The sequence below is a fragment of the Halomonas denitrificans genome (assembly GCA_019800895.1).
GTDB lineage: Bacteria > Pseudomonadota > Gammaproteobacteria > Xanthomonadales > Wenzhouxiangellaceae.
This window is the reverse complement of the sequence record JAHVKF010000003.1, coordinates 626,988-857,673: the sequence shown is the minus strand read 5'-3', so window position 1 is coordinate 857,673 and position 230,686 is coordinate 626,988. Positions and strand designations below refer to the sequence as shown.

General features: G+C 67.3%; 195 protein-coding genes and 1 pseudogene (2 of these 196 only partly in view). 75 read left to right on the top strand and 121 right to left on the bottom strand.

Going from position 1 to position 230,686, the window contains the following annotated elements:
- The 7 genes from KUV67_12405 to KUV67_12375 form a co-directional block, all read right to left on the bottom strand.
- On the bottom strand, positions 1–184 hold the beginning of the coding sequence (locus KUV67_12405) for a uracil-DNA glycosylase family protein (GenBank protein ID MBY6205687.1). It extends 443 nt beyond the left edge of the window; 184 of the gene's 627 nt are visible here — the first part of the coding sequence; its start codon is at positions 182–184; the stop codon falls past the left edge of the window.
- Between the two features lie 28 nt (positions 185–212).
- Positions 213–1,835, bottom strand: a complete 1,623-nt coding sequence (locus KUV67_12400) for a serine hydrolase (protein MBY6205686.1) — start codon at positions 1,833–1,835, stop codon at positions 213–215.
- Positions 1,836–2,076: 241 nt separating this feature from the next.
- Positions 2,077–2,502: an MAPEG family protein gene (locus KUV67_12395; GenBank protein MBY6205685.1), complete on the bottom strand. Its 426-nt coding sequence runs from the start codon at positions 2,500–2,502 to the stop codon at positions 2,077–2,079.
- Between the two features lie 63 nt (positions 2,503–2,565).
- Positions 2,566–2,886, bottom strand: a complete 321-nt coding sequence (locus tag KUV67_12390) for a hypothetical protein (protein ID MBY6205684.1) — start codon at positions 2,884–2,886, stop codon at positions 2,566–2,568.
- Entirely contained in the window at positions 2,870–3,658 is a 789-nt protein-coding gene (locus KUV67_12385; GenBank protein MBY6205683.1) for a methyltransferase domain-containing protein, read from the bottom strand. Before KUV67_12385 ends, KUV67_12390 begins: the two co-directional genes overlap by 17 nt.
- Positions 3,659–3,804: 146 nt before the next feature.
- Complete coding sequence (locus KUV67_12380; GenBank protein MBY6205682.1) at positions 3,805–4,203, bottom strand: hypothetical protein; 399 nt, start codon at positions 4,201–4,203, stop codon at positions 3,805–3,807.
- A gap of 126 nt (positions 4,204–4,329) precedes the next feature.
- Positions 4,330–5,778, bottom strand: a complete 1,449-nt coding sequence (locus tag KUV67_12375) for a beta-lactamase family protein (GenBank protein MBY6205681.1) — start codon at positions 5,776–5,778, stop codon at positions 4,330–4,332.
- A gap of 461 nt (positions 5,779–6,239) precedes the next feature.
- Between KUV67_12375 and KUV67_12370 the strand changes: the two genes are divergently transcribed.
- Entirely contained in the window at positions 6,240–9,089 is a 2,850-nt protein-coding gene (locus KUV67_12370) for a choice-of-anchor D domain-containing protein (protein MBY6205680.1), read from the top strand.
- Between the two features lie 259 nt (positions 9,090–9,348).
- Positions 9,349–10,527 carry a metallophosphoesterase gene (locus tag KUV67_12365; GenBank protein ID MBY6205679.1) on the top strand — a complete coding sequence of 393 codons (1,179 nt, stop codon included), beginning with the start codon at positions 9,349–9,351 and terminating at the stop codon, positions 10,525–10,527.
- Here KUV67_12365 and KUV67_12360 read toward each other — a convergent pair.
- The 5 genes from KUV67_12360 to KUV67_12340 form a co-directional block, all read right to left on the bottom strand.
- Positions 10,505–11,566 carry a hypothetical protein gene (locus KUV67_12360; protein ID MBY6205678.1) on the bottom strand — a complete coding sequence of 354 codons (1,062 nt, stop codon included), beginning with the start codon at positions 11,564–11,566 and terminating at the stop codon, positions 10,505–10,507. The two genes, KUV67_12365 and KUV67_12360, sit on opposite strands and share 23 nt — an antisense overlap.
- Entirely contained in the window at positions 11,559–12,371 is an 813-nt protein-coding gene (locus tag KUV67_12355; GenBank protein ID MBY6205677.1) for a hypothetical protein, read from the bottom strand. The genes KUV67_12360 and KUV67_12355 overlap by 8 nt, the downstream gene beginning before the upstream one ends.
- 118 nt (positions 12,372–12,489) lie before the next feature.
- Positions 12,490–13,170 carry a hypothetical protein gene (locus tag KUV67_12350; GenBank protein ID MBY6205676.1) on the bottom strand — a complete coding sequence of 227 codons (681 nt, stop codon included), beginning with the start codon at positions 13,168–13,170 and terminating at the stop codon, positions 12,490–12,492.
- A gap of 82 nt (positions 13,171–13,252) precedes the next feature.
- The gene (locus KUV67_12345) at positions 13,253–15,364 is read right to left on the bottom strand and encodes a diguanylate cyclase (GenBank protein ID MBY6205675.1); all 2,112 of its coding nucleotides are present in this window, start codon (positions 15,362–15,364) and stop codon (positions 13,253–13,255) included.
- A 130-nt stretch (positions 15,365–15,494) separates the two neighbouring features.
- A complete protein-coding gene (locus KUV67_12340; GenBank protein MBY6205674.1) occupies positions 15,495–15,968 on the bottom strand; it encodes an NAD(P)H-dependent oxidoreductase in 474 nt (157 codons plus the stop codon).
- 102 nt (positions 15,969–16,070) lie between these two features.
- Between KUV67_12340 and KUV67_12335 the strand changes: the two genes are divergently transcribed.
- Both KUV67_12335 and KUV67_12330 read left to right on the top strand, forming a co-directional pair.
- Positions 16,071–16,208 carry a DUF3096 domain-containing protein gene (locus KUV67_12335; GenBank protein ID MBY6205673.1) on the top strand — a complete coding sequence of 46 codons (138 nt, stop codon included), beginning with the start codon at positions 16,071–16,073 and terminating at the stop codon, positions 16,206–16,208.
- A gap of 124 nt (positions 16,209–16,332) precedes the next feature.
- Positions 16,333–17,031, top strand: a complete 699-nt coding sequence (locus tag KUV67_12330; GenBank protein MBY6205672.1) for a hypothetical protein — start codon at positions 16,333–16,335, stop codon at positions 17,029–17,031.
- Here the strand turns inward: KUV67_12330 and KUV67_12325 are convergent.
- The 11 genes from KUV67_12325 to KUV67_12275 form a co-directional block, all read right to left on the bottom strand.
- Positions 17,012–17,728 carry a hypothetical protein gene (locus KUV67_12325; GenBank protein MBY6205671.1) on the bottom strand — a complete coding sequence of 239 codons (717 nt, stop codon included), beginning with the start codon at positions 17,726–17,728 and terminating at the stop codon, positions 17,012–17,014. The genes KUV67_12330 and KUV67_12325 overlap by 20 nt on opposite strands.
- A gap of 95 nt (positions 17,729–17,823) precedes the next feature.
- On the bottom strand, positions 17,824–18,120 hold the full coding sequence (locus KUV67_12320) for a DUF1801 domain-containing protein (GenBank protein ID MBY6205670.1): 297 nt from the start codon (positions 18,118–18,120) through the stop codon (positions 17,824–17,826).
- A 122-nt stretch (positions 18,121–18,242) separates the two neighbouring features.
- On the bottom strand, positions 18,243–18,647 hold the full coding sequence (locus KUV67_12315) for a GFA family protein (GenBank protein ID MBY6205669.1): 405 nt from the start codon (positions 18,645–18,647) through the stop codon (positions 18,243–18,245).
- A 582-nt stretch (positions 18,648–19,229) separates the two neighbouring features.
- Complete coding sequence (locus KUV67_12310; GenBank protein MBY6205668.1) at positions 19,230–19,718, bottom strand: YaiI/YqxD family protein; 489 nt, start codon at positions 19,716–19,718, stop codon at positions 19,230–19,232.
- Positions 19,719–19,725: 7 nt separating this feature from the next.
- Positions 19,726–22,302: an ATP-dependent chaperone ClpB gene (gene clpB / locus KUV67_12305; protein MBY6205667.1), complete on the bottom strand. Its 2,577-nt coding sequence runs from the start codon at positions 22,300–22,302 to the stop codon at positions 19,726–19,728.
- A gap of 210 nt (positions 22,303–22,512) precedes the next feature.
- A complete protein-coding gene (locus tag KUV67_12300; GenBank protein ID MBY6205666.1) occupies positions 22,513–23,019 on the bottom strand; it encodes a hypothetical protein in 507 nt (168 codons plus the stop codon).
- A gap of 148 nt (positions 23,020–23,167) precedes the next feature.
- Positions 23,168–25,060: a hypothetical protein gene (locus tag KUV67_12295; GenBank protein MBY6205665.1), complete on the bottom strand. Its 1,893-nt coding sequence runs from the start codon at positions 25,058–25,060 to the stop codon at positions 23,168–23,170.
- Positions 25,061–25,153: 93 nt separating this feature from the next.
- The gene (locus KUV67_12290; GenBank protein MBY6205664.1) at positions 25,154–26,965 is read right to left on the bottom strand and encodes a monovalent cation:proton antiporter-2 (CPA2) family protein; all 1,812 of its coding nucleotides are present in this window, start codon (positions 26,963–26,965) and stop codon (positions 25,154–25,156) included.
- A 152-nt stretch (positions 26,966–27,117) separates the two neighbouring features.
- Positions 27,118–28,398: a phosphopyruvate hydratase gene (gene eno / locus KUV67_12285; protein ID MBY6205663.1), complete on the bottom strand. Its 1,281-nt coding sequence runs from the start codon at positions 28,396–28,398 to the stop codon at positions 27,118–27,120.
- Positions 28,399–28,684: 286 nt separating this feature from the next.
- Positions 28,685–29,494, bottom strand: coding sequence for a 3-deoxy-8-phosphooctulonate synthase (gene kdsA / locus KUV67_12280; protein MBY6205662.1), 810 nt, complete (start codon positions 29,492–29,494; stop codon positions 28,685–28,687).
- 20 nt (positions 29,495–29,514) lie between these two features.
- Positions 29,515–31,167: a CTP synthase gene (locus KUV67_12275; GenBank protein MBY6205661.1), complete on the bottom strand. Its 1,653-nt coding sequence runs from the start codon at positions 31,165–31,167 to the stop codon at positions 29,515–29,517.
- Positions 31,168–31,329: 162 nt separating this feature from the next.
- On the opposite strand from KUV67_12275, the gene KUV67_12270 reads away from it, so the two are divergent.
- A complete protein-coding gene (locus KUV67_12270) occupies positions 31,330–31,854 on the top strand; it encodes an FHA domain-containing protein (protein ID MBY6205660.1) in 525 nt (174 codons plus the stop codon).
- The gene (locus KUV67_12265; GenBank protein MBY6205659.1) at positions 31,854–33,605 is read left to right on the top strand and encodes a protein kinase; all 1,752 of its coding nucleotides are present in this window, start codon (positions 31,854–31,856) and stop codon (positions 33,603–33,605) included. Before KUV67_12270 ends, KUV67_12265 begins: the two co-directional genes overlap by 1 nt.
- Positions 33,606–34,000: 395 nt before the next feature.
- On the opposite strand, the gene KUV67_12260 is transcribed toward KUV67_12265, so the two are convergent.
- The 5 genes from KUV67_12260 to KUV67_12240 form a co-directional block, all read right to left on the bottom strand.
- On the bottom strand, positions 34,001–35,296 hold the full coding sequence (locus tag KUV67_12260; protein MBY6205658.1) for a LysM peptidoglycan-binding domain-containing protein: 1,296 nt from the start codon (positions 35,294–35,296) through the stop codon (positions 34,001–34,003).
- A gap of 2 nt (positions 35,297–35,298) precedes the next feature.
- Positions 35,299–37,155, bottom strand: coding sequence for a hypothetical protein (locus tag KUV67_12255; protein MBY6205657.1), 1,857 nt, complete (start codon positions 37,153–37,155; stop codon positions 35,299–35,301).
- Complete coding sequence (locus tag KUV67_12250; protein ID MBY6205656.1) at positions 37,152–38,675, bottom strand: FMN-binding glutamate synthase family protein; 1,524 nt, start codon at positions 38,673–38,675, stop codon at positions 37,152–37,154. The genes KUV67_12255 and KUV67_12250 overlap by 4 nt, the downstream gene beginning before the upstream one ends.
- 851 nt (positions 38,676–39,526) lie before the next feature.
- The gene (gene pgeF, locus KUV67_12245) at positions 39,527–40,261 is read right to left on the bottom strand and encodes a peptidoglycan editing factor PgeF (protein ID MBY6205655.1); all 735 of its coding nucleotides are present in this window, start codon (positions 40,259–40,261) and stop codon (positions 39,527–39,529) included.
- Complete coding sequence (locus KUV67_12240) at positions 40,254–41,210, bottom strand: RluA family pseudouridine synthase (protein MBY6205654.1); 957 nt, start codon at positions 41,208–41,210, stop codon at positions 40,254–40,256. The genes pgeF and KUV67_12240 overlap by 8 nt, the downstream gene beginning before the upstream one ends.
- A gap of 96 nt (positions 41,211–41,306) precedes the next feature.
- Between KUV67_12240 and KUV67_12235 the strand changes: the two genes are divergently transcribed.
- The gene (locus tag KUV67_12235) at positions 41,307–42,119 is read left to right on the top strand and encodes an outer membrane protein assembly factor BamD (GenBank protein ID MBY6205653.1); all 813 of its coding nucleotides are present in this window, start codon (positions 41,307–41,309) and stop codon (positions 42,117–42,119) included.
- Between the two features lie 76 nt (positions 42,120–42,195).
- Entirely contained in the window at positions 42,196–42,924 is a 729-nt protein-coding gene (gene queC, locus KUV67_12230) for a 7-cyano-7-deazaguanine synthase QueC (GenBank protein ID MBY6205652.1), read from the top strand.
- Between the two features lie 21 nt (positions 42,925–42,945).
- On the opposite strand, the gene KUV67_12225 is transcribed toward queC, so the two are convergent.
- The 4 genes from KUV67_12225 to KUV67_12210 form a co-directional block, all read right to left on the bottom strand.
- Positions 42,946–43,380 carry a universal stress protein gene (locus tag KUV67_12225; protein MBY6205651.1) on the bottom strand — a complete coding sequence of 145 codons (435 nt, stop codon included), beginning with the start codon at positions 43,378–43,380 and terminating at the stop codon, positions 42,946–42,948.
- 169 nt (positions 43,381–43,549) lie between these two features.
- Complete coding sequence (ligA, locus tag KUV67_12220; GenBank protein ID MBY6205650.1) at positions 43,550–45,622, bottom strand: NAD-dependent DNA ligase LigA; 2,073 nt, start codon at positions 45,620–45,622, stop codon at positions 43,550–43,552.
- Positions 45,619–46,806 carry a cell division protein ZipA gene (zipA, locus tag KUV67_12215; GenBank protein ID MBY6205649.1) on the bottom strand — a complete coding sequence of 396 codons (1,188 nt, stop codon included), beginning with the start codon at positions 46,804–46,806 and terminating at the stop codon, positions 45,619–45,621. Before zipA ends, ligA begins: the two co-directional genes overlap by 4 nt.
- A 19-nt stretch (positions 46,807–46,825) precedes the next feature.
- Positions 46,826–50,296 (bottom strand): chromosome segregation protein SMC, encoded by a 3,471-nt coding sequence (locus KUV67_12210; protein MBY6205648.1) that lies wholly within the window; start codon positions 50,294–50,296, stop codon positions 46,826–46,828.
- Between the two features lie 255 nt (positions 50,297–50,551).
- Here KUV67_12210 and queF point away from each other — a divergent pair, with 255 nt between their 5' ends.
- On the top strand, positions 50,552–50,941 hold the full coding sequence (gene queF, locus KUV67_12205) for a preQ(1) synthase (GenBank protein ID MBY6205647.1): 390 nt from the start codon (positions 50,552–50,554) through the stop codon (positions 50,939–50,941).
- A gap of 79 nt (positions 50,942–51,020) precedes the next feature.
- Here queF and KUV67_12200 read toward each other — a convergent pair whose 3' ends face one another.
- The 3 genes from KUV67_12200 to KUV67_12190 are packed head-to-tail and all read right to left on the bottom strand — an operon-like array spanning position 51,021 to position 52,552.
- The gene (locus KUV67_12200) at positions 51,021–51,926 is read right to left on the bottom strand and encodes a peptidyl-prolyl cis-trans isomerase (GenBank protein ID MBY6205646.1); all 906 of its coding nucleotides are present in this window, start codon (positions 51,924–51,926) and stop codon (positions 51,021–51,023) included.
- A gap of 42 nt (positions 51,927–51,968) precedes the next feature.
- Positions 51,969–52,208: a BolA family transcriptional regulator gene (locus KUV67_12195; GenBank protein MBY6205645.1), complete on the bottom strand. Its 240-nt coding sequence runs from the start codon at positions 52,206–52,208 to the stop codon at positions 51,969–51,971.
- A 53-nt stretch (positions 52,209–52,261) separates the two neighbouring features.
- A complete protein-coding gene (locus tag KUV67_12190; protein MBY6205644.1) occupies positions 52,262–52,552 on the bottom strand; it encodes a YciI family protein in 291 nt (96 codons plus the stop codon).
- Positions 52,553–52,644: 92 nt separating this feature from the next.
- Between KUV67_12190 and KUV67_12185 the strand changes: the two genes are divergently transcribed.
- The 3 genes from KUV67_12185 (at position 52,645) to KUV67_12175 (ending at position 55,352) form a co-directional block, all read left to right on the top strand.
- Complete coding sequence (locus KUV67_12185) at positions 52,645–53,490, top strand: segregation/condensation protein A (protein ID MBY6205643.1); 846 nt, start codon at positions 52,645–52,647, stop codon at positions 53,488–53,490.
- 130 nt (positions 53,491–53,620) lie between these two features.
- A complete protein-coding gene (gene scpB, locus KUV67_12180) occupies positions 53,621–54,496 on the top strand; it encodes an SMC-Scp complex subunit ScpB (GenBank protein ID MBY6205642.1) in 876 nt (291 codons plus the stop codon).
- A 34-nt stretch (positions 54,497–54,530) separates the two neighbouring features.
- Entirely contained in the window at positions 54,531–55,352 is an 822-nt protein-coding gene (locus tag KUV67_12175; GenBank protein ID MBY6205641.1) for a pseudouridine synthase, read from the top strand.
- A gap of 738 nt (positions 55,353–56,090) precedes the next feature.
- Here the strand turns inward: KUV67_12175 and idi are convergent.
- From idi to mvaD, 3 genes are all read right to left on the bottom strand, one after another.
- The gene (idi, locus tag KUV67_12170) at positions 56,091–56,684 is read right to left on the bottom strand and encodes an isopentenyl-diphosphate Delta-isomerase (GenBank protein MBY6205640.1); all 594 of its coding nucleotides are present in this window, start codon (positions 56,682–56,684) and stop codon (positions 56,091–56,093) included.
- Positions 56,681–59,326 carry a hydroxymethylglutaryl-CoA reductase, degradative gene (locus tag KUV67_12165; GenBank protein MBY6205639.1) on the bottom strand — a complete coding sequence of 882 codons (2,646 nt, stop codon included), beginning with the start codon at positions 59,324–59,326 and terminating at the stop codon, positions 56,681–56,683. The genes idi and KUV67_12165 overlap by 4 nt, the downstream gene beginning before the upstream one ends.
- A 733-nt stretch (positions 59,327–60,059) precedes the next feature.
- The gene (mvaD, locus tag KUV67_12160) at positions 60,060–61,070 is read right to left on the bottom strand and encodes a diphosphomevalonate decarboxylase (protein ID MBY6205638.1); all 1,011 of its coding nucleotides are present in this window, start codon (positions 61,068–61,070) and stop codon (positions 60,060–60,062) included.
- 107 nt (positions 61,071–61,177) lie between these two features.
- Between mvaD and KUV67_12155 the strand changes: the two genes are divergently transcribed.
- The 7 genes from KUV67_12155 to KUV67_12125 all read left to right on the top strand — a co-directional run bounded on the left by KUV67_12155 (position 61,178) and on the right by KUV67_12125 (position 69,102).
- Positions 61,178–62,050, top strand: a complete 873-nt coding sequence (locus KUV67_12155) for a polyprenyl synthetase family protein (GenBank protein ID MBY6205637.1) — start codon at positions 61,178–61,180, stop codon at positions 62,048–62,050.
- Positions 62,051–62,196: 146 nt separating this feature from the next.
- The gene (locus tag KUV67_12150) at positions 62,197–62,898 is read left to right on the top strand and encodes a response regulator transcription factor (protein MBY6205636.1); all 702 of its coding nucleotides are present in this window, start codon (positions 62,197–62,199) and stop codon (positions 62,896–62,898) included.
- 51 nt (positions 62,899–62,949) lie between these two features.
- Positions 62,950–63,489 (top strand): hypothetical protein, encoded by a 540-nt coding sequence (locus KUV67_12145; protein MBY6205635.1) that lies wholly within the window; start codon positions 62,950–62,952, stop codon positions 63,487–63,489.
- 185 nt (positions 63,490–63,674) lie between these two features.
- Entirely contained in the window at positions 63,675–66,965 is a 3,291-nt protein-coding gene (locus KUV67_12140; GenBank protein MBY6205634.1) for a hypothetical protein, read from the top strand.
- A 26-nt stretch (positions 66,966–66,991) separates the two neighbouring features.
- Positions 66,992–67,468, top strand: a complete 477-nt coding sequence (locus tag KUV67_12135) for a hypothetical protein (protein MBY6205633.1) — start codon at positions 66,992–66,994, stop codon at positions 67,466–67,468.
- Positions 67,469–67,585: 117 nt separating this feature from the next.
- Positions 67,586–67,876, top strand: a complete 291-nt coding sequence (locus KUV67_12130) for a hypothetical protein (GenBank protein MBY6205632.1) — start codon at positions 67,586–67,588, stop codon at positions 67,874–67,876.
- A gap of 98 nt (positions 67,877–67,974) precedes the next feature.
- Positions 67,975–69,102, top strand: coding sequence for a hypothetical protein (locus tag KUV67_12125; protein MBY6205631.1), 1,128 nt, complete (start codon positions 67,975–67,977; stop codon positions 69,100–69,102).
- A gap of 933 nt (positions 69,103–70,035) precedes the next feature.
- On the opposite strand, the gene KUV67_12120 is transcribed toward KUV67_12125, so the two are convergent.
- Positions 70,036–70,431: a hypothetical protein gene (locus KUV67_12120; GenBank protein ID MBY6205630.1), complete on the bottom strand. Its 396-nt coding sequence runs from the start codon at positions 70,429–70,431 to the stop codon at positions 70,036–70,038.
- A 452-nt stretch (positions 70,432–70,883) separates the two neighbouring features.
- Here KUV67_12120 and KUV67_12115 point away from each other — a divergent pair, with 452 nt between their 5' ends.
- Both KUV67_12115 and KUV67_12110 read left to right on the top strand, forming a co-directional pair.
- On the top strand, positions 70,884–72,458 hold the full coding sequence (locus KUV67_12115; GenBank protein ID MBY6205629.1) for a Re/Si-specific NAD(P)(+) transhydrogenase subunit alpha: 1,575 nt from the start codon (positions 70,884–70,886) through the stop codon (positions 72,456–72,458).
- Between the two features lie 4 nt (positions 72,459–72,462).
- A complete protein-coding gene (locus tag KUV67_12110) occupies positions 72,463–73,917 on the top strand; it encodes an NAD(P)(+) transhydrogenase (Re/Si-specific) subunit beta (GenBank protein ID MBY6205628.1) in 1,455 nt (484 codons plus the stop codon).
- Between the two features lie 51 nt (positions 73,918–73,968).
- Here KUV67_12110 and KUV67_12105 read toward each other — a convergent pair whose 3' ends face one another.
- Positions 73,969–74,991: a class 1 fructose-bisphosphatase gene (locus KUV67_12105; protein MBY6205627.1), complete on the bottom strand. Its 1,023-nt coding sequence runs from the start codon at positions 74,989–74,991 to the stop codon at positions 73,969–73,971.
- 244 nt (positions 74,992–75,235) lie between these two features.
- Complete coding sequence (locus KUV67_12100) at positions 75,236–76,438, bottom strand: right-handed parallel beta-helix repeat-containing protein (GenBank protein MBY6205626.1); 1,203 nt, start codon at positions 76,436–76,438, stop codon at positions 75,236–75,238.
- A 242-nt stretch (positions 76,439–76,680) separates the two neighbouring features.
- Between KUV67_12100 and KUV67_12095 the strand changes: the two genes are divergently transcribed.
- From KUV67_12095 to KUV67_12080, 4 genes are all read left to right on the top strand, one after another.
- The gene (locus KUV67_12095) at positions 76,681–76,872 is read left to right on the top strand and encodes a CsbD family protein (GenBank protein ID MBY6205625.1); all 192 of its coding nucleotides are present in this window, start codon (positions 76,681–76,683) and stop codon (positions 76,870–76,872) included.
- A gap of 428 nt (positions 76,873–77,300) precedes the next feature.
- Complete coding sequence (locus KUV67_12090; protein ID MBY6205624.1) at positions 77,301–78,704, top strand: DedA family protein; 1,404 nt, start codon at positions 77,301–77,303, stop codon at positions 78,702–78,704.
- 98 nt (positions 78,705–78,802) lie between these two features.
- The gene (locus KUV67_12085) at positions 78,803–79,078 is read left to right on the top strand and encodes a hypothetical protein (protein ID MBY6205623.1); all 276 of its coding nucleotides are present in this window, start codon (positions 78,803–78,805) and stop codon (positions 79,076–79,078) included.
- A 61-nt stretch (positions 79,079–79,139) separates the two neighbouring features.
- Positions 79,140–79,607: a hypothetical protein gene (locus KUV67_12080; protein MBY6205622.1), complete on the top strand. Its 468-nt coding sequence runs from the start codon at positions 79,140–79,142 to the stop codon at positions 79,605–79,607.
- A gap of 407 nt (positions 79,608–80,014) precedes the next feature.
- On the opposite strand, the gene KUV67_12075 is transcribed toward KUV67_12080, so the two are convergent.
- The 8 genes from KUV67_12075 to KUV67_12040 all read right to left on the bottom strand — a co-directional run bounded on the left by KUV67_12075 (position 80,015) and on the right by KUV67_12040 (position 88,718).
- Positions 80,015–81,280: a hypothetical protein gene (locus tag KUV67_12075; protein MBY6205621.1), complete on the bottom strand. Its 1,266-nt coding sequence runs from the start codon at positions 81,278–81,280 to the stop codon at positions 80,015–80,017.
- A gap of 180 nt (positions 81,281–81,460) precedes the next feature.
- Entirely contained in the window at positions 81,461–82,795 is a 1,335-nt protein-coding gene (locus KUV67_12070) for a HAMP domain-containing histidine kinase (GenBank protein MBY6205620.1), read from the bottom strand.
- 13 nt (positions 82,796–82,808) lie between these two features.
- Entirely contained in the window at positions 82,809–83,837 is a 1,029-nt protein-coding gene (locus KUV67_12065) for a cyclopropane-fatty-acyl-phospholipid synthase family protein (protein MBY6205619.1), read from the bottom strand.
- Positions 83,834–84,445, bottom strand: coding sequence for a DUF2878 domain-containing protein (locus tag KUV67_12060; GenBank protein MBY6205618.1), 612 nt, complete (start codon positions 84,443–84,445; stop codon positions 83,834–83,836). The genes KUV67_12065 and KUV67_12060 overlap by 4 nt, the downstream gene beginning before the upstream one ends.
- 30 nt (positions 84,446–84,475) lie before the next feature.
- Positions 84,476–85,729, bottom strand: a complete 1,254-nt coding sequence (locus KUV67_12055; protein MBY6205617.1) for a cyclopropane-fatty-acyl-phospholipid synthase family protein — start codon at positions 85,727–85,729, stop codon at positions 84,476–84,478.
- Positions 85,716–86,519 carry a DUF1365 domain-containing protein gene (locus KUV67_12050; GenBank protein MBY6205616.1) on the bottom strand — a complete coding sequence of 268 codons (804 nt, stop codon included), beginning with the start codon at positions 86,517–86,519 and terminating at the stop codon, positions 85,716–85,718. Before KUV67_12050 ends, KUV67_12055 begins: the two co-directional genes overlap by 14 nt.
- Positions 86,503–87,801, bottom strand: a complete 1,299-nt coding sequence (locus tag KUV67_12045; GenBank protein ID MBY6205615.1) for an FAD-dependent oxidoreductase — start codon at positions 87,799–87,801, stop codon at positions 86,503–86,505. Before KUV67_12045 ends, KUV67_12050 begins: the two co-directional genes overlap by 17 nt.
- The gene (locus KUV67_12040; GenBank protein ID MBY6205614.1) at positions 87,798–88,718 is read right to left on the bottom strand and encodes an acyl-CoA desaturase; all 921 of its coding nucleotides are present in this window, start codon (positions 88,716–88,718) and stop codon (positions 87,798–87,800) included. Before KUV67_12040 ends, KUV67_12045 begins: the two co-directional genes overlap by 4 nt.
- Before the next feature lie 268 nt (positions 88,719–88,986).
- On the opposite strand from KUV67_12040, the gene KUV67_12035 reads away from it, so the two are divergent.
- Entirely contained in the window at positions 88,987–89,466 is a 480-nt protein-coding gene (locus tag KUV67_12035; GenBank protein MBY6205613.1) for a nuclear transport factor 2 family protein, read from the top strand.
- A gap of 395 nt (positions 89,467–89,861) precedes the next feature.
- Here the strand turns inward: KUV67_12035 and KUV67_12030 are convergent, their stop codons facing one another.
- Positions 89,862–90,383, bottom strand: a complete 522-nt coding sequence (locus KUV67_12030; GenBank protein MBY6205612.1) for a cytochrome b/b6 domain-containing protein — start codon at positions 90,381–90,383, stop codon at positions 89,862–89,864.
- A gap of 82 nt (positions 90,384–90,465) precedes the next feature.
- Positions 90,466–91,920, bottom strand: coding sequence for a bifunctional 2-methylcitrate dehydratase/aconitate hydratase (locus tag KUV67_12025; GenBank protein MBY6205611.1), 1,455 nt, complete (start codon positions 91,918–91,920; stop codon positions 90,466–90,468).
- A 478-nt stretch (positions 91,921–92,398) separates the two neighbouring features.
- Here KUV67_12025 and KUV67_12020 point away from each other — a divergent pair, with 478 nt between their 5' ends.
- The 7 genes and pseudogenes from KUV67_12020 to KUV67_11990 all read left to right on the top strand — a co-directional run bounded on the left by KUV67_12020 (position 92,399) and on the right by KUV67_11990 (position 100,865).
- Complete coding sequence (locus KUV67_12020) at positions 92,399–92,740, top strand: hypothetical protein (protein ID MBY6205610.1); 342 nt, start codon at positions 92,399–92,401, stop codon at positions 92,738–92,740.
- 57 nt (positions 92,741–92,797) lie between these two features.
- Complete coding sequence (locus tag KUV67_12015; GenBank protein MBY6205609.1) at positions 92,798–94,111, top strand: TolC family protein; 1,314 nt, start codon at positions 92,798–92,800, stop codon at positions 94,109–94,111.
- A 2-nt stretch (positions 94,112–94,113) separates the two neighbouring features.
- Complete coding sequence (locus KUV67_12010; GenBank protein ID MBY6205608.1) at positions 94,114–95,151, top strand: HlyD family efflux transporter periplasmic adaptor subunit; 1,038 nt, start codon at positions 94,114–94,116, stop codon at positions 95,149–95,151.
- Positions 95,141–98,284 (top strand): CusA/CzcA family heavy metal efflux RND transporter, encoded by a 3,144-nt coding sequence (locus tag KUV67_12005; protein MBY6205607.1) that lies wholly within the window; start codon positions 95,141–95,143, stop codon positions 98,282–98,284. Before KUV67_12010 ends, KUV67_12005 begins: the two co-directional genes overlap by 11 nt.
- 403 nt (positions 98,285–98,687) lie before the next feature.
- Positions 98,688–99,646: pseudogene (locus KUV67_12000) on the top strand (IS110 family transposase).
- Between the two features lie 252 nt (positions 99,647–99,898).
- On the top strand, positions 99,899–100,450 hold the full coding sequence (locus tag KUV67_11995) for a hypothetical protein (GenBank protein ID MBY6205606.1): 552 nt from the start codon (positions 99,899–99,901) through the stop codon (positions 100,448–100,450).
- Positions 100,419–100,865: a hypothetical protein gene (locus KUV67_11990; protein MBY6205605.1), complete on the top strand. Its 447-nt coding sequence runs from the start codon at positions 100,419–100,421 to the stop codon at positions 100,863–100,865. The genes KUV67_11995 and KUV67_11990 overlap by 32 nt, the downstream gene beginning before the upstream one ends.
- Positions 100,866–101,058: 193 nt before the next feature.
- Here the strand turns inward: KUV67_11990 and KUV67_11985 are convergent, their stop codons facing one another.
- The 3 genes from KUV67_11985 to KUV67_11975 form a co-directional block, all read right to left on the bottom strand.
- Entirely contained in the window at positions 101,059–102,438 is a 1,380-nt protein-coding gene (locus tag KUV67_11985) for a sodium/proline symporter (protein ID MBY6205604.1), read from the bottom strand.
- A gap of 140 nt (positions 102,439–102,578) precedes the next feature.
- Entirely contained in the window at positions 102,579–103,730 is a 1,152-nt protein-coding gene (locus tag KUV67_11980) for a hypothetical protein (protein ID MBY6205603.1), read from the bottom strand.
- A 56-nt stretch (positions 103,731–103,786) separates the two neighbouring features.
- Positions 103,787–104,698 carry a LysR family transcriptional regulator gene (locus KUV67_11975; protein ID MBY6205602.1) on the bottom strand — a complete coding sequence of 304 codons (912 nt, stop codon included), beginning with the start codon at positions 104,696–104,698 and terminating at the stop codon, positions 103,787–103,789.
- Positions 104,699–104,793: 95 nt separating this feature from the next.
- On the opposite strand from KUV67_11975, the gene KUV67_11970 reads away from it, so the two are divergent.
- The 3 genes from KUV67_11970 to KUV67_11960 are packed head-to-tail and all read left to right on the top strand — an operon-like array spanning position 104,794 to position 109,522.
- Entirely contained in the window at positions 104,794–105,411 is a 618-nt protein-coding gene (locus tag KUV67_11970) for an NAD(P)H-dependent oxidoreductase (GenBank protein MBY6205601.1), read from the top strand.
- A 26-nt stretch (positions 105,412–105,437) separates the two neighbouring features.
- Positions 105,438–106,322 carry a pirin family protein gene (locus tag KUV67_11965; protein MBY6205600.1) on the top strand — a complete coding sequence of 295 codons (885 nt, stop codon included), beginning with the start codon at positions 105,438–105,440 and terminating at the stop codon, positions 106,320–106,322.
- A gap of 56 nt (positions 106,323–106,378) precedes the next feature.
- Positions 106,379–109,522: an error-prone DNA polymerase gene (locus KUV67_11960; protein ID MBY6205599.1), complete on the top strand. Its 3,144-nt coding sequence runs from the start codon at positions 106,379–106,381 to the stop codon at positions 109,520–109,522.
- 158 nt (positions 109,523–109,680) lie between these two features.
- On the opposite strand, the gene KUV67_11955 is transcribed toward KUV67_11960, so the two are convergent.
- The 9 genes from KUV67_11955 to KUV67_11915 all read right to left on the bottom strand — a co-directional run bounded on the left by KUV67_11955 (position 109,681) and on the right by KUV67_11915 (position 119,639).
- Positions 109,681–110,919 carry a hydroxymethylglutaryl-CoA synthase gene (locus tag KUV67_11955; GenBank protein MBY6205598.1) on the bottom strand — a complete coding sequence of 413 codons (1,239 nt, stop codon included), beginning with the start codon at positions 110,917–110,919 and terminating at the stop codon, positions 109,681–109,683.
- Positions 110,920–110,947: 28 nt separating this feature from the next.
- Positions 110,948–111,844: a hypothetical protein gene (locus KUV67_11950; GenBank protein MBY6205597.1), complete on the bottom strand. Its 897-nt coding sequence runs from the start codon at positions 111,842–111,844 to the stop codon at positions 110,948–110,950.
- A gap of 120 nt (positions 111,845–111,964) precedes the next feature.
- On the bottom strand, positions 111,965–112,708 hold the full coding sequence (locus KUV67_11945; GenBank protein MBY6205596.1) for an S-methyl-5'-thioinosine phosphorylase: 744 nt from the start codon (positions 112,706–112,708) through the stop codon (positions 111,965–111,967).
- Between the two features lie 19 nt (positions 112,709–112,727).
- Positions 112,728–113,273 (bottom strand): hypoxanthine-guanine phosphoribosyltransferase, encoded by a 546-nt coding sequence (locus KUV67_11940; GenBank protein MBY6205595.1) that lies wholly within the window; start codon positions 113,271–113,273, stop codon positions 112,728–112,730.
- Positions 113,270–114,391, bottom strand: coding sequence for a mechanosensitive ion channel family protein (locus KUV67_11935; GenBank protein MBY6205594.1), 1,122 nt, complete (start codon positions 114,389–114,391; stop codon positions 113,270–113,272). Before KUV67_11935 ends, KUV67_11940 begins: the two co-directional genes overlap by 4 nt.
- The gene (nagZ, locus tag KUV67_11930; GenBank protein ID MBY6205593.1) at positions 114,384–115,421 is read right to left on the bottom strand and encodes a beta-N-acetylhexosaminidase; all 1,038 of its coding nucleotides are present in this window, start codon (positions 115,419–115,421) and stop codon (positions 114,384–114,386) included. Before nagZ ends, KUV67_11935 begins: the two co-directional genes overlap by 8 nt.
- On the bottom strand, positions 115,418–116,752 hold the full coding sequence (gene rlmD, locus KUV67_11925) for a 23S rRNA (uracil(1939)-C(5))-methyltransferase RlmD (GenBank protein ID MBY6205592.1): 1,335 nt from the start codon (positions 116,750–116,752) through the stop codon (positions 115,418–115,420). The genes nagZ and rlmD overlap by 4 nt, the downstream gene beginning before the upstream one ends.
- A gap of 4 nt (positions 116,753–116,756) precedes the next feature.
- Positions 116,757–117,353: a YdbL family protein gene (locus tag KUV67_11920; protein ID MBY6205591.1), complete on the bottom strand. Its 597-nt coding sequence runs from the start codon at positions 117,351–117,353 to the stop codon at positions 116,757–116,759.
- Between the two features lie 222 nt (positions 117,354–117,575).
- The gene (locus KUV67_11915) at positions 117,576–119,639 is read right to left on the bottom strand and encodes a YdbH domain-containing protein (protein ID MBY6205590.1); all 2,064 of its coding nucleotides are present in this window, start codon (positions 119,637–119,639) and stop codon (positions 117,576–117,578) included.
- Between the two features lie 18 nt (positions 119,640–119,657).
- Here KUV67_11915 and KUV67_11910 point away from each other — a divergent pair, with 18 nt between their 5' ends.
- Positions 119,658–120,437, top strand: coding sequence for a response regulator (locus KUV67_11910; protein MBY6205589.1), 780 nt, complete (start codon positions 119,658–119,660; stop codon positions 120,435–120,437).
- Here KUV67_11910 and pdxJ read toward each other — a convergent pair.
- The 16 genes from pdxJ to KUV67_11830 all read right to left on the bottom strand — a co-directional run bounded on the left by pdxJ (position 120,429) and on the right by KUV67_11830 (position 137,128).
- A complete protein-coding gene (pdxJ, locus tag KUV67_11905; GenBank protein ID MBY6205588.1) occupies positions 120,429–121,169 on the bottom strand; it encodes a pyridoxine 5'-phosphate synthase in 741 nt (246 codons plus the stop codon). The genes KUV67_11910 and pdxJ overlap by 9 nt on opposite strands.
- 3 nt (positions 121,170–121,172) lie before the next feature.
- Positions 121,173–121,895 (bottom strand): DNA repair protein RecO, encoded by a 723-nt coding sequence (recO, locus tag KUV67_11900; GenBank protein MBY6205587.1) that lies wholly within the window; start codon positions 121,893–121,895, stop codon positions 121,173–121,175.
- A 40-nt stretch (positions 121,896–121,935) separates the two neighbouring features.
- Positions 121,936–122,835, bottom strand: a complete 900-nt coding sequence (era, locus tag KUV67_11895; GenBank protein MBY6205586.1) for a GTPase Era — start codon at positions 122,833–122,835, stop codon at positions 121,936–121,938.
- The gene (gene rnc / locus KUV67_11890) at positions 122,832–123,494 is read right to left on the bottom strand and encodes a ribonuclease III (GenBank protein ID MBY6205585.1); all 663 of its coding nucleotides are present in this window, start codon (positions 123,492–123,494) and stop codon (positions 122,832–122,834) included. The genes era and rnc overlap by 4 nt, the downstream gene beginning before the upstream one ends.
- A 19-nt stretch (positions 123,495–123,513) precedes the next feature.
- Complete coding sequence (locus KUV67_11885; GenBank protein MBY6205584.1) at positions 123,514–123,876, bottom strand: DUF4845 domain-containing protein; 363 nt, start codon at positions 123,874–123,876, stop codon at positions 123,514–123,516.
- Positions 123,877–123,982: 106 nt separating this feature from the next.
- Entirely contained in the window at positions 123,983–124,783 is an 801-nt protein-coding gene (lepB, locus tag KUV67_11880) for a signal peptidase I (protein MBY6205583.1), read from the bottom strand.
- Between the two features lie 73 nt (positions 124,784–124,856).
- Positions 124,857–126,659 (bottom strand): translation elongation factor 4, encoded by a 1,803-nt coding sequence (gene lepA / locus KUV67_11875; protein MBY6205582.1) that lies wholly within the window; start codon positions 126,657–126,659, stop codon positions 124,857–124,859.
- 235 nt (positions 126,660–126,894) lie between these two features.
- Positions 126,895–128,307, bottom strand: coding sequence for a DegQ family serine endoprotease (locus tag KUV67_11870; GenBank protein ID MBY6205581.1), 1,413 nt, complete (start codon positions 128,305–128,307; stop codon positions 126,895–126,897).
- Positions 128,308–128,493: 186 nt separating this feature from the next.
- The gene (locus tag KUV67_11865; GenBank protein MBY6205580.1) at positions 128,494–128,958 is read right to left on the bottom strand and encodes a SoxR reducing system RseC family protein; all 465 of its coding nucleotides are present in this window, start codon (positions 128,956–128,958) and stop codon (positions 128,494–128,496) included.
- Positions 128,959–128,962: 4 nt separating this feature from the next.
- The gene (locus tag KUV67_11860; GenBank protein ID MBY6205579.1) at positions 128,963–129,961 is read right to left on the bottom strand and encodes a MucB/RseB C-terminal domain-containing protein; all 999 of its coding nucleotides are present in this window, start codon (positions 129,959–129,961) and stop codon (positions 128,963–128,965) included.
- 13 nt (positions 129,962–129,974) lie between these two features.
- Positions 129,975–130,592 (bottom strand): sigma-E factor negative regulatory protein, encoded by a 618-nt coding sequence (locus KUV67_11855; protein MBY6205578.1) that lies wholly within the window; start codon positions 130,590–130,592, stop codon positions 129,975–129,977.
- 49 nt (positions 130,593–130,641) lie between these two features.
- On the bottom strand, positions 130,642–131,235 hold the full coding sequence (gene rpoE, locus KUV67_11850) for an RNA polymerase sigma factor RpoE (protein MBY6205577.1): 594 nt from the start codon (positions 131,233–131,235) through the stop codon (positions 130,642–130,644).
- Between the two features lie 136 nt (positions 131,236–131,371).
- Entirely contained in the window at positions 131,372–132,850 is a 1,479-nt protein-coding gene (gene gspE / locus KUV67_11845) for a type II secretion system ATPase GspE (GenBank protein MBY6205576.1), read from the bottom strand.
- On the bottom strand, positions 132,847–134,754 hold the full coding sequence (locus KUV67_11840; GenBank protein MBY6205575.1) for a type II secretion system protein GspD: 1,908 nt from the start codon (positions 134,752–134,754) through the stop codon (positions 132,847–132,849). Before KUV67_11840 ends, gspE begins: the two co-directional genes overlap by 4 nt.
- A gap of 121 nt (positions 134,755–134,875) precedes the next feature.
- Positions 134,876–135,739, bottom strand: coding sequence for a PDZ domain-containing protein (locus KUV67_11835; protein ID MBY6205574.1), 864 nt, complete (start codon positions 135,737–135,739; stop codon positions 134,876–134,878).
- A gap of 63 nt (positions 135,740–135,802) precedes the next feature.
- The gene (locus tag KUV67_11830) at positions 135,803–137,128 is read right to left on the bottom strand and encodes a DEAD/DEAH box helicase (protein MBY6205573.1); all 1,326 of its coding nucleotides are present in this window, start codon (positions 137,126–137,128) and stop codon (positions 135,803–135,805) included.
- A 308-nt stretch (positions 137,129–137,436) separates the two neighbouring features.
- On the opposite strand from KUV67_11830, the gene trxA reads away from it, so the two are divergent.
- Both trxA and rho read left to right on the top strand, forming a co-directional pair.
- The gene (gene trxA / locus KUV67_11825; GenBank protein ID MBY6205572.1) at positions 137,437–137,763 is read left to right on the top strand and encodes a thioredoxin TrxA; all 327 of its coding nucleotides are present in this window, start codon (positions 137,437–137,439) and stop codon (positions 137,761–137,763) included.
- Positions 137,764–138,068: 305 nt separating this feature from the next.
- Positions 138,069–139,325 carry a transcription termination factor Rho gene (rho, locus tag KUV67_11820; protein MBY6205571.1) on the top strand — a complete coding sequence of 419 codons (1,257 nt, stop codon included), beginning with the start codon at positions 138,069–138,071 and terminating at the stop codon, positions 139,323–139,325.
- Positions 139,326–139,591: 266 nt separating this feature from the next.
- On the opposite strand, the gene ffh is transcribed toward rho, so the two are convergent.
- Complete coding sequence (gene ffh, locus KUV67_11815; GenBank protein MBY6205570.1) at positions 139,592–140,986, bottom strand: signal recognition particle protein; 1,395 nt, start codon at positions 140,984–140,986, stop codon at positions 139,592–139,594.
- A 127-nt stretch (positions 140,987–141,113) separates the two neighbouring features.
- Here ffh and ccsA point away from each other — a divergent pair, with 127 nt between their 5' ends.
- From ccsA to KUV67_11770, 9 genes are all read left to right on the top strand, one after another.
- Positions 141,114–141,929 carry a cytochrome c biogenesis protein CcsA gene (ccsA, locus tag KUV67_11810; GenBank protein ID MBY6205569.1) on the top strand — a complete coding sequence of 272 codons (816 nt, stop codon included), beginning with the start codon at positions 141,114–141,116 and terminating at the stop codon, positions 141,927–141,929.
- Position 141,930: 1 nt separating this feature from the next.
- Positions 141,931–143,202, top strand: coding sequence for an HlyC/CorC family transporter (locus KUV67_11805; GenBank protein ID MBY6205568.1), 1,272 nt, complete (start codon positions 141,931–141,933; stop codon positions 143,200–143,202).
- Between the two features lie 63 nt (positions 143,203–143,265).
- On the top strand, positions 143,266–144,348 hold the full coding sequence (locus KUV67_11800; protein MBY6205567.1) for a fatty acid desaturase: 1,083 nt from the start codon (positions 143,266–143,268) through the stop codon (positions 144,346–144,348).
- 8 nt (positions 144,349–144,356) lie between these two features.
- Entirely contained in the window at positions 144,357–145,361 is a 1,005-nt protein-coding gene (locus KUV67_11795) for an NAD(+)/NADH kinase (GenBank protein MBY6205566.1), read from the top strand.
- Positions 145,358–146,299, top strand: coding sequence for a hypothetical protein (locus KUV67_11790; protein ID MBY6205565.1), 942 nt, complete (start codon positions 145,358–145,360; stop codon positions 146,297–146,299). Before KUV67_11795 ends, KUV67_11790 begins: the two co-directional genes overlap by 4 nt.
- Positions 146,296–148,155, top strand: a complete 1,860-nt coding sequence (locus KUV67_11785) for an ABC transporter ATP-binding protein/permease (protein MBY6205564.1) — start codon at positions 146,296–146,298, stop codon at positions 148,153–148,155. The genes KUV67_11790 and KUV67_11785 overlap by 4 nt, the downstream gene beginning before the upstream one ends.
- Entirely contained in the window at positions 148,152–149,084 is a 933-nt protein-coding gene (locus tag KUV67_11780; protein ID MBY6205563.1) for a lysophospholipid acyltransferase family protein, read from the top strand. The genes KUV67_11785 and KUV67_11780 overlap by 4 nt, the downstream gene beginning before the upstream one ends.
- Entirely contained in the window at positions 149,075–151,336 is a 2,262-nt protein-coding gene (locus KUV67_11775; GenBank protein ID MBY6205562.1) for a hypothetical protein, read from the top strand. Before KUV67_11780 ends, KUV67_11775 begins: the two co-directional genes overlap by 10 nt.
- Positions 151,333–151,899 (top strand): hypothetical protein, encoded by a 567-nt coding sequence (locus KUV67_11770; protein ID MBY6205561.1) that lies wholly within the window; start codon positions 151,333–151,335, stop codon positions 151,897–151,899. The genes KUV67_11775 and KUV67_11770 overlap by 4 nt, the downstream gene beginning before the upstream one ends.
- Positions 151,900–151,975: 76 nt before the next feature.
- Here the strand turns inward: KUV67_11770 and KUV67_11765 are convergent, their stop codons facing one another.
- Complete coding sequence (locus KUV67_11765; GenBank protein ID MBY6205560.1) at positions 151,976–153,967, bottom strand: SDR family oxidoreductase; 1,992 nt, start codon at positions 153,965–153,967, stop codon at positions 151,976–151,978.
- Between the two features lie 148 nt (positions 153,968–154,115).
- Between KUV67_11765 and KUV67_11760 the strand changes: the two genes are divergently transcribed.
- Both KUV67_11760 and KUV67_11755 read left to right on the top strand, forming a co-directional pair.
- Positions 154,116–154,373: an acyl-CoA-binding protein gene (locus KUV67_11760; GenBank protein MBY6205559.1), complete on the top strand. Its 258-nt coding sequence runs from the start codon at positions 154,116–154,118 to the stop codon at positions 154,371–154,373.
- Positions 154,374–154,409: 36 nt separating this feature from the next.
- On the top strand, positions 154,410–155,039 hold the full coding sequence (locus KUV67_11755) for a TetR family transcriptional regulator (GenBank protein MBY6205558.1): 630 nt from the start codon (positions 154,410–154,412) through the stop codon (positions 155,037–155,039).
- A gap of 119 nt (positions 155,040–155,158) precedes the next feature.
- Here the strand turns inward: KUV67_11755 and KUV67_11750 are convergent, their stop codons facing one another.
- Positions 155,159–155,743: a phasin family protein gene (locus tag KUV67_11750; GenBank protein ID MBY6205557.1), complete on the bottom strand. Its 585-nt coding sequence runs from the start codon at positions 155,741–155,743 to the stop codon at positions 155,159–155,161.
- 158 nt (positions 155,744–155,901) lie between these two features.
- Between KUV67_11750 and KUV67_11745 the strand changes: the two genes are divergently transcribed.
- Positions 155,902–156,678 carry a hypothetical protein gene (locus tag KUV67_11745; protein MBY6205556.1) on the top strand — a complete coding sequence of 259 codons (777 nt, stop codon included), beginning with the start codon at positions 155,902–155,904 and terminating at the stop codon, positions 156,676–156,678.
- 237 nt (positions 156,679–156,915) lie between these two features.
- On the opposite strand, the gene KUV67_11740 is transcribed toward KUV67_11745, so the two are convergent.
- The 3 genes from KUV67_11740 to KUV67_11730 all read right to left on the bottom strand — a co-directional run bounded on the left by KUV67_11740 (position 156,916) and on the right by KUV67_11730 (position 162,650).
- The gene (locus KUV67_11740) at positions 156,916–158,397 is read right to left on the bottom strand and encodes a wax ester/triacylglycerol synthase family O-acyltransferase (protein MBY6205555.1); all 1,482 of its coding nucleotides are present in this window, start codon (positions 158,395–158,397) and stop codon (positions 156,916–156,918) included.
- 395 nt (positions 158,398–158,792) lie between these two features.
- Positions 158,793–161,675: a penicillin acylase family protein gene (locus KUV67_11735; GenBank protein ID MBY6205554.1), complete on the bottom strand. Its 2,883-nt coding sequence runs from the start codon at positions 161,673–161,675 to the stop codon at positions 158,793–158,795.
- Positions 161,676–161,792: 117 nt separating this feature from the next.
- The gene (locus KUV67_11730) at positions 161,793–162,650 is read right to left on the bottom strand and encodes a tryptophan 2,3-dioxygenase (GenBank protein ID MBY6205553.1); all 858 of its coding nucleotides are present in this window, start codon (positions 162,648–162,650) and stop codon (positions 161,793–161,795) included.
- 159 nt (positions 162,651–162,809) lie between these two features.
- On the opposite strand from KUV67_11730, the gene pdhA reads away from it, so the two are divergent.
- From pdhA to KUV67_11700, 6 genes are all read left to right on the top strand, one after another.
- Positions 162,810–163,910, top strand: a complete 1,101-nt coding sequence (pdhA, locus tag KUV67_11725) for a pyruvate dehydrogenase (acetyl-transferring) E1 component subunit alpha (protein ID MBY6205552.1) — start codon at positions 162,810–162,812, stop codon at positions 163,908–163,910.
- Positions 163,910–164,890 carry an alpha-ketoacid dehydrogenase subunit beta gene (locus KUV67_11720; GenBank protein MBY6205551.1) on the top strand — a complete coding sequence of 327 codons (981 nt, stop codon included), beginning with the start codon at positions 163,910–163,912 and terminating at the stop codon, positions 164,888–164,890. Before pdhA ends, KUV67_11720 begins: the two co-directional genes overlap by 1 nt.
- Positions 164,887–166,197, top strand: a complete 1,311-nt coding sequence (locus tag KUV67_11715) for a 2-oxo acid dehydrogenase subunit E2 (protein MBY6205550.1) — start codon at positions 164,887–164,889, stop codon at positions 166,195–166,197. Before KUV67_11720 ends, KUV67_11715 begins: the two co-directional genes overlap by 4 nt.
- Positions 166,198–166,423: 226 nt before the next feature.
- Complete coding sequence (locus KUV67_11710; GenBank protein MBY6205549.1) at positions 166,424–167,779, top strand: UDP-glucose/GDP-mannose dehydrogenase family protein; 1,356 nt, start codon at positions 166,424–166,426, stop codon at positions 167,777–167,779.
- 126 nt (positions 167,780–167,905) lie between these two features.
- Positions 167,906–168,934 carry an SH3 domain-containing protein gene (locus KUV67_11705; protein ID MBY6205548.1) on the top strand — a complete coding sequence of 343 codons (1,029 nt, stop codon included), beginning with the start codon at positions 167,906–167,908 and terminating at the stop codon, positions 168,932–168,934.
- 60 nt (positions 168,935–168,994) lie between these two features.
- Positions 168,995–170,017: an SH3 domain-containing protein gene (locus KUV67_11700; GenBank protein MBY6205547.1), complete on the top strand. Its 1,023-nt coding sequence runs from the start codon at positions 168,995–168,997 to the stop codon at positions 170,015–170,017.
- 777 nt (positions 170,018–170,794) lie between these two features.
- Here the strand turns inward: KUV67_11700 and KUV67_11695 are convergent.
- The 3 genes from KUV67_11695 to KUV67_11685 all read right to left on the bottom strand — a co-directional run bounded on the left by KUV67_11695 (position 170,795) and on the right by KUV67_11685 (position 176,156).
- Positions 170,795–171,571 (bottom strand): AMP nucleosidase, encoded by a 777-nt coding sequence (locus KUV67_11695; protein ID MBY6205546.1) that lies wholly within the window; start codon positions 171,569–171,571, stop codon positions 170,795–170,797.
- A 42-nt stretch (positions 171,572–171,613) separates the two neighbouring features.
- Positions 171,614–173,587, bottom strand: coding sequence for a sulfotransferase (locus tag KUV67_11690; GenBank protein MBY6205545.1), 1,974 nt, complete (start codon positions 173,585–173,587; stop codon positions 171,614–171,616).
- A 94-nt stretch (positions 173,588–173,681) separates the two neighbouring features.
- Positions 173,682–176,156 carry a TonB-dependent receptor gene (locus KUV67_11685; GenBank protein ID MBY6205544.1) on the bottom strand — a complete coding sequence of 825 codons (2,475 nt, stop codon included), beginning with the start codon at positions 176,154–176,156 and terminating at the stop codon, positions 173,682–173,684.
- A gap of 436 nt (positions 176,157–176,592) precedes the next feature.
- Here KUV67_11685 and KUV67_11680 point away from each other — a divergent pair, with 436 nt between their 5' ends.
- Genes KUV67_11680 through hxpB form a run of 3 tightly spaced genes read left to right on the top strand, consistent with a single transcriptional unit; the run spans position 176,593 to position 179,506 of the window.
- Entirely contained in the window at positions 176,593–177,531 is a 939-nt protein-coding gene (locus KUV67_11680) for a homoserine kinase (GenBank protein ID MBY6205543.1), read from the top strand.
- Complete coding sequence (thrC, locus tag KUV67_11675; GenBank protein ID MBY6205542.1) at positions 177,528–178,844, top strand: threonine synthase; 1,317 nt, start codon at positions 177,528–177,530, stop codon at positions 178,842–178,844. The genes KUV67_11680 and thrC overlap by 4 nt, the downstream gene beginning before the upstream one ends.
- Complete coding sequence (hxpB, locus tag KUV67_11670; GenBank protein ID MBY6205541.1) at positions 178,841–179,506, top strand: hexitol phosphatase HxpB; 666 nt, start codon at positions 178,841–178,843, stop codon at positions 179,504–179,506. Before thrC ends, hxpB begins: the two co-directional genes overlap by 4 nt.
- A gap of 7 nt (positions 179,507–179,513) precedes the next feature.
- On the opposite strand, the gene KUV67_11665 is transcribed toward hxpB, so the two are convergent.
- Genes KUV67_11665 through KUV67_11650 form a run of 4 tightly spaced genes read right to left on the bottom strand, consistent with a single transcriptional unit; the run spans position 179,514 to position 183,170 of the window.
- Positions 179,514–179,996 carry a sterol desaturase family protein gene (locus tag KUV67_11665; protein MBY6205540.1) on the bottom strand — a complete coding sequence of 161 codons (483 nt, stop codon included), beginning with the start codon at positions 179,994–179,996 and terminating at the stop codon, positions 179,514–179,516.
- Positions 179,997–180,040: 44 nt separating this feature from the next.
- On the bottom strand, positions 180,041–181,255 hold the full coding sequence (locus tag KUV67_11660) for an ABC transporter permease (protein ID MBY6205539.1): 1,215 nt from the start codon (positions 181,253–181,255) through the stop codon (positions 180,041–180,043).
- Positions 181,252–182,184 (bottom strand): ABC transporter ATP-binding protein, encoded by a 933-nt coding sequence (locus tag KUV67_11655; protein ID MBY6205538.1) that lies wholly within the window; start codon positions 182,182–182,184, stop codon positions 181,252–181,254. Before KUV67_11655 ends, KUV67_11660 begins: the two co-directional genes overlap by 4 nt.
- A gap of 35 nt (positions 182,185–182,219) precedes the next feature.
- The gene (locus tag KUV67_11650; protein MBY6205537.1) at positions 182,220–183,170 is read right to left on the bottom strand and encodes a polyprenyl synthetase family protein; all 951 of its coding nucleotides are present in this window, start codon (positions 183,168–183,170) and stop codon (positions 182,220–182,222) included.
- A gap of 316 nt (positions 183,171–183,486) precedes the next feature.
- On the opposite strand from KUV67_11650, the gene KUV67_11645 reads away from it, so the two are divergent.
- Genes KUV67_11645 through KUV67_11635 form a run of 3 tightly spaced genes read left to right on the top strand, consistent with a single transcriptional unit; the run spans position 183,487 to position 186,446 of the window.
- Positions 183,487–184,992, top strand: coding sequence for a phytoene desaturase (locus KUV67_11645; protein MBY6205536.1), 1,506 nt, complete (start codon positions 183,487–183,489; stop codon positions 184,990–184,992).
- Between the two features lie 3 nt (positions 184,993–184,995).
- A complete protein-coding gene (locus KUV67_11640) occupies positions 184,996–185,952 on the top strand; it encodes a phytoene/squalene synthase family protein (protein MBY6205535.1) in 957 nt (318 codons plus the stop codon).
- A 17-nt stretch (positions 185,953–185,969) separates the two neighbouring features.
- The gene (locus tag KUV67_11635; GenBank protein MBY6205534.1) at positions 185,970–186,446 is read left to right on the top strand and encodes a GFA family protein; all 477 of its coding nucleotides are present in this window, start codon (positions 185,970–185,972) and stop codon (positions 186,444–186,446) included.
- Between the two features lie 60 nt (positions 186,447–186,506).
- Here the strand turns inward: KUV67_11635 and KUV67_11630 are convergent, their stop codons facing one another.
- The 3 genes from KUV67_11630 to KUV67_11620 form a co-directional block, all read right to left on the bottom strand.
- Complete coding sequence (locus KUV67_11630) at positions 186,507–187,697, bottom strand: class I SAM-dependent methyltransferase (GenBank protein ID MBY6205533.1); 1,191 nt, start codon at positions 187,695–187,697, stop codon at positions 186,507–186,509.
- A 173-nt stretch (positions 187,698–187,870) separates the two neighbouring features.
- On the bottom strand, positions 187,871–189,877 hold the full coding sequence (locus KUV67_11625) for an ATP-binding protein (protein ID MBY6205532.1): 2,007 nt from the start codon (positions 189,875–189,877) through the stop codon (positions 187,871–187,873).
- A gap of 159 nt (positions 189,878–190,036) precedes the next feature.
- Complete coding sequence (locus tag KUV67_11620) at positions 190,037–190,264, bottom strand: hypothetical protein (protein ID MBY6205531.1); 228 nt, start codon at positions 190,262–190,264, stop codon at positions 190,037–190,039.
- Positions 190,265–190,715: 451 nt separating this feature from the next.
- On the opposite strand from KUV67_11620, the gene KUV67_11615 reads away from it, so the two are divergent.
- Positions 190,716–192,680, top strand: a complete 1,965-nt coding sequence (locus tag KUV67_11615) for an ExeM/NucH family extracellular endonuclease (protein ID MBY6205530.1) — start codon at positions 190,716–190,718, stop codon at positions 192,678–192,680.
- A 46-nt stretch (positions 192,681–192,726) separates the two neighbouring features.
- Here KUV67_11615 and KUV67_11610 read toward each other — a convergent pair whose 3' ends face one another.
- The 6 genes from KUV67_11610 to KUV67_11585 form a co-directional block, all read right to left on the bottom strand.
- Entirely contained in the window at positions 192,727–194,061 is a 1,335-nt protein-coding gene (locus tag KUV67_11610; GenBank protein ID MBY6205529.1) for a hypothetical protein, read from the bottom strand.
- Positions 194,062–194,256: 195 nt separating this feature from the next.
- Positions 194,257–194,916: a hypothetical protein gene (locus KUV67_11605; GenBank protein MBY6205528.1), complete on the bottom strand. Its 660-nt coding sequence runs from the start codon at positions 194,914–194,916 to the stop codon at positions 194,257–194,259.
- A gap of 87 nt (positions 194,917–195,003) precedes the next feature.
- Entirely contained in the window at positions 195,004–195,885 is an 882-nt protein-coding gene (locus tag KUV67_11600) for a universal stress protein (protein ID MBY6205527.1), read from the bottom strand.
- An 11-nt stretch (positions 195,886–195,896) separates the two neighbouring features.
- Positions 195,897–197,378, bottom strand: coding sequence for a SulP family inorganic anion transporter (locus KUV67_11595; protein ID MBY6205526.1), 1,482 nt, complete (start codon positions 197,376–197,378; stop codon positions 195,897–195,899).
- Positions 197,379–197,709: 331 nt separating this feature from the next.
- On the bottom strand, positions 197,710–199,071 hold the full coding sequence (locus KUV67_11590; GenBank protein MBY6205525.1) for an MBL fold metallo-hydrolase: 1,362 nt from the start codon (positions 199,069–199,071) through the stop codon (positions 197,710–197,712).
- 29 nt (positions 199,072–199,100) lie between these two features.
- Positions 199,101–199,256: a hypothetical protein gene (locus tag KUV67_11585; protein ID MBY6205524.1), complete on the bottom strand. Its 156-nt coding sequence runs from the start codon at positions 199,254–199,256 to the stop codon at positions 199,101–199,103.
- A gap of 14 nt (positions 199,257–199,270) precedes the next feature.
- Between KUV67_11585 and KUV67_11580 the strand changes: the two genes are divergently transcribed.
- The 7 genes from KUV67_11580 (at position 199,271) to KUV67_11550 (ending at position 206,892) form a co-directional block, all read left to right on the top strand.
- Positions 199,271–200,095, top strand: coding sequence for an alpha/beta hydrolase (locus KUV67_11580; GenBank protein ID MBY6205523.1), 825 nt, complete (start codon positions 199,271–199,273; stop codon positions 200,093–200,095).
- Positions 200,096–200,259: 164 nt separating this feature from the next.
- Positions 200,260–200,472, top strand: coding sequence for a SlyX family protein (locus KUV67_11575; protein ID MBY6205522.1), 213 nt, complete (start codon positions 200,260–200,262; stop codon positions 200,470–200,472).
- A gap of 133 nt (positions 200,473–200,605) precedes the next feature.
- Complete coding sequence (locus tag KUV67_11570; protein ID MBY6205521.1) at positions 200,606–201,091, top strand: hypothetical protein; 486 nt, start codon at positions 200,606–200,608, stop codon at positions 201,089–201,091.
- Between the two features lie 397 nt (positions 201,092–201,488).
- Positions 201,489–203,573: an elongation factor G gene (fusA, locus tag KUV67_11565; protein ID MBY6205520.1), complete on the top strand. Its 2,085-nt coding sequence runs from the start codon at positions 201,489–201,491 to the stop codon at positions 203,571–203,573.
- A 189-nt stretch (positions 203,574–203,762) separates the two neighbouring features.
- Positions 203,763–204,428: a RimK/LysX family protein gene (locus KUV67_11560; GenBank protein ID MBY6205519.1), complete on the top strand. Its 666-nt coding sequence runs from the start codon at positions 203,763–203,765 to the stop codon at positions 204,426–204,428.
- A complete protein-coding gene (locus tag KUV67_11555) occupies positions 204,425–205,942 on the top strand; it encodes an inactive transglutaminase family protein (protein ID MBY6205518.1) in 1,518 nt (505 codons plus the stop codon). The genes KUV67_11560 and KUV67_11555 overlap by 4 nt, the downstream gene beginning before the upstream one ends.
- Positions 205,939–206,892 (top strand): alpha-L-glutamate ligase-like protein, encoded by a 954-nt coding sequence (locus tag KUV67_11550; protein ID MBY6205517.1) that lies wholly within the window; start codon positions 205,939–205,941, stop codon positions 206,890–206,892. Before KUV67_11555 ends, KUV67_11550 begins: the two co-directional genes overlap by 4 nt.
- A 131-nt stretch (positions 206,893–207,023) precedes the next feature.
- Here the strand turns inward: KUV67_11550 and KUV67_11545 are convergent, their stop codons facing one another.
- Both KUV67_11545 and KUV67_11540 read right to left on the bottom strand, forming a co-directional pair.
- A complete protein-coding gene (locus KUV67_11545; GenBank protein MBY6205516.1) occupies positions 207,024–207,284 on the bottom strand; it encodes a DUF4235 domain-containing protein in 261 nt (86 codons plus the stop codon).
- 143 nt (positions 207,285–207,427) lie between these two features.
- Positions 207,428–208,351, bottom strand: coding sequence for an alpha/beta hydrolase (locus KUV67_11540; protein MBY6205515.1), 924 nt, complete (start codon positions 208,349–208,351; stop codon positions 207,428–207,430).
- A 141-nt stretch (positions 208,352–208,492) separates the two neighbouring features.
- Between KUV67_11540 and KUV67_11535 the strand changes: the two genes are divergently transcribed.
- Together KUV67_11535 and KUV67_11530 are read left to right on the top strand one after the other, a co-directional pair.
- Entirely contained in the window at positions 208,493–209,083 is a 591-nt protein-coding gene (locus tag KUV67_11535) for a LemA family protein (protein MBY6205514.1), read from the top strand.
- Positions 209,080–210,990, top strand: a complete 1,911-nt coding sequence (locus KUV67_11530; protein ID MBY6205513.1) for a DUF2207 domain-containing protein — start codon at positions 209,080–209,082, stop codon at positions 210,988–210,990. The genes KUV67_11535 and KUV67_11530 overlap by 4 nt, the downstream gene beginning before the upstream one ends.
- Before the next feature lie 922 nt (positions 210,991–211,912).
- Here KUV67_11530 and KUV67_11525 read toward each other — a convergent pair.
- The 10 genes from KUV67_11525 to KUV67_11480 form a co-directional block, all read right to left on the bottom strand.
- Entirely contained in the window at positions 211,913–212,191 is a 279-nt protein-coding gene (locus KUV67_11525; protein MBY6205512.1) for a hypothetical protein, read from the bottom strand.
- Positions 212,192–212,576: 385 nt separating this feature from the next.
- On the bottom strand, positions 212,577–212,978 hold the full coding sequence (locus tag KUV67_11520; GenBank protein ID MBY6205511.1) for a CrcB family protein: 402 nt from the start codon (positions 212,976–212,978) through the stop codon (positions 212,577–212,579).
- Positions 212,975–213,349 carry a CrcB family protein gene (locus tag KUV67_11515; GenBank protein ID MBY6205510.1) on the bottom strand — a complete coding sequence of 125 codons (375 nt, stop codon included), beginning with the start codon at positions 213,347–213,349 and terminating at the stop codon, positions 212,975–212,977. The genes KUV67_11520 and KUV67_11515 overlap by 4 nt, the downstream gene beginning before the upstream one ends.
- A gap of 4 nt (positions 213,350–213,353) precedes the next feature.
- Positions 213,354–214,043, bottom strand: a complete 690-nt coding sequence (locus tag KUV67_11510) for a fumarylacetoacetate hydrolase family protein (protein MBY6205509.1) — start codon at positions 214,041–214,043, stop codon at positions 213,354–213,356.
- A 9-nt stretch (positions 214,044–214,052) separates the two neighbouring features.
- Entirely contained in the window at positions 214,053–215,063 is a 1,011-nt protein-coding gene (locus tag KUV67_11505) for a tryptophan--tRNA ligase (GenBank protein ID MBY6205508.1), read from the bottom strand.
- Positions 215,064–215,464: 401 nt separating this feature from the next.
- Positions 215,465–215,857, bottom strand: a complete 393-nt coding sequence (locus tag KUV67_11500; GenBank protein MBY6205507.1) for an acyl-CoA thioesterase — start codon at positions 215,855–215,857, stop codon at positions 215,465–215,467.
- Positions 215,858–216,292: 435 nt separating this feature from the next.
- The gene (locus tag KUV67_11495; protein ID MBY6205506.1) at positions 216,293–216,853 is read right to left on the bottom strand and encodes a carboxymuconolactone decarboxylase family protein; all 561 of its coding nucleotides are present in this window, start codon (positions 216,851–216,853) and stop codon (positions 216,293–216,295) included.
- Between the two features lie 260 nt (positions 216,854–217,113).
- Positions 217,114–217,653 (bottom strand): peroxiredoxin, encoded by a 540-nt coding sequence (locus KUV67_11490; GenBank protein ID MBY6205505.1) that lies wholly within the window; start codon positions 217,651–217,653, stop codon positions 217,114–217,116.
- A 202-nt stretch (positions 217,654–217,855) separates the two neighbouring features.
- On the bottom strand, positions 217,856–218,797 hold the full coding sequence (locus tag KUV67_11485; protein MBY6205504.1) for a paraslipin: 942 nt from the start codon (positions 218,795–218,797) through the stop codon (positions 217,856–217,858).
- Positions 218,798–218,892: 95 nt separating this feature from the next.
- Positions 218,893–219,465: an NfeD family protein gene (locus tag KUV67_11480; protein ID MBY6205503.1), complete on the bottom strand. Its 573-nt coding sequence runs from the start codon at positions 219,463–219,465 to the stop codon at positions 218,893–218,895.
- Between the two features lie 44 nt (positions 219,466–219,509).
- Between KUV67_11480 and KUV67_11475 the strand changes: the two genes are divergently transcribed.
- Complete coding sequence (locus tag KUV67_11475) at positions 219,510–220,412, top strand: LysR family transcriptional regulator (GenBank protein MBY6205502.1); 903 nt, start codon at positions 219,510–219,512, stop codon at positions 220,410–220,412.
- A gap of 408 nt (positions 220,413–220,820) precedes the next feature.
- Here the strand turns inward: KUV67_11475 and prpC are convergent, their stop codons facing one another.
- The 3 genes from prpC to KUV67_11460 form a co-directional block, all read right to left on the bottom strand.
- Positions 220,821–221,945: a 2-methylcitrate synthase gene (gene prpC, locus KUV67_11470; protein ID MBY6205501.1), complete on the bottom strand. Its 1,125-nt coding sequence runs from the start codon at positions 221,943–221,945 to the stop codon at positions 220,821–220,823.
- On the bottom strand, positions 221,942–222,826 hold the full coding sequence (gene prpB / locus KUV67_11465) for a methylisocitrate lyase (GenBank protein ID MBY6205500.1): 885 nt from the start codon (positions 222,824–222,826) through the stop codon (positions 221,942–221,944). Before prpB ends, prpC begins: the two co-directional genes overlap by 4 nt.
- Before the next feature lie 220 nt (positions 222,827–223,046).
- Positions 223,047–223,610: a DUF4920 domain-containing protein gene (locus tag KUV67_11460; GenBank protein ID MBY6205499.1), complete on the bottom strand. Its 564-nt coding sequence runs from the start codon at positions 223,608–223,610 to the stop codon at positions 223,047–223,049.
- Between the two features lie 166 nt (positions 223,611–223,776).
- Here KUV67_11460 and KUV67_11455 point away from each other — a divergent pair, with 166 nt between their 5' ends.
- Complete coding sequence (locus tag KUV67_11455) at positions 223,777–226,185, top strand: S9 family peptidase (protein MBY6205498.1); 2,409 nt, start codon at positions 223,777–223,779, stop codon at positions 226,183–226,185.
- 715 nt (positions 226,186–226,900) lie between these two features.
- Here the strand turns inward: KUV67_11455 and KUV67_11450 are convergent.
- The 5 genes from KUV67_11450 to rpsR form a co-directional block, all read right to left on the bottom strand.
- Entirely contained in the window at positions 226,901–227,338 is a 438-nt protein-coding gene (locus tag KUV67_11450) for a hypothetical protein (protein MBY6205497.1), read from the bottom strand.
- A complete protein-coding gene (locus KUV67_11445; protein ID MBY6205496.1) occupies positions 227,335–227,979 on the bottom strand; it encodes a hypothetical protein in 645 nt (214 codons plus the stop codon). The genes KUV67_11450 and KUV67_11445 overlap by 4 nt, the downstream gene beginning before the upstream one ends.
- A 626-nt stretch (positions 227,980–228,605) precedes the next feature.
- The gene (gene dnaB, locus KUV67_11440) at positions 228,606–229,982 is read right to left on the bottom strand and encodes a replicative DNA helicase (protein MBY6205495.1); all 1,377 of its coding nucleotides are present in this window, start codon (positions 229,980–229,982) and stop codon (positions 228,606–228,608) included.
- 230 nt (positions 229,983–230,212) lie between these two features.
- The gene (rplI, locus tag KUV67_11435; protein MBY6205494.1) at positions 230,213–230,677 is read right to left on the bottom strand and encodes a 50S ribosomal protein L9; all 465 of its coding nucleotides are present in this window, start codon (positions 230,675–230,677) and stop codon (positions 230,213–230,215) included.
- Between the two features lie 8 nt (positions 230,678–230,685).
- Position 230,686, bottom strand: partial view of a 30S ribosomal protein S18 gene (gene rpsR / locus KUV67_11430; protein MBY6205493.1) — a 1-nt sliver only. The gene runs 224 nt beyond the window's last position; just 1 of its 225 coding nucleotides falls inside the window; the start codon falls outside the window, past its right edge; the stop codon is cut by the window's right edge — 1 of its three bases falls inside, at position 230,686.

Sequence of the window (230,686 nt, the reverse complement as noted above, 5' to 3'; positions counted from 1 at the left end):
CCCGGAACGGCACGCCGGACCCGTGGGCGATCCGGCCGGGAGCCTGGCTGGCGATCAGGATCCGCGACGCCGGGTCGGCCTGGACGATCGGCCGCGGACCGGCCGGGAGGTGCTCCGCGCAGTGCGTGCACGCACGGGCCTGGTCGAGCACTGTGGCCAGGCGCTCGCTCACGGCGGCCACCATCGACCGGGACGCGCGGCGCCAACCACGCTCACTCTCCGGACTCGATTCGCTCGGCCCGCTGGACGATGCCGCCCTGATGCAGCACCACCGAATTCACCTCGCCGTTCTTGCCGCGCTCGAAATGCAGTTCGGCATCGACCACCTTGTAGAAGAACACGTCGTTCCCCCGGGCGAAGACGGGGAAGAACGGCTGCCCGGTCAGCCGGACCTCGAGTCCGCTCTCGCCGCCCCGGCGGACCGTGAAGCGGGCCTGGGGGGTCAACGCGTACTCGCCGACGAAGGCATCGAGCTGCGCGTCGTCGATCTCGATCGCCGCGGCGGCCCGATCCAGTGCGGCGGCGCGATCCGCGACCCGCTCCGCGCGCTGCGCATGGCCGTTCTGGACCAGCTCGACGGCGACGACCTCGCCTGCCTCGCGCAGGAAATGCAACGAGGCATCGACGACCGTCAGGCGATACCAGTCGCCACCGATCGCCTCGATCGGAAGCGCGGTCTGGCCGCTGAGCTGGGCGCGCAGTCCACCGTTCTCGACGAACACGCCGATCCCGACGTCGTCGCTCAACGCGTATTGACCGAGCACGGACTCGTCGATCTCCTTCGCCGCAGCCTCGCGCGCCTCGAAGCCGAACCAGCCGAGCCCCAGGGCGGTCGGGTCCGCATTGCCGGAAACCAGCACCACCAGGGCCTGGTCCGTCGACGGCCGCACGCCGAAGAAGGACCGGTGCCCGGCGGTGCCGCCGTTATGCCAGTAGACCGGCCCCCGTGCCGTCTCCGCAATGTGCCAGACCCGGCTGACGGCGAAGGAACCGGCATCGGCCACGGGCTCGAACTGGAGGGCGGGATCATGCGCCAGCGGGTTGCCACGGTGTCCGAGCAGGACCTTCGCAAGCCCCATCAGATCGTCGGTCGTGCTCCACAGCGCGCCGGCCCCGGCGAGCGAATCGAAGGTCCAGGCCGGGACGACCTCGCCCCCTGCGAAGGCGGCCGCGGCACGGTCGCCGGGTACGAAGGCCGTGTCGCTCATGCGCAGTGGATCGAGAACGACATCTTCGAGCGTCGACCTGTAGCCCCCACCGTGTTCCCGCCCCAGCAGCCAGCCGAGCAGGCCGGCGCCGAAATTGGAATACGCATAGTCCTTGCCCAGCGGTTGCCCTGCGCGGGCCGCAGCGATCCCGGCCGTCAGCGCCTGTCCGTCGTAGGCGGCATAGGGATCCTGGGGCATGGCGCCGGCGTTCAGGTTGGCGGGCAGGCGCGGCAGACCGCTGGTGTGGGTGGCCAGGGCCTCGAGCGTGATCGCGGCCACCTCTTCGTTCTCGAACGCCGCTTCATCGGCAAGCAGCTGGCCGATCGTGGTGTCGTAGGCCACCGCACCGGCCGCGACGCGCTCGGCCAGCAGCAGGTGGGTGAAGGCCTTGGTGATCGAACCGACCTGGTACCGGGTCGCTCCGTCCGGTGCGCGGCGGTCGTCGTCGGACAGGGCGCCGACGAAGTGTCGACGCTGGACGCCCTGGTCCCAGGACGACACCGCGGCCGACAGGACCTCGCCCTCGGCAACCGCGGCATCGAGCGCCGTGCCGATCTCGTCGATGGCCGGTGCGGCGCGGCTTCCCGCCAGGAACAGGAGGATTATCATCCATTTGAAATCAGTCATTTGCATCACTCCTTTCATGTTGATTCCGATCATCCTGATTCCGGAACTCGTCGATCTGTTGTTCGATCATCCTGATCGCCGGCCGAAGCCTACGGCGAACCGACGGGTCGCGGTGCGCCTCGCTGACCAGGTCGATTCGAGGGGTACATCGGCTCCCGGCGTGTTCGTTACAGGGTTGCATGCGCCGACCGCGCCATTCTTACGGGCGGCTCGGTCGACGATCGACGCACACGGGATCGGGTCAGCGCGCGAGATAGGTCAGGACGAAGCCGATCCACATCAGGAACAGCAGCAGGAAGCCGACGATGAAGACGGCGAAACGGTGCATGACCTTGTTGTAGGTGCACTGGATAACGCTGTGGACGATGCGAGAGGCCGCGAAGGCCCATGCGCCGAGGGCGAGCCAGGACGGCACGTGTCCGGTCGCCAGCGCGACCGCTGCCAGCGCATAGAACAGGACCGGCAGTTCGAACAGGTGGTTGTAGTTGTCGGCCGCGCGCGTGTCCTTCAGGCGCGCCGCACGCTCGGCCGACAGCGCAACCGACTGAGGATGGATGCGGTGAGCCTTCATTTCCCGGACGCGGAGCAGGTACATCCGGACGCCGACCACGAAGGTCAGCAGGGCCACGACCGATACGGCCATCACGAGCGAAGAGAACGGGTTCATCGAGCGATCCTCGGGTTGGGTTCCGGATTCGGGGCCTGGTCGGCCGCTCCTGCCTGGTTCGACCTAGGCGCCGGTCTTCCTCAGCCGCTGCGGCGAGGCACCGGGCACGCGCTCGATTTCGCCGCGGACTTCGAGCTCGAGCTTGACCGTCATCAGGTACCAGCCCACGGAGCCGAAGGCGGCGCGGCGGTCCTCGTCCAGCGAACGATCGAGGGCAGCCGAGATGCCCGCGCGCAGGTCGCGAAACGGCGTGCCGTCCTCATCGGCACTGAGCGACGCCAGGATCGCATCCCGCATCGCGTCGAACTTCCAGCGGAGAATCCGGGTGGGCCGGCCGCCCGTTTTCGGGGTCCGGCAGGTCACGCGGTCATCGGCGGCAGTCATCGACCGTCTCCTCGCGCGGCCTGCGCGCGATGTACATACCGTAACTGTAGTACGTACCGTACCGTCGATACAACGCGATCTCCCGGCGTTCGGCCTCGACCAGCCGGGCCGCCTCGGGCCGGCCGCGGTGCCGCTCCAGGAAGGCATCGAAGCTGGCCTCCAGCGGCTGGTAGTACTCGTCCAACCAGCAATCGGGCGGCAGGGTGAAGTAGCCGATCGGCGAGTAGCCCGCCTCTTCGAGCGCCTTCATCTTGCTCGACGCCGTGCCGATGTCGGGATACGCGTTGCTCCAGAACTGCTCGATCGCGCTTGGTCGGCTGCAGGTCGTCCAGGTGATCTCGCTGACCGCCAGCACGCCGCCGGGCTTGAGCTGGCGGCGCCACGCCCGGAGCCCGTCCGCGAATCCGATCGTGTAGATCGCCCCTTCGGACCAGACCGCGTCGAAGCGTGCGTCGACGAGGGGAAGCGCGTCGATCGAGGCCCGGACCGTCGCCACGCGGTCGGAGGTTCCGGCGTCCTGCGCGCGCCGCTGCAATCGAACGAGAAATTCGCCGGCCAGGTCGACGGCCGTGACGCGGGCGTCCCGTAGCGCGGCCAGTTCGAGCGTCGAGGCCCCCGTACCGCAGCCCAGATCGGCGATCTCCAGGCCGGTCCGGTCTCGAAGGCCCGCGAGCTCGATGGCGCGTCGGGTCGCAGCGCGGCTGCCCGGCCCCTGGCGCGACCGCTCGAGGTGCAGATCGACAAGGAGCTCGAGGTCGCTCGCTTCGGTCATCGCGCGCCAGGCACTGCGGCAATCGCATCACCGTGCGTCGGCGAACAGGCAACCGCATGGGGGAACCGCGAGAGCCTGGGCAAGTGCGATGAAGACATCGACCGCGTTTCAGCCATCGGCCCGGGCTGCGATGGACATCGTCCGGATCACCACGATGGACGCTTCGGCAGCGAGCGAAACCAGTTCGCCCAGGGGATCGCGATCGCATCGACCGCGACGCCCACGAGATTGGCGACAGCGAGCTCCTGCGCGGCACCGGACAGGGCGCCGGACTGCCACAGGGGCCATCCGACGAACAGCAACCAGACCAGCTTGTAACTCAACTGCACCGCCAGGACCCAGGCCATTCGTTCCGGGTACACGATGCCGATGGCCGCCAGCAGCGTCAGCACGCCCCAGAACGCCATGGCGACCCCTTCGATCGGGTCCCGGTCCGGAACCAATGCGAACAGGTCGCCCCAGACCGACGGCCCGAGTGCGAGCACCGTCAGGACGAACACCACGCGGATGATCGTGCGGCGCATGAGCGAGAGCTTCGAGTCCATGATTCGTCCTGCTCCGGAACCAGAAGCGATCTTCGTCGATTCGCCCGGCAAGCGCACGGGCCAGACGTCACATCGATCGAACCCGGCCGGACGAATCCGTGCCACCACCCCGCCGCGACTTCTCGATCACGGACCCTCGGCCAGGCGAAGCCCCGCCGGGGCGTCCTCCGCTTCACCCCAGATCAGACGATCGACCCGGCCGTCGGCGTCGCGGCCGAAGCGAACGGTCGCATAGAGCACGCGTGAGAACCACCGACCGTCGCCGCGATAGACGAGCTGGGTTTCCGCGCCGCGATTGGCCCGCGCGAAAACCTCCCGGTCGCGCACATCGATGTACACGGTCAGGTTCGGCCCGAAGCCGAAGGCGCCTTCCAACGCTTCGAGCTCGATCGACGCCGGAACGGGTCGAAGGTCGGCGGGCGGCACACCTGCGTCGATCTCGACGTCCAGCGCCGCGGCAGCGACGATCCGCCGGATGTCGTCGCGGGCGACGGACTGCACGTTGCCGAGGACGACCACGCTCAAGCCGTCGTCCGGATAGCGCACCGCATCGCTCGAGAAACCGGCGACCCGGCCGTCGTGCCCGATCGCCGGTCGATCGAAGCGGCGAAACACACTGATGCCGTAGCCGTAAGCGTGGCCGTGATCACGCGTGAACCGCCCGTAGGCCGACGCGGAGAGCAGACGCCCGGAATGGATGGCGCTTGTCCACGCCAGCAGGTCCTCGGCATCGGTCTCCAGCGAACCCGAGCCGACCAGGAAGGCGGTCGCCGGTCGCCGGGCCGGCTGCAGGCCGTCGATGCCGTGCGGGTCGTAGCCGCTGACCCGTCCCGTTCGCGCGTCCGGGCCGATCTGCCGAAGCGTCCTCAGCCCGAGCGGCTTCGCGATCCGGCGTTCGGTGAACTCGGCGTAGGTCATTCCGGATACGCGTTCGATGACGGCGGCCAGCACCGCGTAGCCGCCGTTGGAGTAGGCATACGTCGTTCCCGGCGCGTGCGTCAGGGGCCGTGCCGCCAGCTCGTCGATGACCTCCGCGAAGCGACCCACCGCGCCGCCGGATCGACCGAAGGACTCCAGGTCGTAGATGTCGGCCACGCCCGCCGTATGCACCAGCAACTGTTCGATACGGATGTCGTCGTCGGGCTTGAATTCGGGCAGGTATCGTGCAACCGGATCGTCGACGGCCAGTGCGCCGTCCTGTTCGAGCAGCAGCACGGCGACAGCCGTGACCTGCTTGCTGATCGACCCGATCCCGAAGATGCCGTCGGGCCGATGACGGACTCCGAGTTCGACCTGGGCCAGTCCATAGGAACGAATGACCGGCGCCTGTCCGTCGTATCGGTAGGCCACCACGCCCATGAAATCCCCCGACGCCACGAACGGCGCCAGCGCCGTGTCGATTCGCGCGGTCCGGTCCTGGGTCCGAACCGCCGCCCGATCGACGGTTCCGGGCGCCGACTCCGGTGACCGGCTGGCGGCGACCGATGGTTCCGCAAGGAAGAGCATCGAGATCACCATCGCGTGGCGAAGCAGGGTCATGCGAAGTGTCTGGCGTTGCATGCGTTCGGTGCTCATTCCAACGACCTCCATGCCACGGCGCGCCGTGCGGCGGCAAGCGGGTCTGCGATCCCGCGCCCGGTCCGCTGCAGCTCGATTCCCGGGCCCGTGGCGCTGCGCGCCCGCACGGGCTGTCTCTGGAAGACGCTCGGGACGCTCCGATCGTCGCATCGATTCGGTGCGCGCCGACGGCAGGTCGAGGAGCCGACGCGTGTTCGAAACCATCGCCTGCACCTCGCCCCATGCCGCCGCCGCAGGGCCACCAGCGACGGCCCGGGCGGGCACGCTCGGACGCATCGATCAGCCGGCGCGTTCCTCCTCTTCTCGACGGTATCGCCCCTGGAACGGGAACTCCAGCACCGGTGCGAGAACTTTTTCTTCGCCGACCACGCATGAACCTCAGCACAGGCCGATCGCCTCGCGTATATTCCCCACCCGTTCGACTTTCGCGAACCACAACCAAAAGAGGGGATCCAATCGTGAAACTCCGTTTCGTTCTCGGCCTCTGGCTGGCCGCGGCTTCTTCGCTCGCGTTCGCCCAGCAGGTCCTCGTCGAAGAATCCTTTTCCGAAACCACCGCACCCGGCTTCCTGATCCTCAGCGATGCCGTCCTGACCGCGAACACGGTCGACGCACCGGGCAGCGGCTGGCTTCGACTGACCGGGCTGTCCTCCCCGAGCGGAACCGGCGTCGGAGGCGCGATCTACGACACCGCCTTCGCCAGCACCAACGGTATCCAGGTGACCTTCGACTATGCGACCTACGGCGGCAATGGAGCCGACGGCCTCACCTTCTTCCTGATCGACGGTGCCACCACGAACCCGGCCCTGGGCACCGGCGGCGGCGCCCTGGGCTATGCCGGGACTTCGGACGGCTCGAGCCCGGGCGTGACCAACGGCTACATCGGCCTGGCGCTGGACGAGTTCGGCAACTTCGCAGGGCCCGGTGCCGGCTCCTGCAACGAAATTCCCTGCAACGGCGGTGTCGGGGTGAGCATCCGGGGCTCCGGCGACACCAACGACCCCAACGGCTTCAACCTGCTTTCCTACACGCCGTTCTCGGTTCCGACCGGAAGCCGTGTTGGCGCTCGGCCGGTCCGCCTGACCATCACTCCTGCACCGGCGGTCACCCTGACGCTGGAGATCGACAGCGGATCCGGCTTCCAGACCATCGTCAACGCCCTGGACATCACCAGCGCGAACTTCAGCACCCAGGCGCCGATCCCTCCGACCTTCAAGCTCGGCTTCGCGGGTTCCATCGGCGGGCTGAACAACATCCATGAAATCCGCAACCTGCGCGTCACCCAGGCCGGCCTGACCGTCACGCCGAACCCGCTGGACTTCGGTGACGTCAACGTCAGCACCAGCAGCGGAAGCCAGACTGTCCTGGTCGAGAACACCAGCGTGTTCGACATTCAGGTCAGCGACATCACCGCCGCCACAGCGCCGTTCACCCGCTTCGGCGGAACCTGCCCGAACGCCACGCCGTTCACGGTCACCGCGAATTCGAGCTGCACGATCGAGTATTCCTTCGGTCCGGACACGACCGGTGTAGCGACCCAGACGTTGACGATCACCAGCGATGCGCCGAGCTCGCCCGACGATTTCGAACTTCGCGGGAACGGCGTTCAGCCCGCGCTGACGATCGCACCCGACCCGCAGGACTTCGGTGAACAGGCGGTCGGCACGACCAGTGCGCCAGCAAACGTCACCCTGACCAACTCCGGCAGCGGCACCCTCCAGGTGAGTAACGTCGCCGCGGTCAGCGCTCCATTCGCGGCGGCTGGGGGCAGCTGCGGAAGCGCCCCGTTCACGATCGCTGCCGGCAACAGCTGCACGCTGGCCTACACGTTCTCGCCGACCGCGGCGGGTGTCTTCGGCAATTTCGTTCAGGTCGACAGCGATGCGCCGAGCTCCCCGGAAACGTTCGATCTGCTCGGAGTCGGTACGGAGCCGAACCTGGCCATCACGCCGAATCCGCAGGACTTCGGGGACCAGGAAGTCGGAACGACCAGCATCCCGGCCAGCGTCACGCTGTTTAACGGCGGCTCGGCCGATCTGGATGTCAGCGCCGTCGACGCCGCGGCAGCACCGTTCGCCGTCGCCGGTGGTTCCTGCGGCGCGGCGCCGTTCACGATCACCGCCGGTAGCAGCTGCACGATCGACTACACCTTCGCGCCCACTGCCATGGGTCCCTCGAGCCAGTCGATCTCGGTTTCTTCGAACGCCCCGTTCTCGCCGGACGCTTTCGAACTGCGCGGCAACGGCACGCAGGCCGCCCTGACCATTTCCCCGAACCCGTTGGACTTCGGCGACCAGGAAGTCGGCACCACCAGCCCGGCCTCGACGGTCACGCTGTCCAACGGCGGTTCGGCCGACCTGGACGTCAGCGCGGTCGATGCCGCCGCCGCACCGTTCGCGGTCGCCGGTGGAACCTGCGGCGCGGCACCGTTCACGGTTCCGGCCGGCGGCAGCTGCACGATCGACTACACCTTCGCGCCGACCGCCACCGGAGCCGCGAGCCAGTCGATCACCGTGACCAGCAACTCCGCCACGTCGCCGGACAGTTTCACGCTGCAGGGCAACGGCACCCAGGCCACGCTGACGGTCTCGCCGAACCCGCAGGACTTCGGCGACCAGGAAGTCGGCACCACCAGCCCGGCCTCGACGGTCACGCTGTCCAACGGCGGTTCGGCCGACCTGGACGTCAGCGCGGTCGATGCCGCCGCCGCACCGTTCGCGGTCGCCGGCGGCTCCTGCGGCGCGGCACCGTTCACGGTCCCGGCCGGCGGCAGCTGCACGATCGACTACACCTTCGCGCCGACCACGACCGGAGCCGCGAGCCAGTCGATCACCGTGACCAGCAACTCCGCCACGTCGCCGGACAGCTTCACGCTGGAAGGCAACGGCACGGAAGCGGTGGTGACGCTCGATGTCACCAGCCTGTCGCTGCAGGTGGACTTCGGCGGCTCGGCCACGGCCACCGTGAACGTCACCAACGACGGCGCGGCCGACCTGACGATCTCGGACATCGCCGACCTGGCGTTTCCGTTCTCGTTCGACGGCGGCAGCTGCTTCGCGGTGCCGACGACGCTGGTCCCGGGTGAAAGCTGCTCGATCGACGTCCTGTTCGACCCCGGCACCGTCTCGGGCTCGTTCCTGGACAGCTTCGACATCGTCAGCAACGCCGCGTCCAGCCCGGACACGGTCACGCTCCAGGGAACGGCCGGCGACGCCATCGCCATCCCGGCGCTGGATCGTACCGGCCTGATCCTGCTGGCGCTGCTGATGATCTCCATCGGCGGACTCGTGGTTCGCCGCGCAGCCTGATCTCGGGCTCGTTCCACGGCCGCCCGCCCCGCGGGCGGCCGTTTCTTTTCCACTCCTCCCTGTTCGTGAATTCAAGAGCCGCTGGCCGATCGCTGGACCGGCAGCCGGTTGGCTATGATGGTGCATGACCTTCTGTTCGAAGAATCTTCGCGCCAGGTCGAGGATCGGGAGCCTTGCCCGGCCTCTGACTCGCGCGCGCAACCGCCTTCGGCTCTGCATCATCGGACCGACCGCCGCCTGTCTGCTCGCCGCCTGCGCGATGGCGGAACCGGCGATCGATCCGCACCATCTCGACGGCATCGATCGCATCGTCGCGATCGGCGACCTGCACGGGGACTGGGACGGCTACATGGCCACGCTGCGCGCAGCGCGACTGGTCGACGGCCGCGAGCGCTGGGCCGCAGGGGCCACCCATCTCGTCCAGACCGGCGACATTCCGGACCGCGGTCCCGATACAAGACGCATCATCGAGCACATGGCAACGCTGGCCCGTCAGGCCCGCCGTGCCGGCGGCGCGGTCCATAACCTGATGGGCAACCACGAGGCGATGAACGTCTACGGCGACCTGCGCTACGTCACGCCCGGCGAGTTCGAAGCCTGGGCCGACGGTCGCTCGAATCGACTGCGCGACCGCTATCTCGACGAGCTGCTCGGCCGCATGGAACGCAACGACCCGGAGGCCTTCGCCGCCCTGCCCGACGACTTCGAACAGCGCTGGAAGGCCGAGCACCCGGAAGGCTGGCTGGAGCACCGCTATGCCTGGAGCCCGCTGTGGGCCGACGACGGCGAGATGTACGAGTGGGTGCGCGACCAGCGCGTCGCGATCCGGATCAACGACGTGGTGTTCCTGCACGGCGGAATCAGCGCCGACTACTGCCGCTCGTCACTGTCCAGCTGGACCGAGCGTGCGCGTGACGCGCTGGACGCCCGCAGCCAGGAAGAACTCGACATCCTGGTCGATCCGCTCGGCCCGCTCTGGTATCGCGGCCTGTCCGGGGTCGAGCCGACGGCGGCGCCCGAGACCGTCGACGCCATCCTCGATCGCTACGACGCAAACCATATCGTGGTCGGCCACACCCCCACCGGCGGCGTGATCTGGCCGCGCTACGGCGGACGCGTGATCCAGATCGACACCGGGATCGCGAGCTACTACGGCGGCCACGTGGGCTACCTGGAAATCACGAAGGAAGGGCGATTCGCGGGCTATCGCGACGGACGCATCCGCCTGCCGGATCGGGACGGGGACCTGGCAGGCTACGTCGCCGAATTTTCCGCGCTGCACGCCGGCAACGCCGAACTGCTTGGACGCATCGAAGAATTGCGCGCCGAATCCCTGCCCGACTCGCCGTCGAGCGATACGGCGAGTGCAGGCGATTCGTCGATGGAAGCCGCGGCCTCGCCGACCGGAGATTCGATCAGCTGCGGCATGCCCCGGTAATCATCCGGTCGAAGCGTCGATCGCTGTCCAGCACCTCGAAGAAATCGTCGAGGTAGCGCTCCGCCTTGCGCTGGCTGCGCGAGGTCAGGCGCGTCTCGGAGGACAGGATCCGGTACAGCTGGGCACGACGCGACTGGAACCGTTCGCGCGCGGCCGCCAGGCCCTCGTTGTGGCGGCAGAACCCACGGAACAAGCGCTGCCGCACGTCCTCGATCGGCAACTGCTCGGGCGCTGCCGCATAGCGGGTGTCGACCCATCCGGAGCTGTCGAAGTCGTACGGCACGGCGTAGACCGGGTGCAGCGTCTGTTCGCTGCCGATCAACTTGACATTGTGGCAACACTCGTCGCCGACGCCGCCCAGCGGCGAGAAATCGACGTTGCCGATCATGAACTGGAACAGCATGAACACGCTGGTCTCGAACGCGGGCAGATCCGAAGGACGGATTTCCTTGACGTCCAGCTTGTCGAGGCCGTGTCGATTGCCGACCAGTCGATCGTCTTCGATCAGGAAGGCGACGTGCGGGCCTTCGCTGCGCTCGCGTTCGACGTCGACGTAGACGATCTCCGCCGACCGTACGCGAAAGCTCAAGTCGGTCAACGCGCTGTAGAAGCGATAGGCAAGGAATTCGAGCACCACGTACTGGGCCCAGCGTTCGCTGCGATGACAGTGGGTGACCACCTTGATCGTCCGATTGCCCGCGAACAGCGTTCCATCGATCTGCGTCTCGTCGAACCGCAGCCGCACCGGAGGCATCGCGCAGATTTCCTGGCGCGAGATGCCCCGTCTTTCCACCGTCAGTGCCAGCGGGCCCTCGAGTCCCGGCAGGCGCAGCTCGGCATCGTACGGTCCTTGTTCCTCCCGCTCGCGGCGCAGGCGGCGCCATGGGGCGCGGATTTCCAGCGGCAACGGTTCGGCGTCGAGGCGTGAGGCATCGAACAGGGGAACCGGGGGATCCGGCGTTTCGGCCAGGGCGATGGACCCGACGAGCACGAGCGCCCAGGCAGCGCGCAGGGACCCACTCGCGCGGCGCTCAGCCACCGGTATCGTGGCGCGGGTCGTCGTCACCACCGGTCGCCCGCTCCTGCTCGGCCCGCTGGATCGCCGCCTTGCGGGCTCGCTTCTCGCGCTTGCGCCGCGCGACGAAGTCGGACTCCAGCCCGTCGCCGAAGCAACAGACGTAGAGCGTTGCGTAGCTGAAGAACACGGACAGCACGGCGGCAATCTCGAGCGCCTCGACACCGGCGGCGATGCCGGCCCCGATCGCGACCAGGATGAACAGCGCATCGAAGGTGTCCTGCAGCGCACGCCGGAACTGGACCCCGGCCACGATGCCGGCGAGGCTGAAGGCCAGCGCCAGGCTGTGCTGGACGACCAGTACGATGGCGGCGACCACGCCAGGCAGGACCAGCGTCGTTTCGTCGAGCGAATGATCGAAGGTCTGGGCGCGGTACATGCGCTTGTGGACCCAGGCGACCGGCAGCATCAGGATCCACAGGCCGACCAGCGCGATCGCAAGGCGTCGCGCGTAGCCCAGCCGGTCGAGTTCGCCGGTGGCGTCGAGCACCGTTCGAACGATTTCGCCCTCGGTCACGGCGGGTTCGGGTGACGGCCGCTCCACGGACCAGGGGCCGCTTTCGGCCAGTTCCTCGACACCGCCAACGGGCAGCAGTTCGACGAGCGGCGGATAGGCCACGAGCCCGATGACGAGAACGACAGCCACGATCGCGTGGTAGGCCAGCATGCGACGCAGCAGGCGAAACCCCTCGCGTCGGCGAAGCTCACGCTGCGGCCGGCCGCCGGAGGCCTGGGGCGTTTTCGGCGCTGCGTCTGCAGGGTGGGTCAAGGCGACCTTCCTCCCGTCTTCGCCGCCGGCATCGCCTCGCGATGCCCGGCCACGAGGCACGGCCAGAATACTTCAGCCGCCGTAGCTTGCCAACTTGCCGATCCCGGCGCTCGCTTCGTCAGGACCGGTCGCGCGCGAACCAGAGCACGTGCTTCGCCCCCTTGCCGGAGCGATGCGGACGCACGACCTCGGTTGCGACCTCGAAGCCGGCCGCACGAAGCCGGTTCGTGAAGCGCTCGTCGGGTCCGGCCGACCAGATCGCGAGTTCACCGCCGGGACGCAGGGCCGCCCTCGCCGCAGCCAGCCCCGATGGTCCGTACAGCCAGTCGTTCTCGACCCGGATCAGGCCCTCGGGACCATTGTCGACGTCCATCAGGATGGCATCGAACTTCGAGCCCGGCCGACGAAGACATTCGGCGACATCGCCGACGTACACCGTCGTCCGCGGATCGCGGAGCGGATGACCCGACGGCTCGCCCACGAGGTCGCGGTTCCAGTCGACCACTTCGGGCACCAGTTCGGCGACCACGACCTCGGCACCGGGCCCCAGGGAACCGAGCGCGGCGGCCAGCGTGAAACCCATGCCCAGTCCACCGATCAGCAGGCGCGGTGATGCCTTCCCGGCGAGGCGGGCGCAGGCCCGCTCGGCCAGAGCGATCTCGGACCCGTGGACCCGCGTGTTCATCAGCTCACCGCGCCCGGGAATCGAGATCGCGAACCGATCGCCGTGCTCGTGGAGTTTCAGCTCGACATCGGTATCGGGAATCGTCGCAGAGGCGAGCAATCTGGACTTGGGCACGGGATTCCGGCGGGTACGGGGCGTTGGCCTAGGATACCGGCACGGGCGGGGACCGGCCGGCTCGATGAACGGCCGTGAACGCTCAGGCGAGGTCCTCGAAGCTGGTGATCCGATTGCGACCGGCCCGCTTGCTGGCGTAGAGCGCTTTGTCGGCCTGCTTGATCAGTTCATCGAATTCGCAGTCGGCAATCGAGCCCGCCGTCGTCACGCCGACGCTCACCGTGAACCGGAGCACGCAGAACTCGTCGTCGATGGACATCCGCTCGACGGCGGCACGGAACGCTTCCAGCCGTTCGCGCGCGCCGTCGGCGTCGGCGCCGACCGCGAGCACGAGAAACTCCTCGCCCCCGCTGCGGGCGACCAGGTCGCCGCTGCGCCGGAACATCGAACGCATGAGCCGGGCGAGCTGGACCAGGCAGCGATCGCCCGCGGCGTGGCCGTGCTGATCGTTGACGTTCTTGAAGTGGTCGATATCGATCATCGCCAGGGAGACGGGCAGCCCCTCGCGCCGGGCCAGGCCGAGCAAGTTTTCCGCACCTGCCTCCAGCCCGCGGCGGTTCAGCAGCTCGGTCAACGGGTCCTGGCCGGAGAGTGCCTGCAGCGCCTCGTTCGCACGCTCCAGCTCGGCGGTCTTGAGCTCCACCGCGCCCTCGAGCTCGTCCTGGAACTGCAGGGACAGGCTCCGCGCCTGGTCCAGCGCGTCGGCAACGGCCACGAACTCGGGGCTGATCCGTTCGTGATCGGCGATGCGGATCTGCCGCCTGGACGGATCGAGGATCTGCTCGGTCAGCGACGACAGGGGCCGGGTCATGCCTCGCGCAAAGGTGCGGCTGAGCAGCCAGGCGAAGCCGATCAGCGCCGTGAGCCCGGCCAGGAAGATCGCGAGGAACAGCCCGATCTGGCGCTCGACCACGCTGGTCCGGCTCAGTGCGTGCACGGTCCAGCCGTCGGCGGTCTCCGAGGATTCGATGAAATAGCGCACGCCGCCGACCGAGACCTGGTCGATGTCCGCGATGCGGAATCGGTTGTCCCGCGTCAGGTCGACAAGGGATAGCGGCTCGACCGGCAGGTTCTCCGGCACGTAGAGCGCGCGTCCGGCCCGATCCACGACCAGCACACTCTCGTGATCGTCGAGCACCGATTCCAGCCGCGCGAAGGCCGGCAGATCGAGGGAGCCTTCCACGATGCCGACGAATTCACCGTCCGCGCCGGTCAGCGGGGCACTGATCGCCACGATCGGATCGTTGCCGAAGCCCCGGCCGCGGAACCCGTCGGACAGGAAACGCACGCCCTCATCCTTCGGGACCCGGAAATAGTCGCGGTCCGCGACCGACCGCTGTGCGGCAGGCAGTTCGGTCAGTCGCCGGAAGAAGTTCGCCGGCACACCGTGAACGATGTTTCCGTCCGCGTCGGCCAGGAGCATGCTCAGGAATCCGGGATGCGCCTGCTGCAGTCGATCGAGGCGCGCAAAGCGATCGGAGTCTTCCTCGCCGGCAACGCCGAGCGTTCCGGTCCGCCTGCTGTCCTGCGCGAACAGCATCACCGCGGTCTCGTGCCGGTCGAGGTACGACTCGGCGAGCAGCGCGTAGTCCTGCGACCGCTGGACCAGACGGCGGTCGATTTCCGTACCGACCACGTCGATCGACCGATCCACGATCATCAGGGCGACCACGATGGCGGGCAGCGCGATCAGGGTGACCACGAGCGAGAACACCTGGCGGAACAGCGACACGCGACGCAGGGACTTCAGGACGGCGGGGATGCGCAGGCTGACCACCGCAATGAAGGCGCCCCCGGCCAGGGCAGCGTTCAGCAGTCCGTTGATCGCCTGCTTCAGAACGCCGATCCACAGGTAGCCCTGGGCCATCTCGACCGAGTAGATCGCGATGAGGTAGTTCAGCGGCAGTCCGATGACCAGCCAGAACACCAGCGCCGCCGACACCAGCGGCACGCGCCGGACCAGCAGCCACCAGATCGCTGCCGTTTCGAGCACCGCGAGCGGCGGCCCGAGCCAGCCGCCGAGCGTCCAGGACAGGCCGGCGCCGGCGGCCAGGGACACCAGCAGCGCCGATCGCCGGCCGAACAGGAGAAGCACCAGCAGCGCGAGCGACTGGCCGAAATGAAGCGTCAGCGAGCCGAAGATCGGAACCAGCAGCCAGCAGTTCATCAGGAATGCCGCGACCATCAGCGACATGTCGCGGGTCGCGACCCCGGATCGGCTGGAACCCCTTGTCAATGATCAGCACTCGCGAGATCAGCTTGCACTATAGCCGAGGCACCACGAAGCGGCCAGCGGGCCCCGGACCCGGGCTGCCGGCATCGATCTAGAAGACGCCGGCTTCCAGCCCGGCGGCCAGCGTCATGCCGAGCTCGCGCGCCGACCGCACGAACGACTCGTCCCATTCGCCACGACAGATCACCGGCGCCTGCACCCGCTTCCAGTTCAGCCCCCCGCAGATGCTCTCGATCGCGCGCCGGGTGCCGGTGCCGTCCTTGCCCGCCCGGATCAGCACGGCACAGGGCAAGGCGTCCGTGCGCTCGAGCAGTTCGTAGAAACAGCGATCGAAGAAATCCTTCAGCGCGCCGGCCATGTAGCCGAGGTTTTCCGGCGTCACAAGGATCACCGCCTGCGAGTCCAGAACGTCGTCGGCCACGGCGTCCAGCGGCCGGACGAAGCGGACTTCGACACGCTCGATCGAATCGTCGCGGGCGCCCGAGACCACCGCCTCGCACAAGCGCTGGAGGTTGGGCGAAGGATCGTGGCCGATGACCAGCAGTCGAGAAGGGCCGTCGTGCATGCATCAAAGGATAATCGAGGACGATTCCACACACGGGAGGCTTGACAGGCGAGGATCGATCTCTCATCTTCGGCACCCCGTCACGCTATCGAGGAAACCGCCATGACGCTCCACCTGGAAATGATGCCGCTGCTGGCGCTGATTGCCGGCATCCTGATTCTGCTCGTGCCGAAGCTGCTGCGCTACATCGTCGCGATCTACCTGATCGCGTTCGGTGTGATCGGGTTGCTCGGACTCTGAGGTCGGCGTATCCGCCTGAGCATCGATCGCGGAAGCCAGCGGCCGGCAAATCGGCGGCCGAATGACAGAGGCCTGTCGGTCGCACTACACTGCGGCATCGGAGTCGGTCAGGGAGGGCCGTTCCATGCCGTATGCAAAAACTGCCGTCTTCTGGTTCATCGGCTTGCTGGCCGTTCTCGTCCTCGGCTTCTGGCGAAGCTACTTCTCGGTCATCTTCGGGGACGTCCACCCGACCCATCACGCGCACAGCTTCGCGATGGTCGGCTGGGTGTTGCTGCTGATCCACCAGGCGTGGCGAATCCGGGGCAGGAACCTGCCAGCGCATCGAAAGGTCGGCCAGCTGGCCTGGGCGTTCGCCCCGCTGGTCGTGATCACCGGAACCTGGGTCACCCTGCACAACGCCGCTGGCTTCGACAACCCGCTTGCGCCCCCAGCGCTGAGCATCCACTGGCTCGGCTGGGCCTCGGTGATCGTGTTCGCCATCCTGTTCGCGTTGGCGATGAAGCACCGGAAGAACGCCCAGTATCACGGCCGCTACATGATCTCCACGGCGCTGGTCTTCCTGATTCCGGGCCTCGGCCGCGCGGTCGGCCAGTACCTGCCGAAGCTCGGCATCGCGGCGCCGAGCTTCTTCCAGATGCTGTTCGTGCCGTTGATCATCAGCCTCGCCCTGGTCGCCTACGAATGGCGCACGGACCGCGTCCGTTCACCCTTCATCGTCTTCTCCATGCTCTGGGGGCTCACGCTGCTGCTGTGGGTGCTGCTGCCCGAACTCGGCTTCTGGCAATCGTTCACGATCTGGGTCAACGCTCTGGACGTCTGATCGCCTGCCTCCAGGCGACCAGTCCGAGCACCACGATTCCGGCCGCGCACAGCCAGAGCACGGCCCGGTTCAACGGATCGAGGTTCGAGACGGTGATGCCGATCAGCGCCCAGATCACGGACAGGGCGTATTCCGGTGTATCGGCCCGGGCAATCTGCACCGCGACGGCGATCGCGAGCGCCAGCAGAATGCAGAGAATGGCCGCGGTCGTGCCGCCGACCCAGCCGTAGCCGGCCAGCACCAGGCCGATCGCGACGCAACTGGCCGCGGTCAACCAGCCGGCGTACAGGGCGATCGGCGAGCGCAGCCAGAGTCGGTCGTCCTTTCCCGCCATTCGCAATGCCAGCAGCGCCGTCACGAGCATGATCCAGATCAGCACCGTGGCACCGAACACGGACCGGTTGGCGATCGGAATCCATGCCGCGCCGACGGCGAGACTCGCGATCAGCGGCCAGCGCGCCGCGTCCCACCCGGGATGCTCGGCGCGCTTGATCGCTCCGTACACCGCGCCGGCCAGCAGCGCGAGATAGATCAAGCCCCAGATCGAGAATGCATAGCCGGCCGGCTGGACCGGCGGGTCGACCTGGGGAATCGGGAACTGGTCCGGGGAAAAGCCGGCGAAACCGCTGCTGAGCAGGGGCGACAGCAGGAAGGCCCCGGCGGCCAGCAACGTGAGCACTGCCTTGATTCGATGCATGCGAGCATCCAGGATGAAGAAACCGGAACGATACCCCACCGGCGCAACGACCCGGGAAGCGTTGCAGCACGGCGCCGGTTCTCCGGAGAGCCGAATCAGGCGTTCCGACGCGCCGCATCCAGCGCCAGCGGCAGGTAGTCGGCCAGGCGCTTCCGCCCGAGGTCATCGGGGTCGTGGAGCTTCAGATGCCTGCGCCCCTTGCCCCCGCCTTCGAGATGGCCGAACGGGTCGTCGATCGAGGCGCCGTGGGAGAATTCGACCGAGACGTGCTTCCTGTAGGCGAACACGCCGGCGAACATCACGTCCGCGGAAAACAGGATGCCGCCGTACTTGACGCTTTCGGAGACTTCGGGAACCCGTCGCTTCGCGAGCGAACGAACGGCTTGTACCAGTTCGAGTTGACCGCCGTCGAGCAAGCGAACGTCGTCGAGGAAACCGTCTACGGATTTTCCGGACATGTCGATTCTCCGCGAAATTCGAACGGATCGACGACGCGGGTCGGACGTCGTCGCCGCTACTCCTGCGGCGGAAAGCGATCGAACGCAGGCAGTTCGTAGGCCGCTTCCATCCACCCGATCCGCTCTGCCACCTGGATGTGCACGTGCGCCGGAATTGCCTCGGGGTCATCGTAGGTGCAACTCTGGATATCGACGATCCCCGGCAGCATCTCGGCGTTGAGATAGAACAACCCGGTTCCGCATGTCGCGCAGAACTGACGGCGTCCGTGCTCGGAAGACTCGTACGTCTTCGGCACGCCCTTCGTCACCTTCAGCGCGTCCTGCGGGTACATCGTCCAACCCACCATGGGAGCGCCGGCATGACGCCGGCAGTCCGTGCAGTGACACAGCGCATGAACGATCGGCTCCCCTCCGACCTCGTAACGAATGGCGCCGCAATGACAGCCGCCGGCAAGTTGCATGGTTTCTCTCCCATCGCTTCGATCATTTCGATCGGAACTTCGACGACCGAGGTCCGTGCCGGCCGGGCGTTTCTCCCGAGCGAGAAGCCGTTCGAACGAAAACAGCGATGTAGCACGTCGTGTCGCCTCGGAGTGCCGATCAGTCCGAACCGGCCGAAGGCGTGACCCCGTATCGCTTCGCAAGGGGAATCGACAGCACGCCCCCGACGAGAAATCCGCCTGCAGTGTTTCCGATAACCGTTCCGATGCCGACCCCGACGAGAATCGTGGCTACTACGATCGCGATGCTCCTCATGACCCCCACCTCCGGCGCGGCACCCGCATCGCCGAACCCTACCGGGCGGATTGACCGACGGTCGCATCGACACCCGAAGTCTCACCTCGCTTAACGTCACGAGAAGGTTCGAGCGGTTCGACGTCCGCCTCTCGGAGCGTCGCTCTGCGTCGACCTGTCTGGCACAACGCCGTGCGCCGCAGCGATGCAGTACTGGTACGAACGCATCGAACTCGGAGTCCGGCAGCAGGTACGCCCGTTCACGATCATGCCGGAGCGGACGCGCGCGAGCAAGCGCGATCCGTAAGCTATCGGCTGACGCTGCGGGCCAGCCAGCGATCCAGCTGATCCGCGAAGGCCTTGCGGTCGCGGTTGCTCAAGGGCGGCGGGCCGCCGGTCTGGAGGCCGCTGGAGCGCAGGGTCTCCATGAAGTCGCGCATGTTCAGGCGCTGGCGGATGGTCTCCTTCGTGTAGCGCTCGCCGCGCGGGGTGACGACCGCCCCGCCCTTCTCGATGACCTCGGCGGCCAGAGGAATATCGCTGGTGACGACGAGATCGCCCGGCTTGCAGCGGCGGACGATCTCGTCGTCGGCCTGATCGAAGCCGGTGGAGACGATGACGTGGCGGATGTTGGCGTTCGCCGGGACCTGGATCGCGTGGTTGGCGAAGGTGGTCAGTTCGATGCCGGTCCGGTGCGCCGCGCGGAACAGGATGTCCTTGATCGCACCCGGACAAGCATCCGCATCGACCCAGATCCGCGCGGACGCCTCCTGCTCGGCGCTCGTATTGTCCGCCACCTTGTCGTCAGCCTCCGATGCGCAGTTCGCCGTCGACCACGTCGACCTTGACCGTATCCCCCGGCCCGTAGTCACCGCCGAGAATCTTCTGCGCCAGCGGGTTTTCCAGGCGATGCTGGATCGCGCGCTTCAGGGGCCGGGCGCCGTAGACCGGGTCGAAGCCGGCTTCGCCGAGCAGGTCGAGGGCGGCGTCGCTGATCTCGAAGCCCATGTCGCGGTCGGCCAGGCGCTTCTTCAGGTACTCGACCTGGATGCCGGCAATCGCGCGGATCTGGGCCTGGTCCAGCGGATGGAACACGACGATCTCGTCGACGCGGTTGATGAACTCGGGCCGGAAGTGCGTGCCGACGACCTCCATGACCGCCGACTTCATCGCCTCGTAGTCCGAACCCTGCATCGACTGGATGCGGTCCGAGCCCAGGTTGGAGGTCATCACGATCACCGTGTTGCGGAAGTCGACCGTGCGGCCGTGGCCGTCGGTCAGGCGGCCGTCGTCGAGCACCTGGAGCAGGATGTTGAACACGTCCGGGTGCGCCTTCTCGACCTCGTCGAGCAGGATCACCGAGTAGGGCCGGCGGCGGACCGTCTCGGTCAGGTAGCCGCCCTCTTCATAGCCCACGTAGCCGGGCGGCGCCCCGATCAGGCGGGCCACGGCGTGCTTTTCCATGAACTCGGACATGTCGATCCGGACCATCGCGTCCTCGGTGTCGAACAGGAACGAAGCCAGCGACTTGCACAGCTCGGTCTTGCCCACCCCGGTGGGCCCGAGGAACAGGAACGACCCGTTCGGACGGTTCGGGTCGGCAAGCCCCGCCCGCGATCGGCGAATCGCGTCGGCCACCGCCTCGACGGCCTCGTCCTGGCCGATGACGCGCTCGTGCAACGCCTCTTCCATCCGCAGCAGCTTGTCCCGTTCGCCTTCGAGCATCTTCGACACGGGAATACCGGTCCAGCGGCTGACGACCTCGGCGATTTCCTCCTCGGTGACCTTGCTGCGCAGCAGCTGGAAGTTGTCCGTTGTGTCGCTCGACTCGGCCTGCTCGAGCTGTTGCTCCAGGTCGGGAATCCTGCCGTGCTGCAGTTCGGCCATGCGCGACCAGTCCTGGGCGCGTCGAGCGTTGTCGAGCTCGGCGCGGGCGCGCTCCAGCTCCTCCTTGATGTGGGTCGCGCCCTGCACCGAGGCCTTTTCGGACTTCCACACTTCCTCGAGATCGGCGAACTCGCGTTCGGCGTCCTCGATGTCACTCTCGAGGTCGGCCAGGCGCTTCTTCGAAGCCTCGTCGGTCTCCTTCTTCAGCGCCTCGCGCTGGATCTTCAGCTGGATCAGGCGCCGTTCCAGCCGGTCCAGCGCCTCGGGCTTGGAGTCGATCTCCATCCGGATGCGGCTGGCGGCTTCGTCCATCAGGTCGATGGCCTTGTCGGGCAGCTGGCGGTCGGTGATGTAGCGCTGCGAGAGCGTGGCCGCGGCGACCAGTGCCGGGTCCGTGATGTCGACGCCGTGGTGGACTTCGTAGCGTTCCTGCAGACCGCGGAGGATCGCGATCGTGTCCTCGATGCTGGGCTCGCCGACAAACACCTTCTGGAAGCGCCGCTCGAGCGCCGCGTCCTTCTCGACGTGCTCGCGGTACTCGTCCAGGGTGGTTGCACCGATGCAATGGAGCTCGCCGCGGGCCAGCGCGGGCTTGAGCATGTTGCCCGCGTCCATCGAACCTTCCGCCTTGCCCGCACCGACCATCGTGTGGATCTCGTCGATGAACAGGATGATCCGGCCTTCCTGCTTCTTAAGGTCGTTGAGCACGGCCTTGAGCCGTTCCTCGAACTCGCCGCGGAACTTCGCGCCGGCGATCAGCGCGCCCATGTCCAAAGACAGCACGCGCTTGTCGCGCAGGCCCTCGGGCACCTCACCGTTCACGATGCGCTGGGCCAGGCCTTCGACAATGGCGGTCTTGCCCACGCCGGGCTCGCCGATCAGCACGGGATTGTTCTTGGTCCGGCGCTGCAGCACCTGGACCGCGCGGCGGATCTCCTCGTCGCGGCCGATGACCGGATCCAGGCGCGACTGCTCCGCCTTCTCGGTCAGGTCGATCGTGTACTTGTCCAGCGCCTCGCGCGTGTCCTCGGCGTTGGGGTCATCGACGGTTTCGCCGCCGCGCACCTGGTCGATCGCCTGCTCCAGGCCCTTGGCGGTCACGCCGGCCTGGTGCAGGGTCTCGGCCAGCGCGACCCTGGCTTCCAGCGCGGCCAGCACGAAGAGCTCGGATGCGATGTAGGCGTCGTTGCGCTTCTGGGCGATCCTGTCGGTCAGGTTCAGCACCCGGCCGAGGTCGTTCGACAGGTTGATCTGGCCGGCCTGACCGCCGGAGATCTTCGGTAGGCCATCGAGCTTCTTGCCCAGTGCCGATCGAAGCTGGGCGACCTGGGCGCCCGCCTTGGTCAACAGGCCGCGCATGCCCCCGCCCTCCTGATCGAGCAGCGCCACCATCACGTGTTCCGGCTCGAGCATCTGGTGGTCCATGCCCACCGCGAGGCTCTGCGCATCGTTCAGGGCCTGCTGGAAGCGGGCCGTCAGTTTGTCCATTCGCATTCTCATCGCTCCTCCCGAGGCGGGTGCCGAGCCTCGGTCAACGGCAGGTTCCTGTAGTTATCCACAGGGTTGGGTCGCCGGAACAGTGAATCAAGCGCGGGCGCCGCGGGTCCCGCACGCCACCGGGCCGCGCTCGACGGCGCGGCCCGGCAGGTATCGATGATGGCAGCGGGGCCGAGATCGACCTGCCGCAAACGGCGCGCCCTCGCATCAGACGTTGGCGTCTTCGTAGCCGACCATGGTGTCTCGCCGGTGGAAGCGGCGCGCGGACTGGGCGGCCGACGGTGCAGCGTGCTCGGTCGCGCGACCGGCGCCGGCCACCCAGGCGAAGACCGCCATCGCCGCCGGCAGCATCCAGTCGTACCAGGCCGGTTCGGGCATCAGCAGGCCGATCCGCACGAAGGCGGGCACGGCCTCGAGCGCGAGCCAGTGGTCGCGCACCCAGGAGTGGATGCCGGCGTCGATCACGCCCGCAGCCAGCAGCACACCCACCAGCGCAAGGACACCGCTCAGCCGCCCCGACCAGGCGTGGACCAGCCAACCGCCGAGCACCGCGGCGGCGAGGCAGACCACCATCGCCAGGCCGACCCAGAACGTGGAGAACTCGGAGCCGTCGACCGCCAGCGCCGTGTCGGACCCGAGGACAAGGTAAAGGGGAACGAGAAACAGCAGACACCACGCAACCATCACGGCCAGGGCGGCCGTCACAGCCCACACGGTACGCACGGGAGGAGCCCTCTTGAACGCGCTCGGCATCCGGGCCGCGCCGACCGGCCGGCACGCGCCGACCGGTGACGATCAGATCACCGGGACGGGCCGGAGTTCCCGGCCCGTTCGACCGTTCTACAGTCGCGAACGGTCCGGATCACGGCGCCTCGAATCCGTCGGCGAAGATGTCTTCGAGGAAACCCGGGGCGACGATGTCGGAGGTCAGCTGGGACGGCGAACCTGCCTCCGCCACCTCGAGGGTCATGGTGCCCCGGCCGTCGACCGGCGGCGCATCGGTTTCGACTTCGAAATTGAACAGCGAGAACCAGCTCAACGCATTGGTATTGGGCGGAATGCCCGGAGGAGCGGTGAACACCAGCTCGCCCCCGATGTGCTCGACGCTCCAGTCGGCCACCTGCACGCCGTCGACGACCGGTGCGCTGAAGAACGTCTCGAAAATCTGCGCGCTGGCCGGCAGCGGGATGCGGACCTGGTCGATGTTGCGGTCGAAGTCGTAGTTCTGGACCGCGTAGTTGTAGCGCCAGCGGCCCGGCGCGACTTCCGTGGCCTTGCCGAGCACGCGCAGGTGACCCTGCGGCAGGTTCGCCGGGTACAGCGCCCCCGGCGTTTCCGACGGCACCACGATGGTCTGGTGACTTTCGTTCGGGTCCGTGGTGTCGGCGGCCACCCAGTTCTCGATCGTCGGGCCGTTGGTGAACGGGCCCAGGGGACCGAAGCTCCAGGTGCCGCCCGATTCGTTCGGGGTGATGCTGTGGAAGCCCATCGAGTTCCAGATATCGATGTCGGCCATGACCACGTACCAGGAATCGAGGAAGTACTGGGCCCCGGGGGTCTGCAGTTCGGCCGGGTCGACCACGAGACGGTTCTCGAAGCTGCCCGAGTTGTTGGTCTGCGATCCGGTGCGGCCCGGGTCGAAGAACGAGCCCTCGGAGAAGAACAGGCCGTCGGACGGGATGATGTCGTAGCGCGGCCCCTGGCTGGAATTGCTGTTGTTCGTGCCGGTGCCGTAGACGTCCTCGCATCCCGGCCAGAGCACGTTGCCGCTACCGCAGTTGATGGTGCAGTTGAAGTTCAGCGTCAGGAAGGCGTGCTTCACGCCCGAGGCGCCGAGCTGCTCGATCCGTCCGTCCGCGATCCGGTACATGTTCCAGACCAGGTACGGGTGTTGGTCGGGCGGATCGAAGGGATACAGGCCGTTGCTGCTGAACTTGGGAATCCACGCAGCGTCGCCCGTATCGCTGACGCTCTTCAGCGTGGCCGACGGCGCGACCTTGATGCCGCTCGCACTCGTGCCCTGGTAAGCGACCTGGCCGATGTTGATCAACCGGACGTCGACTTCGTAGAGGTTTCCGAGCGACGAATCCTGCGGCCAGTGCGGGCGCCCCGCGCAGCTCAGGCCACGCGCCGGGTCGCTGTAGCCGCGCAGGTTGGCGTCCGGCGGAATGTGCAGGTTGAGGTCGAGCCAGGCCATGCCGATCGGCATGTCGGCCAGTTCCGGGAAGCCGAGCGCTTCGGCCAGCGCTTCGGTCGCCCAGAGGTCGGCGTTGTGGATCGTGAGCAGCTGCTTTTCCTGGTCGGCGATCACGTGCGGATGGGCGACCGTCAGCAGGTGACGTCCCTGCCCGTCGCTGAGCTTCAGCGCCGGATGGTCGTTGTTGGTGAAGCCGGTGGCGATGAGGCGTTCCAGCGATACGCGGCGGCCGCGGTACTCGAGCACGATGTCGGTCGCCAGGTCCAGCCGGCCGGCGTCGAAATCCTCGAAATTGCCGAACGGCGCATAGATGGAGATCGAGCCCAGGTTGCGGATGTCCACCGGCGCCTGGATCACGCCGTCTCGCGCATGGCCGTCGAGGACGATCCGCAGGTCGGTCCGTTCCAGGTAGTCCGCGCGCAATTCGAACTGGCCGGCACCGCTCCAGGTCGACCAGATCGCGGAAGGATCCCGTTGTTCGCGGGTCGCATCCTCGGCCGCCAGGGCCGGGAGCAGGAAACCGCACAGCGCGGCGATCAGGGGAAGTCGCATCGTCATTCGGGGGCCTCGGCGCAAGGGTAGGACCAGCAATCTTCGATCATAGCGGATCGGACCCGTGCGAGACAACGGCCGGCCCGAGCGTGACGCTCGTCACAGTCGCTCGTCGTCCCGGCCCTTGCGCAGCGCCTCGCGGTCCTCCTCGAACAACGCGGCGAGCTCCTCCCGCGAGCGCCAGGCCATCGCGACGAGCTTCTCCTCGTCGTCCTTGTGATGGACCTGCTCGGCCAGCGTCGCTTCGTCGTGCTCGCGGAAGCGATCGACGTAGCGGCTGGGGTTGCGTACGCCGAGCGCGCGCAGCGATTCCCTGGCCAGATCCAGCGACGACAGCCAGGTCTCGCGGATGACGTAATCGACGCCCAGCGCTTGCAACTCCATCGCATGCTGGCGATTGCGCGCGCGGGCGTGAATCCGCAGGTTCGGGTAGTGCAGACGCAGCATTTCCGCGGTCCGGAGCGACACGTCGATGTCGGAGATCGTCAGCACGAACAGCCGCGCATGCTCGGCTCCGGCGGCGCGCAGCACGTCCGGGTTGGTCGCGTTGCCGAAGAACACCCGGTGGCCGAAGCGACGCACGAACTCGACCTGCTCCTGGTCGAAGTCCAGGGCGGTGAAATGGATGCCGAGCATCGAAAGCGTCCGGGCCACGATCTGGCCCACGCGGCCGAGCCCGGCGATGATGACGCGCGGCTCGCCGTGATCGTCGGGAATGCCCTCGAACTCCGGCCGATCGTCGGCCTCGTCGTGGATCCGCGGCTGGATCCAGCGCTCGTTGATGAAGTACATCAGCGGCGTCAGGGCCATCGACACGGAGACCGCCACGATCAACGGGTCGACCACCGCGCGTTCGAGCACCTGTTGCTCCAGGGCCACGGAAAACAGCACGAAGCCGAATTCACCGGCCTGCGGAAGGGCGAAGGCCAGCGACAGCGAATCGCGCGCGCCCAGCCCGCCGACCCGGCCGACCAGGAACAGCACGGCGAACTTGATCGTCATCAGCACCGCGACGATGCCGAACACCAGGCCCGGGGCCGAGACCACGAGGCCGAAGTCGATCATCATTCCAACGGCGATGAAGAACAGGCCCAGCAGCAGGCCCTTGAACGGGTCGATGCCGGCCTCGAGCTCGTGGCGGAACTCCGAGTCCGAAAGCAGCACACCGGCAAGAAACGCGCCGAGCGCCATGCTCAGGCCCGCCCATTCGGCCAGCATCGCCGTGCCGATGGCGACCAGCAGGACGGCGGCCAGGAACACCTCGCGCACGCCGGACAGCACGATCAGGCGGAACACCGGGCGCAGCAGGAAACGTCCGCCGACCACGATGGCCAGGATGGTCGCCACCGCCTGGAACGTCGCCAGCCAGAATCCGCCCTCCCCCTCGGCGCTGGGCAGGGTCGACCCGAACACCGGGATGAGCGCCAGCAGGGGAATCACGGCGAGGTCCTGCAGCAGCAGGATGCCGAAGGCCGAGCGGCCATAGGGCGCGGTCAGCTGCTTCTTTTCGGCCAGCATCTGCAGGCCGATGGCGGTCGACGACAGGGAGAGGACCACGGCCACGAGCAGGCCCAGCTTGGCGCTGTTCAGCCACCAGGTCGCCAGCGGCCACATCACTGCCGTCGACAGGGCCATCTGCAGCGTGCCGTTGACGAAGATCAGCTTGCGCAGCACAACCAGGCGGCTGGGCCGGAGCTCCAACCCGATGACGAACAGCAGCAGTACCACGCCGAGTTCGGCGAAATGCAGCGTGTCCTCGACATCGCTGATCAGGTTGAGCACCCACGGGCCGATCAGGATGCCCGCGCCGAGGTATCCGAGCACCGCACCCAGCCCCAGCCGGCGGGCGATCGGCACCATCACCACGGCGCTGCCGAGGTAGATCACCGCTTCACTGAGAGGACCGGCCATTCAGGGCTCGCTGGGCAACGGGAACCCGGGATTATCCACGGCCGCAGCCGATGCGTCGACCCGCAGGCGGCGGCACCGGCGAAGACGGCCGCGTCGAACGCACGACGAGCGCCGCTGGCCGGCCCCGGACCGATTCCGGGGTACGGGGTCCGTCAGCGCGACAGCGCGTCGCGGCCGGCGTAGACCGCCCGATCGCCGAGCGCTTCGTGGATGCGCAGCAGCTGGTTGTACTTCGCTACCCGGTCCGAGCGGCACAGGGAGCCGGTCTTGATCTGTCCGGCGCCGGTGGCGACCGCCAGATCGGCGATCGTCGTGTCCTCGGTCTCGCCCGAGCGGTGCGACATGATCGTTCCGAAGCCGGCCGCCTTCGCCATTTCGATGGCCTGCAGCGTTTCGGTCAGCGTGCCGATCTGGTTCGGCTTGATCAGGATCGCATTGGCGGTGTTCTCGTCGATGCCGCGCTTCAGGATCTTCGTGTTGGTCACGAACAGGTCGTCGCCGACCAGCTGCACGGCGCCGCCGATCGCCTCGGTCAGAAGTTTCCAGCCGTCCCAGTCGTTCTCGCCCATGCCGTCTTCGATCGACAGGATCGGGAACTTCGAAACCAGCCCCGACAGGTACTCGACGAAGTCCTCGCGGCCGAAGGCCCGGCCCTCGGAGTCCAGCGTGTAGTGCCCGTCGTTGCAGAATTCGCTTGAGGCCACATCGAGGGCCAGCGCGACGTCCTCGCCGGGCTTGTAGCCGGCCTCGACGACCGCGGTGAGCAGCAGCTCGAGCGCCGCCTCGTTGGAGTTGAGATCCGGGGCGAAGCCGCCCTCGTCGCCGACCGCGGTGTTCAGGCCGCGCGATTTCAGCGTGGATTTCAGCGCATGGAAGATTTCCGTGCCGGCCTGCAGCGCGCTGGGGAAATCCGCCAGGCCGACCGGCATGACCATGAATTCCTGGATATCGACGCGGTTGTCGGCATGGGCGCCGCCGTTGAGGATGTTCATCATCGGTACCGGCAGGGTCGGCGTGGCGCCGGTGGACTCGAGCAGCGATTCGTACAGCCCCCGGCCCTGCGCCGCGGCCACCGCGTGGGCCGAGGCCAGCGAGACGCCGAGAAGCGCGTTCGCGCCGAGCCGGCCCTTGTTGTCGGTGCCGTCGAGCTCGATCAGCCGCTCGTCGAGCGCCGACTGCAGCGAGGCATCCATTCCGATCAGCGCACCGGCGATCTCGCCGTTGACGTGGCCGACCGCGTTCTTGACGCCCTTGCCCCCGTAGCGACCCTCGTCGCCGTCGCGCAGCTCGACCGCCTCGTGCTCGCCGGTCGACGCCCCCGACGGCACCATCGCCCGCCCGAAGGCCCCACCCTCGAGCATGACTTCGGCCTCCAGCGTCGGATTGCCGCGGGAATCGAGAATTTCACGAGCGTGGATCTTGGTGATCTTCATGGAGTTACCTATTGAATTGATTCAGTTCTTTACCGCAGATGAACGCGGATGAACGCAGATTGAAGAGCAGCAGAACCATCGATCTCGAAACGCTCTTCAGGAAACACCATCGAACGAATGCAGACTCTCCAGGGCAGAATACCCCGATCTTCACGGGCTACCCGGATTACGCGCCGGCTTGTCCGATCGGTCGATGATTGCCGGCTTCATTCTCCTGTTCTCGAGCTTTCATCTGCGTCCATCCGCGTTCATCTGCGGTCTCTTCGTAGTTCTTTCGGGGCCGCTGTCAGCACTTGACGACGCGATCGATCTCGACCAGGGTCTCGAGCATTCCTTCCATGTCCGCGAGGCGCATGGAGTTCGGCCCGTCGCAGAGGGCCTTTTCGGGTTCGGGGTGCGTCTCGGTGAACAGGCCGGCGACGCCCACGGCGATCGCGGCCCGGGCAAGGACGGGAATGAACTCACGCGCACCGCCCGAGCTGTCGCCCTGGCCGCCCGGCAGCTGCACCGAATGCGTTGCGTCCATGACGACCGGGCAGCCGGTCTCGCGCATGATCGCCAGCGAGCGCATGTCGGCGACCAGGTTGTTGTAACCGAACATGTAGCCCCGCTCGCAGCACATCACCTGCTCGTTGCCCGCCGCCCTCGCCTTCTCCACCACGGTACGCATCTCCCATGGCGAAAGGAACTGGCCCTTCTTGACGTTCATCGGCTTGCCCAGCCGCGCGACGCTCTGGATGAAGTTGGTCTGCCGGCACAGGAACGCCGGGGTCTGGACGACGTCGACGATTTCGGCGACCGCATCGAGCGGGGTGTCTTCATGCACGTCCGTCAGCACGGGAACGCCGATCTGATCGCGAACGGCGGTCAGGATCTCCAGGCCCTCGTCGACACCCGGGCCTCGGTAGCTTTTCACCGAGGTCCGGTTGGCCTTGTCGAAGGACCCCTTGAACACGTAGGGAATGCCGAGCCGGTCCGTGACCTCCTTCAAGTGCCCGGCCACGTCCAGGCACAGCTGCATCGATTCCAGCGTGTCCGGGCCGGCGATCAGGAAGAAGGGTCGGTCGAGTCCGACCTCGAAATCAGCGATCTTCATTCGGGAACCTCGTGAACGGGTCAGGACGCAGCAGCTTCGGGCTTGCGCACGCCGGCCTGCTGATGCGCGAGCGCGGCGCGGATGAACCCGGTGAACAGCGGATGCCCTTCGCGCGGCGTGGACGTGAACTCCGGATGGAACTGGCAGGCCACGAACCAGGGGTGGTCGGGCAGCTCGACCATCTCGACCAGCATCTCGTCCGACGACAGGCCGGCGATCACCATGCCGTGTTCGTGCAGCGTGTCCCGGTAGTGGTTGTTGAACTCGTAGCGGTGGCGATGACGCTCCAGGATCTCGTCCTTGCCGTAGAGCTTGCGCGACTTCGTATCGGGCTGCAGGCGGCAGCGCTGTGCGCCCAGGCGCATGGTGCCGCCGAGGTCGCTGCCCTCGTCGCGCAATTGCTTCTGACCCGACTCGTCCATCCACTCGGTGATCAGGCCGATCACCGGGTGCGGTGAATCGGCATCGATCTCGGTCGAATTGGCCCCGGTCAGACCGCAGACGTTGCGCGCGAACTCGACCACGGCGGCCTGCAGCCCGAGGCAGATGCCGAGATACGGAATGCCGTGCTCCCTGGCGTGGCGGATGGCGGAGATCTTGCCCTCGAAACCGCGTTCGCCGAAACCGCCCGGGACCAGCACGGCATCGACGCCTTCGAGCACGCCCACGCCCTGCTGTTCGATCTGTTCCGACTCGACCGGCTTGATGTGGACCTTGATCCGGTCGGCCAGGCCGCCGGCCGAGAGCGCCTCGTTCAGCGACTTGTACGCATCGGCGTGCTCGACGTACTTGCCGACCATCGCGACGGTCACTTCGTGGGCCGGGCGCGCCTGGCGCTCGACCACGTCCTCCCAGTCGGACAGGTCGGCGTGGCCGGCCTTGAGCCCGAGCCGGTCGAGGATGATCCGGTCGAGCCCCTGGCGCTGGTAGAACAGCGGAATCTTGTAGATGTTGTCGACGTCGACCGCCGAGATCACCGCCTCCGGGTTGACGTTGGTGAACAGCGCGATCTTGCGCCGCTCGTGTTCGCTGAGCATGCGCTCGCAGCGGCACAGGAGCACGTCGGGCTGGATGCCGATCGAGCGCAGTTCCTTGACCGAGTGCTGGGTCGGCTTGGTCTTGATCTCTTCGGCAGCGCGCAGATACGGCACCAGCGTGAGGTGCATGAAGAGGGCCCGGCGGCCGTGCTCCGCGCCGAGCTGGCGAATCGCCTCGAGAAACGGCAGCGACTCGATGTCGCCGACCGTGCCGCCGATCTCGATCAGCGCCACGTCGTACCCGTCGGCGGCCTGCTCGATGGAATCCTTGATCTCGTCGGTGATGTGCGGGATGACCTGCACGGTCGAGCCGAGATAATCGCCGCGGCGCTCCTTGGCGATGACGTTGGCGTAGATCTTCCCGGTCGTGAAGTTGTTGCCCTGGCTCATGCGGGTGCGCACGTAGCGCTCGTAATGACCAAGGTCGAGGTCGGTCTCCGCGCCGTCCTCGGTGACGAACACCTCACCGTGCTGGAACGGGCTCATGGTGCCGGGATCGACGTTGATGTAGGGGTCGAGCTTGAGGAGCGTCACGCGAAGTCCGCGCGCCTCGAGGATCGAGGCCAGCGAGGCCGAAGCGATGCCCTTGCCGAGCGAGGACACCACGCCGCCAGTGACGAAGATGAAAGAAGCCATGACCGAGATCCCGGATGATTGACACCGGGACGACATTCTACCCCGAAAACGCCGTCGACCACCCGAGGGAAACCCGGTCCCGGGCGGCGAAATCGGCAGATGCCAATCGCAAAACCGGTTGCTATACTCGAATCTCCTGTCATTTCCGGGGAGACAACCGCCATGACCGCCGAATCCGACAACAAGGATGAAGAACGCCACGGCCCCCAGGGGACGCAGGTCTTTTCCCGCGACCAGCTGCCGGGCAACCTGGCGACCGCCGCGAGCGACAAGACGGTGGTCGGCCATGCCGCCCGGCTGATCGGCGTCGGCGACGGTCTCGAGGGCAAGGAATTCGGCCTGGCCTCCGACCGGACCACGATCGGGCGGTCCCAGGTCTGCGACATCCAGCTCGATGAACCCAGCCTGTCGTCCGAGCACGCCCGCCTGGTCCGCTCCGAAGACGGCTGGCGCATCATCAACCTGCTGTCGACCAATGGCGTGTTCGTCAATGACGAAAAGGTCTTCTCGCATCGTCTCGCCGATGGCGACGTGATCCGGCTGGGCCGCGTTCGCCTGAAGTTCCGCGACCCGAACGCGGCCACGGGGGCGTCCGGCGCCGACCCGATGCGCTGGATTCCCTGGATCGCATTGGCCGTGATCGCTGCCGGTGGAGCCTTCTGGTTCCTCAGCGGCGCCGGCGGCTGATGGAGCGGATCGGACGGTACGAGATTCGCCGCGAACTCGGTCGCGGCTCGATGTCCATCGTCTACGAGGGGTTCGACAGCCGGATCGATCGCGCGCTGGCGATCAAGGTCCTGCGCGAGCACGTCGCCCGTGACGTGAACGCTCGCCAGCGCTTCATGCGCGAGGCCCGTGCGGCCGGTGGGCTGTCGCATCCCAACATCGTCACCGTGTTCGACGTCGGGCAGAACGAAGGCCTGCCCTTCCTGGCCATGGAACGCCTGTCCGGCAACACGCTCGAGGAACGGCTCGAGGAACACGGGGCGCGGCCCTTCGACGTCGACGCCATCCTGCAGCTCGGTCTCCAGCTTGCCGGAGGTCTCGACTACGCCCATCGTCGCGGCGTCATCCACCGCGACCTGAAGCCGGCCAACATCCACATCGATCCGGATTCGTCGCTGGTCAAGATCATGGATTTCGGCATCGCGGCGATCGAACGGGGCGATCGCGCCAGCGGTCACGCTACCGTTGCCGGCACCCCGACCCACATGGCGCCGGAGCAGCTCACGGGGCGAACCGTCGACGAGCGCTCCGACCTCTACTCGCTGGGCGTGGTCCTGTACGAACTGCTGACCGGCGAGCTGCCCTTCGACGCCCCCGATTCCGAAGGGGTGATCGAGCAGGTCATCCAGCACCAGACGCGGCCGCTGAAGCCCCGCGACCCGAACACCCCCCGCGAGCTCGTCGACCTCGTCTACCGACTGATGGCGAGGGAACCGGATTCCCGGCCGGGCAGCGCCCGCCAGGTCGTCGAGGAACTCGAGGAAATCCGCTCCGGCCTGCACCGCGGCGTGCTGCAGACCGTCCGCCAGCAGTCGTCGCTGCTGCGCTGGCCGCTGACGATCGGCGCCGCCGTGGCCGTCGTCCTGGTGCTCGGCCTCTGGTACGTCTACCGCTCGCAGACCGGCGCGATCGAATCGGCGACCTACGGCTTCGGCGACGCGCTGGCCAGCCTGATCGCGCAGGAAACCGCCGAGGCGCTGATCCTCGAAGACACGACCGCGCTGTCGATCCTGGTGTCGGATTTCTCCGTCAACCCGCAGGTGGAGCACCTGCACGTGGCGGATGCTGCCGGCATCGTCCAGGCATCGACCGACCCCTACCTCCGAGGCCAGCCGGTGCCCGAGCCCGACGGCGAGGCCATCGAGCGCGACGCGGGCAGCGTCGTGTTGACGCGCAACGACGAAGGCCTGCTGCAGTTCGCGGTGCCGATCCGGTTCCAGGCCCGTCGCGTCGGCGAAGTCCGCCTCGGGCTCGACGGCAGCGCCCTCGACGCGACTGCGGCGACCACGATGACGATGCTGGTTCTCGTGTTCACCCTGACCATCCTGGTCGTTGCCTTCGGCAGCGCCTGGATGATGCGTCGCCAGCAGCGCGCGCTCCAGCGCCTGGCCTGGGGGCTGAAGCGATTGGCGCGGGGCCAGGTGGACTTCCGCCTCGAAGCCGAGCGCCGCGACGAGTACAGCGACGTCTACCGGCAGTTCAATCGCCTGGCGATCCGGTTGGACGAACAGCATTCGGCAATGCAGGCACTCGAGAACGGCGACGGCTCGGCCGGTGGCGCCGATGCGGAATCGACCACGGCTCGCCTGCGGCTGCAGCGCATCGACGGTGGCCCCGACGAAACGCTCGATCTCGGTGCCAGCCCGGAGACCACCGTCGCGGTCGACGACGACGCGGTCACCCCCTTGCGCCCGACCCGGAAAGGGCGCTGATGCAACCCATCCGCCCGACCCGGAAAGGGCGCTGATTCGACCCATCCGCCCGACCCGGAAAGGGCGCTGACCCGACCCATTCGTCCAGCGAACCCTTCGGACCGGCCGATCGTGCCGAGCCATCGATCCACGCTGCCGAATCCCGTGGCCGATACGGATCACAGGATCGGCACACCGAATCGATCCACGACCCCGGTCCGCCCGCTTCTCCCCGGGCAGCCGGAGGCCGGGGGCGCCGCCGGCGTGCGCCGCCCGAACTCGCAACCGACACCGGACCGTCCCGCCGAGAGCGTCCAGCCCGCTCCATCCGCGAGCAGGACCGCCGATCGACCCCATTTCTCGATGCCCGACGGGCTGGTGGTGGGCGTGCCCGGCCGACTCGCCGGGCGAAGGACCTAGTCCGGCTCCCCGAGACGCGTGCGCAGTCGTTCGGCACGGTCCAGGTAGACCCGCGCCGGCTCGAAATCCGGGACCACCTCGAGCAACTCGCGCCAGGCACGGATGGCCACGTCGATGTCCCGCGCGCGCCAGGCGCGCAGGGCCCGGTCGTGATGACGTTCGACGAGCTCCTCGCGCAAGGCCTCCTGCAGCGAGACGGCCGGCGCGTAGCCCGGCTCGAGGCTGCGGGCTTCTTCCGCGAGGGCGTAGGCCTCGAAGAGCAGATCGCGTTCGCGGAATCCCTCGGCGCGACGAAGCAGGCTCTGGACCTCGATCCGGGTTCGCCGAACGTCGATCCGGGCCTGGGATGCGCCGGGGTCCAGCGCGTCGGAGACCTGCGCCAGAGTGGCGACCGCGTCGTCGAACTGCCCGGCATCGGACTCGGCCTGCGCCGTGTCCAGCGCCAGCTCGACCAGCAGGCCTTCGGCGCGCGGCGAGAGGTGACGCTCCTGCGCCGCGGCCAGGAGCAGCTCGCGCGCATCCGTGGGCTGACCCGAAGCCAGCAGATACTCGGCCACCGTTTCCAGTTCGGAACGTCTCGGCTCGGTCGGTGCTGCGCTCTGCGGTTCGCCGGCGTCGCGGGACGCGACCGCGGGGACGTCTGCAATGCCGGGCTCGGCTGCCTCGCTGCGGACCGCACCGCCGTCCGCGGCGGTCGACGGTGAATCAGGGCCCTCCCCCGTCTCACCCGCGGCTTCCGCGACCGCAGCGGGTCCGGCCGCGGCCTCCTGGGGAGCGTCCGGGACGCGCAGCTCGGTGCCAATGGCCAGCGTCCTCGGGACGTCGATGCCGTTCAGCCGGGCAAGGGCGACGAACAGCAGCGGATTGCCGAGTTCGCGCACGGCGATCTGCGACAGGGTGTCTCCGGGCTGGACCTCGAGGGTCCGGTACGGACCGGGCAACAGGTCCTCCGGCGGCGCCTCGAGCTGGCGCGCGAGCAGCGCCAGCGTCGGCGACCCGGGACTGGCCTCGCGCAGGGTCTCGATCATCGCCGCGGCCTGCTCGAAGCGCCCGTACTGCAGATGGTCCATCGCATCGACCAACCGGGTCGGGCCGGTCCGGGTCTCGGCCGGCGCCGGCGGGCCCTGGACGAGCGGCGGTTCCGGCTCGGGCAGCGGCTTTTCCTGCACGAGCTGGCAGCCGCCCACCGCCACCGCGGCCAGCAGCACGGCAAGGCACTCCCGAATCGAGTACTGCACCCGTCCCCGGTCTTCCGCATCCGGGTTCCGGTTCGAGGTTCGAATCCGCGGCATGGTCATTCCCCTATGTTGATGGCGTCCGAGCGGGCCTCGCCCAGAGCCTGGAGTTGTTCCAGCGTGACGCCGGCGCCCGGCGGCAGTGCAGCGTCGCTGCCGTCCAGCGCATCGTAGCGGCGCATCAGGTCGGCGAGGGCACGGGTCCGGGCCTCGCCGATCAGCAGCGGATCGTGCTCGGCGAGGGCGGCCAACCCATCGCCTGCCGGTTCGCCGGTTGCCTGCTCGATCTCGATCAGGGCACGCCGTGCGAAGCGTCGGACCGCCGGGTAGTCGTCGTCGAGCGCCCGGACCAGGTGGGCACGCCAGCGCTCCGGGTCGTCGAGCTGGCCGCGCTGGGCGGACCGGCCGAGTCCCACCGCCATCACGGCACGTTCGACCGGATCGCCGGCCAGCAGCCGAGCCACCCCATCGATCACCGAGGCCGGCAATCCGTCGGCGCGGCGCACTTCGCCCGGCGCGCGTTTCCAGAGTCGTGCGGTCTCCCGCTCGGCCCAGTCCAGCGACCGGTCGGCGTGGCACAGGGTGCACGCGTTCGGTCTCGAATTGGCCGCGTCGGCGGCCGGATCCGGCGACTCGATGTGGTGCGAGCGGTGGATTTCCATGACGCCGTAGACGATTTCCGGCATGTGGCAGGACAGGCAGTTCGAGCCCATCGTCCCGGCCTCGTGATGGGTATGCCCGGTCACGTCCTCGGCGATCGGCCGATGGCAGTCCAGGCAGGTATCGCCGGTGCGCTGCGCCGACGTCACCATTCCGGCGGGGTCGCCGCCGTGCATCTCGTGGCAGCTGCCGCAGGTCAGCGAGCCCTCCGTGTGGCATTCGGACATCAGCAACCCCTGATACTCGTAAGCGGTCAAGCGCGGCGTGCCGTCGGGCCAGAAGCGCTCCGAGAAGTCGATGCCGTGGCCGGCGACCGGGAGTTCACTGTCGGGCCAGACCAGGTCCACGGAATCGAACAGATCGTCGCCGGGCCGGTAGATCGGACCGTTGTCGATGAACTCGCGCATGATCTCGACCGACTTCGGCAGGCGCTGGCCGTGGCACTGGCCGCAGACCTGCGTCGCGGCGTCGCGGCCGAGGTGTTCGGGATTGACGATGCTGTCGTCGGCCGCGCCGGTCAGCGTGTACCACGCACGGGTCAGCCAGTTGCGGTGCTTGTCGATGTGGTCCCCGGCCGGCCCGTGGCAGCTCTCGCAGGCGATGCCCAGCTCGGCCACGCGCGATTCGTAGATTCCATCGACCATGGGATTGACCGGCTCGCCGGCGCGGGCGCGCTGCACCATTTCGTCGTAGTTGACGATGTTCGGTTCCGGCCCCGTGTTGTGGCAGAAGATGCAGTTGTTGTTCCAGACCGTCACGTGGTCGTCGAACTGCTGGTCGTCGGGGCCCAGGAACGCCGCATTCGTGTGGACCCAGCGCCGGTCCTCGTTGTGCCACAGCAGGTGCAGCCGGTAGAAATTGCCGCCCCCTTCCGGATCGCGCATCAGGTACTGCTGGTAACGGTGCGACCCCACCGTGCGATCGATGCGGTAGCGCGCGACCACCCGGCCGGTACCCGGGGCCACGTATTCGAAGAAGAATCGGTCGCCGTCGCGAACCGGGCGCACGGTGAAGCCCCACTGGGTCACCGGCCGGCCGTCGAAGCGCCCCTGGACGGTCGCCGCCGTCGCCTCCTGGGTCATCGTCCGGTGGAAGGTCCGGTGCCAGCTGGAGAAGCGCCCCCGGTGGCAGGTGTGGCAGCGTTCGCTACCCGTCCAGCCCGGCGTCTCGGCGGGCAGACGCTCGGGCCACGCCGCGGCGAGGAGCACCAGGACGAGCAGCGTCACGCCCCGGAGCACGGGCGACGCGGCATTCATGGCGCGCCGCTCCCGGTGTATTCGGGCCGCGTCTCGGCCGGCGGCCACATCTCGCTCAGGAGGACGCTGCGATTGTTGTCGATCACCACCCGCGCGTGATCCCGCGTCATCAAGCGGGGACGCGCCACGCCGCAGGAGTGCGCGATCGTCTCGACCTCCTTGATCATGTTGCGTGCATACCAGGCCACGCGCTCGGCCTTGTCCGACGGCACCAGCCCGCGCTGCAACCGAGGATCGTGGGTGGTCACGCCCGTCGGACAGGTGTTCTTGTTGCACTGCATCGCCTGGATGCAGCCGAGCGCGAACATGAAGCCGCGGCCGGCCAGCACGATGTCGGCGCCCGCGCAGAGTGCCCAGGCGACGTCGACGGGATTGACCCGCTTGCCCGAGGCGCACACCCGGACGCGTTTGCGCAGACCGTACTCGTCGAGCTTGTCGACGACCATCGGCAGCGCCTCGGACAGGGGCAGGCCGACGTCGTCCATCAGGGTCATCGGCGCGGCGCCGGTTCCGCCGTCGCCGGAATCCACGGTCAGGAAGTCCGGAGCGTGCTCCGTTCCGCGGCGGTGGATCGCCAGGCACAGGTCGTCGAGGAAGTCGGTCTGGCCCACCACGATCTTGCAACCGCAGGGTTTTCCGGTGACTTCGCGGATGTGCCCGATCAGGTCCAGCAGCTCGTCGCAGGAAGACACTTCCGGGTGGCGGTTGGGGCTGATCGCGTCGCGCTCGCGCGACACGGCGCGGATTTTCGCGATCTCCTCGGTGATCTTGGCCTTCGGCAGGATGCCGCCCTTGCCCGGCTTGGCGCCCTGGGCCAGCTTCAGTTCGAACATACGTACCTGGTCATGGGCGGCGATCGCAGCGAGCTTCTCGTCGTCGAGCCGGCCCAGTTCGTCGCGCACACCGAACTTGGCCGTGCCGATCTGGAACACGATGTCGCAGCCGCCCTCGAGGTGCCACGGCGCCAGGCCACCCTCGCCCGTGTTCAACCAGATGCCGGCCTTACGCGCACCCATCGACAGCGCCCGGACCGCCGGTGCGGAAAGTGCGCCGTAGCTCATTCCCGAGACGTGAAAGAACTTGTCGGTCGTGTACGGATGGCGGGCATGCGGACCGATGGTCAGCGCGGCGATCGGCTCGGCCTCTTCGTCGAGCTTGGGAAAGGCGCAGTTGAGGAAGATCACCGCGCCCTCGCGCCGGATGTCCCGGGTGGAACCGAACGCCGAGGTGTTGTCGAGATTCTTGGCTGCCCGATACGCCCACGACCGCTGCGCGCGGTTGAACGGCAGCTCTTCGCGGTCGTTGGCGAAGAAGTACTGGCGAAAGAACTCGCCCAGATGCTCGAACCAGTAGCGGAAACGGCCGATCACCGGGTAGTTGCGGCGCACCGCGTGGCGATGCTGGGTCCGATCGACGATGTACAGCACGATCACGGCGAGAACGCCGAGCCCCAGCAGGAACACGAACAGCACGGCCATGAACTGGAGCACGTCGGCTGTTGCGTCGAACACCGCTTGCATCGTTTCGTCGTCCCCGGACCCGGCGGGTCCGGCCCGTGAAGTACAGCCATCGATGGTAGACCATGCCGCGGCACAGGGGGACGACTCGCGCATCGCAGCGTGACCGGACCGGTGACGCTGCCCCGTTCGGGCGAGGTGGAAATCGCTTGGCGCGACGGCCGCCCGCGCCTTGCCAGCGAGCGGGCCCAGCAAGTGTGGCGAAAGGCCTTTGATCCTGTTTTTCTCGAAAGTCAGAAACCAACCCCGAGAGGCATTTCGCCCCGCGCTGCGCGCTTGCGGGCGACCTTCTTTTGTCAGGCGCGACAAAAGAAGGCAAAAGCGCTCTCTACAAGCGGGTCGTATCGAGGGGCAAGTTTCTTTGGAGCCGCCGTGGCGACAATACTCGCTGGGCGGCCTCGGAAGAGGAGAGGCTGTTGGTCGCAACCTCGGGGATTACCCACGGTGGATGCGGAGCGAACCTCGCTTCGGCCCGGCAACAACCTCGAAGGCAGTGCTCACCGAAGCGAATCCTCTTCGCTGGCTACTCGGGTAGCAGAAAGCTGGCGCTCGCCAAGCTTCTCGTGTCTCAGCGCGGTAAGCGATTTTCTGCGCCGCGCCGCGGCCTGACGGGCAACCCCGCGCTCTTCGCACCGCTTGTGAGAGCGCTTTTGGGTACTTTTGAGGCGATTGTCAAAAGTACCTCGCCAGCAAGCGGACGAAGCCCGCGTGGCGAAACGCTTTTCGTAGTTGTTCTTCGGGTTTCGCCTGGAAACGGAAACCAACCCCGAAAGGCCTTTCGCCCCGCGCTTCGCGCTTGCGGGCGACCTTCTTTTGTCAGGCGCGACAAAAGAAGGCAAAAGCACTCCCGCGAATCACGACGATCGACGATCCGACGGCTCGATCCACGCCACCGCGGCCTGTCGCCCCGACGGCGACGCGCGACGATGGCTGAAGAAGGTCTCCGGCTCGTCGTGGGTACAGCGGCCGCAGTCGACCACGGTCCCGACCCCGGCGGCCCGCAGCCTGGCCACGGCAATGGCCGGCAGGTCGGCCTTCCAGTGGCCGGGTCGCGTTGCCTCGAACGCCTCGGGGTGGTCGGCGAAGGCTTCGCGCAGGGGCGCGTCGACTTCGTAGGCGCGCGGCCCGATCCTCGGTCCGATCCAGGCGACAAGCCGCTCCGGGGACACCGGGAGCGCCTCGACCACGGCTTCCAGCAGCCCGCCGGCCAGGCCGCGCCAGCCGGCGTGGGCGGCGGCGACGCAGCGGCCCGCCGCGTCCGCCAGCAGCACGGGCAGGCAGTCGGCGGTCAGGATCCCGACCACCTGGCCCGGGCGGTCGGTCCAGGCGGCGTCGGCCTCGATGTCCGACACCCAGTCGTCGAGGTGGATCACGCGCGATCCGTGGACCTGACGCAGCCAGTGCGGCGGCCCGGGAAGCGCGGCCCGCAGCCGAGCGCGGTTGGCTGCCACCGCCTCGCGGGCGTCGCCGGTCGAGTCGCCGAGATTGAACGTGTCGTACGGCGGTGCGGAGACGCCCCCGTTCCGGGTCGTCGCGAAGCCGCGGACCGGCGCGGCCAGCGGCGCGTCGATGCGTTCGAGCTCACTCATCGACCGAGAGGACCTCGATCAGCGCCGCCAGGTCGGACGGAAGCGGCGACCGTACGTCCACGTCGCCGTCGACGAAGGGGTGGTCGAATTGGAGACGGACAGCGTGCAGGGCCTGGCGCGGAAATCCCTGCCAGGCCTCGCGCTGGTACGCCGTCAGGCCCGCCGGCGCGCCGCGACGGCCGTAGGTCGGGTCGCCGACCAGCGGGAACCCGAGGTGCAGCATGTGCACCCGGATCTGGTGGGTCCGACCCGTCTCGAGCTTGACGTCCAGGAGGGTTCCCCCGGCCAGTCGGCGAGCGACGCGGTAGTGCGTGACGGCTCGCCGGCCGTCCCGGCGCACGACCTGCCGGCGACGATCGACCGGGTGGCGCCCGAGCGGTGCGTCCACCGTGCCGCCGGCGATCACCTCGCCCCAGACCAGCGCCTGGTAGTGGCGGTGGATCTCGCGTTGCCGGAGTTGCTCGACCAGCGCGGCATGCGCCGCCGGTGTGCGGGCGATGACCAGGCAGCCCGACGTGTCCTTGTCCAGGCGGTGCACCAGCCCAGCCCGCGGCAGGCGCTCGAGGCCCGGCTCCCGGTGCAGCAGGGCATTGACCAGCGTGCCGTCCGGATTGCCGGACCCCGGATGGACGACCCGCCCCGGCGCCTTGTCGACGACCAGCAGGTGCTCGTCTTCGTACAGCACGTCGAGATCGATCGGCTGGGGTCGCGGGTTGCTCGGATGGGCCTCGATCACGGCGTCGAGCACCAGGCGCTCGCCGCCGGCGACCTTTCGATTGGGCTTGACCGCCGCGCCGTCGACGGTCAGCGCGCCGTCGCGAAGCCAGGCGGTCAGGCGGCTGCGCGAAAAGTCCGGCCAAAGACCGGCGGCGGCCTGGTCGACGCGCTCGCCGGCAGCCTCGTCCGGTACGGTGGCTTCGCGCCGTTCCCGCGCTTCATCGCTCGCCATCGGCGGCCTTCGACCCCCGGGGGTCGATGCGGTGACGGTCGGTGGCGGTTGCGTTTATCATGTCAGGCTTGCCCGTTTTCGGATTCGCTCGTGCCCATGCGTCAGACCTCCCCCAGCCGTTCCAGTATCGCCGCAATCCTCGCCCTGCTGTTGCCGCTCGTACTGCTGGTCGGCTGCGGCGGCGACGAAGCGATCCGCGAGGATGACCGCAGCGCCGAAGAGCTCTACAGCGAAGCCAAGGATGCGCTCAACGCCCGGATGTACGAAGAAGCGATCGGCCTCTATCGCGGCCTGACCATCCGCTACCCGTTCGGGCGCCACGCGGAACAGGCGCTGCTCGACATGGCCTACGCCCAGTACAAGGCGCGCAAGCCCGAGGCCGCGATCTCCAGCCTCGATCGATTCCTGCGGACCTACCCGACCCATCCGAACGTCGACTACGCCTGGTACCTGAAGGGCCTGGTCAACTACGACCAGACCATGGGCTTCCTGCGCGAGATGTTCCCGGGCACCGCCGCCGACCGCGACCAGCAGGCCGCCCAGCAGTCCTTCCGCGACTTCCAGGAGCTCATCCGCCGCTTTCCGGACAGCCGCTACGTTGCCGATGCGCGCCAGCGGATGGTGTTCCTGCGCAACATCATGGCCGAGTACGAGGTCACCGTCGCACGCTACTACCAGCGCCGCGGCGCCCACGTGGCCGCGCTGAATCGCTGTCGCTACGTGATCGAGAACTACCCGGGCGCGCCGGCCACGGTCGATGCGCTGCAGATCATGGCGCGGGCCTACGATCGCATGGAAATGACCGAGCTGGCCGCCGATACCCGGCGCGTGCTCGAGCTGAACTACCCGGACCGGATCCAGGAAGAAGAACGCAAGAGCCTGCTCGACCGCCTGTGGCCCTTCGACTGATCACCGGACGACGAGGCCCGGCGCGGGGGCCTGTTTCCACGCCGGCCCCACCCTGCCCCGTACCGCCGCCTCCGGCATGACCGGCGCCGAGCGACGTCCCCGCGCGGTCGTGCTGCTGTCCGGCGGCCTCGACTCGGCCACCACCCTGGCGATGGCCGTCGACGAAGGCTTCGAATGCCACACGTTGGCGCTGGACTACGGCCAGCGCCACCGGGCCGAACTCGAGGCCGCCGCATCCCTTTCGGCTGCCCTCGGGGCAGCCGGCCATCGGACCGTGCAGGTGGATCTGCGGCGGATCGGCGGGTCTGCCCTGACCGACGACATTCCGGTGCCCGTCTCGTCTTCCGATTCGGAATCGACGTCCGACCCGACCTCCGACGGCATCCCGGTCACCTATGTCCCGGCGCGCAACACGGTCCTGCTGGCCATCGCCACCGGGCTGGCCGAAACGCTGGCCGCCGACGCCCTGTTCATCGGCGTCAATGCGGTCGACTACTCCGGCTACCCGGATTGCCGGCCGCAGTTCATCGCCGCCTTCGAGGACCTGGCGCGGCTGGCCACGAAGCGCGGCGTGGAAGGCCACGAGCTGGCCGTACGCACGCCACTGATCCACCTGAGCAAGGCCGAGATCATCCGGAGCGGTGACGCGCTGGGGGTGGATTATTCCGGAACGGTCTCGTGCTACCAGGCCGACGCGACCGGCCGCGCCTGCGGACACTGCGACTCCTGCCGCATCCGCCGCGACGGATTCGAAGCCGCCGGGGTCCCCGACCCGACCCGCTACGTCGACCGCTGCATCGATTGACCGACCGAGGGCGCCGGCCGCTCAGACCACGACCGTGACCGGGCCGTGGGCGTGCCGAACGACCTTCTCGCTCACGCTTCCGAGCAGCAGGGACTGGATGCGCGACAGGCCTCGTCGCCCCAGCACCACGTGAACGCCCTCGTCGTCCTCGGTGCAGCGGATGATCTCCTCGGCCGGATCGCCGACCGAGGTCTCGTCGGCCACCTCGACATCGGGCTGGCCGATCGCCTCGTGGACCTTGTCGAAGACGCGCTGCGCGGCCGACTGCGCCGCCTGGTCGATGTCGTCGCGGCTCATCCCGGCCATGCCGATCACTTCGACCGACGACAGCGGAAAGACGTAGAACAGGCGAACGCGGGCAGAGAACCCGCGGGCCAGCTGCAGCCCGAAGCGGACCGCACGCAGCGAATTGTCGGACCCGTCGACCGGGACCAGGATTTCCTTGATGTCGTTCATGGCGGGCTCCTTCCTTGGCGCCTTCCTTGGCGATCGACCCGAGGCCACGGCACTGCGGGTCCGGCCGTCGGGGCTTGCGCCCCGTCCGGACGGTACTCGCGGACGTCATCGGGCCTCCAGGTCACGGGCCGAGCTTAGCGCGGCCCGCAGGCAAGAAACATGATCCCGGTCAACTCCCGCCGGTTCCGCTCGAGCCACTGTTTCCCTCGGCCGGAATCTCGCCGCGCAGCAGCTGCGCCAGGCCCTCTTCGTCGAGGACCGTCACGCCGAGCTCGCGCGCCTTGCCGAGCTTGGAGCCCGGATCGGCGCCGGCGATCACCGCCGAGGTCTTCTTCGATACGCTGCCGGTGACCTTCGCGCCCAGGTCCTCGAGCCGCTTCTTGGCCTCCGAGCGCGGCATCGCGTCCAGGCTGCCGGTCAGCACCAGCGTCATGCCCTCCAGCGGACGCTCGCCGGCGGCTTCGACGGCCTCGGCCTGCGGCTCTACGCCGGCAGCGAGCAGCCGTTCGACCACTTCGCGGTTGCGCCGCTCGCCGAAGAACTCGTGGATGTGCGCGGCCATGATCGGACCGACGTCGTCGACCGCTTCCAGCGCCGCCGGATCCGCGGCCATCAACGCCTCCAGCCCGCCGAAGTGCCGCGCCAGGTTGCGCGCGCTCACCTCGCCGACCTCGCGGATGCCCAGGGCGAACAGGAGCCGCCCCAGCGGCACGTCCTTCGACCGCTCGATCGCCTCGACCAGGTTCCGCGCCGACTTCTCGGCCATCCGGTCCAGGTCGGCCAACGTGTCGACCTCCAGCGCATAGAGATCGGCCGGGTCGCCGACCAGCTCGAGCTCGACCAGCTGGTCGATGATCTTCGAGCCCAGGCCCTCGATGTCCATGGCGCCGCGCGAGGCGAAGTGCTCCAGCGCACGCTTGCGCTGGGCGGGGCAGACCAGGCCGCCGGAACAGCGCGCGTCGGCCTGCCCTTCGACCTGTTCGACGTGCGAACCGCAGACGGGGCATTCGGCCGGCAGCTGCCATTCGGCGAGCTCCGTCTTGCGCCGCTCGGGCAGGGACCGAACCACCTCTGGAATCACGTCGCCGGCCCGGCGCACCACCACCTGGTCGCCGGGGCGCACGTCCTTGCGCCGGATTTCGTCGAGGTTGTGCAGCGTCGCGTTGGTCACGGTCACGCCGCCGACGAACACCGGTTCGAGGCGTGCCACCGGCGTCAGCTTGCCGGTGCGCCCGACCTGGACGTCGATGGCCCGCAGCGTGGTGATCTCTTCCTGGGCCGGGAACTTGTGCGCCAGCGCCCAGCGCGGCGACCGGCTGACGAAGCCCATCTCCTGCTGCTGGTCGAAGTCCTCGACCTTGTAGACCACGCCGTCGATGTCGTAGTCCAGGGCGTCGCGCCGGTCTCCGATCGCACGAAAGGCCTCGAGCAGGCCGTCCAGCCCCTCGACGCGCCGGACCAGGTCCGAGACCGGGAATCCGAGCCGGCGCAGGCGCTCCAGCACGGCGGATTGCGACGCACCCAGGCCCGTCCCCGCATCGGCGGCCGCATCGCCATCGGCCAGCGCCTGGTAGGCGTAGAACCGCAGCGGACGGTCGGCGGTGATCGCAGGGTCCAGCTGGCGCAGGCTGCCGGCCGCGGCATTGCGGGGGTTGACGAAGGTCTTGTGATCCTCGGCGGCGAGCCGCTCGTTCAGCGCCTTGAAGCCCGAGCGCGTCATGTACACCTCACCGCGCACCTCGAGCGGATCCGGTGCGCCCTCGGCCAGGGTCAGCGGAACGGCGCGGATCGTGCGTACGTTGCCGGTCACGTCCTCGCCGGTACGACCGTCGCCGCGGGTCGCGGCGCGGACCAGGCGTCCGCCCTCGTAGCGCAGGCTGATCGCCAGGCCGTCGAGCTTGGGCTCGGCGGTGTAGACGATGGTCTCGAGATCGAGCATCTCGCGGATGCGGCGATCGAAGTCCTCCACTTCCTGCTCGTCGAAGGCATTGGCCAGCGAGAGCATCGGAACCTCGTGCTCGACGCTCGCGAAGCCCTGGTCGGCACGCGCGCCCACGCGATGGGTCGGGGAGTCGGGATCGTCGAGTTCAGGGTGCTCGGCTTCGAGCTGCTGGAGTTCGCGCAGCAGCCGGTCGTACTCCGCATCGGGAATCGAGGGGTCGTCGTCGACGTAGTAGCGGTGGTTGTGCTCGCGGATCTGCTCGCGCAGCTCGGCCACCCGCTCCGACGGGCGCGCCGTCACAGCCCGAGGCCCGCCTTGCGGTCGTACTCGCGCAGGTCTTCCCGGATCTGCGCGATGCGCTGGCGGGTCAGCAGGCACTGGCTGTCGTCCATCAGGTCGGCGTCGAGCAGCTCGGACAGGCGCTGCCCGGTGGCAAGCATCGCGTCCCAGGCGTCGAGCCCGCTGACCGGACCGGGAAGCGTCATGAACAGGGTGACCCCCGGGGTCTCGAACAGGTTCCAGGCCGACGGGTCGAAGCTGCCGGGCCGGGCGATGTTGGCCATGCTGAACACCGGCTTGGGCGCGCCCTGATGACGCCGGTGGAAGATCTTCATCTCGCCGAAGCGCAGGCCGGCCTTGATCGCCGCGTCGAGCAGGCTCAGGCCGCTGATCAGCCGCTCGCCCCGGGCCCGCAGGTACAGGGTGACGATGCGCGGCGCGTCGTCGCTCGAAGCGCCCGGACCGACCCGCTCGCGGGGCGCGTTGGACCCGGACGGCTCGGGCTCGTCGCCGGGCCAGCGCGGTTCGACCCGCTCGCCCTTCTCGGCCGCGGGCGGCGGCGCCGACAGGTCCGGTTCGCGGCGGCCCTGCGGGTCGGCCTTCGGGGCCCGCGCCGGGGCATCGCTCTTCGCGGACGCGCGCGGCACCAGTTCCGCCGCGCGCCTGAGGAGCGGCCGCTTGCCCGCGGCGTTCGGCGCGGGGCCGGGCTCGGCGCGGTCGCTGCGACCGGCCTGCCGGTCGTCGGCCGGGCCGGACGTCCGACCCTTCGCGTCGCGGCGATGCTCGATTTCCAGCTCCTTCAGGAAGCCGAGCTCGTCATCGTCCTCGCCGCCCCGGTCCGCGGACGGGGCCGGCGTCGGGGTCGAACGGTCGCCGCTCGGGTCGGGCGTGCGCCGCACGCGGCGGGCGTCGTCGCGCCGGATGGTGTCCACCGCCGAATCGGGGGCTTCGGAGCCCAGGTCCGGCAGCATGGCCTGGCGCGGCTCGCCGCTGCCGCCGGCGGGCTCGTCGTCGGAATCCGTTTCGCTCGCATCGGGGTCCCGGTCGTCGCCTCGATCGGCCGCGATCCCGGGCTCGACCCGACGCGCTGCGTCCCGGCGCGTGGCGCCGGGCTTGCGGGCCCGGTCCCCGGGGCGATGCAGCATCCAGATCAGGGCCAGGATCACCAGGCCGATCAGGATGAGGGTCAGGCGAAGACTGTCCATCGCGGTCTCCCGTCTCGGATCAGGAAGCGGCCATCGCCACCGCCTTCTCCAGGTCCACCGACACGAGCCGGGATATGCCCGGTTCGCGCATCGTCACCCCCAGCATCTGGTGTGCGACTTCCATCGTCACCTTGTTGTGGGTGACGAACAGGAACTGCACCTTGTCGGACATTTCCCGGACCAGTTCCGAGAAGCGTCCGACGTTCGCATCGTCGAGTGGCGCGTCGACTTCGTCGAGCAGGCAGAACGGCGCCGGGTTCAGGTTGAAGATCGAGAACACGAAGGCAACCGCGGTCAGCGCCTTCTCACCCCCGGACAGCAGGTGGATCCGGCTGATGCGCTTGCCCGGCGGGCGGGCCAGGATCGCCGCGCCGGCGGTCAGCCAGTCGTCGCCGACCATCTCCAGGTGGCCGTGGCCGCCGCCGAACAGGCGGGGAAACAGGGTTTCCAGGTTCTTGTTGACCCGCTCGAAGGTGTCCTTGAACTTGGTTCGCGTGGTCCGGTCGATGCGCGAGATGGCCGCTTCCAGCGTCTCCAGCGCCTCGGTCAGGTCCGTGTTCTGCTGGTCGAGGTACTCCTTGCGCTTGGATTCTTCCTCGTACTCTTCGATCGCCGCCAGATTGACCGGTTCCATGCGGCGGATGCGCTCCTCGAGCTGTGCCAGTTCGTCGACCCACGCCTGCGCCTCGGCATCTTCCGGCAGCCCCTCGACCAGCGTTTCGAGGTCGCCGCCGAGCTCCTCGATCCGGGCCGCGTGACGCTCGACCTCGATTTCGCGTTCGCGCAGCCGCAGCTGGTGGTTGGACTGCTGCTGGCGGATCTCGTCGGCCTCGGCCGAAGCCTTCTGGCGAGCCTGGTCGTGGCCGCGCCATTCCTGCTCCAGTTCTTCCAGGGCCGCCCGCGCCGCTTTCAGGCGCTCGTCGACTTCCAGCCGACGCTCGAGCAGCTCGTCGCGCTTCGCGGCCTGCTCGCGCTCCGGCGCATCGCCCCTGGCCAGCGCCTCGGACAGTTCCACGTAGCGACCCTGCAGTTGGCCGATCTGCGTGTCCATGCGCTGGATCGCCTGCTTCAGCGAATCGAGGCTGGCCCGGCTGGACTCCAGCTTCAGCGCGTGCTCCTCGCGCTTGCTGCGCGCATCGCGGTAGGCCTGGCGCGCCTGCTCCCGGACCTGGTGCTGCTCTCCGCGCGCCTTGTCCAGCGCTTGCTGCTCGCGGTCCTGGGTCTCCAGCTCTTCCAGCGCCTGCTGCAGTTCGCGACGCACCTCGCCGACCGCTTCGCGATCGCTTTCCTGCCGCTTTTCCAGCGCGTCGCGCTCCTGGGCGACCTGCTCGCGCTGCTTCTTCAGGGCCTCGCGACGATTGTCCTGGCCCGCTTTCACGCCGGCGAGTTCGGCCTTGCGTCCACGCAGCGTTTCGACCCGGCTGCGCGCCTGCTCGACCGCCTCGGCCGCCGCCTTGTCCGCCTCCCGGGCCTGGTCGAGCTCGGTCGTGCGCGTGGCGATCGCCTCGTCCAGCTCGGCCAGGGACGCCTCGAGCGCACGGATTTCCTGCTGCCGCGCCAGCCGGCCGTCGCCGGCCTCGCCCTGGCCCGCGCGCCAGACCCAGCCGGGGCCGCGCCAGGTGCCGTCGGGCGTGATCACCGACTCGTGCGGCGCCAGGGAAGCCAGCGTCGACCGGGCCTCCGCGCCGTCGTCCGCCAGCCGTACGGTGGCCAGGAGCCCCGTCAGGGCGCCTGCACCCTCGACGGCTTCGGCCAGGGTGCCGGCGCTGCGCTCCCGGTCGCCCGGTCGGACCAGGCCCAGCGGACCGACCGGTACGTCGTCGGGCAGGTCGCCGTCGACCAGCCGCGAGGACAGCCAGTGTTCGAGGACCGTCTCGGCCGCCTGCTGCCAGCGCGGCTCGACCTTCAGGGCCTCGAGCAGCTGGGGCCGGCCGTCCAGGCCGCGCTCGGCCAGCCAGCGGTCGCGATCCTCGTCCGTGGCATCGGCTTCGTTCAAGGTCTTCAGCGACTGGAGCCGGCCGCGCTGCTCGTGGCGGCGACCCCGGTCGGCCTCCAGCGCACGCCGCAGTTCCTCGACGGCCTGGCGCTGCTTGTCGCGCCCTTCGCGCGCCTCGCCGAGTGCGCCTTCGGCATCGGCCAGGTCGCGCTCGATGCCGGTCAGCTCCTCGGCGGTCGCCCGCGCCTCCGTATCGAGCGCGTCGAGCCGGCCCTCGTCGTCGGAGCGCATCCGGCCGAGTCGGTCGGCCGCCTGGTTCATCCGCTCGTCGAGGTGCTCGATGCGCAGCTTCAGCAATTCGACCTGCTGGCGGTTCTTCGCGCCGCCCTCCTGGCAGGCCGCGTAGGCCTCCTGGCGGGCAGTCAGTTCGGATTCCGCGGCCTCGAAGGCGGCGCGGGCCCGTTCCTCCTCGTCGCGGGCCGCGTTCAGCGCCGGCTCGAGTTCGGCCATCCGCTGGGTCACCTGCTCGACCTGGGTCTTGTCCAGCACCAGGTGCTGCTTGAGCTCGTTGAGCTGCGACTCGGTCTCCTCGTACTCGGCCTTGCGCCGCTGCCGGAGCTCGCGGGCGTGCTCGATCGCCTGCTCCAGCCTCGCGATCTCGCCGCCGACTTCGTACAGCTCGGCCTGGACCTTCGACGCCTGTTCCGACGCGTTGTGCTGCTTCTCGCGCAGCTGCTCCAGCGCCTTTTCCGCCTCGCGCTGCGCGGCCACGGTCTGTTCAAGGCGGGTCTCGGTCTGCTTTAGCGCCTTCGACTGACCCTCGACGTCGCCTCGCGCCTTGCGCCAGCGCAACGCGGTCAGCCGGGCCTCGTCCTCGCGGTAGCGCTGCTTGAGCTTGCGATAGCGCTCGGCAGCCTTGGCCTGGCGCTGGAGCTTAGCGATCTGCTTGCCGACCTCCTCGCGCAGGTCGTCGAGCCGCTCGAGGTTCTCGCGCGTGTGCTTGATCCGGTTCTCGGTCTCGCGCCGGCGCTCCTTGTAGAGCGAAATGCCCGCGGCCTCCTCCAGGAAGCCGCGGAGCTCCTCGGGGCGGGCCTCGACGATCTGCGAGATCATGCCCTGCTCGATGATCGCGTAGCTGCGCGGCCCGAGGCCCGTGCCGAGGAACAGGTCGGTGATGTCCTTGCGGCGGCAGCGGCTGCCGTTGAGGAAATACAGCGACTGGCCGTCGCGGCTCACCTGGCGGCGCACGGAGATTTCGCTGTACTTGGCGTATTCGCCGCCGGCGCGGCCGTCGGCGTTGTCGAACACCAGCTCGACGGTGGCCGTGGTCACCGGCTTGCGGGCGCTGGAGCCGGAGAAGATGACGTCGCTCATCGATTCGCCGCGGAGCTGGCGCGCCGAGCTTTCGCCCATCACCCAGCGCACGGCATCGATGATGTTCGACTTGCCGCAGCCGTTGGGGCCGACGATGCCCATCAGGTTGGACGGGAACTTGATCGTGGTCGGATCGACGAAGGACTTGAATCCGGCCAGCTTGATGGCGGTCAGGCGCATGGAGGGTGACGGTTCTCTGTACGGTGGGTTCGGGGATCGAGATCGATACTCATCGAGGATCGGGACCAGGGGTCGGGGCCGGAGGATCGGGTTCGGGGTCCGGACTCCGGCGTCGGCCCGACCATCGCCTCGACCATCGGTTCGACGACGTATCGGCGCGGTGTCGACGTCCGTTGGCCCCGGGTGAATTATTCTATTGCGACGCGGCTATTGTGCCTCGGAAATCCCGCTCACGTCAGACCCACAGGACCCCGAATGTCGACTTCCCCCAGCAAAGACCTGGAGACCTTCCCGAACCCGCGCCCGGAGATCGATTACACGATCCGCATCCGGGTGCCCGAATTCACCTGCCTGTGCCCGAAGACGGGCCAGCCGGACTTCGCCGAGCTGCGCCTGGAGTACGTCCCGGACAAGCTGTGCGTGGAGTTGAAGTCGCTGAAGCTGTATGCATGGTCGTTCCGCGACGAGGGCGCGTTCCACGAGGCGGTGACCAACCGCATCCTGGCCGACCTGGTGGCCGCGACGAACCCGCGTTTCATGCGCCTGACCGCGGAATTCAACGTGCGCGGCGGGGTGTACACGGACGTCGTCGTCGAACACCGCGCCGAGGACTGGACCCCGCCGACGAAGGTCGAGCTGCCCTGAGCGCGATCGGCGGCGCCGGCGCCGCCGTCCGATTCTGCGGTCCGATTCCGCCGCCCGATTCCGCGGCTCGTTCCGCGAGCTACTCCGAACGCGCGCCGGACGGATCGCCGGAAGGACCGTCCGCATCCGGCTCGCGGTCGGAATCGACTTCCGGGTCCGCAGCCGTCATCGGCAGCATCGGCACGATCTCTGCGCCCTGGAACAGTTCCTCGACCAGCGCCTCGCCCTGGCGCGCGGTCAGCGTGCGCCGGATGCCCTCGCGCACATCGGCCAGCGGCGGGGGCTCGAGGTCGTCGATCGCCAGCACGCGCACGGCGAGCCAGGAATCGCCCATCGCCTGCGGCACCGGCAGCACCTCGCCGGCCTCGGCCTCTTCCAGGCTCTCGGCGAAGCTCGCCGGCACCTGGCTCAAGTCGATCCAGTCCGGCCGCACGACCGTCGCCCCGCTGGCCTCGGCCACCGCCACCACGTCGGCGAAGTCGCGCTCGCCCCGTTCGACCGCGTCCAGCGCGGCCAGCGCCTCGGACTGCTGCTCGAAGGGGACCGCCTCGATCCGGTAGCGCGCCCGGCCCGACCGCTCCACCTGCTCGCGGTAGGCCCGCTGGATGTCGCCCTCGGTGACCGGGTTATCTTCGCGGTAGCGGTCGAGGAAGCGCACGTTCTGCACCCGGAGATCGGCGATCCGGCGCTCGGCGCGAACCTTGGGATCGTCGGACAGACCCTGCTGCTCCGCGGCATTGGCCACCACCTGCAGGCGGATCAGGCCGTCGAGCAGTTCGCGCATCCGCTCCGTGTCGTCTTCGCCCACACCGCCGTTTTCCATGACCACTTCCAGCATCGCCTTGGTCACGGGCTCGCCGCCGACCTCGACCAGCACGACGTCGTCCTCGTGCACCCAGCGGGCCTCGTCGTCGGCGCCGCAGGCCGTGAGAAGGACAGCAGCCGGCAGGAAGAAAGCGCTTTTTATCAATTTGTTGCAGAACATATCGAACCCTTGTTCTCGAATGAAATTCGTCGCCCGGCCCGGTCAGTCCTCGACGTCGATGGCCAGGGCGTGGATGTCGGTCGTCATCAGGTCGCCGAGCGCCGCATAGATCGAGCGGTGGCGTGCGATCCTCGACTGCGCGGCCAGTTCCTCCGACCGGATCCGGACGCGGAAGTGCCCGCGGCCGTCCCGCGCACCCGGGTGGCCGACGTGCAGGTGCGATTCGTCGATCACGTCCAGCGCGTCCGGGTCCAGCGCCGCCTCGATTCGTTCGCGGATCATGGCGACGCGCCGGGCGGTCACCTCCGGGTCGATGCCGGACGGCCGCTCGGCACTCACGGCAGCACCTGCCGGAACGGTCGCACTTCGGCTCCGGTCCACGCGCCCGCGGCGATGTAGGGGTCGGCCGCGGCCCAGTCGCGTGCGGCGTCCAGCGATTCGAATTCGGCGACCACCAGCGATCCGCTGAATCCGGCCGGGCCGGGATCCTCCGCGTCGATCGCCGGCAGCGGTCCGGCCAGTACCAGCCGACCATCGTCGCGCAGGGCGTCGAGGCGCGCGAGATGATCGGCCCGCGCCGCCTTGCGGCCGGCCAGGCCGTCGTCGGACTCGATGCCGAGAATCATGTAGAGCACGGGCGCTCCGGGCTGTGTCGATGGGACGGACCCGGCAGTATAACGAGCGCACCGGACCGGAACGGGCTGCTACACTGCCGCCGATGAGCGACACCGTCCGGACCGCCGAAGAACACGCGCAGCAGGAGCGGGCCCAGCAGCAGCAGATTCCACTGGCCACGGTCCGTGGCGAACCGCTGCTGAAACTGCCCGACGACCTGTACATACCGCCCGACGCGCTGGAAGTGTTCCTCGACGCCTTCGAGGGTCCGCTGGACCTGCTGCTGTACCTGATCCGGCGCCAGAACATCGACATCCTCGACATCCCGATCGCGGAGATCACCCGCCAGTACACCGGCTACATCGAAATGATGCAGGACATGCGGCTGGAGCTGGCCGCCGAGTACCTGGTGATGGCCGCGATCCTGGCCGAGATCAAGTCGCGCATGCTGCTGCCCCGGCCGAAGGTCGAAGAGGAGGACGAAGGCGATCCGCGCGCCGAGCTGATCCGCCGGCTGCAGGAGTACGAGCGCTTCAAGCAGGCCGCCGAGGACCTCGACGAGCTGCCGCGCCTCGAGCGCGACATCGTCGTGGCCAGCGCCGAAGTCGTCGACGACAAGCCGGTGCGCGTGCCGCCGGAGGTCGACCTGAAGGAACTGCTGCTGGCCCTGCGCGACGTGATGGCCCGGGCCGAGCTGTTCGCCCAGCACAGCATCCAGTCCGAGCCGCTGAGCGTGCGCGAGCGGATGAGCCGCATCGTCCAGTCGCTGAAGGCGAAGGAGTTCGTCCGCTTCGAGGAGATGTTCGACCTCGACGAGGGCCGTCTCGGCGCTGTCGTGACCTTCCTCGCCCTGCTCGAACTGCTGCGCGAGCACCTCGTCGACCTGGTCCAGCAGGAGCTGTTCGGCCAGATCTACCTGCGGGCGCCGGGCCACGAGGAAACCGCCTGAACCCCACCCCTGAAATTGCTTTACCGCAGATGAACGCGGATGAACGCAGATGAGAAATGCAGCGATTTCCGGATCGGACGCTCGACCGACACATCGACCCTGACCCCAATCTCTCGAAACCCGCTTATCAATGGATCCCGACAAGCTCAAGCAATACATCGAAGCCGCGCTGCTCGCGGCCGGCCAGCCGCTGACGCTGGTCCAGTTGAACGGCCTGTTCGACGAAGACGAACAGCCGGGGCATTCGCTGATTCGCCAGGCGCTGGCCGCGCTCGACTCCGACCTCGAAGGTCGCGCCGTCGAGCTGGTCGAGGTCGCCGGCGGCTACCGGCTGCAGGTGCGCCAGAAGCTGATGCCGGTGATCTCCCGCTTGTGGAGCGAAAAGCCGCCGCGCTACTCGCGCGCGCTGCTCGAGACCCTGGCGATCATCGCCTATCGGCAGCCGATCACCCGCGGCGAGATCGAGGAGATCCGCGGCGTGTCGCTGAGCGCGAACATCCTGAAGACGCTCCAGGACCGCGACTGGATCAAGGTGGTCGGCCACCGCGACGTGCCGGGCAAGCCCGAACTGCTGGGCACGACCAAGGACTTCCTCGACTATTTCAACCTGAAGGGGCTCGGCGATCTGCCGACCCTGGCCGAGATCCGCGACCTCGACAACCTCGAACCCGAACTTGAGCTGTCCGACCCCGATCGGCCGGCAAGCGAGACCCGAAGCGATGAGCAAGAAAACGAATCGACCGACGCGCAAGGCGAGCCCGAAGCCGGCTCGCAAGACGACTCGCAAAGCGACGCGCACGACAAGCGCGAGTTCGACCCCGAAGAGCAGCCGGACGGACAAGAATCGGACGGCCCGGTCGACGGCGAAGAAGAAGGCGCCGGGCAAACCGGATCCGAGTCGGAAGACGACGGGCTCGAAGCCGACGTCGAGCAAGGCGACGAACAGGACGCCGTCGAAGCAACGGATGGCGAAGAAGACGAGCGGGAAGCCGAAGACCGGCGATAGGCCGGTCCGCCGCGACAGCCGGCGTCCGCACGGCATGCCGCCGGAGTCCGGGGAGCGGCTGCAGAAGCTGCTGGCCGGGGCCGGACTGGGGTCGCGACGCGCAATCGAAGCGAAGATCGCCGCCGGGCAGGTCCGGGTCAACGGCAAGCCGGCCGAGCTCGGCACGCGCGGGGTCGCCGACGACCGCATCCAGGTCGACGGCCGCAGCTTCACGGTCAAGGCCCGCCCGGCCCAGCACCGCACGATGATCTACCACAAGCCCGAGGGCCAGGTCACGACGCGCGACGACCCGGAAGGCCGCCGCACCGTGTTCGATGCCCTGCCCAAGCCGCCGACGGGGCGCTGGATCGCGGTCGGCCGGCTCGACCTGAACACGGCCGGACTGCTGGTCCTGACCACCGACGGAGAGCTTGCCAACCGGATGATGCATCCCTCCGGCAACGTCGATCGGGAATACCTGTGCCGAATCCGCGGCAAGGTCGACGACGCCGACCTCGCCCGCCTGCTCGAGGGCGTGCAGCTCGAGGACGGCATGGCCAACTTCTCCGACCTGGTCATCGGCGAGGAAACCGAATCGCACACCTGGTACACGGTGACGATCATGGAAGGTCGCAATCGCGAGGTCCGCCGCCTCTGGGACGCCGTCGGCGCCCAGGTCGCGCGCCTCAAGCGCGTGCGCTTCGGCCCGGTCTTCCTGCCCGCCGACGTCAAGCCCGGCCGCTGGAAGATCCTCGGCGCCATCGACCACCGAGTGCTCCGAGAAGACGTCGGCCTCCCCGGCCGCGCCACCGAACTCGTCGCCGTCGACGACAGCAAACCCGACCGCGAACCGAAACCGCCTCGACGACGACGCTAGGCTCTGGCCGGCTTCGTTCTGGTTGGGTGGCCGTAGCCTTTAGCTGATGGGCGCGAAGGCGCTAAGGGGCAGAGGACGCAAAGGAAGAGCGATGTAAAGGAAAGTCTCTGGACCCCGGCTCGAGGCCGGGGAGACGGAGTGTTTTGCTTGATTCTGTCGTCCCGCACTTGATGCGGGATCCAGCGACTTCGACCGTAACCCCACGGACCTTCGCAACAGCTCGCAGGCCGAAGGCAATCCGAACCTACGGCAACCGTCGGCAGCCAATGCCGCGAAGGGAACGCGATGTAGCTGAAAGTCGCTGGACCCCCACTCGGGGGCGGGCGACGGAATGTTTGTGTTTGCTTGATTCTGTCGTCCCGCACTCGATGCGGGATCCAGCGACTTCGACCGTAACCCCACGGACCTTTGCAACAGCTCGAAGGCCGACGGCAATCTGAACCTACGGCAACCGTCGGCAGCCGATGCGACGTGCAACAGAAATCCTTGTTGCGCAGTTTTCCTTCGCGTCCTCCGCCCCTTCTCCTCTTCGCGCCGATCATCTGGAGGTTGCTGGCACTACCCTCCGATCAAAGCCAAAGGCTGGGGCCCGCATCAAGTGCGGGACGACAGAATCAGGCAATCCGATCCGCTCCGTCGCCCCGGCCTCGAGCCGGGGCCCAGCGACTTTCAATCCCAAAGCTTTTCCTTCGCGCCCGTTGCCGCTCTGCGATCTTCGCGTCCATCATCCAAAAGGAATCAGGCACGCCCCCCGACCAGCGCCTCCACCCGATCCGCATAGGTCGTGCGCAGTTCGAGCCATTCCATCTTGAACCAGGGGGTGAAGCGTTCGGGGTGGGCGGCGAGTTCGGCGTCGAGGTCTTCGGGAGAAATCCATTTCCACTCGGCGATTTCCTCGGGGTGGACTTCGACCTCGCCGCGGGCGCGGCCGATGTAGACATGGCAGTACTCGTGCTCGGCGCCGCGGTCGCCGAAGTCGGCCTGGTAGATGAAGCTGTAGAGGCGTTCGAGGTCGGACTCCAGACCCAGTTCCTCGCGCATGCGGCGGGCGGTGGCGTAGTCGAGGTCCTCGCCCCGGCGCGGGTGGGAACAGCAGCTGTTCGACCAGTACAACGGCCACAGCGGCTTCTCGTTCGAGCGGCGCTGGAGCAATACCCGGCCCTGCTCGTCGAACAGGAACACGGAAAAGGCCCGGTGCAGCGTGCCGTGGCCCGTGTGGCAATCGACCTTGTCGCGGTGGCCGATCTCCCGGTCGTTCTCGTCGACCAGGATCAGCGGTTCGTCGTCGAAGGAGACCTTCTCGTTGACGGCTCGGTCGGCGGACGCGCTCATGCCCCACCCCCTGCCGGACCGCCGCCGTCACCGCGGTCACCGCCGCCGTCACCGCCAATCGTCACCGGCACGGCCTGGTAGCCGGCCTCCTTCAGCGCCGCTTCGATCTTCGGCGCGGTTTCTCCGCCCGGCGGGCACAGGGCGATGATCGAGCCGCCGCCCCCGCCGCCGGTCAGCTTGGCGCCCAGGGCGCCCTCGCGGCGCGCGATCTGGATCATTTCCTCCAGTTCCCAGCTCGAGACCTGCATCGCGTTCAGCAGGCCCTGGCAGACGTTCATCAATTCGCCCAGCGTTTCGAGCCGGTTGTCCACGGACACGTCGGCCAGCGCATCGACGCCCTGCAGCACCAGCGAATCGATCTGGTCGAAGATGTCGTCGTACAGCGCCGGGTGCGCCTCGCGCGCCTTGCGCACGCGGGCCACGGTCGCAGCCGTCAGGCTCTCGATGCCCGAAATTCCGACCACCAGGTCGACCGGGGTGGCGATCTCGATCTCCCTGCGCAGCGGGTCGTCGCCGGAACGGAACAGCATCGCGCGGCCGTAGGTGGACAGGGTGTTGTCGATGCCCGAGGGCGTGCCGTGGGCGATCTTCTCGCACTCGAAGGCCAGCGCGTTGACCTGTTCGTCGTCGAGGCCCAGCTCGAAGCACCGGTCCAGCCCGCGGATCGTCGCGACCGCCAGCGCGGCCGAGCCGCCCAGGCCCATCGCGCGCGGCACGTTGGGGAAGATCTCGATCCGCATCGCTTCGTCCTGCAGGCCCAGCGTCTCCAGGATCAGGTTCATCGACTTGTCGAAGGAGTGCTGCTTCTCGCTGCGCGTGTGCAGGCGCTGCTCCACGCCCCAGCGCGGAATGATCATCTGGACCCCGTCGCCGCCCTTCTCGACGTGGGCCTGGATGGCCAGCGGCACCGGCGCGGCCACCGCGTGGCGGCCGTAGACCACGGCGTGCTCACCGAGCAGGATGATCTTGCCGTGGCCGGCGGCCATCGCAGGCGCATCGAGCTCGGTCGGGCGGTTGTCGTCCTGGCGCTCGGCGCCGCCTTCGAGGCGTTCGTTCAGGCCCTTGCGGGCCAGCTCCCCGACCAGCTCGCGCGCCTTCCAGATCTTGATCTCGCCGGAGGCGATCAGGCGGTCGACCACCGTGTCGAAGATTTCCGGCGGGGCGCCGGCGGCGGCGACCACGCTGCGTGCGTGCAGGGTCATGTGGCCCTGCTGGATGCCTTCCGTGACCAGGGCGCGCACCGCCGAGAAGTTCTGCGCCAGGCCGACCGCACCCATCACCTCGGCCAGCTCGCGCGCCGTCTTGACGCCGAGCAGGCGCAGGTTCATGCCGACCGTGGGATTGGACTGGAGCGGACCGCCGACGATGCCCACCTTCAGGGGAATCTCGAGCTGGCCGAGCAGCGCGCCGTCGTCGCCGCGGGTCCACTGGGTCAGCGACGCGTAGTGCGAGCCGCGCGCGGCCCAGGCGTGCGCGCCGGCCTCGATCGCGCGCCAGTCGTTGCCCGTGGCCAGGGCAACCGCGTCGATTCCGTTCATGATCCCCTTGTTGTGGGTCGCCGCGCGATAGGGGTCGATCGACGCGAACTCGTTGGCCAGGATGATGCCGTCGCGGACCTGCTCGCCGTCGAAGCCCTTGCCGGCCAGCGCGTCGAGCGGGATCGCCACCTTCGCCCGGACCATGGCCCGGTCGGTCAGGTTCGACAGGATGCGCAGGAACACCTTGCCTTCGGCGATGTTCTCGACCAGCGAGGCGACGCCTTCGCACATCGTGTTGACCAGGTTGGCGCCCATCGCGTCGCGCGTATCGACCAGCAGGTGGGCCACGACCATGTCGCCGCCCTGCCCCGATGACGGGTGGATGTGGACCTCGAGGTCCTTGGCGCCGCCGCCGCGCGCGACCATGTTGGGGTGCAGGCTGTTGGCGAGATTGATGATCTCGTCCTTGCGCTGCAGCAGCGCGGCCTTTGCCCGCTGCGGATGCGGCACGTCGACGACCTGGATCTGGCCGATGAGAATCGGCTCCGTGCTCTCGACCTCGAAGCCGCCGCCGGCCCGCGCCACCTTGGCCGCCGAGCTGAGCGCGGCGACGATCGACGGCTCCTCGACGACCAGGGGCACCGCGTACTCGCGGCCGTTGATCAGGAAATTCAGCCCCAGCCCGACCGGCAGCCCCATCACGCCGATCACGTTCTCGATCATCTTGTCGGCGGAGTCGACGTCCAGCGTGTGCTCACCGCTGACCAGCGCCTGGAAATCCTGCGGCGACAGCAGGCCCTGCTGGCGCACCGCACGCACGCGCTCGGTCACCGACAGCTTGTAGAACTTGGGGATTCGTGCCACGAAACGCTCCTGGGAAATCAGCGCGCCGGCGGCTCGACGCGCGCACCGGCCGGATCGACGTCCAATTCTACCGGACGCCCATTGCGTTCCGAAGCCCGCCCGGAAAAGGCCCGGAGCGCGTCCGGGTCGTCCGACAGCGCGATGCCGAAATCGCCGCCGCCGGCGCCGCAGGTCTTGTAGGCCACGCCGAGGTCGGCCGCGTGCGCCGCCAGGTCCCGGTGCGCGGCGGTCACGATCTCCAACCCGAGGGCCGACTGCAGCTGGAACAGCCCTTCGCTCCAGGCGGCCGCGGCAGCACACCAGGCCGCGGCGGTGCCCCGGTCCAGGGCGCGCCCGGTGATGCCGTCCATCCGTTCGACCCAGTCGGCTGCGGCGTCGGGACACTTGTTGCGCCAGGTCTCGAACGCCGCGGCGAAGGCCGGCGTCGAGGCCGGCCGGCCGACCCAGATCGGTCGCGCGTGGAGTCCTTCGGGCCAGGCCAGGGCGCGCGTCGAAGCTCTCGTCGTGCCCCCGTCGGACCTCATGCGTTGCAGCCCGCCCTGCAGGCTGGCGACCAGGTCGGCCCCGCTGGCCGGGGCGCCCAGGGCGTTCCGGTAGGCCGGAAGCAGGTCGTCGAAGGTCGGCAGGGGCGCTTCGACCAAAGCCGCCAGCGCCGTGTCCAGCGCCGCGGCGACCGCGGCACTGGAGCCCAGGCCGAGCTTGACGGGCCGCCCCCTCACGTCGGCGTCGAACAAGGCGCCCGTATCGATCTCGATCCGCAGCCCGGTCGCCTCGATTCCGTAGTGTTCGAGGCGAGCGGCCAGCAGGCGGCCCGTCAGGCCGAGCAGGCGGTCCGGCCGATCGGGATCGAAGGTCAGCCCGTCACCGGCCAGACCCAGCTGCGGGGCGGCGACGTGGAGGTCCTCCGCATCCGCCGTCTCGATCGATACCGCGGCGCGTCGATCCACCGCCATGACCACCGCCGTGCCGCCGGCCAGCACGGCGTATTCGCCGAACAGCAGCAGCTTGCCCGGCGCGCTGGTATGGACGATGTTCAAGGCGCGTACAGGGCCGCGCCGGGGCCCAGGCCGCTTTCGACCACGTCGAGCACGCCGTCCACGTCGCGCAGGGCGTCGCGCACGGTGGGCAGCGCCACCGACTCGCAGATCGCCTTGACCTGCGGGCCCGCGTCGACGGTGAAGAACACCGGCACGCCGTCGGCGCGCAGGGCGCGGATCCGATGCAGGCATTCCATGGTCGTGGCGTTGAAGTACAGCAGGCCCGGCCGGGCCGACATCGCCAGGCCATGCATCGCCAGCGCGCTGCCCTCGGAGACCTCCGCCAGGTGCTCGAAGTCCTTGTTCGCGATCGCGTCGCGCGCCTCGGCCAGGTCGTTTTCCTGGTTCTCGACCCACGCGCGATAGAACGGCGAGGTCTCGGCGGTGCGCTGCATGCCCTCGGTCGAGCCGACCGCCTTCTCGGCGCGCGTGGTGATCGCCACGGCCACCTGCAGCGGCCAGTGGCGCGCATCGGCGATCGGCTTCGCCACGCTGTCGGACCCGGTCCTGTAGCGACCACGCTTCATCTCGACGAAGCCGCCGAAGATCGATCGCGCCGCCGAGCCGGAGCCGATCCGTGCCAGTTCCGAGAGCGTTCGCTCGTCCCAGTCCTGTTCCAGCGCCGCGGCCGCAGCGACGGTCAGCGCCGCGAACCCGGAGGCCGAGGACGCGAGGCCCGCGGCGGTCGGGAAGTTGTTGGCGGTCTCGACGCGGGCGAAGGCGCGGACGCCTGCCCGTTCGCGAACGACGTCGAGGAACGTCGAGATCCGGGGCGCCCGCTCCGGGGCCGGTTCGCCGTCCAGGACCAGCTCGTCGGCGGCCAGTGTCGGGTCGAAGCGCACGGTGGTTTCCGTGTGCAGTGCCTCCAGCGTCAGCGAGATCGAGCCGACGTCCGGCAGGTTCAGCGCGACGTCACGCTTGCCCCAGTACTTGATCAGCGCGAAGTTCGCGCCGGCGCGGGCCGAGGCCGCGGCCGGCGCGTCGAGTTCTCGGGGGGAAGCGGGCATGGGCGGACCGGGACACCGGCTGGAGGAACACCGCCCGAAGTGTAGCAGCGCATCCCGGCCGCTCGTACACTGGCCCGGTCCCGTCCGGCCCGCCCATGGAACGCCCGATGAACGAACCCGCCCGCAGCGCCGCATGGATCGAGCGCGTCGAACGCGAACTCGACGCCTGGCTGCCCGCCGAGGCCACGCGCCCAGCCCCGCTGCACGCGGCGATGCGCTACGCGGTGTTCAACGGCGGCAAGCGCATCCGTCCCCAGCTGGCGTTCGCCGCCGGCAGCGTGCTCGGGCTTTCCGACGACGCGGTCGCCCCGATCGCCGCAGCCGTCGAGCTCGTCCACTGCTATTCCCTGGTCCACGACGACCTGCCGGCGATGGACGACGACGACCTCCGGCGCGGAAAACCCACCGTGCATCGGGCCTGGGACGAGGCCACGGCCATCCTCGCCGGCGACGCGCTGCTGACCCTGGCCTTCGGCGGACTGGCGCGGGCCGGGATGCCGGCCTCGGTGATCGCCGGCCTGGCCGACGCGGCGGGCTCGACCGGCATGGTCGGCGGCCAGGTGCTGGACCTGGCCTTCGAGAAGGAAACGCCGGATACGGACCTGCTGGAGGCGATGTTCCGGGGCAAGACCGGCGCGCTGATCCGCGCCGCGGTCGAACTGCCGGCGCACCTGGGCCCGGCCTCCGAAGCCGAGCGGCTGGCGCTGGCCGACTTCGGCGACGCGATCGGCGTCGCATTCCAGGTCATCGACGACCTGCTGGACGTGGAAGGCAGCACCGAGGAGCTGGGCAAACCGGCCGGTTCCGACCAGGCCCGGGGCAAGGCCACCTGGCCCGCCCTGAACGGCGTCGAGGCCGCCCGCGCGCGCGCCGACGCCCTGCTCGACGAGGCTCGGGGCGCGCTGGAGCGCCTGCCGCCGGGGCCCGCACGAGAGGACCTCGCCGCGCTCGGCGCCAGGATCGTCCGGCGCCGCTTCTGAGCTCGCCCTTCACGCTCCTTTCGCGCCGGTGAACGCCCGTTGATTTCCCGGGGAGGCGGGCGCGCTAGACTCGGTTCACAAATGTGAAATGCGGCCTGTACGGCGCATTCGACGATTTCCGAATCCGCCCCGAGGAGAGCTCGACGATGAGCGAAGAAACCGCAAATGCCACCATTCTGCTGGTGGAAGACCACGACGACCTGGCCGCGACGGTCGGGGCCTTCCTCGAGGACTCCGGGTTCGCGATGGACTACGCCGCCGACGGCTCGATCGCCCTGAACCTGCTCGAAGACAACCACTACGACATCATCGTGCTCGACCTGATGCTGCCCAAGGTCGACGGCATGAAGGTCTGCAAGAAGCTCCGCGACCGCGGCGACTCCACGCCGATCCTGATGCTGACCGCGCGCGACCAGCTCGACGACAAGATCGAGGGCTTCGAGTCCGGCGCCGACGACTACCTGGTCAAGCCCTTCGACATGGAAGAACTCTCGGCCCGGGTCAACGCCCTGATCCGCCGCGCCCGCGGCGAAGTCTCCGACGGCGCGATCAAGATCGGCGACCTGGTGTTCGACCCGCGCACGATGCGCGTCGAGCGCGACGGCAAGCGCCTGAACCTGTCGCCGACCTCGATCCGCATCCTGCGCATCCTGATGCGCGAATCCCCGCGCCTGGTCAGCCGCGAGCAGCTCGAAAACGAACTCTGGGGGGACATGCTGCCGGATTCGGACACGCTCAGGAGCCACATGTACAACCTGCGCAAGTCCATCGACCGCCCGTTCGAGACCAAGCTGCTGCACACGGTCCAGGGCATGGGCTTCAAGCTGGCGCACCCGGACGACGCCTGATGAAGACCCCGGTCTTGAACCGAGGCAGAGTCTCACGGTAGCCTCTGGTGCATGCGTCTGATTTATCGCCGATTATCAAGAGCCGCATCGATCGCACTCGGTGCGGCTCTTCTTCTTGGCACTGCCGCTGCGCAGGAATCGACCCTGCCTCTCGACTCGCTCGGCGCGCCGCACTGCACCGAGGTGTCGAACCTGAACCAGGCGACGCAGCGTTCTCTGCACCGATTGCTGCGCATCGTCCTGAATAATCGAGTTTTTCGTCAACGGCTGGAAGGGATCGGGATCACTCCGGTTCCGAAGCGCAGCGATCTGCGGGGGTTGTCGAATATCCGGGATGCTGCTGCGTGCCAGCGAGTCCGAGAGACACTGGATCTGCAGGGCATCGGCTGGACGCGGGATCGCGAAATGTCGCGAAACGTCCCGGAGCGGATTCTGATGATCTACGCGATGCCTCAAGGCGGCTACCTGGCGTACACGACCCACTACAACCCGGGATCGCCGGACGGGGGACCTGACCCCATCATCATGGGACACAGCAGCGCGTATCATTTCGACTCCAACCTCGTGCTGGTCGGCTCGACCGGGCTCTAGCCAGGAACGTCCATGAATCTCGGCACCGCCGCCGACTTCGCCGACATCGTCGATGCCGACGGGAGGCACGCCCACTGGACGCCCGAGCGGGGCTGACGGCCCCGAATCCGGGGCCGGACTCGCGTACTCTTCCCCGATGGCCCTGGTGGATCCAGCGCCCCGCCCCTCCTTTCGGACCCGAAACGATGCGATTTCCGTTCCTGCTTTCCATTGTCCTGACTTCCCTACTCAGCTCGATCTCCGCCGCCGCGCAAGCGGCGGGCGAACGCTGGCTCCGCGACCCGGCGATCTCGCCCGACGGGCAGACCATCGCCTTCACCCACGCCGGCGACATCCACCGGGTGCCCGTGACCGGCGGGGTCGCCATCGCGGTGACCCGCACCGACGCGGTCGAGTCGAACCCGCGCTGGTCGCCGGACGGACAGCGCATCGCCTACAGCAGCGATCGCAACGGCACGCTCGACGTCTACCTGCTGGACCTGGCCGACGGCACGGTCCGCCGGCTGACCTTCCACGAGGCGCACGACGTGGTCACCGGGTTCACTGCCGACGGCGAGTCCGTGCTGTTCGAGAGCGTCCGCTACGACCCGCCCGAACTGGCGGCCGACCCGCACCGCTCGCGTCCCGAACTCTATGCGGTACCGATCACCGGCGGCACGCCGCGACAGGTCACGCCGATCGAAGCGCGCCAGGCGATCGCGTCTCCTGCCGGCGACCGCCTGCTCTACTCGGACTACAAGGGCGACCAGCCATACCGGAAACACGACGATTCGCCGTTTGCCCGCGACGTCTGGATGCTGGACCTGTCCGTCGATCACGACAGCGGCCGCCACGAGCAACTCACGACCAACCGCTGGAACGACCACACGCCGGCCTGGAATGCCGATGGCGATGGCTTCCACTTCCTGTCGGAGCGCTCCGGCAGCCTGAACGTCTGGCGCCAGCCGTTCGACGTTGGCGAAGCCGGCGCCACCCAGGTCACCTTCCACGAGCGCCACCCGGTCCGCGGCCTGAGCATCGCGGCCGACGGCACGCTGACCTACGGCTTCGACGGCGAGATCTACGTGCTGGGCGCGGATGACCTGGAATCTCGCCCCGGCAACGACGCCGCGCCGGTCGCCATCACGCTGCCGACCGCCGACACCGGCGACGACCGCGTAGAGGTCGAGTTCGCGGGCGAGATCAGCGAGTTCGTGCTGTCGCCGAACGACAAGGACATCGCCTTCGTGGTCCGCGGCGACGTCTTCGTGACCGCGCTGGACTTCGGCACCACGCGCCGCATAACCGACACCCCGGGCCTGGAGCGGAACCTGGCCTTCACCCCCGACGGCCGCGGCCTGCTCTACGCCGGCGAGCGCGAGGCGCAGTGGGCGATCTTCGAGAGCCGGCTGATCGATGCCGACGAGCGCTTCTTCTACGCCGCCACGCAGGTCGAGGAAACCCGGCTGATCGAGGGGCAGCCTCTCGATGAGGACGAACCGGGCGACGGCCGCGCCGCGGCCACGCACCCGGTGCCGGCGCCCGACGGCCGGCACGTCGCCTACCTCGACGACTGGGCCGAGGTGCGCGTGTTCGACCGCAGGAACGGCCGCTCGGTCAGCGTGGTGCCCGACGACCTGAACTACTCGCTCGGCAACGACGACATCCGCTTCGACTGGTCGCCCGACAGCCGCTTCCTGGCCGTCGACATCCAGCCCGGCGGCCGTCTGTTCTTCCGCAACGTCGCCCTCGTTCCCGCCTACGGGTCCGAACCGCCCCGCGACCTGACCCGTTCTGGCTACCTCGACGCCGCGCCGCAGTGGCACGCCGAGGCCGGCCTGATCGCCTGGACCACCGCGCGCTACGGCCCCCGCCAGCACGGCGGCCACGGCGCCCAGCTCGACGTCCACGCGCAGTTCCTCGACCAGGACGCCTTCGACCGCTTCCGCCAGACCAAGGAAGAGCGCGCGCTCGAGGCGAAGGACGACCCCGACGCCGAAGAGGAAAAGGAATCGAACGAACCCGCGCCCGAGCCGGTGAGCTTCCAGGCCGAAGGGGCATCCGATCGCCAGGCCCGCCTGACGATCCACTCTTCGGACCTGGCCGACTTCGAGCTGACCAGCGACGCGTCGAAGCTCTACTACTTGAGCCGCTTCGAAGGCGGCTACGACCTCTGGGCGCACGACCTGGTCGAGGAAGAGACCGCACGGCGGGTCAAGCTCGGGGCGCAGCGCGCCGAGCTGGCGCTCACCGGGGACGACAAGACGGCGGTCGTGCTAGCCGATGGCACGCTGTCGAAGGTCGACCTGGAGGCCGACACGGCAAGCGCCGAGCCCATCGAGAGCGCGATGACCGGCATCGTCGACGCCGCGGCCGAGCGCCGCGCGATGCTCCACCACGTCTGGCAGACCACCCGCGACCGCATCTACGACCCGGCCGTGCTGGCCGAGGCCGACTGGGACGGCATGTACGCGCACTACCGGGCCAAGCTGGCAAACATCGAGACCAACGCGGACTTCGTCGAAATCCTGAACGAGTTCATCGGCGAACTCGACGTCTCGCACGCCTATGCCCGCCTGGACCGCGAGGCCGTCGAGCCGACCGGCGCACTGGGCGCGGAGCTCGATCTCGAGAACATGCAGGACGGCGTCCGAATCGCCTCGGTGCTGGTTCAGGGTCCTCTGGCCCGCGCCAGCGATCGGGTTGCGGCCGGCCACCGCATCGTCGCGGTCGACGGCCAGTCCGTCGGAGAAGATGCCAACCTGTTCGCCCGGCTGGCCGACAAGGTCGACCGGCGGATTCGTCTGACCCTGGCCGACGGCCGTGATCGCTACGACGTCGTGCTGAAGCCGGTCTCGATCGACGACGAGCAGCAGTGGCGGCACGAGGCCTGGGTCGAGTCCCGCCACCGGCTCGTCGAAGAACTCTCGGACGGACGGCTCGGCTACGTCTACATCCCGCAGATGTCCGACGACGCCTACCGACGCGTCTACAGCGACCTGTTCGGCCGCCACTTCGACAAGGAAGGCATCGTCATCGACGTCCGCGACAACCGCGGCGGTGACCTCGTCGACTGGCTGGTCCAGCTGTTCACCGGGCGCCAGTACATGTGGAACGTCCCCGACGGCCGCACGGCCCAGGGCGAGCCGCTGACCGAGTGGGTCAAGCCCTCCGTCGCCCTGACCAACGAGGCCGCCTACTCCGACGGCCACTGCTTCGTCGCCGCCTGGCAGAACCTCGAGATCAGCACCCTCGTCGGCACCCCGATCGCCGGCACCTGCACCTACGCCGGATGGGAAACCCTCGCCTCCGGCGACATCCGCGCCGGCACCCCACGCCTCGGCATCAAGGACCCGGCCGGCGATTGGTTGGAGCGGAAGACGACCGAGCCGGATGTGCTGGTCTATCCCGACCCGAACCGCATCGCGGCCGGCGAGGACGGCATGCTCGAGAAAGCGGTCGAGGTGCTGCTAGGCGAGATCGACAGGGACGGCTGAGGCCGGACGTCGAAGGCAAAGCCCACGTGGTAAACGGCGGATTCAATCGCCACGAAAGCGCCCGGGATGCCCGGGCGTTCTTCTATCCGACCGAACGAGTTGCGCGCTATTCGGCGATCGTGCAGGATAAAACTGGCGTTTGGCGGAAAGAACTGGTGGGAAATCATGCGACTGCTTCGTGGCAAGCGGCGAACCGGGAGAAATTCGGCGGTTTTTGCACGAGTTTCCTTTACCCGGTACTTTCGCCGCCTAATTTGGAGTTATGTTTCCAAACGGAATTCTCTTGCCGGTTCACATTGGAAATTTCAGAGGAGAAAAGGATGACTCTTAATGACCTGCTAGACCAAATCTATCGTTCAAATCAGGATTCGGCAGTCGTTGAACGAACGAAAGTGGTCACGGGCAACACTGATGGGTCTGGAAATTACCCGCGACTAACCATCAAACTCGATTCGAATGAATATACATTCAGGAAAACAGAGGACGGTTGGGTTCCAGAATGACCAGTCTGGAAATTCTATGGAGCCTCTGAATCGATCACATAACAACGCATCCAGCGCGGACGCCGATAAAGCCGGCGCCGGTCCACGCAAACGTAATTCATACTAGAAGGGAATTTCATGACTGTTGAAACAATCAAAATTCTCGCTGCCTTAAGCAGCATTATTGGCTCAATTATTTTGGCATATAGAGTCACAGGCATCCTAACGGCCGTCTCGTTGGTCGCAGAATGTCATGAATTAAATATTCAGCAGTTAATGCCAAACCAAACTGGAGATATTCAAAATCTTGGGAATTCAACTGCACACATAGAAAGAGCGCAGAAGAAGAGGCTTTTAATTACCGGCTTCGCCTTTCTAATAGCATCGGGCATCTTGCAATTGGTGGCACTTTTAGTGGCAAACACATAACAAGCCGCTCAAGCATTTTCCGGCCCTTCGGGCCTCCACCGGCCGAGGCTAAGGCCGCGCCGCTTCACTCAGACGTTAGCCGTCACGGTCCAGCTTAGATGGATATTGAAACAATTAGAAGGGTAGTTCTGAGCCGTCACCTCTATGAATTGGCGGCGGGATCGCTACGTTCAGCCAATGATATGCATCTGTTTGCCGCCGCGAATCTCATGCAAGACGCGGTGGAAGCGTTTTTGGTCGGTTTGGCAGATCACTGTCAATGCGACGTTGATCAAAACACCAGGTTTGATCGCTACTTTGTTCTAATCAATGAGAAAATTAAACCGAAAGAACTTCCGTTCAAAGCTAGATTGCTCAGACTGAATCGTGTACGCATTGATTCAAAGCACTATGGAATCCAGCCTGCGCGAGATGAATGCGACCGCTTGTTAGTGGCTGTTCGCGAATTTTTTGACGAGGTTTCTACATCGGTTTTTGATCGCCCGTTTGCATCGATTAGTGCCATTGATCTATTGAGGGATGGCGAGTCCAAAGAACTACTAAAGGAGGCCCAGGAAGCACTTTCAAATGACGACCATGAGGGATGTGCTATCGCTTGCCGCAAAGCGTTGTACTGCGAGATTGAGCACCGCTACGATATAAGCGAGTACTTCGACGGGGAGCCGAGAGGCTTGCGGGCTGGACTGTCATCCGCTCCTTTTTATGCCAAGAGTAGGGATTTCATTGAGGAGAATGTGCGTGAGCCCACAGGTTTCATTGTTTATGACCATGCGCGGGTTAATGAGCACTTGCTGATATCGGGTGCTGACAACACTGCCTTTTGGAATGTATGGAGACTGACCCCAGAGGTGTTTAAGCGCAAGAATGGGAACTGGGTCGTAAAGTACGACCTTGCAAAGCTGGACGCCAAAGTGCTCACCGAAAAGATCGAGTACATATTTTCGGCTACGCTTGATGTAGTGCTGTCTTTGCACCGGACATGGCAGGCAACCCAATCCGGTCACCATGAACGCTTTTATTTAGATCTGTCCAGAGAAGAAGTTCCTGTATATGCAAAAGCCGATGCCACATCTGAAGTTTCGGCGATTACGCCACCGGGGGTGACGCGACTAGACACGGACTATTGGGTCGAAGGATTGAAGGGGGATGGCCCATATTGGCACGTTTGTCATTTTGACGGGGAGGTTTTTCTTTATGGGTTCATCCACGCCGAAGCTGTTTCCTGAACAGCCAACAAATCGTTGCAGCGGACGTTTGAACCGCCAATGATTCACTCCCCAAAAGCAAGCGTCGCCTCTACCGTAGCTGAACTAAGGCGGTAGCCGCCAGGTCGTGGCTTTACTTAAGACTCCGATCGACATGGAAACACGTGGACACCCATGTTCTAGGGAATTTCTGTAGTTCTGAGAGAACGTGGACACACATGTCCTGGGAAATCTCTGTAGCTGAATTCGAGCACTTCTCCGATTTTCCCGTCTGAGCTCGGGCGCCAGACTGCAGATCGATCCAAACTCGGTCCGCCCGATGCCCCTTCCTCGCTGCCGCATTGTCTCGCTCGAAACCACGCTGCACTACCACGTGACCACTCGCATCGTTCGGAGCCAGTGGTTTTATGGCTTCGATCTACAGACGGGCCGTGATGTCATCCGCAATCATCTGGACACCGGAATCGCGGTAAAACTGGCCTCGAGAATCTACTTGACGGCCAAGGAACGGTGAACGGACTCTAAACCTATAACTCAAAAGCCTGACCTGAACTTCAAGCGCAGGTATCGATTTACCTTTCGAAGAGCAGGCTTTCCGTGCTTCTGGCGGACGTGACGACGTAGTTGAGTTGCGCCTTCACACATGGTCTGGCATACCGGGCATTTGAAGCGGCGGTGAACATCGATAATATGCTTTCTTAGCTTCCTCGTTTTTACATGCGCGTTGCACTTTGGACATGCTGAAAAGCCGGAAGCAGGTGCGGGTCCATATCCATGCCCGGCACTCCAAACCCTCTTTCGAACCCCTCGTAGTGTCTTTGATTCACTCGATCCCGCGATCACTCGCTCACGTTCAGGCTTCTTGGCCTTATCCTCGAGATTTCTGCGCTCGTGGTCGATCTTAGTCATCCAAATCTCTTTGGGGCAGCCAGGAAAACCGTTGACAAGCATGTCTCACTCTGCATCGGAAATATCCGCCGCTCGCCTCCGCTCCCTTAGCTCGATTTTCATATCAATGTAATTCGACAGAAACCAAGAAACAATCATGCCTCCCACGGCAACTGCAGAGATGACTGGCACATTGAAGTTGTAATCGGACGGATCTCTGAGTACGTGAATGACTGAGCCTAGCCCAAGACCTCCGAGCAACCCGCCAGTCGCCATTGAAATAAGACCAAACGCTCCCATGAATGGTCCGGCGAACCAGACAGTGACTCCGACTACGGCAAAGGCCCCGATCCCGAACAGCCAGCCAAGCCCGCCGCCCATCACGATATCCCAGTTCTTTTCCCAGAACGACTTCTCTTCTATCCCGAGGGCTACCGCGAGCAAGAGAGTGATGTAGAACACGACTCCAATCGTGCTCACTCTGGCTGCCAAATGCAGCGCGCTTCGACGTCTGTCTTTCAATTTTTCATTCCTCTCTCGGCTGCATCGTTGATTGAGCCTCATTTCCATCCGTACCGTATCTTCACAGTTCAGGCAAGCGATGTACAGCCTATTGAGCGCTCGTGTTTAACCGATGTCAGGCTCTTTTTGCAGTGGCTGAAAACCTGCCAAGCCACCCGAGACATCCTCTCTTTTGTGCCTACCTACATGCTGCCGGCCGATGTCGGTGCCGCGGCGGACTCCGCTGCGGATTATCACCGGCACGCGGCCGGCGACGCCAGTCGATTTGATGATTCGAGCGCCCGGGGCTAGCATCCTACAGTTGCTCACCGCTCGGTCGCCCGTCGGCGCGATAATGAAGTCTTAGGCTGGCGCCGGGACTCGAGGGGCAAAGGGATCTTAGGAGTGAAACGATGAAAGTAGGTGCACCGAAAGAGACCGCACCGGGCGAAGCGCGCGTCGCGCTGACGCCCGAGAGCGCGGGCCGGCTGCAGAAGCTGGGCTACGAGTGCCTGGTCGAGGCCGGGGCCGGGGCGAAGGCGTCGATCACCGACGAGGCCTACGCCGAAGCCGGCGTCACGGTCGTCGATTCGGCGGAGGCGCTCTGGAAGCAGGCCGACATCATCATCAAGGTGCGCGAACCGTCGGAGGCCGAGATCCGCAAGGCGCCCGACGGCAAGACGCTGATCTCCTTCGTCTGGCCCGCCGCCAACGAAGACCTGCTCGAGCAGATGAAGGCGAAAAACATGACCGTGCTGGCCATGGACATGGTGCCGCGGATCAGCCGGGCGCAGAAAATGGACGCGCTGTCGTCGATGGCCAACATCGCCGGCTACCGCGCGGTGGTCGAGGCCGGCAACCACTTCGGTCGCTTCTTCATGGGCCAGATGACGGCGGCCGGCAAGGTGCCGCCGGCCAAGGTCCTGGTGGTCGGCGCCGGCGTGGCCGGACTGGCCGCGATCGGCACTTCCGTGTCGCTGGGCGCGATCACACTGGCCTTCGACGTTCGCCCCGAGGTCGCCGAGCAGATCGAATCGATGGGCGCCGAGTTCGTGTTCCTCGATTTCGAGGAGGAACAAAGCGATGGTTCCGAGTCCGGCGGCTACGCGGCGCCGTCCAGCCCCGAGTTCCGCGAGAAGCAGCTCGAGAAGTTCCGCGAGCTGGCGCCGGACGTCGATATCGTCATCACCACGGCGCTGATCCCGAACCGCCCCGCCCCGGAGCTGTGGACCAGGGACATGGTCGAAGCCATGAAGCCGGGCTCGGTGATCGTGGATCTCGCCGCCGAGCGCGGCGGCAACTGCACGCTGACGAAGGCCGACGAGAAGTTCGTGACCGACAACGGCGTGACGATCATCGGCTACACGGACTTCCCGAGCCGGATGGCGACCCAGGCCTCGAACCTGTACGCCACCAACATCCGCCACATGCTCGACGACCTGACGCCGGACAAGGACGGTCGGCCGGTCGTGAACATGGACGACGACGTGATCCGCGGCGCGCTGGTCACGCACGAGGGCGAGATCACCTGGCCGCCGCCGGCGCCGAAGGTCAAGGCCATTGCGGCCGCCAAGCCGAAGAAGAAGGAGCCGGAGGAGACCGCCGCGCAGCGCGCCGCCCGCGAGACCGCCGAGCTGAAGAAGACGCTGAACCGGACCGGGCTGCTGCTGGGCCTGGGCAGCCTGGCGATTCTCGGTCTCGGCACCGTTGCGCCGCCGAGCTTCATGCAGCACCTGGTCGTGTTCGTGCTCGCCGTGTTCGTCGGCTACCACGTGATCTGGGGCGTGGCGCACTCGCTGCATACGCCGCTGATGGCGATCACCAACGCGATCTCCTCGATCATCATCGTCGGAGCCCTGCTGCAGATCGTCTCCGGCAGCTTCCTCGTGATGATCCTTGCCGCGCTATCGGTCCTGATGGCCTCGGTCAACATCTTCGGCGGGTTCCTGGTGACCCGCCGGATGCTCGCCATGTTCCAGAGGAGCTGAGGCCATGCAGATCAATGAAGGCCTGATCGGTGCCGCCTACGTGGTGGCCGCCGTGCTGTTCATCCTCGCCCTCGGCGGGCTGTCGAACCAGGAGAAGGCCAAGCGCGCGATCTGGTACGGCATCGTCGGCATGGCGCTGGCCGTGGCGGCGACCGTGGCCGCGACCACCGGCGCGGCCGGCATCGGTCAATACATCCTGATCGCGCTGATGGTCGTCGCCGGCGGCATCGGCGGCTGGATCGTCGCCAAGCGGGTCCAGATGACCCAGATGCCCGAACTCGTCGCCGGCTTCCACAGCCTGGTCGGCCTGGCCGCGGTCTTCATCGGCATCAACGCGCACCTGGAGATGGTCCGCGCACTCGATGCCAAGGCCGCCGGCACGGTCGGCGAGCTGGCCGGCTTCGCCGCCACGATCGCCAAGAAGACGCCGGTCGAACTGAGCATCCTCAAGGTCGAGCTGTTCCTCGGCATCCTGATCGGCGCCATCACCTTCACCGGCTCGATCATCGCCTACGGCAAGTTGTCCGGAAAACTCGGCTCGGCGGCACTCACCCTTCCCGGCCGTCATCTGCTGAACCTTGTCGCGATCATCGCCTGCTTCGCGCTCGGCTACCTCTACCTCGGCGGCGCAGGGCTGTGGACGATGCTGCTGGTCGCGATCATCGCCGGCGCGATCGGCTGCCACCTGATCCTGGCGATCGGCGGCGCCGACATGCCGGTCGTGGTCTCGATGCTGAACTCCTACTCGGGCTGGGCTGCGGCGGCCATCGGCTTCACGCTCGGCAACGACCTGCTGATCGTCACCGGCGCGCTGGTCGGCTCCTCGGGCGCGATCCTGTCCTACATCATGTGCAAGGGCATGAACCGATCGTTCGTGTCGGTGATCCTCGGCGGCTGGGGCGGCGAGACCACCTCGGCCGAAGCGGTCGACGGCGAGATGGTCGAAGCCCACGCCGACGCCGTGGCCGCGGCGATCCAGGATGCCGACAGCTTGATCATCGTGCCCGGCTACGGCATGGCCGTGGCCCAGGCCCAGGCCGCTGTGTCGGAGCTGACCAAGAAGCTCCGCGGCCAGGGCAAGTCGGTCCGGTTCGCGATCCACCCGGTCGCGGGCCGCCTGCCCGGTCACATGAACGTGCTGCTGGCCGAAGCGAAGGTGCCGTACGACATCGTCCTCGAGATGGAAGAGATCAACGAGGACTTCCCGAGCACGGACGTCGTGATCGTCATCGGCGCCAACGACATCGTCAATCCGGCCGCCCAGGACGACCCGGGCAGTCCGATCGCCGGCATGCCGGTGCTCGAGGTCTGGAAGTCGCGCCACGTATTCGTCTGCAAGCGCGGTCGCGGCACCGGCTACTCGGGCATCGAGAACCCGCTGTTCTTCAAGGACAACACGCGGATGTTCTACGGCGACGCAAAGGACTCGATGGACGCGCTGCTGAAAGAGCTGGGCTGACGGTCGGACCGCGTCCGGCGCGACCGGGCGGCCCGCCCGGCGGCCGCGGGATCAGTCGGCGGCCGCTTCGTCGTGGTAGGACGCCACGCGCTCGACCTCGGATCGTGAGCCGAGGATCACCGGGACCCGCTGGTGCAACTCGTCCGGCTCCACCTCGAGCATGCGCTGGCGGCCGGTGGTGGCGGCACCGCCAGCCTGCTCGATGAGCATCGCCATCGGGTTGGCTTCGTACATCAGGCGCAGCTTGCCGGCCTTGCCCGAGGCCCTGATCTTCGCATCTGCCGGGTACATGAAAATGCCGCCGCGGGTCAGGATGCGGTGAACCTCGGCCACCATCGAGGCGATCCAGCGCATGTTGAAGTTCTTGCCCCGGACGCCCTGCTCTCCCTCCAGGCACTCGGCGATGTAGCGTTCGATCGGTGCATCCCAGTGACGGCGGTACGACATGTTGATCGCGAACTCGGCGGTCTCCTCAGGCACGCGCACGTCTTCGCGGGTCAGCAGGAATTCGCCGAAGTCCCGGTTGAGCGTGAACATGCTGACGCCGTCGCCGGTGGTGAGGACCAGGATCGTGGCCGGGCCGTAGAGGCAGTAGCCGGCCGCGACCTGCTCGGTGCCGGGCTTGAGGAAATCCGCTTCGGTCGGCTTCTCGACGCCCTCGGGGGCCTTGAGGATCGAGAAGATCGTGCCCACCGAGACGTTGACGTCGATATTCGACGAGCCGTCCAGCGGGTCGCACAGGACGAGATAGTTGCCGCGCTGCGCGCCTTCAGGAAGATGGTAAATCGTGTCCATTTCCTCCGATGCCAGCCCGGCGATGTGCCCGTTGTGCTGAAGCGCCTCGATCATCAGGTCGTTGCTGATCACGTCGAGCTTCTTCTGCTGTTCGCCCTGCACGTTCTCGGACTCGGCCGCGCCGAGCACGCCGACGAGATCGCCCTTGTTGACCAGGTCGGAAATCCGCTTGCAGGCCACGGCAATGTCGTTGAGCAGGCCCGTGAAGGTGCCGCTGGCGCCTTGGAAGCCCTTCTGCTTGTTGATGGTGTAGTTGGTGAGCGTGGTGCCGATGCGCATGGAGAAAACCGGGGCGATGGGTCAGGAGGATCGAACCGCCGGAAGTATAGCCGCTCGTCGGTCCCCATCCGGCGCTGAGGCAACCGGCAGGCGGGCCGAATCGACGCGGACGTGGCGCTGCCGACGGAACGTCGCAACGACCTTCGCCCGCACCCGCCTGCGCAACGGGCCGTAGCGGGAACGAACGAAAGCGAGGACCGATGACCGGCCGGGCCGGCCGGTCATCGGAATCGGTGGGGGTGCCTCAGCGGCGCAGCGCGACCGGAGCCAGGCCGCCGATCAGCAGCAGCAGGACCAGCAGGCCGATCGGCCCGAGCGCCGGAATGGTCTCGGCCGGGGGAATCGGCGGGCCGCTGGCGGCAGGGACGCCGTCGCTCTCGACCGCGCCGATATCGCAGACATCACCGCCGTCGATCACCAGCTCGCGCTGGTCGGCCAGGGTGCAGGTCGCGTCGCCGGTATCCGGCGCGGCCGGGTTGCCGGCGTCGATCGCCGGGCTGCCCGGGTTCGGCAGGTAGTTGGGCGTGGAGCCGCCGTTGAGGCCGCGCGGACCGAGGTCGGGGTTGGTCGAGGGCTGGTCGCCGGACGCCACGAGGTTGCAGGTGCCGTCGGAATCGATGTTCCAGCCGAGCGACGTGACGCCCGGGCCGCAGTCGAAGCCGGGGTTGTTGGCCACGATGCTGTTGCTGATGGAAACGGAATGGCCGCCCGGACCCACGTAGATCCCGCCACCGATGTCCTCGGCGTCGTTGGCGACGATCGTCGAGTTCCGGATGACCACGGTGCTCGGACCGAAGCCGCCGCGCAGACCGCCGAACACGGCAAGACCACCGCCGACCCGGCCCGAAGACGGCGCGCTGTTGCCGGCCACGGTGGAGTCGAGCAGCGTGAGCGTCGATCCATCGACGCTGATGCCGCCGCCGGAATTGCCGTCGGCCAGGTTGTCGAGAATGGCGCAGCGCTCGATCGTCAGATCGGTCGATTGATCCGCAGCGATTCCGCCACCGTTGAAGCCCGCGGAGTCCCGAACGATGCAGTCCCGCATCACGACCGTGGCTTCGCGGATCAAGACACCGCCACCGCGGCCGCTGCGGCCGTTGGCGATGCTCAGCGCCTCGATGGTCACTGTGATCGTTCCGGCAGTGATATCCAGGACACCGTTCGCGTCGTCACCAACGAGCTCGGTCGACTGCGCGCCATCACCGAGGATGTCCATCGACACGGTGGGCGTCAGGGCACCCAGCGTCAGCGTGTAGACGCCGGCCGGAACGAGGACGCGGTCGCCGGCGGCGGCGGTGTCGATGGCGTCACGCAGGGAACAGTCGCCGTCGGCACAGCTGCCGTCGCTCTCGTCGACGGTGGTGTCCACGTTGATGTCGGCGGCGTGCAGCGGCAGCGCAAGCAGCAGGCTGAGGGCGCACAGCGCCCGGACCAGGTTCAATTTCATCGGGCAAGCTCCGGAAGGGAAAAGAGGTTCGAAAAAGCGCGCACAGTGTAGAGCAGTTCGGCGGCCCGGGGTTGGGCATTCGAGACCGGACACCGGGGACGTTTTCGAAGCCTGCGACCGGACCGTTCACCGCCCCGTCGGCGGCCCGGTCTACGGCCTGTGTAGCAGCAATCAACCTAGGTTAATGACGACCGGCCGCCCTGCCCCCATACTTCGACCCGAATTCATCACTGGAGCAATCCATGAACAACGATCAGGCAGAAGCCAAGTGGGACAAGTTCAACGCCAAGGTCAAGCAGCAGTGGGGCGAACTGACCGACGACGAGGTCAAGAAGGCCGAAGGCAACAAGGACGAGCTGATCGCCCGGATCCAGGAAAAATACGGCGAGAGCCGGGAAGCGATCGCCAAGAAGCTCAACGATCTGGTCGACTGAACGCCGCCGACTCTCCATTGGCAGCACGCGTGATGCACGCATTGGCCCGGTGGCCGCTCCTGCGGCCGCCGGGCCTTTTTCGTCTCGAGCAGGCACTGTCCGACCGCCTCGGCCGCGATGTCCGCCGCTCCCGGGTCATCGCGCCGTCATGTCGTACCGGTCCAACGACGTTCGAGGCGGCGCGCGGCATGCTTGAAGCCGGGAACGCGTCGGCGCCCGAGGCGACCTCGAGCCGCAGGGTCGCGCCGAGCCGCGCGGCGACCGGTGCCTGCATGGCGCCACCACGCCGCCGCGCCGCGGGCGCATACTCGGAGCATGGGCGCATGCGTCCTCCGGGGCGAACCGCCGACTCGCGCGCGATGCAGACCGGTACGGCCACCGAACGGCCCGACGGACGATCGACCCGACCCAGAGCCGAGTAGACCCGTATGGACAAGCTCCTCGATCCGCTCTTCGAACTGCAGCCGCTGACGGTCTACCTCCTGATCGCCGTGTTCTGCTGGACCGAAGCGGCGTTCTTCCTGGGGTTCGTCACGCCCGGCGAGCTGGCCGTCGTGACCGGCGGCATCCTCGCCTCGCGCGGCCAGGTCCACTTCGGCGCGCTGCTCGGCATCGTGTTCTTCGCCACGGTGGCCGGCAATGCCACCGGCTTCTTCCTCGGTCGACGCTTCGGCGACGACCTGCTGCAATCGGCCTTCCTGCAGCGTTTCCTGAGCGGCCCCATCCAGAAGGCCCAGGACTTCATGCTGCGACGGGGCGAATGGGCCATCGTCGTCGGGCGCATCTCCACGCCGACACGCATCATCACGCCCTTCCTGGCCGGTTCCGCGGGAATGAGCTACCGACGCTTCTTCGTGTTCGACCTCATCGCCAGCCTGCTCTGGGCGTTTTCCTTTCTCACCCTCGGCTACCTGCTCGGCGAATCCTGGGGCCTGATCCAGGACATCAGCGGCGCGGCCGCGATGCTGGTCCTGGTCCTGTTCTTCACGGCCCTGATCATCCGCTGGATCGCGAAGCGCGTCGCGGCCAACCAGCGCCGGGTCAAGGCCTTCTTCCGGCTCGCCTTCCGGGTCACCGGGACACGCGGCATCGCCCGAGCGCTGCGGCCGTTCTTCGTGTGGCTTGCCTGTCGGCTCGATCCCCGCCTCGCCCAGGGTCTCAGCCTGACGATCTGCTTCCTGGCGCTGGTTGCCGCGATCGGCGGCGCCGGACTGGTGTTCAGCCAGACCGAGGAAATCTGGGGCCTGGCGCGCATCGACTACCCGGTGCTCGAGTGGATGGTCGCGACCCGAACGGAGGAAGCCGTTGCCATCGCCCGGGCCGCGCTGCTGGCGTTCCATTGGCCCGGTATGGCGGTCCTGATGCTCCCGGCGATGGCGCTCGTGTACCGCTACGCCGACTGGATCGCCGCGCTGCGCTTCGGCGTCGGCGTGATCGGAGCGACCGGCGGCGCGTTCCTTCTCGACCGCTTCGTGCTCTCCGGACACGTGGAGAACGCCGAGTTCCCGTCCGTGCCGGTAGCGGCAGTGGCGGCCCTGCTCGTCCATGCCACGGCGCTGACCGCACGATTGAAGGACTGGGCCGGTGCGGTGGCCTGCGCGGCGTTCGCCACGTTCATCGTGTTCACGGTTGGGCTCGGCACCGTGGTCGCCGGCTGGGCGGCGCCATCCGGGATCGCTCTCGGTCTGGCGCTCGGCATGGCCTGGGCCGCGGCTCTCGAGCTTCCCTGGACGGCGCTGGACAACGACTCCGACGACTCGGGAGACGCCGACAAGGATCTCGCGAGCACCGAGGCGGCAACCGACTCGCGACCGGACCCGAATGCCGCCTGAGCCGACCCGCGCCGATCGCGCGGCGGCCTGCAGGTCGATCCGTCGCCTGCGGCGGATGTGTTAGCTTGATGGATTGAATTCAACGACAGGAGGCTGCAATGGCAACTGCGACCGAAAAGGAACTGGAAGAACTCAAGAAGGAATTTGCCAGCCTGAAGGGCGAGCTGTCCGAGATCGGCAACATCGTTTCCCGCATCGCCCAGACCGCGACCGACGAAGGCAAGGAGCGCTTGCAGGCCGCGGCGGACCGCACCCGCGATACGGCGAAGGAGAAGTGGGGCGCGTTCGAGAAGGAAATCGAGGAACGTCCGATGACCAGTCTCGCGATGGCGCTGGGCATCGGCTTCGTGCTGGGCAAGCTGCTCGACCGCTGAACCCGCCGATGCAGAACCGCGCAACGACGTTTCGAAAACCGGAATCAGGGAGAGTCGTGCAATGATCGGCAAGATCAAGCGTCGCGTCGAAACCGGCGCGCTGGTGACCGTTCTCGTCGTGCCCCTGGCGCTCTGCGTGGTGGCGTTTCTCGGGGTGGCGGGGTACTTCGCGTTCCGTGAATCGCTGCCGCCCGACCTGGCAGCGCTGGTCACTGCAGCGTGCGGGGTCGTCCTGATCGCTTTGATCCTGCTGACCGCCCGCATCGCCAACGCCGTTCGAGGCGCGTCGTCGAACCGGCGGCGTAGCGAGGACGAGCTGGAACTGGGCAGCGAGCTCGAGTCCCTGCTGCGCGAACACGCCGACCCGGTCCTGAGCGACTGGGTACGCCGGAATCCCGACAAGGCGGCCATCGCCACCCTGGCGCTGGGGGTAGCGGCCGGTTACAGCACCCAGTTCCGCCGCGTGCTGTTCGATCTCTACTCGCGCTACACGGAAACCGAAGAGCTCCGTCGGTCGCGCCGCGACTGAGGCCGGGTTCGAATCACCCCGGAGCGACTGGCGGCGCGCCTGCGCCGTCACGACTGCTGCGCTCGAGCGGATGCTGAAGCGTTCACCACGTCTCGCCCCGCCGCGCCCGATTTCTCTTACGTAGGCGTAACCGCTGCCCCAGGACCGGGAACACCCGGAGACGCGAGGCCCTTCCCTGGCGCATCGCGTCAGCGACTCCAGCGACTCCAGCACGCCGTGCAGCTTGGCCCCTACGCCTTCTCGATGCGGCAAGGGAGCCGGCAGGACGAGACCGTTCACCCGGCGCGACCGCGCCCACGGACCCGCTCGATCGGCGCCGGCGCTTCGACCCGCGAACTGAACAGCCGAATAAAAAAGGCCCCGCACGAAGCGGGGCCCTGGGGTCGTGCTTGATCCGAACGCGTGCGTCAGCCGTTCCGGCCGAAGCGTGCCCGACCGGCGAAGACGGCCAGCGCGGCGAGGATCAGGGCCAGGACGGCGATACCGGCGACCGACAGGGTCGGAACGGTTTCCGCCGCCGGCAGGACGACACCGGACACGGGCAGTGCGGCCCGCGACCAGCCATCGGCGAGCGGCAGGTCGGAGACCTGGGTCAGCGCCCCGGTGCCCGGGTCGATCGACCACAGCTGGGCGCCGGTGGCGTTGGTGCCGTAGTCTGCGTCGACTTCCGGCGTGAAGTGGGCGACCAGGGCATAGATCGCGCCGCCGGCTTCGATGATGGCCACATCCCGGTGAGCGCGCTGCGTCGTCGGCGTGGTGACCTGGTCGAGCTGGGTCAGGGTCGCGCCGTCCCACGACACGGTGGTCAGCACGTCGCGGCCGCCGAGCACCCACAGGCTGCCGTCCGCCGTGCCGGCGATATCGACCGCCGTTCCGCCGCCGATGTTCAGCAGGTCGATCTCGGCCGGTGCGTCGGGATTGGCCAGGCTGTACGCCGCGATGGCATTGTTGTTGAGCGCCGTCATCATCGCACCGCTCGGCAGCAGCACGTTGCCGTTGCCGTACTCGTCATCCAGAACGCCGGTGACCGCATCGCCGGCGACCGAGAACACCGAGTTGCCGAGATAGAGCCGGTCGTTCTGGAACAGCAGGCCGTGATAGCTGGTGCTGCCGCCCTCGGCCAGGAAGCTCAGGTCGCCGGTGCCGGGATCGACCGAGAAGATCTCGATGCCGTCGAGTTCGTCGTCATCGATGTACAGGCGCGAGCCGTCCGGCGAGAAGGCCATGCGGGTCGGCGCACAGAAGCCTTCCTGGCCGGGATAGCCCGTGTCCATCTCCGTGCCCTGGGCGCAGGAGATGCCGTCGTTGAGGAAGGCATCGTTGTTCATGATGTAGGCCGGGCCGACGTAGCTGATCGTCGAACCGCTGACCTGGAACTTGTCGACGCGCCCGTTCCCCCAGCAGCCGATGGTCCCGTCGAAGCACGGATTGTTCGACGAGGCGTAGATCATGCCGTTGGTCGGGTGCTGGACGACGTGGAAGATCTGGTGGATCTGCAGGACTTCGGCGGGCGGAATGGTCGCGGAGTCGAGGATCGACAAGGAGCCGCCGGAGGTGTCGACCAGGTAGAGTGCGGGGCCGCTGTTGACGACGGCAAGTTGCTGGGCATTGGCCAGGCCGGCGAGCGCCAGCAAGGTCACCGCAAGTGCGGCTTTGAATCGGGAAACGCGCATAGACCTACTTCCTCTGCATGGATTTGGGATTCGTCCGGTGCAATCGAAGGCCCCGAAAGTCCGGCGCATGCGTATTCGGGCCCACGTCTCGATCCCCCCGGGGACCCCTGGAATTATGCCGTCCGGAGGCGGGAATGTAAAATCGGACCGACGAGGAAAGGCCGACGCGGCCCGTCCGCATCAACCTGCCGCCCGCTTGTCCTTGCCGACGAACTCCACCCGCCGGGCCCGGGGGAAGCTGACCCGGAACGAGGTGCCGACACCCAGCTCGCTCTCAGCCTCCAGGGGCCAGCCGAACCGGCGACACAGGCGGGCCACGATGGCCAGCCCGAGACCGTAGCCCTCGTTCGAGCGATCGTGGGCGCGATAGAACGGTTCGAAGGCGCGCTCGAGATCGGCGTCGCTCATGCCGCAGCCCGTGTCGCGGACGGTGACCGAATGCGCGTCGACGTGCACGCTCACCTCGCCGCTTTGGGTAAACGTCATGGCATTGCGCAGCAGGTTATGGAAGATGATGCCGAGGACCCGCTCCGGCGCCTCGGTCTCGAGCAGGACGTCGGCCGACATCGAGGTCTTCACGTCGGGACGATCGACGGCCCGCCGGACCTGGTCGAGCTGCTCGGCGACGAGGTCGTTGAGCACCACCGACGACCAGGACAGCTTCGACTCGGACTCGCGGGCCAGGATCAGCAGCGTCTCGACCAGCGATTCCATGTCTCGAACCGTGCGCGCCATGCGCTCGTAGGTGTCGCTGCGCCGCGGCGAGTCGGGATTCTTCTTCAGGATGTCGAGGTTGCCCTTGAGCACCGCGAGCGGGGTGCGCAGCTCGTGGGACGCGTTGCGCGTGAAATTCCGCTCGCGCGCGACGAAGCGCTCGAGACGTGTGGTGAACTGGTCGAAGGCGTTGACCAGGGCCAGAACCTCCGTATCGGTGGTGTCGGTCATTTCCTGAAGACGGAGCTGATCGAAGCGGCCTTCCTGGAAATCGAAGTTCCGCACCGCGTCGGCAAGTTGCACCATGGCAGAGACTGCACGCCGGCTCATCAGGTAGCCCAGCCAGGTCAGCACGTAGATGATCAACAGGACCCCGGTCAGCGGGGCGATGCCGAAATAGAACGCCAGGTTCGAGACCTGGTTTTCATCGAACACCAGGTAGAGCGTCTGCCCGTCGCGCTCGGAGACATGCAGGACCGGCGCCGTGCCTGCGCCGGTCTCGACCCGCCCGAAGCCGGGTTCACGGTCGGCCAGCCAGTCGGGCAACGGTGCCGTTGCGCCCGGTCCGCTCAGGTAGCCGGTCAGGTTGTCGGTGTTCGGCAGCGGAAAGGCAGGATCCGCGGCGCGATTTTCCCAGAAGTGCTCCGCTTCCCCGTTCAATGCCTCCTGCACCAGGACCTGCTCGACCACCAGCGCGGCGGCATAGACCCCCAGCACCGTCGCTGCCGAGATGGCCAGCACCTGCAGGATGAACACCCGGATCAGCTTGGTCCGGATGCTGCCCTTGAGAAGGCGGTTCAAGGGGCGCACGACGTCACCGCCTCTCGAACCGGTAGTGGGCGACCGGCCACTCGGAACCGCCGTTGTACGCGAACAGTTCCTCGCAGGCCATGAAGAACATCCGCCAACGCTGGACCCGGATTCGCGCGGGCACGTCGCTGCCGTCGTTCTCGAACAATGCCAGCGCAGCGTCGCGATTGCGATCGAGGTTGTCCAGCCAGGCACGGGACGTTCGTGCGTAGTGCCGGCCGTCGACCAGCCATCGTCGCGTGACCCGCAGGTGGTCCTGGAACCGGAAGAAGGTATCGGCCGACGGCATCAGGCCACCGGTGAAGAAGTGTTGGCCCATCCAGTTGTCGTCGCCCTGCGTTTCGAACGGGTACATGAGAAAGCGGTGGCAGAACACGTGGACGAACAGCTGGCCGTCATCGGTCAGCCAGCCGGCGATCCGCTCGAGCAGTCTGCGGTAATTGCGCACGTGTTCGAACATCTCCACCGACACCACGCGATCGAAGGTCCGGTCGAGCTCGAGGCGGTTGACATCGCAGGTCAGGATTTCGATGTTGTCCAGCCCGCGGTCGGCCGCGCGCGCAAGGATGTGACGGCGCTGCGAGGCCGAATTCGACACGCCGACGATGCTCGATCCGGGGTACTGTTCGGCCATCCACAAGGTCAGCGACCCCCAGCCGCAACCCAGTTCCAGGACGGCCTGCCCATCCTGCAGGCCGGCGCGCTCGCAGGTCAGCGCCAGCATCGCGGCCTCGGCTTCGTCCAGCGAACGGACGCCGTCCGGAAAATAGGCCGACGAGTACTTCAGGTGCCGGCCCAGCGCCAGTTCGTAGAAACCGGCAGGCACCTCGTAATGCTGTTCGTTGGCGGCCTCCGTTTCAAGCGCGATTTCGGATTCTCGCAATTCGCCGATCCGTCGTTCGAACACCTCGCCCTGGCGTTCGACATCGTCGACGAACTCTTCCCGCAATCGCTGGCGTAGAAGGCGGCGGATCGCCTGGCGGATCAGCGTGTCGGGCACCCAGCCCCGCTCGGCCCAGTCGATGGCACTCATCCTTGCACAGTCTCCATTGTGTTCTTCCCTTCGCTCGCGGTCCTTGCCGCCCTGCGTTCCTGCTTGCTTCCGTCGCTGGCCAGGGGTTCGCTACCGGGGCCCAGGATGCGGAACAAGGACCCGGTAAGGACCGCCCAGACCGGCCCCATGCACAACACCACCACCCAGTCCGGCGCGATCCAGTCCACTGCGCCGACACGGGACGCCATCGCATAGGACAGCGGCGATCCGACGGTCGCCAGGAGGACCCACAAGCGCCAACGGCGCCCGAACACCGCGAGCGAATGATGCACGGTCAGCCCCAGCGCGATCCAGAGTCCGGTCAGCCACGCCGGCTGGAACCCCTCGACGGGCCATTGCATCGCGTAATCGACGACCCCGGTCCGGATCCACAGGGTATCGACGAGGACCCCGGTAAACGCGAACGCGGACAGCGCCCGGACGTCGCCGGCGCGCCGGTTGGCCGGGTGCAGCGTCCAGGCCAGCATGCCGCCGATCAGAAGCGCGGCCGGCCAGAGGGTGCCGTAGGCCGCGCCCAGCACGCAGGCCGGCCAGGCCAGCTGGAAAAACGCCTGGTTGATCCAGAAATCGCGATCCGCCCGACTCATCGCGAGGCCTCCTTGGCCGGGATGCCGGGCTCAGGCACGGGACTTCCGGTAGCCGGGCCTGGCCATCAGCAGGTGTACATCGCTGATGGCCCGCTCCCGGAAACCGCCTTCGCAATAGGCCAGGTAGAACCGCCAGCGGCGGCGGAAGGCCTCGTCGAAGCCCAGGTCCTCGATCCGCGCCCAGGCCGATTCGAAACGCTCGCGCCAGGCGCGCAGCGTGCGCGCGTAGCTTTCGCCGAAGTCGAACAGCTCGACCAGGCCGAGGTCGCTGGCCCGCGCCATCGAAGCGGTGATCGCCGAGACCGAGGGAATGAAGGCCCCCGGGAAGATGTAGCGCTGGATGAAATCCACGCTCTTCAGGGCATCTGCGTAACGGAAATCCTCGATCGTGATGGCCTGGACGAGCGCGAGCCCGTCGGGTTCGAGACGGTTCCGGATCACCTGCAGATAGGTGTCGAGGTAGTCCGCGCCGACGGCCTCGATCATTTCCACCGAGACCAGCTTGTCGTACCGCCCTTCGAGGTCTCGATAGTCGGTCAGCAGGACTTCGATCCGATCCTCCAGCCCCGCGGCGCGAACGCGCTCGACCGCGTGTGCGTGCTGTTCCTTCGAGATCGTCGTGGTCGTGACCCGGCAGCCCGTGGTCTGGGCCATGTAGACCGCCAGGCCGCCCCACCCGGTGCCGATCTCCAGCAGGTGATCGTCGGGACCGAGTTCGAGCTTCGCGGCGATCCGGGCGAGCTTGTTCTCCTGCGCCCGCTCCAGGCTGTCGTCCGCCGACTCGAAGATCGCGGACGAATACTGCATGCGCGGGTCGAGCCACTCGGCGAAGAACGCATTGCCCAAGTCGTAGTGCGCCGAGATGTTCCGGCGGCTGCCGGCCAGGCTGTTGCGGTTTCTTCGGTGCAGGAGCTTCAGCAACCAGCCGTAGATGCGCGCCCCGCCCTTCTCCATCTCGGCCAGGGCGCTTCGGCTGGCGGCGAGGACACGGATCACCGCGACGAGATCGGGACTGTCCCAGAGGCCCGCCATGTAGGCCTCGCCGGCGCCGACGCTGCCGCCGGTCGCCATCATCTTCCAGAAGTGAAGATCGTGCACCACGACCTCGCCCTCCAGGCCGGTTTCTGCGCCGATCGCGTGTTCGCCCTCGGCGTCGCGGATCGTGAGGCGGCCGCCGTCAAGGCCGTCCAGGCGTGCCAGCACCCGGGCGCGACACCACCGCTCGAGGTGGGATGCGCCGGACGAATCGGCCGCCGCCGCGGTCTCGAAATCAGCGCCGGGCATCGGTGTGCTCGCTCGTGATCGGCGCGTCCCCGGGATGATCATGGAACGGAACTCGCTTCAAGTACAACATGAGGGCCTGCCAGTAGATGCCGCCGACGACCTTCAGGGCCAGCAGCGGAAAGGTCAGCGGAAGGCGGCGCATCGAGGCGGTGTCGAGATCGGACAGCGCGAGCCGCATTCCGGCGTCGAACAGGCGCGAGTCTCCGTCCCCGGGAGTGACTCGCATGTGAACGTCGAGCGAGTCGTCGCGGAGCCGGAACCGCCAGTCGTAGTCGAGATCCATCGGCAGGAAGGGCGAGACGTGGAAGGCCTTGTCGAAGCGGAACCGGTAGTCCGGCCCCGGCTGCTCCCGGGCATCGAGCACGTAGGCGTGCCGCTCGCCCCACGGCGTGTTGTGGACCTCGGCGAGGATCGCGATCAAGGGCCCGTCGGCCGCGTGGGCGAAATAGATCGTCACCGGGTTGAACGCCAGGCCCCACTGGCGAAGATGCGTCAGCATTCGAACGGTTCCGTCGGGACGCACACCGAGCCGCTCCTCGATCCGATCGCGCACTGCATCGCCGAGCGATTGCTCCGGCCGGTGCGGCGACTTGAAGTAGTCGTCGCGGCGGAAGCGCACCAGGCCGAAGCGACCCAGCGACCACAGGCGGGACCGGGCGAAGCGCTGCTCCAGTCGGTCGACGTCGAGCAGGCTGAACCACAGGCGGTAGCGAAACGCGTGGTCGCGGGGCGCCACGCGCCGATGCCACACGGTTCCGGTGCCGTACTGGTCCTCAGGCCGCCACATCACGCCCCCGCCCGACCTGGGTCATCCGATCCACCACCCGCACCGCCGACCGAACCGCGTCTTCGTGAAAGCCCCAGCCCCAGCAGGCGCCGGCGAAGGACACCCGATCGATGCCGTCGATCTCACCGATGCGCTGCTGCGCACGGACCATTTCGGGGTCGTAGACCGGATGCCGGTAGGCGCGCCGCTTCAGGATCCTGGCCCGGTCGATCCGCTCGGTCTGGTTCAGCGATACGATCAGCGGCACGTCGTCGGGCAGGCCCTGCAGCTTGTTCATCCAGTAGGAAATCGATGCACGCTCGTCAGTGCCATCGTCATTGCCACCCGCGTCGCGCCGCACGACCCAGGCGGCCCAGGCCTTCGGGTGCTTCGGCATCCGGGTCGCGTCCGTGTGCAGCACCGTGTCGTTGTCCTCGTAGCGGAACTTCGACAGCACATCGCGCTCCGTGGCGCTCGCGGACTCGCCGAGCAGGGCCAGCGCCTGGTCGGCATGACAGGCAAGCACGACATGGTCCGCTTCGATCGCACCGTCGTCGAGGCGGATCACGACGCCCTGCCCCATTCGTCGAACGGCGCGCACCGGAGAGTCGACACACAGCGTGCCGTCGAAGCTGTCGACCGCCGCCTCGACGTAGCGCTGGCTGCCGCCGGTCACGGTCCGCCACTCGGGTCGGCCGTCGACCTGCAGCATGTCGTGGTTGCGCATGAACTCCAGCAGGTAGCGCATCGGGAACCGGCGCACGGTGGCCGACGGCGACGACCACAAGGCGGACGCCATGGGAATCAGGTGGTCGTCGGCAAAGGCCCGCCCCAGGCCGCTCGGCCCGTCCAGCCAGTCGCCGAGCGTCAGGGTGTCATCCATCCCGTCCAGCAGCCTCGGTGCGCGCCGATAGAACTTGAGGATGTCGCCGACCATGCCGAGGAAGCGCGGCGAGAACAGGTTGCGTCGCTGACAGAACAGGGTATTCAGGGTCGTGGCGTTGTATTCCAGCCCGGTCCGCTCGCAGCTGATCCCGAAGCTCATGTCGCTGGCGTGCGAGGCCACGCCGAGACGCTCGAGCCACGCGCTGAAGTGCGGGTAGTGACGATGGTTGAAGACGATGAACCCGGAATCGACATCGACCGGTTCCGCCATGCCCGGCGCCTGGACCCGATGCGTGTCGGCATGGCCGCCCGGGCGACCGTTCGCCTCGATCAAGGTCACGTCGTGCTGCGGGTCCTTGCTCAGGTGCCAGGCCGCGTACAGACCGGCCACGCCGCCGCCGACGACGGCGATTCGACTCACGAGCGGACTCGACGCGCTTCGCGAACGCCGGCAGGCACCGGCTTCAGGTCGGACACGAGCCCGAACCAGGACATGACCTTCAGGGTGAGATAACTCATGTCCACCTCCCACCAGTAGAAGCCCTGGCGCGCCGAGCCGGGGAAATGGTGATGGTTGTTGTGCCAGCCTTCGCCCAGCGTCAGCAGGGCCAGCCAGACGTTGTTGCGCGAGTCGTCGCGGGTGGCGTAGCGGCGGCGGCCGAATCGGTGGGCCAGGGAGTTGATCGTCAGGGTGACGTGGATCAGCGCGACGGTGGATACGAAATAGCCCCATACCAGCAGCTGACCGCCCGACGTGCCGAGCCCCGGCGCGACGCGTTCGAGCACGCTACCGAGCACGAACAGTGCGGCCGCGTAGCCGATCGGCACGAGCAGGTCGAAGCGATCGAGCAGGCGCAGCTCCGGATAGCGCGCCAGGTCGGGGATCTGCTCCCACTCGGTCCCGAAATGCCGACGGCTGAGGAACCAGCCCATGTGCGACCAGAACAGGCCCTTGCGCGGCGTGTGGGGATCACCGGATCGATCCGCACGCTTGTGGTGACGACGGTGATGGGCGGCCCACCAGAGCGGTCCGCGCTGGGTCGCGCTGGCGCCGATCAACGCGAACAGGAACTGAACCGGGCGCGATGTCCGGAAGGCCCGGTGCGAGAAATAGCGGTGGTAGAACGCCGTGATCGCGAACATCCGTAGCAGGTAACTGGCGACACAGACGGCCACGGCCGTCGCCGAGATGCCGACCAAGAACACCGCGATGCAGGCCAGGTGCAGGCCGATGAACGGAACGACCCGGGCGAGGTCGATCCGATGCTCGGCGCGGCCCGGTATCCCGTCGGACTCGAGTTGCTGGGTGTCGAACCAGGCCAGGAAGGACTTCAACATTCAGAGGGTTCTCGTTCGGATGCGCGTAGTATGCCGGTGGAATGCTCACCGCTGCCGGTGAACCCGCCGTGAACCGTCCGCGCCGAACGCCCCCCGGCGCGTCACCCATCGACGAGTTCACCGACGGTTGACGACCACCCCCCACACTCCAGCTATGGCTGATTCCTCGAAGAAAACGCCCGCGGTCGCGCTCGCGACCGCGTTCGCGATTGCCCTTGCGCTTCTCGCCGCCTGGTTGTGGTGGACGCGCCCCACCGGAGTGAGCGACATGGATGCCTATCGCAACGCGCTGGACACCTTTCCCGGATCGACCGCGGCGATCGATGACGGCCTCGAACGATTCGGCCGCACGTTCGCCGACCTGACCGCCGACGATGTCGGCGAGAGAATGCGCGAACTGTACGCCGATCGGCTGTATTTCAACGACACGCTGGTCACGCTGGAGAGCAGCGAGGCGGTCGGCGACTACATGGCCAGCACCGGTGACAAGCTGCAGGTCAGCCGGGTCGATGTCGACCACACGCTACGGGACGGCCACGAGGTCTACGTGCGATGGACGATGCACTTCGAAACGGCGGCGTTCGGGATGAAGGTCGAATCGAACAGCGTCGGCATGACCCACCTGCGCTTCGACGAGGCGGGCCGCATCGTCCTGCACCAGGACTTCTGGGACGCCGCCGGCGGCCTTTACGAACACCTCCCCATCGTCGGCGCCATGCTTCGCACCGCCAGGCGGATGATGAAGTAGATCCTGCCGGGGAGCATTTGAAAGGCGTTTTCTCGCAGAGACGCGGAGACGCAGAGATCGAACCGAAAGGCCTGTAGGAGTGAGCTTGCGAGCGAAGATTCGGTTGATTCCTCGAAGGCCCAACGGACCGCTCGCAAGCTCACGTCTACAGGTGAACGAGTCGTTTTCCCTGCCATGGTGGTGCCGAGGAATCGCGCCGGGCATCCGTGACGCCCCGCGCATCGTCTCCCCGGCCAAGCGCAGCGCAGAGCCGGAAGCACAATGTGTTTCGGCTTCTCCGTATCTCGAGGCCATCAGCGGCCACTCGTTCGGGATGGCATGGTGACTTGGACCTCCGAACGGTTACTCGCTTTTCTCTGCGTCTCCGCGTCTCTGCGAGAAACGCCTTTCTTTTCTCAGAGCATCCGCGACAGCGGCCTGTGCCCTGCTCGATCGCGGATCAGGGCACCCGCGACGTGCAGCGGCAGGAGGACGGTGACCGACCACGCGCCCAGGTAGTGGATTCGGTGCAGGCGTTCGGACCAGTTGCCGACGGCGACCCCGTCGCCGAACGGTGCCGGGCCCAGGTGGGGGTCGAGGACCCAGACGCCGAAGCCCAGCAGCGGCAACCCGAGCAGCAGCAGGTAGAAGGCGCCATGGACGAAGCCGGCCAGCGCGCGGCGTGCCGGCGCAGACTCCGTGCGGGCGGCCTCGAACAAGGCCCGCGATCGACGACGGATCGTCAACCGCCAGGCCGTCAGCGCGAACACGACCCCGCCGGTGACCAGGTGCCAGGGCAGCACCACGGTCTTCAGCGGGTCGGTCCGGTCGAGGGTACCCATCCACAGCCCGAACAGCACCATGCTGACCAGCAGCAACGCCAGCAGCCAGTGCAGCTGGCGAAGCCGCTTCGGGTAGCGGACAGGCTCGCCGGTCAACGCCGGGACCGGACGGTCGCGGCTGGATCGACGACCGGATCGGCGATCGGATCCGCGATCAAATCGGCGATCGAATCGGCGATCAGATCAACGACCACAGCGCAGCGAACTCGTGCACGTCCAGGTTCGACGCCACGGCGCGGTTCTCCATCGCCTCGACGATCCCTTCGCCCTGGCGCTTGCTGAAGTAGCCGCGGATCGCACGCTCGAACTTGTCTTCGAGCAGCGGGATGCCCTCGTCGCGGCGGCGGCGGTGGCCCACGGGATAGTCGATGCTGACCTGCTCGGTCTTCGAACCATCCTTGAAGAACACCTGCACCGCGTTGCCGATCGCGCGCTTGTCGGCATCGAAGTACTCCTCGGTGAAGCGCGGGTTCTCCTTGACCGTCATCCTGTCGCGCAGCGCGTCGATGCGCGGGTCGGCGGCGACGTCGTCGTTGTAGGACTCGGCGGTCAGGGCGCCGAAGATCATCGGCACGGCGACCATGTACTGGATGCAGTGGTCGCGGTCGGCGTAGTTGTTCAGCGGCCCGGTCTTGTCGATGATCCTGACGCCGGCTTCCTGGGTCTCGATCTCGATCCGCTCGATGTCGTCGAGGCGGTCCTTGACCTGGTCGTGCAGCTTCAGCGCGCACTCGACCGCGGTCTGGGCGTGGAACTCGGCCGGGAAGGAGATCTTGAACAGGATGTTCTCCATCACGTAGCTGCCCAGCTCGCGCTCCAGCACGAGGTCGTTGCCCTTGAACAGCACGTCCTGGAAGCCCCAGCCCTTGGCCGTCAGCGCCGACGGGTAGCCGATCTCGCCCTTCATGGTCAGCAGCGCCAGCTGCACGGCGCGACGGCACGCGTCGCCGGCCGCCCAGCTCTTGCGCGGGCCGGTGTTCGGCGCGTGGCGGTAGGTGCGGAGCGCCCCGCCGTCGATCCACGCGTGGGTGACAGCGTTGATCACGTCGTCGCGCGAGCCGCCCAGCATGCGGGTGACCACGGCGGTCGACGCGACGCGCACCAGCAGCACGTGGTCCAGGCCGACGCGGTTGAAGGAGTTCTTCAGCGCCAGCACGCCCTGGATCTCGTGGGCCTTGATCATCGCTTCGAGCACGTCCTCGACGCTGAGCGGCTCACGGCCCTCGGCGACTTCCGTGCGCGAAATATAGTCGGCCACGGCCAGGATCGCGCCCAGATTGTCCGACGGATGCCCCCACTCGGCGGCCAGCCAGGTGTCGTTGAAGTCGAGGTAGCGGACCTGGACGCCGATGTTGAAGGCGGCCTGGACCGGGTCCAGCTCGAAGTGCGTGCCGGGCACGCGCGCCCCACCCTTCAGGTCCGCACCGGGCACCACCGGCCCAAGCAGCTTGACGCACTCGGGAAAGCGCATCGCCAGCATCGAGCAGGCCAGCGAGTCCTTCAGGCAGTAGTGGGCCGTCTGCCAGGCCTCCTCGGAGGTGATCTCGTAGTCGCAGACGTAGTCGGCGATCTGCTGGATCAGGGCATCGGGCTCGGGGCGCGCAGCGGCGCGAATATCGACTTCTCCGCTCATGGACGGGCTTCCTCGGGAAATGGTGAAAGGTCAGCCCGCTATTTTATCAGCGCTGGAGGGGTCGACGGAGGCCGGGCGGGCCGGCGAAAAGCAAAGGCAGAGGATGGACGCGAAGACGCGAAGAGAAAAGCGAAAGCCTTTGAAAAATCGCAGATGATCGCGGATGAACGCGGAATGGGCATGGGATACTACCCCGCTGTGATCCCGGGCGGAGCGATGCGACGGCCTGTGCTGAATTCGATCGCATCGCCGCGGTGCGGTTCAGCAAACTCGCGCGACTGCCGCTCGGTGTAGTAATCCGGGACCCAGCGTATTCGACCGTCGGCCGCGCGCAGGGGAGCCTCCACGTTCACAGGGATCAACACCACCGCCGCGTTTCCGCAGAGGCGGCGTGCTAGGATTTCTCCAGCGTTCGAAGAACCTGCAGTCCGACATGAATCTCCGTTTCCGACCGACCCGACGATGGCGCGCCGCTTCGGTGGCGCTGCTGATCCTGTTCCAGGGTCTGATCGTTATTGCCGAAACTGCGGGTCCGGATTCGAGCGACGAGCCGGTCGTTGTGGCCGCGGGCATTGCGGCTTCGGGCTGTGGCGAGGGCGATTGCAGCGAGCCCACGACGGCGTCCGGCCCGGGTGAAGACCTGCCCCATGGCGGTTCGTGCGAACACTGCTGCCACGCCAGTGGCCACGGGTGCCACCTGGCCATCGCGTTCCAGCCCTTCGTGTTCGGAACGGTATGGCGAGCCGGGCGAATCAACACCGAACCCCTGGCCCTGACCGGGCGGGCCCTGCCCCGCATCGAGCGACCGCCCATCTCCTGATCCCGGTACTGTTCACCCTTTCCGGCCTCCAGAGCCGATCGAACACGGGATCGAATCATGACCATCTGCATCCACGCGGCAGCGCGCCGCGTTCGCGCGTGCGGCACCGGGCTGCTTGTCCTGCTGGTGCTTGCCGCGCAGCCCGCGACCAGCCGGGCGCAATCACTTTCGCTGGCCGAAGCGACACGACGCGCCGTCGAGGCCAACCCGGAGCTCGCGCTCTACCCCTTGAGAGACCAGGCCCTGGTCGCCGAGCGCCAGGCTGCTGCACTGCGACCAGGCTACTCGCTCGGCGTGGAGGCCGAGAACGTCCTGGGCACCGGACCGTTCCAGGGCGTTGACGGCGCGGAACTGTCCGTGTCGCTTTCTTCGGTGCTCGAACTGGGCGGTCAGCGCGATGCGCGAACGGCGGTGGTCGACTCCCGTCGGAGCGTCGTCGACGCTGAACGGCGAGCCGAGGCGTTGGACCTGGCCGGCGAAGTCGCTCGGCGATTCATCGACGGCCTGGAAGTCCAGGCCCGGATCGACCTGGCCGCCTCGGCAGAAGAGCTTGCACGGTCCGCGCTCGAGCAGGTGCGCGTGCGCGTTGAGCGCGGGGCGACACCGCGCGCTGAAGCGCTGCGCGCCGAAGCGGCAATGGTTCGGGCGGGTATCGAGAAATCCCGGTGGATCGCCGAGTTCGAGACCGCTCGGCGAGCGATCGCCAGTCTCTGGGGCGCGGACGCGCCCGCGTTCGACCGGCTCGAAGGCGACCTGTTCCGGTTCGATCCGGTGCCGGACTTCGTCACGCTGCGCCAGCGGGTCGCCGAGACGCCGGCCATCGAGACCTTCACGGCTCGAGGTCGTCTGCTCGACGCCGAGCTGGCGCTGGCAGAGGCTCGGGCGGACGGCCAGCTCGAATGGGAGGTCGGTGTTCGCCACGACGCCGGCATCGGCGACAGCGCCCTGGTCGCCGGTCTCCGCGTACCGCTGTTCCAGAAGCAGCGCAGCCGGGGGCGCATCCGGGCCGCGCGAATCGAGCGGGAGGCCGTCGAATTCCAGCAGGCCGCAGAACGACTCTCGCTCGACCAGCAGTTGTTCGAGGCATGGCGCGGTTACGCAATGCATGTCGAGGTCTCGAAGGTACTGCGAGAGGACGTGCTGCCCCTGCTCACCGAGGCGCTGGACGAGACGCAGGCAGGCTACGAGCGAGGTCGCTACACCTACCTGGACGCCGTCGCGGCGCGCCGCGAACTTCTGGAGGCACGACGCGCATTGATCGATGCCGCAGCCGCTGCACTCGCCCAGCAGGTGGTCATCGAACGCCTCACCGGAACCTCATTGAATGACCCGGCGTCGATCGGCGCCATCACGAACAATCCCGAGGAATGACCATGCATATCGTTGACTGGACACGGCAGAAGAAGGGGTCGGCCGGGCTCGCGCTGATTCTGGTGCTGACTGTTACGGGCTTCGCGGTCGCCGGCCCCGACGGATCGGACACGAGCGGAGCACACGCCCATGCGGAACGTTCTCAAGAAGTGCAACACGATGAGCATGATGGGCACGATGACGCTCACGAGGAGCGCGACGATCACCGCGGGCACGGCGATCACGAGGAGCATGATGAACGGGTCGTGATGACCTCGGACATGGCGGCGCGGATGGGCGTCGAGACCGCAATGGCCGGTCCCGGCCCGGTCCGGGTCGAAACCCGGGTGTTCGGTCGCCTCTCCTTGCCACCGGATCGGACCAGTGAAGTCCGCGCGCGGTTTCCGGGGGTCGTGCTCGAAGTCGACGTCTCGGTCGGCGACGACGTCATCGCCGGCCAGCGCGTCGCGCTCGTCGAATCGGACGACAGCCTGCAGCGCTACGAGGTGCGGGCCCCGATCGCCGGACGCGTGCTCGAGCGGTTCGTCAACCCCGGCGAGACCGCCGGTGCCTCGCCGCTGCTTCGCATCGTCGATTCGTCCACGCTCTGGGCCGAGCTGTCCATCTTCCCCCGTCAACGGCAGGGGGTTCGGCCGGGCCAAGCCGTTTCTATCCGGCACGATGCACGCAGCACGGACGGCGTCATCGAGCATGTCCTGCCGAACGGCGCCGGACACGTGCCGGTGACCGCTCGGGTGATCCTGCGCAACGACGACCTGCAGTGGGCGCCCGGGGAACTGGTCGAGGCCTCTATCGCGATCGATCAGTCCGAGGTGCCGGTGACGGTCCCATGGACGGCGCTGCAGACCTACGAGGGCCGGGACGTGGTCTTCGTGCTCGACGGCGATGTCTACGCTCCGCGCCCGGTCGAGCTGGGTCGGCGCGACGCGCGCGTCGTGGAGATCGTCCGGGGACTTGCAGCGGGCGAGCGCTATGTCGCAGTGAACAGCTACCTGCTGAAGGCCGACCTCGAAAAGGCCGGAGCAGCTCATGCGCATTGATGCCGAAGGTCCGATCGATCGACTGATCCGGTTCTCGGTCGAGCGCCGCTTCCTGGTCCTTTCACTGATTCTCGTGGTCGTGGGCCTGGGGGCGTGGAACCTGCAGCGATTGACGATCGATGCCGTGCCGGACATCACCAACGTCCAGGTGCAGATCAATACGGAAGCGCCCGGCTACTCGCCGCTGGAGGCCGAACAACGCATCACCTTTCCGGTCGAGACCGCGCTGTATGGCCTGCCCGGGCTGTCCTACACGCGTTCGCTCTCGCGCTACGGGCTGTCGCAGGTCACGGTGGTGTTCGAAGAAGGCACGGACATCTACCATGCGCGCAATCTGCTCGACGAGCGGCTGGCGTCGATCCGAAGTCAGCTGCCCTCGGGCCTGGAGCCTCGCATGGGGCCGATCGCGACCGGACTCGGAGAGATCTTCATGTACTCCGTCGAGGCCGATCCGGGAGCGACCGACGCGAACGGGCGTCCATTGGATGCGACCGCACTTCGAGAGATCCAGGACTGGGTCATCGAGCCCCAGATGGCCCGCGTCGAGGGCGTGGTCGAGATCAACACGATGGGTGGTTTCGACAAGCAGTACCACGTCATGCCGGACCCGCGGCGGATGCTCGAGTTCGGTGTCGGGTTCGATGCGTTGGCCCGGGCGCTGGAACGCAACAACGACAATCGCGGTGCCGGTTACATCGAGCGCAACGGCCAGCAGCTGCTGGTCCGCTCGCCCGGTCAGCTTGCCGGGATCGAGGACATCGAACAGGTGGTGGTCGCGCATCACGGCGGCGTGCCGATCCGGGTCGTCGACCTGGCCGAGGTCGGCATCGGACGGGAACTGCGTAGCGGTGCAGCGACGTCGGGCGGGGAAGAGACGGTGCTGGCCACGGCGATGATGTTGACGGGAGCCAATGCGAGAACGGTGGCCCGTGATCTTGCCGAGCGATTGAAGGCCGTCCAGGCCTCGCTGCCCGAAGGTGTGCGCGTCGAAGCCGTCTACGATCGGACGAACCTGGTCGACAAGACGATCGAAACGGTGACTACCAACCTGCTCGAGGGCGCGCTGCTGGTGATCGTCGTGCTGTTCCTGCTGCTCGGCAACCTGCGTGCGGCGCTGATCACGGCAGCCGTGATACCCCTGTCCATGCTGGCCACGGTCACCGGCATGACGCAGGCCGGCGTTTCGGCCAACCTGATGAGCCTCGGCGCGCTGGACTTCGGTCTGATTGTCGACGGCGCAGTGATCATCGTCGAGAACTGCGTGCGGCGACTCTCCGATGCGCAGCGCAGGGGCAGCGGCCGGCTGGCGCTGAACGAGCGGCTTCACGTCGTCTACCAGGCGACGCGCGAGGTCATCCGGCCGAGCCTGTTCGGCGTGGCGATCATCACCGCCGTCTACATCCCGATCTTCAGCCTGACCGGCGTCGAAGGCAAGATGTTCCATCCGATGGCGGCGACCGTGGTCATGGCCCTGCTGGCCGCGATCGTGCTCTCGATCACGGTCGTGCCCGCCGCCGTGGCGGTGCTGATGGGCGGTCGGGTGCGCGAGCGCGACGTCGGCCTGATCGGCGGCGCGAAGCGCGTCTATCGGCCCGTGCTCGGCTTCGTGCTCCGGTTCCGCGCCCTGACCGTGCTGGCGGCGGTCGGCCTGGTCGCTGGCGCGCTGTGGCTGCTGACGACGCTGGGCTCGGAGTTCATTCCACAGCTCGACGAAGGCGACATTGCGCTGCATGGTCTGCGGATTCCCGGCACGGGCCTCGAGCAGTCCGTTGCGATGCAGAAGGTGCTTGACCGCGAACTGATCGAGATTCCGGAGATCCATCACGTCTTCTCGCGCATCGGTACGGCGGAAGTTGCCAGCGACCCCATGCCGCCGGGGATATCCGATACCTTCCTGATTCTGGCGCCACGCGAGGACTGGCCCGATCCAGGCAAGGCGAAGGCGGACCTGATCGAGGAGATCGAGGCGGTCGCGCGCGGCGTGCCCGGGTTCAACTACGAGTTCACCCAGCCGATCGAGATGCGCTTCAACGAGCTGATTTCGGGCGTTCGTGCCGATCTTGCGATCAAGGTCTACGGCGACGATCTCGAACGCCTGCGAGAAACGGCAGGCTCGGTACTGGCGCTGGTCGAGCAGGTGTCGGGTGCCGCCGATGCCCGCCTCGAGCAGGTCGACGAGCTTCCGCTGTTGTCGGTCGAGCCGGATCGCATTGCGCTTGCGCGCTACGGGCTGTCCGTTGCCGACGTACAGGACCTGGTCGCGCTGGCGTTCGCCGGACGCGACGTGGGCGTGATCTACGAGGGGGATCGCCGCTTCCGGCTGCAGGTCCGGCTGGCCGAGACGCTACGCACCGATCTGTCCTGGCTGGAGTCCTTGCCGATTGCCCGGCCGAACGGCGAGTTCGTTCCGCTGGGCGAGGTCGCGACGGCGCAATTGCGCCCATCGCCTGCGCAGATCAGCCGGGAGAACGGCAAGCGCCGGGTCGTGGTCACGGCCAACGTGCGCGACCGCGACCTGGGAAGCTTCGTCGAGGAAATCCGGCAACGAATCGATGCCGACCTCGATATTCCGGCCGGCTACTGGGTCGAGTACGGTGGCACCTTCGAGCAGCTCGAGTCGGCCAGCCGGCGGCTGGCGGTGGTCGTCCCGGTGACACTGGCGATCATCTTCGGCCTGCTTGTGCTGGCGCTGGGTTCCTTCCGCGATTCGCTGATCATCTTCACGGGCGTGCCGCTGGCTGTCACCGGCGGCGTGCTCGCGCTCTGGCTGCGGGACATGCCGCTGTCGATCTCGGCCGGCGTCGGCTTCATCGCCCTGTCCGGAGTCGCGGTACTGAACGGCCTGGTCATGGTCGCGTTCATCCGAGACCTGAGAGCGCGAAGCGACGACCTGCGCGAAGCCGTGATCGAAGGCGCGCTGGTGCGCCTCCGACCGGTGCTGATGACGGCGCTGGTCGCGAGCCTCGGCTTCGTGCCGATGGCGCTGAATACCGGCGTCGGTTCCGAAGTGCAGCGGCCGCTGGCCACGGTCGTGATCGGCGGAATCGTGTCGTCGACCCTGCTGACGCTGCTGGTGTTGCCGGTGCTGTACGACTGGGTCCATCGGTCGAGGGCGCGCGCCGGAGGCCGCTGATCGGGCGCGAATCGACGGGATCGGATTTCGCCTGGCACTGCTGGCCGCCCACAGGCAGTCCGGTCGCCGGCAGGGCAGCCTCCCACAGCCCCTTCGATTCGGCGCCTAAGGTTGCTTTCACCTGTGGGAGGGCGCCTGCTCGCGACCCCATCGGGTCTGGCCGGGTCGGCTGCAAGGCAGCCTTGTATGTTCGTTCCTGCAGGTCGCAGCGTAGGCCTGTCGAGGTGGAGGGACTAGCCGGCCCTCTGGCCATACGGCACAGACTGTGGAAGATATCGTCCCGCCCCTCGCCATAGCGCGGATAAGGAATCCATCGGCCGTGCAGGACCGAGGATCTATGCAAGGCAGCGCAGCAGGGAGCCCCGACAAGCCTGATCCATGCCTAAGCTTGGAGGAAGCGCTCATGGCAATGCGAACGGAAGCCACCGACATCGGTATCGATGTCAGCAAGGCCAGCCTGGCCGTCGCTCACAACGAGGATGCGATCGCCGAGATCGCCAGCGATGCCGGGTCGATCCGTGCCTGGCTCAAGACCTTGCCGGGTCTCGCCCGGATCGCGGTCGAAGCCACCGGCGTGTTCCACGTCGAACTGGTCGAGCAGGCGCATCGCGCCGGGCTCGTGGTCTATGTGGTCGACGGCTATCGGCTGAACCGATACCGAGAGAGCATCAGCGGCCGGGCCAAGGACGATGCGAGCGATGCACGGCTGCTGAAGCGCTACCTGGAGCGGGAGGCCTCCGAGCTTCGGCCCTGGAGCCCTCCGCCCAGGGGCTATCGGGACCTGCAGCGCCTGCTGCTGCGACGAGCACGACTGATCCAGAGCCGGACCCGCATCGATCAAAGCCTGCGCGGACTGACCGAGCTCGGCCCGAGCCGAAGGGCGCTGATCCGGCATATCGATCAAATCGACCGTTTGATCCTCAAGCGCATCCGGAGCGTCCTCCGGAGCCAGCAATGGCGATCGGATGCTCGAGGCTGCAGGCCTTGGAAGGGATCGGAGAGCTGACGGCCGCAGGACTGATGATGGCCTTCCACCGGGAAGCGTTCCGGTCCGGGGATGCCTTCATCGCCTTCCTCAGGCTGGATGTCTAGGTTCGGGAGTCGGGCACGATGCGAGGTCGCAGGAAGCTGACCAAGAAGGGGCGAGCCGAACTGCGGCGCCTGCTGTACATGGCGGCGATGGCTGCTCGCAGATCCGAGACGCGGCGCGGCTTCTACGATCGCCACCGAGCCCGAGGCCTGTCGACGATCCAGGCGCTGGTCGCACTCGCGAGAAAGCTCGCCCGCGTGGCCTTCGCCTTGCTCATGAACGCGACCGAGTACCAGCCTAGGATCAGCAGCAGAGCTTGCACTGCGACATAGAATCTCCCACAGGTAGTCCCGTCGCCTGCAGGGCAGCCTCCCACAGAGGCGTTTTCCACAATTCCTGTCGTCCCTCGCCCCCGGCGACTTGATCTTCCCAGATCAGTCCCCTCGCAACATACACGCGACTTTACGCTTCAACATCTTGACTCTGTTCGATTTTTCTGGATCGAGATGCCAGAAAGCCGATCGAGCGCCCCGCTAGCCGGTGCTAGCCTGAAACCGCGTTGGCCCACCCCGAAGACTTCGACGATGCACCTGACCCGACTCCCGTTCGTGCCGCTCCTTGCGGTCGCTTCAGCGATATTCCTGTCGCCTCTTGACGTTCAAGCCGTGTACCCGGAGACCGGCATGTACGTTGAAACCAGCCAGGAGGCGCGAGGAAAGGGGTACTACATCGAGCTGCAGGGCGACACGGTGTTCTTGGTGATTTATGCGTACGACGAGGAAACCGGGGAGGCCGAAATTTATACTGCCGCGTCCGAGATTCGCGACGATGCAGTGTCGATGGGATTCTTGCTTCCCGATGACCCGCCCTTCTCGACGGACGGCTATTTCCCCTTGCACTGGATGACCGGAAGGCTGTTCAGAGTCACGGATGGCCCCTGTCTCGACTGCGGAGGCCCGCCCGACGGCTTCGTGACCGAAGGTTGGGGATGTCGGTGTCTGGTTTCCGTACACGGGGTTGATTCGGATTGCGTATACCTCGGACGATCAATCAGAGATTCTGGAGACGTTTGCGGTCAAGCAGAATTTCGGACACGGGGAAATCTTGAACACCAACAAGCGGCTCCAGTTTCATGAAGTCATGGGCCAATGGCTTTTCGCTGATCAATCCGACCCGTCGCGTCCGCCCTGGCGGTTCAACTTTGACGAACGAGTTCCCGAGGCGCCGGGCCCGCAGAACACGATTTCACTGGAAACTCCTTTTGAAGTCACTTACCGGGACTCGACGACCTCCGCCGAGTTTCGATGTCAGGTGATCCCGCCTTCGGCCGGCGGAGACACCCAGGATGGCTGCGAATTGCATCTGAACGGCGAGGTGCTGTTCTCGGCTGCAGCACGCGACATCGGCGCAACTAGAATCCGCGCGTTCCTGGGTGAGTTGGCGCCCCTGATCTTCGATGACGGTCCGGTTCGCCCGGAATTCACGCGCGGACCCGATGCCGTCATCGGCGTCCGCATCGAAACCCCGCCCGATCTCGACGGCGAACCCTGAGAGAACCGCTAAAGCAAAAAGTCGCTGGATCCCGGGTCAAGCCCGGGACGACAGTGAGTTGGTGCCTTCCTCGCCTTCCTCGCCTTCCTCGCCTTCTGCGTTCATCCGCGTTCATCTGCGGTTCCAACGCTCTTGCTCTTGCTTTTCCTCTGCGTCTCCGCGTCTCTGCGAGAAAACGCTTTTCGAACCGCCCTCAAGCCCGCTGACGCCCCATCCAGGAAATCACCAGCGCCAGGGCGAAGGGAACGAGGCGTTCGATGGCGTCACCGGGGGCGTTCGGGGTGAAGCTCAGGGCGACGGTCAGGAGGAACCCCGTCAGCATGGCCGCCAGGCGGTAGCCGGGCTTCACGGGGCCGCCGAACAGCAGCACGAGGAGCAATGGGCCGAAGGCGTTGCCGAGGCCCTGCCAGGCGAACAGCACGCGCTCGAAGATGGTGGCCGGGAAGTAGAGGGCCAGCAGGACGGCGGCGATGCCGAGGACGACGATTACGATCCGGTCGGCAGCGAGCGAGAAGCGTCCGTTGCGGAGGTCGTGACTGACCGCCGAGCCGGCGACCAGGAGCTGGCTGTCGGCCGTCGACATGATCGCGGCCAACACGCCGCCGGCGATCAGGCCGCCGATCACCGCCGGCAACAGGTCGGCGGCGAGTACGAGCAGCAGCGATTCACCGTCCTCGAGCTCGGGCATCAGGACCCGCCCGGCCCATCCGAGAAGGACCATGCCGGTGTAGATCAGCGCGGCCCAGGTCAGCGCGACATTGCGCGCCAGGCGGATCGACTCGGCCTTTTCCAGCGCCATGAAGCGGTTGACCACGTGCGGCTGGCCCGGGTAGCCGATACCGATACCGAACAGGCCGGCGACGAACACCACGGCGAGCGGCAGGTTCGGCTGGTCGGCCCAGCGGACCAGCGACGGATCGTCGAGCGCGCGCAGGCCGTCGAAGATGCCGTCGAAACCGCCCACGGCCACCAGCGCCGCGATCGGCAGCACGATGGCGACCAGCAGCATCATCAGCCCCTGCAGCGCATCGGTGACGCTGGCCGCCCAGAAACCGCCGAGGAACACGTAGGCGATGACGATCGCGGCACCCGCGATGATCGAGAAGGTCGCGGTCACCGGCAGCGCGGCGCCGATCGCGGTGCCCGCGGCCTGGAACTGCGAGGCCACGTAGAAGGTGAAGCAGAACAGGATGATCAGCGCGCCCAGCGCGCGGAGCCGGCGCTCGGAGGCCGGGTCGGTCCCCTTGGCCAGATACTCGACGAGGGTAAGCGAGCCGTCGGCGTGGCTGGCCGGCTGCAGGCGGGGGGCGATGAACACCCAGTTGATGACGAAGCCGATCAGGATCGCAGGCACCAACCAGATCGCCGAAAGCCCCCAGGCGTAGGCCGCGCCGCTCATGCCCAGCAACGTCCAGGCCGACGACGAGGACGCCGAGGCCGAGAGCGCGGCGACCCAGGGCCCCATCTTCCGGCCGGCGAGGTGGAAGTCGGCGGTGTCCTGGGTGCGGCGCTGGGCCCAGGCCCCGATCGCGAGCAGCGCGACCAGGTAGGCGAGCATCGTGGCGATCAGCATGGCGGTCCCGAAAGCAAGTCAGACGCCATTGTACGAGCCGCCCGGGAGCGCTTGCCAAGCGATTTCAGGGATAGAAAAGGGGCCGACCCCCGAGGAGGCCGGCCCGTGCCGTCGATCGTCGTTCGTAGACGAATCCGCGATCAGAACTTGTAGGTGAACCGCAGGCGGACGTCGCGATCGCGCTGCAGCTGCTCCGCGCCTTCGCGACGCTCGAGCTCCCGGCGCCAGCGAGCGCGGAACTCGAAGCGCAGCGCCGAGGTCATCTTGTACTGCCAGCGGAACTCGGCGAGTTCGTTGTTCTGGCGGAAGTCGTTGGAAATCAGCATACCGCCGTCGGACTGGCCATAGTTCAGGCCCACCGAGTGCTTCGGGAACACGTTGACCAGGTCGGTGCCGACCTGCCAACCCCAGCCGTCGACGTCGCCGGAGCCCGGCAGGCCCAGGGTGGACTTCAGCGGCGTGTTCGGCGCGTGGGCGATCTCGCCGACCGCGACCAGGCGTCGTCCGGCATCGTCCAGGTCCCAGCCCGCACCGAGCTTGAACGCGCCGAGCAGGTAGTCGTCGCGCTCGGCGCTGGCCGTGCCGGCCGGGGCCAGCGCGTCCGGGTACACGGTCAGGGAGAAGGTGCGGAAGAACACGGGTCCGACCTCGGCCTCGCTGCCGATGACGCCGAAGAATCCGATGCGGGCGTCGCTGTCGTCGAAGGTGATCGGGCCGCGGAAGGTCTGCCCGTTGCCGTCGCGGCCGTTGTACTGGACCACGCCTTCGCCGTACCAGCCGTTGGCGAAGTCGCGGCGATAGGAAACGCCGTCGGTCCAGCCGATGTTGATCGAGCTGGCCTGGCTGCGGTCGAAGCTGCGCGATGCCATGTGCGGGAGGTCGAGATCGGACTGCATCCGGCCGACGGTCCAGCGCGACCGGCCGTCGCCCGACTCGCACTGGACGAACAGCTCGTCGAGCGTGGCCGTGCCGCCGTTGACGCCCGTGCCGCTGTCGCGATTGGCGCGGATGTAGGCGTCCCAGTCGTTGCCCGACTCGTTGATCCGGGTCGCGAAGCGGGTCTGGAACTCGCAGTTCTCGCTGACTTCGCGCTCCAGGCGCAGGCGGAAGCGGGCTCCGATCGACGTGGCGTCATCGGTACCGCCGGAGCGCGTGTCGCGCCAGTTCTCGGCGTACATGTGGGTGCGGAAATCGCCGCTGATGTCCCATTCCGACGCGACGGCGCCGGCGGGAATCGCGAACAGGAATGCTGCGGCGCAGGCGACCGCCGGGCTGGACTTGGAAAAACGCATGGGTTCGACTCGCTGTTGGGCTGACGGAACGATATGACGGTTTTGTTGCTGTTTCATTACAGCTCCGGGTCTGCACGTCGTTCGATCTCGCATCGCTGACGGAACAGCCGCATCAGCCGCCGGAGCGACGGGGCGGCGCGATCCGGATCCGGATGGACGAGGAACAGCGACGCCGTGCGCTGCCCCGCCGGTCCGAGGGGCAGCGGCAGGAGCTCGCCGCGCTCGAGTTCGTCGCGGACGTTGGCCCGGGCGAACCACGCGAAACCCAGGCCCATGCAGGCCGCGCGGATCGAGGTCGCCTTGTGGCTGACGGTCCAGCGCTGCTCGGCGTCAAGCACGCTGACTCCGGCGCTGCGACGGCGGCCGGAGTCGCGCACGAGCAGGTGGCGATGCCGGCGCAGGTCGGCCAGGGAGATGTCCCGGCCGAGCCGGTGAAGCGGGTGCGTAGGTGCCGCACAGCAGACGAATTCGACCTCGAGCAGGCGCTCGCCGACGAAGCCGGGAGGCACCGTCGAGGCGATCGCCAGGTCGACGTCGCCCCTCTCGATCAACTCCTGCGTCCCGCCGAGCACCGATTCGTACAGCTCGACGCGCGTATCGGGGTGATCCTCGCCGAACGCGGCCAGGACCCGGAGCAGGTGCCAGGTCGGATAGATGATCTCCACCGCCAGCCGCAGCTCGGCCGGCTCGCCGGCCGACAGGGCCCCGGCCAGGCGCTCGAGACGCGCCGCCTCGTCGATCAGCTGGCGCGCCCGCCGAACCAGCACGCGACCGGCCTCCGTCGGCACGGATCGGCGACCCTCGCGGCGGAAGATGGTCACATCGAGCTGTTCGGCGATCCGCTGCACCGCGTGGGTGACCGAGGATTGCGACTTGTGCAGGGCCTCGGCGGCCGCGACGAAGCTGCCCGTATCCACCACCGCCACCAGCGCCCGCCACTGCTCGAGCGTAACGCGACCCGCCTTCATATCTGTTTTATCGATCATTTGGAGCGAAATTATCCGCTTTTTTATCGACCAAACCAATTATAAGCTGCGTCCATGTCGAATCGATGGAGCACCCCATGACGCCTTCAATCCCCCACCATGCGTTGCTGGTCACCTCGAGCCTGAGCGGCGAGGCCGGCACGTCGTCGGCCCTTGCACGCGACTACCTCGACCGGCTGGCCACCCGCGGGCCGGACCTTCGCATCACCCACCGCGACCTGGCCGGCGACCCGCCGCCGCATCTGGATGCCGAGACCTTCGCGGCGTTCGGCACGTCGCCGGACGAGCGCAGCGCGGTCCAGCGCGAGCGCGTGGCCTGGTCCGATGCCGCGATCGCCGAGCTACGGGCCGCCGACCTCGTCGTGGTCGCCGCGCCGATGTACAACTTCGGCGTCCCGTCCGCGCTCAAGGCCTGGATGGACCACGTCGCCCGGGCGGGGATCACGTTCCGCTATACCGACCGCGGGCCGCAGGGACTGCTGACCGGGCGCCGCGCGGTGGTCGTGTCGACCCGCGGCGGCCGCTATGCCGGCACCGCCGCCGACAGCCAGACCCCGTTCATCGAGACCTTTCTCGGATTTCTCGGGCTGGGGCCGATCGAATTCGTTCACGCCGAAGGCCTCGCGATGGGCGAGGATCACGCCGCGGCCGCGCTCGAGTCCGCCCAGCGCGATCTAGAGCGGCTGGCCGCCTGATGGTCCCCCGGGACAGGAGCACGACCATGACCGAACGACGCATCCGCTTTTCCCTGGACTCGATTCCGGCTTCCGACGGGGCCGGCGTCAGGCTCCGCCGCAGCCTCGGCGCGAGGCGCGGGCTGCACCTGGACCCGTTCCTGATGCTCGACGAGTTCTCGTCCGACGACCCGGACGACTACATCGCCGGCTTCCCGCCGCACCCGCACCGCGGCTTCGAGACCGTGACCTACATGCTCGACGGCCGGATGGAGCACAAGGACCACATGGGCAACACCGGCCGCCTGGACCCGGGCGGCGTGCAGTGGATGACCGCCGGGCGCGGCGTGATCCACTCGGAGATGCCGCGCCAGCGCGAGGGCCGGCTCCGGGGCTTCCAGCTGTGGATCAACCTGCCGGCGGCCGAGAAGATGCGTCCGCCCGCGTATCGCGACCTGGCGCCGCAGGACATTCCGGAATTCGAGCCCGCGAACGGGGTCCGGATCCGGGCCATCGCAGGCGCCACGAGCCTGCGCGCCGACGGGCGCTCCGACGACATCCTCGGCGCGATCAACACCGGCCACGAGCGAAGCACCGACCCGCTGCTGCTCGATGTGGCGCTGGCGGCAGGCCGATCGGTCGAGATCGACCTGCCGCCCGGCCACAACGCCTTCGCCTACGCGGTCGACGGCACGCCGCAGGTCGCCGGCGAGGCGCTGTCGGCGAACGCCGCCGGCCTGCTCGGCCCCGGCGACCGGGTGGTCCTGTCGGCACCGGACGACGAACCGGCCCGGGTTCTCCTGCTGGCCGCGAAGCCGATCGAGGAGCCCGTGGTCCAGTACGGACCGTTCGTGATGAACACGCGCGAGGAGATCGAACAGGCCATGATCGACTACCGGAACGGGACGTTGACCGACGCGACCGACGCGTGAGGCCGGACTGACCCTGCGGCGCACAGGACTGTACTTGCATACAGTATCCTGTGCGCATGCGCGCCGCCCGTCCCGACCCCGACTACGCCGAACTCCACGCGCTGAGCCACTTCAGCTTCCGCCGGGGCGCCTCCGCCCCGGCCGAGCTGGTCGAACGCGCCCACGCGCTCGGCTACCGCGCGCTGGCGCTGACCGACACCTGTTCGATGGCCGGCGTGGTGCGGGCCTTCGAGGCCGCGCGCGAGGTCGGGATGACGCTGATCATCGGCAGCGAACTGGTCGCCGACTGCGGCACCCACCTGGTGCTGCTGGCCGAGCGCCAGGCCGGCTACGCGGCGATCTGCCGGCTGATCACGCAAGCGCGCCGGCGCGCGAAGAAGGGCACGTACTCATTCAGAATCAATGATCTGGAAGATTCTGTTGAGGACGTTTCTGCGATCTGGAAACCGCCGCTGGGCCGGCTGGATGCGGCCGCCGGCACCGTCGCGCCGCTGCGCGCCGCGTTCGGTTCCCGCTTGTGGCTGGGCGCCACCCGGCGCCTGGTGCCCGGTGAACGGGAAGCCTTCGAGCGCCTCGACGCGTTCGGCCGGCGCCACGGCCTGCCCCGGCTGGCCTGCGGCGACGTACGGATGCACCGCCGAAGCCGTCGCGCGCTGCTCGACGTGCTCACGGCGCTGGACCACGACCGGCCGCTGGGCGAATGCGGCCGCGCCCTGGCCGCCAACGGCGAAGCCCACCTGCGCCGACGCGCGACCCTGGCAACGCTGTATCCCGAGCCGTGGCTGGCCGAGACGCTGCGCGTGGCCGAGCGCTGCGCGTTCCGGCTCGACGCGCTGGGCTACCGCTATCCGAAGGAACTCGTCCCTGCCCCCCTGACGCCGACCCAGCACCTGCGCAGCCTGACCCTGGACGGGATGAAGCGCCGCTGGCCCGCCGGTCCGCCGGACGCGGTCCGCGCCCAGGTCGCGCACGAATTGAAGCTGATCGAGGACATGGGCTTCGAGGCCTTCTTCCTGACCGTCCATGACGTGGTCACCTTCGCGCGGGACCGCGGCATCCTCTGCCAGGGCCGCGGCTCGGCGGCCAATTCCGCGGTCTGCTACTGCCTGGGCATCACCGAAGTCGACCCCTCGGCCCAGCAGCTGCTGTTCGAGCGCTTCATCTCGAAGGAGCGCAACGAGCCGCCGGACATCGACGTGGACTTCGAGCACGAGCGGCGCGAGGAGGTGCTGCAGTACATCTACGGGAAGTACGGCCGCGAACGCGCCGCCCTGGCCGCGACCGTGATCCACTACCGGCCGAAGAGCGCGCTGAAGGACGTCGGCCGCGCGCTGGGCCTGGACCCCACCCGGATGAACCGGCTGACCGCGTCGCTGGCGTGGTGGGACAAGCCGGACTGCTGGCCGGAGCGGCTGCGCGCGGCCGGCTTCGACCCCGATTCCGAGTCGGTGCACCGGCTGCTGGCCCTGACCCGGGAGCTCGTGGGCATGCCGCGTCACCTGTCGCAGCACGTCGGCGGCATGGTGATCAGCGACGCTCCGCTGCACGAGCTGGTGCCGGTCGAGAACGCCGCGATGGCCGACCGCACGATCATCCAGTGGGACAAGGACGACCTCGAGACCCTGGGCCTGCTGAAGGTCGACTGCCTGGCGCTCGGCATGCTGACCGCCCTGCGCAGGAGCCTGGACCTCGTCAACGACTGGCACCGGCGCACCCGGCCCGGGGCGCCGCCGCTGACCATGGCCTCGATCCCGCGCGAGGACCCGGCGACCTACGCGATGCTTTCGGCCGGCGACGCCGTCGGCGTCTTCCAGGTCGAGTCGCGCGCCCAGATGGCGATGCTGCCGCGCCTCAAGCCCGCTTGTTTCTACGACCTGGTCATCGAGGTCGCGATCGTCCGGCCGGGCCCGATCCAGGGCGACATGGTCCACCCCTACCTCGAGCGCCGCGCCGACCCGTCGAAGGTCCGCTACCCGGGCCCGGATCTGGAGAAGGTCCTCAAGCGCACGCTCGGGGTGCCGATCTTCCAGGAACAGGTGATGCAGATCGCGATCGTCGCGGCCGGCTTCACTCCCGGCGAGGCCGACCAGCTGCGGCGCGCGATGGCGGCCTGGAAACGTCGCGGCGGGTTGGAGCCGTTCCGCGAGAAGCTGGTCGCCGGCATGCAGGCGCGCGGCTACCCGGCCGACTTCGCCGAGCGGATCTACAGCCAGATCCAGGGTTTCGGCGACTACGGCTTCCCGGAATCGCACGCCGCCAGCTTCGCCCTGCTGACCTGGTTCTCGTCGTGGATGAAGCGTCACCATCCCGCCGCGTTCTGCTGCGGACTGCTGAACAGCCAGCCGATGGGCTTCTACGCGCCGGCCCAGCTGATCGCCGACGCTCGGCGCCACGGCGTCAAGGTCCTGCCGGTCGACGTCCGCGCCAGCGACGTGGACTGCACGCTGTGCCCGGCACCGGGCCGGGCCGGCGGACCGGATGACGGACCGGGTCGCGAGCCGGCCATCCGTCTCGGCCTTCGCCAGGTCCGCGGGCTGGCCGAAGAGGCGGCCGAACGGCTGGTCCGGGCACGGGAGCATCGTCCCTTCTCCGATGCCGTCGACCTGGCCGAGCGCGCCGGGCTGGATGCCGGGGCAATGCGCGCGCTGGCCGAGGCCGATGCCCTCAAGGGGCTGGCCGGACATCGCCGCCGGGCGCGCTGGCAGGCCCTCGGCGCGCGCCGCCAGGGCGACCTGCTGGCCGGGGCGCAGCTGCAGGAGCGTCAGCCGCAGCTCGGCCTGCCGGCAGTGCGCGAGGAACTGATCGACGACTACGCGGCCACCGGACTGTCGCTGGACCACCACCCCGTCGCCCTGCTCCGCGGCCGCCTGGGGCGGCGCGTGCAGCGGGCCCGCACGCTGGCCGACCTGGCCGACGGCGTGCCGGTCCAGGCCGCCGGCGTGGTCACCCATCGCCAGCGGCCCGGCACGGCCTCGGGCGTGGTGTTCCTGTCGCTGGAAGACGAGACCGGCATCGTCAACGTGATCGTCTGGCCGAAGCTGCTGGACCGGTTCCGCGCCGAAGTGCTGCAGGCCAAGTTGCTGAAGGTGACCGGCACGCTGCAGAACGCCGACGGCACCCAGCACGTCGTCGCCCGCCGCTTCGATTCGCTGGACGGCTGGCTGGACGGACTGGCCGCGGACTCGCGGGATTTCTGTTGATGGGAGGCAGGGGTGAGGGGCAAGGGGTCAGGGACGAGCGAAACACCAACCCTCGCCCGGGCAGTACGGGTGCGCCGGCCAACGGCGAGGCTGCCACGAACGACCGGCCCCTGGCCCCCTCCAACCAGTCCCTGGCCCCTGGCCCCTTCCAACGCCACCTAGCCCCGCACGTACCGCCTCTGGTGGTCGACCGTGCCCACGTAGAACAGCCCTTCCCCCAGCCCGTAGGCGGCCGGGTCGAGCGACTCGGCGGTATCGGCCGACTCGCCGTCACGGACGAAGCGCTCGTAGTCCGTGATATCCAGCATGCGACGGCGCGCCAGGTCGTCCGCGGGGTCCAGCGCCGAGGACCAGTCCGACGCGGCTTCGGCCACTTCGCCGAGACAGAACGTGGCGCCGCAGCCACTCCCGTAGGAAAACAGGCTGATCGACCGGCCCGCGAACCGGTCGGCCGCCTGGCGCAACAGGTCGATCAGGGCCAGGAACAGCGACCCGGTGTAGATGTTGCCGATCTCCGCATTCAGCTCCAACCAGGGCGCGACGCGTCGGCCGTGGTCCTCGGCCAGCAGGTGCCGGTCGGCGTCGCGTTCGAGGTCCAGCGGCGCACCGCGCTCGATCTCCAGGTGGCGCTGGTGCGCCTTCTTGGCCATCTTGACGAACGGCACGTGATACAGGCACGCGGCCAGGTCGTCGAGCAGCTCGGCGCCGGGTCCGACCGCATCGGCCCGGGCGGCGGTCAATGCGTCGAGATAGCACCGGATCGAATAGTGGCCGTCCGCGAAGGCCACCTTCGAGTACAGCGGCCGCCAGAAATCCATCACCTGGCGCGTGAAGTCGCCGATCCGCGAGGGGTCGATCGTGAGCAGCCGCGGCCGTCGATCGATCACCAACGCGACGGCGCCGGCGCCCTGGGTGGGCTCACCCGGAGTGCCCAGGCCGTAGCGCGCGATGTCGGAAGCGATGACCAGCGCCTTGCGCCCGCGGGCGCGTCCGGAAGCGATCCAGTCCATCGAGGCGGTCAGGCCGGCCATCGCGCCGTAGCAGGCGTGCTTGGTTTCGAACGTTCGGCAGCGCTCGGACAGTCCGAGAAGTTCGTGCACGTAGACCGCGACCGGCTTGCTGTGGTCGACGCCCGTCTCGGTGCCGACGATCAACGTACCGATGTCGCCGGGATCGATGTCGAACGCCGAAAGCGCCCGGTCGGCCGCCGCGACCGCCAGCGAGACCGTGTCCTCGCACGGCGACGCGATCGCCATCCGACGCTGCCCGAGGCCCTGGAGAAACTTGGCGGGATCGATGCCGCGCGCAGCGGCCAGGTCGGCCAGGTCGAGGCAACCGCGCGGCCCGGCAAACGCCGCGGCATCGATACCGACGGAAGACTCCGGGCGGGCGTTCACCCAGCGCCCCTGCCTGCCGGAGGAAGGATCAGCCCAGCGCCGATTCGGCGCCGCCGCTGTCGAGCAGCAGGAGCCCGCAGACGTGGCAGGCATTCAGGAAACAGGCGACGTCGCCGCGCTCGGCCCGGCTCTCTTCGGTCAGTTCTTCGGCGGTCATCGGCTGACGGATCAGCAGGCGAGCCTGGCGGGAAAACGCCGTGTCGGACAGCGCCTGCAGCGGCACCTGCGGCAGCATCAGGCGCACATCGCCGGCCAGGTCGGGGTGCAGGGCGCCTTCCGAGAGCGCGAGCCCGGCGCGCCACTTGAGTTTGGTCAGATTGTTCTGCTCGAGACCGTTGGTGTAGTCGATGAGCTCGGCACTGGTCAGCGTGCGCGCGCTCGAGGCCTTGAACGCGTGCCGCAGCAATCGGGCCAGTTCGCGGTCCGAGGCGCCCGAGTACCAGGCCCCGGCTCCCGTGTCGATGATGACTTCGGGCAGGTCTCCGCCACCGACCAGGACCGGCTGGTCCCAGTGGTGCCGACGCAGGTGCTCGGCCAGCGGCAGGTCGTCATCGTCATCGCCGAAGGACATCACTGCCCAGGCCGGCAGGGCCTCGCCGGATTCCTCGTCGAAATCGGCGTGCCGAAGTTCACCCAGCAACTGGATGAGCTGCTGCGAGCGGATCGGCTTGGTCAGCATGAACCGGGCCGGGAAATCGCGCTTGCGGGTCAGCGCGACGACGGGCACCGTGCCGCGATTGAGCTCGGGCCAGGCCGCGGCACCCTCCGCTTCGTCGACATCGACCAGGATCACATCGCCTTCGTCGGCTTCGGAAATCGTGACGCGGAGGTCGGCCTTGCTACCGGCCAGCCCGACAAGCGAGCGCAGGACGCGAACGTCCTTGTCGACGAGGTAGCGGACCTGGATACGGAGCAGATCAGTCATTCGGTCGGGCCGTCGGAGTCACCGTCCATGGGACTCTCATGGTACCGGAGCCGACCGCCCAGCCCAAGCGGCTGATCCGCGAACCCCGTCACACTCCGGGCCCCGACCTAGGACACGGCGCTAGTCGATGCGTGCAACCGCCGCAACCAGCAGTCGCCGGACGCGCTCCATGGCGGATGCCAGCACGCGATGGATCTCCTCTTCCGAAATCGGCGTGTCCGCGACGCCCGCCGCGGCATTGGCGACGACGCAGAGGTTGGCGTAGTCCATGCCGATCTCGCGGGCCAGCCCGGCTTCGGGCATTCCGGTCATGCCGACCACGGTGCACCCGTCACGGGCCAGGCGCGCGATCTCGGCGGCCGTTTCCAGTCGCGGCCCCTGGGTCGCGCCGTAGCAGCCCTCGGTCACCAGGGGTACGCTCGACTCGCTGGCCGCCTCGATCAGGGCGCGGCGGACCGCGCCGTCGTACGGCTTCTCGAACTCGACATGGCGCAACGGCGCGGAGCCGCCGTCACTGAACGTATGGGCCCGTCCCCAGGTGTAGTCGATGAGCTGGTCGACGGCGACCAGCGCGCCGTTGTCCAGGGCCGGGTCCACCGCACCGACCGCGCTGACCGCGATCACCCGGGTGCACCCGAGCGTGCGCAGCGCATGGAGGTTGGCGCGATAGTTCACGCGGTGCGGCGGAATCCGGTGCGGGCGTCCGTGGCGGGCGAGGAACCAGGCGGCGCGGCCGTCGAGATCGATCCGCACGGGGCGCGCCGAGGGCGGACCGAACGGCGTGGTCAGCGCGGTCGATTCGTACGCGTCGAACAGGTCCAGGGCACCGGTGCCGCCGATGATTCCCACGTTGGCGCTCGTCATCCCCGGCCTCCCTGGTGCATCAGTGACCGTCGCCGTCCACGGGGAGCGCCCAGATCCCGGGCAGCTCCCGCCAGTGCTCGGCGTAGTCCATGCCGCAGCCGAACACGTAGCGGTCCGGAACGTCGAGGCCATGGTAGTCGATCCAGTCCCTGGGCAAGCCCCGGTCATGCAGCTTGCGGGCCAGTACCGCGGTCGTCACGTCATGCGTTTCCGACAGCCGATCGCGGACCGCCGCCAGCGTGCTGCCCTCGTCGAAGATGTCGTCGACCAGCAGCACCGTGCAGCGACGGTCCGGCAGCTTCGGCCAGCGCACCCACTCGATCTCGCCGCCGCGCAGGGCACCGCGGTAGCGCGTGGCATGGACATAGTCGATCCGCAGGGGACGGTCGAGCCTGCGCGCCAGTTCCACGGCGGGAAACAGGCCGCCGGTCATCACGGTCAGCAGCAGGATCTCGCCGTCGGGCAGCGCGTTGTCCAGGCGCTGGGCCAGGTCGTCGTACGCGGCCTGCACCCGCTCGGCCCCGAACAGGCATTCAGCATCGTGGGGCAGTCGGCGCGGCCTCATCGCTGGTCTCCGTCGGCTTCGGTGCCGGCGAGCTCCGGCGGCACCGCGTCGATCTTCAGCGTGCGGGTCGGGAACGCGATCTCGGCACCATGGCTCTCGACGATCTCGCCGATCTTCAGCAGCACGTCCTCGCGCACCTCGTGATACTCCTGCCAGACGATCGTTCGGGTCATGCAGTACACCATGATGTCAAGGGACGATGCGCCGAAGCGATCGAAGTGCACGATCAGGGTCTGGTCGCTCGCGATTCCCTCGTGCGACTGCAGCATCGACCGGATGTCGTCGACCACCGAGCGGACCTCGGCGAAATCGTCGTAGCGTACGCCGATGTGTTCGCTGATCCGGCGATGCGTCATGCGCGACGGGTTGACGACGGTGATGGTCGTGAACACCGAGTTCGGCACGTACATCGGACGGCGGTCGAACTTCATGATGGTGGTCACCCGCCAGCCGATCTGCTGGACCACGCCTTCGATGTCGCGGTCGGGCGAACTGATCCAGTCGCCGACCCCGAAGGGCCGGTCCATGAACACCATGAAGCCGCCGAAGAAATTGGCCAGCAGATCGCGCGCGGCCAGGCCGATCGCGATGCCGCCCACGCCGCCGGCGGCCAGCAGGCCGGAGATGGGGATGTCCAGGATCGCCAGGATGGTCAGGATGCCGGTGACGACCACCGCGATCCGGACGATCCGCCCGAGCACGCTGATCGTGGTCATGTCGTAGGTTTCGTCGGCCTCGCGCTTGTGGTGCACGTAGGCCTGCTCGAATCCCTCGACCAGACGGAACAGCAACCAGGTCACGGTCGCGACCAGCAGCAGCTGCTGGCCCAGCGCCAGCAGGTCGAGCGAGAACACGATCGCTTCGGTGTGCGGCTCGAGCACGCGGGCGGCGCTCAACAGGCCCTGGCCGTAGATGAGCAGCGAGATCGGCCGCTTTCCGGCGTACACGAGCGCATCGTCCCAGAGCGTGTTGCTGCGTTCGGCCAGCTTCTCCAGCCGATTCATCGCCTTGCGGTAGATCAGGTCGAGCAGCAAGGCCCCGAGGATCACCAGGAAGGCCTGTAGCGTCCACGGGTTCATGCCGATCATCGCCGCGAGGCGCTCCATCCAGTCAGCCACGGGCGTCCTCCGCCAGGGTGGTCAGGGTCTGCTTCCAGGCCCGGAATTCGGGCACCAGCTGCTGTTCGTCGAGGGTCAGCCGGGCGCGGCCGTACAGGGGCGAAAGATCGACTTCCGGAACGGCGTCGCCGAAGGCGTCCAGCGCAGCCGGCACCGAACCCGGGTCGCAGACCAGGGCCAGGTCGCAACCGGCCGCGAGCGCCCGCCGCAACCCCTCCGGCGGCCCGCCGGCGCAGGCGGCGCCGGCCATGTCGAGGTCGTCCGAGACCACCAGCCCGCCGAAGCCCAGCTCGTCGCGAAGCACGGCGCCGAGCCAGCGCTCGGAGAACCCGGCCGGCCGATCATCGATCTCGGGATAGATCACGTGGGCGGGCATGACCAGGTCGAGCTCGCCGGCCAGTTCGCGGAACGGCACGAGGTCGTGCTCGCGCAGCGTGGCCAGGTCGCGCGGATCGCTCACCTCGGTCAGGTGACTGTCGGCGCGCACCGTGCCGTGGCCGGGAAAGTGCTTGCCGCAGGCCGCCATGCCGGCATCGCGCATGCCGGCGATGTAGTACCGGGCGAGATCGGCCACGGCCTGCGGATCGCCGCTCAGCGCGCGATCGCCGATCACGTCGCTGTCGCCGCCGAGATCCAGCACCGGGGCCAGGCTCAGGTCCACGCCGTGGCCCAGCACTTCCGCGGCCATGATCCGGCCGTGTCGATAGGCCAGGTCGCGCGCGCGATCCGGATGGCTGCCGTACCAGCGGCCGATCACGGCCAACGGCGGAAGCGGCGTGAACCCGGCCCGGAAGCGCTGCACGCGGCCGCCCTCCTGGTCGACGCAGATCAGCAGGCGAGCGCCCCTCTCGTCCGATTTCAACCCGCGCAGTTGCTCGGTCAGTCCGGCCAGCTGCTCCGGAGTCTCGTAGTTGCGAGCGAACAGGATGACGCCGCCGACCGCCGGATGCATCAGGCGTTCGCCGGTTTCGGCATCGAGCTCCAGGCCTTCGATACCGACGATCAGTGGACCCGCATCCCGCTTGCTCATCCCGCCTCCCGCTCGAATACGGCCAGCGATTCGACGTGCGCGGTGTGCGGAAACATGTCGGCCACGCCCGCCTGCTTCAGCTCGAAGCCGTGGGTGTTGACGAGTTCGCCGGCGTCGCGCGCCAGCGTTGCAGGATCGCAGGAAACGTAGACGATCCGACGCGCGCCGCTGGCCGCGACCAGCGGCAGGACGTCCAGCGCTCCCGAGCGCGGCGGATCGATCAGCACGCCGTCGAATTCGCCGCGCAGCCAGTCGAGCTGCTCCGGCGGCTGCTGGAGATCGGCAGCACGGAACTCCGCGTTGTCGACTCCGTTGGTCCGCGCGTTGCCCCGGGCGGCCTCGACCATCGCCTCATCGAGCTCGACGCCGAGGACCGAACCGGCGCTGCGTGCCAGCGGCAGCGAGAAGTTGCCGAGGCCGCAGAACAGGTCGAGCACCCGGTCATCGGGGCCGGCATCCATCAACGCCACGGCGCGTTCGGTCAGACGCCGGTTGATGGCCGCATTGACCTGGACGAAATGCTGCGGGTGGAAGTCCATGACCAGGTCGAAAACATCGAGGCGATACTGCAGGCGGTGTTCGGCCGGATGCAGCCGGTGCACCGTATCGGGCCCCTTGGGCTGGAGGTAGACGGCAATGCCGTGATCGTCGGACCACGCCACGAGCCGGGCCTTGTCCTGGTCGGTCAGCGGCTCGAGGTGGCGGAGCACGATCGCGGCGGAGTCATCGCCGGCCGCGCACTCGACCTGGGCGATGCGATCCGGCGTGCTCATGCCGCCGATCAGTTCCGACAGGCTCATCAGGCGATCGGCGAAGGCCGGATGGAGCACGTCGCACCCTTCGATATCGGCGACATAGCGGCCGCCGACTTCGCGAAACCCGACCAGCACGCGCCCCTTGCCCGGCACCAGGCGGGCGCTCAGGCGGGCACGGCGCCGATAGTTCCACGGCTCGGCGGTGACCGGGTCGAGCCAACGCTCCGGCTCGACGCGCCCGATGCGCTTGAGGTTCTCGGCCAGCCGGCCCTGCTTCCAGCGCACCTGCGCCTCGGCGTCGAGGTGCTGCAGCGCGCAGCCGCCACAGTTGCCGAACCACTCGCAGCGCGGCACCACGCGCTCGGAGGATGCCTCGTCGACGACGACGGTGATCGCCTCGTCGTACTTGCGATTGCGCCCGGTCAGCCGGGCGTGGACCCGCTCGCCGGGCAATGCGCCGTGGACGAACACCACCTTGTCGTCGAGGCGCCCCACCCCCCGGCCGTCATGGGCCAGGTCACGGATCTCGATCTCGACGGGCTCGGCCGGCAGCCGCCGGCGACGACGACGGGCCAAGCCGCTACTTCCGCTGCCAGCTTCCGCTGGCGTCCTGGTAGTACCAGCCCGGACGGGCGTTGGCGATCCAGCGGCGAGCGAAGGTCTCGCGGATGTCGTCCTCCCAGTCCGGCTGGCCGTTGGCGACCGCGATCTCTCGGTAGACGGCACGCCGGTCGGCGTTTTCCTCGGACACCACCTGCTCCAGCTCGCGACGCTCGGACAGGCCGACCGCCGAGCGATCGCGGATCTCGACCAGGCCGTCGTTGCCGAAGCCGATCGCACCGGCATCGAACCAGGCGGCGAGATGCTCGGCGTGCCGCTGGGACATGCGCGCCTTGATCGCATTGATCTGCGGGCTTTCGATATCGATGTCCGCGCCCTGGGCGTGCGCCGACGGAATCAGCGCGTCCAGCAGTCGCCCGGCAAGACCCGGGCTGCTCGGGGCCGGCGGAGCGAGCGACGCCTGTGGCTCGGCCTGCTCACCGATCACGTCGCGGATGAAGCGGTCGGCGGCCTCTTCGGCGGCCGCCTCGGGGAAGTACACGTTGATCGTCACGCAGGCGACGACCACGCCGCACATCAGCATTGCGCAAAGCCACTTGATCGGATTGGTCTTCATCGAGTGTTTCTCCTCGGAACGGTAGCGGAAACGGGTGCAGTGACGATGGCAGTGACGCTTGCAACGACGGTCGAACGAGTGAAGCGGGCGCAGGCGCATCGATCATCCTGGAGACCAGTCTGCGGCCGCCGGATTGAACCTCCGCTGAACGCTTGCAGTGTACCAAACCGGCCCGCGCCGGCCGGTGCGCCGCAGCCCCGGATTCCGCTCGAAGGTCCGTGGTCAATTGCCGACCTTGACGCCCTCGCCGCGCGTTGCCGCGCGCAGCTGCCTGAGCAGCACCGGCCAGTCGACCTGGCGACGGAAGCCGACCACGTCGAGGCGGGGAATGCCGCGCCCGGCGACGATCCGGTAGCCGCCGCCTTCGACCTCGTCGAGTCCGCGCATCTCGCAGACGTTCGCCGCCAGCCGACAGCCCAGGCCGATCTCGCGATAGGCGAATTCGTCGAACAGGCCCAGCAGGGGCGCCGACAGCGCGGCCGAGCCGCCGCCCCCGACGCTGGCGATCTGGTCGACGGCGCGCTGCGAGATGCGCCGAGGAAGCGGCGTGTCGGCCGGCGCATAGAACCAGGCGTCGAAGGCGACGGGCTGCCAGTCGAGCAAACGCAAGCCGCGCACGTGGCCCTCGAGTTCGCCCTGCATCGCGCCGAACTCGAAGGCCGAGGTCAGCGGCGCCAGGTCCAGCCGCTCGAACTCCACCGAAGCGGACAGGGCCGGCAACGTGCCGAAGGGTCGCTCGATGGCGAGGCCGCGGATCCGCGCCCGGCCCGAGAAGAGTTCCAGATCGAGACCGCCGTCCACTCGAAGCGCTCCGCCGTCGAGGCGAACGCCGGGAATGCGGCCCGACAGGCGGCCGCCGAACTCCGGCAGGCCGAGGTTGCGGGTCAGCGCGGCCAGGTCCAGCGGTTCGATCGCGGCATCGAGGTCGATGGCCGGAGAGTCCGGATCGCTGCGGTCGACGACCAGCCGGTCGATCCGGACCGCACCGTCGAGCAGCGGAACGCGCAGCGGCTCGACCAACTCGAGGGAACCGCCCTGCTCGACCAGCGTCCACGATGCCGCCCCGAGCGGCAGGCGGTACAGCGTGGCCCGGTCGAAACGCACGTCCAGCCGGTCCTGGAGCGCGTCCGCGTCCACCCCTTCGGACCCATCGCCCTGCTCTTCGCGCATCGAACCGTCGCCGAGCACCACGCGTCCCTGCAGCCCCTCCACACCGGCACGACCGGCCGGATCGTCGATCGCCACGTCCCGCCATTCGAGCCGCGCTTCCAGCGCGTCGTCCGAATGCCAGTCCAGCCTGCCCGAGAGGCGGCCGGCGATCCGCAGGCCGGGCCAGCCCGCCCGGGCCGCCAGCGACTCGAGCCCGAGCGTCCAGGCCCGATCGAGATCGACCGTCTCGAGGTCCAGCGAAGCACGGCGCAGCGCCGGTTCATCGAACAGGCTGGCCACGCGGGCGCCGAGCACGGCCCGGATCGCATCGCCTTCGCGGTCCGCCGCATCGACGTTCACATCGAGCCGCAACCGGAAGTCATCCCCTCCGGCGGGTTCGAGCGCGCCCTCGACCCGAACCGCGCCCTCCGGCGGCGGCAGGTAGGCCGGGCCCAGCAGCGCTTCGCCCGCCGTCCAGGCCAGGCGGCCGTTCAGGCGCCCCTCGGCCAGCTCCACGGCCCCGGAAAGATCGAGATCGGCCCCGGCATAGCGGCCATCCGCCGTATCGAAGGCCAACGAACGCAGCGCTCCCTCGATGCGCAGCGGATCGGCGCCGAGTTCCACGCGGGCGTCGAGCCGACCGTCCTGCACGCTGACCGCCGAGCCGGCTCCGATCAGCCAGCCTCGCAGGGGCCACGCCTCCGCCCGCACCTCGCCGGCGGAGACGTCCCAGTGCACGCGGCCGTCCTCGTCGCTCAGCATCAGCGCGGCGGCATCGCGCTGGAACGCCGCGTCGGCCAGGGTTGCGCCATCATCGCCGGCGCGTTCGACCGTGCCGCGTTCGCAACGCACCGGGCCAGCGCCGCAGCGTGCCGAAAGCGTTCCGAAGGATCCCGGGCCGGGCAAGGTGACGCCATCGAGCTGCGCCTCGACGGCCCCATCGGCGGCCGCGTCGATGCGCACCGAATCGAACCGTGCAGCGCCGGCCTGGACGCGCTCGGCCTCGAGCGACCATTCGAGCGCCGCGTGGGCACCGGACCCGGGTCCGACCCCCGGGCTTGCAGCGATTCCGAGCGCGAGCGCGGCAGCCGACACGGGGACGGAACGGACGGCATACGGTGGACGGCGGGCGTTCATCGGCTACCATTGTGCGTCATGGGCACGGGGATTGGCAGCGGTGTTCGGGACGCATCGGCGCTGGCGTCGCTGCGCGTGCTGGCGGTCGACGATCACCCGGTCAATCGCGCGTTCCTGCGCGCCCTGCTCCGCCACCGCGTCGCGCACTTGTGCCTGGTCGATTCCGGCGCACGGGCGATCGAGGCCTGCAGTACGGAGCGCTTCGATCTCGTCCTCCTCGACCTGCACATGCCGGACTTCGACGGCTTCTCGACCTGGGACGTACTGCGCCGCAGCGCCGAGGCACCGGTCGCGATCGCCCTGACGGCCGACGCGCGCGACGCATCCCGCAGACAGGCTGAGGAGGCCGGCTTCGGCGGCTACCTGGAAAAGCCCGCCACGCCCGACGTGCTGCTCGACACCCTGGTGCGCGTCGCCGGCGGCCAGCGGGTCTTCGAGCGCCCCCTCCCGGCCGGCGGCATGGCGCCGTTGCTCGACGACCGCCACGGGCTCGACGCGCTGGGAACGCGCGACCGCCTGGACTCGCTGCGCGCGGCATTCGCCGACGAACTGGCCGATGGCCTGGCGCCGCTGGAACAGGCATTGACCGACGGAAGGATGGACCGGGTTCGGGACTGCCTGCACCAGTGGATCGGGGCCAGTGGCTACGTCGGCGCCGACCGCCTGGCGCGCGCCGCCGGGCGGCTGCGCACCGCGCTGGTCGCACCCGGGGCGGATGCCGTGGGAATTCGTTACCTGCAGTTCCGGCGCTGCGCGGAAGCGACGGTGACCGCGATGCGATTGACCCGCTCAGCCTGAGCCCGGCGGTTCCATCAGTGCGCGCATCGAGCGCACGGCGTTCTCGAGCCCGTCGAACAGGGCCCGCGCGACGATCGCGTGGCCGATATTGAACTCCCGGATCCGGCCCAGCGCGACCAGCTCGGCGGTGTTGTCGTAGTGCAGACCGTGGCCGGCATTGACGACCAGGCCGGCCGCTTCCGCACGGTCGGCGGCCGCGGCGATCCGCTGCAGTTCGCGCTCCGCCTGCGCGCCCCGCGCTTCGGCCCAGCCGCCCGTGTGCAGCTCGATCACCGGCGCACCGACCTCGGCCGCCGCATCGACCTGATCGGGGTCGGGGTCGATGAACAGGGACACCCGGATCCCGGCCTCGGCGAAACGCCTGCAGGCCTCGGCGACCCGGTCGCGCTGACCGTCGACGTCGAGACCGCCTTCGGTCGTCAGTTCCTGCCTGCGCTCGGGCACGAGGCAGACGTCGGGCGGTCGGTGCGCGAGGGCAAATTCGATCATCGCGTCGTCGACCGCCATCTCGAGATTCAAGCGCGTGGTGACCACCTCGAGGAGGGCGGCGACGTCGGCATCCTGGATGTGCCGGCGGTCCTCGCGAAGGTGGACCGTAATCAGGTCGGCGCCGCCGCGCTCGGCGATCCGGGCGGCCTCGACCACCGACGGGTAGTCGGTGCCGCGCGCCTGCCGGATCGTGGCGACGTGATCGATGTTGACGCCCAGCAACGGGCGGGGCTGCGAAGTCATGGCTTACTCCCGGTACAGGCGCGGCGTTTCGAGCCTACGTCCATCGAGTTGGTGCTCGATCAATTCTCGCATGAGCCGGCGAGCGGCAGCGGCCTGCTCGGCGCTCAGCTCACGGCCGGCGGCCAGCGCGCGGAGCAGGTCTCCGGACACGACCTGCTCGCGCCCCGCCCGCTCGCGACCGCCCGCCGCCGGCCCGCCGACCGGTTCCGGACCGCGCACCGGATCGACGCGATACCAGCCGTCGGGTTCGACGGCGATGCGCGCCTCACCCACCACGTCGAGTTCGGGCGCCACGCCGAGTGCATTCAGCAGAACCAGCTCGAAGCGACGCAGCGCCGATGCCTGTCGCGACGCATCGGCCAGCGCCGGCAGCAGGTGGGCATAGGCGATGAATACCTCGGATTCCTCGACGTCGCGCGGCAGCAGTTTCAGGAGCAGTTCGTTGGCGTACAGCGCGCACCACAGCGCGCGACCGGTCGGCACGCCGGTCCGACCGACCGGCTCCGCGCCGGTCAGGGTCGCCATCTCGCCGCGGCGCACCCAGCTGACCTCGAGGGGAACGAAGGGCTGGCCCAGCGGCCGCAGGGCGGAGCGAGCGCCCCGTGCGCCGCGGGCCACGCCGGCGACCCGGCCGTGGGTAGCGGTCAGCAGCTCGACGGTCAGACTGGTTTCGCGATAGGGCCGCCGGTGAAGCACGAAGGCCGGTTCACGGTCGACCCGGTTCATCACGCGTCGTGCTCATCCAGGCGCCCTCATCGAATCCGGCTCAACGCTCGTAGCCCAGCTTGCCGAACAGGGCCTCGCGCTCCATCCAGCGCTCCATGACCGCGACGTTGAGGTCCAGGCGTACCGGCTGTTCGAACAGCTGCTGCATGGCCTGGCGGGCGCGCGAGCCGATCCGCTTGAGGGTCTGGCCGCCCTTGCCGATGACGATGCCCTTGTGGCGTTTCTCGGCGACCAGGATACGCGCTGCGATCTGCAGGCGACCCTCGTCCTCGGCGAATTCCTCGACCACCACGGTGGTTCCGTACGGTATTTCCTGGTGCAGGTTCTCGAGCAGCTGCTCGCGGACCAGTTCGGCGGCAAGGAAGCGCATCGGTTCGTTGGTGAACAGGTCCGGCGGGTACAGCGGCGGCTGGGCCGGCAGGCGAGCGACGATCGAATCGAGCAGCTTCTCGATGCCGTCATCGCGCAGCGCCGAGACGAAATGGACCTCTTCCGGCTCGACGTCGGCGGTCCATCGCTCGGCCAGCGGCAGCAGTTCGGCACGTTTCTGGACGCGGTCGATCTTGTTGAAGGCGAGCAGGAACGGCCGCCCCGACTGCGCGGCGGCGCGCAACGCCATGCGGTCCTCGTCGGTCGGTTTGGCGGCATCGACCAGGACCAGCAACAGGTCGACGCCCGGCAGGGTTTCGGCTGCAACCCGGTTCAAGTGGCGGTTCAGGGCATGGTCCCGGCGCTGGTGCATACCGGGCGTGTCGACCAGCACGACCTGGCCGCGCGGATGGTTGACGATCCCGGTCACGCGGTGCCGCGTGGTCTGCGGCTTGTGCGTGACGATCGAGACGTGCTCGCCGACGAGGCGGTTGACCAGCGTGGACTTGCCCGCGTTCGGTCGGCCGATCAGGGCAACCGTGCCCGAGTGGAGCGCTCGTTCTTCCGTCATCGCTGCTGCTCCGCCTCGATCCGCTCGAGCACCGCGCGCGCGGCGGCCTGTTCGGCCTTGCGACGCGACCCGGCCGTGGCCTGCACAGGGGCATCCAGCACATCGACCGTACAGGACACGGTGAATTCGCGCGCATGGTCGGCGCCGCGTTCCTCGATCACGCGATACTCCGGCAGGTTGAGACCGCGCGCCTGGAGAAACTCCTGCAGGCGCGTCTTGGGGTCCTTCAGCATGTCGACATCGGGCAGTGCGTCCAACCGAGGACGCAACAGCGCCTCGACCAGCTGCCGGGCCCGATCGACGCCGCCGTCGAGCAGCGCCGCGCCGAAGATCGCCTCCAGCGCATCGGCAAGGATGGACTCGCGAAGATAACCACCGCTCTTGAGTTCACCGGGGCCGAGGCGCAGGTGGTCGCCGAGCCCCAGCTCGCGGGCGACCTGGGCAAGCGTTCGATCCCGGACCAGGCGTGCCCGCATCCGCGACAGGTCGCCTTCGGGCGCGTCCGGTCGCTCTTCGAACAACAGGGCGGCGATGGTGAAATTGAGCAGCGCATCGCCGAGGAACTCCAGGCGCTCGTTGTGCCGATATCCGTGGCTGCGGTGGGTCAGTGCCTGCTCGAGCAGCGCCGGGTCGCCGAAGACGTACGGCAGGCCCGGCAGCGAGACGACCCGCGCCGGGCTAGTTGAGGACTTCGACACGCTCGAACGACACCACCACGTCGATATTGCCGATCAGGCTTTCGCGAACCTCGTAGTCGAGGACCAGCTGCGGCTGCGGCGACTTGACCAGCCGGATCTGCTCGGCCCGCAGCGAGCGCACGTAGTTGACGCTGAGTTTGCGCGACAGCAGGTCGCGGATGCGGGCTTCGCTGTACTGCGCCGATCCGGGCTCTTCGGCCAGTCCCTTCATCGCGCTGACGATGTTGTAGTGGTTCATGTAGATCGGGACGAGTTTCATGCCGATATAGGCGCAGAAGACGACCGCCGAAAGCAGCAGAAGGAACCCGATCAGCGTCATGCCCTTGAGGCGATTCTTGTTCATGCGTTCTCCCAACCGTTCCAGACCATCAGCGCCGGGAGCGCGATTCCCGGGCAGACCCTTCCCCCGATCGGACGCAGGCAGGCTCGCTCACGCCAGCCATCCGACGTCATTCAATCCTATCACCGATCCTCGAGAAGTCGACACAGAAGCCGCGCCCGCAATCCCAGTGCATCCAGATGCGGACCGCCTTGCCGACGAGATTTTCCTCGGGCACGAAGCCCCACGCACGGCTGTCGCGCGAGTTGTCACGGTTGTCGCCGACGGCGAAGTAATGCCCTTCCGGAACGACCCAGCTGCGGCCGTCGGCGGGGCGACGGCTGGGATGGATCAGGATTTCGTGCTCGACGTCCCCGATCCGCTCGATCCGACGCTGCGGCCGCGTGCCCGGAATGTTGCGATTCAGGCCCTCGCCCATCCAGGGGCCGACGATGTCCTGCTCGACCGGCTCGCCGTTGACGAAGAACATCTTGTTCCGATAGGTCACCGTGTCGCCGGGTACGCCGATGACACGCTTGATGTAGTTGACGCGAGGCTCTTCCGGGAATCGGAACACGAAGACGTCGCCCCGCTCCGGCTCGCCCGTGTCGAGGATCTTGGTGTTGAGCACGGGCAGACGCAGCCCGTAGGAGTACTTCGACACGACGATGAAGTCGCCGATCAACAGCGTCGGGATCATCGACCCGGAGGGGATCTTGAACGGCTCGAACAGGAACGAGCGGAACACCAGCACGAGCAGCAGGAGCGGAAAGAACGATGCCGCGTACTCGACCGGCCGCGAGGGCTCGTCGTTGCTCGCCTCCCCGGCCAGAACACGGGCCCGACGGCGCCGCTTGAGAACGAGCTTGTCGAGCAACCAGATCACGCCGGTGGCCAGCGTCAGGAGCGTGATGATCAGAGCGAAATCCATTCGGTGACAGTCCTTGCGTTTCGTTGCGGCCGCCCATGGCTCGCTGCGGCGCGCCGGGCTTGGGATTGGCGGGTCAGTTGTCCCCGTCGGTGCGTAGCACCGCAAGGAACGCTTCCTGGGGAATCTCGACGCTGCCGACATTCTTCATCCGCCGCTTGCCCGCCTTCTGCTTCTCGAGCAGCTTGCGCTTGCGGCTGACGTCGCCGCCGTAGCACTTGGCGGTCACGTTCTTGCGGTAGGCCTTGACCGTCGAGCGGGCGATCACGTTCGAGCCGATCGAGGCCTGGATGGCGATATCGAACATCTGGCGCGGGATCAACTCGCGCATCCGCTCGGCCAGGTCGCGGCCCCGCCGCTGCGCCTGGTCCCGGTGGACGATGCTCGACAGCGCGTCGACCCGCTCGCCGTTGATCAGCAGGTCCAGGCGGACGAAGGGGCCGGCCTGGTGTCGGTCGAATGCGTATTCGAACGACGCGAAGCCGCGCGAGCAGGACTTGAGCCGGTCGAAGAAATCGATGACCACCTCGGCCAGCGGGAGCTCGTAGCTGAGCTGCACCTGGCCGCCGAGGAAGCGCATGTCGATCTGTGCGCCGCGCTTCTCCTCGCACAGTCCGATCACCGCGCCGAGGTAGTCCTGGGGAACCAGGATATTCGCGCGGATGACCGGCTCGCGGACCTCGGAAATCTTGTTCAGCGGCGGCAGCGCCGCGGGGTTGTCCAGGCTGATCACTTCGCCGTCGGTCAGCGCGATCTCGTAGACCACGGTCGGCGCGGTGATGATCAGGTCCAGGTCGTACTCGCGCTCCAGCCGCTCCTGGACGATCTCCATGTGGAGCATGCCGAGGAAGCCGCAGCGGAAACCGAAGCCCAGCGCCATCGAGGTCTCGGGCTCGAACTGCAGCGCCGAGTCGTTCAACTGCAGCTTGTCCAGCGCTTCGCGAAGATCCGGATAATCGCTGGCATCGACCGGAAACACGCCGGCGAACACCCGCGGCTGGATGGGCTTGAAGCCCGGCAGCGGCTTCTCCGCGGGATCCTTGGACATCGTCAGCGTGTCGCCGACCGGCGCGCCGTGGATCTCCTTGATACCGGCGGCGATGAAGCCCACCTGGCCGCACTCCAGCGTCTGCTTGATCGTGCGCTTCGGTGTAAAAATGCCGATCTGGTCGGCGTCGTGCTCTTCGCCGGTCGACATCACGGTGATCTTCTCGCCCTTCTTCAGTCGACCCTGCTTGATCCGGATCAGCGAGTTGACGCCGAGATAGTTGTCGAACCACGAGTCGATGATCAGCGCCTTCAGCGGGCCATCGACGTCCTCCGGCGGCGGGATTCGCTTGACGATGGCTTCGAGTACGTCGGCAATGCCGTCGCCGGTCTTGGCGCTGACCAGCAGCGCGTCGCTGGCGTCGATGCCGATGATGTCCTCGATCTGCGCCTTGACCCGGTCGGGATCGGCCGAAGGCAGGTCGATCTTGTTGATCACCGGGATCACTTCCAGGCCCTGCTCGACCGCCGTATAGCAGTTGGCGACGCTCTGCGCCTCGACACCCTGCGCGGCATCGACGACCAGCAGCGCGCCCTCGCAGGCCGACAGCGACCGCGAGACCTCGTAGGAGAAATCCACGTGGCCGGGCGTGTCGATGAAATTCAGCTGGTAGGTCTCGCCGTCGCCGGCCGTGTAGTCCAGGGTGACGCTCTGCGCCTTGATCGTGATCCCGCGTTCGCGCTCGATGTCCATTGAATCGAGGACCTGCTCGGCCATCTCGCGATCGCTCAGTCCGCCGCAGACCTGGATGAACCGGTCGGCCAGGGTCGACTTGCCGTGGTCGACATGGGCGATGATCGAGAAGTTCCGGATCCTGCGTGCACCGCTCATGCGCGCCCTCCACCGGCCATCGCTGCGGCAGGATCGGGGCTACGGGCGGGCTTGTCGAACTTCGCTGGATTCACGAACGGATTTCCGGATGAGTGGATGGAGGCGGCCGGCTTCGCGCCGCAGGCAGGTCGGGTCCGGCAGGGACGCCGACCTCGACCGCGGATTCACGTAGAGGCGCCGCCGCCGGACCGAGCCCGACGGCGGCGATTCCAGCCGCGTAGTATACCGCCGCAGCCTAGCGCTCTGCCTCGGGGGTGTAGGCCACGAAGCGACTGCTGCCGTTGCTCCACAGCAGTACGGCCACGGACCGCCCCGGCTCGAGATCCTCGACGATGGCGCGGAAGGCCTCCATCGAATCGATCGGCCGGTTGTTGATCATCTGCAGCACCTGGCCGCGGCGAATTCCGGCCCGGTAGGCGGCGTCGCTTTCGACGGCGGTGATCATCACCCCGCCGTCGACGCCCTCGAGCTGACGCCGCTGGCCTTCGGTCAGCGGCTCGACCGTGAGCCCCAGCGTATTGGTCGGCGTCGCGTCACTGGCGGGACCGCGGCCGTCGTCGGTCGGCGCTTCTTCGCGCTCGGCCAGTTCGACCGTGAGTGTGCGCTCGTCGCCCCAGCGCGAGATGCGAACTTCGATTTCCTCGCCCGGGCGGATCGACCCGACGATCGGCGGCAGGTCGGAGAAGACCTCGATCGGCCGGCCGGCAACCTCGAGAATGACGTCGCCGGCCTCGATGCCGGCCTCTTCGGCGGCGCTGCCCGGCTCGACGCGGTTGACCAGGGCACCGACCGGCCGGTCGAGGCCCATGGCATCGGCCTGTTCCCGGTTCAGGCCCTGGATGCCCACGCCGAGGTAGCCGCGCGCCACCCGGCCGTACTCGAGCAGCTGCTCGACCGTATCCTCGGCCGTCTCGATCGGGATCGAGAACGACAGGCCGATGTTGCCGCCCGAGGCGCTGAGAATCCACGAGTTGATTCCGACCACCTGGCCGTTCCTGTCGATCAGCGGCCCGCCGGAATTGCCGCGGTTGATCGCAACGTCGGACTGGATGAAGGGAACGTACTGCTGCTGGGCCTGGCTGCGACCCTTGGCGCTGACGATACCGGCGGTCACGCTCTGCTCGAAGCGGAACGGTGAACCGATCGCGATGACCCATTCGCCCGGGCGCAGCGTGGACGAGTCGCCGTAGTCCAGCGTCGGCAGGTCCTCGGCGTCGATCTTGAGCACCGCGACGTCGGTCTCGGCGTCGGAACCGACCAGTTCGGCGACGAACTCGCGCCGGTCCGCCAGGCGCACGATGATCTCGTCGGCGTCCTCGATGACATGATGGTTGGTGACGACCAGGCCGTCGGCCCGGACGATGAAGCCGGAGCCACCGCCCTGCTGGTCGGGCCGGCCGCGCGGCATGCCGTCTCCGTAGGGGTCGAAGAAGCGACGGAACAGCTCGGGAACGTCGTCGGGTGGCTGGGACGGGTTCGCGTCGGGATCGGGACGATCGCCGAAGCGGGTCGTCTCGATGTTGACGACGGCCGGAATCGTGTCTTCGACGACATCGGCGAAGTCATCCGGCATGGCCTGCGCTGCGGCGCCCAGCAGGAGCGCAGCCGCAAGCGCGGCGTGGCGAATCAGCTTGAGTCTGTGGTTCATCTCGATTCGTCCTCGTTGACTGGTGCGAAATTGAGTGTTGCCAGGTTCGGGTGTTGCCAGGAATGCGTCGTGTCGGGCAATCGTGGCCGTGCCGGTGTCCGATTCCGTCCGGTTCGAAGCGGCGAATGCACGCCGCGGATCGTCGGCCCCGGCCGCCCGCTCGGGAATCCACCCCGAGAGATGCAATCACCGACCCGGGGATTCAAGCGCTTCGCAGCCCTCTTCTCCGATCGCCTCGATCCGCGGCCGGAGTCCCACCGGTGTCGAACGGCGAGCCTGCCACAGCGCCGCGAACGCACCGACCAGACCGACGGCCAGCGCGAGGCCGTCCGCCAGTCCGGCGTACCCGGCCCCGATCAGCAGGAGCACGAACGCCAGCAGCGGCAGCAGATAGACCCGGACGGCCGCACCGAGCAAGGCGGCCGTCGCCAGGCCGACCCGGACCGGCGTCCCGGGCTCGACCGCGCAGTCGGTCGGCATCGGCAGCCGGATCGCCCGGCGCGAACCGAACAGGCGGCTCCACTGCGCCGCACCGCAACCGCGGCCGTCCCGGCATCGGCGGCACCGGGCCGGGTCGGGAAACTCCAGCCATCTTCGCCCGCTGACGTCCTCCACGACGAGGGCGGTCTGCCAGAGGCGTTCGGAGCCCATCGGCTCAGCGGAAATGGCGCATCGACGGGTGCTCGGCCCGACGCACGTGCTGGCCGATCGAACGCACCGTGCGCGCCGGCACCTCGCCGACCACGGTCACGATCCGGTCGTCGATGCGGCCGGTGTAGACGTTCATCGAGCCGATCACGTCGAGGTGTTCGGCCACTCGCCGATCACGCACCGGTTCGATGTAGATGGAAAAACTCGACAGGCCGTCGGAGAACAGCAGGTGCTCCAGCGACTCCGCTTCATCGCCCAGGGTGCGCCCGACCGAAACGAGGCGGAACCCGGCCGGTAGCGACTCGGGCATCCAGTACGGGTCCTGGGTTGCGGCGAACGCCGGCTCGCGGGGATCGTCGGCATCGCGGTAGCGCGTGATCCGGGCCGGATCGGCCAGCCCCGAGGACAGTTCGCGGTCGCTGATCCGTGCGCCGAGTTCGAGCTCCACGAACGCAAGGTCCTGGAGCACCTTTCCGTCGGCGTCGAGCAGCACCGAGCGCAACAGCATCGCGGTGCGCTCGTCCAGCCACAGGCGCCGGCCGTAGCGGAACCCGTCGACCGGGAGAATCTCGATGACGCGCGCCGAACGACCGGCGACCCGGGCCCGGGGGCCGACGCGGGCGCGATAGATGCCGTCCGGATGATCGAGGACTTCGAAGGAAATGCGAGGCAACAGGCGCGTCGGGAAGGGGTTGTCGACCACCATCGGCGAATCGCCCGAAACCAGGCTCTGCACCGAATCCCGATCGCGCAGGATTTCCCGCTCCGGGCCGTTGAGGGTCACGATCCGCTCGCGGATGCCGTCGTCGTCGGCCCGGTGATAGACCGCCAGCGTATCGAGCCGTCCGTCGCGGACGCTGACCATGGTGCCCCGGTAGCTGATCGAGGCCACCGCGTGCTCCATCCGGGTCAGCCAGTCGCGGACATCATCGGCGGCATGCGCATCGTCCGGAGCCGGCAGCAAGACCGCCAGCAGCAATCCGAGCACGCGGGCCATGATCATTCGGCGCAGGCGCTCATTCCGGGACGGCGGTTCCGTCGTCCTCGGCCGTGGTGGTCTCCAGCGGAACCGCGGTCACCGGCGCGTCGGAGGTCAGGATCGGGGTGAACGAAACGAAGTTCGAGGCACCCGAGGCCTGGCCGTGCCGGATGATGTACCGGCTGATCCGCTCGCGCGGGTCGTCCGCCGGGGTCGCGGCCGGACTGGCCGGGAGTTCGCTGAAACCCGCCGGTACGGCCTGGCGGCTGAACTGGCGATCCAGCGCCGAACTCTGGCTGACGAACGCCGGCGCCGGTTCGGCGACTTCCGGCCCCGGTGCGATCCGGTTGTCGAGGCCGACCACGGCGATCATCGCAATGCCGGCCGCCAGGGCGCCGCCGATCCCGAAGCGGGCCAGCGGAGACATCCGGGCGACCGGATCGACCCGTTCGTCGGCGATCGCCGCCCGGACGCGGTCGACCAGGTCGACCCGACCGGGAAACTCGTTGTGCAGGCAGGCTCGCGTCATGTGGTAGCGCGTCCAGTCGTCCTGCAGTTCGGCGTCGGTGGTCAGCCGGCGCAGCAGGAACGCGGACTCGCGGCGGTCCAGTTCGCCGTCGACCAGCGCGGACAGATGCTCGTTGTTTCGTTCCAAGGTGCTCACCTCGTGGTGATTTCGGTTGCGTTGCGAGTCGGCGCGCGACTCAATCTGCGGCCCCGTGACCGCCGAGCAGCGGCCGGAGTCGGGCATCGATGGCCTCTCGGGCCCGGAAGATGCGCGATCGAACGGTTCCGATCGGGCAGTCCATGGTCGTGGCGATGTCGTCGTAACTCATGCCGTCCATCTCGCGCAGCGTGATCGCGACCCGGAGGTCTTCCGGCAGCGCAGAGATGGCATCGTTGATCGTCTTCTCGATCTCTTCCTTCAGCAGTTCGTGCTCGGGCGATCCGCGGTCCTTCAGACGCGTATCGACCTGGAATTGTTCCGCGTCGCTTGCATCGACATCCGACAGCGGCGGCCGGCGGCTCTGCGAGACCAGGTGGTTCTTGGCCGTGTTGATCGCGATCCGGTACATCCATGTGTAGAACGCGCTGTCGCCGCGAAAGCGGCCGATCGCGCGATAGGCCTTGATGAACGCCTCCTGCGACACATCCAGCGCCTCGGCGTGATCGGACACGTAGCGCGAGACCAGGCTGACGATCTTGTGCTGGTACTTGCCGACCAGCACGTCGAACGCCCGTTTGTCGCCCTTCTGCACTCGTTCGACCAGTTGTTGATCGATTTCGCGTTCGCCCATCGGGCCGTCCTGCTCCTCGTTGAGTGGTGGCCGACGGCCGGCGACAATCCTAGGACCGCCGCTGCGCCGTCAGGTTCCCGTGAATCCGGTCCAGCTCGGTCATCGGCCCGGCGGTCGTTCGTCCGGCGTCGACCGGTCAGAATTCGCGGGTCACGCGCAGGACCTCGTCCAGCGTCGTGACCCCGGCGATCGCCTTGTGCCAGCCGTCGTCGAAGATTCCTGGACCGGAACGTCGAGCCGTCTCGGCCAGCGCCTGCTCCGGCGCCCGCTCGTGAATCAGGCGCTGCAGGCGATCGTCGATCTCGACCAGTTCGTAGATTCCGGTGCGTCCAGCGTACCCGCTCTCGCCTTCGGCCAGGTCGCGGCGAGGCCGGTACAGGGTCGCCGGTCCGTCGCGCTCGATTCCCGCGGCCGCCAGGTCCTGCTGCGACATCTCCACCGCTTCGCACAGGTCCGGGTCCAGCCTCCGGACCAGCCGCTGGGCGACCACGCCGATCAGGCTGGAGGCCAGCAGGAACGGCTCGACGCCCATGTCGACCAGGCGGTTGATGGCGCCGACCGCCGTATTCGTGTGGAGCGTCGACAGGACGAGATGGCCGGTCAGCGACGCCTGGACCGCGATGCGTGCGGTCTCGAGATCGCGGATCTCCCCGACCATGACCACGTCGGGGTCCTGGCGCAGGATGGCGCGCAGGCCGCGGGCGAAGGTCAGATCGACCTTCGGGTTGACCTGGGTCTGGCCGATGCCGTCGATGTCGTACTCGATCGGATCCTCGACGGTCATGATGTTGCGCCGCCGATCGTTCAGCGCCTGCAGCGCGGCGTACAGGGTGGTCGACTTGCCCGACCCGGTCGGCCCGGTGACCAGCAGGATGCCGTGCGGCCGGCGGATCAGCGCATCGAAGCGGTCGAGCAGCGTGTCGTTCATGCCCAGCTCGGCCAGCGAAAGGCGGCCCGCCTGCTTGTCGAGCAGGCGCAGAACGACGCGTTCGCCGTGGCTCGACGGCAGCGTGGACACGCGCACGTCGACCGGCCGGCCGGCAAGCCTCAGGCCGATCCGGCCGTCCTGGGGCACACGCTTCTCGGCGATGTCCAGGCGCGCCATGACCTTGATCCGCGAAACCACGGGCGCGGCCAGCGCTCGCGACAGGGAAAGCGTCTCGGACAGCACGCCGTCGATGCGGAAACGGATCGCGAGGCGATCCTCGAAGGGTTCGAAATGGACGTCGGAGGCGCCGTCGCGCACGGCCTGCGACAACACGCCGTTGATCAGGCGGATGACCGGCGCATCGTCGGCCGACTCGAGCAGGTCGGACGGCTCGGGCAGCTGCTCGGCCAGGCGGGCGAGATCCAGGTCGTCGTTGAGGTCTGCGGCGACCTGCCGGGCCTCGGCATCGCCGGCCTCGTACAGGCGAGCGATGGCCTCGCCGTAGCCGGCCTCGTCGAGTTTTTCCACGGCGACCGCGCCGTCGAGGTTGCGCCGTACCTCGCGCAGCGCCTCGAGATCGGTCGGCGTCCGGACCAGCAGGCGGTAGCGCCCCTCCGCGTCCCGCCCCGCGACCGTGACGCCGCGGCGGCGGGCGAATCCGAACGACGGTCGGAACGCGTCGCTCATCGTCCCCCGTCGCCGGCCGGCGCCTGCAGGAACGCGTCGAGCTCGGGCAGCAGCGGGGTGTCGGGTCGGCGGATCAGGCCCACTTCGTCCTCGCGCTGCTCGATCTGCCGGTCCCGCAGCAGCGTGTACTTCGACTGCGTGACCGAATCCATCAGCGCCGGGTCGTCGAGGATCCGGGGCCGGATGAACACCATCAGGTTGCGCTTCACGCGGCTGTCGGCTCGATAGGTGAACAGCTCGCCGAGCAGCGGGATCCGGCCCAGCCCCGGCACGCGCTCCGTACCTTCCTGCAGGTCGTCGCTGATCAGGCCGCCGAGCACCAGCATGGCACCGTCGGGGACCATCACCCGGGTCGAGATCGTCCGCTTGTTGGTGATCAGGTCGACCGCGCCGGCGATCGGGGCGAGCGACGAGACTTCCTGGTCGATCGCCAGCATGATCGAGTCGCCCTGGTTGATGTGCGGGGTGACGTTGAGCTTCAGGCCGACCTCGCGGCGCTCGATGGTCTGGAACGGGTTGACCTGGCCGTCGGCGTTGGCGATGCCCTCGGTCAGGAAACTGCCGGACAGGAACGGCACTTCCTGGCCGACGTTGATGCTGGCCGGCTGGTTGTCCATGGTCACGATCGACGGAGTCGACAACACGTTGGTGTTGTTGTCCGTGGCCAGCGCACGCGCCAGGGCGCCGATCTCGAGCAGGTCGATCCCGAGCAGGCTGGTGCGGCCGCCGACGTAGCCGAGGTTCAGGCCGCTGCCGGGCAGCACGGCGGTGCCGCCGTCCTCGCCGGCGCCCAGCCCGGCGCTCAGGTTCAGGATGTTGCGCCCGCCGCTCTGGTAGTTGGTGCCGCCGAAGAAGCCCGAATCGCCGGACTCGAAGAACTGCCACTGGATGCCGAGTTCGCGCCCCGTATCGGCGGCAACCTCGGCGATGATCGCCTCGACCAGCACCTGCGCACGGCGGATGTCGAGCTGCTCGACCACCGCGGCGATCTCGCGGAACACCGACGGCGAGGCGGTGATCACGATCGCATTGGTCGCCGCATGGGCCTGGATCCGGGCCCGCGGACCGCTTTCGCCGGGCTCGTCGACCAGGCTCTCGAGCACCGGGACCATGTCTTCCGCGTCGGCGTAGTTGAGGCGGATGACGCGCGAGCCGCCGGCGGCGTCCAGCGGCGTATCCAGGTGCGTGACCAGCGTGCGCAGGCGCAGCCGCTGGGCCGGCGAGCCGCCGAGGACGAGGCTGTTGGTCCGCGGATCGGCGTGCACCAGCGGGCGATCGCTGCCGTAGATGGCGTTGACCATCTCGGCGAGCTCGTTCGCGCTGGCGTGGTTCAAGGCAAGCACTTCCGGGCCGTCGCCGGTGGCCGCATCCATCCGGCGGAGTACCGATTCGATGCGACGCACGCTGGCGGCGCGATCGCTGACCAGGATGCTGTTCGACGCGGCGTGCGCGGCCAGGTAGGCCGACTGCGGCACCAGCGAGCGAAGCAGCGGCACGGCCTCCTCGGCCCGCACGTGCGAGAGCGCGATCAGGCGGGTGACCTGGTCCTGGGCCCCGGCGCCCGCGTCGCCGTTGGCGCCGAAGCGCGCCGTGGCATCCGGCACGATCCGGGTCACCGTGCCGTCGCTCAGGGCACTGAAGCCATGCACCGCGAGGATCGACAGGAACACTTCGTAGACCTCGTCGGCATCGAGGGCCTCGCTCGACACCACCGTCACCCGCCCGGACACGGCCGGATCGATGACGATGTTGCGGCCGGTGATATCGGCCACGGTGGTGATCAGCGAGCGGATCTCGGCATCCTGGAAATTCAGCACGTGGCCGTCGTCGTTCGCCGGCTGCTGCGCGAACGCCGGCACGGCGAGCGCCAGCACCAGGAGCAGGATCGGTCGGCAGTGGGTCATCGCTTGGTTCCTATGCAGTCGAAGTCGTTGGCGACCGTTGGCGACCGTTGGCAAATCGAAGGCCTCCTCGGGTGCGGAAAGGCGCCTTGCGCCGCCACGCATCGCGACGACCGGGCCCGGTTCAGAAGCCCGAAAGGTCCGGCGTCAGAACCAGCTGACGGTCCCCCCGTCGCACGGTGATCGCGATTCGTTCTCCGGGATTGTAGTCGCCGAACACGGCGCGCACATCGGCCTGGGTCGAAACGGGCCGGCCGTTGATGGCCAGGACGACGTCGTTGAGCTCGAAACCGAGGCGCTGGAACAGCGCCGCGTCGCGGCCGGCGCGCACCCGGAACCCGCCGCCGGCCACCGGCAGGATGGTGATCTCCCGGGCCAGCCGATCCGGATCGAGCGTGAATGCAGAGGTCAGTGACGACAGCGAGCCCGCGCCGATGCCCGCCGGCGCATCCGCGTCGCCGTTCCGGGCCGCCGCCGTCTGCGCCATCGATCGCGCGGAGGACGACGCCGCACGGGCCGGACCGGCGGTCGCTTCGGCACCGCCCGGCAAGGCGAGTGCCTCGATCCGACCGCTGCGCCGGAGCAGCACCCTGCGGGTTTCGATCTCGGTCACCCGGGCGTCGCCGGGCAGCTCGTCGCCGACCCGGTAGACGCCCTCGTTGCCGTCGGCGTCGACGATGATGGCGTAGCCGTTGCGCCCGGCCACGGCGCCACGCAGGCGCAGCTTCAACGGCGTCGGCTCGACCGCCTGCACCAGCCCGTAGTCCTGAGCCGCCGGCTCGCCGAACAGGCCCCAGTCGACCTCGGTCAGCGGTTCCGTGGCCCTCGAGATGGCGACGTCGGGAAGATCGATGGCCGGGGCTGCGGGAAGGCGAGGACCGGTCACGGCCTGTTCGATCAGCACCGCCGCGGCCAGCGCGCAGGCCAGCAGCGCCAGCACGCGAAGGAGACGATCGAACGGCGCTCTCGACGAGGTCAGCGTGTGCATGGCGGGTCGGAGGCGCTCCGCGATACCGGACTCGGCCGGCAGGTTAGCACGGGGTGGCGCGGATCAGGACCGGCGTCCTCCGCCCCCGCGACGGCCACCTCCGCCGCGCCGTCCGCCACCCTTGCGGCGTCGGTCCGGCGTTGCGCTGCTGGCCTTCGGCGGCAATGCGCGATCGAGCTTCGGCAAGTCGTCCGCGTCATGCTCCTCCATCGGGATCGGCTTGCCGATGTACTCCTCGATCTCGGGCAGGTGGAACGCGTAATCCTCGCAGGCGAAGCTGATCGCCTCGCCGAGCGCGCCCAGGCGGGCCGTCCGGCCGATCCGGTGGACGTAGTCGGCAGCGTCCTGCGGCAGGTCGTAATTGATCACGTGGCTCACACCGGGAATGTGCAGTCCGCGGGCCGCCACGTCGGTCGCGACCAGGATCGGCAGCGCGCCGTCGTGGAACTTCTTCAGCAGCGTCTGGCGCTTGTTCTGCCGAACGGAGCCGGCCAGCATCGCCGATTCGAACCCGTTGCCGCGCAGCGTGCGGTCGACCACGTCGGCGGCGCGCCGGGTATTGACGAACACGATCACGTGGCCGTCGTCCATGCCCCGCAGCAGCTTGACCAGCAGGCCGGGCTTCTCGTTGTTGGCCGGGTAGTAGACGACCTGGCGAACCCGGTCGGTGGTCTTCCGGTCTTCGTCGATGCGGATGGTCTCGGCATCGTTCATGTGCTCGTAGGCCAGCTCCGTGACCTTCAGCGGGAAGGTCGCCGAGAACATCAGGCACTGCCGCTTGTCGACCGGCGGCATCGCACGGAACAGGTAGCGGATGTCGCTGATGAAGCCGAGATCGAACATCCGGTCGGCCTCGTCGAGCACCGCGATCCGGATCTTCTCCAGCGAGAACACGCGCTGCTTGTAGAAGTCGATCATCCGACCCGGCGTGCCGATCAGCACGTCCACGCCTTCGGCCAGGATGTCGCGCTGCTTCTGGTAGTCGACGCCGCCGTAGGACAGGCCGAAGCTAAGCCCCGTGTGCTTGCCGAGCTGCATGGCGTCCTTGTGGATCTGGATCGCCAGTTCGCGCGTCGGCGCGATGACCACCGCTCGAGGATGGTGACCGGACGCCGACGGGTCGGGATCGGCCAGCAGGTTCTTGAAGATCGCGAGCAGGAAGGCGGCGGTCTTGCCCGTGCCGGTGCGGGCCTGGCCGGCCACGTCGCGGCCGTCGAGGGCCAGCGGCAGCGTCCGCGCCTGGATCGGTGTGCAACGCTCGAAGCCGGCGTCGGCCAGGCTGCGGGTGATCGCCTCGGGCAGGTCGAAGCTCGAGAAGGAGACGTCGGTGAGGACGCGCTCGGCATCCTCGGCGGAAAGGGTCTGGGGGGCTGCGGTGGATTCGGTCACGGATACCTTCTTGATTCGTCGGGGGCTGGCCCAGCGGCGGTCCGCCGTCGAACGGCGCTGACGCGAGCTCTCGGGACGCGGATTCGAAGTCCCGGGAACCGGACCGGGCGCCGGAACTCGTCGGAATCGAATCCGTCGACGGGACCCTGCACTTGAAATCGGGCGCGGCCAGCCGGATGTAGCGATGCAGCAAGAGTCGGTGCGCACCGCTTTTGCGCTATTCTAGCACTGGATCGGTCGCTCGCCGATTCCATCCCCGGCGGTGCAGAACCGCACCCCACCCCACCCAACACGAGGAGACCCCAGTCGTGTCCGACAAGATTACCCACGTTACCGACGCTTCCTTCGAACAGGACGTCCTGCAGTCCGAACACCCCGTCCTCGTCGATTACTGGGCCGAGTGGTGCGGACCGTGCAAGATGATCGAACCGATCCTGCACGAACTCGCCGACGACTACGACGGAAAGCTGAAGATCGCCAAGGTCAACATCGACGAGAACCAGCAGATCACCAGCCAGTTCAAGATCCGCGGCATCCCGACGCTGATGATCTTCGACGGCGGAAAGGTCCAGGGGATGAAGGTCGGTGCCGTGACCAAGGGCGTGCTCAAGGAATTCATCGACCAGCACGTCTGATCCGCTGGCATCGGGGCGCCCGTCCGCACCGGCTCCCGGTCTGGACGGCGCGCCGCGATGGTGCTAACCTTTCCGCATCCTGAGCAGGCAGCCGCCTGCCGACACTAGATACTCCAGCAACCTCTCGGAACGGCAGTCTCGTTCCTCGCCCGCCATGCCGTGGGCACGACTCGTCGATTGCCCGGCCGCGACCCCGGCCGCACGATCGACCGATGTTGCGCGTCGATCGCGCCCGGGCCGCAGGCTTCCGGCGCGCACGACTCCAGGCTTTCCCAGGCGTATTCCAAGGCACGTAGAAACCACAAATGAATCTCACCGACCTGAAGAAACTGTCCGTGCAGGACCTCATCGAGATGGCGTCCGAACTCGGCATCGAGAACATCGGCCGCTCGAAGAAGCAGGACGTCATCTTCGCCATCCTCAAGGCGCGTGCGAAGAAGAAGGAGCCGATCTACGGCGACGGCGTGCTCGAAATCCTGCAGGACGGCTTCGGCTTTCTGCGCTCCTCCCTCGGTTCGTACATGGCCGGCCCGGACGACATCTACGTCTCTCCGAGCCAGATTCGCCGCTTCAATCTCCGCACCGGCGACATGATCTCCGGCAAGATTCGCCCACCGAAGGATTCCGAGCGCTACTTCGCGCTGCTCAAGGTCGAGGAGATCAACTACGACCGACCCGAGGCCAGCAAGAACAAGATCCTGTTCGAGAACCTGACCCCGGAGTTTCCGCGCGAGCAGTTCACGCTCGAACGCGGCAACGGCTCCAGCGAGGACGTGACCGGGCGGATCATCGACCTGATCGCCCCGATCGGCAAGGGCCAGCGCGGCCTGATCGTTTCGCCCCCCAAGGCCGGCAAGACCATGCTGCTGCAGCACGTGGCGCTGGCGATCCGGGCCAACAACCCGGACGCCCACATGATCATCCTGCTGATCGACGAGCGCCCCGAGGAAGTCACGGAAATGCAGCGCACCGTCGATGCCGAGGTCATTTCCTCGACCTTCGACGAACCGGCCACGCGCCACGTCCAGGTCGCCGACATGGTGATCGAACGGGCCAAGCGGCTGGTCGAGCACAAGCTCGACGTGGTCATCCTGCTCGATTCCATCACCCGTCTGGCCCGGGCCTACAACACCGTCGTGCCGTCGTCGGGCAAGGTCCTGACCGGCGGCGTCGATGCGAACGCCCTGCAGCGCCCGAAGCGGTTCTTCGGCGCCGCGCGAAAGATCGAGGGCGGCGGCAGCCTGACCATCGTCGCCACCGCGCTGGTCGATACGGGCTCGAAGATGGACGAAGTGATCTACGAGGAATTCAAGGGCACCGGCAACATGGAAGTGCACCTGAGCCGTCGGATTTCGGAGAAGCGCGTGTTTCCGGCCATCGACATCAATCGCTCGGGCACTCGACGGGAAGAAAAGATGGTCGACAACGAGCTGCTTCAGAAGATCTGGATCCTGCGCCGGATCCTGCACCCGATGGACGAAATCCAGGCGATCGAGTTCATGCTCGACAAGTTGAAGGCGACCAAGACCAACGAGGAATTCTTCAACTACATGAAGCGCTGACCAGCGGCGCCCGTCAGACGATCGCTCCCCACGCCCGGCCCTGCCGGGCGTTCTTCGTTTCGGGGCGGCGGAACGTGGGTGGCGCCTCGCGAGCGCCACTCGGTCACGAACGGCCGATCAGGGACGGACGGGCGGTGACCGACGCGTTCGCGCCTGCCCGGCCGACCCCGGAGGCAGGATCGGCGAGCCGGCCCCGGCGAGGCCGGGTGCCGGGTTCCTGCAACCGGTCGCGTCGGCCGAGCAGCGAAACCCGGCAGGACCGCCCTTCAGAACGGCAGACCGCCTCCCCCGCCCGGCATACCGCCGCCACCGGGCATGCCGCCGCCCGGCATCCGCTTGAGCAGCTTCTTCATGGCGCCCTTGCTGCCCATCTTCTTCATCATCTTCTGCATCTGCTTGTGCTGCTTGAGCACCTTGTTGACCTCCTGGATCGAGGTCCCGGAGCCCTGCGCGATGCGGCGCTTCCGCGAGCCGTTGATCGTGTCCGGGTAGCTGCGTTCCTTCGGCGTCATCGAGTTGACGATGGCGATCATGTGGCGGGTCGCGTTGCCCTGGAGCTGCGCCTTGGCGGCATCGGGAAGGTTGCCCATGCCGGGCAGCTTGTCGGCCAGCGCACCGAGCCCGCCGAGGTTTTCCATCTGCTCGAGCTGGGTCTTGAAGTCGTCGAGCCCGAAGCGACGCGAGGCCTTGCCGACCTTGCCGGCGAGCTTCTTCGCTTCCTTTTCGTCGACCTTGCGCTGGACGTCCTCGACCAGGCTGAGCACGTCGCCCATGCCGAGGATCCGGGCCGCCAGCCGGTCGGGGTGGAACGGCTCCAGGCCGTCGAGCTTCTCGCCGGTACCGAGGAACTTGATCGGGACCCCGGTAATGGTCCGGACCGACAGCGCGGCACCGCCGCGAGCGTCGCCATCGGTCTTGGTCAGGATCACTCCGGTCAGCGGCAGCGCGTCGTGGAAGGCCTTGGCCGTATTCGCCGCGTCCTGGCCGGTCATCGAATCGACCACGAACAGCGTCTCGGCAGGATCGACCGCCGCGTGGAGACGACGGATCTCGTCCATCATCGCCTCGTCGATGCCGAGCCGGCCGGCCGTATCGATGATCACCACATCGGCGACCTGCTTGCGCGCCTCGGCCACCGCGGCCTCGGCGATCTTCACCGCGTCGTCGGTCTCCGGGTGGCGATAGAACATCGCGCCGGCCTGGCCGGCGACGGTTTCGAGCTGATCGATCGCCGCCGGGCGGTAGATATCGGCCGAGGCGACGAGCACCTTCTTGTTCTCGCGCTCGGCCAGGAGCCTGGCCAGCTTGCCGGTGGTGGTGGTCTTGCCCGCACCCTGCAGGCCGGCCATCAGCATGACCACCGGCGGCGTACGATTCAGCGCGAGCGGCGCTCGATCGCCGCCGAGCACGCGCTCGAGTTCGTCGTGAACGATCTTGACCAGCGCCTCCCCGGGCTTGAGGCTGGTCAGGACCTTCTGGCCGACCGCCCGCTCCCGCACCTGGTCGATGAAGGACTTGACCACAGGCAGCGCGACGTCGGCCTCGAGCAGGGCCCGGCGCACGTCGCGCAGCGCTTCGGAGATGTTGTCCTCGGTCAGCTTGCCTCGTCCGCGCAAGCGGTTCAGCGAGTCACCGAGTCTCTGGCTCAATTGATCGAACATGGCGGGTCCGGTCTGGGGTTTCGGGAACGCTGCGATTATACTGGTCGATCATGCCGCCCCGTCGCCGCCGTTCGCTTTCCGGCCGCGCCACGGAATCGGCATCGCCCGTTCACGAGAACCGACGTCCTTGACCCCGAGCCTGCCCGTCATCATCGCCTCCGCGCTCTACCTGCTCGCCGCGCCGGCGCTGGCCGTCGGCCTGCGCGACGAGCACTCCGGCGCACGCGCGCTCGGGCTCCTGCTCGCCGTCGCCGCACTGCTGGGCCACGGCTGGATCGAGCTCGCCCAGATGCGGGCGGTCGGCGGGTTCACGGCCGACTTCTTCAGTTCCCTGTCGCTCGTCGCGCTGATCGTCAACGCGATCCTGCTCGCCGCCTGCATCCGGTTCCCCGTGCTGGAGCTCCTTCCCGTGGCCCTGCCGGGCGCTGCCCTGTTGCTGGTGCTCCAGGGTGTGTTCTCGCCCGAACCGACCGCTTTGGCGCTGGCGGATCCGCGCATCGAGATCCACGTGATCAGCTCGCTGCTGGCCTACTCGGTCCTGCTGATCGCCGCGATGAACGCGATCTTCATCTTCGTCCAGCACCAGATGCTGCACCGGCGGCGCAGCGCACGCCTCCTCGACGCGCTGCCGCCGCTGACCTCGATGGAGCGTCTGCTGTTCCAGCTGATCGCGGCCGGCTGGCTGCTGCTCTGCGTGAGCCTGGGCACCGGCCTGGTGTTCGTCGACGACCTGTTCGCCCAGCACCTCGTGCACAAGACCGTGCTGTCGCTGCTCGCCTGGCTGATCTTCGGCGTGCTGCTCTATGGACGCTGGCGCCACGGCTGGCGGGGCATGCGCGTGGTCCGTCTCTGCCTGGTCGGCATGGTCGTCCTGCTGTTGGCGTACTTCGGCAGCAAGGCCGTTCTGGAACTCGTCCTCGATCGCCGCTGGCAGGCCGACTGAAATGGCCGAGCTTTCACTGCAAGCGCTGCTGCTGATGCTGCTGGTGCTGATCCTGCTCTCGGCGTTCTTCTCCAGCTCCGAGACCGGTCTGGTCGCGCTCAACCGCTACCGGATGCGCCACCAGGCCAAGGGCGGCCATCGCGGTGCGGCGCTGGCCCAGAAGATGCTGAGCCGCCCGGAGCGGATGTTCGGGCTGATCCTGCTCGGCAACAACCTGGTCAACATCCTGGCCGCGTCGATCTCGACGCTGATCTTCCTGCGCCTGCTCGGCGATGCGGGCATCTGGGTATCCACACTCGTCCTGACCGCCGTGATCCTGATCTTCGCGGAGGTCGCGCCGAAGACGCTCGCCGCCCTGCACCCCGAGCGCATCGCCTATCCGGCCAGCTACGTCCTGGTGCCGCTGCTGAAGGTGCTCTATCCCTTCGTCTGGGTGATCAACGTGCTGGCGTCCGGAGTGCTCCGCCTGGTCGGCGTGAAGAAGGCCGATGCGCGCGGCGACCACCTGACCCGGGAGGAGCTGCGCACGCTGGTCAAGGAGGGCGGCCGCCAGATCTCCCTCGACCATCAGCAGATGCTGCTGAACATCCTCGACCTCGAGTACGGGACCGTGGACGACGTGATGGTGCCACGCCAGGACATCACCGGCATCGACCTCGACGAGGACTGGGAAAAGATCCTGCACATGCTGACCCGGTCGATCTATACCCGGCTGCCGGTCTGGAAGGGCGACATCGACAACATGGTCGGGCTGCTGCATATCCGCACCGTGATGGTGAAGCTGTCGCAGAACACGCTCACGCCGGAAGAGCTGGAGCGATCGATCCGCACGCCCTACTACATCCCCGAAGGTACGGCCCTGACCCAGCAGTTGCTCGAGTTCCAGAGCCGGGAGCGACGGATGGGCATGGTCGTCGACGAATACGGCGATATCCAGGGACTGGTCACGCTCGACGACATCCTCGAGGAGATTGTCGGCGAGTACACCAGCGAAGGAACGGCGCGCCAGCGCCAGGTGCGCAAGCTCGACGACGGCAGCTGGATCGTCGCCGGCAACACCACGGTCCGGATGCTCAATCGCCGGATGGAGTGGGACCTGCCGACGGCCGGGGCCAAGACGCTCAACGGCCTGATCCTCGAGCAGCTCGAGTCGCTGCCCGACGGCCACACCTCGATCCGGATCGGCGACCACATCCTGACCATCGTGGACATGGCCGACAACCGCGTCCGCAAGGTGCTGTTCAAGCCCTGGCGCTTGCGTCCAGCGGCCTGATCACGGCCGCGCCCGGCCGGCCCTGCGCGGCCTCGGGAGCCCTGCAACTGCTAGAATGTCGCGATGGATCAACGCACCTCGGCCACGATGCCCGACGACCGTGCCGCCGTTCGCCAGGCGCAGGGTCTCGTGCACGACCTGTTCGACCGGAAACCGGCGCTCTACTGGCTCGATTTCATGGTCACCACGTCGATCGCCTGGGCCCTGACGGCCATCTACTTCATCGACCCGGCGGGCCCTCTGGTGCAGGGGAGCGCGATGGTGCTGGCGGCGATCGCGTTCTTCCGGACCGGGACCTTCATCCACGAGATCGTCCACTTCCGGACCGGCGAGATGGAATCGTTCAAGTGGGCCTGGAACCTTCTCGTGGGCTTTCCGCTCCTGATGCCCTGGGTGCTCTACCGCAATCACGTCGAGCACCACAGCCATCTGCACTTCGGCACCCCGGACGACGGCGAATACCTGCCGCTGGCCGCCATGCCGCCGCGCGAGACGATCAAGTACCTCGCCCAGATACCGCTGCTGCCGCTGCTGGCCGTGCTGCGCTTCGGCCTGCTCGGCCCGCTGTCGCACGCATCGTCGCGACTGCGCGAATGGCTGCTGCTCCGGGCTTCGGCGGCGATCACCAACCCCTACTATCGCAAGCGGTTTCCGGGCCGCCACGAGCGCGAACTGGTCCGCTCGGAATGGTTCTGCTTCGCGTGGCTGGCGGGGCTGGTCCTCCTGACCGTGTTCGGTCCGATGACCGGCACCCACTGGCTGATGGCCTGGGCCCTGCTGGCCACGGCGATCGGCCTGAACTGGTTCCGCAATCTCGCCGCGCACGGCTACGGCCACTCGGGCGATGCGCGCGGCCACCTGGCCCAGCTCGACGATTCGATCAATCTCACGGGACAGACCTGGCTGACGGCGTGGTTCTTCCCCGTCGGCCTGCGCTATCACGCGCTGCACCACCTGCTGCCCGGCCTGCCCTACCACCGGCTGGGCCGGGCGCACCGCCGCCTGCTCGCCGGACTGCCTGCCGATCACCCCTACCGCCGCAGCAACCACGACAATTACTTCGCCGTCGTCGGTCGCCTGCTGCGCGGCAGCTGGTCGTCGCGCGGCGATGCAACGGTGCTGCGGCGCTGGCAGACCGGCGGCTGAGCTCCTCGATGAAGACCACCCGCGACGCACGGGCCGGAACGGCCGCCGACGCAGCGCCCGACCGCCGGCGCCTGGCCGCGCTGATCAACCCCCTGAGCTTCCGGATGAGCCTGCGCGACCGGGCCGAACGCACCGAGGCGAGGATCGCCGAGGCCGGCGGCCGGGCCTACCGCGTCACCGACCTCCCGGCGATCGAAGCGGCGCTGGCCGATGCGATCGAAGGAGGCGTCGACACGCTGGTCCTGGCCGGCGGTGACGGCACCTTGCAGGGTGCGGTCAGCTACCTGGCCCGCCACCTGCCCGCCGAGCAGCTGCCCGAACTGCTGGTGCTCAGCGCCGGCAGGACCAACTACGTGGCCGCCGATCTCGGCACGCGGGCCCACTTCCTCGCCACCCTGGACCGGTTGCTCGACGACGGACGCGAGGCCGCTCGCCTGGAGCGCCGCACGCTGGTGGTCCGCCACCCGTCGATCGATACGCAACACGGCTTCTTCCTCGCCGGCGCGATGCTCGACCAGGTGATTCGCAACGTCCACCGGTGGCGAAACGCGCGACCGGGCTGGAGGCGCAATCACCATCTGGCCTCTGCCTTCGGCGTGCTCCGCCAGCTGCCGGCCCTGTTGACCGGCCGCGAACCGTTCACGGCCCGGCATCTCCGCCTCGACGCCGAGGCGCTGGGCACGCTCGACGCGCCGATGCGCTTCCTGCTCATGACTACCCTGGGCCTGGACGACAGCCACGCTCGGCCCTACGCCGAACGCGGCGACGGCGACCTGCGGGTGACCGCGATCTCGGCCGCAGCGCAGCGCTGGCGCCGTCGGATGGCCACGATCGTCCGCGGCCGGTTCAGCGACGACATGTCGCCGGCGACCGGTTACCTGTCGGGCCACTGCCGCCGGCTCACGATCGAGGGAATCGACTCGATCGTCCTGGACGGCCAGGAATTCGACCTCGATCCGGCCTACCCGCTGCGCGTCGAGCCGGGTCCCTCGCTCGGATTCCTGCGGCCATGAGCGAATCCGGCAACGCGCTGGTGCAGCTGATGGCCGACGACCTGGCCGTCGCGCCGCCTCCCGGCCTGGAACCGCTGCTCGATGCGATCGAGGCGCGCTGCGGCTCGGCGTTGCGCGCCATCGTCCTGTACGGCTCATGCCGCAGGAACGCCGATCTCGGAAATGGCCTGGTCGACCTGATGGCCGTCGTGGACTCCTATCGCGCCGTCCACGGCACCGGTCCCTCGGCGCTGTTCAACGCCCTGCTCCCGCCGAACGTCTACTACCTCGAGGCCGGTTCGGAATCGGCTCGGCTGCGGTGCAAGTTCATCATCGTCAGCGAAGCCACCCTGGCCCGGCGGACCGCCGGTGGCCTCGATGCCTATTTCTGGGCGCGCTTCACCCAGCCCTGCCGCCTGGTCCGAGCGAAGGGACCGGAGTCGGCTCGACGAATCGCGGCCTGCCGCGCCGCCGCCGCCCGCACCTTCGCCCGCGAGGGGCTGCCGCTGGGCAACGGCACCTTGAATGCCCGTGACTTCTGGATCCGCTCGATCCGGGCCACCTACGGCTGCGAACTGCGGCCCGAACCGGCCGGCGCCGCCGAGGCGCTGATCGACCGCGACCCCGCGTTCTGGAGCGACCTCAGCGCACGTGCGCTTACCGGCCTCGAGGACGTCGATCGTCTCGATGACGATCGGTTCCGAATCCGGGTCGGCGGGCTGCGGCGGCTCCGCGGCCGGTCGCGCTGGACGCTGCGCAAGGTCTGGGGGCGGACCTGCAACGTCCTGCGCCTGCTCAAGGCGGCCGGCACATTCAGCAACGGGATCGATTACCTTGTCTGGAAGATCGAACGCCACAGCGGTGTGCGCATCGAACCGACCGAACGCATGCGTCGCCATCCCCGCCTGGCCGGGCTGGCCCTGCTGTTCCGACTCTGGCGCACCGGAGCCCTGCGATGAAGGCCGATCCAGCGACCCGCCCGCCGTCCCGCTCGACCCGCGGCAACCCCGGCTCGACCGGCGAATCGACGGCCGACGTGGCCAGTGCGGCCGGGCGCCGTTCTGCGCAAGCCGACGGCGGCACCGGGCGAATGCTGGTGTCGCTGTTCCGCCGCTATCCCGGCCGGAGCGCTTCGGTGCTGCTGGCGCTTCTGCTGGCCAGCCTCCTCGACGGGGTCGGTCTGTCGACGCTGCTGTCGATGATCTCCCTGTCCAGCCAGTCCATGGACGACTCGGGCGCCGTGCTCGGCGAGGCGACCGAACAATCGCTCCCGGAGCAGCTGATCGGTGACCTGTTCGGCTGGGCGGGCCTCGAGGCGTCGCTGCCGAACCTGCTTGCCTTCGGCATCGTGCTGATCCTGCTCAAGGCCGCGGTGGTGTTGCTGGCCAACCGGCAGGTGGGCTATGCGGTCGCCCAGGTGGCCACCGATCTGCGCCTGGACCTCGTCCGCGCGGTCGTTGCCAGCCGCTGGCGCTATTACCTGTCGAAATCGATCGGCAGCCTGGCCAATGCGATGGCCACGGAGGCCCAGCGCGCGTCCGAAGGCTATCTCCAGGCCGCGATCATGGCCACCCAGGTCATCACCGCGATGGTCTACACCGTGGTCGCGCTGATGATCTCCTGGCCGGTCACCCTGGGTGCGCTGGTCCTGTCCGCGCTGGTGCTCGGCGGGCTCAATCTCCTGGTCCGGATCGCCGGTCGCGCCGGCCGCAAGCAGACCGGGCTGCTGCGCAACATGCTGTCGGTGATGACCGATCAGCTCGCGGCCATCAAGCCGCTGAAGGCGATGGCGCGCGAAGACCAGTTCGACACGCTCCTGTCGGGCCAGACCGAACAGCTCAACCGTGCACTGCGCAAACAGGTCATCTCCAAGGAGGCGATGAAGGCGCTGCAGGAAGCGATGCTGGTGGTGCTGGCCGCCATCGGCCTGTACGTGATGCTGGTGGAACTGGACATGCCGCTGTCGGCGGTGATGATCCTGATCTTCCTGCTGGCACGGATCACGGCCTTCCTGTCGAAGGCGCAGCGCGCGTGGCAGCACATGGCGATCGCCGAGAGTGCATTCTGGTCGCTGCACGAGTCGATCGAGGACGCCCGCGCCGAGCGCGAAGCCAACACCGGTCGCCGGACCGCCACGCTGGAGCGCTCGATCGTGCTCGACGACGTCGGTTTCAGCCACCCGGGCAAGCCGGTGTTCACCGGTCAGTCGCTGGACCTCCCGGCCGGCGGCCTGACCGTGCTCACGGGCCCGTCCGGATCGGGCAAGACCACCCTGATCGATCTCGTCGCCGGCCTCCTGCAACCCGACCGCGGACGGATCCTCATCGACGGCGTCGACCTGGCCGAGCTCGACCGCTTTGCGTGGCGGCGCCAGATCGGCTACGTGCCGCAGGAAGCCCTGCTGGTCAACGACTCGGTGTTCGCGAACATCACGCTGGGTGCACCGGGGCTGAGCCGGGAGGATGCCCGGCGGGCGCTGACCGAAGCCGACGCAATCGACTTCGTCGATCAACTGCCCGGCGGTCTGGACGCGCGCATCGGCGAGCGCGGAGGCCAGCTGTCCGGGGGCCAGCGGCAGCGCCTGGCGATCGCCCGGGCCCTGGTCCACCGGCCCCGCCTGCTGATCCTCGACGAGGCGACCAGCAACCTCGACGCGGCGGCCGAACGCGCCGTACTGGAGACCATCGAACACCTCAAGCAGCGCCTGACCCTGCTCGCGGTCACCCATCACCGGCCGCTGATGGACCGCGCCGACCGTCTGCTGGTGGTTCGCGACGGCGTGATCACGGCCGCCGAAACCCCCGACCGGTCATGAAACCGTCGCTTCGCAAGGCCCGGCGCGGCCTGGCGCAGCGGCTGGCGCTGGCGCTGGCCGGCTGGGCAGCGCGCGGAGGGGCCCGGCGCGTGCGCCGGACCGGGCGTGCGGTCGGCACGGTTCACTGGATGCTGGCCTGGCCGTTCTGGGGGCGCCTGCGCCGCGACGTCCAACGCGCCCTCGGCGTCGACCGCCGCCGGGCCAGCCGGATCCTCCTCGGCGGCGCGCGAACGAACGACGGCGCGATCTTCGAGGCCCTGACGCTGGCCCGCCCCGGCGCCGACCCCCGGTCGCTGGTCGAGGCCGTCGAGATCCGCAACACCGCGCTTCTCGATGAACTCGCAACGCGCGGCCAGGGTGCGATCCTCCTGGGGATGCACATGGGCAACGGCATCCTGATGGCGGGCAAGCTGGCCGCGCAGGGCCGTCCGGCGCACGTGGTCTTTCGCGACCCGCGGCGGATGCGGCCCGGCTACCTGGAACAATGCATCGCGGCCACCGGGGCCACGCCGATTCCTCTCGATCGGGACAACCCGGTCCGCAGCTTCCGGCACATGCTCCGCGTGCTGACCTCCGGCGGCCTGATCTACGTGCTGATGGACCAGGCCAGCAAGCAGGAAGGCGAAATCCGCTCCTTTCTCGGCAAGCCGCAACGCACGCCGACCGGTGTGCTGAAGCTCGCGGATCGCACGGGCGTGCCGCTGGTTCCGGTCGACGGACTCGAGCGGGAGCCGAACTGGGTGTTCACGGTCCGCGATCCGCTGCCTCGAGGCGACGACGCGGACGCCACCCTGGATGCGGTGATCGCGCACATGGAAGGCCAGGTCCGCGAACGTCCCGCGATGTGGTCATGGCACCAGCGCCGCTGGAAGCGCTATCATTTCGATCCCTCGGCACCCGTCTCCAAGGAGCGTGCATCATGCCGCTGATTGCGCAACGCATCCTGCGCGGCCTCACCCCGTTCATCGACCCGTACATGACGCCGGCGCGACGCAATCGCCCGGAGAAGATCATCCTCGGCGTGCGCCCCGGCCATCGGCCCAGCGACAAGCCGCCGGTACGCATCTTTCTCGGTTCCGAGCGCGCGCAGTTCCGCGCCGAGCGGGCGTTCATCTGGTCCGTCGAGAAGCATCGCGACCCGGGCAGGATCTACGAGATCTACCTGCTCAAGGGCCTGAAGGGCTACATCAGCGGCTTCTGGATCACCGGCTTCACGAATTACCGGTTCGCGATTCCGTACTTCTGCGACTACGCCGGCCGGGCCATCTACAACGACGTCGACCAGGTCTGGCTGACCGACCCGGCCGAACTGTTCGACCGGGAGATGAACGGCGCGGGCTTCCTGTCGATCAACGACCACGACACCTCGGTGATGCTCGTCGACTGCAAGCGCATGGCCCAGGTGTGGAACCGCGAAGCCGTGCTCAAGACCACCCGCAAGCGCATCGAGGCTCGGGCACGCGCCGCTGGCCTCTGGGGCGAACTGCCCGGACGCTATAACGCGCGCGACGCCGAGTACGAGCCCGGCGAATCGGCCTGCGTCCACTTCACCACGCTTCATACGCAGCCCTGGCGCCCCTTGCCGGACTGGTACGTCTACGACCGCAATCCGACCGGCTCCCTTTGGTTCGATCTCGAACGGGAAGCGGACGATGCGCACTTCCTTCCGGTCTCGAGCAAGCGGCCGACCAGCGCCTGGCCGGACGTGGCGCTCAGGATCACGTCGCGACCGGACGGTCCCGACCTGGCGGCCCTGCTCGGTCCGGACAACGAGGGCCATGCCGTGGCCGGGCACCGCCGCATCGAGGGCCTGCTCGAACTGCTGCCCGACGGCGACCTGCCCTGGGTCCTCGACCGCCTGTTCCGAACCAGCGAGTCGCTCGACGTCTCGCTCCGCGAGCCGGTCCGGATCCGATTGAATCGTCCGCGCCGGCCCCTGCACTTCTGGATCGAGCAGTTCCGCCAGGCCGAACGGATGAACCCGGGCACGCGGTGGCGGCTGGAGCGCCGGGTCGGTCTGCGCCGCCGCGTCGTGACCGGCGGACCTCGGCGAGCCGGGCCGGTCCTGCTGCTGGCCGGCCGCCGGGCCGCGCCGGTGCGCAAGGCCGAACACCTCGGCCACCTCCTGGCGCGGCGCGGCGCGCGAGACCTGGTCCGCATGAGGCTGCCCGGGTGGCTCTCGCTGGCCTGGACCGCGCTTGCCGGCCGAGGTGTGCTGCGCAAGGCCTTCGAGGAGGCGGCAGTGGTCGTGGCCTCGGGGGGCACCGCGTGCCGGATGGCGCGCCTGCTGGCCGCCCGCTGCGAACAACCGCCGGCACTGGTCCTGATCGGACGCCACGCCGGCCGGGTACCCGAGCATGGCGGAGCGGTGGTCAGCATGACCCACCACCAGCTGCCGCCGCATCCGAACCGGGTCGAAATGCTGGTCGGCTTCGGCCACGAGGACGGTTTCCGGCCGCCGGGAAACTCCGAGCCCTGGCAGGCCTGGCTCGAGGCGCCGCGTCGCGTCGCCCTGCTCGTCGGCCGCCACCCTTCGGGCAGCTGGCCCGCGGCGGAGCTCGAAGAGCTGGCACCGCGCGCGCTGGACTGGGCCGATCGTCGCGATGCTCGCCTCCTGGTCGTCGCGCCGACCGACGCCGGGCGATCCGGCGCCACCCTGGCGAAGCTCGTCGACGGCCGGGCCGACGTCTTCCACGGGCCGGCCGATGCCGACGATCACCCCTACGGCCTCGCACTGGAGCGGGCCGGTGCGCTGCTGGTCGCCGGGGCCGGACCGGGCATGTTCCAGGATGCGCTGTCGGCCGATGCACCGGTGTATTTCTGGCCGGACCGCACCCGCAAGGGGCCCTGGGCCCGCTTCGCCCAACGAGTGGCGGACCGGGCGTTCACGCCCAGCTACAACAAGCGGGGCAGCATTCGCCCCCAGCAGGGCCGGACCTATCTCTGCGCACGTGCGGTGGAGCGGGGTTGGATCCTGCCGCCGACCGGGCTGGATACCTGGCAGTCCACCCTCGTCGAGCGCGGCCTGGCCGCCTGGATCGACGACGAAGCCGTACCGTCCGTGCGCTACCGCGGCGAAACCGACGAGGTCGCCACGGCAGTGGCCGAACGTCTTCACCTCGATTCGGCCGGGCCGCCGCCCCGCGCGTCGAAGAGCCGGCCGCGCCAGGCCCGGCAATGAGCGCGAGCCGCGGCGCCTCGAGCGGACGGAAGCCTCGGGGCCGGGTCGTCGTCGGCGTGGTCGTCGGCCTGATGGCCCTGCCGCTGGTTGCCGGCGGCGCCGGCGATCCGATCTATCGCTGCAAGGACGGGGACACGACGGTGTTCAGCGACCGCCCCTGCGACGAGGCGGCCGAAGTGCATCGACCGCGAGCATCGCTGAGCGTCATCGCGTCGCCCGAATCGCTGGAACAGGTCAAGCAGGCCAACGCGGCCTACCTGGAATCCGTGCAGGCCGAACGAGCGGCGCGACGTGCGGCGAGCGCCGAGCAGGCACGCCGCGAAGCGCGCGCGGCACGCTACGTCCCGCCCGCGGTTCGCAGGGTTGCGGTCGTTCCGGCCTACCCGTACGCTGCGTCGAATCCGCCCGCGCCGGGCCGGACCCGGTCCGTGGGCGCCGATCGCATGGAGGCGCGGCGCGATGCGCCGGAGCGGAGGCTGCGCCGGGCAACCGAGGAGTCCCGCCCGCCGCTGGCCGCCGGCGGACGCCAGCTCGGCGCGCGCCGCGAGGACGACGACGGCTGACGCGCCGCGGCGCACCTCGGCCGATGCCCGGCCCACCCCGACGAATCCCGCCGCTCCCCCCGCGGCGAGAGCTGCCTTACCAGTGGATGCCGCGCATCAGGTGGGCGAACGCCATCTGCTCCTGCGTGACGCTGCGCTCGTCCTTGCCCGGCCGCTCGCCGCGTGCGGCGGCCGAGTCCGGGAACATGCGGTAGGCCGAGTTCATGACGATCTCCGAGATCTTCGGCGCGATGCCGTGCAGCACCTGCCCGAAGATCCCGAGCCGGGTCGCGATGCGCTGGGGCCGGTAGATCACCGCCTGCTTGACCATGTCGGCCGCATCCTCGGGCGTGATCGTCGGGACCGAGTCATAGATCTTGGTCGGCGCGATCATCGGGGTTCGCACCAACGGCATGTTGATCGTCGTGAACGCCACGCCGGTGTCGTTGAACTCGGAGGCAGCGCAGCGCGAGAACGCGTCCAGTGCGGCCTTGGACGCGACATAGGCGGAAAAGCGCGGTGCGTTGGTCAGGACGCCGATCGACGAGATGTTGATGATGTGACCCCGGCGCCGCTCCTCCATCTTCGGCAACAGGCCGAGGATCATTTTCAGCGCACCGAAGTAGTTCAGCTGCATGCAGCGTTCGAAGTCGTGGAACCGGTCGTAGGACAGGTTGATCGAGCGGCGGATCGAGCGGCCCGCGTTGTTGACCAGCACGTCGACGCCGCCGTGCGCCTTGGTGATCCTGGCGCACAGCTTGTCGGCGGCCTCCAGGTCGGCCAGGTCGCAGGTGTAGTGGGTGGCCTTGCCGCCGGCCTTCTCGATCAGGGCCTTGACCTCGAGCAGTTCGCTTTCCTTGCGCGCGATCAGGAGCACGTGCGCGCCCGCCTCGCCCATCATCAGCGCCGTCGCCTTGCCGATTCCGGACGAGGCGCCGGTCACCAGCACGACCTTGTCGCGGACGTGGCCGCTCAGGGACCGGTCGATGAACAGGTCCGGGTCGAGGTGACGCTCCCAGTAGTCCCACAGCACCCAGGCGTAGTCCTCGAGCCGCGGTACCTCGATGCCCGACCCCTTCAGCGCACGCTCTGTTTCCCGGGTGTCGAAGCTGGTCGGGTAATTGAAGAAATTCAGCACGTCGCGGGGAATGCCGAGGTCGCCGAGCACCTGGTTGATGATGCGCCGGACCGGCGGCAGCATGCCCAGGCCCTGCTTGATCGGCTGGGGGATGAAGCTGAACAGGCGCGCGTCGATGCGCATCGACATCAAGGGCGCGTGCGCGGCCTCGGCGAACAGGTTCATCACCTCTCCGATCCGCTTCGGGTTCGGGTCGGTCAGGTGGAAACAGGTGTTGTCCAGCTTCGGCTTGTGCGCGATGTGGTCCATGGCCCGGGCGACGTAATCCACCGGCACCAGGTTCACCCGCCCGCCTTCCAGGCCCAGCGTCGGCACCCAGGGCGGCAGCATCCTGCGCAGTTTCTGGATCAGCTTGAAGAAATAGTACGGACCGTCGATCTTGTCGATCTCGCCGGTTTTCGAATGCCCGACGACCATGCCCGGTCGATAGATCCGCCACGGGATCGGGCATTCCTTGCGGACCAGGCCCTCGGACTCGTGCTTGGTGCGGAAGTACGGATGGTCCAGGTTGCCGGCCTCCTCGAACATGTCCTCCCGGAACAGCCCCTGGTAGAGCCCGGCTGCCGCGATCGACGAGGTGTGATGGAAGCACTTCGCGCCGACCTCCGAGGCGAACTGCATCGCGTGCCGGGTGCCGTCGATGTTCACGGCTTCCTGCGACTCCGCGCTGGCCGAGAGGTCGTAGACGGCGGCGAGGTGGAACACGTGCCTGATCTTTCCGGAGAGCTTTTCGCGGTCGGCCTTCGACACGCCGAGCGCGGGCTTGGTGAGGTCCCCGCTGACGGCCACGACGCGCTTGGCGTCGTCGGCCCAGCGCTCGGCCACCAGGGCATTGAATTTCTTCTTCGAACCGCGCCGGACCAGGACGTGGACGGTGCCCCGACGCTTCAGCAACTGATCGATCAGGTTGCGCCCGATGAACCCGGTCCCCCCGGTGACGAAATAGCCCATGAAACTCTCCTGTGCGGTGGTGTTCCCTCAGCGGTCTAGGATAGCCGCAAGGCCGGGCCGAACACCAGCGCTCGAGCCCCGCCGTTGACCGCGAAGCGGGTGCGTGCTAGAAGGACAGGCAAACGCGACGCAACCGAAGGGACCCGATGTGAGCGATCTGAACGAGGAATTCGAAGCGGCGGCCGTGCGCGTCAAGCAACTGGACGAGCGGCCGGACAACGACACGCTGCTGAAGCTCTACGCGCTGTACAAGCAGGGCGCCGAAGGCGACGTCAGCGGCGAAAAGCCGGGCTTCTTCGATTTCGTCGGCGTCGCGAAGTACGAGGCCTGGGAGAAGCTCCGGGGGACCGAGCAGGACGAGGCCAAGAAGCGCTACATCGCCCTGGTCGATTCCTTGACCGGCTGACGCGGCAGGCGCACCGTTGTCAGGACCTCCCGGGCCGTGACCCGCCCGAACACGCGCGAGCGGATTCTCGAAACCGCGCTCGACCTGTTCAACCACGACGGCGAGGCCGCGACGACCACCAACGCGATCGCCGACACGCTGGACATCAGCCCCGGCAACCTGCACTACCACTTCCGGACCAAGCAATCGCTGGTCGATGCGCTGTTCGAGCGCTTCGAGCAGCGCATGCTCGCCCTGCTCTCGGACGACGCACCCGACCGCATCGAGATCGACGACGCCTGGCTGTTCCTGCACCTGGTGTTCGAGACGATCGCGGAGTATCGCTTCATCTATCGCGACCTGACCGACCTCTGCCACCGCTACGACGGCCTCCACCGCCGCATGCGCGGCATCCTGCGGCTGGCGATGCGCACCGCCGACCTGATGCTCGAAGCGCTGGGCCGCAGCGGCGAGATGGCCATCGACGACGACGCGCGCGAAACGCTGGTGCGCACCATGATCCTGGTCGCCAGCTACTGGATCGCGTTCGACACGGTGCTCGAACCCGAAGCCGAGGCCCGCCCCGACCGCGCCGCATGGCAGGTCATGAGCCTGGTCAGCCCCTACCTCGAGGGCGATGCGCGAGTCGCGTTCGAGCAGCTGGGCCGCGCCTACCGACGCAGTTGACCGGCGAACAGGACAGGAATCCGGACAAAAAAAACCCGGGCCGAAGCCCGGGTAAAAAAGCAGCATGTGGTGGAGCGCGATTCGAGCCGGCTCCGGCTGCTTCGGGGTAGACCTGGGGATCAGGAGGCGTCGGAGCCCGACGCCTTCTGGGAAGTCTTCTTGGCCACCTTCTTCTTGGCCGCCTTCGGCGCGCCTTCGGCCTTCGCCAGCTCGCGCACGCGGGTGTTCAGTTCCTGCACGCGCTTGCTGAGCTCCTGGATTTCGTCGCTGGTCGGCACGCCGAGCTTGGACAGGGCGCGGGCAACGCGCTCCTCGAACACCTTCTCGAGCTTGTCCCAGTTGGTGCGTGCCTGCTCACGGGCCTTGCCGACCCGGCCTTCGACGTCGCTCTTCACGCCGCCGACGGCGTCTTCGGCCATCTTGCGGCCCTTGCCTTCGAGCTTGCGGCCTTCGGAGACCAGGCGCTCGAACAGCTTGGAGCTCTCGCTGATGACCTTTCCGGTCTGTTCGTTGACCAGCTTGCCGCCCTTGCGGACCAGGTTGACGCCTTCATCCTGGGCCATGGCGAAAGCGCCCAGGCCAGCCAGCCAGATTTCATGCGCGTTGTCCTGCGCCCGGCCGATGGACGAGCTGGGCTTGCGAGCGGCCGTCTTGCGAGCGACCTTCTTCTTGGACACCTTCTTCTTTGCAGTCTTCTTCGCCATGTCGATTACCTCGTTGGTTCTGGAGAGCGAATGAGTCAGTTGACACACAATCTAGCAGCGGTTTCTAGAGCGGTCACACTAGAATGGCGAACGACCGGCTCAGCAGGCAGAATGGGCGTCGGAAACCGCAGCGACCCATCGAACCGCAAGGAGACGACATGGATACCGGGAACTGGGCCGAAATCGACCTCGACACGGCGGACTTCGCCTACGAGGACGCCGCGCTGAAGAAGGCGTGGAGCCGCCTGCACGCCGGCGATCGTCAGCCCTGGCCGGACGATCCCGACCTGCAGGACGGCTGGCGCGCGTTCCATGCGGGCGATTTCGCCGGCGCCGTCGACGCCGCACTTGCGGTGGGCGGTGACGGTCACGTGCTGGCCAACAAGGCCTCCGGCATCTACGCCGATTATCTCGAAGAAGACGACGACGTCAGGCAGGCGATCTACCAGGCAGGCATCGTTCGCGCCGAAGCCGCCATCAAGGCGGAACCCGAGCAGCCGAACGCCCACTATTTCCACGCCTACCACCTGGGGCGCTACAGCCAGTGCATTTCGGTCGCCAAGGCGCTGAGCCAGGGCCTCGGCGGAAAGATCCGGACCTCGCTGGACCGCGCCCTGGACCTGGCCCCCGATCACGCCGAGGCGCATACGGCCATGGGCCTCTACCATGCCGAAATCATCGCCAAGGTCGGCAAGCTGGTGGGCTCGATGACCTACGGCGCCAGCGCCGACAAGGCCATCGAGCACTTCGAGGAATCCATCCGCCTGACCGACGCCCCGATCGCCTGGATCGAGTACGGAAACGGCCTGTACCTGCTCTACGGGGACAAGAAGGTCGACGAATCGAACGACGCCTACGCGAAAGCCGCGGCGATGAAACCGATCGATGCCATGCAGGCCCTGGACGTCCGCTTTGCGTCCGACTCCCTGACCTGACTCGAGGCACTACCGAACGTTCGGGGCCCGGTCCTTAGATGATGGACGCGAAGACCGCAAGGAACACTGCAAGGTCGCAAAGAAGGTTCGAATAAAAAAGAAGTGACTGGGCGAAACCGGAGAGACCTGACCCGCCTGACCTGCCCCGCACCACCATGCCAGGGGAGTCTTGTCCGCGTTCATCTGCGTTCATCTGCGGTTTCAACCGCCTTTGCATCTGCAGGTTCCTGACCCCGGCTAATCTTCGGCCCCGATCTCGTCCAGCCACGCCTGGTACTGGTTCTCCACTTCCTGCGGGCTGCGATCGGCGTCCGGGCCGAGCATCATGACCAGGGCCAGCAGGTTCTCGAATTCGTGTCCGAAGCGCTCGACGATCCGCTGGGGATCGGGCACGCGCTTGTTGTCACTGATCACGCCGCAGTAGACCTTGTCGTTGTAGCTCAGGATGCTGATGCCCATGCCGATCGACTCGCTCTGCGGCACCCAGAACATCATCTGGTCGATCTCGGCCCCGGCCAGGTACAGCGACTGCCGGGGACCCGGAACGTTGGTCAGCACGGTCGTTGCCTTGCGAGCGAACAGCTCCAGCGCGGCCTTCTGGACCACCAGCGGGGCCATGCCGACGGTGGCGAGGAGACCGAGCGAGACCGTAGCCTGCTTGGACTTCTTCAGGCGGTGCATGTTCTCGGCAACGCGATAGACCCGGGCCAGCGGATTGGCCTCCCAGATCGGCAGGTCGAGGAACACGGTACCGAAATGATTGCCGAGGTCCTTGGCGTGTTCCAGGGGCCGCAGGTTGACCGGGATGGTCGCGCGAATCTCGAGCTCGCAGGGGTCGTCGCCGTAGTCGAGCAGGTACTGGTGCAGCGCGCCGGTCATGATGCCGATCAGCACGTCGTTGACGGTGCAGCCCAGGGCGTGGCTCAGGGCCTTGACCTCGCCGAGCGGCAGCGGCTGGGTCCACGCCACCTTCTTGCGCACGCCCAGCTTGCCCTTGAAGCGCGACGGCGGATCGTCGTTGAGCAGCAGCAGCGTGGCCAGTTCGGACAGGATCTCCGAACCGGCGTCGGCGTAATCGGCCGCCTGCGACGGATCGCGGATCAGGGAAGAGGCTTCCTCGACCAGCTTGTAGCCGAGGTGCTGCACCGCGTCGATCCCCTCCCGGGCCGGCTCGAGCAGGCGCTTGAACACGTTCGACTCGCGTGCCCGATGGCGCTGCCACTGCTCGGGATGGACGAGCTCCAGCGAATCCCCCCGATCGCTGTCGGTCAGGGACAGCATGACCTGGACCAGCGCGATGCCGTCGGCATAGCAGTGGTGGATCCGGGTGATCAGGGCCGGCCCTTCGACGTAGTTCTCGACGTAGTGGAACTGCCACAGCGGCCGGTACTGGTCCAGCGGCGTCGAGGCAAGCTCGGAGACGAATTCCTCCAGCTCGGCCCGGCCCGCGTCGCCCGGCAGCGCGATGCGCCGGATGTGCGAGGTCAGCTCGAAATCCTCGTCCTCTTCCCAGAACGCACCGCGCGCGGTCTGCACGGCCTTGTGCCGGAACCGGGGAAAGGCAAGGAAACGCGAGGCCACGACTTCCTTCAGCGATTCGTAGTCGACCGCGTCCCGGAACACGATCACGCCAGTGATCATCATCAGGTTGGTCGGCTGCTCCATGCGCAGCCACGCGGTATCGACCTTGGCGATCGGATGACGGGTCGGAGGGCTCACGGGGAGGGAATCCGGGTGACGAGGCTTGCGAGGATTCTTTCACGCACCCCGCAAGGGGTCAACTGCGCCGACAGGCTCGGTGACCGAATGGCGATGGAAGAAGGTCAGAACCAGGCTGTCCACAGATGAACACAGATAAACACAGATGAACTTCAAGAAGCACGGGATTGGCATGCAGCGCCGGTGGCCCTCTGCTCCGTCCTCGAGTCGCTGGGTGCTCTCGCAGATGCCTTCGGGCCCGCATCGAAGCTTTTTTCTTTTCAATCCGTGTTCATCCCTGTTCATCTGTGGACAACCCGCCTTAAACTCTTCTCCGATCTGCCCTGCCCCTCACGCCCGAAACGAAACGTGCCCGCTCGGGGCGGGCACGTTCCGGGGTCCTGCTTGCGTGGACGTTACGGCGTGGTGAAGGTCTCGACCTGCACGGCGTTGCCGGCAGCATCGGCCTCGCCGATGTCCAGCGGCAGGTAGTCGTTGACCAGCCAGCGCATCAGCTGGTTGGTGTAGAAGGGGCTCAGCAGGATCCCGCTGCGGCCGCCGGGAATGATCTCGTCGACCACCGGACCGGAATCGGTGACTTCGGCGACCACCCGGCGCGCCGGCCCCGACCCGAACATGAAGTCGTTGACGCCGTCGGCGCGAGCGCTGTGGCCCGATGCATCGACCACGTCGAAGCCGCCGGAGCGCGCCACGCCCGGCAGGCCCGGTCCGACCTGGGTCAGCCCACCGCCGTTCGGCACGTTGAACGGATCGGCGCCCAGCGGGTGGTCGAACACGATGCGGTGCAGCAGGCCCCACCGGTAGTCGTCCTGGTCGGTGGAGTTGCCGAAAGCCGGCGCGAACTCGTCGCTGGCCAGCAGCTCCAGCGCATCGTTCAGGCTGGCCAGCAGCACGACATCGCGCGCCGTGGCCATGTCGGGGGCCTCCGGCACATTGAAGAACGGAATACCGGACGCGCCGATGCCCATGTTGGTCTCGAAGCTCTGCAGCAGGTTCATGAATGCCCGGTTGGCCACCCGGCTGCTCGGCAGCACTTCCTGCAGGCCGATCGCGCTCAGGGTGCCGTCGATGGTGTTGGCGATCGCCTGACCGCGGAAGGTCGAGTAGATCGTTGCGGCGACGCTGTTGTCGATCTCGGCCGCGTCGGGCTCCGGCAGGTTCATCGGGTCGTCGCCCGGGTCGAAGCCCTGCTGGATCCCGGTCGGCGTCGAGAAGTCCCACGCCGCCAGCCGACCGACCGCTTCCTGGATCGCCGGGCTCAGCGCGAACTGGGCCAGCCCGGGCCACGCACCCTCGGCGGTGGCATTGTCGAAGGCCTGGACGATGTAGGGCACCACGATCTCGGCGTCGAGCATCTGGTTGTTGGCCTGCAGCGCCTTGATGTCGTCGACCGTGATCGGGTCACCGGAAGCGATCAGCGACTGAAGGACGCGGTCGATCCGGCCCTGGCGCAGTCCGGGGTACGCGGCGCCGAGGTAGTAGATGCCGTTGGCGCCAGGGCGCAGCTGGTTCAGGGGATTGTTGTCCAGCGTGTTGCCGACCGGGTCGTTGTTGGCGTTGGCGATGTAGCCGGATTCCGGATTCACGATCTGCGGCATCTCGTCCATCGGCAGCGCGGCGAAATCGATGCCGCGCGTGACCGGGGCGCCGTCGACCGGCAGCCACTCGTGATTCAGCGCGCCGGTACCGTCGCGAAGCAGGAACGGCGGCACGCCGCCGTCGACCGTGTTGCTCTGCAGGTCGGCCCGCAGCGGCACGGTGCCGGTGGTGAAATAGGCGATGTTGCCCTCGACGTCGGCGTAGGCGAAGTTCTGGCCGCCGATCGTGAAGTCGCTCAGGCCGTCGCGGAATTCCTCGAGGTCGGTCGCCCGCGCCCATTTCCGGAACGTCGACAGCTCGAAGGTCGGGCCCCACCCCGTGTACTGGACCGAAACACCGGTGGTCGCCGTCGGCTGGGCGACGATCGGCCCGTTGTTGCGGCGCGGGACCAGGAACGAGATGCCGCCGGCGTCGTAGCCGACGTTTGCCCGGGAGATGTTGTCGTTCTCGCCGTCGCCGACCCCGTTGACGAAGTAGGACTGGAACACGTAGCGGACCGGCTCGGGCTCGCCGTTGTGGATCGTGTGCGTCGGCAGGCCGAAGTTGTTGACCAGGAATTCTTCCTGGTAGTAGTCGGTCACGTCGTTGGAATTGACCGTCGAGCCCCAGCAGATGTGGGTGTTGCAGCCCTGGATGACCAGCGGCGTGCCGGCGAAGGCCACCCCGCTGACCGCCACGTCCTCGTCGAGGATGACCAGGTTCTCCTTGGTGAAGGTCGACGGCATGTCCAGGCCCAGGTGCGGATCGTTGGCCAGGATCGGGAAGCCGCTTTCGGTCACGTCACCGGACACCACGAACCAGTTGGACCCGGCCGGTTCCTCGGCCCGGGCGATCGACGGGCCGATCACCGGAAGCTGCTGCAGCGCATCGACGTGCTGCTTCAGGGCGTCGCGCAGCGCGTCGGCTCCCGGCGCTGCGCGGAAGATCATCGGCGAGGTGTTCTTGCCGGCCGTGGAACCGCCCGGCACCGGGATGATGCCGGCATCGGCGAACCAGGTCGGGATCGAGACGCGATCGTCCTCGGGCGCGGTCCGCACGATGTCCTCGAAGAACAGCGCGGTGCCGTCGAAGCCGACGAAGTCGCCGACGCCCTGGTAGGTCAGGAGCTGTACCGTGAGGTCGGCGTCGTCGCTGTCGAAGGACAGCTGGAAGGCCAGCAGCTTGCCGATCGCCAGCGAATCCAGCGGCGACCAGGGCTCCGCGGCCGTGAGCTCGAGCGGGCCGTACTCGGGCGGCAGCGGGTTGCTGGCCAGCCACTGGTTCACGCCGTCGGCGTAGGCGCGGACCCAGCCCTTTTCTTCGGGGTCAAGGCCGGCCCAGGTGGCCAGCGCGGCGCGGCGCAGGCCGAGCGTGCGCAGCTGGATGTCGTTGCCCAGCGCGCCCTGGCCGAGCAGCTCGGCCAGGGTGCCGGACGCCGCGCGGCGCAGGAAATCCATCTGGAAGAAACGGTCGCGGGCATGCAGGTAGCCCTGCACGAAGGTCACGTCGGCCTCGGTTTGTCCGACGATCGTCGGAATCCCGTCGGCATCGGTGTACACGGTGACATCGTCGCCCAGCCCGGGGACCTCGACGGTCTGGGCGGCCGCCGACAGCGGCATCGACAAGGATACGGCCAGGGCCGCGGTGGTCACCCAGGCCGGTGCGAACGCACGGCCGAGCAGCGTCTGGATCTTGTTCATGGATCTACCCCGTTCTTTTATGGTTGTCCCCGGGCACCGGACGCCCGGCAGCCTTCGATTATTGCACAGCCGTGAAGCAGCTCACACCTCGGCGATCGAGGCGTGACCGAACCGCCGCTACAGGCGGGTCCGGACTTCGATGAGTTCGGGGAAGAACCGCAGCTTCAGCGCGCGCTCGAGGAAGTCCACGCCGCTCGATCCCCCGGTGCCGGTCTTGTAGCCGATCACCCGCTCGACGGTCTTGAGGTGCCGGTAGCGCCAGAGCTGGAATGATTCCTCGACGTCGATCAGGCGCTCGCAGAGGGCGTATTCGGACCACCAGCGATTCGGGTGGCGGTAGATGCCGACCAGCACGTCGGCCAGGTCGGAGGAGAACTCGTGCGGCTCCGACCAGTCGCGATCGACCAACTCGGCGGGCACGTCGAGCCCGCGCCGCGCCAGGTAGCCGATGAAGGCGTCGTAGAGCGACGGGGATTCGAGAATCCGTTTCAGCTCGTCCCGGACATCGGGCTTGTGATCGAAGACCCGGATCAGGTCCGCGTTCTTGTTGCCGAGCAGGAATTCGACCGAGCGGTACTGGAACGACTGGAAACCCGAGGAGCTGCCGAACACGCCGCGGAACTGGATGTATTCACTGGGCGTGAGGGTCTCGAGCACGCCCCACTGGTCGAACAGCTGCTGCTGGATCAGCTTGACCCGGGCCAGGATCTTCAGGCACGGCGAAGCGTCGTCCTCTTCGAGATTGCGGATCGCGGCCTTGAGTTCGTGGATGATCAGCTTGAACCAGAGCTCGGCGGTCTGGTGCTGGATGATGAACAGCATCTCGTCGTGATGCTGCGGCTCGCTGAGCGGGAACTGGGCGTCGAGCACCCGGTCCAGTCCCAGGTAGCTGTGGTAGTCGAGCCGGTCGCCGAGATCCGTGTGGATCCCGTCCTCCAGGTCGCGCCGATTGGGCCTCGATTCGTCGTGCGCCATGCGGAATCCGGTCCGGGTTCGAGTCTGCCGGTCAGTGTACCGCCCCCCGTCGGGCACGGGTATAATGCGGGGCTGGCTTCGGCCCGCCCCCAGGACACGCCAAGATGTTCATCGGGCGCCGGTCGTGAAACCCTGATCCGTAGACTAATGAGGTTTCTCATGGCGGCAACCATCGCCTCGTTCAAGGTCGACTATTTCCAGTTCCTCGACGCCGAGGGACGGCTGGTCGACGGCGTCCAGGTCCCGGCGCTGGCGCGCGACGTCAAGCAGCTGGTCGGCCTGTACCGACTCATGACGCTCACCCGCGTGTTCGACAAGAAGGCCGTGGCGCTGCAGCGCACGGGCAAGCTCGGCACCTACGCCTCCTGCCTCGGCCACGAGGCCGCCCACGTCGCGATCGGCTCCGCCATGCGCGACGAGGATTGCTTCGCGCCGATGTACCGCGAGTACGCCGCGCAGTTCTACCGCGGCGTCAAGATGTCGGACGTGCTGATGTACTGGGGCGGCGACGAACGCGGCAACGACTTCTCCGGCCCGAAGCACGACTTCCCCTGGTGCGTGCCGATCGCGACCCAGTGCCTGCACGCGGCCGGCGCGGCCATGGCCTACAAGCTGCACGGCCAGCCGCGCGTCGCGGTGACCGTGGTCGGCGACGGCGGGTCCTCGAAGGGCGATTTCCTCGAGGCGATCAACGCCGCCAGCGCTTGGAAACTGCCGCTGGTCCTCGTCATCGTCAACAACCAGTGGGCGATCTCGGTACCGCGCGGCAAGCAGAACACGGCGCGCACGCTGGCCCAGAAGGGAATCGCCGGTGGGCTCCCGTCGATCCAGGTCGACGGCAACGACCTGATCGCATCGCGCTGGGCCATGGACAAGGCCATTGCTGCGGCCCGCGAGGGCCGAGGCGCCTCGGTGATCGAGATGGTCACCTACCGCCTGTCCGATCACACCACGGCCGACGACGCACGCCGCTACCGCGAGCAGGACGAGGTCGACTCGGCCTGGAAGAACGAACCACTGCTGCGGCTGCGCAAGTACCTGGTCGACCAGGGCGCCTGGGACCAGGTCAAGGAAGAAGAGCTGCTGGCCGAGTGCGCCGAACGCGTCCAGGGCGCGGTCGACGAGTACCTGGACCGCGTGAACAACGACCCGCAACCGATCGACGCGATGTTCGACTACATGTTCAAGAACCTGCCGCATCACCTCGAAGAGCAGCGCGAGATCGCGCGACGCTTCCCGGCCAAGGGAGGGAGCCACTGATGGCCGAGATCACTCTAGTCGAAGCCGTGACGCTGGCCCTGGCGCACGAAATGGAGCAGGACCCGACCGTGGTCGTGTTCGGCGAGGACGTCGGCGTCAACGGCGGTGTGTTCCGCGCCACCGCGGGCCTGCAGCAGAAGTTCGGCGACGAGCGCGTCATCGACACGCCGCTGGCCGAAGTGATGATCGCCGGCATGGCCGTGGGCATGGCCGCCCAGGGCATGAAGCCGGTGGTCGAGGCCCAGTTCGAGGGCTTCATGTACCCGATGGTCGACCACGTGGTCAACCACGCCGCTCGGCTGCGGCACCGCACCCGGGGCCGGATGAGCTGCCCGGCCGTGTTCCGTGCCCCCTGGGGCGGCGGCATCCACGCACCCGAGCACCATTCCGACAGCAACGAAGCGACCTGGGCCCACTTCCCGGGCGTGCGGACCGTGATCCCGTCATCGCCGAGCCGCGCCTACGGCCTGCTCCTGGCCGCGATCCGTGACCCCGATCCGGTGGTGTTCCTCGAGCCGAAGCGCATCTACCGCTGGCAGCGCGAGGAGGTCGTCGACGACGGCGAGGAATTGCCGCTCGATGTCTGCTTCGTGCTCCGCGACGGCACCGACGTGACCCTGGTGACCTGGGGCGCGATGGTCAAGGAAACGATGGAAGCCGCGGTGGCGCTGGAGAAGGAAGGCGTCAGCGCCGAGGTGATCGACGTCGCGACGGTCGCGCCGATCGACATGGAAACGATCCTCGAGTCGGTCGAGAAGACCGGCCGCTGCGTGATCGTCCACGAGGCGCCGAAGCATTGCGGCGTCGGCGCCGAGATCGCCGCCGGCCTCGCCGACAGCGGCATCTTCCACCTCAAGTCCCCGATCAAGCGGGTGACCGGCTACGACACCATCATGCCGCTCTACCGCAGTGAAATGAACTACATGCCGAGCGCGGAACGCATCGTGCACGCGGCCAAGGAAACGCTGGAGTACTCATGAAGACATTCAACCTCCCCGACCTCGGCGAAGGCCTGCCGGATGCCGAGATCGTCGAGTGGCTGGTCGCCGAAGGTGACCAGGTCAAGGTCGACGACCCGATCGTCTCCATGGAAACCGCCAAGGCCGTGGTCGAAGTGCCTTCCCCCTATACCGGTACGGTGACCAAGTTCCACGGCCAGGCCGGCGACGTGATCAAGACCGGCGCCCCGCTGGTCGAGTTCGATACGGGCGAAGGCGGATCGGACGCCGGGAAGCCGGCGGAAGACGAAAAGGCCGACGCGCGCTCCGACGATGCGAGCGAGAAGGCCAACGAAAAGGCGACCGAACCGGCCGCGGACGATGCCGGCCAGGGCGAGTCCGAAGAACGCGCCGACACCGGCACCGTGGTCGGCAACGTGACGACCTCGGACGAAGTGGTCCGGCAGAGCCACTCCACGGTCGGCGGGGTCAAGGTGACGCCGGCGGTCCGGGCTCTCGCCCGCAAGCTCAAGGTGGATCTCGGCGATGTCGAACCGACCGGCCCCGACGGGGTCGTGACCTCGGCCGACGTCCGCAAGGTCGCCGAAGGCGGCCCGAAGCGCAAGGCCGATCGTGAGGACACGCCGGCCCCGAGCCCGGCGCCGGCGCCCGCCCCTGCACCGGCTCCGGCCCCTGCACCGGCCGAAGCGAGCGGCGACTGGGAACCGATCCGCGGCACCCGCCGGACCATGGCCCGTGCGATGAGCGAATCGCACGCCCGGGTCGTGGCCACCACGATCATGGACGACGCCGACATCCACGCCTGGCGGCCGGGCGAGGACATCACGGTCCGCCTGCTGCGCTCCCTGTGGGCCGGCGCCCAGGCCGAGCCGGGCCTGAATGCGTGGTACGACGACGAGCAGAACATGCGCATGATCCACAAGGGCATGCACGTCGGCATGGCCGTCGACACTGCCGACGGCCTGTTCGTCGCGCGCCTGCGGGACGTGCACTCGTCCGACCACAAGGGCCTGCGCTCGGAGATCAACCGCCTGCGCGACAATGCGAAGAACCGGTCGATCCCGCCGGAGGACCTGAAGGACTACACGATCATGCTGTCGAACTTCGGCGTGTTCGCGGGCCGCTACGCGACCCCGATCATCAACCCGCCGTGCGTCGCGATCGTCGCGGCCGGCGTGCTCCGGCACGAGGTGGTGCCGGTGATGGGCGGCATGGAAGCACACCGCATGCTGCCGCTGTCGCTGACCTTCGATCACCGGGTGTGCACGGGGGGCGAAGCGGCGCGGTTCCTGAAAGCCATGATCGCGGACCTCCAGAAATCGGATTGAGGCTACTGCGCCGGCCTCTGGCGGCGTTCGGCGGTGCTCGGAATCCTCATGCACAGCAGTGCATTCCGGTTCCTCCGCTCCGACGCCCACCGCCAGAGGCCCGCCCGCTACGCCTCAATTCCGATTTCGCCGCAAAGACCCGTCGCTAAGGTGGAGGCGACAGCGATGCAGTATTTCCGTCATCCTTCTGCGCTAGGTTTGTCGCTTTCGTGAACGAGATCTTCTGATGCGCGTCAGTATTTTCGGGACGGGATACGTGGGGCTGGTGACCGGGGCCTGCCTGGCCGAGGTCGGCAACCACGTGGTCTGCATGGATATCGACGCGGACAAGGTCGCGCGGCTGGAGCGCGGCGAGATTCCGATCTACGAGCCCGGCCTCGAGGCGCTGGTCGAGCGCAATCACGCCGCCGGGCGCCTGGCCTTCACCACCGATGCCGACCACGCGACCCGCCACGGCGAGATCGTGTTCATCGCCGTCGGCACGCCTTCGGACGAGGACGGCTCGGCCGATCTCCGCGCCGTGCTGGCCGTCGCCCGCGGCATCGGGCGCAGCCTGAGCGATGCCCAGCTGGTCGTCACCAAGTCGACGGTACCGGTCGGTACCGCGAACAAGGTCCGCGAAGCCCTTCGCGAGGCCGGCGACGGCAGCTTCGAGCCCCGCGTCGCGTCGAACCCGGAATTCCTGAAGGAAGGCGCGGCGGTCAAGGACTTCATGAATCCGGACCGGATCATCATCGGCGTCGCCGATGACGCCTCGGAACGCCAGCTTCGCCTGCTCTACGCGCCGTTCAACCGCAATCACCAGAAGATCGTCAGCATGGACATCGCCTCGGCCGAGCTGACCAAGTACGCCGCCAACGCGATGCTGGCGACCAAGATCTCGTTCATGAACGAACTGGCGAACCTCGCCGAGGACGTCGGCGCCGACATCGAGCGCGTCCGCATCGGCATCGGCTCGGATCCGCGGATCGGCTACCACTTCATCTACCCCGGCGTGGGCTTCGGCGGATCGTGCTTTCCCAAGGACATCCGCGCGCTGGCCCGCACCGCCCACGACCACGGGCGACCGGCGCGCATCCTCGACGCGGTCGAGGCCGTCAACCAGGCCCAGAAACAACGCCTGTTCGAGAAGATCACCGCCCGCTTCGGCGAGGACCTGTCCGGCCGGACCTTCGCGATCTGGGGCCTGGCGTTCAAGCCCGAGACCGACGACATCCGCGAGGCGCCGGCCCGGGTCCTGCTCGAAGCGCTGTGGGATGCCGGTGCCCGGGTCCGGGCCCACGACCCGAAGGCGATGGACGAAATCCGCCGGGCCTACGGCGATCGCGACGACCTCGCGCTGTTCGACGACCCCTACGACGCGCTCGACGGCGCCGATGCGCTGGCCGTGGTCACCGAGTGGAAGGCGTTCTGGAGCCCCGACTTCGAGCGAATCCGGACCACCCTGGTCCAGCCCGTGATCTTCGACGGACGCAACATCTACGACCCGGTCGAGCTGGCCGCCCTCGGCTTCGAGCACGAATCGATCGGGCGCGCTGCCGGCACCGGTGCCGGCGACAGCGCTGGCCACGACGACGCCTGAGGCCAAGCCGCCTCGGGTGGCGTGTTCGGGGCCCGGAATCCGTTCCAAGGTTGCACGGTCTTGCCGCTTGCGGCTATAACGGTGCGCATCGCCTTCAAACGATTTCGGATTCTTCCGGGAGCCCCAATGAAACAGTGGATCACCTCGTTCGTCGTCGCGTTCGTCCTGTTCGCGACCGTCTCCGAAGCCTTCGCCCAGTCGGGCACCACGGTCCGGGTCCGCGAAAGCTCGAACCGCAGCATCGCCGACGCCCAGGCCGACGCCTACAACGGACCGAAAGCACGGATCGCCGTTGCCCGCTTCGAGAACAAGACCGCGGACTCCCAGAACTGGTGGAGCCCCTCGATCGGCGACGGCATGGCCGACATGCTGACCACCGCACTGGTCAATTCGGGTCGCTACATCGTGCTGGAGCGCGAAGCGCTGGACGACGTGATGGGTGAGCAGGACCTCGGCGCCTCGGGCCGCGTGCGTTCCGACACGGCCGCCGCCATCGGCGAGATCGAAGGCGCCGAACTGCTGATCGTCGCTGCCGTGACCGAGTTCGACGGCAACAGCGGCGGCACCTCGGGCAGCCTGGGCGGCAGCCGGATCGGCCGTGCCTTCGGCGCGATCGCCGGCGGCTCCCGCTCGGCGCACATGGCCATCGACCTTCGCGTCGTCGACGCCACGACGAGCCGCGTGCTGGCCGCCACCAGCGTCGAAGGCGAAGCCAAGGACTTCAATCTCGGCGGTGCGCTGGGCGGCTACACCGGCAGCTATGCACTGGGCGGCTCGCTTTCGGGCTGGAGGAACACCCCGCGCGAGAAGGCGCTGCGCGCCGTGATCGAAGGCGCCGTCGACTACGTGATTTCCGTGACGCCGCCGCAGATGATGCGCTACGGCGCCAACGGCCAGCCCAGCGGGCAGCCCGGCGGTCAACCAACAAGCAGCGGCGGCTCCGCCTCGGCGTCGTCCGGCGGCGACCGGGTCGTCGTAACCGCCGGCTCGCTCGATGCCCACCAGGGCCCGAACCCGAGCAGCCCGGTCGTGTTCACGCTCAGCTCCGGGGCCATCGTCGAGGCCGCCGTGCGCGCAGGCGCATGGATCCAGGTCCGCGACGACCAGGGCCGCACCGGCTGGGTATCCGCCGACGGAACGCTGGACGTCCAGTAGACCGGAACGCAGCACCCGATCCGTTCAATCGACCACCGAGGTTCCAGGGAGGGAATCGAAATGAAGACATTCGCTCGCAACAGCATTCTCCGAACGACACTCGCCGGTGCGCTCGCCGCGCTGGTGCTCACCGGCTGCCCGACCGCCGGCACGACCACCAATGTCCGCGAAAGCTCGGGCACCAACATGGCCGACGTCCAGGCCGAGGCCTACAACGGACCGAAGGCGCGAATCGCCGTTGCGCGCTTCGAGAACAAGACCGCCGATTCCTACAACTGGTACAGCCCGTCGATCGGCGACGGCATGGCGGACATGCTGACCACCGCGCTGGTCAACTCGGGGCGCTTCATCGTCCTCGAGCGCGAAGCGATCGACGACGTGCTCAGCGAACAGGACCTCGGCGCTTCGGGACGGGTCCGCGGCGACACGGCGGCAGCGATTGGCGAGATCGAGGGCGCCGAGCTGCTGGTCGTTGCAGCAGTGACGGAATTCGCGGCCGATTCCGGCGGCACCCAGGGCCGGATCGGCGGCGGCAACGTCGGCCGGGTGCTCGGTGCGCTGGCCGGCGGGTCGCGCTCGGCCCACATGGCCATCGATCTTCGCGTCGTCGACGCCAGGACCAGCCGCGTGCTGGCCGCGACCAGCGTCGAGGGCGAGGCCCGCGACTTCAACATGGGCGGCGCCCTGGCCGGCTACACCGGCAGTTATGCGCTCGGAGGCTCGCTCTCCTCCTGGAAGAACACGCCGCGCGAGAAAGCGCTCCGCCAGGTGATCGGCGAGGCCGTGAACTACGTCATCTCCGTCACGCCGCCGGCGATGATGCGCTACGACCAGTACGGCAACGTCGTCGGCAGCGGCGGGTCGTCGTCCGGCGCTTCTGCTTCGACCGGGGAGCGGGTGGTCATCACCGCCAGCTCGCTGAACGTCCGCCAGGGCCCGGGCACGAGCAACCCGGTCGTGTTCTCGCTGGCCTCCGGCGACATGGTCGACGTGCTCGGTCGGGCGAGCGGCTGGGTGAACATCCGCACCGCCGACGGCCAGGAAGGCTGGGTCTCGGAGCAGTTCGTACTCGAAGTGCAATGATTCCCTGCGCGCGATAACGCGCGCTCAGCTCGACGATCGAAGCCCGGCCGTGTGCCGGGCTTCTTTCTTTTCGGTCAGTGGCTGTTCGATCGTGGGGGCGTGGCGCCGGCCGCGCGGCTGGCGTACCGAGGCCAGGCTGGCCTCTCGTACCGCCGAATCAAAAAAGCGTTTCGCCACGCGGGCTTCGCCCGCTTGCTGGCGAGGTACTCTTGACAATCGCCTCAAAAGTACCCAAAGGCGCTTGTACAAGCGGTGCGAGGAGCGCGGGGTTGCCCGTCAGGCCGCGCTGTGGCGCAGAAAATCGCTTTGTGCGCCGAGACACGAGATGCTGTCGAGCGCCAGTCGTTGGCTACCGGGAGAGGAATCGAAGCCCGATCCGCTCGTCGGACGGAACGCTTCGAGATCGGTGCCCGACCGGAGCGCTTCCCTCACGGCGCCCACCGTGGGTAATCCAGGAGGTTGCGACCAACAGCCTTTCCTCTCCCGAGGCCGACCAGCGAGTATCGTCGCCACGGCGCATCCAGGAAAACTCGCCCCTCGATACGACCCGCTTTTCGAGAGCGCTTTTGCCTTCTTTTGTCGCGCCTGACAAAAGAAGGTCGCCCGCAAGCGCGAAGCGCGGGGCGAAATGCAGTTCGGGGTTGGTTTTGGTTCTCGATCAAAAAGCGGAACCAATAGCGCATCGCCTCACGGGATTCGCCTACCGAACGGAGGGACGGAGCCCGACAGCCTCGGTCGGCACCGCGTCACCGACAACCACGTACCCCGAAAACCACCCTACTCGTCGAACTTCAGATGCCGAACCGACTGGCCCTCGTCGCGGATCTCGCGCAGCGCGTCGATGCCGATCTCGATCTGGGCATCGACGTACTGCTCGGTGATCGCGCGGTCGCTGGCGTCGGTCTTGACGCCTTCGGGCACCATCGGCTGGTCCGAGACCAGAAGCAGCGCGCCGGTGGGGATGCGGTTGGCGAAGCCCGTGACGAAGATCGTCGCGGTTTCCATGTCGATGGCCATGCAGCGTGTCCGACGCAGGTATTTCTTGAATTTCCGGTCGTGCTCCCAGACCCGGCGGTTCGTGGTGTAGACGGTGCCGGTCCAGTAATCGCGCTCGTGATCGCGGATCGTCGACGAGACCGCGCGCTGCAGCTTGAAGGCCGGCAGCGAGGGGACTTCGGGCGGAAAGTAGTCGTTCGAGGTGCCCTCGCCGCGGATCGCGGCGATCGGCAGGATCAGGTCGCCGAGCTTGTTCTTCTTCTTCAGGCCTCCGCACTTGCCGAGGAACAGCACGGCTTTCGGCGAGACGGCACCGAGCAGGTCCATGATGGTCGCGGCGTTGGCGCTGCCCATGCCGAAGTTGATGATCGTCAGGCCCTCGGCCGTGGCAGTGCGCATCGCCTTGTCGCGCCCCCTGACCTCGGCGCCGAGCTTCTCGGCGAACTTCTCGACGTAGTTGTCGAAGTTGGTCAGCAGGATGTGCTTGCCAAAGTCCTCGATCGGGGTGCCGGTGTAGCGAGGCAGCCAGTTCTGGACGATCTGTTCCTTGGATTCCATCGCGGCGTCAGTCTCCGGTTGCGAAATCGTGATTCGGGAGGGTCATTCGGTCGTGCTCTCGGTCGGCGCCAGTTCCGGTCCCAGCGCGGCCTTCAGCGGATCGAGCCAGGGCTCGAAGTGCTTCCACTGCTCCACCCCGGCGCGGTAGATCGGCTGGCGGACCTGCTCGGAACTGGCGGTCCGCACCGAGCGCCGCGTTCGGTGGAACTCCACGCAGGCCTCGTTGAAGGGCAGCTCCAGGTAGTCGAGCATGCGCCGGACCTGGCCTTCCAGGTCGTCGACGACCGCTTCGTAGTCGACCTGGAGAACGCGACCCGGATAGACCCCGTTCCAGTGCGCCATCAGGTCGACGTAGTCGCGATAGTAGCGCCCGATGTCCTCCAGGCTGTAGGAAAATTCCTGGCCCTCGGCGAACAGCTGCTTGAAGCCGGAGAAGCAGCAGCCCATCGGCGAGCGGCGAGCGTCGATCACCCGGGCGTTCGGCAGGATGGAAAAGATCAGGCCCAGGTGCCGGAAGTTGTTCGGCATCTTGTCGATGAACAGCGGCGCGCCCTGGCGATGGATCCGCGTCTCCTCGATGAACTTCCGGCCGAGCTCGGCCCGCTCCTCCGGGCGCATCTCGGCCAGCACGCCCGGGTAGCGATGGGCATCGCCCCGGCGACGGCGACCGTCCAGCCGGTGGGCCAGGGCGAGAACGTTCGGCAGCTCCAGGGTGCCGTCGATCGCCGGATGCGAGGCCAGGATCTGCTCGACCAGCGTGGAACCGGCGCGCGGCAGGCCGACCACGAAGATCGGATCAGGCGCATCGTGCCCGCCCTCCAGCAGCTGCTCGGCGCGCTCGGCGGAAAAGAACTCCATCTGGCGATCGAAGTCCTCGCGCATCCGATCGGCGCTGTAGTCGATCTGACCGCGCTTGATCGCGTTCCCGCGCGCGTACTGCTCGAAGGACGCTCCCCACCGCTCGCGATCCTCCAGGGCCTTGCCGAGCGCGAAGCGCAGGTGGATCTCGTCGATCGGCGCCAGGCCGCCGGCGTCGAGCACCTCGCGCATGCGCTCGACCTCTGCGTCGTCGAAGCGGAAGGTCTTCATGTTGGCCAGCGACCACCACGCGTCGCCGAAGGCGGGCCGGCCCCGGCAGGCTTCCCGGTACGCCTCGATCGCCGCCTCGTGCTCACCGATGGTCTTCAGCGCGTGACCGCGGAGCATGTGGACGTTCCACGGCTGCGGCGAGATCTCGACCAGCGGATCGAGCACCTCCATGGCTTCGTCGTAGCGGCCGATCGCCGAGCACTGGTTGGCGTAGGCCAGTTCGGCGGCCAGGTTGCCGGGCATCCGGCGGCGCAGCTCCGCCGCGGCCTCCCAGGCCTCGGCGAACTTCTGCCGCTTGTGCAGCACCTTGACGTAATCCATCCGCGCCAGGTCGAAGCCCGGCTCCAGTTCGAGGACGCTCTCGAGCAGGAATTCCGCGTCGTCGTAGATGTGCAGCTGGACGCCGATCGCGGCCAGCAGGCGCATCGCCTCGGGATGGTGCGGGTGCTTCTGGAGGAAATATCGACAGAGCTTCTCGGCCTTGTAGATCTGGCCTTCGTGCAGCTGGCTGGTCACCGTGACCAATTCGGGCGGCAGCTCGGTCAGCCGCTTGAAGTTGGCGCCCGCCACGCGCGCGCCTTCCGCGTCGCCGGCCCGGTGCCGCAGCTCGGCCAGGCAGCGCCAGGCCGCGGGAAGGCCGGGATTCAACTCGGTCGCGCGGCCGTAGGCCTCGCAGGCCGGGTCGAGCTTTCCGCGCGCCCGGTGGACATGGCCGATCTCCTGCCACGCGCGCCCGTAGTCCGGCGCGACGCGAACCAGCCGATGCAGGGTGGCCAGCGCTTCGTCGTAGCGCTCGAGATAACGCAGGCTGACGGCGGAAAGGAAGAGCCCCCGGGGATGGTCCGGGGTCGTGTCCAGAAAGGCCTGGACGCTCGCGAGGGCGTCGCCGAAGCGCTGCTGCTTGAGCAGCGCCTCGGCCTGTTTCAACGAAGAATCCGGGCGAGCCGGGGACTCGGCAGCATCGATGGAACCCATCGAAGCATTGTACCCGGCCCGCCCGGCGGTTCCGTCGCCGCAGGGATTACAGCGGCAGGAACCGGTAGGTCAGGCGGATGCCCGCGGTCATCGGTCGGTTGGTCGTGATCCGCGGGATGTCGTCCTGCGTGTTGATGAACAGCTCGGCACGCTCGTCGAACAGGTTCTCGACGAACAGCTCCGCCGTCCAGCTTCCGCGCGAGATGCCCGCCGCCGCGTTGAAGATCGCGTAGGCATCCTGCTCGCGACGCTCCTCGGCGACCAGCGAGCTGTACGACTTGCCCGAGTACTTGCCGGAGACCTGGACGAAGCCGTAGTCGGCCCACTCCCAGTCCATCGACTGCTCGTAGCGTCCGCGCAGGCTGGCCTGCAGCTCGGGCACCAGCGGCAGCTGGCTGCCAATCGGCGCGAGCTCGATGACCTGGGCGTCGACGTCGGTCAGCTCGGTGTCGTTGTAGGACACCGCACCATAGAGGGTGAAGTTCGGCGTCGCTCGCCACGCGAAGTCGGTCTCGATACCGAAGATCTCGGAATCGGCCGAGTTCTCGATGAAGGTCAGGATCGACACGTTCTGCGGGTCGAAGCGCGAGACCTGCATGTTCTCCCACTCGATGAAGTACGCGGCACCGTTGAAGCGGAAGGAGTTGCCGAACAGCAGTGTCTTCCAACCCAGTTCCCAGTTGGTCACGTCATCGGTGTCGTAGGTCGCGCTGACGGTCGGGAAGTCCGGATTGACCGACGGGATGCCGCCGCCGCGGTTCCAGCCGCCGGGGCGGAACCCTTCCGAGCGGGTGAAGTACAGCATCGTGTTGGCGTCGGGGGTCCACGACACGTTCAGCTTGGTGATCACGTCGTCCTGCTCCAGCGGCTCCGGCGTGTGACCACCGTCGACGTCGTAGTCACGCCCGCTGTCGAGGTCGACGGACCCGGAGAAGATGCCGTTGGCGAAGTTCGACGAGCCCTTGAAGTCCGACTCGATCTCGTAGGCGCGGGCCCCGATCGTGGCCTGCAGCGTGTCCGGGATCAACTCGTAGCTGAACTCGCCGAAGAAGGCCAGCTGTTCCTCGGTCCGACGGATGTCGTTGAAGAACGCCACCCCGGCCGGACGGGTCTCGGGATTGACCTGGAAGGCGTCGGAGATCGGCGCGTTCGGCGCGAAGCCGAGGTCCGGCGTGGCCAGGTAGAAGTAATCGTCCTGCGTATCGATCTGGAAGTCGTCGTAGTACACCCCGCCGACAAAACGCCAGCGGTTCTCGGCCGGCGTGGAGATCCGGAACTCCTGCGTGAAGCGCTCGTGCTCCTGGAGGATCTTGGTGCCCTTGGTCGGGTCCAGGCACTCGCGGTTCTCCGTGATGAAGCGCGGATCGATGTCGTAGTTGACGATGTAATCCGGGTTGTCGTAGGTGCAGGTGTAGTAGGCGATGAACGCGCCGGCGTTGTTGTAGCCGGTGTAATCGACCGACTGGTTGACCTCGCGATCGAGGTAGCCGCCCGTGTAGACCATGTTCAGCGCGCCGAGGCGGCCTTCGAGGGTCCAGGTGGTCTGGTTGAACTCGTCCTTGAGTTCATCGGGGAAGAAACGCGAGACCTCGAGATCACCGACCTCGGGGTCGTAGTCGAACACCCCGTCGGCGCCCAGCTCCTGGTAGGTGTTCTGGACCAGCAGGTTCCAGTCCGAGTTGAACTCGTGGAACAGCCCGGCGCGCAGGCCCTTGTAGTAGCTGTCGTTGAAATTCTCCTCGACCAGGTCCGCGTTGTTGACCGTCTGGTAGGTCGCGTCCGGACCGAGATCGACCGCGGATTCCGGGTTGATCTCCGGATCCAGCGTGAACTCGCCGAGCACGTTGTCGATGTAGCCGCCGAGGTTGACGTTGTAGAACGCGATTCGAGCGGCGGTCGAATTGCCGATCGGCAGGTTGAAGAAGCCCTCGCCGGAACTGTTGAATTCACCGTCCTTGGTGAACGAGGCCTCGCCCGTGAACCCGGCGTCGAACAGGCCCAGCTGCGGCTTGTTGGTGATGTAGCGGATCGTGCCGGCCTGGGAGCTGGCGCCGAACAGCGTGCCCTGCGGTCCCGGCAGCACCTCGATGCGCTCGAGGTCGGTCGCGTAGACGTCCAGGTTGCGCCCCGGCGCGGTCACCGGCTGCTCGTCGAGATACAGCGCGACGTTGGGCGAGGTCCCCTGCGCGCCCGACAGGAGAACGGTGATCGGCTGGACCGCGAGGCCGCGGATGTAGATCGTCTGCTGACCCGGGCCGCGGCTGGCGGCGTTGAGGCTCGGCGTGTTGCTGCGAAGGTCGTCGAAGTTGCCGATGTTCATCTCGGTCAGCGCCTTCTGGTCCACCGCCTGCACCGTGATCGGTGCGGACTGGAGGTCGACCTCCTCGGTCTTGGTCGCGGTGACGACGATGCGGCTGATCTCCTTGGAGTCCGCCTCCTCGTTGTTCGCGGCCTCGTTGTCCTGCGCGAACACGCTTGCGGACGTCGAAGCGGCCAGTCCCCAGAGGACGGCCTGTGTCAATCGATCTCGTCTTGGCATGGTTCGTTCTCTCTCTGTGTGTTGGTGTTTCGAGGTCAACAGACCCAGTCGGACCGGAAGGACGGGCGTCGGACGGGCCGAACGGATCGGCCGGACGCGCGCGAACCTTCGCCGAGGAACGACCCGGGCGTAGCCTGAACTTGACGGAGACCGCTCCCGGCGCACCGCAGGGCGCACGCACGAACGGGGAATCGGACCATCACGGTGCAAACCGGAGGTGCCGAGCAACACGAGGGATGAAACGACCTGCTCAACAACATGCAGCCGTGATGGCCTGGGGCACACCACGAGTCTTCTGGCGGCAACCGGAGCGGCGGATGTCTGGATACCGCCCCGCTTTCGGCAAATAGACTGTCCTCTGCTTCGAGCCTGTTAAAACAAGGTTAACATGGCCTGCGTTCAATACCCGGTTCACACCATGACCACGCGCGTCGTAACCGCGTTCGCACCGGCCTCCGTGGGCAACGTCGCCGTCGGCTTCGACCTGCTCGGCCACAGCATCGACGGCCCCGGCGATCGCGTCACCGCCCGCCCCACCAGCGAAGCCGGGGCGCGCCTGGCCGGCATCGAGGGCTGCGTGACCGAACTGCCCCGCGATCCGGGCCGGAACACGGCCACGCGCGCTGCGCAGTCGCTGATCGACGCCCATGCGCCGGGCGCCGGCGTCGACCTGGTGCTGCACAAGGGCATCCCCCTGTCGTCCGGCCTGGGCGGCTCGGCCGCGTCGGCGGTCGCCGCCGTGGTCGCGACGGCGGCCGCGCTGGATCTCCAGCTCGACGCCCACGCCCTGTATCCGCATGCGCTGGCGGGCGAAGCGGTCGCCAGCGGCGCCGCCCACGGCGACAACGTCGGTCCCCAGCTCCTCGGCGGCCTGGTCCTGGCCCTGCCCGATCGGCTCGTTCCCGTGCCCGTGCCCGACGGCCTGTACGCCGCCGTCGTCCACCCGCACATGCAGGTCGCGACCCGCGAGTCGCGCCAAGCCCTGCGCTCGCCGTTCCCGATCGAGACCGTCGTGGCCCAGACCAGCCGCCTCGCGCTGCTGCTGTCCGGCTGCCACGACGGCGACATCGACCGGATCGAACTCGGGCTGGAGGACGTGCTGGTCGAACCGCGCCGCAAGCACCTGATTCCCGGCTTCGACGCGGTCAAGGCCGCGGCCCTGGACCACGGTGCCCTGGGCGCCTCGATCTCGGGGGCCGGGCCGAGCGTCTTCGGCTGGTTCCGGGACAAGGCGTCGGCGGAGCGAGCGGCAATGACGATGGCCGACGCCTTCGCCGCGCACGGGCTGGACGCCGATCGCCACGTCTCGCCGGTCGCCGGGCCCGGTGCGCGCGTGGTCGAGGATGCCGGCCCGTGAAGTGCTTCAGCACGCGCGGCGAAGCGCCGGCGGTCGACCTCGCGCAGGCGCTCCAGGCGGGTCTTGCGCCCGACGGCGGGCTGTACGTTCCCGAATCGCTGCCGCGACCCGACCGCGCCGCCCTGTCGGCCGACGCCGACCTTCCGCATACGGCCGAAGCGGTGCTCGCGCCGTTCTTCACAGGCGGTCCATTGGCCGGCGAGCTCGGCGCAATCTGCCGCGCCAGCCTCGACCTGCCGCTGCCGATCGAAGCCCTGGCCCCCGGCGATGACGCCCCGGCACGCGCCTCGATGCTCGAGCTGTTCCACGGCCCGACCGCGGCGTTCAAGGACTTCGCTGCCCGCTTCCTCGCCGAATGCATGGCGCGCCTGGCCGCCGACGAAGACCCCGGCCAGCCGGATCGAACGATCCTCGTCGCCACCTCCGGCGACACGGGCGCCGCGGTCGCCGCCGCCTTCCACGGCCGGCCCGGCTTCCGCGTTCGCATCCTCTACCCCGACGGCCGCGTCTCGCCCCTGCAGGCCCACCAGCTCGGCGCCTTCGGGGACAACGTTTCCGCCTACCGCGTGGCCGGCAGCTTCGACGACTGCCAGCGCATGGTCAAGGCCGCGTTGAACGATGCCGAACTGCGCGAGCAGGCGCGCCTGAGCACCGCCAACAGCATCTGCATCGGGCGCCTGCTGCCGCAGATCGCCTACTACGCGCAGGCCGCCCTCGAGCTCGTCCGGGACGATGCGACGGAACTGCAGGTGATCGTGCCGACGGGCAACCTGGGCAACGCGCTGGCCTGCGTGCTGGCCCGTGAACTGGGCTTCCCGATCGGTGACATCTGGCTGGCGACCAACGCCAATCGCACCCTGCCCGACTTCTTCGCCAGCGGCGAGTACGTCGGCCGCGACGGCCTGGCCACGCTGGCCAATGCCATGGACGTCGGCGATCCGAGCAATTTCGAACGGCTGGAGTGGCTGTACCGGGACCGCGACCTGCGCGACGCCCGCATCCACGCCGTCAGCGTGCCGGACGAGGCCATTCGCGATCGCATCCGGCACGAACACGCGACGCGCGGGCTCGTCGTGTGTCCGCACACGGCCTGCGCGATGGAGGTGCTGGCCCGGCGCCCGGCCGACGACGAGCGGCCCTACCTGGTCGCCGCCACCGCCCACCCGGCCAAGTTCGCCGAGGTCGTCGAGCCGCTGATCGGCAAGGCGATCGAAGCGCCGCCGGCGCTGGCCGACCTGCTGGCCCGACCCAGCCACGCCGAACCGCTGGCGCCCGAGGACGACGCCCTGCGCACGGTCCTGCGCACCCCGTGACCCGCTCGATCCCCTTCGACGCCGCGCTGTTCGACATGGACGGCCTGCTGATCGATTCCGAGCCGCACTGGCAGGACGCCGAGATCGCGGTCTACGCACCCTACGGTGTGCCGGTCACGCGCGACCTCTGCCGCGCCACCGCCGGCCGGCGAATCGACGAGGTCCTGACGCTCTGGCACGAGCGCTTCGACTGGACCGGCCCGCCGGTCGAGGTCATGGTCCACCGCGTGCTCGACGAGGTCACCCGCCGCATCCTCGATCACGGCGAGCCGCTGCCCGGCGTCCACGAGACCATCGACCGCCTGCGCTGCCTCGGCCTGAAGATCGCGATCGCGTCCTCGTCGCCGCACGCGCTGATCGATGCGGTGGTGGAGAAACTCGAACTCGGCGGGAAGATCGACCTCACCCACTCCGGCGTCGACGAGCCGCAGAGCAAGCCCCATCCGGGCGTGTTCCTGACCACGGCGCGCCGACTGGGCGTCGACCCGGCGCGCTGCCTGGTGTTCGAGGACGCACCGGCCGGCGTGGCCGCCGGCAAGGCGGCCGGCATGACGGTGATCGCGGTGCCGTCGGTGTTCGACCACGACGACCCCGGCTTCGCCGCGGCCGATCGGATCCTGGATTCCCTCGAGGGGTTCTCGACCGCGGAATGGGTCGAGTGAGGCCCCGCTAGCGCTGCGCTGCCTCGCGCTCGGCTCGCAGGGCCTTGAACTCCTCGCGCAGCTCGGCCAGCGGCCGGGCGTGGAGGAAGCCGAAGGACACGCAGTCGTCCTTACCCTTGCCGGCGTGGTGGATCTTGTGGGCCTGGATCAGGCGCTTGAGGTAGCCCTCGCCCGGCTGCCACTTGAAGGGCCAGCGGCGATGCACCAGGCCGTCGTGGAAGATGAAGTAGATCGCGCCGTAGGCGGTCATGCCCCAGCCGATCCACCAGGTCGGGCCGAGGTCCTCGCGGCCGAACCAGATCAGGGTGATCGAGATCGCCGCGCCGACCACGCCGTACAGGTCGTTGAGCTCGAACCAACCCTCGCGCGGGCGGTGATGGGACTTGTGCCAGGCCCAGCCCCAGCCGTGCATGATGTACTTGTGCGAGAACCAAGCGACCCACTCCATCGCGAGAACGGTTCCAACAAAAAGTATCAGGTTCAGCAGCATAGGTCGTCTATCTCGAAATCACTGGAGCCCGTGATCGCCCGGGCTTACGTCCGGCGCGCCAGCAGCAGGCTGATCACCAGCGCGAGCGCCGCACCGAGCCCCAGCACCAGCCACGCCGGCAGCAGCTGCGCGACGGTCTCGCCCTGCCAGAGCAGGCCCTGCCAGGCCTCGATGGCCCAGGCGTTGGGGGTCAGCCAGCCGAGCTCGCGCAGCCAGCCCGGCATCATGAAGCGCGGCACCATGCTGCCGCCCACCGCCGACAGTATAAGCACCACGAAGGACGACCCCGTCTGCGCCTGTTGACGCGTGCGGCACAGCGACGCGGTCAGCACGCCGAGCGCCGCGGCAACGGCCGAGGCCAGCACCGCGGTGACCAGCCACGGGCCGAAGCGATCCAGCCACTCGACGCCGTAGAACGCACCGGCGACCAGGAAGATGAGCGCCACCTGGATCACCCCCTGGACGGTCAGGAACGCGGCCTTGCCGAGCACGATCGCCGGGTAGCCGCCGGGCGTGGCGACCAGCCGGTCGACGATGCCGCTGGTCCGCTCGTCGATCATCGACAGCGCGCCGTGCATGGCAGCGAACAGCAGGAACAGGATCGCCACGGCGCCGGCGTAGTAGCTGATGCCGCCCTGGTCGGGGTCGACGCCGTCCAGCATCTCGCGGGCCACCAGCCCGTCCCCGGAGGTGCCCTCTTCGACGAGCATCGGATCGGACGCCAGTTCCTCGAGCGCGATCTCGAGCAGTTCCTGCTGCTCGTCCGTGTACGGCCCGGCCAGCGCATCGACCAGCGCGATCGCGCGAGCGATGCCGAGCTCCGGGAACTGGCGCTGCAGCACGCCCTGCACCCGTCCGGCGGTCACCGGGCCGGCCAGGCCGCGCGCCGCGTCGGACACGATCAGGATGGGAGGCGGCGCATCGAGGTCGTCGTCGGGCAGCGCGCGAATCCGCACCAGCGCATCGACCTCGCCGCCGCGCAGGCCGGTCATCCCCGTCTCGACCGAGTCCACCGGCGCGGCAGCCAGCGCCGCGTCGGCGACCATGGCGTCGACCAGCGCGCGCGTGTCCGGCGCGCCAACCTCGTCGACGACCTGCACGCGCAGCTCCAGCGATTCGCCTTCCGTGCCGGAAAACACCTCGGCGAACACGAAGAACATCAACGGCGGCAGCGCGAACACCATCAGCAGCGCGCCCCGGTCGCGGACCAGCGCCAGCGCCATCACCCGGAACACGGTGGCCAGGGTGCGGAGGATCATTTCGCACGCTCCGGAGGGCGCCCGAACATTCGGTGCCAGAGCGAGTCCAGCGCCGGGCGTCGGACCTGCCATTCGAGCGCGGGCAGGTCGTCGAGCTGACAGAGCTCCTCGCGTACGGCAAGGCCGCGCCAGCGCAGGGGCGCATCCGGGTCTTCCGGCGCCAGGCCCATGGTCCGCAGGCGTTCGGCGACTGCGGCGTCTGGCTCGGTGCCGAGCACCACGACGCACTCGCGCGCATCCCCGAAGGCCTCGCGGATCAGCGCCTCGGGCGCGCCCTCGGCGACCAGCCTTCCGCCGTCGAGGAAGGCCGCGCGGTCGCAGATGCGGCCCAGCTCGTCCAGATCGTGGCTGGTGATCAGCACGGCGATGCCGTCGGCGGCCAGATCGACCAGCAGCTTCTCGATCGCCAGGCGCGCCGGCAGGTCGACACCCACCGTAGGCTCGTCGAGGATCAGCAGTTCGGGCCGGTGGACGATGCCGCAGGCGATGTTGGCGCGCCGCTGCCAGCCGCCGGACAGGGTGCCGACGCGCTGCGCCGCCACCTCGTCGAAGCCGCAGGTGGTGCAGGCGTGGCGCGCCGCATCGGCGGCCACGGCCCGATCCAAGCCGGCCAGGCGGGCGAAGGTCTGCAGGTTTTCGAGCACGTCCAGGTGCGGGTACAGCGCGAGCCGCTGCGGCACGAGGCCGATCCGTCGCCGCGCGGCCGCACTGGCCGCCGGGTCCTCGTCGTGCACGCGCACCGATCCCGAATCGGGCCGGAGGCGCCCGCACAGCAGCCGGATCAGCGTGGACTTGCCGGCCCCGTTCGGGCCCAGCAAGGCGCAGACCTGGCCGGGAAACAGCTGCAGGGACACGCCGTCGAGCACGCGCCGCCGGTCGAAGGCGAACGCGAGATCCCGGGCGACCAGCGTCGCGGTCGCGGTTCTCATGGCGGGTTCATCGGGCCGGCTTCGGGAAGCGGGGTTCAGAGAAAGCGGGCGAACAGGTCGCGTACGTAAGCATCCAGCGAGGCCTCGCCGCGCGAGGGCGGCAGCACCGTATCGCCGGCGGCCAGCTCCTGCTCGACGCGGGCGAACAGGGCGTCTTCGCCGATCCGGTGGACTGAACCGGCCTTGTCGCGGTCCAGGCCCGCGTCCTTGCCCGAGTCGGCGCCGTACTTGCGCACGTCGAGCAGGTCGTCGGCGGCCTGGAAGGCCTGGCCCAGGTGGCCGGCATAGCGCTGCAGCGCCTCGAGGTCGCCGTCGTCCAGGCCCACGATGCAGCCGGCGCCGGCGGTGGCCAGTTCGAACAGCACACCGGTCTTCTGGTGGTTGATCTCGGCCACGGCATCGGAATCCAGCGCCGCGGCACGCTCGATCAGGTCGCGGCTCTGGCCGGACACCAACCCCGCCGTGCCGACCGCGGTCGACAGGCGGTCGACCAGGTCGCAGCGCAGGTCCGCCTCCAGCGCCCGATCGCGCGCCAGCACGCCGAACGCCTGGTTCAGCAGGGCCACCGCCGCCAGCGTGGTCGTCGCCTCGCCGTAGGCCTGGTGGCAGGTCGGCTGGCCACGACGCAGGCTCGCGTCGTCCATGCACGGCAGGTCGTCGAGCATCAAGGACGCGCAGTGGACCATCTCCAGTGCGCAGCCGAAATCGATCATCCGTTCGGGGTCGCCGCCGAAATGCAGCGCGGTGCGGATCGCCAGCATCGGCCGCACCCGCTTGCCGTTGGCCAGCAGGCAGTAGCGCATGGCCTCGGCCAGCTGTGGACAGGTCGCGCTCGCGCCGTCGTTCGGGCCGGGCAGCAGCTCGGCCAGGCGGGCGTCGATGCGGTCTCGCCAGCGCACGTCCAGGCCGGCGTCCTGTTCGGAGAGGTCGAGCGAGCCGGACTCGTCGGAGCGGTCGGACAGGGCGTCTTCAGTGGTCGCGGCCATGCGGCCCTCCCCTCGTCATGGCGGCTGGAGTGCAGCAGGCAGTGACCGACACGAGGTCGAAAACGGCCGTTGGCGATTCGGTACGAGCCCGCTGCATGGCTCCATGGTAGCCGCCGACCGGTCCGAAATGAAGCCCGTCGTCCTGCCGCGCGCTCACGGCGCCTTGCCCGCCACGGCGCAGACTCCGCGAGCGGGTATGCTGTGCGGCAGCCCCGCCGTGCCGGATGCCGGCACGACATCGCCGACTATCAGGGATTCCCGCGCCCTGGATTGCGTGGGGATTCGTTACCGAGCAGCAACGGAGCAGCAACCGACCATGACCCAACCCCGTACCGCCGCCGTCATCGGCTCCGGCTTCGGCGGCCTTGCGCTCGCCATCCGCCTGCAGGCCGCCGGCATCCGCACCACGGTGCTCGAGAAGCGCGACAAGCCGGGCGGCCGCGCCTACGTCTACGAGGACCAGGGCTTCACCTTCGACGGCGGCCCGACCGTGATCACCGACCCCTCGGCGCTGCGCGCGCTGTGGGAGGTGGCCGGCAAGAACATGGGCGACTACGTCGAGCTGCTGCCCGTCGACCCGATGTACCGCCTGTGCTGGCAGGACGGCAAGGTCTTCGACTACACCAACGACCCGGATCGGCTCGAAGAGCAGATCCGCCGCTTCAACCCGGCCGACGTCGACGGCTACAAGCGCTTCCTCGAGTACTCCTACAAGGTGTTCGAGAAGGGCTACCTGGACCTCGGCCACAAGCCCTTCCTGAACTTCGGCTCGATGGTCAAGGTCGCGCCGGAACTGATGAAGCTGCAGGCGCAGAACAGCGTCTACCGCCAGGTCTCGAAGTTCATCAAGGACGAGCACCTGCGCCAGGCCTTCTCGTTCCACCCGCTGCTGGTCGGCGGCAACCCGTTCCAGACCTCGTCGGTCTACACGCTGATCCACGCGCTGGAGCGCGAATGGGGCGTGTGGTTCGCCAAGGGCGGCACCGGTGCGCTGATCCGCGGCATGGTCAAGCTGTTCGAGGACCTCGGCGGCAAGATACGACTCAACGCCGAAGTCGCGCAGATCGACACCGCCAACGGCAAGGCATCCGGCGTGCGCACCAAGGACGGCTGGCACGGCGAGTTCGACGCCGTGGCCAGCAACGGCGACGTGCTGCACACCTACCGCGACTTGCTCGGCCACACGGACCAGGGCCGCAAGAAGGCCCGCTCGCTGGCCAACAAGCGCTGGTCCATGTCGCTGTTCGTCATCTACTTCGGGTTGAACCGGGTGCACGAGAACCTCGAGCACCACATGATCCTGTTCGGCCCGCGCTACCGGGAGCTGATCCAGGACATCTTCAAGGGCCCGGACCTGCCCGACGATTTCTCCCTGTACCTGCACAACCCGTCGCTGACCGACCCGTCGCTGGCGCCGGAAGGCTGCAGCACCTACTACGTGCTCTCGCCCGTTCCGCACCTCGGCAAGGCGGACCTCGACTGGGACGAGGTCGGGCCGAAGTACACGGACCGCATCCTCGACTACCTGCAGAAGCACTACCTGCCGGGCCTGAAGCAGGACCTGGTCACCTGCCAGACGCTGACGCCATTTGGATTCAGGGACGACCTGAACTCGCACCTGGGGTCGGCCTTCTCGGTGGAGCCGGTGCTGTGGCAGTCGGCCTTCTTCCGCCCGCACAACCGGGACGCGAAGATCCCGAACGTCTACCTGGTCGGCGCCGGCACGCACCCGGGCGCGGGCATCCCCGGCGTGGTCGGCTCCGCGCGCGCCACGGCCGGGCTGATGCTCGAGGACTTCGACCTGCCGGCCCAGGCGAGCTGAAGGGTGGATTCGGCCCGCGCACCCAAGGACGACGCGCTGGGCCGCGAGGCCGCCGACACCATTGCCGAGGGCTCCAAGAGCTTCGCCACCGCCTCGAAACTGTTCCGCCCGGCCATGCGCCGGGACGTGCTGCTGCTCTACGCCTGGTGCCGGCACTGCGACGACGTCACCGACGGCCAGGCCTTCGGCAGACACCAGACCGGCACCGCCTCGCCGGAAACCCTGGAACGGTTGAAGCAGGAGTCCCTGAACGCCTGCTGCGGCCAGCCCAACGACCAACTGCCCTTCCGCGCCCTGGCCGAAGTCGCCAAGCGCCACGAGCTGCCCGAAGAAATCGTGCTGGACCACATCGCCGGCTTCGAGCGCGACGTCGAGGGCTGGCAGCCGCAGACCACCGACGACCTGCTCGAGTACTGCTACTTCGTCGCCGGCGCCGTCGGCATTCTGATGGCCCGCATCATGGGCGTGCGCGATGTGCCCACGCTGCGCCGGGCCAGCGACTTGGGGCTAGCCTTCCAGCTGACCAACATCGCCCGAGACATCGTCGAGGACGCCCGCGCCGACCGCTGCTACCTGCCCGTCGAATGGCGCACCCAGGCCCGGCTGGACATCTCCGACCTGGTCAAGCCCGAGCGCGCACAGGACGTCCACCCGCTGGCGGCCAAACTGGTCGAACTGGCCGAGCCCTACTACGCCTCGGCAAGAATCGGCGAACGCGCCCTCCCCACCCGCGCCGCCTGGGCCATCGCCACCGCCCGCGGCGTCTACCGCGACATCGGCCTGCAGGTGCGCCGCAAAGGCCCCGAAGGCTTGGCCGAACGCGCCTACACCTCGAAGGGCCGCAAGGCCTGGCGCGTGGTCACCGGGGGCAGCCAGACGATTGGAGGAAGGTTCCGGAACGGTGCGGCGCAACGAGGCGACCTGTGGACGCCTAGAGCACTGGCCGGCCAGGAAACCTGACGATCGGAGAGTTCGGAATGGGCGAAGGAACGAAGCACGAGAAGCAGAACATCGAAGCCGCCTGCCCCTGCGGCAACGCCCGCCTGAAGATCCACGCCCCGCCACGCTTCCGGATGTACTGCCACTGCACCATCTGCCAACGCTTCAACCAGGCCCCGTTCGCCGACGTGCTGATCTACCGCGCCAGGGATGTCGACCTACCGGAACTCGGCGCCGTCGAATACGACACCTACAAACCCCCACCCAACGTCCAGCGCGGCAAGTGCGTGGTCTGCGGTGCAGCGGCCGTCGAGACCTTCCACGCCCCGCTATTGCCAAAACTGACCATGGTCCCGCGCGCCATGCTGCCGGTAGACGCCGAGCTACCGGAGCCAGTGGCGCATTTCTTCTACGAGACGCGGGTCGAAGATGCGGAGGATGGACTGCCGCGGCATGAGGGGTTTCTGCCGAGCCAGTGGTCGTTTTTGAAAACTTACTTAGAGATGAGAGTCTAGGGGTAACGCAGGCACAAAACGAGCCACCAAACCTCATTAGATCGACTAACTGATAGATCACTAGTCCTCGGACTTAGACTTCCGTAGGAGAAACAGGCAGTACAGCAGTGTTCCTATGAGAAGAGAGCTGGAAACCAACTTCTGGTGAGCGCCGATTAGTTCCGACTCAACGAAAGTTGCCAGGCAAAGGCAAAACCATACAAAGACTGTAAAGTCGCTCAAAGCCATCGTCAGCTTGCTAACGCTGACCCTGCGCCCGGCGAAAACATTCCAGAACGCCGACCTCTTTGGCCTTTTGTCGTAAAAAATGTTTCCCGTGGCGAAGTGCTGAAGGACATTCACTTTATCTTCCCAGTACTCTTGCCAGTACTTGCTTCCTCGATTCCCCTGCGACCACACCACACTGCAAACAAGCCCAAATAATGCAAATACTAGGGCGATCGGGGAAGCTTCGTTAATCGATGCCAAGTATCCAACTAGCGCTGCGGCCACGAATCCCCAGAAAAACAAGCTTCGTTGCCAGAAGAGCTGAATCTCTAGCTTTCGATTATCGTGGGCGATATCAAACGCCTTCTCAACGGCGATAACGCTATCAATACGCTCAGCGCGAATTGCTCGGAAAGCTGTGAATAATGCCCGACCTGCCCTGCTACGATAGCGAACGTCGAGGCCAGCGTTGTCAGGAATCAGTACTGCCTCTGATGTTGCGCTTGTGAACCCGGTTGTGTTCAACGCCGATTTGTACCAAGCCGGAATTCGAAAGTGCTGCCTCCCCCCATACCGCGGAACAGCAGTGATCCCGCTCGCCTCATAAATAACATCATCATACATCTCTCGCGCCCACTCGAAACTAGGCACGAGGAATACAAATTCCGCTCCCACCTTAAGAGACGCCCATATATCAACTAGAGCTTCCAAGAATTCGTCGTCATCCAGGTGGCAGAAACAACAGTTGCTGTACGCTCCGTCAAAAATAATTCCGGTCTCAGAAACCCCATTCCTTGTTAGATCAGATTTGACGAGATGAACAGACTGTGTAGAACAGGTATCTATCACACGAGATGGGAGCTCTTTATCGACCCCTACTATCTGAACGTCGAGAGATTTCGAAAGATCACAAGTAAGGTCACCACTACCACAGCCGACATCAAGCCAAACTCCCGCCTTGCCTTTGAGGACTGAATAGAAGAACGGGAAGACGATAACGTCGCGAGACGTTTGGGCCAGCGTTTTGTACTTTTGCCAGTGCACGAGCAATCAGCCCCCGAGTTTGAGTATTGAAGATGAGCCGCCGCGCGTTTGCCCGTCAGGCAACACCGCTTTGCTCGAGGACGCCCTGATCACACCACACAAGATCACTGAGTAGGGTGAGGATTCTGCTTCTGCTCAGGAAACAATAAGACTCCGGTGCTGCAAAGCAGAGCTCACTCTATTCCAAGCTTGTGGAAAAAGACGCGGTTCCGCATCACTGCGTCTTTGAGGACTTTGTCCCAGCTGAGAACCTCTATGTAGAGATTCAATTTCTCGTGCCAATTAAAGTAACCCATACCGTCCGGCATAGGCTTAAAGTCCCTCTCGTCCTCGACCCAGCGCCGAACCTTAGGCGTCAAGTCGCAGATGACATATCCATAGAAAGGCGTATTGTCAGCGACCAGAATTTCACGGCCACGCGGAGTTCTATACCTGCCTTCCTTGATCTGTATTACATAACGAATTATCTGCTGAACTGGGTCTTCCTTTGATGACGGATTGACAAAGTCATCCCGTTGAGGCCGCTTGAATTCGAAAACCGTTACCGGGTTGCTCGGCTCATTAGCACCTCTGAGCCCTATTCGCTTATCAAAAGCAAGAATGTCTGGCCGGTCGCTGCGGCCATGGTCCAGCGGCAGGTCTGAGGTTAGATACTCGGCAAAGTTCAAGCGTTCATCCACGATCCACAGATTGTGATCTTCGAATGGTGTCGCGTCCGAGTCAGTCTTCGTCGGGAAAATGATGTCATGAACCACATCTTCTGACGAGTAAGTGCCGTCTGCGTTTAAAGATAGGCTACGCTCAAAGAGGTCAAGAACACTTCGTCGCAGTGCGACATAGTGCACAAGTTCACTTTTGCTGCTCCCAGAGATCTGGCTCACCAGCTGCGCGGCCTTTTCGCGCAAATCCTCTGGCCCTTCTGACTGAAGAAGCGCGCGGACCTCGCCTTTAATTTTTACTTCGCGGGAATACTTCTGCTTGTGAAGAAAGGCCTCGATCTCTTCATTACTTGGCTTATAGGGAACATTCGACAGGTCAAGATCTCTTAGCAACTCCGCGTGCCACGGCGCATTTTCCTTTACGTAGCTCTTCACTCGGTCAACCTTTCTAGCCTGCCGCTCAGTCACCTCAGTATCGACAGCAGCCCTTGCGTACTCGGCCGCTGCGGCTTCAATTTCCGTTTGAGATATCCCGAGAATTAGATCGTTGTCCCTGTGAAACTCAAAGCCGCCCCGTTCAATCGATACGTTTTCGTCCAGGTAGTCGCCAAAGACATACACCGCAACGATAAAGTTGCGTTCATCGCCGCTTCCCGCCGTGATTTCATCATAAAACTCTTCAGCAAACTCTGGGATGTAATTATGTAAAGACGTAGATACAACTTCACGCCGGTGCGCAACGAGGCTTATCTTGCTCCTTGACGTCTTAGGTGAGTAAATTTTAAAAACACGTGCATGAAATTCTTCCTCCCCCTGGCTCGCTGGCAGTGCAAAACCACCACCGGCGGAGGACACTTCATAAATCAAGGAGCCTTGCTCGGAGAGGAGGTAGTCATTCAACAAGATCGAGTCCGAGCCATCCTCTTCCGCGAGCAAAATCCTTGGGCAAACCTTATCCTTACTTATGAAGTATGGCAGGAGCTTCTCAACTAAAGTTCGAGCTATGGCGGCAAGCGATTTGTCAGGAAAGCTCCTTTTGGCAGGATACAGTTCAACAACTGACCCCGTTTGCGTCTCTTCTGTGCGAGATACTTTCTCATCAACAATTATCTCAGTCTCAGTTCCCATCCGGAATTTTCTTTGACAATAGCCAGGTTCTTTTCGATACACACTGGAGATTTTTACGTCCTTGTAGTATTTCAGGCACGTAAATCTCCCGAAACCCTTCCCGCCTTCGGCTAACTTGTGCGCCGTGTAGAGAGTGTCAAACGCCTCGCGATTAACCTCATTAAACCCCACACCATTGTCTCTTATCAAAAACCCTTCTATGTCGGCAGCTGCTCCATCAGTCTCTATCTGAGGAGATCTGCGAACCGTTATAGTTACCTGCCCGTCATCAATTTCCTTACCTACCGCCTCTATGGCTTGAATGGCATTAACAACCACTTCGACGATAGGGGTGTAGGAACTGGTGCCGGCTCTTATATTTTCCACGGCCCGCTTGATGTTTACATTGCTCATATTGCTCTATCTCGCCAAGACCGACACCTTGCGTCGTCGCCTGAATTCAAATTTCAGCCGAGATGAATGGATGCACAATCGAGTAGGCGCACTGACCGTAAAATCCTACGCCTACAACAACGAGGGCCAGTTAGGTCGGCATCTCGGTGGAATGCAGCGCTAGCCATCAATGCCAACCATGTCCTTGCTTACTCCAAGCTTACTTGCAACATAGCTGATCAACTCGTCCTCGGAGCGAAACTCAGTATTGTCGATCAGTTCTTGATGATCTTTCAGCTCGTTGCCATCCTCATCTTGTGATACGACAGAACCGCAGCGAATTATTCCGCGCATGTATTCAGGTACATCATCATCAAGGTGCACAGATACGTAGTTGATTTTTGACATATTGCTCTCCGTCTTTCTTGTTACGGGTGCTGCCGCAATCACTAATTAGCGACGACGACGAGATACTCGAACAGTGGACACCTCGCTAGCGCTCAGCTCACCTGCCCGCGCAAGCAGTGCACTGCTGCGAAATTTTTCATTTGCTCGGCCTAACCTGGTAGATAAGGAGCAAAATCGCCGCGTGGCGAGTAGACACGCCAAAGGGCGCGTTAACACGCGGCTTTTTGCTTCTCGAACGATTCAAGTATCTGAAACGCAACGCCCTACACCGATAGCCCCTCCGGATATCCTGCATGAATGCTGTCTGGCGTGCAAGCCACGATCGGCGGCGCCAAAGGAAATCACGCGTCCCGGGCTGCGGTGGGGGAGAATGTCGGGTGAAGAAGCGACCACGCGCACTGCGGTGCGTGAATCGCCCCGCCACCACTTCTGACAAGCCAGGTGTCCCCGCATGCCCCGCAATCGACTGATGTCCGTAACCCGCCTTTGCCTCCTGCCGCTGATTCTGGCCGGATGCGCCGTCGATCATCCGATGCTGTCGACCGGCTGCGATTCCGGCCGGCCGATCACGCCGATCCACCAGGTCCAGGGCAGCGGCGCGGTCAGCCCGATGCAGGGCTCGCTGGTGCAGGTCGAAGGCATCGTGGTGGGCGATTTCCAGCACCGGGCGGGCGGTGTTAGCGGCATGCACGGCGACCTCGACGGCTTCGCGGTGCAGGAGCAGGACAGTGAACGCGATGCCGATCCGGCCACCAGCGAGGGCGTGTACGTGGTCGACGGCACCGCGAGCCCCATCGACGTCTCGATCGGCGATCGGGTCTGCGTCACTGGGCTGGTCGAGGAAGCCTTCGGCGAAACGCGGATCAACGCCACGGCGTCGGGCGGTCGCATCGCGCGGCTCGACGCCGGCCTTCCGCTGCCCGTGGCGCGCACGGTGTCGCTGCCGTCACCCGGCACGATCCTCAACGACGACGGTCAGCAGGTCGGCGACCTGGAGCGCTTCGAGGGCGAGCACGTGCAGGTGGCCGGACCGCTGGCGGTGACGGACCTGTCCGCGCTCGACCGCTTCGGCGAGTTCACGGTCTCGGCCGGCGGGCGGCTGGAGTCGTACACACAGGCGAATGCGCCGGACCCGACCGGCTTTGCGCTGCACAACGAGAGTGACGCGCGACGCAGCCTGCGCGTGGACGACGGCGTCGACGACTCCTGGCCGGATCCGATCCCCTACCCGCCGCCGGGCCTGGGCCTGGCCAACGTGCTCCGCGCCGGCGATGCCGCGCTCGGCCTGCAGGGGGTGATCACGTGGCGCCGGGGCGGTGGAATCGACCCGACCAGCGATGGCGCGCAGGACTACCGCCTGGTGCCGACGGCCACGCCGAGCTTCCGCCACGACAATCCGCGCCCCGCGCTGCCACCTGCGGTCGGCGGCGACGTGAAGGTCGCGGCCTTCAACGTCGAATACTTCTACAACGGGACCGCAGGGGATCCGGCCAGCTTCCCGATCGGCGGCGGGCGGACGACCCATTCCGAGTACCTGCGCCAGCGCGACAAGCTGGTCACCGCCATCGCCGAGCTGGACGCCGACATCGTCGGCCTGAACGAGCTGGAGAACGACTACCCCGACGGCCCGAACAGCGCGGTCGCCGACCTGGTCGACGGCCTGAACGCGGCGCTGGGCGCCGGCACCTACGCCTGGCTGGACCCGGGCATCACCTTCGGCACCTCGCCGCTGGTCAACGGCCTGATCTACAAACCGGCCACCGTGACGCCGGTCGGGCCGCTGACCTGGCTGTGGGACGACAATTTTGGTAATCCAGGCGGCGCCTATCCGTTCCTGCTCCATCGCGCGGCCCTGACCCAGACCTTCGACACGGCCGCCGGCGCGTTCACCGTCAGCGTCAACCACCTGAAGTCCAAGGGCTGCCGCCCGACGCCGGTCGGCCCGGACAACGATGCCGGCGGCGGCGCGTCCTGCTTCAACCACGCCCGCACGCTGGGCGCGCTGGCGCTGCTGGAGTGGTTCGCCAACGACCCGACGGACACGCAGCAGCACCTGGGCGTATACGATCCCGATTTCCTGATCATCGGCGACCTGAACGCCCACCCGGCCGAAGACCCGATCGCCGCGCTGAAGGCCGGCTTCGACGGCATTCCCGGCAACGCCGACGACTGGGTCGACCTGCTCGCGCCGTCGGACTACAGCTACGTCTTCCGCGGCCGCACCGGCCGCCTCGACCACGCCATCGCCAGCCCCAGTCTCGCCGCGCAAGTCAGCGGCGCCGGCGTCTGGCACATCAACGCCGACGAGTCCGGTGCCTTCGACTTCTCGGAGGACAACCCCGCCCCGGCGGCGCTGTATGCCGTCGACCCGTACCGGTCCAGCGACCACGATGCGCTCGTGGTGGGGGTGCAGTAAGGGGCTGCCCCCGAGGTACGGACGCGCGTTCCGGTGCCGAAGAGGTTCAGGCCGCGCCCGACCCCGTCCGAACGCCCTTGTGCCGGTAGAGCCGGTTCGTACCCAGGCGCGCATCCGGCGCCACGATCTCGGCGAAGGCGTGCTGGATGTCACCGGGCAGCTCGAAGAACGTCGCCTCGTCGATCTGCAGCACCGTCCGGTCACGATCGGCGGTGTCGCAGACCCGCTTGGCCAACGACGGCGTCCGTCCGATGACCGACGCCGTGCGCAGCTGGCCGAAGGAGAAGACGATGGGATGGACCGTTCCCGTGGACACACCGATGCGCGCGAACAGCCGCACGTCGAGGTGGGCGAGGTCCTGCCGGTACTGCGCGATGAGATCCGCGAAGATCCCGTTGACGGCGGTCGCGCAGGCCAGCGCGCGCACGGCGCAGTTGCTCGATCCATTGCCCGGGCGATTGCCCCGTCGATCGCCGGAACGATCGCCCGCACGATCTGCGAACACGGCGATGAAGCCGTCGCCGGTGAAGCTTTCGAAGGTGCCCTGTTTGTCGTCGATCGCCTCGACCGCCGCGCGCAGGAACTCGCCCATGAACTTGCGCACGGTGAAGCTCCGCGCCTCGTCGGCAAACAGCGCGGAGGAGTTGGAGATGTCCATGGAGATCACCGAGCCACGCTTCGAGTCCCGCGGCACGGACAGGCCAGCGATCTCCAGGTTGGTCTCCTTCGTCCCGAAGAAACTGTCGGCCAGGTCCAGTAGCGCCGGTCGGAAGCGGTTCACCGCATCGGCGGCCCGGGCCGGGTCCAGCGCCTGGCCGGACAGCAGCTGGATGACGCCGACCCGGCTGCCGCTGCCGTCCACCGCGCTGGTCTGGAGGCACTCGCAGTAGAGGCTCGACGGCCGGTAGCGGTCGATCGAGAACGCCGACTGTCCCGCGGTCAGCGTCTCGCCGGTCAGGTAGCAGGTCACCGCCTTCGAATCACGGCCGGCGAAGACGGTGCCGATGAACGATTGATCGGAAATGTCCGTGGGGGCCGTCGCCAGCACGATCAGGCCCAGGAAGGCGCCCTCGTCGTTGTGCGCCGGCACGTAGAACGTCGCCCGTTCGGCGCCGGCGTGATCGAGGATGTCGTTCAGCACGCTGACGACCGCGCTCTTCCTGGCGACGGGCAGGTTGGTTTCGTCGCCGTCGATGCTGATGCTCTTTTCCAGCTCGGCGATGCGCGCGTTCTTGTTCGCGATCCGCTTGCGGGCCTCGTCGAGGTCCTTCTCCATCAGGCCCATGCGGTACTTGAGCGTGACCCAGCCGACCGCGCCCGTGACCAGCGCGCCGCCGGCGGCGAGGACGAAGGGATGCGCGAAAAACGCGGAAATGCTCATGCTCCACCTCCCTGCATCGCCAGGTCGGACCCGCGCGATGACCAACGACCCCCGGAAAAAGCATAGCGGTTCCGGGGTTTCCGGGCAATTTGGCACGGCGGGACCGACCGGCTCGGCCGACTCCAGGCGGCCCGGGATCTTGCATGGGATTCAGGACACGGCCATGGACACGGTCGTCCGGGCCGGATGACGGGGCTATTCGGAGAACGCATCAGACCGAGTCTTGACCAGCACCCAGCGCACGATCCGATGGCCGGGCCAGTACAGCGCCGCGGCGGTCGCGACGCACAGCAGCGGCAGGTAGACCGCGTCGGGCAGCCAGGTCTGCTCGATGCCGAAGGGGGCGTGGGTGTAGTTCAGGTTGCGTTCGGGATCGCCGAACCACCAGCCGCCGACAATCGCCAGCGAGCCGATGACGCACTGCAGCCAGGGTCCCCGATCGTCGTAGCCCTGGCGCCCGCAGAGCCAGACCGCGTAGATCGGGAACCACAGGTGATAGGTCGAGGCCAGCCGCTGGACCAGCGGGAGCGCCGGCTCGAACATGTAGACCGTGATGCCGGTCGGGCTCTGTCCGGTCACCAGCCCGGCGACGAAGTCCAGGCCCCAGACGATGCCGACGACGGTCACGGTCCCGGCCTGGCTGGAGACCAGCAGCGGGCTCGGGAACCAGGTCGCCACCAGCACGATGAACAGCGCGCAGTTGCACAGCCACCAGAAGTTCTGCGCCCCGGCGGTGAACAGGATCAGCGGCACCCAGGCGAGCATCCAGGCGGTGTACAGGATGCGCGCCGGCAGCGGCACCGGATGGCGAGCACGACTGGCGCGACTCGATTCGCGACCGATCTTGCGACTCACGAACACCCCCCGTCTGGATTCGCGATCAGCGTACTGCGACCGGCGCCCGCCGGGCAACGTACGCACTCCGCCGGCGGGTGCTGCGGATCAGCGCAGCAGCAGGATCGGGATGCGACAGCTCTGCAACAGCGCGGTGGTGGTGCTGCCGACGATCATCCGGCGGATGCGCGAGTGACCGTAGGCGCCCATCACCAGCAGGTCGATGTCCAGCTTCTCGACATGGTCGGCGATGACCCGCTCGGCGTCACCGGATTCGACATGGGCGCGTGGCTCGAAGCCGGCCTCCCGCAGCCGTTCGAGGGCCCGGTCGAGGGTCTCGTTTTCTTCCGACGACTGGCCGGCCATGACCACGTGGCATTCCAGGCCCGAAAGCAACGGGCTCTGGCACACCATCTCCACGCACTTCCGGGTCGTCGGGCTGCCGTCGAAGGCGATCGCGAAGCGCTCGATGCTGCGGAAGGCGCGCGAGGAGACCAGCGTCGGTCGATGCACGGAGCGCACGACGCGCTCGAGGTTGGCGCCGAGATGGTCACCGTTGACGCCCGCCGATTCGCCGCGCTTGCCGAGCACGAACAGGCGGACCCGCTCCTCGACCTCGGTCAGCGCCTGCGCCAGCGGCCCCTGCCGCTGGAGCGCCGTCGGGTTCAGTGCGCCCGCCTCGGCGGCGCGCGAACAGGCCTGCTCGAGCATCGCGCGCCCCTGCTGCATTTCGACCCGGGACCGACGCGCGTCGAGTTCGGCCAGCTCGTCGAGGAGGTGGCTCTGGGCGTCGATGCCGATGGTGCCGCTGAAGTCCACGCCCGGCGAACGCTTGCTGCGGTCCTCGAGCACGTGCAGGCACTGCAGTTCGGCGGCCAGTCGCCGCGACGCCCAGGCCGCGTAGTCGACCACCGCGGGGTTGTACAGCGACACGTCCAGGCAGGCCATCACCGTGCCGTCGACCGGGATTTCGTACTCGCTAGCGCTCATCTCGGTTCTCCTCAGTGGTCCAGCAGGTGTTCGGCGTCGGGCTTGTCGGCCACGCCGAGTCGATCGACCAGCGTGCGGCTGGCCTCGTCCATGCCGACGATCTCGACCTCGACGCCCTCTCGACGGAACTTGAGGATGACACGATCCAGCGCACCGACCGCGCTCAGGTCCCAGAAATGGGCGCGGCTGACGTCGATCCGTACCGTTTCGACGACCTCCCGGAGGTCGAACTCCTGCAGAAAGCGGTCGGCCGACGCGAAGAACACCTGGCCGGTCACGGTATAGGTCCGAAGCGTACCGTCGCGATCGAGCGAGCGCTCGACGACCAGCACCTGGCCGACCTTGCGCGCGAAGCCCAGCGCCGAGAGCAGCACACCGGTCAGCACGCCCTTGGCGAGGTCGTGGGTGGCCACCGTGACCACCACCGTGCCCAGCATCACCAGGCTCGAGGTCTTCGGGTGCACCCGCAGGTCGGCGATCGACCGCCAGCTGAAGGTCCCGATCGACACCATGATCATCACCGCCACCAGCGCGGCCATCGGGATGCGGCCGACCCATTCGTCGAGGAACACCACCATCAGGAGCAGGAACACGCCGGCCAGCAGCGTCGACAAGCGTCCGCGGCCGCCGGACTTGATGTTGATCACCGACTGGCCGATCATCGCGCAGCCCGCCATGCCGCCGAAGAAGCCCGACGCGATGTTGGCCAGGCCCTGGCCCTTCGCCTCGCGGTGCTTGTCGCTGGGCGTGTCGGTCAGGTCGTCGACGATCTGCGCGGTCAGGAACGACTCCAGCAGGCCCACGGTCATCAGCGTCACCGACACGGGCAGGACGATCCACAGCGTTTCCAGCGTCCACGGGATGTCGGGCAGCAGGAACATCGGCAACGCATCGGGCAGCTCGCCCTTGTCGCCGACCGTCGGCACCTCGATGCCCAGCGCCAGCGAGGCGGCGGTCAGGGCCACGATCGCGATCAGCGGCGACGGCACCGCCCGGGTCAGGCGCGGCAGACCGTAGATGATGAGCAGCCCGACGACGACCATCGGGTAGACGGCGGCCGGCACGCCGACCAGTTCCGGGAGCTGGGCCAGGAAGATCAGGATCGCCAGCGCGTTGACGAAGCCGGTGACCACCGAGCGCGACACGAAGCGCATCAGGTCGGCCAGGCGCAGGTAGCCGGCGGCGATCTGCAGGAGGCCGGTCAGCACCGTGGCCGCGAGCAGGTACTGCAGGCCGTGGTCGCGCACCAGCGTGACCATCAGCAGCGCCATGGCCCCGGTGGCCGCGGAAATCATGCCCGGACGGCCGCCGGCGAAGGCGATGACCACCGCGATGCAGAACGACGCGTAGAGGCCGACCTTGGGGTCGACGCCGGCGATCAGCGAGAACGCGATCGCCTCGGGAATCAGCGCCAGGGCCACCACCAGCCCGGAAAGCGTGTCGGCGCGCAGGTTCGAGAACCAGTCGCGCCGGATCCTGTGCAGGAACGGCATTGGAAAGAAGCCTTTATTGATCTGGAGCGAGGACCGGGCCGGCGTGCCGGACCACCGGCGGATCGGCAGACGGTCACCGGACCGAGAATGAAGTCTCGACGATTGGAGGGCCGAGCGGGCCGCAGCACCGGGAACCGGTCGGCGAGCGCCGGCGACGACGCGAAACGAAGGCGCGGATTATAGCCGCAGCGATGCTCCGGGAGCCCGTTCTGTCCGAAAAACCACGCCTCGCCATCGTTCCGCCGCTAGCCGTAGCCGTGCCGAGGAATGCCGTGATCCACCTCATGCGGCCACGCCGGGAACGGCTCCTCGACTCGAGGACCTGGGGCGGTCAGCGATTCGTCCAGGCGCCCATCGAACCGAGAAAGACATCGACGCGGTCGAAGCCGTTGCGGCGAAGCAGCGATGCGCCGACCATGGCACGCATGCCGCTTCCACACAGGACAGTGAAGGCCTTGTCGCGGTCCAGAGAGTCGAGCCGATCCGCCAGGTGGCCGAGATAGATGTGGCAGGCGCCTTCGATGGCGGTCCGGTCGAATTCTTCCTTCTTCCGGACGTCCAGTAGCTGCCAGAGATCCTTCGATTCGCCGACGCGCTGCGAAACGTCGCCGGCGTCCACCAGCGGCACGGAATCGAACGCGTTTCCCGACGCAGCCCACGCGGCCATGCCTCCGCTGTAGGCACCCTCGACACGGTCGTAGCCGATGCGGCCGAAATGCACGAGCGCCTCGCCCGCCTGGTCGAGATCGTCCGCCACGAGGACGAGCGAGCGATCCGGGTCCAGGAGCCAACCGGCGTAGGCGGTGATCAGGCCGAGCGGCAGTGAAAGCGCGCCTTCGACATGGGCCCCGGCATAGGATTCGGGGCTGCGGATATCGATCACGTCGCAGCCCTCGTCCCGTCGGGCGAGCAGCGTCTCCGGATCAAGCGGTGTCAATCCCATCGGCGTCGGCAGGCGACTTCCACCCTCGGCATTCAGCCGTTCCATCCGTCTGAAGTACGGCGGCTGATAGTGCATCTCGTCCAGCTTGGCCTCGATGAACTCCTCGCGATCGCGAATCTGGAGCATGGAGTTGTGCAACCGCTCGTGCCCGATGGTCGAGAATTCGCGTTCGGCCATCCCCGATCCACAGACCGAACCCGCACCGTGGGCCGGATAGATGATGGCCTGGTCGCCGAGCGCCAGCAGCTTGTTCAGCGAATCGAACAGCTTGCCTGCCACCTCTTCGGCACGGTCCGGATAGAAGTCGGTTCGACCCACGTCGCCGATGAACAATGCGTCGCCGGTGAATACGCCGACCGCATCGCCGGGGTTGTTCTCGTCGTGGATCGCGATACTGATGCTGTCGTCCGTATGCCCCGGCGTCTCCAGGATCTTCAGGACGAGGTTCCCGAGTTCGATGCAGTCGGACTCGCGGACCGTTTCAGCGTAGCGGATTTCCTGGTCGGCATTCGGACCGTGCAGAACTCGGGCCCCTGTCCGTTCGGCCAGCATCGGTGCGCCCGAAACCAGATCCTCGTTGCGGTGGGTTTCGATGACGTGCGTGATACGGGCGCCCTGACTCTTCGCGATCTCGAGGTAGACATCGATGTCACGACGCGGGTCGATGACGGCCGCCTGGTCCGCATCGCCGATCACCCAGGAAAGATGGGCGAGGCCCGGTGTCTTCACCTTTTCGAGAAACATGGCCATGCTTCTATTCCCGAATCCGTTCGTGTTCCCTATGCATGATGCTGCATCGCATCAGCGACGAAATCAACCGCGACGACCTTGCGCGGCACAGCGCCGAAGTCGGTAAAGCGCCCGGACGCTGCCAGGCCCTCCTCGATGCCGCTTTGGATCCTGAGGTCGCGGGGAGTATCGTAGGACAGCCCCATCGCCGGACCATCCCGTGCCCCATTTCGACCTCGACCCTGCCCGCCTGAACGTCGTCGAGTCCGGAACCGGACCCGAAATCCTTGTCCTGCTCCACGGCCTGCTGTTCTCGCACCGGATGTTCGACGCCCAGGTCGAGGCGCTGGGCTCGCGCTTCCGCTGCGTGCGGATGGACTTTCGCGGCCAGGGCGAGAGCGAGGTGACGAAGTCCGGCTACGACCTGGATACGCTGGCCGACGACGCGATCGCGCTGATCGAGTCGCTGGACGCCGACGAAGCCGGGCAGCCGGTCCACCTCCTCGGGTTCTCGATGGGCGGAATGGTGGCCCAACGGGTGGCGCTGAGGCGGCAGGAACGGCTGAAGTCGCTGGTGCTGATGAACACCTCGGCCGAGCGGGAACACTGGACCAAGCGGCCGCGCTTTGCCGTGCTGAACCTGGTTGCTCGCACGTTCGGCCTCGACATCGTCACGCCGCGCATCCTGCCGCTGATGTTCTCCGACCGGTTCATCGACGACCCGACCTGCCGGGAAGAACGCGAGCGGTGGGTCGCAATGGTCACGGCCAACGACCGCGTCGGCGTGACCCGGGCGGTGCGTGGGGTGGTCTCGCGGAAATCGGTCCTGGATCGCCTCCACGAGATCCGCCTGCCCACCCTGGTCGTCACCGCCGACCAGGACCGCGCGCTCCCGCCGCGCGAGTCGCAGCACATCCACGAGCGCATCGACGGTTCGCGCCTGGTGACGATCGAGAACAGCGGCCACATGACCACCGCCGAGCAGCCCGAGGCGGTCAATCGCGCGCTGCTGGACTTCTACTCGTCACTGGCACCGAAAGCTTGACCTGCGCCGACGGATTCGTTGGCCCATTCATCCGGCCCATTCATCCGGCCCATTCATCCGGCCCATTGATCCGGCCCATTGATCCTGCCCGGGGGTGCCGCCATAGTGGGAAGCTCGACGTATCACGCATCGCCCCGACCCGGGCGCAGGAGAAGTGGGTATTCATGAGCACGACGGACGACCGGATCGCCCAGCTGGAATCCAAGCTGACCTTTCTCGAGCACTCCGTGGACGTGCTGTCCGGAGAGCTCGAGGCACAGCAGGCGGAGACGCGGACGCTGCTCCGCAAGCTGAAAGGGCTCCAAGAGCAGCTGGACAGCCAGCAGCGCGATACGGGCATCGACGACTCGTCCGACCAGCCGCCCCCGCATTACTGACAAGGGAACGATGTCCGACGCCCGCGATCTACAGAGTCGCGCCTCCCAGCCCGGAACGATTGTGCGACCCCTGATCCTTGCCCTGGCCCCTCTGCTCCTCTTCGGGTCGGCGAATGCCGAAGATTGCGACGCCTTGCTCGCCGAACTTCGCGTCACCAGCCTGTCGCTCGACTACACCGCCTTCGACCAGACGCCCGGATCGGGATTCCGGGTGCTGGCCGGCGCCGGTTGCCCGGCGCAGGCGGCAGATCTGATCGAGTTCTACATCGAGCGGACCGGGGCGGAGCAGCGCAGCCTGGTCTGGCATCTGGCGCAGATGCGCGGCGAGGCGGGCCAGGTCGAAGCGGCCATCGCGGCGGCGCGCAGCACGCTCGATGAGAACGAGGCCCGCGACGACGGGTTCCGATGGAATGCGCACGTCCGTGCCTATCTCGGCGTGCTCGAGCAGGACCGCGAAGCCTTCGAGGTGGCCGTGGGCGAGCTGCGAGATGCGGTCGACGACCACCCGGGCAACGCCATGAATTTCGGCCTGTGGGACCGTCTGGCTCCCCACTTCGACCTGGGCTACCGGGGGGCGCTGGTGGCCGCGTACGGCGTGGCAGAGACCGACTCGGACTGAACCGGACAAGGCAAGGACAACCGGCGCCGGCGGCGCGCAGACCGCTTGCGCTACGATGCGCGCCGCGCGGTCGATCCGGCCCAACCGCCCGCGGCGGGCCCGAACCGCCCTAAACGATTGAATTCCGGGAATTTCAAGCCGACACCCACCGCGGCAAACGACAAAAAAATCCCCGGAAATCCACTATTCCACCCCTATTTGGTGTATAAAGCACGGCTGAGTTTTGCGGTTTCCGACGGCGCCACCCCGCGGTGAGCGCCGTTTTTGCGCAATTCCGGGCTCCAGCAAGGCGACCCACCAAGGCGACGCAGAGCGCCCCATCGCCAGCGACACGGCGATTTCGGGCGGCCTTGCAGTGCACCGACGACTTTCACGAACGGACCTTTGGACGGACAGAATCATGAGTGACCTCTCCCATTACCGCAACATCGGCATCTTCGCCCACGTCGACGCCGGCAAGACCACGACGACAGAGCGTGTGCTGAAGCTGACCGGCAAGATCCACCGGACGGGCGAGGTGCACGACGGCGCCGCGACCACCGACTTCATGGATCAGGAAAAGGAGCGCGGCATCACGATCCAGTCCGCGGCCACGACCTGCTTCTGGAAGGACCACCGCCTGAACATCATCGACACCCCGGGCCACGTCGACTTCACGGTCGAGGTGTACCGCTCGCTGAAGGTGCTCGACGGCGGCGTCGGCGTGTTCTGCGGGTCCGGCGGCGTCGAGCCGCAGTCCGAGACCAACTGGCGCTACGCCAACGACTCGGAAGTCTCGCGCATCATCTTCGTCAACAAGCTCGACCGCATCGGCGCCGACTTCTACCGCGTCGTCAAACAGGTCAAGACCGTGCTGGGCGCCAAGCCGCTGGTCATGGTCCTGCCGATCGGCACGGAAGGCGAGTTCAAGGGCGTGGTCGACCTGCTGACCCGCAAGGCCTGGGTCTGGGACGACACGGGCCTGCCGGAAAACTACGAGATCCAGGATGTGCCGGCCGACATGGTCGATGACGTCGAAGCCTACCGCGAAGAGCTGATCGAGACCGCGGTGGAAATGGACGACGACCTGATGACCGCGTACCTGGAAGGCGAAGAGCCGTCCATCGACGACATCAAGCGCTGCATCCGCGAAGGCACCCGCAAGCTCGAGTTCTTCCCGACCTACTGCGGTTCGGCATTCAAGAACAAGGGCATGCAGCTGATCCTCGACGCGATCGTCGACTACCTGCCGAGCCCGACGGAAGTCGAGCCGCAGGACCTGACCGACGAGGAAGGCAACCCGACCGGCGAGCACGCGATCGTGTCCAAGGACGAGCCGTTCCGCGCGCTGGCGTTCAAGATCATGGACGACCGCTTCGGTGCGCTGACCTTCGTGCGCGTCTACTCCGGCCGGATCAACAAGGGCGACACGATCCTGAACTCGGCCACGGGCAAGACCGAACGCGTCGGCCGCATGGTGGAAATGCACGCCAACGACCGCAACGAGATCGACAGCGCACATGCCGGCGACATCTTCGCCTGCGTCGGCCTGAAGAACATCCAGACGGGTCACACGCTGTGCGATCCGAAGCACCCGTGCACGCTGGAAGCCATGGTGTTCCCGGACCCGGTGATCTCGATCGCCGTGGCGCCGAAGGACAAGGCCGGCAGCGAGAAGATGGGCGTGGCCATCGGCAAGATGATCGCCGAGGACCCGTCCTTCCGCGTCGAGACCGACGAGGACTCGGGCGAGACCATCCTCAAGGGCATGGGCGAATTGCACCTCGACGTCAAGGTCGACATTCTGAAGCGCACCTACGGCGTGGAGCTGGAAGTCGGCGAGCCGCAGGTGGCCTACCGCGAAACCATCACCCAGCCGGTCGAAGACAGCTACACCCACAAGAAGCAGTCGGGTGGTTCGGGTCAGTTCGGCAAGATCGACTACCGCATCAAGCCGGGTGAGCCGGGTTCGGGCTTCAAGTTCGAATCCACCGTGGTCGGCGGCAACGTGCCGAAGGAGTTCTTCCCGGCCATCGAGAAGGGCTTCGCGACCATGATGGAAGAAGGCCCGCTGGCCGGCTTCCCGGTGCTCGACGTGGAGATCGAACTGTTCGACGGCGCCTTCCATGCGGTCGACTCCTCGGCCATCGCGTTCGAACTGGCGGCCAAGGGCGCTTTCCGCCAGTCGATGCCGAAGGCCGGTCCGCAGCTGATCGAGCCGATCATGAAGGTCGACGTGTTCACGCCGGAAGACAACATCGGCGACGTGATCGGCGACCTCAATCGCCGTCGCGCGATGATCAAGGACCAGGAGCCCGGACCGACCGGAATCCGGATCAAGGCCGAAGCGCCGCTGTCCGAGATGTTCGGCTACATCGGCCACCTGCGCACCATCACCTCGGGCCGCGGCCAGTTCTCCATGGAGTTCTCGCACTACATGCCGTGCCCGAACCAGATCGCCGAGAAGGTGATCGCCGCGCAGAAGGAACGCAACGCGGCCTGAGCCGGCGGAGCCCCCGGCTCCAGGCAAGCCTCGAACGCCCCGGTCGCGAAAGCGGCCGGGGCGTTTTCTTGTTGCGCACAGCCGACGGAACCCGGCGCGACGCGGCAGCGCAGAGCCGGACGCGAAGTAGATGGATCACGAGAGGTCGGCTATGATCCCCCCTCCTCGGCGCATGGAGTCGAACGACAGATGAGCATTGCACGATTTTCGATCTGGATTCTCGTTCTGGCACTGGTTCCGCCCCAGGCATGGTCCGGGCACGAAGACGAACCCCGAACGCTGGACATCCTGGGCTGGGTCGAGAATGCCCATCTCGTCGCGCCCGAAATCGATCTGCGGGCCAAGCTCGACACGGGTGCGAACACATCGTCACTGGACGTCCGGATCATCAAGCGGTTTCGCCAGTGGGGCCGGCGGTGGGTGCGTTTCGCGGTCACCGATCCGGAATCCGGCGAGGAGATCGTCATGGTCCGCGAGCGCGAGCGCACGATCGGCATCGTGCAGCACGAGGGCGACAGCGACGTCCGTCCGACGGTCAAGGTGGAAATCTGCATCGCCGGCAGGCAGCTCGAAATCGAGGTCAGCCTGACGGATCGCCGGAACTTCAACTATCCCCTGCTCCTGGGGCGGCGCGCGCTGCAGAAATTCGCGATCGTCGATTCCAGCGATACCTTCGTTGCCGAGCAGGTCTGCCCGGACGAGGTCGATCGTTCCGGTCTCGTGCTCGACCCGTCCGCGACGAATCCGGACCGGTCCCGTGCGAAGGACGCGGAATCGGGGCAGATTTCGGACGATGAAGACCGCGCCGAGGATGTGGTGCTCGAGGACGACGACAGCGACCAGGGCGGCTCATGAGCAGAGCGACCCACGGGCTGATCCTGGCCACGCTGCTGGTCCTCGCCGGCCTCGCGATTTTCACCTGGAAGGTCGGTGCCTTCGGCTTTCCGGTCACGCCCGACGAGACGAGCTCCGTGTGGACCGTCCAGGCGCAGATCGAAGTCGATCCCGGCGATGCCGCGTTGAAGGTGGACCTGAAGTTGCCGACGCGCACACCGGGCTACGATCTGACCGATGAACACTTCATTTCGCGCGGTTTCGGCGTCGCCGTGGACGACGACCCCTGGCAGCGAAGCGCGTCCTGGACGCAGCGTCGTGCCGCGAACCGACAGACGCTCTTCTACCGCAGCGTCTTCTACCAGAACGACCGGCCGGTCGAACTTGCTCCCACGCCCCGGTTTCCCTCACCGCCGGCCCTCGAGGAGCCGTTCCAGACGGCGTTGACCGAAATCGTGGACGAGGTCCGGAGCGAGTCGGCCGACGTGGTCAGCTTCGCGGCCCAGGTCCTCGTGCAGCTGAACGATCCGGCGCCGGACGACAACATGGCCCTGTTTCTCGAGGGCCCCCTGGGACTGGATCGTGCACATATCGCGCGGCTGATCATGAGCGCGGCGCGCATCCCGGTGATCATGCTCAATGGGATCGACCTCGGCGCGCAGTCCCGCGACGCACAGTTCGAGACCCTGATCGCCGTTCACGACGGAAGCAACTGGACCGTCTTCGATCCGCGAACCGCCGATCGAGGACTGCCTTCCGGCTTTCTCGTCTGGTACACGGGCGACGATCCCCTGGTCAGCACCGCCGGCGCCGATTTGAGATCGGTCCGGATCAGCGTCCGGGAGCGATCGGTCAGCGCCCTGGATCTTGCGACGGAGCGCGCGGAAACCGCAGGCTCGAAGATCACGGAGTTCTCCCTGCTCGCGCTGCCGCTCGATCTGCAGGCGGTCTACGAAATCCTGCTGCTGATTCCCGTGGGCGCCTTCATGATCGCCCTGCTGCGCAACGTGGTCGGGCTGCGGTCCTTCGGCACCTTCATGCCGGTCCTGATCGCCATCGCCTTTCGGGAGACCCAGCTCGTCGCGGGGATCATCCTGTTCACCCTGGTCGTCGGCGTCGGCCTTCTGTTCCGCTTCTACCTCGAGAAGCTCAGGCTGCTGCTGGTGCCGAGGCTGTCGGCGGTTCTGATCATCGTGGTGATGCTGATGGCGGTCGTCTCGGTGCTCAGCCAGCGACTGGGCCTGCAGGTCGGCCTGTCCGTTGCACTGTTTCCGATGGTCATCGTGGCGATGGTGATCGAGCGCATGTCGGTCGTCTGGGAAGAACAGAGTCCCGCGGACGCGCTTCTCGACGGCGCGGGCAGCCTGTTCATTGCCGCGCTGGCGTATCTCGTCATGGGCATCGATCTCTTTGCCTGGTGGGTGCTCGTGTTTCCCGAACTGCTGCTGGTGCTGCTTGGATTGACCATTGCACTCGGACGCTACACCGGCTATCGGCTGACGGAACTCGTCCGGTTCCGGGAGCTGGCGAAGTGAAGCGCTGGTTCGCCACACCCGCCGAGCTGCGGAAGGCCGGCGTGCTTGGACTGAACGGCCGCAACGGCAGCTTCGTGATGCGCCTGAACAAGCGGTCGCGCTATCCGGACGTCGATGACAAGGTGCGGTGCAAGAAACTGCTCGAGCAGCGCGGCATGCCCGTCCCCGGGCTCATCGGCCAGATCAGCTATTCCGGTCAATCCGGTCGCTTCGATCGCATGCTCGGGGGGCGCGAGAAATTCGTGATCAAGCCGGCGAGCGGGAGCGGCGGCGACGGCATCCTGGTGATCACCGGCCAGCGTGGGGGACGCTACATCTCTTCGGGAGGACGCCTGTGGGATCGTGACGAGATTTCCCATCACCTGACCAACGTCATCAGCGGCCTCTACAGCCTGGGCGGCCAGCCGGACACCGCGATGATCGAAGAACTCGTCGAGTTCGATCCGGTGTTCGAGCACATCGCCTTCCAGGGCGTTCCGGACATCCGCGTCATCGTCTACCGCGGCGTTCCGATCATGTCGATGGTCCGGCTCCCGACGCGCGCCTCCGATGGAAAGGCCAACCTGCACCAGGGCGCGATCGGGGCCGGGATCTCGATTGCGTCCGGAAAGACGATCGCCGCCGTCATCGGCAACCACCACATCGAAGAACACGTGGATACGGGAATGCCGCTGCTGGGCTTCGAGGTGCCGGAATGGGATCGCATCGTGCTGATGGCGGCGCACTGCTACGAGGCCGTCCAGCTCGGATACCTCGGCGTCGATATCGTCCTCGATCGCAATCGCGGTCCGCTGATCCTCGAGCTGAACGCGCGACCCGGCCTGAACATCCAGATCGCGAACCACGGTGGCCTTCGGGCCCGGCTGGATGCGGTCGATGCCTCCGATATTGCAGGCGCGCCCGCCGAACAACGAGCGCTCTGGGCGAAGGACACGTTCGGACCCCGCTGACGAGCCGATCCTCGCCTGGCGCGCCGGCGCCGGAGTTCCTCGATCGCAAAGAACTTCCTGTCCGTCCCGCCGGTTCGGGTGCACCGCGCCGTGAATTTCGTCCTTGCGACGCCTGCGCGCCGCCGAGCGATCTAGCGCCGTCGCTTGACCGGCTCGCCGTCGTTCAGTCCGGCTGCGGCACGCCGCACCGTGGTTCGTGTCAACCCGGCGGCCAGTCCCAGCAAGCCGGACCAGACCAGCGCCTCGGTCCAGCCGACGTCCTTCGCCGCCGGGTTCTTCGGCGGAGGTTCGCCGGTGGTCTTCTCGTAGGAGGCATCGAGCGCGGACTTGACCGCCCTGCCCGCGCCGAACACGGCCATGGCGAGGAGGAGTTTCCGGGACAGGCTGGACATGTGCGACCTCGTCAGTCTGAAATGGAGAATTCCGCCCAACGGCGGCAGGCGCCGCGTTCGTCGACGCACTACAGAAGCTTAGCGCGAACGCGACGCGCGAATCTTGATCCATGTTGGGCGGCCGCTCGGCCGTCGATCGTCCGTCAGGCCTCGATCTCGGCCAGCGGGCGGTTCGGGACGGTCGCCGCGAAGGCACGCCAGGCGCGCACGACGGCCTCCGGCGCTTCGACCTGCGGATAGTGCCCAATGCCCGCGAGCTCCTCGATGAAGCCGCCGTTGCCGATCTCGGCGCGGTACCGCTCGACCAGGTGGCGGCCCGAGACCGGGTCGAGCGAGCCGTTGATCAGGCCCACCGGGACCTTCGAATCCTGCAGCGCACCCACCCAGCGTGCCCGCTTCTTCCTGCGTTCGGGCATGTAGCCGAGCAGCTTCGGCACCACGCGGCGGCCGTCGTTGTGCTGCACCAGCGACCAGAACGCGTCGATCTCCTCGTCGGAAGGCTGCGTGTCCGGGCCGAACACGGCCGTGAAAGATCGGGCGAAACGATCCCGCGACAGGGTCCTGGCCAGCACCGGCCCGATCGGGCTGTGCAGCAGTTTCTGGATCAGCCGCGGCCGATGCGCCTCGGGCAGCAGACCGCCGTTGAGGAAGCACACGGACAGCATCCCCCAGGCGCCGGTGCCTTCGTTGCGGCGGGCGAGCAGCTCCTGGGCGACGCTGTCGCCGTAGTCGTGGGCCAGCACGTGGAAATTCACCACGCCGAGCTCGGCCAGCAGCTCCTCGCAGCGATCGGCCTGGTCGGCGATCGAATAGACGTGCCCGAACGGCTTTGCGCTGAATCCGAAGCCGAGCAGGTCCGGGGCGATCAGCCGGAAGTCATCGAGCAGCTCGTTCCAGATCCAGGACCAGTCCCACGAGGCGGTCGGGAAGCCGTGGATCAGCAGCACGGGGTCGCCGTCGCCCTGCTCGCGGAAGAAGAGGTCGTGGTCCAGAAGGGTCTCGGTACGACCGGCCTTGCGCCAGTCCGCCAGCGGGACGCGGATGCCCGCAGCCTGTTTCTTGTCCAATGCGCCCTCTCACACATCGATCGACTGCCTAGGACAAGCATGCCACGAATCACCGGCCCGATACGAACCGGCGACGGCCACGGGATCGTGCATCGATTCGTCCACCGCGGCACCGGACCGGGTTTGGGCTAGACTCGCCGCATGTGGTCCGCCTACGCCTCCCTGTTCCTCGTCGCCGCCCTGCTCGCGCTTGCCGTGCTGATCTGGGGCATCGTCATCTTCAACCGCCTGGTCCGGGCGCGCAACCTGGTCGGTGCCGGCTACGCCGATATCGACGTGCAGCTGCAGAAGCGACACGACCTGGTGCCGCAGCTGGTCGAGGCGGTCCGCGCCTACGCCGGGTATGAAAAAACCGTGCTGGAGGACGTGACACGGCTGCGGAGCCGGGCGCAGGAGCACGGCGACGACGTGGCCGATCGCGACGCGGCGGAACAGGCGCTGGCGGGCGGCCTGGGCAAGCTGGTGCTGCTGGCCGAGGCCTACCCCGACCTCAAGGCCGCCGAGAACTTCCGCCAGTTGACGTCCGAACTGACCGAGGTCGAAGACGACATCGAGAAGGCCCGCCGCTTCTACAACGGCGCGGTGCGGCAGCTCAACGACCGGGTCCAGCACGTGCCCGATCGCTTCATCGCCGGCCCGTTCGGCTTCCGCGAGGAACGCTTCTTCTCGGCCGCCATCGAGACCCGTCGGGCGCCGGAGGTGGGCCAGGCGCTGGCCGGAGACGCGCCATGAGGCGGCTGCTGAACCTTCTGGCGCTGGCCCTTCTCGTGCTGGCGGCCGGCCCGTCACTTGGCGACGAGCGCATCCACCGCTACGACGCCGAGATCACGATCCGGCCCGACGGCAGCCTGTACGTGGCCGAGACGATCGACGTGCGCGCCGAAGGACGGCAGATCCGGCGCGGGATCTACCGCGACTTCCCGACCGTGTACCGCGATGCACTCGGCAACCGGGTGACGGTGCCCTTCGACGTCGTCGCCGTGACCCGCGACGGGCAGCCCGAACCCTGGCATACGGAGGGCGTGACCGGCGGCACGCGGCTCTATATCGGCGATGCCGGTACCTTTCTCGCCCCCGGCAAGTACAGCTACCGGATCGAGTACACCACCGATCGCCAGCTGGGTCACTTCGAGAGCCACGACGAGTTGTACTGGAACGTCACCGGCAACGACTGGGCCTTCCCGATCGATGCCGTCGAGGCAATCGTGCGCCTGCCCCAGGACGTTGCTCGAGACGACCTCCGCATCGATGCCTACCTCGGCGAAGCGGGATCACAGGGCCGCGAGTGGACCGCGGCGGTACCGGCACCGGGGGCGGTCCGCTTCGTCAGCGGTCGACCGCTCGCCCCCTACGAAGGGCTGACGATCGCGGTCGGTTTTCCCAAGGGCCTGGTCCCGGAGCCTTCCACGCTCGAGCGGGGCCAGCGGCTCCTGGTCGACAACGTCGGCGCGATCGTCGGCCTGGTCGGCCTGCTGCTGGTGATCTTCTGGCAGGCCTGGGCCTGGAACCGGGTCGGCCGCGATCCGCTGCCGGGCGCGATCTACCCGCGCTACGAGGCACCGGCGGGCTACTCGCCCGGCATGCTGCGCTACGTGCTGAAGTTCGGCTACGACAAGACGGCCACGGCCGCCGCCCTGGTCCACATGGCCGTGCTCGGTCACGTGGTGCTCGACAAACCGAAGAAGCGTTTCGTCGTGCGCCGCGGCGAGGGTACGCCGGAGTCGAAGACGGAACGTGCACTGTTCGACGCGTTGTTCGAGGAGGGAGACTCGCTGACCTTCGAGCAATCGGAGCACAAGCGGGTCGGCAAGGCGGTCAAGGCCCACGAAAAGGCGCTGCGATCGCGGATGGAGACGCGCTATTTCAAGCACAACCGCAGGTGGTGGCTGCCCGGGCTGTTGATCTCGCTGGTCTCGGTGCTGCTGATGACGGTGCTGATTCGCACCCCGGAGCCGGGCCTCGCGCCGTTCCTCGCGCTGTTCTCGATCGTCTGGAACGGCTTCGTCGGCGTCTTTCTGGCCGGCATCTACAAGGGCTGGAAGGAGGCATCGGGCCTGAAGATCGTGCCGATGGTCATCATCACGGTATTCATCATCCCCTTCGTCCTGGCCGGCCTGGCGATCCTGGGCGTGTTCGGCTGGCAGGTCGGCGTGCTGCCGATGCTCGTGCTGATCGCCCACCTCGCGCTGACCCTGACCTTCTACCAGCTGATGAAGGCCCCGACGGAACGAGGACGGGACCTGCTCGATGCCATCGAGGGCCTGCAGCTCTACCTGAACATCGCCGAGCGCGAGGACCTCGAACGCCGCCACGGCGGAGACCGGCCGGTGACGATCGAGGAGTTCGAGCGCCTGCTGCCCTACGCGATCGCACTGGACAGCGCCGAGACCTGGGGCAAACGCTTCGAGGAGGCGATCCGCGCCGCCGAGATCGACGGTTCGATCGGGGACCGGGGCTGGTACAGCGCCTCGATGATGGGCGGCAAGCCGTTCAGTGGCCAGACCCTCTCGAAGTCGCTGGCCGGCGGCCTCTCCAGCGGCATCTCCAGCTCGGCCTCCCCCCCGGGTTCGTCATCCGGCGGCGGGGGCGGCGGCTTTTCCGGCGGCGGCGGAGGCGGCGGCGGGGGCGGCGGCTGGTAGAGACTTCGTTCCGGTGTCGTGGCCCAGTCGTTCTAGAGGATGGACGCGAAGGCGCAAAGGAGCAAAGAGCGCAAGGAACGGCTTCAAGATTTACTTCGAGTTCTCCTGTCCTGAAGCGGACGGGCTCCGAAATCCGTCGCACCGGACCTGATCCGGGGCCCAGCGACTTTGTAGCCCGGGTAAGCGAAGCGCACCCGGGGTCCTCTCCATGCGACTCGACCACACCCCGTCGCCCCGGACTTGATTCGGGGCCCAGCGACTTTTCGGATACGGGAAGCGAAGCGCTAACGGGAGCGTGCAGGACGAAGCCGAATTCCCCGGGTGCGGCCTACGGCCTTACCCGGGCTACGCAACTTGCGAGCGAAGTAGGCTCGAACAGGCCCCGGCCGGTTCGCTCGCAAGCTCACTCCCACAGACGGCCTGTTGTGAGAGCCCCGGCCGGTTCGCTCGCAAGCTCACTCCCACAGGTGGACCGGTCGAAGCCCCGGTCGGCTCCTTCGCAAGCTCACCTCCACAGACGGGCCCATCGAAGCACCGTAGCCCGGGTAAGCGAAGCGCACCCGGGGTCCTCTCCATCCGACTCGTGCACACCCCGTCGCCCCGGACTTGATCCGGGGCCCAGCGACTTTTCGGATACGGGAAGCGAAGCGCTCACGGGAGCGTGCAGGACGAAGCCGAATTCCCCGGGTGCGGCCTACGGCCTTACCCGGGCTACGCAACTAGAGGATGGACGCGAAGGCGCAAAGGAGCAAAGAGCGCAAGGAACGGCTTCAAGATTTACTTCGAGTTCTCCTGTCCTGAAGCGGACGCGCTCCGAAATCCGTCGCCCCGGACCTGATCCGGGGCCCAGCGACTTTGTAGCCCGGGTAAGCAAAGCGCACCCGGGGCCTTTCGGGCCGCGGAACCGTGCCCACTCACGGAATCAACGCTGCCGCAGCGCCCGCACCATCCAGCCGATCCCGAGCAGCGCGAGGACGGCCAGGTAGGCGGTGGCCACGGCGATGACGTTCAGGCCCATGCCTTCGATATCGAGGGTCCGGTGGAAGCCGACGATGATCGCGACCAGCGCGACGGGCGTCAGCACGAGCAGCAAGCGATCCAGCCCCGTCAGCGGCCCGCTCGCCGAGCGGGCATAGAGCCACATCAGGAATGCCACCACGGGCGCGGAGATCAGCAGGTCGACGAGGATCGATACATTCATTGGTGCTTGTCCTGTTCGATTGAATGACTGGAGGAAGCGCCGCGAGGCCGGGCGCAGAGCAGCGGCAGACTCCGACGTCGACGACGACCCCCGAACCATGCGGTTTGTGGGAGTGAGCTTGCGAGCGAATCCCGAACCGCCCGGTTTGTGGGAGTGAGCTTGCGAGCGAACCCCGGTGCCACCCTGCTCCGATCGCTCGCAAGCGCAACCCCACAGGATGTCCCCAGGTTTGCGCTGTTTCCTGTCGCAGTTTCGGTCGCGGTTCCGGACCGCAAGAACCGAATCCGGGCAGCGATTCGGGCGAACGAAACCTCGACGTCTCTGGATCCCGGGTCATGCCCGGGACGACGGAAGAACAGGCTTGCCGATCGGCCCTTCTCGCCCATCATCCAACCGATCGAAGCCGACGCTCGAGACGCGCCGCGAGCGCATCCCCGGCCCATACGCCCGCGGCCCAGCTGCCCAAGGATGCGAGCACGAACGCCGTCGAGGCCGCGAACGACGACTCCAGGAACGCGTCGGCCTGCAGGCTGAACATCGAGAACGAGGTCAGCCCGGCGAGCAGTCCCGGGATCACGAACAGCCGCTGCCGCGGTCCCGCCGCCAGCGCCCCGTCCGGTCCGCTCAGCGCGGCGTACAGGCCGATCGCGAACGCCCCGACCAGGTTTGCCGCGAAGACCGCGAACGCGCCACCGCCGAGGGCCTCCATCCCGAACCGCGCCAGCCCGCCGAGCGCGCTGCCGAGCCCGACCCAGGCGATGCGTTCCGCGAGCCCCGGGCCGGTCATGCCAGGCCCTGCCCGAGCCGGAACATGAACAGGCAGCCGAGCACCGTGACAAGGCCGTAGCCAACCCAGACGCGTCGGGTCGCCCGGCGTTGCCAGCTCTCGAGCACGAAGGCCGAGACCGTGGTAAAGCTGCCGAGTCCGGCGACCAGGCCGAGCCGGAGCGTTGCCGGTGCGGCGATCGACGAGGGCGCCGCCACCATGCCGAGCAGCAGGCAGCCGAGCAGGTTGACGATCAGCGTGCCGAGGGGCCAGCGCGGGTCCGTCCTGCGCGCTTCGGCGGCTGCAACCAGCAGGTAGCGGGCCATGCCGCCGAGCGCCGATCCGGCAGCGATGACCAGGCAGGCCGTCAACGCGTCGGAGGAGCCGGGCATGCTGTCAGGCAGCGGGATCGACGATCTCGAAGGCGAGACCGGGGAGTCCGTCGATTCTCGCCTCGACCCGGTCGCCGACGGTGAGCGGTCCGACCCCGGCGGGTGTGCCGGTGAACAGCACGTCGCCGGGATGCAGCGTCACTTCGCGCGACAGCCGGGCGATCAGTTCGCCGACCGGCCAGATCATGTCGCCGAGCGTCGCCTGCTGGCGGAGCCTGCCGCCGACCGCAAGCCTGATCGGGGTCGCGGGAGACGGACTCCAGTCGTCGGCCGACCGCCAGGGTCCGACCGGACCCGAGGCGTCGAAGCCCTTGGCCAGCGCCCAGGGCTGGCCGGCCTGCTTGGCCCGGGCCTGGACGTCGCGCCGCGTCAGGTCGCATCCGACCGCCCAGCCGACCACGCAGCGCAGCGCCGTGTCCGCGTCCAGGTCGCGCCCGCCCTGCCCCAGCAGCGCGACCAGTTCGACTTCGTGGTGCAACGCTTTCGTCGACCTCGGATACGGGATCGCTGCGGCCTGGACCAGCGCGGCGGCCGGCTTGGAAAAGAAGATCGGGTCCGCTGCGGCCGGGTCGGCACCCATCTCGCGCGCGTGCTCGGCGTAGTTGCGACCGACGCACCACGCGTGGCGCACTTGGAACGCGGTCCGATCCGGGCCGATCAGCTCGGGCGGGGTCCAGTCGGCGCTTCGGGTCACGGCTCCGCCCTAGCCAAGGGCGCGAATGCCGACGGCCTCGCGCAGTTCGCCGATGAACGGCGTGGCGACGTCGCGGGCGCGCTCTGCACCGCGTTCGAGTTCGCGCTCGATCTTCGCCGGATCGTTGATCAGCGCCTCGTAGCGCTCGCGGGGTGCTGCGAGTTCGGCGTTGACCAGCTCGAACAGCTGCTGCTTGACCTCGCCCCAGGCGATGCCGTCGGCGAAGGCCCGGCGCATCTCGGTCCGCTGCGCGGGGCTCGCGAACGCGGCATAGACCGAGAACACGCTGGCCTCGTCCGGGTCCTTGGGCTCGCCGGGCTCCTGGGAGTTGGTCTTGATCTTCATGATGGCCTTGCGGAGTTTCTTCTCCGGCAGCCACAGGGGAATGGTGTTGTCGTAGCTCTTCGACATCTTCCGGCCGTCGGTGCCCGGCAGGGTGGCCACGTGTTCGTCGGTCACCGCCTCGGGCAGCACGAAGTGCTCGCCGTAGCGATGGTTGAACCGCCCGGCGATATCTCGCGCCATTTCGAGGTGCTGGGCCTGGTCCTTGCCAACCGGCACGTCGTGCGCGTTGAACATCAGAATGTCGGCGGCCATCAGCACCGGGTAGCTGAACAGGCCCATGGTGATGCCGTAGTCCGGGTCCTCCCCGGCCGCCTCGTTCTCGGCCACCTGGGCCTTGTAGGCGTGGGCGCGGTTCATCAGTCCCTTGGCGCAGGCGCAGGTCAGCAGCCAGGTCAGCTCCGGAATCTCGGGGATGTCGGACTGGCGGTAGAACACGCTCCGCTGCGTGTCCAGCCCCAGAGCCAGCCAGGTCGCGGCGATCTCCAGCGTCGACCGGTGCACGCGTTCGGGCTCGAAGCACTTGACCAGCGCGTGGTAGTCGGCCAGGAAGTAGAACGAGTCCGTGCTCGCGTCGCGGCTGGACTCGATCGCCGGCTTGATCGCACCGACGTAGTTGCCCAGGTGGGGCGTGCCGGTCGTGGTGATGCCGGTCAGGACGCGCTTGCGTTGGCTCATCGGGCGGTTCCGGAGGAGGACGGGGAAGCGGCCTATTCTAGTCAATCCGGTGGCCCGGGGCCGAATCGGGAGGCGGATCCACGGCGGTCCCGATCAGGCGTCGTGCCGAAAGCCTCTAGAGGATGGACGCAAAGGCGCGAAGGGGCGACGGGCGCGAAGAAACGCATCTTCTATTGAGGAACGACAGAATAGGGTTCGACCTGAAGAACCGCAACAGCAGGAGCCGGCCCAGTGCACAGGCGGCTGGAGATCTCGTTCGAACATCAACGCCGACATCCGTCACGAACGGGCGGATCGCCGCAGGTCCAGACCAACGACCTTCTTCCTTCGCATCCTTCGCCCCTTCGCGCCTTTGCGTCCATCCTCTAAAGGACCAGGCCACCAGCTTCGGAACCTCCGAGTCAGTTCTCCGGTACGACCTGGACCGGCTGCATCTTGTCGTCGACCGCGACCATCACCAGCTCGCCCTGGATCGCCAGTTCCTGGGTCCCCGACAGCGGATCTTCGCGCAGGATCGAGACCGTGACGGTGACCGAGGTGTTGCCGACCCGGGTGACCTCGCCGATCAGCTCGACGATGTTGCCGCGGGGAATCGGGGTCTTGAAGTCGACCCGGTCCATCGAAACGGTGACCACCTGGCGCCGGGCGAAGCGGGTGGCGGTCAGGAACGCGACCTCGTCCATCCACTTCATCGCCGTTCCGCCGTAGAGCGTACCGATCGGATTCGTGTCCTGTGGAAACACCAGCTTGGTGATCCGCGTACGAGCGTGCTCGGTGCGTTCTTCGATGTTCATGGTCGGCTCGAAGGCAGGTCCAGCGTTCATTCTAGTGGCTCGGGCTCCGGGGCTTTGCCCGAGTTGCAGGCTGTAGCTGTCAGAGGATGAACGCGAAGGCGCGACGGGGCAAAGTGCGCGAAGAAGACCGCACGACTGGCCCCCCGTGGACCTGCAGGCCGCTCCAAGGAACCCGTCGTTCTGGACGTCGCGCGGTTCCGATCCGGAATCTCGTGACCGGGCCGTCAGCTCTGGACCCGTCGACATCCGATCTTTCATCGTTCCTTGAAACCGCAGGCCCCTGCTTTTTCTTCGCGCTCTTCGCCCCGTCGCGCCTTTGCGTCCATCCTCTCGAGAACCGGCCGAAAAAACCGGATCGAAGGCCGGGGCCAAAAAAAACCCCGGCAGGGCCGGGGTCAACAGGAGGCTTCTCGGTCGAGAAGTCGGAGGTCTGGTTCAGGCCGCTTCGGACAGGCCCTTCTCCAGGGCCGGCTCCGTGTCGAGCACGGCGGCCACGGCGTGGATGACGGATGCGATGCGGACCGCGTCCTGGATCGCCTTCGTGCTGACGCCGTGCTTGACCAGGATCTGCTCGTGGCTGTCGATGCACATGCCGCAACCGTTCACGGCCGAGACGGCCAGGCTGATCAGTTCGAAATCGGTCTTTTCGATTCCGGGGTTGCCGATCACCGTCATGCGCAGGCCGGCCGGCATCTTCGAATACTCGTCGTTGCTGGCCAGGTGCAGGAACCGGTAGTAGATGTTGTTCATGCCCATGATCGCCGCGGCGGCCTTCGCGCCCTTGAGCTGGGCCTCGTCCAGCTTCGCACCGGCCTCGGCGGCGATCGTCGAGATCAGGTCCTCGTTGCGAGCGGCGATGGCACTGGCCAGCGCGATGCTCCAGACCTGGCTTTCGTTGAGGGCGTCGTGCTGCTCTGCGTCGAGCACGTTGCCGAAATTGATCTTGAGGTCCCGGGCGTAGTCCGGAATCGTCTGCTTCAGGGTGTCGATGCTCATCGTTGACTCCTGCGTGAATCTGTCGAAGGGTTGGACGAAGAATAGGAGGAGCGCAACGACGCTCCATGGTTCGGGCGAAGTGAGTCCGCGTGGGAACGCACTGTTGCCGTCGGAAAATCGGTCTCGGATCAAGAACCGGCCGCCACGGGGGCGGCCGGTGGGTCGGCCCCTTCAGGAGTGAAACGAAGGGACGGTCGGGGACCCGGTGCGGCCGACGACGACGCCGGGCATCGGTCCCGGCGCCGATCGGACCGAATGGATCAGGCGGCCTTCAGGTGGTCGTCGCCCTTCTGCCAGTTGCACGGGCACAGCTCGTCGGACTGCAGCGCGTCGAGAATGCGCAGCGTTTCCTTCGGGTTGCGGCCGACGTTCATGTCGGTGACCGACACATGGCGGATGATGCCCTGCGGATCGACCAGGAAGGTAGCGCGGTTGGCGACGCCTTCTTCCGCGTGGAGGATGCCCAGCGATCCGGACAGTTCACGCTTGACGTCGGCCAGCATCGGAATCTTCAGGTCCTTCAGGTCGTCGTGGTTCTGACGCCATGCGAGGTGCACGAACTCGGTGTCGGTGCTGGCGGCCAGGACCTGGCAGTCGCGATCGGCGAACTCGTCGGACAGGTCGCTGAACGCCTTGATCTCGGTCGGGCAGACGAAGGTGAAATCCTTCGGATAGAAGAACACCAGCAGCCACTTGCCGCTGTAGGTATTGCTGTCGATATCGGCGAACCCGTTCTCGATGTCGGTTCCGACGGTGGCCTTCAGCTGGAAATTCGGAAACTTGTCTCCAATCGTCAACATATCGTTCAACTCCTTGAGTTTCAGGGCTTTGATTCGAAAAGGTATTTTTCAAACGACCCGGCGCTGTCCCGCGACCGGATGCCCATAAGGATAAGGACGATTTTCAATAATTCAAATTGATTGTCTTGATGCCCGCTATTTGTTTTGCCTATGAGGCCGCAATCCCCGCGGGACAGGGGCTGCAGGCCGGGCCGGAGGGTGGTCAGCCGCGCCCGGAACCGCTCCCGGGACGAGTCTTTTCCAGCGTCCGGGTCAATCCGGCGACCACGCCGCCGATGTCCGACAGTTCGGCGGGCAGGATCAGGGTGTTCGATTCCTGGGCCAGCTTGCCGAATTCCTTGACGTACTGTTCGGCAATGCGCAGCGAGACCGCGTCGGCCCCTCCGGGCTGATTGATGGCCGTGGCGATCCGCTCGATGCCCCTTGCGGTCGATTCGGCGATCAGCAGGATTTCCTCGGCGCGGCCCTTCGCCTCGTTGATCTGCTTCTGCATGTCGCCCTCCGAGACGTTGATCATTTCCTGCTTCATGCCCTCGGACACATTGATCTTCGACTCGCGCTCACCCTCGGACTGGGCCACCACGGCCCGCCGCTCGCGCTCCGCACGCATCTGCTTCTCGAGGGCATCGCGGATCGTCTCGGGCAGCACGATGTCGGCAACTTCGTAGCGGAGCACCTTGATGCCCCAGGGCTCGGAGGCTTCCGACAGCACCTCGACGACCTTCTCGTTGATGACCACCCGTTCCTCGAACGACTTGTCGAGATCGATCTTGCCGACCACCGACCGCAGCGTCGTCTGGGCCAGCTGGATCGCCGCATAGCGGTAGTCCTCGATACCGTAGGAGGCCAGCCGCGGGTCGATGACCTGCATGTAGATCACGCCGTCGACGTGGATCTGGATGTTGTCCTTGGTCACGCAGGCCTGCTGCGGAACGTCGATCGCCTGCTCCTTCAGCGTGTGCTTGTAGGCCACCTTGTCGATGAACGGGATCAGCAGGTGGAAGCCGGCGTCGAGCACGCTCTGGAACCGGCCCAGCCGTTCGACCACGTAGGCGGAGCGCTGGGGCACGATCTGGGCGGTCTTGACCAGCGCGACGACGACGATCAGCAGGACAATCAGCGAAAGCAGGGTCGGGAAATCCATGATGGGGCTCTCTCTCGGGTTCGGTCGGTAAAAGTCCGGGGTGGTTGTTCAGGCCGGTCCCGCGGGCGGCTGATGGCCGCGACGCGGGCCGTCGATCAGTCGGCGTCGGTGGGCGGGTCGGGTCGTTCCCGGGACACCCGCAGCGTGATGCCGCGGTGGCCGATGACCCAGGCGGTGTCGCCGATCGACAGCGGCGTGGCGTCCGGCTCGACCTCGGCCTTCCAGTCGACGCCGCTGAGCCGCACCCGGCCCACGCCGTCGACGAAGTCCGCGGTGACGGTCACCCGCTCGCCGCGGGCCTCGATGAGGTTGCGGTCGCCGTCCCAGCGGTCGGAGACGCTTCCGCGGAACCAGATCTTGACCTTCTCGCGGGCCAGCAGCAGCGACCCCAGGGACAGGATGGCGAACAGGACGATCTGCTCGGGCGCCGAGTTCAGCAGGCCGGCCGCGGTGGCCAGGCCGACCAGGAGGGCGCCGACCCCGAAGAAGACCGCGATGATGCCGGTGACGAAGAACTCCGACAGGACCAGCAAGGCCCCGAGGATCAACCAGAACCACGATGTTTCCAGCACGTCCGACTCCCTGCCCACCCGGCCTTCGATGACGAAAGTATAGGCGCATCGGACGCCGCCTTGATAGCCATGAGCAATGAACAAACGAATTTCCATTGCTGAGGCATAATGGAAGCCGGTCCGGACCCGGGAGCCTCCCGATGAACCTGCGCGCGCTGCAGTACCTCGTGACACTCGCCGACGTGCGCCATTTCAGCAAGGCCGCCGAGCGCTGCCACGTCAGCCAGCCGACGCTGAGTACCCAGATCCGCAAGCTCGAGGAGGAACTCGACGTGCTGCTGGTCGAGCGGTCGCCCCGCCAGGTGATGCTCACGGAAGTCGGTGAGGACGTGGTGCGAAGGGCGCGCGCACTGCTCGGCGAAGTCGACGCGATCCGGTCGATCGCCCGGCGCAGCCGGGACCCCCATTCCGGCACGCTGCGGATGGGCATCTTCCCGACGCTGGCGCCCTACTTCCTGCCCCACGTCGTACCCGCGATCCGCAAGGCCTTTCCCCGCCTGACGCTGCGCCTGTTCGAGGAGAAGACCGAAGACGTGCTGGCCATGCTGGCCCAGGGTCGGCTCGACGCCGGCCTGCTGGCGCTGCCCGTCGAGGGTGACTCCCTCGATACCCGCATCCTGTTCGAGGAACCGTTCGTGCTGGCCGTGCCCGAGGGCCACGCGCTGTGCAGCGCCGACAGCGTGAACCTGAGCGACCTCGAGAACCAGGAATTGCTGCTGCTCGAAGACGGGCACTGCCTGCGCGAGCAGGCGCTGGAGGTGTGCCAGCTCTCCGGCGCCCACGAACAGCTCGATTTCCACGCCACCAGCATGGAGACGCTGCGCCAGATGGTCGCTGCCGGGACCGGGATCACGCTGATGCCGGTGCTCGCGGTCAAGCCCCCCGTCGCGCACACGGAAAACCTGGTCACCCGCCCCTTCAAGGCGCCCGGACCGAAGCGCACCATCGCCCTGGTCTGGCGCAAGTCCTCGGCGGTGGCGGGCTTCCTGGAGGAGCTCGCCGACGTATTGCGGGAGATCGATCCGGAGCTGCTGGAACCATAGGGCGGGGGCAGGGACTAGGGGATAGGGGCTAGTCAAGCCTCCGGTCAACCATCGGTGCCTCGACCCGTCCCTGAGCCCTGATCCCTTTTCCCTTCAGAAGATGAGCGCGAAGACGCGAAGGCGCGAAGAGAAAGGCGGGAAACCTCGAAAACGTCCCCGAGTCTCGTAGCCCGGGTAAGCGCAGCGCACCCGGGGGATTGCACGACCCATACGAATGCCCCGGGTGCGGCCTGTGGCCTTACCCGGGCTACGCCACTACGATCCACGATCGGTGCCTCGACTAGCCCCCAGAGGCAGGGACGAGGGGCTAGGGCTCATGGGCTAGTGGATACCGCAACCCACGATCCGTGCCTCGACTAGTCCCTGACCCCTTTTCCCTGGTCCCTACTCCCTAGCCCCTCCCCGCCATCAGCCCCGCTGGTCGATCGGCGGGACGTCGCGGTCTTCGGGGCCGGTGTAGTCGGCGCCGGGGCGGATGATGCGGTTGTTCGCGCGCTGCTCCATCACGTGCGCGGCCCAGCCGGTCACGCGGGACATGACGAAGATCGGCGTGAACAGGCCGGTCGGGATGCCCATGAAGTGGTAGGCCGAAGCATGGTAGAAATCCGCGTTCGCGAACAGCTTCTTCTCGTCCATCATGATCTTCTCGACTTCTTCGGAGACGGCGAACAGGACTTCGTCGCCGACCTGCTCCGAGAGCTTGCGCGACCACTCGCGGATGATCGCGTTGCGCGGGTCCTTCTCGCGATAGACCGCGTGGCCGAACCCCATGATCTTTTCCTTCGCGGCGAGCATGCGGTGGACGTCTTCGCGCGCCTCTTCGACCGACGAGTACTTCTCGAGCATGGCCATGGCCATCTCGTTGGCTCCGCCGTGAAGCGGCCCACGCAGCGAGCCGATGGCGCCGGTGATGCAGGAATGCATGTCCGACAGGGTGGATGCGCAGACCCGGGCGGTGAACGTCGAGGCATTGAACTCGTGCTCGGCGTAGAGGATCAGCGAAACGTCCATGACGCGAGCATGCAGATCGGACGGTGATTCGCCGTGCAGCAGCTTCAGGAAATGCGCGCCGATGCCGTCCTCGTCGGATTCGGTCTCGATCCGGACGCCGTCGTGGCTGTACCGGTACCAGTAGGTGATCATCGACGGGAACGCCGCCAGCAGCCGGTCGGCCACGTCCTGCTGGTTCTCGAAGCCGTCCTCCGGCTCGATGTTGCCGAGGAACGAGCAGCCGGTGCGCAGCACGTCCATCGGGTGCGCCGAGGCCGGGATCCGCTCCAGGACTTCCTTCAGCGAGTCCGGCAGGCCGCGCATCGATTTCAGGCGCGCGGCGTAGGCGTCCAGCTCGGCCCGGCTCGGAAGCTCGCCCTTGAGGATCAGGTAGGCGACCTCGTTGAAGGTCGCGTTGTCGGCCAGGTCGTCGACGGCGTAGCCGCGGTAACGCAGGCTGTTCCCTGCCGCGCCGACGGTGCAGATCGCCGTCTCGCCGGCCGACTGGCCGCGCAGACCGGCTCCGGTCTTCTTGTCGCTCATTGGGATTCCTTGCTGAAAAGCTCGTCGAGTTTCTCTTCGAATGCGTAGTAGTCGAGGTAGCGGTACATCTCGTCGCGCGGCTGCATGATGTCGATCACGTCGCGCTGGTGGCCCTGCTCGAGCAGCGCCTTGTACACGGTTTCCGCCCCCCTGTTCATCGCGCGGTACGCACCGCAGCAGTACAGCACGATATCGACCCCGACTTCGCCGAGTTCGGGGGTGGAGAACAGGGGCGTCTTGCCGAACTCTGTGATGTTGGCCAGGATCGGCACGCCGACGGCCTCGCGGAAGCGCCGGTACTGGTCGAGATCCTGCATCGCCTCGGGGAAGATCATGTCCGCGCCGGCCTCGACGCAGGCCACCGCGCGCTCGATCGCCGAGTCCATGCCCTCGACGGCCAGCGCATCGGTCCGCGCCATGATCACGAAGTCGTCGTGGGTGCGCGCGTCCACCGCCATCCGGATCCGGTCGACCATCTCGGCCTGCGAGACGATCTCCTTGCCCGGACGATGCCCGCAGCGCTTGGTCTGGACCTGGTCCTCGATGTGCACACCGGCGGCGCCGGCCTTGTCGATCGAGCGGACCGTGCGGGCGATGTTGAACGCGCCGCCGAAGCCGGTGTCGGCGTCGACCAGCAGCGGCAGACTGCAGGCGTCGGTGATCCGGCGGACGTCGACCAGCACGTCGTCGAGGGTGCTGATGCCGAGATCGGGCAGGCCCAGCGAGTTGGCCGCCACCCCGCCGCCGGACAGGTAGATCGCCTTGTGGCCGATCTTCTCGGCCATCTTCGCGGTCAGCGCGGTGATCGTGCCGACCACCTGCAACGGCGCCTGCTCGGCGACCAGCTGCCGGAATCGGGCTCCGGGATGGGTGTGGGCCATGAACATGCTCTCGATCCGGGACAGCCCGACATTTTACACCCGCAGCCCATTCCCCGCGCACCGAGCTCAGGTCGCCTTCGCGGGCTCTGCGTCCGATTCCTTAGAGGATGGACGCAAAGCCGCAAAGGGGCCAAGAGCGCGAAGAAACTACAAGAAACTGCTGTACGCCGTTGTTCTTTAGCAATCCGATCAGAATGCAGACCAACGGCTCCACCCACCGCTATCGATTCGGCGGCTGCGACTCGTCGAAACGCGTTGTTTTCTTGCGTCCCTTTGCCCCTTCGCGCCTTGGCGTCCATCCTCCAGAGGACGTGCCGGAGAGACCGATCAACGTCTCAACGCGCGGGATGCGGACGGCGTCGGCGACGATGGCGAATTCGAAACCGTCCTCGAGGTCCGTTGCCGGCGCCTGGCCGAGGTCCTCGGCGTAGTGGGCGGCCTGCTCGGCGGTCAGCGCGCGACGCTCGAAGGTACCGGACAGGACGACCTGCTTGCCGGCCGCGTCGGTCGGGACGAAGAACGCGTAGTCGCGAAAGGTGACCCGGGCCGTGGCCTCGCCGTCGCGGGCGATGAGGAAGCAGCCCTTCTTGCGGCAGACCTCGACGATCTCGGCTGCCACCAGCACCTCGGTGCCCTGCAATCGATCGGCATCCGCGACCACCGCGGACAGGGTCCGGGCCTCGCCGTCCGGCAGCGGCGCCCCGAAATCTTCCCACTCGGCCGAGGCAGCGGCGGGCCGGGACAGACGGACCGGTTCGTCGGCGCCGGCGGAGGCAGCAAGCACGGCAAGGAACGAAACAAGGACTGAAAGGAAGACTTGGCGGAAGGCGTGCATCGCGGTCGCTCGGGATCGTGTCCAGCCGGATTCTACCCGCGCGGGGTCCCCGGCTTGCGTCGGCGGCGGCAGGTGCGACAATAGCGGGCTGTTGACCCGAACCCCCGGACATTCCATGGCCCTGCCCCGCACGCTGGCGCTCGCCGCGCTGGTCTTCTCCTCGCTGCTGATCCCGAGCTCTCCGACCATGGCCGACGAACTGACCCTGGAACGCATCTTCGCCTCTCCGGCGCTGGACGGCCCGACGCTCCGGTCGGTCCGGCTCGCCCCGGACGGCTCGCGCGTCACCTTCCTGCGCGGCAGCGACGAGGACCGCGACCGACTCGACCTCTGGGCCTACGACCCGGCCACCGACACGACCGCGGTGCTGATCGCCGCGAACGACATCCTGGCGGCACCGGCCGCGCTGTCGGACGAGGAAGAGGCGCGGCGCGAGCGAGCCCGTATCTCCGGCCTGTCCGGCATCGTCGAATATCGCTACTCGGACGACGGCCGCTACCTGCTGTTCCCCCTCGGCGGCGACATCTACGTCGCCGACCTGGCCGCGGACGCGCAGGCGGAAAGCGCGCCGGATCCTGCGGACGGCGCGGCCGAAGAAGACGCGGTGCGCGATGGCACGGAAGGCGTGGAACGGACCGCCGGGCCTGCCGACGAACGGGCCGGATCCGTTTCGACGCCGGATTCTGCGGGAATCCGGGTTCGCCAGGTCACCTCCGGAGCGCCCTTCGACCTCGATCCGCGGCTTTCGCCCGACGGTTCGAAGGTCGCCTTCGTCCGCGATCGGGACCTGTGGCTGGCCGACGTGGCCAGCGGCGAACTCCGGGCGCTGACCGACGACGGCGAAGGCCCCGTGTCCAACGGCATGGCGGAGTTCATCGCGCAGGAGGAAATGGGACGAGACCGCGGCTTCTGGTGGTCCCCGGACGGAGCGCACATCGCCTTCCTGCGGGTCGACGAATCGACGATCGAGCCGAGCCGTCGCTACGAGGTCGACGGCGATACGATCACCATGATCGAGCAGCGCTACCCCTATGCCGGCACGCCCAACGCCCGGGTCGAGCTCGGCGTGGTGACCGTCGAAACCGGCGACGTCCGCTGGCTGAACCTCGGCCCGGACTCCGACATCTACATCCCCCGCGTGGCCTGGCACCCGGCCGGCGACGCGGTGCTTGTGCAGCGCCAGTCGCGCGACCAGAAGACGCTCGAACTCCTGCTTCACCGGCTCGACGACGCCGAGCCCCGGCGCATCCTCACGGAGGATTCCGCAACCTGGGTGAACCTCCATGACGACCTTCGCTTCCTCGACGGCGGCGAGAGCTTCGTCTGGTCGTCCGAGCGATCGGGCTACCGCCACCTCTACCTCGTCGAGACCGCCACCGGCGAGACCCGCGCGCTGACCGCCGGGGACTGGCCGGTCGACGCCCTGGTCGCGGTCGACGAGGACCTGGGCCTGGTCTATTTCACCGCCGGCGTCGAAGGGCCGACCGAACAGCACCTGTATCGCCAGTCGCTGGCGAGCCAGGACCCGGAGGCCGTGCAGCGGATTTCGCGCCGGAGCGGCTGGCACGAGATCACCTTCGACAGCCAGGGACGGGTGTACCTGGACCTGTTTTCCAGCACCGAGCAACCGCCGCAGCTGTCGCTGCACTCCTCGGACGGCGACCGCCTGGCCTGGCTGGTCGAGAACCGCATTGACGACGATCATCCCTACGCGCCGTTCCTGGCCGATCACCGGCCCACCGAGTTCGGCGTACTGGCCGCCGAGGACGGCCTGTCGATGCACTACCGCGTGGTTCGGCCGGCAGGCTTCGATGCGGAAGGTACCGCGCAGTTTCCGGTCATTCAGTACGTCTACGGGGGACCGACCAGCCGCCTCGTCCAGAATCGCTGGGGCCGCCGTCACCTGATCGAGCAGTACTGGGCGCGCCGGGGCTACGCGGTGTTCTCGATCGACAACCGCGGCATCGAGGGCCAGGGCGTCGCGTTCCAGGCGCCCGTGTACCGGAACCTCGGCGTGCTCGAAGTCGTCGACCAGAAGCTCGGCACCGAGTGGCTCAAGGCCCAGCCCTGGGTGGACCCGGACCGGGTCGGTGCCTTCGGCTGGAGCTACGGCGGCTACATGACCCTGATGATGCTGATGCAGCACCCGGGCACATATGCAGCGGGCGCCTCGGTCGCGCCGGTCACCGACTGGGCGCTCTACGACACGCATTACACCGAGCGCTACATGGGCATGCCGCGAACCGAAGACGGCTCACCGGCCGAGGCCTACGAACGGGGCAACGTGCTGACCTACGCGAACGCCCTGTCGGATCCGATGCTGCTGATCCACGGCATGGCCGACGACAACGTCCTGTTCACCCACTCGACGATGCTGATGCAGCGGCTCCAGGAGGAGGCCATCGACTTCGACCTGATGACCTACCCCGGCGAGAAACACGCCATCACCGGCGACGGCCAGCGCCTGCACGTCTACCGCCAGATCGACCGCTTCTTCGACCGGCACCTGCGGCCGGGGGAGTAGGCTTCGATCCAGAGCTGGTGGCTGCGGCCTTTGGAGGATGGGCGCAAAGGCCGCGAAGGATTGAAGCAAGAGCGCGAAGAGAGATTCTGAAAAGGCGTTTTCCCGCAGCGACGCGGAGACGCAGAGAACGGCGGAAGCGATTGGTGATCCGGCCATACCTCTCATGGACGCCATCCCCTGTCGTCCCGGACTCGATCCGGGACCCAGTGTCTTTCGCCTCTATTCGAAAGCGTTGGAAACGTCTCCTGGATGATGGGCGCGAAGGCGCGAAGAGAAAAGCAAGGCTTGGGTGGGATGATCCCATAGGCGTTTTATCGCAGAGACGCGGAGACGCAGAGGACGGCGGAAGCGATTGGTGATCCAGCCATATCTCTCATGGACGCCATCCTCTGTCGTCCCGGACTCGATCCGGGACCCAGTGTCTTTCGCCTCACTCGAAAGCGTTGGAAACGTCTTTTAGATGATGTGCGCGAAGACGCAAAGACGCGAAGAAAAAAGCGAGAGAATCAGAGAAAACGTCACTGGACCCCGGCTCGAGGCCGGGGCGACGGGGTGGGTGAGCGGTTGCCTGTAGGAGGCCGCTTGCGGGCGAAGGATCGAAGCAAGAGCGCGAAGAATGCGCTCGCTCGTCCTGCCGTTCCTTGTCTCCCCGACCGCAACTTTTACCCCTGTCATCCCGGCCTCGAGCCGGCATACGGTGTCTTTGGAGTTCCGGTCACGGATCGCGCGTTTCGAAGGTAATCCGCTGCGGCTCACCGAGGCGGCACTCCCCTCCGACACAGATCGCTTGGGAACCTTCGGGCGGACCGGCACACGCGTATATGCAACCCATTCCGGTTTCCTGGTGCACCGCGTCCTTCATCTCCTCGATCAACTCGACCTGGTCCCTGGCGACGACGGAGTAGCAATCCAGCGGGCAGCCGAACGCATGGATCGTGCAGTCGGCATCCACGGAGCAGGCCGTGGCGGTGTCGACGAACTGCTGGATCGCGTCGTACCGGCCCCACTCCCGCTGGAACTCCCGGTCGCGGGCCTCCTCACTCCATTCCGCGTAGCGCCGGGAATCCGTCTGGGGGACGACCCAGGACGCCATGAGCACGAACAGGGCCAGCGTGATCATCAAGGCGATGAAGGCGGAGAAGGCCGTCCTCATTCGAAGCTCTCAGACGTCGGAGCTACAGTTGGCACGTAGAGATCTTCGAACGGAACGACGAACTGCCATTCCGCCGCATCGACGACGCAGCGATGCTCGACGCACCGGGCCCGCGTGCCAGGGGCGATTGCACGGCAAGTGTTGGCGCACTGGATACAGGAATCGGCCCTGAAGTCGGCGACCACATCCTGCAACTCGGCGACATCATCCAGTCGCACTGCGCTGAGACACTTGAAGGGACACCCGAACGATTCCAGCGTACAGTCCGCATCCGATGAACAGGCCGTTGCTGCCTCGATACGCGCCTGCACCTCCCGCGCTGCCGCCGCCCATCGTTCTTCCGTCGCGTACCGGCATTCGAATGTCACTCGATCCAATGCGACATTCGGCTCGATATCGTCCGCCACCGATAAAGTCGTGGTCACTGGGCCGGGCTGTACGACCCACGCCATGACCGCCACGCCGACGATCAGCAGGAGCAGACCCAGAACGAGTGAAAGGAAGTGACGCATCAATCGATGAGCCAAGAACCGAATTCTCGTCGCCTGAAGAGATACCGACCCGTCGTTCGCATGCCGTTCCCCCAGCCAGAACCACGCCTTCAGCCTAGCCGTGCCCGGCGGCGACGTCAACGAGACCATGAGAGGACGTCGGCTCGAGCGAATTTCCCGGGTGCGCTGCGCTTACCCGGGCTACGAAAAGCAAAGACACTGGGTCCCGGCCGATGGTCATGACAATCGGCCGGGATGATAAGTAGAGGGGTTGCTGTCGAAGTTCCTCTGCGTCTCCGCGTCTCTGCGAAAAAACGCCTTTCAGTTTCTCAGCGCTTACCCGGGCCAAGAAAACCAAAGACACTGGGTCCCGGATCAAGTCCGGGACGACAGGGATCGTGGTCGCGGCGAGGATGACAGCTGAAGAGGAGCCGTGCTGTTCCCCGGGTGCGCTGCGCTTACCCGGGCTACGCGAATCGTCTCGGAACTCGCCAACAAAGAGTGGTTTTCTCTTCGCGCCTTCGCGTCTTCGCGCTGATCTTCTAAAGGGAATTGCCTGCGCCCTCGAGCGAGACCGGAAATTCGCTGGGTCCCGGCCGATGGTCATGACAATCGGCCGGGATGATAAGTAGAGGGGTTGCTGCCGAAGTTCCTCTGCGTCTCCGCGTCTCTGCGAGAAAACGCCTTTCAAGATCCTTCTCGCGCCCTTACCGTCGGACTTGGCGCCGTTGCGTCCATCATCTAACGAGGCAGCCCCAACGCCCGATCGAAGCCAACTACTCGTGAATGTCGTAGCGGTCGTCGATGTAGTCGCGGAAGCGCAGGTACTCGCCCTGGAAGGTCAGGAAGAATTCGCCGGTGGCGCCGTTTCGGTGCTTGCCGATGATGATCTCGGCCTTGCCCTTGTCCGGCGAGTCCTCGTTGTAGACCTCGTCGCGGTAGATGAACAGGATCATGTCGGCATCCTGCTCGATCGCCCCTGATTCGCGGAGGTCGGCCATGACCGGACGCTTGTTCGGACGCTGCTCGAGGGCGCGGTTGAGCTGCGACAGGGCGATCACCGGCACCTTCAGCTCCTTGGCCAGCGCCTTCAGGGAACCGGAGATCTCGGAGATCTGGGTGGCGCGGTTCTCGTTGTTGCCCGGCGTCTGCATCAGCTGCAGGTAATCGATCAGGATCAGGCCGATGTCGTGCTCGCGCTTCATCCGTCGCGCGCGGGCGCGGAGTTCGGTCGGCGACAGCGCCGGGGTTTCGTCGATGAAGATGTTGGCTTTCTTCAACATGCTCATCGCCGACTGCAGGTTGACGAAGTCCTGGTTGTCGAGCTTGCCGGTGCGCAGCTTGTTCTGGCCGATCTGGCCCAGCGACGAGAACAGGCGCAGGACCAGCTGCAGGTCCGACATTTCCATCGAGAACACCGCGACCGGCACGTTGCTCTTGATTGCCGCCGCGGCGGCGATGTTCATCGAAAAGCTGGTTTTTCCCATCGCCGGCCTCCCGGCCACGATGATCAGGTCGGTCGGCTGCAGGCCGGCGGTGCGGCGGTCGAGTTCGGAGAAGCCGGTCGGCACGCCGGTGATGTCGCCCTCGTTGTCCTGCAGCTCGTTGAGCCGGTCCATGGCGCGCGACATCACATCCTTGACGTGCGTATAGCCGCTACCGCTGCTTCGCATGCCCTGCTCGGCGATGGCGTACATTTTCTGTTCGGCCGCTTCGAGGACTTCCTTGCTGCTCATGCCCTTCGGGTTCAGCGCCGAGTCGGCGACCTCGGTGCCGATCTCGATCAGCTGGCGCAGGATCGACTTCTCGCGCACGATCTCCGCGTAACCGAGAATGTTCGACGGCCCGGGCGTGTCGTTGGCGAGCATGGTCAGGTAGGCGCCACCGTCGACCCGGTCGAGCAGGTCGTGCTTGACGAACCAGTCGGCCACGGTGACGGCGTCGGTGGGCTGGTGATCCTCCTGCAGCTCGCCGATCGCGCGGTAGATCAGCCGGTGCGTCTCGCGGTAGAAATCGACCTCGTGGATCCTGTCGGCGACCTTGTCCCAGGCCGTCTCCGACAGCATCAGGGCGCCGAGCAGGCTCTGTTCGGCTTCGATCGAGTTCGGCGGTTGGCGCGGCGGGCTCAGCGGGGTGGGGAACGGTTCGGCCACGGTGGTCTCTGTGCTGGTGTTCGTGCGGTGGAACGCGGGATCGACGATTCGACACGTCGGGGCGAAGGATGCCGCCCCGGGGGCCGGTCGATCAGTCTAGCAAGTCATCGGCGCCGGTGCCGACTCTTTCCCGGCCTTCGATGCGAACGCGCCGGCGAGATACGAAACGAGCCCGGAAGGCCGGGCTCGTTTCGGGTTCAGCGATGTCGGCGGCCGATGGCCGGCGGTAATCAACCGGCGGCAGCTTCCTCGCCGACCACCACGATCTTGACCTCGGTCTGCACGTCTGCGTGCAGGATCAGGCCGACGGTGAATTCGCCGGTCTCGCGGATCGGGCCTTCCGGCTGGTCGACCTCGATCTTCTCGACCGGGTAGCCCATTTCGGTCAGGCGATCGGCGATCTCGCGAGCGCTGATGGAACCGTACAGGCGGCCTTCCGGCGACACGTTGACGTGGAACTCGACGGCCTCGACGCCTTCGATCGCCTCTCGGCGAGCCTCGGCGGCGGCCAGCTTCTCGTTGGCCTGGCGCTGCAGCTCCTCACGCTCGGCCTCGAACTTCTCGAGGTTGGCCTTGGTGGCACGGATGGCCTTGCCGCGGGGCAGCAGGAAGTTCCGGCCGTAGCCGGGCTTGACCGTCACGACGTCGCCGAGGTCGCCCAGGGCGTGCACCTTTTCAAGCAGAATCAGTTGCATGGGGCACCT

What these genes read in the sequence shown, in the direction of transcription:
- KUV67_12400 (MBY6205686.1), bottom strand. Translation starts at nt 1,835, where the DNA reads ATGACTGATTTCAAATGGATGATAATCCTCCTGTTCCTGGCGGGAAGC.
- KUV67_12395 (MBY6205685.1), bottom strand. Translation starts at nt 2,502, where the DNA reads ATGAACCCGTTCTCTTCGCTCGTGATGGCCGTATCGGTCGTGGCCCTG.
- KUV67_12390 (MBY6205684.1), bottom strand. Translation starts at nt 2,886, where the DNA reads ATGACTGCCGCCGATGACCGCGTGACCTGCCGGACCCCGAAAACGGGC.
- KUV67_12385 (MBY6205683.1), bottom strand. Translation starts at nt 3,658, where the DNA reads ATGACCGAAGCGAGCGACCTCGAGCTCCTTGTCGATCTGCACCTCGAG.
- KUV67_12380 (MBY6205682.1), bottom strand. Translation starts at nt 4,203, where the DNA reads ATGGACTCGAAGCTCTCGCTCATGCGCCGCACGATCATCCGCGTGGTG.
- KUV67_12375 (MBY6205681.1), bottom strand. Translation starts at nt 5,778, where the DNA reads ATGAGCACCGAACGCATGCAACGCCAGACACTTCGCATGACCCTGCTT.
- KUV67_12365 (MBY6205679.1), top strand. Translation starts at nt 9,349, where the DNA reads ATGGCGGAACCGGCGATCGATCCGCACCATCTCGACGGCATCGATCGC.
- KUV67_12345 (MBY6205675.1), bottom strand. Translation starts at nt 15,364, where the DNA reads ATGTCGCTGATGGTCGCGGCATTCCTGATGAACTGCTGGCTGCTGGTT.
- KUV67_12340 (MBY6205674.1), bottom strand. Translation starts at nt 15,968, where the DNA reads ATGCACGACGGCCCTTCTCGACTGCTGGTCATCGGCCACGATCCTTCG.
- KUV67_12335 (MBY6205673.1), top strand. Translation starts at nt 16,071, where the DNA reads ATGACGCTCCACCTGGAAATGATGCCGCTGCTGGCGCTGATTGCCGGC.
- KUV67_12330 (MBY6205672.1), top strand. Translation starts at nt 16,333, where the DNA reads ATGCCGTATGCAAAAACTGCCGTCTTCTGGTTCATCGGCTTGCTGGCC.
- KUV67_12325 (MBY6205671.1), bottom strand. Translation starts at nt 17,728, where the DNA reads ATGCATCGAATCAAGGCAGTGCTCACGTTGCTGGCCGCCGGGGCCTTC.
- KUV67_12315 (MBY6205669.1), bottom strand. Translation starts at nt 18,647, where the DNA reads ATGCAACTTGCCGGCGGCTGTCATTGCGGCGCCATTCGTTACGAGGTC.
- clpB (MBY6205667.1), bottom strand. Translation starts at nt 22,302, where the DNA reads ATGCGAATGGACAAACTGACGGCCCGCTTCCAGCAGGCCCTGAACGAT.
- KUV67_12295 (MBY6205665.1), bottom strand. Translation starts at nt 25,060, where the DNA reads ATGACGATGCGACTTCCCCTGATCGCCGCGCTGTGCGGTTTCCTGCTC.
- KUV67_12290 (MBY6205664.1), bottom strand. Translation starts at nt 26,965, where the DNA reads ATGGCCGGTCCTCTCAGTGAAGCGGTGATCTACCTCGGCAGCGCCGTG.
- eno (MBY6205663.1), bottom strand. Translation starts at nt 28,398, where the DNA reads ATGAAGATCACCAAGATCCACGCTCGTGAAATTCTCGATTCCCGCGGC.
- kdsA (MBY6205662.1), bottom strand. Translation starts at nt 29,494, where the DNA reads ATGAAGATCGCTGATTTCGAGGTCGGACTCGACCGACCCTTCTTCCTG.
- KUV67_12275 (MBY6205661.1), bottom strand. Translation starts at nt 31,167, where the DNA reads ATGGCTTCTTTCATCTTCGTCACTGGCGGCGTGGTGTCCTCGCTCGGC.
- KUV67_12270 (MBY6205660.1), top strand. Translation starts at nt 31,330, where the DNA reads ATGACCGCCGAATCCGACAACAAGGATGAAGAACGCCACGGCCCCCAG.
- KUV67_12265 (MBY6205659.1), top strand. Translation starts at nt 31,854, where the DNA reads ATGGAGCGGATCGGACGGTACGAGATTCGCCGCGAACTCGGTCGCGGC.
- KUV67_12260 (MBY6205658.1), bottom strand. Translation starts at nt 35,296, where the DNA reads ATGCCGCGGATTCGAACCTCGAACCGGAACCCGGATGCGGAAGACCGG.
- KUV67_12255 (MBY6205657.1), bottom strand. Translation starts at nt 37,155, where the DNA reads ATGAATGCCGCGTCGCCCGTGCTCCGGGGCGTGACGCTGCTCGTCCTG.
- KUV67_12250 (MBY6205656.1), bottom strand. Translation starts at nt 38,675, where the DNA reads ATGCAAGCGGTGTTCGACGCAACAGCCGACGTGCTCCAGTTCATGGCC.
- pgeF (MBY6205655.1), bottom strand. Translation starts at nt 40,261, where the DNA reads ATGAGTGAGCTCGAACGCATCGACGCGCCGCTGGCCGCGCCGGTCCGC.
- KUV67_12240 (MBY6205654.1), bottom strand. Translation starts at nt 41,210, where the DNA reads ATGGCGAGCGATGAAGCGCGGGAACGGCGCGAAGCCACCGTACCGGAC.
- KUV67_12235 (MBY6205653.1), top strand. Translation starts at nt 41,307, where the DNA reads ATGCGTCAGACCTCCCCCAGCCGTTCCAGTATCGCCGCAATCCTCGCC.
- queC (MBY6205652.1), top strand. Translation starts at nt 42,196, where the DNA reads ATGACCGGCGCCGAGCGACGTCCCCGCGCGGTCGTGCTGCTGTCCGGC.
- KUV67_12225 (MBY6205651.1), bottom strand. Translation starts at nt 43,380, where the DNA reads ATGAACGACATCAAGGAAATCCTGGTCCCGGTCGACGGGTCCGACAAT.
- zipA (MBY6205649.1), bottom strand. Translation starts at nt 46,806, where the DNA reads ATGGACAGTCTTCGCCTGACCCTCATCCTGATCGGCCTGGTGATCCTG.
- KUV67_12210 (MBY6205648.1), bottom strand. Translation starts at nt 50,296, where the DNA reads ATGCGCCTGACCGCCATCAAGCTGGCCGGATTCAAGTCCTTCGTCGAT.
- queF (MBY6205647.1), top strand. Translation starts at nt 50,552, where the DNA reads ATGTCGACTTCCCCCAGCAAAGACCTGGAGACCTTCCCGAACCCGCGC.
- KUV67_12200 (MBY6205646.1), bottom strand. Translation starts at nt 51,926, where the DNA reads ATGTTCTGCAACAAATTGATAAAAAGCGCTTTCTTCCTGCCGGCTGCT.
- KUV67_12195 (MBY6205645.1), bottom strand. Translation starts at nt 52,208, where the DNA reads ATGATCCGCGAACGAATCGAGGCGGCGCTGGACCCGGACGCGCTGGAC.
- KUV67_12190 (MBY6205644.1), bottom strand. Translation starts at nt 52,552, where the DNA reads ATGATTCTCGGCATCGAGTCCGACGACGGCCTGGCCGGCCGCAAGGCG.
- KUV67_12185 (MBY6205643.1), top strand. Translation starts at nt 52,645, where the DNA reads ATGAGCGACACCGTCCGGACCGCCGAAGAACACGCGCAGCAGGAGCGG.
- scpB (MBY6205642.1), top strand. Translation starts at nt 53,621, where the DNA reads ATGGATCCCGACAAGCTCAAGCAATACATCGAAGCCGCGCTGCTCGCG.
- KUV67_12175 (MBY6205641.1), top strand. Translation starts at nt 54,531, where the DNA reads ATGCCGCCGGAGTCCGGGGAGCGGCTGCAGAAGCTGCTGGCCGGGGCC.
- idi (MBY6205640.1), bottom strand. Translation starts at nt 56,684, where the DNA reads ATGAGCGCGTCCGCCGACCGAGCCGTCAACGAGAAGGTCTCCTTCGAC.
- mvaD (MBY6205638.1), bottom strand. Translation starts at nt 61,070, where the DNA reads ATGCCCGCTTCCCCCCGAGAACTCGACGCGCCGGCCGCGGCCTCGGCC.
- KUV67_12155 (MBY6205637.1), top strand. Translation starts at nt 61,178, where the DNA reads ATGAACGAACCCGCCCGCAGCGCCGCATGGATCGAGCGCGTCGAACGC.
- KUV67_12150 (MBY6205636.1), top strand. Translation starts at nt 62,197, where the DNA reads ATGAGCGAAGAAACCGCAAATGCCACCATTCTGCTGGTGGAAGACCAC.
- KUV67_12145 (MBY6205635.1), top strand. Translation starts at nt 62,950, where the DNA reads ATGCGTCTGATTTATCGCCGATTATCAAGAGCCGCATCGATCGCACTC.
- KUV67_12140 (MBY6205634.1), top strand. Translation starts at nt 63,675, where the DNA reads ATGCGATTTCCGTTCCTGCTTTCCATTGTCCTGACTTCCCTACTCAGC.
- KUV67_12130 (MBY6205632.1), top strand. Translation starts at nt 67,586, where the DNA reads ATGACTGTTGAAACAATCAAAATTCTCGCTGCCTTAAGCAGCATTATT.
- KUV67_12125 (MBY6205631.1), top strand. Translation starts at nt 67,975, where the DNA reads ATGGATATTGAAACAATTAGAAGGGTAGTTCTGAGCCGTCACCTCTAT.
- KUV67_12115 (MBY6205629.1), top strand. Translation starts at nt 70,884, where the DNA reads ATGAAAGTAGGTGCACCGAAAGAGACCGCACCGGGCGAAGCGCGCGTC.
- KUV67_12110 (MBY6205628.1), top strand. Translation starts at nt 72,463, where the DNA reads ATGCAGATCAATGAAGGCCTGATCGGTGCCGCCTACGTGGTGGCCGCC.
- KUV67_12105 (MBY6205627.1), bottom strand. Translation starts at nt 74,991, where the DNA reads ATGCGCATCGGCACCACGCTCACCAACTACACCATCAACAAGCAGAAG.
- KUV67_12100 (MBY6205626.1), bottom strand. Translation starts at nt 76,438, where the DNA reads ATGAAATTGAACCTGGTCCGGGCGCTGTGCGCCCTCAGCCTGCTGCTT.
- KUV67_12095 (MBY6205625.1), top strand. Translation starts at nt 76,681, where the DNA reads ATGAACAACGATCAGGCAGAAGCCAAGTGGGACAAGTTCAACGCCAAG.
- KUV67_12090 (MBY6205624.1), top strand. Translation starts at nt 77,301, where the DNA reads ATGGACAAGCTCCTCGATCCGCTCTTCGAACTGCAGCCGCTGACGGTC.
- KUV67_12085 (MBY6205623.1), top strand. Translation starts at nt 78,803, where the DNA reads ATGGCAACTGCGACCGAAAAGGAACTGGAAGAACTCAAGAAGGAATTT.
- KUV67_12080 (MBY6205622.1), top strand. Translation starts at nt 79,140, where the DNA reads ATGATCGGCAAGATCAAGCGTCGCGTCGAAACCGGCGCGCTGGTGACC.
- KUV67_12075 (MBY6205621.1), bottom strand. Translation starts at nt 81,280, where the DNA reads ATGCGCGTTTCCCGATTCAAAGCCGCACTTGCGGTGACCTTGCTGGCG.
- KUV67_12065 (MBY6205619.1), bottom strand. Translation starts at nt 83,837, where the DNA reads ATGAGTGCCATCGACTGGGCCGAGCGGGGCTGGGTGCCCGACACGCTG.
- KUV67_12060 (MBY6205618.1), bottom strand. Translation starts at nt 84,445, where the DNA reads ATGAGTCGGGCGGATCGCGATTTCTGGATCAACCAGGCGTTTTTCCAG.
- KUV67_12055 (MBY6205617.1), bottom strand. Translation starts at nt 85,729, where the DNA reads ATGCCCGGCGCTGATTTCGAGACCGCGGCGGCGGCCGATTCGTCCGGC.
- KUV67_12040 (MBY6205614.1), bottom strand. Translation starts at nt 88,718, where the DNA reads ATGTTGAAGTCCTTCCTGGCCTGGTTCGACACCCAGCAACTCGAGTCC.
- KUV67_12035 (MBY6205613.1), top strand. Translation starts at nt 88,987, where the DNA reads ATGGATGCCTATCGCAACGCGCTGGACACCTTTCCCGGATCGACCGCG.
- KUV67_12025 (MBY6205611.1), bottom strand. Translation starts at nt 91,920, where the DNA reads ATGAGCGGAGAAGTCGATATTCGCGCCGCTGCGCGCCCCGAGCCCGAT.
- KUV67_12015 (MBY6205609.1), top strand. Translation starts at nt 92,798, where the DNA reads ATGACCATCTGCATCCACGCGGCAGCGCGCCGCGTTCGCGCGTGCGGC.
- KUV67_12010 (MBY6205608.1), top strand. Translation starts at nt 94,114, where the DNA reads ATGCATATCGTTGACTGGACACGGCAGAAGAAGGGGTCGGCCGGGCTC.
- KUV67_12005 (MBY6205607.1), top strand. Translation starts at nt 95,141, where the DNA reads ATGCGCATTGATGCCGAAGGTCCGATCGATCGACTGATCCGGTTCTCG.
- KUV67_11995 (MBY6205606.1), top strand. Translation starts at nt 99,899, where the DNA reads ATGCACCTGACCCGACTCCCGTTCGTGCCGCTCCTTGCGGTCGCTTCA.
- KUV67_11985 (MBY6205604.1), bottom strand. Translation starts at nt 102,438, where the DNA reads ATGCTGATCGCCACGATGCTCGCCTACCTGGTCGCGCTGCTCGCGATC.
- KUV67_11980 (MBY6205603.1), bottom strand. Translation starts at nt 103,730, where the DNA reads ATGCGTTTTTCCAAGTCCAGCCCGGCGGTCGCCTGCGCCGCAGCATTC.
- KUV67_11975 (MBY6205602.1), bottom strand. Translation starts at nt 104,698, where the DNA reads ATGAAGGCGGGTCGCGTTACGCTCGAGCAGTGGCGGGCGCTGGTGGCG.
- KUV67_11970 (MBY6205601.1), top strand. Translation starts at nt 104,794, where the DNA reads ATGACGCCTTCAATCCCCCACCATGCGTTGCTGGTCACCTCGAGCCTG.
- KUV67_11965 (MBY6205600.1), top strand. Translation starts at nt 105,438, where the DNA reads ATGACCGAACGACGCATCCGCTTTTCCCTGGACTCGATTCCGGCTTCC.
- KUV67_11960 (MBY6205599.1), top strand. Translation starts at nt 106,379, where the DNA reads ATGCGCGCCGCCCGTCCCGACCCCGACTACGCCGAACTCCACGCGCTG.
- KUV67_11950 (MBY6205597.1), bottom strand. Translation starts at nt 111,844, where the DNA reads ATGACTGATCTGCTCCGTATCCAGGTCCGCTACCTCGTCGACAAGGAC.
- KUV67_11945 (MBY6205596.1), bottom strand. Translation starts at nt 112,708, where the DNA reads ATGACGAGCGCCAACGTGGGAATCATCGGCGGCACCGGTGCCCTGGAC.
- KUV67_11940 (MBY6205595.1), bottom strand. Translation starts at nt 113,273, where the DNA reads ATGAGGCCGCGCCGACTGCCCCACGATGCTGAATGCCTGTTCGGGGCC.
- nagZ (MBY6205593.1), bottom strand. Translation starts at nt 115,421, where the DNA reads ATGAGCAAGCGGGATGCGGGTCCACTGATCGTCGGTATCGAAGGCCTG.
- KUV67_11920 (MBY6205591.1), bottom strand. Translation starts at nt 117,353, where the DNA reads ATGAAGACCAATCCGATCAAGTGGCTTTGCGCAATGCTGATGTGCGGC.
- KUV67_11915 (MBY6205590.1), bottom strand. Translation starts at nt 119,639, where the DNA reads ATGAACGCCCGCCGTCCACCGTATGCCGTCCGTTCCGTCCCCGTGTCG.
- KUV67_11910 (MBY6205589.1), top strand. Translation starts at nt 119,658, where the DNA reads ATGGGCACGGGGATTGGCAGCGGTGTTCGGGACGCATCGGCGCTGGCG.
- pdxJ (MBY6205588.1), bottom strand. Translation starts at nt 121,169, where the DNA reads ATGACTTCGCAGCCCCGCCCGTTGCTGGGCGTCAACATCGATCACGTC.
- recO (MBY6205587.1), bottom strand. Translation starts at nt 121,895, where the DNA reads ATGAACCGGGTCGACCGTGAACCGGCCTTCGTGCTTCACCGGCGGCCC.
- era (MBY6205586.1), bottom strand. Translation starts at nt 122,835, where the DNA reads ATGACGGAAGAACGAGCGCTCCACTCGGGCACGGTTGCCCTGATCGGC.
- KUV67_11885 (MBY6205584.1), bottom strand. Translation starts at nt 123,876, where the DNA reads ATGAACAAGAATCGCCTCAAGGGCATGACGCTGATCGGGTTCCTTCTG.
- lepB (MBY6205583.1), bottom strand. Translation starts at nt 124,783, where the DNA reads ATGGATTTCGCTCTGATCATCACGCTCCTGACGCTGGCCACCGGCGTG.
- lepA (MBY6205582.1), bottom strand. Translation starts at nt 126,659, where the DNA reads ATGAGCGGTGCACGCAGGATCCGGAACTTCTCGATCATCGCCCATGTC.
- KUV67_11870 (MBY6205581.1), bottom strand. Translation starts at nt 128,307, where the DNA reads ATGAACCACAGACTCAAGCTGATTCGCCACGCCGCGCTTGCGGCTGCG.
- KUV67_11865 (MBY6205580.1), bottom strand. Translation starts at nt 128,958, where the DNA reads ATGGGCTCCGAACGCCTCTGGCAGACCGCCCTCGTCGTGGAGGACGTC.
- KUV67_11860 (MBY6205579.1), bottom strand. Translation starts at nt 129,961, where the DNA reads ATGATCATGGCCCGCGTGCTCGGATTGCTGCTGGCGGTCTTGCTGCCG.
- rpoE (MBY6205577.1), bottom strand. Translation starts at nt 131,235, where the DNA reads ATGGGCGAACGCGAAATCGATCAACAACTGGTCGAACGAGTGCAGAAG.
- gspE (MBY6205576.1), bottom strand. Translation starts at nt 132,850, where the DNA reads ATGAGCGACGCGTTCCGACCGTCGTTCGGATTCGCCCGCCGCCGCGGC.
- KUV67_11840 (MBY6205575.1), bottom strand. Translation starts at nt 134,754, where the DNA reads ATGACCCACTGCCGACCGATCCTGCTCCTGGTGCTGGCGCTCGCCGTG.
- KUV67_11835 (MBY6205574.1), bottom strand. Translation starts at nt 135,739, where the DNA reads ATGCACACGCTGACCTCGTCGAGAGCGCCGTTCGATCGTCTCCTTCGC.
- rho (MBY6205571.1), top strand. Translation starts at nt 138,069, where the DNA reads ATGAATCTCACCGACCTGAAGAAACTGTCCGTGCAGGACCTCATCGAG.
- ffh (MBY6205570.1), bottom strand. Translation starts at nt 140,986, where the DNA reads ATGTTCGATCAATTGAGCCAGAGACTCGGTGACTCGCTGAACCGCTTG.
- KUV67_11805 (MBY6205568.1), top strand. Translation starts at nt 141,931, where the DNA reads ATGGCCGAGCTTTCACTGCAAGCGCTGCTGCTGATGCTGCTGGTGCTG.
- KUV67_11800 (MBY6205567.1), top strand. Translation starts at nt 143,266, where the DNA reads ATGGATCAACGCACCTCGGCCACGATGCCCGACGACCGTGCCGCCGTT.
- KUV67_11795 (MBY6205566.1), top strand. Translation starts at nt 144,357, where the DNA reads ATGAAGACCACCCGCGACGCACGGGCCGGAACGGCCGCCGACGCAGCG.
- KUV67_11790 (MBY6205565.1), top strand. Translation starts at nt 145,358, where the DNA reads ATGAGCGAATCCGGCAACGCGCTGGTGCAGCTGATGGCCGACGACCTG.
- KUV67_11785 (MBY6205564.1), top strand. Translation starts at nt 146,296, where the DNA reads ATGAAGGCCGATCCAGCGACCCGCCCGCCGTCCCGCTCGACCCGCGGC.
- KUV67_11780 (MBY6205563.1), top strand. Translation starts at nt 148,152, where the DNA reads ATGAAACCGTCGCTTCGCAAGGCCCGGCGCGGCCTGGCGCAGCGGCTG.
- KUV67_11775 (MBY6205562.1), top strand. Translation starts at nt 149,075, where the DNA reads ATGCCGCTGATTGCGCAACGCATCCTGCGCGGCCTCACCCCGTTCATC.
- KUV67_11770 (MBY6205561.1), top strand. Translation starts at nt 151,333, where the DNA reads ATGAGCGCGAGCCGCGGCGCCTCGAGCGGACGGAAGCCTCGGGGCCGG.
- KUV67_11765 (MBY6205560.1), bottom strand. Translation starts at nt 153,967, where the DNA reads ATGGGCTATTTCGTCACCGGGGGGACCGGGTTCATCGGGCGCAACCTG.
- KUV67_11750 (MBY6205557.1), bottom strand. Translation starts at nt 155,743, where the DNA reads ATGGCGAAGAAGACTGCAAAGAAGAAGGTGTCCAAGAAGAAGGTCGCT.
- KUV67_11745 (MBY6205556.1), top strand. Translation starts at nt 155,902, where the DNA reads ATGGATACCGGGAACTGGGCCGAAATCGACCTCGACACGGCGGACTTC.
- KUV67_11735 (MBY6205554.1), bottom strand. Translation starts at nt 161,675, where the DNA reads ATGAACAAGATCCAGACGCTGCTCGGCCGTGCGTTCGCACCGGCCTGG.
- KUV67_11730 (MBY6205553.1), bottom strand. Translation starts at nt 162,650, where the DNA reads ATGGCGCACGACGAATCGAGGCCCAATCGGCGCGACCTGGAGGACGGG.
- pdhA (MBY6205552.1), top strand. Translation starts at nt 162,810, where the DNA reads ATGGCGGCAACCATCGCCTCGTTCAAGGTCGACTATTTCCAGTTCCTC.
- KUV67_11720 (MBY6205551.1), top strand. Translation starts at nt 163,910, where the DNA reads ATGGCCGAGATCACTCTAGTCGAAGCCGTGACGCTGGCCCTGGCGCAC.
- KUV67_11715 (MBY6205550.1), top strand. Translation starts at nt 164,887, where the DNA reads ATGAAGACATTCAACCTCCCCGACCTCGGCGAAGGCCTGCCGGATGCC.
- KUV67_11710 (MBY6205549.1), top strand. Translation starts at nt 166,424, where the DNA reads ATGCGCGTCAGTATTTTCGGGACGGGATACGTGGGGCTGGTGACCGGG.
- KUV67_11705 (MBY6205548.1), top strand. Translation starts at nt 167,906, where the DNA reads ATGAAACAGTGGATCACCTCGTTCGTCGTCGCGTTCGTCCTGTTCGCG.
- KUV67_11700 (MBY6205547.1), top strand. Translation starts at nt 168,995, where the DNA reads ATGAAGACATTCGCTCGCAACAGCATTCTCCGAACGACACTCGCCGGT.
- KUV67_11695 (MBY6205546.1), bottom strand. Translation starts at nt 171,571, where the DNA reads ATGGAATCCAAGGAACAGATCGTCCAGAACTGGCTGCCTCGCTACACC.
- KUV67_11680 (MBY6205543.1), top strand. Translation starts at nt 176,593, where the DNA reads ATGACCACGCGCGTCGTAACCGCGTTCGCACCGGCCTCCGTGGGCAAC.
- KUV67_11665 (MBY6205540.1), bottom strand. Translation starts at nt 179,996, where the DNA reads ATGCTGCTGAACCTGATACTTTTTGTTGGAACCGTTCTCGCGATGGAG.
- KUV67_11660 (MBY6205539.1), bottom strand. Translation starts at nt 181,255, where the DNA reads ATGATCCTCCGCACCCTGGCCACCGTGTTCCGGGTGATGGCGCTGGCG.
- KUV67_11655 (MBY6205538.1), bottom strand. Translation starts at nt 182,184, where the DNA reads ATGAGAACCGCGACCGCGACGCTGGTCGCCCGGGATCTCGCGTTCGCC.
- KUV67_11650 (MBY6205537.1), bottom strand. Translation starts at nt 183,170, where the DNA reads ATGGCCGCGACCACTGAAGACGCCCTGTCCGACCGCTCCGACGAGTCC.
- KUV67_11645 (MBY6205536.1), top strand. Translation starts at nt 183,487, where the DNA reads ATGACCCAACCCCGTACCGCCGCCGTCATCGGCTCCGGCTTCGGCGGC.
- KUV67_11635 (MBY6205534.1), top strand. Translation starts at nt 185,970, where the DNA reads ATGGGCGAAGGAACGAAGCACGAGAAGCAGAACATCGAAGCCGCCTGC.
- KUV67_11625 (MBY6205532.1), bottom strand. Translation starts at nt 189,877, where the DNA reads ATGAGCAATGTAAACATCAAGCGGGCCGTGGAAAATATAAGAGCCGGC.
- KUV67_11620 (MBY6205531.1), bottom strand. Translation starts at nt 190,264, where the DNA reads ATGTCAAAAATCAACTACGTATCTGTGCACCTTGATGATGATGTACCT.
- KUV67_11615 (MBY6205530.1), top strand. Translation starts at nt 190,716, where the DNA reads ATGCCCCGCAATCGACTGATGTCCGTAACCCGCCTTTGCCTCCTGCCG.
- KUV67_11610 (MBY6205529.1), bottom strand. Translation starts at nt 194,061, where the DNA reads ATGAGCATTTCCGCGTTTTTCGCGCATCCCTTCGTCCTCGCCGCCGGC.
- KUV67_11600 (MBY6205527.1), bottom strand. Translation starts at nt 195,885, where the DNA reads ATGAGCGCTAGCGAGTACGAAATCCCGGTCGACGGCACGGTGATGGCC.
- KUV67_11595 (MBY6205526.1), bottom strand. Translation starts at nt 197,378, where the DNA reads ATGCCGTTCCTGCACAGGATCCGGCGCGACTGGTTCTCGAACCTGCGC.
- KUV67_11590 (MBY6205525.1), bottom strand. Translation starts at nt 199,071, where the DNA reads ATGGCCATGTTTCTCGAAAAGGTGAAGACACCGGGCCTCGCCCATCTT.
- KUV67_11585 (MBY6205524.1), bottom strand. Translation starts at nt 199,256, where the DNA reads ATGGGGCTGTCCTACGATACTCCCCGCGACCTCAGGATCCAAAGCGGC.
- KUV67_11575 (MBY6205522.1), top strand. Translation starts at nt 200,260, where the DNA reads ATGAGCACGACGGACGACCGGATCGCCCAGCTGGAATCCAAGCTGACC.
- KUV67_11560 (MBY6205519.1), top strand. Translation starts at nt 203,763, where the DNA reads ATGAGCATTGCACGATTTTCGATCTGGATTCTCGTTCTGGCACTGGTT.
- KUV67_11555 (MBY6205518.1), top strand. Translation starts at nt 204,425, where the DNA reads ATGAGCAGAGCGACCCACGGGCTGATCCTGGCCACGCTGCTGGTCCTC.
- KUV67_11545 (MBY6205516.1), bottom strand. Translation starts at nt 207,284, where the DNA reads ATGTCCAGCCTGTCCCGGAAACTCCTCCTCGCCATGGCCGTGTTCGGC.
- KUV67_11535 (MBY6205514.1), top strand. Translation starts at nt 208,493, where the DNA reads ATGTGGTCCGCCTACGCCTCCCTGTTCCTCGTCGCCGCCCTGCTCGCG.
- KUV67_11530 (MBY6205513.1), top strand. Translation starts at nt 209,080, where the DNA reads ATGAGGCGGCTGCTGAACCTTCTGGCGCTGGCCCTTCTCGTGCTGGCG.
- KUV67_11525 (MBY6205512.1), bottom strand. Translation starts at nt 212,191, where the DNA reads ATGAATGTATCGATCCTCGTCGACCTGCTGATCTCCGCGCCCGTGGTG.
- KUV67_11520 (MBY6205511.1), bottom strand. Translation starts at nt 212,978, where the DNA reads ATGACCGGCCCGGGGCTCGCGGAACGCATCGCCTGGGTCGGGCTCGGC.
- KUV67_11515 (MBY6205510.1), bottom strand. Translation starts at nt 213,349, where the DNA reads ATGCCCGGCTCCTCCGACGCGTTGACGGCCTGCCTGGTCATCGCTGCC.
- KUV67_11505 (MBY6205508.1), bottom strand. Translation starts at nt 215,063, where the DNA reads ATGAGCCAACGCAAGCGCGTCCTGACCGGCATCACCACGACCGGCACG.
- KUV67_11500 (MBY6205507.1), bottom strand. Translation starts at nt 215,857, where the DNA reads ATGAACATCGAAGAACGCACCGAGCACGCTCGTACGCGGATCACCAAG.
- KUV67_11495 (MBY6205506.1), bottom strand. Translation starts at nt 216,853, where the DNA reads ATGAGCATCGACACCCTGAAGCAGACGATTCCGGACTACGCCCGGGAC.
- KUV67_11490 (MBY6205505.1), bottom strand. Translation starts at nt 217,653, where the DNA reads ATGTTGACGATTGGAGACAAGTTTCCGAATTTCCAGCTGAAGGCCACC.
- KUV67_11485 (MBY6205504.1), bottom strand. Translation starts at nt 218,797, where the DNA reads ATGGATTTCCCGACCCTGCTTTCGCTGATTGTCCTGCTGATCGTCGTC.
- KUV67_11480 (MBY6205503.1), bottom strand. Translation starts at nt 219,465, where the DNA reads ATGGAAATTCGTTTGTTCATTGCTCATGGCTATCAAGGCGGCGTCCGA.
- KUV67_11475 (MBY6205502.1), top strand. Translation starts at nt 219,510, where the DNA reads ATGAACCTGCGCGCGCTGCAGTACCTCGTGACACTCGCCGACGTGCGC.
- prpC (MBY6205501.1), bottom strand. Translation starts at nt 221,945, where the DNA reads ATGAGCGACAAGAAGACCGGAGCCGGTCTGCGCGGCCAGTCGGCCGGC.
- prpB (MBY6205500.1), bottom strand. Translation starts at nt 222,826, where the DNA reads ATGGCCCACACCCATCCCGGAGCCCGATTCCGGCAGCTGGTCGCCGAG.
- KUV67_11455 (MBY6205498.1), top strand. Translation starts at nt 223,777, where the DNA reads ATGGCCCTGCCCCGCACGCTGGCGCTCGCCGCGCTGGTCTTCTCCTCG.
- KUV67_11450 (MBY6205497.1), bottom strand. Translation starts at nt 227,338, where the DNA reads ATGAGGACGGCCTTCTCCGCCTTCATCGCCTTGATGATCACGCTGGCC.
- KUV67_11445 (MBY6205496.1), bottom strand. Translation starts at nt 227,979, where the DNA reads ATGGTCTCGTTGACGTCGCCGCCGGGCACGGCTAGGCTGAAGGCGTGG.
- rplI (MBY6205494.1), bottom strand. Translation starts at nt 230,677, where the DNA reads ATGCAACTGATTCTGCTTGAAAAGGTGCACGCCCTGGGCGACCTCGGC.